General features: G+C 63.0%; 178 protein-coding genes, 2 tRNA genes and 2 pseudogenes. 77 read left to right on the top strand and 105 right to left on the bottom strand.

Annotated features, from left to right (window positions below):
- Window positions 1-279: 279 nt before the first annotated feature.
- The 7 genes from CAG44_RS13550 to gloB form a co-directional block, all read right to left on the bottom strand.
- Window positions 280-1,890, bottom strand: coding sequence for an ABC transporter ATP-binding protein (locus CAG44_RS13550; protein ID WP_038409989.1), 1,611 nt, complete (start codon window positions 1,888-1,890; stop codon window positions 280-282).
- A gap of 1 nt (window position 1,891) precedes the next feature.
- Window positions 1,892-2,911: an ABC transporter permease gene (locus tag CAG44_RS13555; protein WP_063912689.1), complete on the bottom strand. Its 1,020-nt coding sequence runs from the start codon at window positions 2,909-2,911 to the stop codon at window positions 1,892-1,894.
- 1 nt (window position 2,912) lies between these two features.
- A complete protein-coding gene (locus CAG44_RS13560) occupies window positions 2,913-3,986 on the bottom strand; it encodes a microcin C ABC transporter permease YejB (RefSeq protein WP_009686399.1) in 1,074 nt (357 codons plus the stop codon).
- Window position 3,987: 1 nt separating this feature from the next.
- Window positions 3,988-5,823, bottom strand: a complete 1,836-nt coding sequence (locus CAG44_RS13565; RefSeq protein ID WP_085692313.1) for an extracellular solute-binding protein — start codon at window positions 5,821-5,823, stop codon at window positions 3,988-3,990.
- Window positions 5,820-7,649: an extracellular solute-binding protein gene (locus tag CAG44_RS13570; protein ID WP_218191907.1), complete on the bottom strand. Its 1,830-nt coding sequence runs from the start codon at window positions 7,647-7,649 to the stop codon at window positions 5,820-5,822. The genes CAG44_RS13565 and CAG44_RS13570 overlap by 4 nt, the downstream gene beginning before the upstream one ends.
- Before the next feature lie 222 nt (window positions 7,650-7,871).
- Complete coding sequence (locus CAG44_RS13575; protein WP_025339937.1) at window positions 7,872-9,302, bottom strand: lytic transglycosylase domain-containing protein; 1,431 nt, start codon at window positions 9,300-9,302, stop codon at window positions 7,872-7,874.
- Window positions 9,303-9,402: 100 nt separating this feature from the next.
- A complete protein-coding gene (gene gloB / locus CAG44_RS13580) occupies window positions 9,403-10,182 on the bottom strand; it encodes a hydroxyacylglutathione hydrolase (RefSeq protein WP_085692314.1) in 780 nt (259 codons plus the stop codon).
- Window positions 10,183-10,267: 85 nt separating this feature from the next.
- Here gloB and CAG44_RS13585 point away from each other — a divergent pair, with 85 nt between their 5' ends.
- The 4 genes from CAG44_RS13585 to CAG44_RS13600 all read left to right on the top strand — a co-directional run bounded on the left by CAG44_RS13585 (window position 10,268) and on the right by CAG44_RS13600 (window position 14,735).
- Window positions 10,268-11,041, top strand: coding sequence for a class I SAM-dependent methyltransferase (locus tag CAG44_RS13585; RefSeq protein WP_085692315.1), 774 nt, complete (start codon window positions 10,268-10,270; stop codon window positions 11,039-11,041).
- A 13-nt stretch (window positions 11,042-11,054) separates the two neighbouring features.
- Window positions 11,055-11,501, top strand: coding sequence for a ribonuclease HI (gene rnhA, locus CAG44_RS13590; protein ID WP_003261021.1), 447 nt, complete (start codon window positions 11,055-11,057; stop codon window positions 11,499-11,501).
- Window positions 11,502-11,552: 51 nt separating this feature from the next.
- Window positions 11,553-12,311 carry a DNA polymerase III subunit epsilon gene (gene dnaQ / locus CAG44_RS13595; protein ID WP_085590408.1) on the top strand — a complete coding sequence of 253 codons (759 nt, stop codon included), beginning with the start codon at window positions 11,553-11,555 and terminating at the stop codon, window positions 12,309-12,311.
- Between the two features lie 174 nt (window positions 12,312-12,485).
- Window positions 12,486-14,735: an Orn/Lys/Arg decarboxylase N-terminal domain-containing protein gene (locus CAG44_RS13600; protein WP_085692316.1), complete on the top strand. Its 2,250-nt coding sequence runs from the start codon at window positions 12,486-12,488 to the stop codon at window positions 14,733-14,735.
- On the opposite strand, the gene CAG44_RS13605 is transcribed toward CAG44_RS13600, so the two are convergent.
- Window positions 14,719-14,937, bottom strand: a complete 219-nt coding sequence (locus tag CAG44_RS13605; protein ID WP_003261019.1) for a hypothetical protein — start codon at window positions 14,935-14,937, stop codon at window positions 14,719-14,721. The two genes, CAG44_RS13600 and CAG44_RS13605, sit on opposite strands and share 17 nt — an antisense overlap.
- Before the next feature lie 157 nt (window positions 14,938-15,094).
- On the opposite strand from CAG44_RS13605, the gene chrR reads away from it, so the two are divergent.
- Window positions 15,095-15,655, top strand: a complete 561-nt coding sequence (gene chrR, locus CAG44_RS13610; protein WP_085692317.1) for a class I chromate reductase ChrR — start codon at window positions 15,095-15,097, stop codon at window positions 15,653-15,655.
- Window positions 15,656-15,842: 187 nt separating this feature from the next.
- On the opposite strand, the gene CAG44_RS13615 is transcribed toward chrR, so the two are convergent.
- On the bottom strand, window positions 15,843-17,909 hold the full coding sequence (locus CAG44_RS13615) for a TonB-dependent receptor domain-containing protein (protein WP_085590414.1): 2,067 nt from the start codon (window positions 17,907-17,909) through the stop codon (window positions 15,843-15,845).
- A 220-nt stretch (window positions 17,910-18,129) separates the two neighbouring features.
- Between CAG44_RS13615 and CAG44_RS13620 the strand changes: the two genes are divergently transcribed.
- Genes CAG44_RS13620 through CAG44_RS13630 form a run of 3 tightly spaced genes read left to right on the top strand, consistent with a single transcriptional unit; the run spans window position 18,130 to window position 19,092 of the window.
- Window positions 18,130-18,378 (top strand): helix-turn-helix domain-containing protein, encoded by a 249-nt coding sequence (locus tag CAG44_RS13620; protein WP_075045814.1) that lies wholly within the window; start codon window positions 18,130-18,132, stop codon window positions 18,376-18,378.
- 11 nt (window positions 18,379-18,389) lie between these two features.
- A complete protein-coding gene (locus CAG44_RS13625) occupies window positions 18,390-18,737 on the top strand; it encodes a head completion/stabilization protein (protein ID WP_085692318.1) in 348 nt (115 codons plus the stop codon).
- Window positions 18,730-19,092, top strand: coding sequence for a hypothetical protein (locus tag CAG44_RS13630; protein ID WP_085692319.1), 363 nt, complete (start codon window positions 18,730-18,732; stop codon window positions 19,090-19,092). The genes CAG44_RS13625 and CAG44_RS13630 overlap by 8 nt, the downstream gene beginning before the upstream one ends.
- Here CAG44_RS13630 and CAG44_RS13635 read toward each other — a convergent pair.
- Window positions 19,089-19,481: a helix-turn-helix domain-containing protein gene (locus CAG44_RS13635; protein ID WP_085590418.1), complete on the bottom strand. Its 393-nt coding sequence runs from the start codon at window positions 19,479-19,481 to the stop codon at window positions 19,089-19,091. The genes CAG44_RS13630 and CAG44_RS13635 overlap by 4 nt on opposite strands.
- A gap of 200 nt (window positions 19,482-19,681) precedes the next feature.
- On the opposite strand from CAG44_RS13635, the gene CAG44_RS13640 reads away from it, so the two are divergent.
- Complete coding sequence (locus CAG44_RS13640; protein ID WP_023662582.1) at window positions 19,682-19,945, top strand: ogr/Delta-like zinc finger family protein; 264 nt, start codon at window positions 19,682-19,684, stop codon at window positions 19,943-19,945.
- A 78-nt stretch (window positions 19,946-20,023) separates the two neighbouring features.
- Here CAG44_RS13640 and nuoN read toward each other — a convergent pair whose 3' ends face one another.
- From nuoN to CAG44_RS13710, 14 genes are all read right to left on the bottom strand, one after another.
- Window positions 20,024-21,493 (bottom strand): NADH-quinone oxidoreductase subunit NuoN, encoded by a 1,470-nt coding sequence (gene nuoN / locus CAG44_RS13645; RefSeq protein ID WP_025339926.1) that lies wholly within the window; start codon window positions 21,491-21,493, stop codon window positions 20,024-20,026.
- Window positions 21,494-21,500: 7 nt separating this feature from the next.
- Window positions 21,501-23,033 (bottom strand): NADH-quinone oxidoreductase subunit M, encoded by a 1,533-nt coding sequence (gene nuoM / locus CAG44_RS13650; RefSeq protein ID WP_015271056.1) that lies wholly within the window; start codon window positions 23,031-23,033, stop codon window positions 21,501-21,503.
- A 49-nt stretch (window positions 23,034-23,082) separates the two neighbouring features.
- Window positions 23,083-24,936: an NADH-quinone oxidoreductase subunit L gene (gene nuoL, locus CAG44_RS13655; protein WP_025339925.1), complete on the bottom strand. Its 1,854-nt coding sequence runs from the start codon at window positions 24,934-24,936 to the stop codon at window positions 23,083-23,085.
- Window positions 24,933-25,241: an NADH-quinone oxidoreductase subunit NuoK gene (gene nuoK, locus CAG44_RS13660; protein ID WP_003251446.1), complete on the bottom strand. Its 309-nt coding sequence runs from the start codon at window positions 25,239-25,241 to the stop codon at window positions 24,933-24,935. Before nuoK ends, nuoL begins: the two co-directional genes overlap by 4 nt.
- 3 nt (window positions 25,242-25,244) lie before the next feature.
- Window positions 25,245-25,745 (bottom strand): NADH-quinone oxidoreductase subunit J, encoded by a 501-nt coding sequence (gene nuoJ, locus CAG44_RS13665; protein WP_003261007.1) that lies wholly within the window; start codon window positions 25,743-25,745, stop codon window positions 25,245-25,247.
- 10 nt (window positions 25,746-25,755) lie between these two features.
- The gene (nuoI, locus tag CAG44_RS13670; protein WP_003251442.1) at window positions 25,756-26,304 is read right to left on the bottom strand and encodes an NADH-quinone oxidoreductase subunit NuoI; all 549 of its coding nucleotides are present in this window, start codon (window positions 26,302-26,304) and stop codon (window positions 25,756-25,758) included.
- Window positions 26,305-26,315: 11 nt separating this feature from the next.
- Window positions 26,316-27,323, bottom strand: coding sequence for an NADH-quinone oxidoreductase subunit NuoH (gene nuoH / locus CAG44_RS13675; protein WP_003251440.1), 1,008 nt, complete (start codon window positions 27,321-27,323; stop codon window positions 26,316-26,318).
- Entirely contained in the window at window positions 27,320-30,034 is a 2,715-nt protein-coding gene (nuoG, locus tag CAG44_RS13680; protein WP_075045810.1) for an NADH-quinone oxidoreductase subunit NuoG, read from the bottom strand. The genes nuoH and nuoG overlap by 4 nt, the downstream gene beginning before the upstream one ends.
- Window positions 30,035-30,166: 132 nt before the next feature.
- Window positions 30,167-31,531: an NADH-quinone oxidoreductase subunit NuoF gene (gene nuoF, locus CAG44_RS13685; RefSeq protein WP_025339923.1), complete on the bottom strand. Its 1,365-nt coding sequence runs from the start codon at window positions 31,529-31,531 to the stop codon at window positions 30,167-30,169.
- A complete protein-coding gene (gene nuoE, locus CAG44_RS13690) occupies window positions 31,528-32,025 on the bottom strand; it encodes an NADH-quinone oxidoreductase subunit NuoE (RefSeq protein ID WP_003251433.1) in 498 nt (165 codons plus the stop codon). Before nuoE ends, nuoF begins: the two co-directional genes overlap by 4 nt.
- Before the next feature lie 2 nt (window positions 32,026-32,027).
- Window positions 32,028-33,809: an NADH-quinone oxidoreductase subunit C/D gene (gene nuoC / locus CAG44_RS13695; RefSeq protein WP_013973384.1), complete on the bottom strand. Its 1,782-nt coding sequence runs from the start codon at window positions 33,807-33,809 to the stop codon at window positions 32,028-32,030.
- A 78-nt stretch (window positions 33,810-33,887) separates the two neighbouring features.
- Window positions 33,888-34,565, bottom strand: coding sequence for an NADH-quinone oxidoreductase subunit B family protein (locus CAG44_RS13700; protein ID WP_003251429.1), 678 nt, complete (start codon window positions 34,563-34,565; stop codon window positions 33,888-33,890).
- Between the two features lie 9 nt (window positions 34,566-34,574).
- A complete protein-coding gene (locus CAG44_RS13705; RefSeq protein ID WP_003251427.1) occupies window positions 34,575-34,988 on the bottom strand; it encodes an NADH-quinone oxidoreductase subunit A in 414 nt (137 codons plus the stop codon).
- A gap of 383 nt (window positions 34,989-35,371) precedes the next feature.
- Entirely contained in the window at window positions 35,372-36,034 is a 663-nt protein-coding gene (locus tag CAG44_RS13710; protein ID WP_085692320.1) for a lysoplasmalogenase, read from the bottom strand.
- Between the two features lie 494 nt (window positions 36,035-36,528).
- On the opposite strand from CAG44_RS13710, the gene CAG44_RS13715 reads away from it, so the two are divergent.
- Together CAG44_RS13715 and CAG44_RS13720 are read left to right on the top strand one after the other, a co-directional pair.
- Window positions 36,529-36,771: a hypothetical protein gene (locus CAG44_RS13715; RefSeq protein WP_085692321.1), complete on the top strand. Its 243-nt coding sequence runs from the start codon at window positions 36,529-36,531 to the stop codon at window positions 36,769-36,771.
- A 155-nt stretch (window positions 36,772-36,926) separates the two neighbouring features.
- Window positions 36,927-37,190 (top strand): DUF3077 domain-containing protein, encoded by a 264-nt coding sequence (locus tag CAG44_RS13720; RefSeq protein ID WP_023660664.1) that lies wholly within the window; start codon window positions 36,927-36,929, stop codon window positions 37,188-37,190.
- Between the two features lie 246 nt (window positions 37,191-37,436).
- Here CAG44_RS13720 and aceA read toward each other — a convergent pair whose 3' ends face one another.
- Together aceA and CAG44_RS13730 are read right to left on the bottom strand one after the other, a co-directional pair.
- Window positions 37,437-38,762: an isocitrate lyase gene (gene aceA, locus CAG44_RS13725; RefSeq protein ID WP_013973380.1), complete on the bottom strand. Its 1,326-nt coding sequence runs from the start codon at window positions 38,760-38,762 to the stop codon at window positions 37,437-37,439.
- A gap of 489 nt (window positions 38,763-39,251) precedes the next feature.
- Complete coding sequence (locus CAG44_RS13730) at window positions 39,252-40,016, bottom strand: secretin N-terminal domain-containing protein (protein WP_170929302.1); 765 nt, start codon at window positions 40,014-40,016, stop codon at window positions 39,252-39,254.
- Between the two features lie 155 nt (window positions 40,017-40,171).
- On the opposite strand from CAG44_RS13730, the gene CAG44_RS13735 reads away from it, so the two are divergent.
- Window positions 40,172-41,878, top strand: coding sequence for a S8/S53 family peptidase (locus CAG44_RS13735; protein ID WP_085692322.1), 1,707 nt, complete (start codon window positions 40,172-40,174; stop codon window positions 41,876-41,878).
- An 84-nt stretch (window positions 41,879-41,962) separates the two neighbouring features.
- A complete protein-coding gene (locus tag CAG44_RS13740; RefSeq protein WP_025339918.1) occupies window positions 41,963-43,405 on the top strand; it encodes a SulP family inorganic anion transporter in 1,443 nt (480 codons plus the stop codon).
- Window positions 43,406-43,517: 112 nt separating this feature from the next.
- Here CAG44_RS13740 and fusA read toward each other — a convergent pair whose 3' ends face one another.
- Window positions 43,518-45,629: an elongation factor G gene (fusA, locus tag CAG44_RS13745; protein ID WP_085692323.1), complete on the bottom strand. Its 2,112-nt coding sequence runs from the start codon at window positions 45,627-45,629 to the stop codon at window positions 43,518-43,520.
- Window positions 45,630-45,702: 73 nt separating this feature from the next.
- Window positions 45,703-46,128 carry a hypothetical protein gene (locus CAG44_RS13750; RefSeq protein ID WP_085692324.1) on the bottom strand — a complete coding sequence of 142 codons (426 nt, stop codon included), beginning with the start codon at window positions 46,126-46,128 and terminating at the stop codon, window positions 45,703-45,705.
- A gap of 245 nt (window positions 46,129-46,373) precedes the next feature.
- On the opposite strand from CAG44_RS13750, the gene CAG44_RS13760 reads away from it, so the two are divergent.
- Window positions 46,374-46,676 carry a hypothetical protein gene (locus tag CAG44_RS13760; protein WP_013973376.1) on the top strand — a complete coding sequence of 101 codons (303 nt, stop codon included), beginning with the start codon at window positions 46,374-46,376 and terminating at the stop codon, window positions 46,674-46,676.
- 13 nt (window positions 46,677-46,689) lie between these two features.
- On the opposite strand, the gene CAG44_RS13765 is transcribed toward CAG44_RS13760, so the two are convergent.
- Both CAG44_RS13765 and gcvA read right to left on the bottom strand, forming a co-directional pair.
- The gene (locus tag CAG44_RS13765; protein WP_085692325.1) at window positions 46,690-47,943 is read right to left on the bottom strand and encodes an aspartate aminotransferase family protein; all 1,254 of its coding nucleotides are present in this window, start codon (window positions 47,941-47,943) and stop codon (window positions 46,690-46,692) included.
- Window positions 47,944-48,179: 236 nt separating this feature from the next.
- Window positions 48,180-49,076, bottom strand: coding sequence for a transcriptional regulator GcvA (gene gcvA / locus CAG44_RS13770; RefSeq protein WP_015271044.1), 897 nt, complete (start codon window positions 49,074-49,076; stop codon window positions 48,180-48,182).
- Window positions 49,077-49,331: 255 nt separating this feature from the next.
- Here gcvA and CAG44_RS13775 point away from each other — a divergent pair, with 255 nt between their 5' ends.
- The 3 genes from CAG44_RS13775 (at window position 49,332) to CAG44_RS13785 (ending at window position 52,055) form a co-directional block, all read left to right on the top strand.
- Window positions 49,332-50,714 carry an amino acid permease gene (locus tag CAG44_RS13775; protein ID WP_085692326.1) on the top strand — a complete coding sequence of 461 codons (1,383 nt, stop codon included), beginning with the start codon at window positions 49,332-49,334 and terminating at the stop codon, window positions 50,712-50,714.
- Window positions 50,715-50,774: 60 nt separating this feature from the next.
- Window positions 50,775-51,272, top strand: coding sequence for a PaaI family thioesterase (locus CAG44_RS13780; RefSeq protein ID WP_046615602.1), 498 nt, complete (start codon window positions 50,775-50,777; stop codon window positions 51,270-51,272).
- 87 nt (window positions 51,273-51,359) lie between these two features.
- Entirely contained in the window at window positions 51,360-52,055 is a 696-nt protein-coding gene (locus tag CAG44_RS13785) for a glutathione S-transferase N-terminal domain-containing protein (protein WP_085692327.1), read from the top strand.
- 132 nt (window positions 52,056-52,187) lie between these two features.
- Here the strand turns inward: CAG44_RS13785 and CAG44_RS13790 are convergent, their stop codons facing one another.
- Entirely contained in the window at window positions 52,188-53,804 is a 1,617-nt protein-coding gene (locus CAG44_RS13790) for an inorganic phosphate transporter (protein WP_085692328.1), read from the bottom strand.
- Between the two features lie 128 nt (window positions 53,805-53,932).
- Between CAG44_RS13790 and CAG44_RS13795 the strand changes: the two genes are divergently transcribed.
- The 7 genes from CAG44_RS13795 (at window position 53,933) to CAG44_RS13825 (ending at window position 58,950) form a co-directional block, all read left to right on the top strand.
- Complete coding sequence (locus CAG44_RS13795; protein WP_085692329.1) at window positions 53,933-54,319, top strand: DUF488 domain-containing protein; 387 nt, start codon at window positions 53,933-53,935, stop codon at window positions 54,317-54,319.
- A gap of 427 nt (window positions 54,320-54,746) precedes the next feature.
- A complete protein-coding gene (locus tag CAG44_RS13800; protein WP_085692330.1) occupies window positions 54,747-55,178 on the top strand; it encodes a GNAT family N-acetyltransferase in 432 nt (143 codons plus the stop codon).
- Between the two features lie 117 nt (window positions 55,179-55,295).
- On the top strand, window positions 55,296-55,685 hold the full coding sequence (locus CAG44_RS13805) for a helix-turn-helix domain-containing protein (protein ID WP_025339909.1): 390 nt from the start codon (window positions 55,296-55,298) through the stop codon (window positions 55,683-55,685).
- Between the two features lie 63 nt (window positions 55,686-55,748).
- Window positions 55,749-56,387, top strand: coding sequence for a UvrY/SirA/GacA family response regulator transcription factor (gene uvrY / locus CAG44_RS13810; RefSeq protein ID WP_015271036.1), 639 nt, complete (start codon window positions 55,749-55,751; stop codon window positions 56,385-56,387).
- 6 nt (window positions 56,388-56,393) lie between these two features.
- Window positions 56,394-58,217: an excinuclease ABC subunit UvrC gene (gene uvrC / locus CAG44_RS13815; protein ID WP_013973365.1), complete on the top strand. Its 1,824-nt coding sequence runs from the start codon at window positions 56,394-56,396 to the stop codon at window positions 58,215-58,217.
- Window positions 58,218-58,249: 32 nt separating this feature from the next.
- A complete protein-coding gene (pgsA, locus tag CAG44_RS13820) occupies window positions 58,250-58,810 on the top strand; it encodes a CDP-diacylglycerol--glycerol-3-phosphate 3-phosphatidyltransferase (protein WP_025339908.1) in 561 nt (186 codons plus the stop codon).
- Between the two features lie 64 nt (window positions 58,811-58,874).
- A tRNA-Gly gene (locus tag CAG44_RS13825) sits at window positions 58,875-58,950 on the top strand.
- Window positions 58,951-59,389: 439 nt separating this feature from the next.
- Here CAG44_RS13825 and CAG44_RS28940 read toward each other — a convergent pair.
- From CAG44_RS28940 to tssB, 15 genes are all read right to left on the bottom strand, one after another.
- Entirely contained in the window at window positions 59,390-59,821 is a 432-nt protein-coding gene (locus tag CAG44_RS28940) for a hypothetical protein (RefSeq protein WP_178076926.1), read from the bottom strand.
- A 345-nt stretch (window positions 59,822-60,166) separates the two neighbouring features.
- Window positions 60,167-60,772 carry a hypothetical protein gene (locus CAG44_RS27970; protein WP_143493898.1) on the bottom strand — a complete coding sequence of 202 codons (606 nt, stop codon included), beginning with the start codon at window positions 60,770-60,772 and terminating at the stop codon, window positions 60,167-60,169.
- Between the two features lie 6 nt (window positions 60,773-60,778).
- Window positions 60,779-65,407: an RHS repeat-associated core domain-containing protein gene (locus CAG44_RS13835; RefSeq protein ID WP_256575249.1), complete on the bottom strand. Its 4,629-nt coding sequence runs from the start codon at window positions 65,405-65,407 to the stop codon at window positions 60,779-60,781.
- Between the two features lie 52 nt (window positions 65,408-65,459).
- On the bottom strand, window positions 65,460-65,891 hold the full coding sequence (locus CAG44_RS13840) for a DcrB-related protein (RefSeq protein WP_047933403.1): 432 nt from the start codon (window positions 65,889-65,891) through the stop codon (window positions 65,460-65,462).
- Between the two features lie 48 nt (window positions 65,892-65,939).
- Window positions 65,940-67,925 carry a type VI secretion system Vgr family protein gene (locus CAG44_RS13845; protein WP_085692331.1) on the bottom strand — a complete coding sequence of 662 codons (1,986 nt, stop codon included), beginning with the start codon at window positions 67,923-67,925 and terminating at the stop codon, window positions 65,940-65,942.
- Window positions 67,926-67,999: 74 nt separating this feature from the next.
- The gene (locus CAG44_RS13850; RefSeq protein ID WP_085692332.1) at window positions 68,000-68,524 is read right to left on the bottom strand and encodes an Hcp family type VI secretion system effector; all 525 of its coding nucleotides are present in this window, start codon (window positions 68,522-68,524) and stop codon (window positions 68,000-68,002) included.
- 134 nt (window positions 68,525-68,658) lie between these two features.
- Window positions 68,659-69,528, bottom strand: coding sequence for a type IVB secretion system protein IcmH/DotU (icmH, locus tag CAG44_RS13855; RefSeq protein ID WP_085692333.1), 870 nt, complete (start codon window positions 69,526-69,528; stop codon window positions 68,659-68,661).
- 1 nt (window position 69,529) lies between these two features.
- A complete protein-coding gene (tssK, locus tag CAG44_RS13860; RefSeq protein WP_085590447.1) occupies window positions 69,530-70,867 on the bottom strand; it encodes a type VI secretion system baseplate subunit TssK in 1,338 nt (445 codons plus the stop codon).
- Between the two features lie 52 nt (window positions 70,868-70,919).
- Window positions 70,920-71,714, bottom strand: coding sequence for a type VI secretion system lipoprotein TssJ (gene tssJ / locus CAG44_RS13865; protein ID WP_085590449.1), 795 nt, complete (start codon window positions 71,712-71,714; stop codon window positions 70,920-70,922).
- Window positions 71,711-72,268: an FHA domain-containing protein gene (locus tag CAG44_RS13870; RefSeq protein WP_085692334.1), complete on the bottom strand. Its 558-nt coding sequence runs from the start codon at window positions 72,266-72,268 to the stop codon at window positions 71,711-71,713. Before CAG44_RS13870 ends, tssJ begins: the two co-directional genes overlap by 4 nt.
- A complete protein-coding gene (gene tssG / locus CAG44_RS13875) occupies window positions 72,265-73,281 on the bottom strand; it encodes a type VI secretion system baseplate subunit TssG (protein WP_085692335.1) in 1,017 nt (338 codons plus the stop codon). The genes CAG44_RS13870 and tssG overlap by 4 nt, the downstream gene beginning before the upstream one ends.
- Complete coding sequence (gene tssF / locus CAG44_RS13880) at window positions 73,245-75,011, bottom strand: type VI secretion system baseplate subunit TssF (protein ID WP_085692336.1); 1,767 nt, start codon at window positions 75,009-75,011, stop codon at window positions 73,245-73,247. Before tssF ends, tssG begins: the two co-directional genes overlap by 37 nt.
- A gap of 3 nt (window positions 75,012-75,014) precedes the next feature.
- The gene (gene tssE, locus CAG44_RS13885; protein WP_085590457.1) at window positions 75,015-75,425 is read right to left on the bottom strand and encodes a type VI secretion system baseplate subunit TssE; all 411 of its coding nucleotides are present in this window, start codon (window positions 75,423-75,425) and stop codon (window positions 75,015-75,017) included.
- Entirely contained in the window at window positions 75,422-76,912 is a 1,491-nt protein-coding gene (tssC, locus tag CAG44_RS13890) for a type VI secretion system contractile sheath large subunit (RefSeq protein ID WP_085692337.1), read from the bottom strand. The genes tssE and tssC overlap by 4 nt, the downstream gene beginning before the upstream one ends.
- Before the next feature lie 17 nt (window positions 76,913-76,929).
- Entirely contained in the window at window positions 76,930-77,433 is a 504-nt protein-coding gene (gene tssB / locus CAG44_RS13895; protein WP_085590459.1) for a type VI secretion system contractile sheath small subunit, read from the bottom strand.
- A 360-nt stretch (window positions 77,434-77,793) separates the two neighbouring features.
- Between tssB and vasI the strand changes: the two genes are divergently transcribed.
- Genes vasI through tssM form a run of 3 tightly spaced genes read left to right on the top strand, consistent with a single transcriptional unit; the run spans window position 77,794 to window position 83,427 of the window.
- Window positions 77,794-78,366, top strand: a complete 573-nt coding sequence (gene vasI, locus CAG44_RS13900) for a type VI secretion system-associated protein VasI (protein ID WP_256575250.1) — start codon at window positions 77,794-77,796, stop codon at window positions 78,364-78,366.
- On the top strand, window positions 78,354-79,844 hold the full coding sequence (tssA, locus tag CAG44_RS13905; protein WP_085692338.1) for a type VI secretion system protein TssA: 1,491 nt from the start codon (window positions 78,354-78,356) through the stop codon (window positions 79,842-79,844). Before vasI ends, tssA begins: the two co-directional genes overlap by 13 nt.
- On the top strand, window positions 79,819-83,427 hold the full coding sequence (tssM, locus tag CAG44_RS13910; RefSeq protein WP_085692339.1) for a type VI secretion system membrane subunit TssM: 3,609 nt from the start codon (window positions 79,819-79,821) through the stop codon (window positions 83,425-83,427). The genes tssA and tssM overlap by 26 nt, the downstream gene beginning before the upstream one ends.
- 30 nt (window positions 83,428-83,457) lie before the next feature.
- Here tssM and CAG44_RS13915 read toward each other — a convergent pair whose 3' ends face one another.
- The 5 genes and pseudogenes from CAG44_RS13915 to CAG44_RS13930 all read right to left on the bottom strand — a co-directional run bounded on the left by CAG44_RS13915 (window position 83,458) and on the right by CAG44_RS13930 (window position 90,084).
- Window positions 83,458-84,744 carry a methyl-accepting chemotaxis protein gene (locus CAG44_RS13915; protein WP_371858546.1) on the bottom strand — a complete coding sequence of 429 codons (1,287 nt, stop codon included), beginning with the start codon at window positions 84,742-84,744 and terminating at the stop codon, window positions 83,458-83,460.
- Window positions 84,718-85,047 (bottom strand): annotated as a pseudogene (locus CAG44_RS29300) (PAS domain-containing protein); the annotation flags it as partial. The pseudogene CAG44_RS29300 and the gene CAG44_RS13915, both read right to left, overlap by 27 nt.
- Window positions 85,044-87,290, bottom strand: coding sequence for a bifunctional diguanylate cyclase/phosphodiesterase (locus tag CAG44_RS13920; RefSeq protein ID WP_085692341.1), 2,247 nt, complete (start codon window positions 87,288-87,290; stop codon window positions 85,044-85,046). The pseudogene CAG44_RS29300 and the gene CAG44_RS13920, both read right to left, overlap by 4 nt.
- 171 nt (window positions 87,291-87,461) lie before the next feature.
- Entirely contained in the window at window positions 87,462-87,773 is a 312-nt protein-coding gene (locus CAG44_RS13925; RefSeq protein ID WP_085590469.1) for a hypothetical protein, read from the bottom strand.
- Window positions 87,774-87,972: 199 nt separating this feature from the next.
- Entirely contained in the window at window positions 87,973-90,084 is a 2,112-nt protein-coding gene (locus tag CAG44_RS13930; protein WP_085692342.1) for a TonB-dependent receptor domain-containing protein, read from the bottom strand.
- A gap of 655 nt (window positions 90,085-90,739) precedes the next feature.
- Here CAG44_RS13930 and CAG44_RS13935 point away from each other — a divergent pair.
- The 15 genes from CAG44_RS13935 (at window position 90,740) to CAG44_RS14010 (ending at window position 109,757) form a co-directional block, all read left to right on the top strand.
- Entirely contained in the window at window positions 90,740-92,323 is a 1,584-nt protein-coding gene (locus tag CAG44_RS13935; RefSeq protein WP_143493908.1) for an ABC transporter substrate-binding protein, read from the top strand.
- Window positions 92,320-93,252, top strand: coding sequence for an ABC transporter permease (locus CAG44_RS13940; protein WP_025339885.1), 933 nt, complete (start codon window positions 92,320-92,322; stop codon window positions 93,250-93,252). Before CAG44_RS13935 ends, CAG44_RS13940 begins: the two co-directional genes overlap by 4 nt.
- Before the next feature lie 21 nt (window positions 93,253-93,273).
- Entirely contained in the window at window positions 93,274-94,518 is a 1,245-nt protein-coding gene (locus CAG44_RS13945; RefSeq protein WP_085692344.1) for an acyl-CoA dehydrogenase family protein, read from the top strand.
- Between the two features lie 14 nt (window positions 94,519-94,532).
- Window positions 94,533-95,855 (top strand): LLM class flavin-dependent oxidoreductase, encoded by a 1,323-nt coding sequence (locus CAG44_RS13950; RefSeq protein WP_085692345.1) that lies wholly within the window; start codon window positions 94,533-94,535, stop codon window positions 95,853-95,855.
- Between the two features lie 156 nt (window positions 95,856-96,011).
- Entirely contained in the window at window positions 96,012-97,067 is a 1,056-nt protein-coding gene (locus CAG44_RS13955; RefSeq protein ID WP_075045698.1) for an NADP(H)-dependent aldo-keto reductase, read from the top strand.
- Between the two features lie 140 nt (window positions 97,068-97,207).
- The gene (locus CAG44_RS13960; RefSeq protein ID WP_085692346.1) at window positions 97,208-98,056 is read left to right on the top strand and encodes an ABC transporter permease; all 849 of its coding nucleotides are present in this window, start codon (window positions 97,208-97,210) and stop codon (window positions 98,054-98,056) included.
- Entirely contained in the window at window positions 98,053-99,702 is a 1,650-nt protein-coding gene (locus CAG44_RS13965; protein ID WP_085692347.1) for an ABC transporter ATP-binding protein, read from the top strand. The genes CAG44_RS13960 and CAG44_RS13965 overlap by 4 nt, the downstream gene beginning before the upstream one ends.
- Window positions 99,703-100,091: 389 nt before the next feature.
- Entirely contained in the window at window positions 100,092-101,726 is a 1,635-nt protein-coding gene (locus tag CAG44_RS13975) for an ABC transporter substrate-binding protein (protein WP_085692348.1), read from the top strand.
- A complete protein-coding gene (locus tag CAG44_RS13980) occupies window positions 101,723-102,709 on the top strand; it encodes an ABC transporter permease (RefSeq protein WP_085692387.1) in 987 nt (328 codons plus the stop codon). Before CAG44_RS13975 ends, CAG44_RS13980 begins: the two co-directional genes overlap by 4 nt.
- A complete protein-coding gene (locus CAG44_RS13985; protein WP_025339877.1) occupies window positions 102,706-103,569 on the top strand; it encodes an ABC transporter permease in 864 nt (287 codons plus the stop codon). The genes CAG44_RS13980 and CAG44_RS13985 overlap by 4 nt, the downstream gene beginning before the upstream one ends.
- The gene (locus CAG44_RS13990; protein WP_085692349.1) at window positions 103,566-105,278 is read left to right on the top strand and encodes an ABC transporter ATP-binding protein; all 1,713 of its coding nucleotides are present in this window, start codon (window positions 103,566-103,568) and stop codon (window positions 105,276-105,278) included. Before CAG44_RS13985 ends, CAG44_RS13990 begins: the two co-directional genes overlap by 4 nt.
- A 236-nt stretch (window positions 105,279-105,514) precedes the next feature.
- Window positions 105,515-106,726: an acyl-CoA dehydrogenase family protein gene (locus CAG44_RS13995; RefSeq protein ID WP_085590492.1), complete on the top strand. Its 1,212-nt coding sequence runs from the start codon at window positions 105,515-105,517 to the stop codon at window positions 106,724-106,726.
- Window positions 106,723-108,105, top strand: a complete 1,383-nt coding sequence (locus CAG44_RS14000; RefSeq protein ID WP_085590494.1) for an MFS transporter — start codon at window positions 106,723-106,725, stop codon at window positions 108,103-108,105. Before CAG44_RS13995 ends, CAG44_RS14000 begins: the two co-directional genes overlap by 4 nt.
- A 159-nt stretch (window positions 108,106-108,264) precedes the next feature.
- A complete protein-coding gene (locus CAG44_RS14005) occupies window positions 108,265-109,275 on the top strand; it encodes an aldo/keto reductase (RefSeq protein ID WP_085590496.1) in 1,011 nt (336 codons plus the stop codon).
- Window positions 109,276-109,346: 71 nt separating this feature from the next.
- Window positions 109,347-109,757, top strand: coding sequence for an SRPBCC family protein (locus tag CAG44_RS14010; protein WP_075045688.1), 411 nt, complete (start codon window positions 109,347-109,349; stop codon window positions 109,755-109,757).
- A 186-nt stretch (window positions 109,758-109,943) separates the two neighbouring features.
- On the opposite strand, the gene CAG44_RS14015 is transcribed toward CAG44_RS14010, so the two are convergent.
- The 4 genes from CAG44_RS14015 to CAG44_RS14030 all read right to left on the bottom strand — a co-directional run bounded on the left by CAG44_RS14015 (window position 109,944) and on the right by CAG44_RS14030 (window position 113,932).
- Window positions 109,944-110,942, bottom strand: a complete 999-nt coding sequence (locus CAG44_RS14015; protein ID WP_015271019.1) for a transketolase family protein — start codon at window positions 110,940-110,942, stop codon at window positions 109,944-109,946.
- Window positions 110,939-111,787 carry a transketolase gene (locus tag CAG44_RS14020; RefSeq protein ID WP_075045686.1) on the bottom strand — a complete coding sequence of 283 codons (849 nt, stop codon included), beginning with the start codon at window positions 111,785-111,787 and terminating at the stop codon, window positions 110,939-110,941. Before CAG44_RS14020 ends, CAG44_RS14015 begins: the two co-directional genes overlap by 4 nt.
- A 21-nt stretch (window positions 111,788-111,808) precedes the next feature.
- Window positions 111,809-113,107 (bottom strand): MFS transporter, encoded by a 1,299-nt coding sequence (locus CAG44_RS14025; protein ID WP_025339858.1) that lies wholly within the window; start codon window positions 113,105-113,107, stop codon window positions 111,809-111,811.
- 75 nt (window positions 113,108-113,182) lie between these two features.
- Window positions 113,183-113,932 (bottom strand): SDR family NAD(P)-dependent oxidoreductase, encoded by a 750-nt coding sequence (locus tag CAG44_RS14030; RefSeq protein ID WP_013973349.1) that lies wholly within the window; start codon window positions 113,930-113,932, stop codon window positions 113,183-113,185.
- A 197-nt stretch (window positions 113,933-114,129) separates the two neighbouring features.
- On the opposite strand from CAG44_RS14030, the gene CAG44_RS14035 reads away from it, so the two are divergent.
- Both CAG44_RS14035 and CAG44_RS14040 read left to right on the top strand, forming a co-directional pair.
- On the top strand, window positions 114,130-115,050 hold the full coding sequence (locus tag CAG44_RS14035) for a LysR substrate-binding domain-containing protein (protein ID WP_085590498.1): 921 nt from the start codon (window positions 114,130-114,132) through the stop codon (window positions 115,048-115,050).
- A 239-nt stretch (window positions 115,051-115,289) separates the two neighbouring features.
- Window positions 115,290-116,480, top strand: a complete 1,191-nt coding sequence (locus CAG44_RS14040) for a Bcr/CflA family efflux MFS transporter (RefSeq protein ID WP_085692350.1) — start codon at window positions 115,290-115,292, stop codon at window positions 116,478-116,480.
- Between the two features lie 53 nt (window positions 116,481-116,533).
- Here the strand turns inward: CAG44_RS14040 and CAG44_RS14045 are convergent, their stop codons facing one another.
- Together CAG44_RS14045 and CAG44_RS14050 are read right to left on the bottom strand one after the other, a co-directional pair.
- Window positions 116,534-117,049, bottom strand: a complete 516-nt coding sequence (locus CAG44_RS14045) for a DUF4880 domain-containing protein (RefSeq protein ID WP_085692351.1) — start codon at window positions 117,047-117,049, stop codon at window positions 116,534-116,536.
- 437 nt (window positions 117,050-117,486) lie between these two features.
- The gene (locus CAG44_RS14050) at window positions 117,487-117,798 is read right to left on the bottom strand and encodes a DUF6124 family protein (protein WP_025339827.1); all 312 of its coding nucleotides are present in this window, start codon (window positions 117,796-117,798) and stop codon (window positions 117,487-117,489) included.
- A 129-nt stretch (window positions 117,799-117,927) separates the two neighbouring features.
- Here CAG44_RS14050 and CAG44_RS14055 point away from each other — a divergent pair, with 129 nt between their 5' ends.
- Together CAG44_RS14055 and CAG44_RS14060 are read left to right on the top strand one after the other, a co-directional pair.
- Window positions 117,928-118,581, top strand: a complete 654-nt coding sequence (locus CAG44_RS14055; RefSeq protein ID WP_025339826.1) for a LexA family transcriptional regulator — start codon at window positions 117,928-117,930, stop codon at window positions 118,579-118,581.
- 107 nt (window positions 118,582-118,688) lie between these two features.
- Window positions 118,689-119,354 (top strand): LexA family transcriptional regulator, encoded by a 666-nt coding sequence (locus tag CAG44_RS14060; RefSeq protein ID WP_170929308.1) that lies wholly within the window; start codon window positions 118,689-118,691, stop codon window positions 119,352-119,354.
- Window positions 119,355-119,486: 132 nt separating this feature from the next.
- Here the strand turns inward: CAG44_RS14060 and CAG44_RS14065 are convergent, their stop codons facing one another.
- From CAG44_RS14065 to CAG44_RS14080, 4 genes are read right to left on the bottom strand one after another with little or no spacing between them, the layout of a single operon-like run.
- Complete coding sequence (locus CAG44_RS14065; protein ID WP_085692353.1) at window positions 119,487-121,439, bottom strand: acetyl/propionyl/methylcrotonyl-CoA carboxylase subunit alpha; 1,953 nt, start codon at window positions 121,437-121,439, stop codon at window positions 119,487-119,489.
- Complete coding sequence (locus CAG44_RS14070; RefSeq protein WP_085692354.1) at window positions 121,436-122,251, bottom strand: gamma-carboxygeranoyl-CoA hydratase; 816 nt, start codon at window positions 122,249-122,251, stop codon at window positions 121,436-121,438. Before CAG44_RS14070 ends, CAG44_RS14065 begins: the two co-directional genes overlap by 4 nt.
- A 3-nt stretch (window positions 122,252-122,254) precedes the next feature.
- Complete coding sequence (locus tag CAG44_RS14075) at window positions 122,255-123,862, bottom strand: carboxyl transferase domain-containing protein (RefSeq protein WP_013973340.1); 1,608 nt, start codon at window positions 123,860-123,862, stop codon at window positions 122,255-122,257.
- A 19-nt stretch (window positions 123,863-123,881) separates the two neighbouring features.
- On the bottom strand, window positions 123,882-125,045 hold the full coding sequence (locus tag CAG44_RS14080) for an isovaleryl-CoA dehydrogenase (protein ID WP_025339821.1): 1,164 nt from the start codon (window positions 125,043-125,045) through the stop codon (window positions 123,882-123,884).
- A gap of 323 nt (window positions 125,046-125,368) precedes the next feature.
- Between CAG44_RS14080 and CAG44_RS14090 the strand changes: the two genes are divergently transcribed.
- Window positions 125,369-127,051 (top strand): AMP-binding protein, encoded by a 1,683-nt coding sequence (locus CAG44_RS14090; RefSeq protein ID WP_085692355.1) that lies wholly within the window; start codon window positions 125,369-125,371, stop codon window positions 127,049-127,051.
- A 140-nt stretch (window positions 127,052-127,191) separates the two neighbouring features.
- On the opposite strand, the gene CAG44_RS28945 is transcribed toward CAG44_RS14090, so the two are convergent.
- A complete protein-coding gene (locus tag CAG44_RS28945; RefSeq protein ID WP_003251307.1) occupies window positions 127,192-127,353 on the bottom strand; it encodes a hypothetical protein in 162 nt (53 codons plus the stop codon).
- Between the two features lie 140 nt (window positions 127,354-127,493).
- Here CAG44_RS28945 and CAG44_RS14095 point away from each other — a divergent pair, with 140 nt between their 5' ends.
- The 3 genes from CAG44_RS14095 to glgB all read left to right on the top strand — a co-directional run bounded on the left by CAG44_RS14095 (window position 127,494) and on the right by glgB (window position 135,253).
- Complete coding sequence (locus CAG44_RS14095; protein ID WP_085590514.1) at window positions 127,494-129,512, top strand: alpha-1,4-glucan--maltose-1-phosphate maltosyltransferase; 2,019 nt, start codon at window positions 127,494-127,496, stop codon at window positions 129,510-129,512.
- A gap of 212 nt (window positions 129,513-129,724) precedes the next feature.
- Entirely contained in the window at window positions 129,725-133,042 is a 3,318-nt protein-coding gene (gene treS, locus CAG44_RS14100) for a maltose alpha-D-glucosyltransferase (protein ID WP_085590516.1), read from the top strand.
- Entirely contained in the window at window positions 133,043-135,253 is a 2,211-nt protein-coding gene (gene glgB, locus CAG44_RS14105) for a 1,4-alpha-glucan branching protein GlgB (RefSeq protein ID WP_085692356.1), read from the top strand.
- 117 nt (window positions 135,254-135,370) lie between these two features.
- Here the strand turns inward: glgB and CAG44_RS14110 are convergent, their stop codons facing one another.
- The 8 genes from CAG44_RS14110 to glgA all read right to left on the bottom strand — a co-directional run bounded on the left by CAG44_RS14110 (window position 135,371) and on the right by glgA (window position 148,501).
- Window positions 135,371-136,447, bottom strand: a complete 1,077-nt coding sequence (locus CAG44_RS14110) for an autotransporter outer membrane beta-barrel domain-containing protein (protein WP_085692357.1) — start codon at window positions 136,445-136,447, stop codon at window positions 135,371-135,373.
- Between the two features lie 300 nt (window positions 136,448-136,747).
- Window positions 136,748-137,557, bottom strand: a complete 810-nt coding sequence (locus CAG44_RS14115; RefSeq protein WP_085692358.1) for an endonuclease/exonuclease/phosphatase family protein — start codon at window positions 137,555-137,557, stop codon at window positions 136,748-136,750.
- Window positions 137,558-137,740: 183 nt separating this feature from the next.
- Window positions 137,741-139,894, bottom strand: a complete 2,154-nt coding sequence (gene glgX, locus CAG44_RS14120) for a glycogen debranching protein GlgX (protein ID WP_085692359.1) — start codon at window positions 139,892-139,894, stop codon at window positions 137,741-137,743.
- A gap of 154 nt (window positions 139,895-140,048) precedes the next feature.
- The gene (locus CAG44_RS14125; protein WP_085614864.1) at window positions 140,049-140,333 is read right to left on the bottom strand and encodes a DUF2934 domain-containing protein; all 285 of its coding nucleotides are present in this window, start codon (window positions 140,331-140,333) and stop codon (window positions 140,049-140,051) included.
- Between the two features lie 14 nt (window positions 140,334-140,347).
- The gene (locus tag CAG44_RS14130; protein WP_085692360.1) at window positions 140,348-143,122 is read right to left on the bottom strand and encodes a malto-oligosyltrehalose synthase; all 2,775 of its coding nucleotides are present in this window, start codon (window positions 143,120-143,122) and stop codon (window positions 140,348-140,350) included.
- On the bottom strand, window positions 143,119-145,188 hold the full coding sequence (malQ, locus tag CAG44_RS14135; protein WP_085692361.1) for a 4-alpha-glucanotransferase: 2,070 nt from the start codon (window positions 145,186-145,188) through the stop codon (window positions 143,119-143,121). The genes CAG44_RS14130 and malQ overlap by 4 nt, the downstream gene beginning before the upstream one ends.
- Window positions 145,185-146,927 carry a malto-oligosyltrehalose trehalohydrolase gene (gene treZ, locus CAG44_RS14140; RefSeq protein ID WP_085590530.1) on the bottom strand — a complete coding sequence of 581 codons (1,743 nt, stop codon included), beginning with the start codon at window positions 146,925-146,927 and terminating at the stop codon, window positions 145,185-145,187. The genes malQ and treZ overlap by 4 nt, the downstream gene beginning before the upstream one ends.
- Window positions 146,928-146,941: 14 nt before the next feature.
- The gene (gene glgA, locus CAG44_RS14145; protein WP_085590532.1) at window positions 146,942-148,501 is read right to left on the bottom strand and encodes a glycogen synthase GlgA; all 1,560 of its coding nucleotides are present in this window, start codon (window positions 148,499-148,501) and stop codon (window positions 146,942-146,944) included.
- A 900-nt stretch (window positions 148,502-149,401) separates the two neighbouring features.
- Between glgA and CAG44_RS14155 the strand changes: the two genes are divergently transcribed.
- From CAG44_RS14155 to CAG44_RS14180, 7 genes are all read left to right on the top strand, one after another.
- Window positions 149,402-151,747 carry a type VI secretion system Vgr family protein gene (locus tag CAG44_RS14155; protein ID WP_085692363.1) on the top strand — a complete coding sequence of 782 codons (2,346 nt, stop codon included), beginning with the start codon at window positions 149,402-149,404 and terminating at the stop codon, window positions 151,745-151,747.
- Between the two features lie 107 nt (window positions 151,748-151,854).
- Complete coding sequence (locus CAG44_RS14160) at window positions 151,855-153,147, top strand: hypothetical protein (protein WP_085692388.1); 1,293 nt, start codon at window positions 151,855-151,857, stop codon at window positions 153,145-153,147.
- A 9-nt stretch (window positions 153,148-153,156) separates the two neighbouring features.
- Window positions 153,157-154,113 carry a PoNi-like cognate immunity protein gene (locus CAG44_RS14165; RefSeq protein WP_085692364.1) on the top strand — a complete coding sequence of 319 codons (957 nt, stop codon included), beginning with the start codon at window positions 153,157-153,159 and terminating at the stop codon, window positions 154,111-154,113.
- 190 nt (window positions 154,114-154,303) lie between these two features.
- A complete protein-coding gene (locus tag CAG44_RS27995; protein WP_170929305.1) occupies window positions 154,304-154,474 on the top strand; it encodes a hypothetical protein in 171 nt (56 codons plus the stop codon).
- Window positions 154,475-154,483: 9 nt separating this feature from the next.
- The gene (locus CAG44_RS14170) at window positions 154,484-155,440 is read left to right on the top strand and encodes a PoNi-like cognate immunity protein (RefSeq protein ID WP_085692365.1); all 957 of its coding nucleotides are present in this window, start codon (window positions 154,484-154,486) and stop codon (window positions 155,438-155,440) included.
- Between the two features lie 15 nt (window positions 155,441-155,455).
- Window positions 155,456-156,418: a PoNi-like cognate immunity protein gene (locus CAG44_RS14175; RefSeq protein WP_085692366.1), complete on the top strand. Its 963-nt coding sequence runs from the start codon at window positions 155,456-155,458 to the stop codon at window positions 156,416-156,418.
- A gap of 54 nt (window positions 156,419-156,472) precedes the next feature.
- Entirely contained in the window at window positions 156,473-156,730 is a 258-nt protein-coding gene (locus tag CAG44_RS14180) for a PAAR domain-containing protein (protein ID WP_025339803.1), read from the top strand.
- 42 nt (window positions 156,731-156,772) lie between these two features.
- On the opposite strand, the gene CAG44_RS28950 is transcribed toward CAG44_RS14180, so the two are convergent.
- Window positions 156,773-156,940, bottom strand: coding sequence for a DUF6026 family protein (locus CAG44_RS28950; RefSeq protein WP_003258397.1), 168 nt, complete (start codon window positions 156,938-156,940; stop codon window positions 156,773-156,775).
- A 203-nt stretch (window positions 156,941-157,143) separates the two neighbouring features.
- Between CAG44_RS28950 and gnd the strand changes: the two genes are divergently transcribed.
- From gnd to CAG44_RS14205, 4 genes are all read left to right on the top strand, one after another.
- On the top strand, window positions 157,144-158,127 hold the full coding sequence (gene gnd / locus CAG44_RS14185; protein WP_085692367.1) for a phosphogluconate dehydrogenase (NAD(+)-dependent, decarboxylating): 984 nt from the start codon (window positions 157,144-157,146) through the stop codon (window positions 158,125-158,127).
- On the top strand, window positions 158,124-159,629 hold the full coding sequence (zwf, locus tag CAG44_RS14190) for a glucose-6-phosphate dehydrogenase (protein ID WP_085692368.1): 1,506 nt from the start codon (window positions 158,124-158,126) through the stop codon (window positions 159,627-159,629). Before gnd ends, zwf begins: the two co-directional genes overlap by 4 nt.
- A gap of 144 nt (window positions 159,630-159,773) precedes the next feature.
- Window positions 159,774-161,570, top strand: coding sequence for a glycoside hydrolase family 15 protein (locus tag CAG44_RS14200; RefSeq protein WP_085692369.1), 1,797 nt, complete (start codon window positions 159,774-159,776; stop codon window positions 161,568-161,570).
- Between the two features lie 299 nt (window positions 161,571-161,869).
- A complete protein-coding gene (locus CAG44_RS14205) occupies window positions 161,870-162,490 on the top strand; it encodes a TetR/AcrR family transcriptional regulator (protein ID WP_015270992.1) in 621 nt (206 codons plus the stop codon).
- A gap of 147 nt (window positions 162,491-162,637) precedes the next feature.
- Here CAG44_RS14205 and preA read toward each other — a convergent pair whose 3' ends face one another.
- The 3 genes from preA to hydA form a co-directional block, all read right to left on the bottom strand.
- Window positions 162,638-163,912 (bottom strand): NAD-dependent dihydropyrimidine dehydrogenase subunit PreA, encoded by a 1,275-nt coding sequence (gene preA, locus CAG44_RS14215; RefSeq protein WP_025339796.1) that lies wholly within the window; start codon window positions 163,910-163,912, stop codon window positions 162,638-162,640.
- Window positions 163,913-165,280, bottom strand: a complete 1,368-nt coding sequence (locus CAG44_RS14220; RefSeq protein WP_085692370.1) for an NAD(P)-dependent oxidoreductase — start codon at window positions 165,278-165,280, stop codon at window positions 163,913-163,915.
- Between the two features lie 214 nt (window positions 165,281-165,494).
- On the bottom strand, window positions 165,495-166,934 hold the full coding sequence (hydA, locus tag CAG44_RS14225; protein WP_085692371.1) for a dihydropyrimidinase: 1,440 nt from the start codon (window positions 166,932-166,934) through the stop codon (window positions 165,495-165,497).
- Window positions 166,935-167,276: 342 nt separating this feature from the next.
- On the opposite strand from hydA, the gene CAG44_RS14230 reads away from it, so the two are divergent.
- Both CAG44_RS14230 and CAG44_RS14235 read left to right on the top strand, forming a co-directional pair.
- Complete coding sequence (locus CAG44_RS14230; protein WP_025339793.1) at window positions 167,277-168,767, top strand: NCS1 family nucleobase:cation symporter-1; 1,491 nt, start codon at window positions 167,277-167,279, stop codon at window positions 168,765-168,767.
- A 137-nt stretch (window positions 168,768-168,904) separates the two neighbouring features.
- Entirely contained in the window at window positions 168,905-170,188 is a 1,284-nt protein-coding gene (locus CAG44_RS14235) for a Zn-dependent hydrolase (protein WP_085692372.1), read from the top strand.
- A 230-nt stretch (window positions 170,189-170,418) separates the two neighbouring features.
- On the opposite strand, the gene CAG44_RS14240 is transcribed toward CAG44_RS14235, so the two are convergent.
- The 5 genes from CAG44_RS14240 to nhaB all read right to left on the bottom strand — a co-directional run bounded on the left by CAG44_RS14240 (window position 170,419) and on the right by nhaB (window position 175,064).
- Window positions 170,419-170,946, bottom strand: a complete 528-nt coding sequence (locus tag CAG44_RS14240) for an AAA family ATPase (protein WP_085692373.1) — start codon at window positions 170,944-170,946, stop codon at window positions 170,419-170,421.
- 34 nt (window positions 170,947-170,980) lie between these two features.
- Window positions 170,981-171,940 (bottom strand): ribonuclease Z, encoded by a 960-nt coding sequence (locus CAG44_RS14245; RefSeq protein WP_085692374.1) that lies wholly within the window; start codon window positions 171,938-171,940, stop codon window positions 170,981-170,983.
- 177 nt (window positions 171,941-172,117) lie between these two features.
- Window positions 172,118-172,663 (bottom strand): lipocalin family protein, encoded by a 546-nt coding sequence (locus tag CAG44_RS14250; protein ID WP_085692375.1) that lies wholly within the window; start codon window positions 172,661-172,663, stop codon window positions 172,118-172,120.
- Between the two features lie 80 nt (window positions 172,664-172,743).
- Window positions 172,744-173,358 carry a dihydrofolate reductase family protein gene (locus CAG44_RS14255; protein ID WP_085692376.1) on the bottom strand — a complete coding sequence of 205 codons (615 nt, stop codon included), beginning with the start codon at window positions 173,356-173,358 and terminating at the stop codon, window positions 172,744-172,746.
- A gap of 203 nt (window positions 173,359-173,561) precedes the next feature.
- The gene (nhaB, locus tag CAG44_RS14260; protein WP_003258843.1) at window positions 173,562-175,064 is read right to left on the bottom strand and encodes a sodium/proton antiporter NhaB; all 1,503 of its coding nucleotides are present in this window, start codon (window positions 175,062-175,064) and stop codon (window positions 173,562-173,564) included.
- Between the two features lie 150 nt (window positions 175,065-175,214).
- Between nhaB and CAG44_RS14265 the strand changes: the two genes are divergently transcribed.
- Window positions 175,215-176,027 (top strand): crotonase/enoyl-CoA hydratase family protein, encoded by an 813-nt coding sequence (locus CAG44_RS14265; protein ID WP_085692377.1) that lies wholly within the window; start codon window positions 175,215-175,217, stop codon window positions 176,025-176,027.
- A gap of 36 nt (window positions 176,028-176,063) precedes the next feature.
- On the top strand, window positions 176,064-176,894 hold the full coding sequence (gene nudC, locus CAG44_RS14270; RefSeq protein WP_085692378.1) for an NAD(+) diphosphatase: 831 nt from the start codon (window positions 176,064-176,066) through the stop codon (window positions 176,892-176,894).
- Between the two features lie 232 nt (window positions 176,895-177,126).
- On the opposite strand, the gene CAG44_RS29305 is transcribed toward nudC, so the two are convergent.
- The 13 genes from CAG44_RS29305 to CAG44_RS14340 all read right to left on the bottom strand — a co-directional run bounded on the left by CAG44_RS29305 (window position 177,127) and on the right by CAG44_RS14340 (window position 192,476).
- A complete protein-coding gene (locus CAG44_RS29305; RefSeq protein WP_085692379.1) occupies window positions 177,127-177,654 on the bottom strand; it encodes an RHS repeat-associated core domain-containing protein in 528 nt (175 codons plus the stop codon).
- A 141-nt stretch (window positions 177,655-177,795) separates the two neighbouring features.
- Complete coding sequence (locus tag CAG44_RS14280; protein WP_085590561.1) at window positions 177,796-178,575, bottom strand: TSUP family transporter; 780 nt, start codon at window positions 178,573-178,575, stop codon at window positions 177,796-177,798.
- Between the two features lie 119 nt (window positions 178,576-178,694).
- Window positions 178,695-179,636 carry an RHS repeat-associated core domain-containing protein gene (locus CAG44_RS14285; RefSeq protein ID WP_256575253.1) on the bottom strand — a complete coding sequence of 314 codons (942 nt, stop codon included), beginning with the start codon at window positions 179,634-179,636 and terminating at the stop codon, window positions 178,695-178,697.
- Window positions 179,637-179,754: 118 nt separating this feature from the next.
- A complete protein-coding gene (locus tag CAG44_RS14290; protein WP_085590565.1) occupies window positions 179,755-180,585 on the bottom strand; it encodes an alpha/beta fold hydrolase in 831 nt (276 codons plus the stop codon).
- A 239-nt stretch (window positions 180,586-180,824) separates the two neighbouring features.
- The gene (locus CAG44_RS14295) at window positions 180,825-182,114 is read right to left on the bottom strand and encodes an FAD-binding oxidoreductase (RefSeq protein WP_085692381.1); all 1,290 of its coding nucleotides are present in this window, start codon (window positions 182,112-182,114) and stop codon (window positions 180,825-180,827) included.
- Window positions 182,115-182,346: 232 nt separating this feature from the next.
- Window positions 182,347-184,302 (bottom strand): DNA topoisomerase III, encoded by a 1,956-nt coding sequence (locus CAG44_RS14300; protein WP_085692382.1) that lies wholly within the window; start codon window positions 184,300-184,302, stop codon window positions 182,347-182,349.
- Between the two features lie 223 nt (window positions 184,303-184,525).
- The gene (locus CAG44_RS14310) at window positions 184,526-184,954 is read right to left on the bottom strand and encodes a GNAT family N-acetyltransferase (protein ID WP_003258855.1); all 429 of its coding nucleotides are present in this window, start codon (window positions 184,952-184,954) and stop codon (window positions 184,526-184,528) included.
- Window positions 184,947-186,113 carry a cupin domain-containing protein gene (locus CAG44_RS14315; protein WP_013973298.1) on the bottom strand — a complete coding sequence of 389 codons (1,167 nt, stop codon included), beginning with the start codon at window positions 186,111-186,113 and terminating at the stop codon, window positions 184,947-184,949. The genes CAG44_RS14310 and CAG44_RS14315 overlap by 8 nt, the downstream gene beginning before the upstream one ends.
- 81 nt (window positions 186,114-186,194) lie before the next feature.
- The gene (gene purB, locus CAG44_RS14320; protein WP_013973297.1) at window positions 186,195-187,565 is read right to left on the bottom strand and encodes an adenylosuccinate lyase; all 1,371 of its coding nucleotides are present in this window, start codon (window positions 187,563-187,565) and stop codon (window positions 186,195-186,197) included.
- 235 nt (window positions 187,566-187,800) lie between these two features.
- Window positions 187,801-188,427: a high frequency lysogenization protein HflD gene (hflD, locus tag CAG44_RS14325; RefSeq protein WP_015270973.1), complete on the bottom strand. Its 627-nt coding sequence runs from the start codon at window positions 188,425-188,427 to the stop codon at window positions 187,801-187,803.
- On the bottom strand, window positions 188,424-189,548 hold the full coding sequence (mnmA, locus tag CAG44_RS14330) for a tRNA 2-thiouridine(34) synthase MnmA (RefSeq protein ID WP_075045646.1): 1,125 nt from the start codon (window positions 189,546-189,548) through the stop codon (window positions 188,424-188,426). The genes hflD and mnmA overlap by 4 nt, the downstream gene beginning before the upstream one ends.
- A gap of 59 nt (window positions 189,549-189,607) precedes the next feature.
- On the bottom strand, window positions 189,608-190,048 hold the full coding sequence (locus CAG44_RS14335) for an NUDIX hydrolase (RefSeq protein WP_085692383.1): 441 nt from the start codon (window positions 190,046-190,048) through the stop codon (window positions 189,608-189,610).
- Between the two features lie 202 nt (window positions 190,049-190,250).
- Window positions 190,251-192,476, bottom strand: coding sequence for an NADP-dependent isocitrate dehydrogenase (locus tag CAG44_RS14340; RefSeq protein ID WP_085664675.1), 2,226 nt, complete (start codon window positions 192,474-192,476; stop codon window positions 190,251-190,253).
- 427 nt (window positions 192,477-192,903) lie between these two features.
- Here CAG44_RS14340 and icd point away from each other — a divergent pair, with 427 nt between their 5' ends.
- The gene (icd, locus tag CAG44_RS14345) at window positions 192,904-194,160 is read left to right on the top strand and encodes an NADP-dependent isocitrate dehydrogenase (RefSeq protein WP_025339776.1); all 1,257 of its coding nucleotides are present in this window, start codon (window positions 192,904-192,906) and stop codon (window positions 194,158-194,160) included.
- 73 nt (window positions 194,161-194,233) lie between these two features.
- Here icd and cspD read toward each other — a convergent pair whose 3' ends face one another.
- A complete protein-coding gene (gene cspD / locus CAG44_RS14350) occupies window positions 194,234-194,488 on the bottom strand; it encodes a cold shock domain-containing protein CspD (RefSeq protein ID WP_025339775.1) in 255 nt (84 codons plus the stop codon).
- A gap of 230 nt (window positions 194,489-194,718) precedes the next feature.
- Here cspD and clpS point away from each other — a divergent pair, with 230 nt between their 5' ends.
- Together clpS and clpA are read left to right on the top strand one after the other, a co-directional pair.
- Window positions 194,719-195,081: an ATP-dependent Clp protease adapter ClpS gene (gene clpS / locus CAG44_RS14355; protein WP_013973290.1), complete on the top strand. Its 363-nt coding sequence runs from the start codon at window positions 194,719-194,721 to the stop codon at window positions 195,079-195,081.
- A gap of 30 nt (window positions 195,082-195,111) precedes the next feature.
- Window positions 195,112-197,382: an ATP-dependent Clp protease ATP-binding subunit ClpA gene (clpA, locus tag CAG44_RS14360; RefSeq protein WP_025339774.1), complete on the top strand. Its 2,271-nt coding sequence runs from the start codon at window positions 195,112-195,114 to the stop codon at window positions 197,380-197,382.
- Between the two features lie 167 nt (window positions 197,383-197,549).
- Here clpA and infA read toward each other — a convergent pair whose 3' ends face one another.
- From infA to aat, 3 genes are all read right to left on the bottom strand, one after another.
- A complete protein-coding gene (infA, locus tag CAG44_RS14365) occupies window positions 197,550-197,768 on the bottom strand; it encodes a translation initiation factor IF-1 (protein ID WP_002553999.1) in 219 nt (72 codons plus the stop codon).
- A 102-nt stretch (window positions 197,769-197,870) separates the two neighbouring features.
- Window positions 197,871-198,578 (bottom strand): arginyltransferase, encoded by a 708-nt coding sequence (locus tag CAG44_RS14370; protein WP_013973288.1) that lies wholly within the window; start codon window positions 198,576-198,578, stop codon window positions 197,871-197,873.
- A gap of 56 nt (window positions 198,579-198,634) precedes the next feature.
- On the bottom strand, window positions 198,635-199,315 hold the full coding sequence (gene aat / locus CAG44_RS14375; protein ID WP_085692384.1) for a leucyl/phenylalanyl-tRNA--protein transferase: 681 nt from the start codon (window positions 199,313-199,315) through the stop codon (window positions 198,635-198,637).
- A 35-nt stretch (window positions 199,316-199,350) separates the two neighbouring features.
- Between aat and CAG44_RS28015 the strand changes: the two genes are divergently transcribed.
- From CAG44_RS28015 to cysG, 7 genes are all read left to right on the top strand, one after another.
- On the top strand, window positions 199,351-199,623 hold the full coding sequence (locus CAG44_RS28015; RefSeq protein ID WP_143493902.1) for a hypothetical protein: 273 nt from the start codon (window positions 199,351-199,353) through the stop codon (window positions 199,621-199,623).
- A 78-nt stretch (window positions 199,624-199,701) separates the two neighbouring features.
- Window positions 199,702-202,251 carry a DNA translocase FtsK 4TM domain-containing protein gene (locus CAG44_RS14380; RefSeq protein ID WP_371257947.1) on the top strand — a complete coding sequence of 850 codons (2,550 nt, stop codon included), beginning with the start codon at window positions 199,702-199,704 and terminating at the stop codon, window positions 202,249-202,251.
- 62 nt (window positions 202,252-202,313) lie between these two features.
- A complete protein-coding gene (gene lolA, locus CAG44_RS14385) occupies window positions 202,314-202,949 on the top strand; it encodes an outer membrane lipoprotein chaperone LolA (RefSeq protein WP_003258873.1) in 636 nt (211 codons plus the stop codon).
- Window positions 202,950-202,961: 12 nt separating this feature from the next.
- The gene (locus tag CAG44_RS14390) at window positions 202,962-204,287 is read left to right on the top strand and encodes a replication-associated recombination protein A (RefSeq protein ID WP_013973284.1); all 1,326 of its coding nucleotides are present in this window, start codon (window positions 202,962-202,964) and stop codon (window positions 204,285-204,287) included.
- Window positions 204,284-204,658, top strand: coding sequence for a fluoride efflux transporter CrcB (gene crcB, locus CAG44_RS14395; RefSeq protein WP_025339771.1), 375 nt, complete (start codon window positions 204,284-204,286; stop codon window positions 204,656-204,658). The genes CAG44_RS14390 and crcB overlap by 4 nt, the downstream gene beginning before the upstream one ends.
- A gap of 30 nt (window positions 204,659-204,688) precedes the next feature.
- Entirely contained in the window at window positions 204,689-205,969 is a 1,281-nt protein-coding gene (gene serS / locus CAG44_RS14400; protein ID WP_025339770.1) for a serine--tRNA ligase, read from the top strand.
- On the top strand, window positions 205,970-207,361 hold the full coding sequence (cysG, locus tag CAG44_RS14405) for a siroheme synthase CysG (RefSeq protein ID WP_085692385.1): 1,392 nt from the start codon (window positions 205,970-205,972) through the stop codon (window positions 207,359-207,361).
- Between the two features lie 116 nt (window positions 207,362-207,477).
- Here the strand turns inward: cysG and CAG44_RS14410 are convergent, their stop codons facing one another.
- From CAG44_RS14410 to CAG44_RS14450, 8 genes are all read right to left on the bottom strand, one after another.
- On the bottom strand, window positions 207,478-208,437 hold the full coding sequence (locus CAG44_RS14410) for a glutathione S-transferase family protein (RefSeq protein ID WP_085593354.1): 960 nt from the start codon (window positions 208,435-208,437) through the stop codon (window positions 207,478-207,480).
- A 92-nt stretch (window positions 208,438-208,529) separates the two neighbouring features.
- Window positions 208,530-209,534: a glycosyl transferase family protein gene (locus tag CAG44_RS14415; protein WP_085593356.1), complete on the bottom strand. Its 1,005-nt coding sequence runs from the start codon at window positions 209,532-209,534 to the stop codon at window positions 208,530-208,532.
- Window positions 209,531-209,866: a TusE/DsrC/DsvC family sulfur relay protein gene (locus tag CAG44_RS14420; protein WP_025339766.1), complete on the bottom strand. Its 336-nt coding sequence runs from the start codon at window positions 209,864-209,866 to the stop codon at window positions 209,531-209,533. Before CAG44_RS14420 ends, CAG44_RS14415 begins: the two co-directional genes overlap by 4 nt.
- Window positions 209,863-210,159: a sulfurtransferase complex subunit TusB gene (tusB, locus tag CAG44_RS14425; RefSeq protein ID WP_046614859.1), complete on the bottom strand. Its 297-nt coding sequence runs from the start codon at window positions 210,157-210,159 to the stop codon at window positions 209,863-209,865. The genes CAG44_RS14420 and tusB overlap by 4 nt, the downstream gene beginning before the upstream one ends.
- Complete coding sequence (tusC, locus tag CAG44_RS14430) at window positions 210,159-210,518, bottom strand: sulfurtransferase complex subunit TusC (protein ID WP_085593358.1); 360 nt, start codon at window positions 210,516-210,518, stop codon at window positions 210,159-210,161. Before tusC ends, tusB begins: the two co-directional genes overlap by 1 nt.
- A gap of 1 nt (window position 210,519) precedes the next feature.
- Window positions 210,520-210,912 carry a sulfurtransferase complex subunit TusD gene (gene tusD / locus CAG44_RS14435; protein WP_061551162.1) on the bottom strand — a complete coding sequence of 131 codons (393 nt, stop codon included), beginning with the start codon at window positions 210,910-210,912 and terminating at the stop codon, window positions 210,520-210,522.
- A 279-nt stretch (window positions 210,913-211,191) separates the two neighbouring features.
- Entirely contained in the window at window positions 211,192-212,571 is a 1,380-nt protein-coding gene (locus CAG44_RS14440) for a nucleobase:cation symporter-2 family protein (RefSeq protein ID WP_013973275.1), read from the bottom strand.
- Between the two features lie 294 nt (window positions 212,572-212,865).
- Window positions 212,866-213,537, bottom strand: coding sequence for a Bax inhibitor-1/YccA family protein (locus tag CAG44_RS14450; protein WP_003251184.1), 672 nt, complete (start codon window positions 213,535-213,537; stop codon window positions 212,866-212,868).
- A gap of 134 nt (window positions 213,538-213,671) precedes the next feature.
- On the opposite strand from CAG44_RS14450, the gene CAG44_RS14455 reads away from it, so the two are divergent.
- Window positions 213,672-213,759 (top strand) — tRNA-Ser (locus CAG44_RS14455).
- A 65-nt stretch (window positions 213,760-213,824) separates the two neighbouring features.
- Here the strand turns inward: CAG44_RS14455 and CAG44_RS29115 are convergent.
- Window positions 213,825-214,093 (bottom strand): annotated as a pseudogene (locus CAG44_RS29115) (IS30 family transposase); the annotation flags it as partial.
- A gap of 562 nt (window positions 214,094-214,655) precedes the next feature.
- Between CAG44_RS29115 and CAG44_RS14465 the strand changes: the two are divergent.
- On the top strand, window positions 214,656-217,340 hold a 2,685-nt coding region (locus tag CAG44_RS14465), incomplete at its 3' end, for a retention module-containing protein (RefSeq protein WP_143516016.1).

Raw genomic sequence — 217,340 nt, forward strand, 5'->3', positions numbered from 1 at the left:
AGAATGGGTGCCGCCCAAGGGCTACAAGGAAATTGAAGAAGCCAAGCAGGATATGACCAGCTTCTTCATGCGATACAACCGAATCAGGCTCCACAGCCACAACGACTACCTGTCACCAATAGCTATGGAGCAGCAGGCGGCTTGATCACCGTAACCGGTGTCCGGAAAAACTTGACCAGAACAAGCCCGCTCCCACAGGGATAGCGCATGGCTTGAAGCCGGCGCGGTCGGGGTGGGAGCTGGCTTGCCGGCGATGGGCTGCGCAGCAGCCCCTAAAAGCTAACTAGCCGCATCCACTTCCAAGAACGCCGCCTCCAGCAACTGCCGGGTATACGGATGCTGCGGCGCATGGAAGATCGCCTGCGCATCCCCTTGTTCCACCACATGCCCATGCTTGATCACCATCAACTGGTGGCTCAACGCCTTGACCACCGCCAGGTCATGGCTGATGAACAGGTAGGTCAGGTTGTATTTCTGCTGCAGATTGCGCAGCAACTCCACCACTTGCCGCTGCACCGTGCGGTCCAGCGCCGAGGTAGGTTCATCCAGCAGGATCAGCGCCGGCTTCAATACCAACGCCCGGGCAATGGCAATGCGCTGGCGCTGCCCACCGGAAAACTCATGCGGATAGCGATGCCGCGTGCGTGGGTCCAGCCCCACTTCCTCCAGGGCCGCAATAATCGCTGCTTCCTGTTCCTGCGCCGTGCCAATGCGGTGAATGCGCAACCCTTCGCCGACAATGTCCTCCACGCACATGCGCGGGCTCAGGCTGCCGAACGGGTCCTGGAACACCACCTGCATTTCCCGGCGCAACGGGCGCACGGCCTTCTGGTTCAGCCCTTCCAGATCCTGCCCATGAAAGCGAATGCCGCCCTGGCTGGAGATCAGCCGCAAGATCGCCAAACCCAAAGTCGACTTGCCCGACCCGGACTCGCCGACAATCCCCAGCGTCTGCCCTTGCGGCAAGCTGAAGTTGATCCCGTCCACAGCCTTCACATGGTCGACCGTGCGCCGCAGCAGCCCCTTCTTGATCGGGAACCACACCTTGAGGTCATCCACCTCCAGCAATGGCGCGCCCACCGGGTTGTGCGCCGGCAGCCCGCTGGGCTCGGCATTGATCAGCATCTGCGTGTAGTGGTGCTGCGGTGCGCTGAACAGCCTGGCGCATTCGGCCTGCTCGACAATCTGCCCGTGCTGCATCACGCACACACGGTGGGCGATGCGCCGCACCAGGTTCAGGTCATGGCTGATCAGCAGCAGGGCCATGCCCAGACGCGCCTGCAGTTCCTTGAGCAGTTCGAGAATCTTCAACTGCACGGTCACGTCCAGCGCCGTGGTCGGCTCGTCCGCAATCAGCAGTTCCGGCTCGTTGGCCAGGGCCATGGCGATCATCACCCGCTGGCGCTGCCCGCCAGACAATTCGTGGGGCAGGGCCTTCAGGCGCTTGCGTGGCTCGGGAATGCCGACCATCTCCAGCAGTTCCAGGGTGCGCGCCGTGGCCTCCTTGCCGGTCAGGCCCTTGTGCAGCAGGAGGATTTCGTTGATCTGCTTCTCGATGCAGTGCAACGGGTTCAGCGAGGTCATCGGCTCCTGGAAGATCATTGCAATGCGGTTGCCGCGAATGCGCTGCATGGTCTTCTCGTTCTGCTGCAGCAGGTCCTTGCCCTCGTAGCGGATGCTACCGCTGGGGTGGCGCGCCAGGGGGTAGGGCAGCAGGCGCAGGAGCGAGTGCGCGGTAACCGATTTGCCCGAGCCACTCTCGCCCACCAGTGCCAGCGTCTCACCCTTGCGGATGTCGAAGCTGATGCCGTTCACCACACGGTGGGCCTGGTCTCCGGTGACGAATTCCACTGCCAGGTCGCGCACTTCGATCAGGTTCTGTTCACTCATGTCACTTCCTCGGGTCGAAGGCATCGCGGGCGGATTCGCCGATGAACACCAGCAGGCTCAGCATCAGCGCCAGCACGGCGAAGGCGCTGATGCCCAGCCATGGGGCCTGCAGGTTGGACTTGCCCTGGGCCACCAGTTCGCCCAGCGATGGTGCGCCCGGCGGCAGGCCGAAGCCGAGGAAGTCCAGGGCAGTGAGGGTGCCAATGGCGCCGGTGAGAATGAACGGCATGAAGGTCATGGTCGAGATCATGGCGTTCGGCAGGATGTGCCGGTACATGATCGCGCCGTTGCGCATCCCCAATGCGCGGGCTGCGCGCACGTATTCCAGGTTGCGCCCGCGCAGGAACTCGGCGCGCACCACGTCCACCAGGCTCATCCACGAGAACAGCAGCATGATGCCCAGCAACCACCAGAAGTTGGGCTGCACGAAGCTGGCGAGGATGATCAGCAGGTACAGCACCGGCAGGCCCGACCAGACTTCCAGGAAGCGTTGCCCGGCCAGGTCGACCCAGCCGCCATAGAAGCCCTGCAAGGCGCCGGCGATCACACCGACGATGGAACTGAGCAGGGTCAGCGTCAGGGCGAACAGCACCGAAATGCGGAAGCCGTAGATCACCCGCGCCAGCACGTCGCGGCCCTGGTCGTCGGTACCCAGCCAGTTGTCCGCCGACGGTGGGGCCGGGGCGGGTACGCGCAGGTCGTAGTTGATGCTCTGGTAGCTGAACGGGATCGGTGCCCACAGCACGAAGCTGTCTTTCTTCTCCAGCAGTTCGCGGATGTACGGGCTCTTGTAGTTGGCTTCCAGCGGGAATTCGCCGCCAAAGGTGGTTTCCGGGTAGCGCTTGAACGCCGGGAAGTACCATGCGCCGTCGTAGCGCACGGCAATCGGCTTGTCGTTGGCGATCAGCTCGGCGCCCAGGCTCAGGCCGAACAGGATCAGGAACAGCCACAGCGACCACCAGCCACGGCGGTTGGCCTTGAAGCGCTCGAAGCGCCGGCGGTTGAGGGGGGACAAGGCCATGTCAGTGCTCCCGGCTGGCGAAGTCGATGCGTGGATCGACCAGGGTGTAGGTCAGGTCGCCGATCAGTTTCACCACCAGCCCCAGCAGGGTGAAGATGAACAGCGTGCCGAAGACCACCGGGTAGTCACGGTTGATGGCTGCCTCGAAACTCATCAGGCCGAGGCCGTCGAGACTGAAGATCACTTCGATCAGCAAGGAACCGGTGAAGAAGATGCCGATGAACGCCGAAGGGAAACCGGCAATCACCAGCAGCATGGCGTTGCGGAACACATGGCCGTACAGCACCCGTGGCCGGCTCAGGCCTTTGGCCTTGGCGGTGACCACGTATTGCTTGTTGATCTCGTCGAGGAAGCTGTTCTTGGTCAGCAAAGTCATGGTGGCGAAGTTGCCAATGACCAGCGCGGTGATCGGCAGCACCAGGTGCCAGAAGTAGTCCAGCACCTTGCCGGTGGTGCTCAGCTCGTCGAAGTTGTTGGAGGTGAGGCCGCGCAGCGGGAACCAGTCGAAGTAGCTGCCGCCGGCGAACAGCACGATCAGCAGGATGGCGAACAGGAACGCCGGGATGGCGTAGCCGACGATGATCGCCGAACTGGTCCACACGTCGAAATGGCTGCCGTGGCGCACGGCCTTGGCAATGCCCAGCGGGATCGACACCAGGTACATGATCAGCGTGCTCCACAGCCCCAGCGAAATCGACACAGGCATCTTCTCGATGATCAGGTCGATGACCTTGGCATCGCGGAAGAAGCTGTCGCCGAAGTCCAGCCGGGCGTAGTTCTTGATCATGATCCACAGGCGCTCGGGCGGCGACTTGTCGAAGCCGTACATGCGTTCGATCTCGGCGATCAGTGCCGGGTCCAGGCCCTGGGCGCCGCGGTAGTTGGAGCCGGCCACGGACACTTCGGCACCGCCACCGGCAATACGGCTGGTGGCGCCTTCGAACCCTTCGAGCTTGGCGATCATCTGCTCGACCGGGCCACCGGGGGCGGCCTGGACGATGATGAAGTTGATGATCAGGATGCCGAACAGGGTCGGGATGATCAGCAGCAGGCGGCGCAGGATGTAGGCCAGCATGTTATTCGGCCTCGTCCGCAGTGGTTTCGCTGACGGCCGGGGTTACGCCGGGCTTGATCCACCAGGTGTCGATACCGATGTCGTACTTGGGCGAGACGTCCGGGTGGCCGATGTGGTTCCAGTAGGCCACGCGCCAGGTCTTGATGTGCCAGTTGGGGATCACGTAGTAGCCCCACAGCAGTACGCGGTCGAGGGCCCGGCAGTGGTCGATCAGGCTCTGCCGCGAATCGGCGTTGATCAGCTGTTCCACCAGCTGGTCGATGGCGGGGTCGCGCAGGCCGATGAAGTTGCGGCTGCCGGGGTTGTCGGCGGCGGCACTGGACCAGAACTCGCGCTGCTCGTTGCCCGGCGAGTTGGACTGCGGGTAGCCACCGACGATCATGTCGTAGTCGCGCGAGCGCAGGCGGGTGATGTACTGGGACACGTCGACCCGGCGGATGTTCAGGTCGATGCCGAGGTCGGCGAGGTTGCGCTTGAACGGCAGCAGGATGCGTTCGAACTCGGTCTGTGCCAGCAGGAACTCGATGCTCACCGGCTTGCCCTGGGCGTCGACCATCTTGTCGTCGACGATTTTCCAGCCGGCTTCCTGCAGCAGCTTGTAGGCCTCGCGCTGCTGTTCGCGGATCATGCCGCTGCCGTCACTGACCGGGTTGCGGAAGGCTTCGCTGAATACCTGCTCGGGGACCTTGCCGCGCAGCGGTTCGAGGATTTTCAGCTCGCTGGGGCCGGGCAGGCCGCGGGCGGCCATTTCCGAATTGTCGAAGTAGCTGCCGGTACGGGTGTAGGCGCCGTTGAACAGCTGCTTGTTGGTCCACTCGTAGTCCAGCAGCAGGCTCAGCGCCTGGCGCACGCGCACGTCCTGGAACACCGGGCGGCGGATGTTGAAGATGAAGCCCTGCATGCCGGTGGGGTTGCCGTTGGGCAATTCTTCCTTGATCAGGCGGCCATCGCGCACGGCGGGTACGTTGTAGGCGGTGGCCCAGTTCTTCGCGCTGACTTCCAGCGCATAGTCGAACGCACCGGCCTTGAGTGCTTCCAGGGCGACGGTGGTGTCGCGGTAGGAATCGAAGGTCATGACGTCGAAGTTGTAGAAGCCGCGGTTGATCGGCAGGTCCTTGGCCCAGTAGTCCTTGACCCGCTCGTAGCGCACCGAGCGCCCGGCCTTGACCTCGGCGACCTTGTACGGGCCGCTGCCCAGCGGGATTTCCAGGTTGCCGCGGTTGAAGTCGCGGCTTTCGTACCAGTGCTTGGGCAGTACCGGCAGTTGGCCGAGAATCAGCGGCAGCTCGCGGTTGTTCTTGTGCTTGAAGGTGAACAGCACCGTCAGCGGGTCTTCGGCGACCACTTCGGCGACGTCGGCGTAGTACTGGCGGTACAGCGGCGCGCCGTCCTTGATCAGGGCATTGAAGGTGAATACGACGTCGTCGGCGCGCATCGGGTGGCCGTCGTGGAAGCGTGCCTCGGGGCGCAGGTAGAAACGCACCCAGCTGTTGTCCGGGGCCTTTTCGATCTTGCCGGCCACCAGGCCGTACTCGGTGAACGGCTCGTCCTGGCTCTGGCGCATCAGGGTGTCGTAGATGCTGCTGATGTTCTCGGCCGGCACGCCCTTGTTGATGAACGGGTTGAGGCTGTCGAAACCGCCGAAGCTGGACTGGCGGAAGGTGCCACCCTTGGGTGCGTCAGGGTTGACGTAGGCGAAGTGCTTGAAGTCGGCGGGGTACTTGGGTGGCTCGTCGTACAGGGTGAGCGCATGTTGCGGTGCGGCCAGGGCGGGAAGGCTCAGGCAGGCAAGCAACAGGCTGCCGGCCAGCCGGCGCAGTCGGTGCGTTGGCGTCATTGGGCTTTCTCCGAAGTCTTGATCCACCAGCTGTTCAGCCCAAGGGTGTAGGGCGGCGTGGTGACGAAGGCGAACCGGTTGCGGTAGGCCAGGCGATGATTGTCGAGGTACCAGTTGGGGATCATGTAGTACTGCCATGAGAGCACGCGGTCCAGGGCGCGGGCGGCGGCGACCTGGTCATCGCGGGTACGGGCGGCGAGCAGGGTGTCGAGCAGATGATCGACCACCGGGTCCTTGACCCCAGCATAGTTCTTGCTGCCCTTGGTGGTTGCCTGGCTGGAGTGGAAGTACAGCCACTGTTCGAGGCCGGGGCTTAGCGTCTGGTTCAAGGTCATCAGGATCATGTCGAAATCGAACTGGTCCAGGCGTTGTTTGTACTGGGCGCGGTCCACGGTACGCAAGCGCGCATCGATGCCGATGCTGGCCAGGTTTTCGACATACGGTTGCAGGATGCGTTCAAGGTTGGGGTTTACCAGCAGCAGCTCCATGCGCAGCTGCTGGCCCTTGCTGTCGACCAGGCGCTGGCCGTTCAGCTTCCAGCCGGCTTCGGCGAGCAGGCCGAGGGCCTGGCGCAAGGTCTGGCGGCTGATGCCACGGCCATCGGTCTGGCTGACCTTGTAGGGTTCGCTGAACAAGCTGGCCGGCAACTGGTCACGGAACGGCGCCAGCAGCAGCCACTCCTTGCCGGTAGGCAGGCCGGTAGCGGCGAATTCGCTGTTGGGGTAATAGCTGGTCGAGCGGCGGTAGGCGCCGCTGAACAGGGCGCGGTTGGTCCACTCGAAGTCGAGCATCAGCCCCAGCGCCTGGCGTACCCGTGGGTCGCTGAAGGTGGCCCGGCGGCTGTTCATGAACAGGCCCTGGGTTTGCGTGGGGATGCGGTGCGGGATCTGCGCCTTGATCACCTCGCCCCGGCGCACGGCCGGGAAGTTGTAGCCGTTGGCCCAGTTCTTCGCCTGGTGCTCGATATAGATGTCGAACTCGCCGGCCTTGAACGCTTCGAAGGCGACCGTGGCGTCGCGGTAGAACTCGTATTCCACGCGGTTGAAGTTGTATTTGCCACGGTTTACCGCCAGGTCCTTGCCCCAGTAGTTCTTCACCCGTTCGAACACCAGCCGGCGCCCAGGCTGGACCTGGGTGATGCGGTAGGGGCCGCTGCCCAGCGGGGGCTCGAAGGTGGTGGCCTTGAAGTCGCGCTTTTGCCAGTAGTGCTTGGGCAGCACCGGCATTTCGCCCAGGCGCAGGATCAGCAGCGGGTTGCCGGCGCGCTTGAACACGAAGCGGATGCGCAGCGGGCCGAGGATGTCCACCCGCTGCACTTCCTGCAGGTTGGTGCGGTAGATCGGGTGGCCATCCTTGAGCAGCGTGCGATAGGAGAAGGCCACGTCTGCCGAGGTGATCGGCTTGCCGTCATGCCAGTGGGCTTCCGGGCGCAGGTTGAACACCACCCAGCTGCGGTCCTCGCTGTACTCCACCGAGCGGGCGATCAGGCCGTAGCTGGAGGTCGGCTCGTCGCCGGACGGGTCGTACTGGCCGGTGCCGACCATCAGCGGCTCGTTCAGCTCGCTGATGCCGTATTGCTGGAAATTGGGCGTGGTAATCGGGCTCGACCCCTTGAAGGTGTAGGGGTTGAGGGTGTCGAAGGTACCGAAAGCCATGGCCCGCAAGGTGCCGCCCTTGGGCGCTTGCGGGTTGACCCAGTCGAAATGGGTGAATGTGGCTGGGTACTTGAGCGTGCCGAACTGCGCGTATCCGTGGCTTTCGCTCACCATCGCGGCTGCGGGAAAGCTCAAGGCCAGGCTGAGTGACAGCAGGAGGGGACGTATCAAGTCGGCATCCGATCCAGAGGCGTTGGGCTTTGATCGGGGTACAGTAACAGCTTGGTGGGGTTGGAAAAAGAGAGGGGGCAGGGGTTTTCCAGTGGGTATTTCTCAGGCCCATTCGCGGGCACGCCCGCTCCCACAGGTACAACACCGGCCTTGATGGCGGTGAAAAACCTGTGGGAGCGGGCGTGCCCGCGAATGGGCTGCAAAGCAGCCCCTGTAACTATATCAATGCGAGAGGTAGACGGTGAGGGTCTGGCCTGGCTTCAGGGCATGGCCGCTGCGCGGGTTCCAGCGTTTGAGGTGCTTCATTTCCACGTTGAAGCGCTTGGCCACCAGGTACAGCGAATCGCCTTTGCGTACCTTGTACTGCGTGGAGCGTTGCCCGGAGGCGGCTACCCGATTGCCAGCAGCACTCGGCGCGCTGCCTCCGCGCAGGGCCAGAACCTGGCCAGCGCGCACGCTGTTGCCGGAGAGTCGGTTCCAGCGCTTGATGTCCTTGACCGAAACGCGGTTGGCCTTGGCGATGGCGCCCAGGTTGTCGCCGCGCTTGACCCGGTAGCTGCGCGCCGCCACCGGGGCTTTGGCTTCGGCCACGGCGCGGGCGAACACCGCCTTGTTCGGCTGCAGGCTGACCAGCTGCTCGGGCTTGAGGTTGGACAGGCTGTCGCTCAGCAGCTGCGCCTTGGCGGTGGGTACCAGCAGCTGCTGCGGGCCATCCACGGTCATGCGCTTCTTGAATGCCGGGTTGAGCTGGATCAGCTCGTCTTCGTCGATGTTGGCGAAGGCCGCTACCCGTGACAGGTCGAGGCGGTCGTTGATGGCCACCGCCTCGAAGTAGGGTTCGTTGGCGATCGGGTTCAGGTTCACGCCATAGGCTTCCGGCGTGAGTACCACCTGCGACAGGGCCAGCAGCTTGGGCACGTAGTCGCGGGTTTCCTGCGGCAGCGGCAGGTTCCAGTAGTCGGTGGGCAGGCCGAGCCGTTCGTTGCGCTCGATGGCGCGGCTGACCGTGCCTTCGCCGGCGTTGTAGGCAGCCAGGGCCAGCAGCCAGTCGCCGTTGAACATGTCGTGCAGGCGGCTGAGGTAGTCCAGCGCGGCGTTGGTCGAGGCGGTCACGTCGCGACGGCCATCGTAGAAGTTGGTCTGGCGCAGGTTGAAGTGGCGGCCGGTGGACGGAATGAACTGCCACATCCCCGCAGCATGGGCGCGCGAATAGGCCATCGGGTTGTAGGCGCTCTCGATGGCTGGCAGCAGGGCCAGCTCCAGCGGCATGTCGCGTTCTTCGAGGCGCTCGACGATGTAGTGCAGGTAGAGGCTGCCACGCTCGCCGGCGCTTTCGATGTAGCTTGGGTTGCTGGCGAACCACAGGCGCTGCTGCTCGATGCGCGGGTTGACGTCGATGTTGTCCTGCAGGGCAAAGCCCTGGCGCATGCGCTCCCACACATCCTGTGGTGCCTGCTCGGCCGGCTTGACCAGCAGTGGTGAAGGCTTGTGCTTGATCCGCGCCTGGTAGTTGTGCGCGCGAACGCTATCGGATTCGTCGAGCTGACGGGTGCTCTGGCAGCCCACCAAAGTGGCGGCCAGGGCCAGCGCACTGATTTGGGCCAGGCGCGTCAGGGCGACGGAATGAGAGGTTCTGCGGCTACGGGAAGACATCGGCTGACACAGGTTTCCGGGCGAAAAATTTCGGCGATTCTAGAAACCGCTCCGGGCCTGGTCAACCTTTGACCATCGCTTGCGATATATCTTGAGGTTATCAGAAGGTGTCCTTCCAAGACCTCAAGGCAGCAAAAACAGCGACATGCGAGGGGTTTGAATGTCCCTTCCATTCGTCTGCTTTTTGTTTAACTAATGTTTCAGAGGTGCGCAGGAAGGGGTTGGTCAGGCGCTCCAGACCGATCGTTGATGGCAATGTGATGCGATTTTCGGCACGCAAACGGGTAACGTCCTCGAACCGCTGCTGAACGTGCGGGTTCTCGGGTTCCACCGCCTTGGCGAAACGCAGGTTGCTCAGGGTGTATTCGTGGGCGCAGTACACCTCGGTCTGCTCTGGCAGGGCTGCCAGGCGGGCGAGAGCAGGCTGCATCTGTTCGGGGGTACCTTCGAACATGCGCCCGCAACCGGCGGCGAACAGCGTGTCGCCACTGAACAGTACCGGCGTTGCCGGCTGGTCGCTGAACAAGGCGATATGCCCCAGGGTATGGCCGGGCACGGCCAGCACCTGGAAGGTCACGCCAAGCACCGTCACCTGGTCACCTTCGTCCAGCGCCAGGTCACGGCAGGGAATGCGCTCGTGGGCCGGGCCGCAGACCCGCGCGCCGGTCAGTTGCTTGAGCCGTTCCACGCCGCCGACGTGGTCGTTGTGGTGGTGGGTGACCAGGATGTCGCTCAGTACCCAGCCGGGGTTGGCCGACAGCCAGCGTTCCACTGGGCCGGCGTCACCCGGATCGACCACCGCGCAGCGGCGTTTGGCAGTATCCTGTAACAACCAGATGTAGTTGTCGGAGAAAGCGGGGAGAGCATCGATCTGTATCATGGTGCGGATCCGATTCGCCTAGCGTGGCACATGAGGGCATCTTATCCGCGATGGCGCGGTGCGAGAACCTTCGAGGGAGAGCGCAATGACCGACCAAGCCTTTGCCCAGGCCGACCCGGACTGGGTCAAGCTCATCAGCCTGGCCCGTGAGTGGTTCAACGGCCCACTCGGCCAACTGATGCTCAAGGAGGAGGAAAAACTGCTGGAAGAAGAGCTCGGGCGCTTCTTCGGGGGTTACCTTGTGCACTACGGGCCCTGCGCCGAGCCACCGCCCAGCGCGCCCCAGGTGCAGCGCAACGTGCGCCTCGGCGCACCGCTGCCGGGGGTGGAGATTGTCTGCGAAGAGCAGGCCTGGCCGCTGAGCGAGCACGCCGCCGACGTGGTGGTGCTGCAGCATGGCCTGGATTTCTGCCTTTCGCCCCACGGCCTGCTGCGCGAGGCGGCTAGCGCGGTGCGCCCTGGCGGGCACCTGCTGATCGTCGGGATCAACCCCTGGAGCAGCTGGGGCATGCGCCATTTCTTCAGCCACGGCGCCTTGCGCAAGGCCCGTTGCATCTCGCCGTCACGGGTGGGTGACTGGCTCAACCTGCTGGGCTTCGCGCTGGAGAAACGCCGCTTCGGGTGCTATCGTCCGCCGCTTGCCTCACCGGCCTGGCAGCAGCGCCTGGCGGGCTGGGAACGGTTGGCCGGCGGCTGGCAGAGCTCCGGTGGCGGGGTGTACCTGCTGGTAGCGCGCAAGATGGTGGTGGGCCTGCGGCCGTTGCGCCAGGAGCGTCGCGAACCGATGGGCAAGCTGCTGCCGCTGCCACTGGCCAAGGTCAACCGCGCGGCGGCCAACCCGGATACTGAAAAGCACTGAACATGAGTGGTACATGAGCGAAAGCGTCGAGATGTTTACCGATGGTGCCTGCAAGGGCAACCCTGGCCCTGGCGGTTGGGGCGTCCTTATGATCTACAAGGGCGTCGAGAAGGAACTGTGGGGCGGCGAACGCGAAACCACCAACAATCGCATGGAACTGATGGCCGCGATTCAGGGCTTGATGGCGCTGAAGCGCGAATGCGAAGTGGTGCTTACCACCGACTCGCAGTACGTGATGAAGGGCATCAACGAATGGATGACCAACTGGAAGAAGCGCGGCTGGAAAACCGCGGCCAAGGAGCCGGTGAAGAACGCCGACCTGTGGCAGCAGCTGGATGAGCAGGTCAACCGCCACAAGGTGACCTGGAAGTGGGTGCGCGGGCATATCGGCCACCCCGGCAACGAACGCGCCGACCAGCTGGCCAACCGTGGGGTCGATGAGGTGCGCGCCAAGCGTTGAGCTGGGGTACAATTCCGGCCTTTGTAACTGATGCAAGTTGGAGCGCCCCGCGTGGAGCAGCAGCAAGATAAACGGTTCGTCATTCTCGATACCGAAACCACGGGTATGCCGGTCAGCGAAGGCCACCGGATCATCGAGATCGGCTGTGTCGAGGTCATCGGCCGGCGCCTGACCGGGCGGCACTTCCACGTCTACCTGCAGCCGGACCGCGAGAGTGACGAGGGCGCCATCAACGTCCACGGCATCACCGATGCCTTCCTGGTCGGCAAGCCACGCTTTGGCGATGTTGCCGAGGAGTTCTTCGAGTTCATCCAGGGCGCCACGCTGGTCATCCACAACGCGGCGTTCGACGTTGGCTTCATCAACAACGAATTTGCCTTGCTGGGCCAGCAGGACCGCGCGGACATTTCCCAGCACTGCACCATCCTCGACACCCTGCTGCTGGCGCGTTCGCGCCACCCGGGGCAGCGCAACAGCCTGGATGCGCTGTGCAAACGCTACGACATCGACAACTCGGGCCGTGAGTTGCACGGCGCATTGCTCGACTCGGAACTGCTGGCTGACGTCTACCTGGCAATGACCGGTGGCCAGACCAGCCTGTCGCTGGCCGGGCATGGTGCAGAGGCCGGGGATGAAGGGGCGGGTGCTGGTGGCAGCGAGATTCGCCGTATTACCGGGCGGGCGCCCGGGCGGGTGATCATGGCCAGTGCCGAGGAGCTGGAGGCGCATGCCGAGCGCCTGGCGGCCATTGCCAAGTCGGCGGGTGGGCCATCCATGTGGCAGGCTCTGACCGAGACACCTGCTGGCTGATCTTTCGCCTGCTCCGGCCTCTTCGCGGGCTTGCCCGCTCCCACAGGTACTGCACAGGCCTTGAGCCTGTTGGAAATCCTGTGGGAGCGGGCAAGCCCGCGAAGAGGCCGGTCCTGACCACACAGGTTCTACTACCCTGAAATGGACGCCATGTCCTTCGGAGGTAGCCACCTGATGTACAAGGACCTCAAGTTCCCCATCCTCATCGTGCACCGCGCCATCAAGGCCGACAGCGTCGCTGGCGAGCGTGTGCGGGGCATCGCCGAGGAACTGCGCCAGGACGGCTTTGCCATCCTCGCCGCCGCCGACCATGCCGAGGCCTGCCTGGTCGCCGCCACCCACCATGGCCTGGCCTGCATGCTGATTGCCGCCGAGGGCGTTGGCGAGAATACCCACCTGCTGCAGAACATGGCCGAGCTGATCCGCCTGGCCCGCCTGCGCGCCCCCAACCTGCCGATTTTCGCCCTGGGCGAGCAGGTGACCCTGGAAAACGCCCCCGCCGAAGCCATGAGCGAGCTCAACCAGTTGCGCGGCATCCTCTACCTGTTCGAAGACACCGTGCCGTTTCTTGCGCGCCAAGTGGCGCGTGCCGCACATATCTACCTCGACGGCCTGCTGCCGCCGTTCTTCAAGGCCCTGGTGCAGCACACCGCGCAGTCCAATTATTCCTGGCACACCCCGGGCCACGGCGGCGGCGTGGCCTATCGCAAAAGCCCGGTGGGCCAGGCCTTTCACCAGTTCTTCGGGGAAAACACCCTGCGCTCGGACTTGTCCGTTTCCGTGCCGGAGCTGGGCTCGCTGCTCGATCACACCGGCCCCTTGGCCGAAGCCGAAGCCAGGGCCGCGCGCAACTTTGGCGCCGACCACACCTTCTTCGTCATCAATGGCACCTCCACGGCCAACAAGATCGTCTGGCACGCCATGGTCGGCCGCGACGACCTGGTGCTGGTGGACCGCAACTGCCACAAGTCGGTGGTGCACGCGATCATCATGACCGGTGCCATTCCCCTCTATCTGTGCCCCGAGCGCAACGAACTCGGCATCATCGGCCCGATCCCGCTCAGCGAGTTCAGCGCCGAGGCGATCCAGGCGAAGATCCAGGCCAACCCTCTCGCCCGTGATCGCGGGCAGCGCATCAAGCTGGCGGTGGTGACCAACTCCACCTACGACGGCCTGTGCTACCACGCCGGCTTGATCAAGCAGACCCTGGGCGCCAGTGTCGAGGTGCTGCACTTCGACGAGGCCTGGTTCGCCTATGCAGCGTTCCATGAGTTCTTCACCGGGCGCTATGCCATGGGCACGGCCTGCGCGGCAGACAGCCCGCTGGTGTTCAGCACCCATTCCACCCACAAGCTGTTGGCCGCGTTCAGCCAGGCCTCGATGATTCATGTGCAGGACGGGGCCAGGCGCCAGCTGGACCGTGACCGCTTCAACGAAGCGTTCATGATGCACATCTCGACCTCGCCGCAGTACAGCATTCTCGCTTCGCTGGACGTGGCCTCGAGCATGATGGAAGGGCCGGCCGGGCGTTCGCTGCTGCAAGAAATGTTCGACGAGGCGCTGAGCTTTCGCCGTGCCCTGGCCAACCTGCGCGAGCACATCGCCGCCGACGACTGGTGGTTCAGCATCTGGCAGCCGCCGAGCGCCGAAGGCATCCACCGCCTGGCCGCGCAGGACTGGCTGCTGCAGCCGGGGGCGGAGTGGCATGGCTTTGGCGAAGTGGCGGACGACTATGTGCTGCTCGACCCGCTGAAGGTGACCCTGGTGATGCCGGGCCTGAGCGCGGGCGGTGCGCTGGGCGAGCATGGCATCCCGGCGGCGGTGGTCAGCAAGTTTCTCTGGGAGCGGGGGCTGGTGGTGGAGAAAACTGGCCTGTACAGCTTCCTGGTGCTGTTCTCCATGGGCATCACCAAGGGCAAGTGGAGCACCTTGCTCACCGAGTTGCTGGAGTTCAAGCGCCACTATGACGGCAATACCGCCCTGAGCGACTGCCTGCCGAGCGTGGTGGCTGCTGATGCCTCACGCTACCAGGGCATGGGCCTGCGCGACCTGTGCGACCAGTTGCATGGCTGCTACCGCGCCAATGCCACGGCCAAGCAATTGAAGCGGCTGTTCACGCGCTTGCCGGAGGTGGCCGTGAGCCCGGCCCGGGCCTATGACCAGATGGTGCGCGGTGAGGTGGAGGCGGTGCCGATCGAGGCGCTGCTGGGGCGGGTTGCAGCGGTGATGCTGGTGCCGTACCCGCCTGGTATTCCGTTGATCATGCCGGGGGAGCGGTTCACCGAGGCGACCCGCTCGATAGTCGATTACCTGGCATTCGCCCGGGCGTTCAACCAGGGCTTCCCAGGTTTCGTCGCCGACGTGCACGGCCTGCAGAACGAAAGCGGCCGCTACACGGTGGATTGCATCAAGGAATGCGAATGATCTCGACGCCGCTGCGCGCCAGTTCGAAGCGGTTTTCACCCAGGTGGTTCACCTTGTCGCCGATGGCCAGGCGATAGGTGGTGATGGGGGCGCCCAGCGTGCTGCCGTCGGTTTGCAGGGTCGACTCCTGGAACTCGTGCACGGGGTAGATGCGGCCTTCGGCGTCACGGGCGTGGAATTGGCCGACCATTACTGCTGCCATTTGGGTGGAAACCTCTGAATTACGTGGGAAATGTCTGCAGGCATAGACCGTGGAACAGCGTCGGAAGTTTTCGCCCCGCGGAAAAAAAACCAAAGCGCCGAGGAACGGTCATCTATAACTACAACGTCCCTTTACCCAGCAGAGGTTGGAAATTGCCATGAGCCAGGTGTATTCGGTAGCAGTGGTCGTCGGTAGCTTGCGCAAGGACTCCTACAACCGCAAGATCGCCCGCGCACTCTCGGAGCTGGCGCCGTCCAGCCTTGCCCTGAAGATCGTCGAGATTGGCGATTTGCCGTTGTACAACGAGGATGTCGAGGCCGAAGCAGCGCCGGAATCGTGGAAGCGTTTTCGCGACGAGATCCGCCGCAGTGATGCGGTGCTGTTCGTTACCCCGGAGTACAACCGCTCGGTACCTGGCGGCCTGAAGAATGCCATCGATGTGGGCTCGCGGCCTTACGGGCAAAGCGCCTGGAGTGGCAAGCCGGCGGCGGTGGTCAGTGTGTCGCCTGGGGCCATTGGTGGCTTTGGTGCCAACCATGCCGTGCGCCAGTCGCTGGTGTTTCTGGACATGCCGTGCATGCAGATGCCCGAGGCCTACATTGGCGGCGCGGCTAGCCTGTTCGAGGATTCGGGCAAGCTCAATGACAAGACCCGACCGTTCTTGCAGGCGTTTGTCGACAAGTTCGCTTCTTGGGTGAAGTTGAACAGGGCGGTTTGAGGCCTGTTCATTCGGTGTCAGCTTTCAAAGGGGCTGCTGCGCAGCCCATCGCCGGCAAGCCAGCTCCCACACCGACCGCGTTGGCTTTGGAGATTTGCTTCTTCAGGAAATTCACATGGCTTGAGAACGATGCGGTCGATGTGGGAGCTGGCTTGCCGGCGATGGGCCGCACAGCGGCCCCAGCGGATTAGCGGAAGCTGTAGGAAACCCCGGCATACACGCCAAAGCCTTCGCCCGGCGTCGAACGGGCCTCATCCTTTCCAGCATCGTTGTAGCCAGGTGTCACCGTCGCCGCATAACGCTTGTTGGTCAGGTTGCGCAGGTCCAGCCAGGTCTGCCAGTCCTGCTTCGGTGAATCCCAGCCCAGGCGTGCGCCGAGCAGGGCATATTCATCGGCGTGGTAACTGTTGGCGTAGTCCACCTGCACCTTCGACGCCATCTGCGTGTTCACCCCCGCGTAGAAACCGCTCGGCCAGTCATAGCGCAGCTCGGCCTGGTAGTAGTGCATCGGGATGCCCGGCAGGCGGTTGTCGCCGAACTTGTCGTCATCGCGGTAGTGGAAGTCACTGAAGGTGTAGGCCTGGCGCAGGCTCAGCCTGCCAGTACCGGCACGTTCCCACAGAGTACTGTCGAGGCCGGCTTCCACGCCTTGGTGCACGGTGGCGCTGGCGTTGAATTCCTTGGCCGGAGCGCCTTGCACTATCTCCACCGCCAGCAATTCATGGCGAACCTGCGAGTAGTACCACGCCAGGTCCCAATGCCCCAATGCCGATTCGCCGCGTGTGCCCAATTCCAGTGTGGTGGCCGTCTGGTTTTGCATTTCGATCGGTTGGTTGGCTGTGGGCGCACTCCAGATCAGGGCCCAGGGATGGGGTGGTTCGACCGAGCGGCTCAGGTTGCCGTACACCTGCAGGTCCGGGCTGATGTCATAGCGCAGCCCCAGGCGTGGTGCATAGTCCCAGTCATGCTGGCTCACTTTGCCGCCCCCGGCAGGGTGGTAAGTGACATCACTCTCACGGCGGGTATAGATCATCGCCAGGCCAGTGGTCAGCCACAGGTTCGGTACCAGCTCCAGGTCATTGCCCACATGCAGCACGGTGTCCGAGCCCTGGTAGGTGAAGTCGCGGGTGCGCTCACCGAACACGTCGCCATTGCGGGTGAACTGCGAAGCACCGCTGTTGGGCAGGTGCTTGGTGGTGCGCCAGCCGACGGTGGTCTTGCTCTCGTGGCCGAACAGGGTATCGCGGCGGAAGTAGTTCAAGGTGCCGCTCACATCGGTATAGGCCACCTTCAGGCGCATCGGGCCTTCGCGCAGGTCCATCGGGTAGTCGTGGTAGACCAGGCCGGCTTCCAGGCGCGCATCGTCGTCGAGGTAGAAGGTGGTCTTGTTGCCCACCCAGGTACTGCCCGGTTGCGGGCGGCTGTCGTCGCGGGCCAGGTAGGCCGGGTTCGCGGCGCGGGGGTGGTGCTTGATCTGCTCCTTGGTCAGCCGCCCGGCCAACTCGTTCTCGGTTTCCCGATAGCGCAGGTAGAAGCGGGTTTCCAGGTTCGGGTTGAAGCGGTAGCCGACGTTGGCGGCAACCCCCTTGGCGCTGCCGCTGCTGTGCGCCTGGTAGCCGTCATATTCCGAATCGGTCAGGGCCACGTAGTAGTCGAGGTTGCCCAGCACCTGCCCCGAGCTGATGTGCCGATGCTGGTAGCCGCGGCTGCCGACTTCGTAGCGCACCTGCAGCGGCGCGCTGTCGTAGCCGGTGTGGGTGACGTAGTTGATTGCACCGCCAAGGGCGAGGGCCCCCTGGTCGAAGCCGTTGGCGCCGCGCAGCACTTCGGCACGGCTCAGCCACAGCGGTTCGAACAGCTCGTAGGGCGTACCGCCCGGGCCGGTCAGGGGCAGGCCGTCGAACATCGTGTACACCCCGGAGCCGTGGGCCCCCGGTGCGCGGTTGATGCCCGAACCGCGGATCGACAGCTTGATGCCATCGTTGCCCGCCGATTGCGCGAATACCCCGGGCTGGTAGGCAAGTACATCCTGGTTGCTGGCAACCCGGCCTTGCCCTACACGCTGCATGTCCACCAGGTTGCTGGCGCCAGGCACTTCGTGCAGGCGTTCGCTGGCGGCGGTCAGGTCGTTCTGCTCCTCATCGGTGATCAGCACCTGGCCCAACTCGACCGAGGGTGCCGCCAGGGCGGGCTGGTAGGCAGCGAAAGCAGCCAGCAGGCCGAGGCAGGATGGTGGGGGCAAAACGCAACGCATTGTACGACTCCAGGCGAAAGGCGAATGGACAACGGCGTTGAGACGAGCGAAATGCCGCTTGGAGCACGAGGAAAGTCGACAAATATCGCGCAACCTTCGTCAGACGGTTTTGTACGAAAGTTCTTTACAAGCCGTAGCGATGGAGCAGGGCGACCTGCGCTTCGTAAGGTGATTGCAGACCGGCAGCGATGCCTCGCTCAATCACCCGTGGAGTTCAAACATGACTGACAACGCACGACACTCGCAGCAACCCCTGGCGGACGCCCCGGTTCGCCTGACGCCACGTGAACGGCAAGTGCTGTTGTGGTGTGCCTACGGCAAGAGCTCGTGGGAGATTGGCCGGATCCTGGAATGCAAGGAATCGACGGTGAACTTCCATGTGTCGAACATCCTGCGCAAGTTCGATGTGCCCACGCGGGTGGCTGCGGTGATCAAGGCCATTCGCTACGGCATGCTGGCCGAGCAGTGAGGGGGTGACGCATGGGCAACGATCCTCGGTTACCGCGTTTTGCCGACTGCCATGACCCGTTCTGGCCACGGGTGGACCTGGGCAGGCTGCGTGAGCGCCTGAACCTGCAGCGGCCTGTCAGTGAGGCTGCGCTGGAGGTGGCCGCACGCTGCGCCGCCATCGACGCGGCACGCGAGTTCGCGCGCTGGCGCGCGGTGTTGCGAGAACGGGGCTACAAGCGCCTCGAGGATGTGGCCGGGCATGATCACGGGCGTGCATTGCGGGTGTGCTACATCCGCTTTGTCGAAGCCGCGGTCATGCATAGCCTGGGCTCGACCGCCTATCTGGCCACTGCGCACCGAGGTGCTGCCCATGGCTGAAGAATCTGTTTTCGACAGCCTGGCCCCGGCGCTGGTGGAGTTGCTGGGCGTGGATGGCAATGTACTGTTCGCCGCGCTGCTGGGGGCTTTGCTGGTGAGCGCGGCGCGTGACCGGTTGATCACCAACAAGGCCAGGCGCCTGACGCTGGGCAAGAAACTGTTGCTGGTGTTCGTGACCGTGGGGGTGGGCCACCTGTTCGAGCCGCTGGTCTCGTCACTGGTGCCCCTGCTGAGCCGTGGCATGGCGGCGTTCGTGGCAGCCGTGGTGGTGATCCCCATCAGCCTCAAGGTGATGGTCTGGCTGGATACGCTGGACCCGCGCGAACTCATCCAGCGCTGGCGCCGCCGGGGCTAGCCGCTGGCGGCATTGGGCAAGCGACTGGTCAGCGCGCTCAATTGCCGTTCCAGCTGCTGGATGCGTTGCTTGTCCTGGACCAGCAGGAGAACGGCCTGGCGATCGGCAAGCGACAAGGTGCGCAGGCGCGCGAGCATGTCGTGTTCCCAGCCGTCTTCGTCCGGGCCTGCGCGATGTCGTTCGGGTTCACCCAGCAGAAGCCAGTCCAGTGAGCATGCATATTGCCTGGCGATGTCTATGCAGAGTGAATAAGGAATGCTGTCGCGCACCTTCCAGCTGCTCAATGTCTGCGGGCTGATCGAAAGCGCTCTGGACAGCTCGGCGTCAGATTCCGTAGCGGTCAGAAGCTTCAGCCGGGTCAGCACCGAAGCAAGTACGTGGGTACTCATAACAAATATCCATGACTGGTTTAATGATATTCCATGGGCTTAAACTACTCGTTATGAATACAGCCCTGCGTTTTAAGGAGCGTTCCTGCAATGAGAAGCATCAAACTGAAGAATACACCTATATATGCAGCCAATACTGATAAAACCGGACGACTATTCTCACAGAAGGTAAGCCTGAACAATGCTTGCAGGTACTTGCCGTGAGTACATACAAGCTGGTTTGCCCGCATTGCCACAGCCGGATGCGCATACGCACCAGTGAAGGGCGTCATATTTTCCTGCGGATCGCCTATTTGCAATGCACCAACGAGGCCTGTGGCTGGTCGGTGCGTGCCGAGTTCGAGATGACCCATGAGCTCTCGCCCAGCGGCATGCCCAATCCGGAAGTGTACCTGCCTTCGGCCAACGGTGATTTACGCAAGGCAGCGCTGCCGGGGGCCGTCCAGGACAATCCTGGTGAATAAGCCTTCATGCTCACGGATAAAAGCGTGCAGATAAAAAAACACCCCGCATAAGCGGGGTGTCTTGTTTTGCCGGGGCGATCAGCCGATCAGTTGCAGGCCGGCTTGCTGGACCATTTCCAGCAGCGGTTGCGGGTACACACCCAGCACGAAGGCGAGAATGGCGATGGCCAGCAGCATGACGCCGCCGGTGCGCTGTTCCCACTTCAGCGGGGCGTCGTGGCGACGCAGGTTCGGCTCGACCAGGTACAGGGTGACCATGACGCGCAGGTAGTAGTAGACGCCGATGGCGCTACCGATCACCAGGGCACCGACCAGCCACCACAGGTGCGACTCGACGCCAGTGGCAATGATATAGAACTTGCCGATGAAGCCGGCGGTGAGCGGGATACCCGCCAGCGACAGCATCATCACGGTCAGTACCGCAGTCAGGTACGGACGGCGCCAGAACAGGCCGCGGTACTCGTACAGTGCATCGGCGTCACGGCCGCCGTAAGGCGAGGACATCAGGGTGATGACGCCGAAGGCGCCCAGGCTGGTGATCACGTAGGTGACCAGGTACACGCCCATGGCTTCCAGGGCCAGGCCCTTGCTGGCGACCAGGGCGATGACCAGGTAACCGAAGTGGGCGATGGACGAGTAACCGAGCAGGCGCTTGAGGTTGCTCTGGGTCAGTGCCAGCAGGTTGCCGATCAGGATCGAGGCCACGGCAATCACCGCCAGTACGGTGCTCAGCACGCCGCTGCTGGCAGCAGGGGAGAGCATGAACAGGCGCACGACCACGGCGAACACCGCGACCTTGCTGGCGGTGGCCAGGAAGGCGGCGACCGGTGCCGGGGCGCCTTCGTACACGTCCGGGGTCCACAGGTGGAACGGTACCAGCGACAGTTTGAAGGCCAGGCCGACCAGCATCATGCCCAGGCCCAGCTGGGCCACCAGGCTTGGCATGCTGGTGGCGGCCAGGGCCTTGCCGATCTGGTCGAAGCTCAGGCTGCCGGCGTCGGCGTACAGCAAGGCCATGCCGAACAGCAGGAAGGCCGAGCCAGCGGCCGACAGCACCATGTACTTGATGCCGGCTTCCAGCGAGCGCTTGTTGAAGAAGGCATACGCCACCAGGCCGTAGACCGGTACCGACAGCAGCTCCAAGCCGATGAACAGGCCGGCCAGGTGGTTGGCGCTGACCAGCACCAGGCCACCGAGGGCCGACATCAGCAGCAGCAGGTACAGTTCTTCACGGTTGCCCGGGAAGCCCTTGGAGCCTTCGCCGAGGTAGGCGTGGGCGAGGGTGACGCAGGCCAGCGTCGCCACCAGGATGATCGCCATGTACAGGCAGGCGAACTTGTCGATGGTAATCAGCGGGGTGACCGCCAGCGGCGCAACCTTCAGCGCCGGCAGGATCGACAGCAGGGCCAGGTTGAGGCCCACGGTGGACAGCAGGAAGGTCTGCGAGTGGTTGCGCTTCCAGGCGATCGCCAGCATCACCACCACCGTGGTGATGGTGGTGATCAGCATCGGCGCCAATGCGATGAAGTGTTGAGTGGTGAATTCCATAGCGCTCTTACCGGGCCGAAGCGAGTTGAGTGAAAGCGGAACCGAGCCACTGCTGCACACCACTCATGGTGGCGGCAGAGGTGTCGAGGAACGGCTGCGGATACACGCCCAGCAGGATCAGCAGTACCGCCAGACCCAGGACCATGATCAGCTCGCGACCGTCCATGCCGGCCAGCACGGTGTCGGTCTTGGCCGGGCCGAAGTAGGCGCGGTGGATCATGATCAGCGAGTACACCGAACCGAACACCAGGCCAGTGGTGGCGATCACGGTGATCCACGGCACGCTGGCGAAGCTGCCGATCAGGATCAGGAACTCGCCGACGAAGTTGCCGGTACCGGGCAGGCCCAGGGAGGCGGCGGCGAAGAACAGGCTGATGGCCGGCAGGTAGGCGATGCGGTGCCACAGGCCACCCATCTGGCGCATGTCACGGGTATGCAGGCGCTCGTACAGCTGGCCGGCCAGGATGAACAGCGCGGCAGCGGACAGGCCGTGGGCCAGCATCTGGATCACCGCGCCTTGCAGGGCCTGCTGGCTGCCGGAGTAGATACCGATCAGCACGAAGCCCATGTGCGAGACGCTGGAGAAGGCGACCAGGCGCTTGATGTCGGTTTGCGCGAAGGCCAGGAAGGCACCGTAGAAGATACCGATCAGGCCCAGGGTCATGGCGATTGGCGCGAACTCGGCCGAGGCGTTCGGGAACAGCGGCAGGGCGAAGCGCAGCAGGCCGTAGGCCGCAGTCTTCAGCAAGATACCGGCCAGGTCCACGGAGCCTGCGGTCGGTGCCTGGGCGTGAGCGTCAGGCAGCCAGGAGTGGAACGGCACCACCGGCAGCTTCACCGCGAAGGCGATGAAGAAGCCCAGCATCAGCAGGTACTCGGTACCGGCTGGCAGTTCGGCCTTGAGCAGGTCGCTGTAGTTGAAGGTGATCACGCCGGTGTTGGTGTAGTTGACCAGCACCAGGCCGAGGATCGCCACCAGCATGATCAGGCCGCTGGCCTGGGTGAAGATGAAGAACTTGGTCGCCGCGTAGATCCGGGTCTTCTTGCCGTCCGACGAGCTGTGACCCCAGAGCGCGATGAGGAAGTACATCGGCACCAGCATCATTTCCCAGAAGAAGAAGAACAGGAACAGGTCCAGGGCCAGGAACACACCGACCACGCCGCCGAGGATCCACATCAGGTTGAGGTGGAAGAAGCCGACGTGACGCTGGATCTCTTTCCAGGAGCACAGTACCGACAGCACACCGAGCAGGCCGGTGAGCAGGATCATCAGCAGCGACAGGCCGTCGAGGGCCAGGTGGATGCTGATGCCGAAGCGCTGGATCCACTGGACTTTGTATTCCAGGGCCCAGGCAGGCTCGGCGCCCGGAGCGGGGGCCAGGGTGTAGTCGCCGTTACCCCACAGCCACAGGCCGATGCCGAGCAGCAGGGACATGGTCAGCAGCGCGATCCAGCGCGGCAGGGTGGCGCCGAAGCGCTCACCCAGCCAGCACAGGAAGCCGCCGATGAAGGGGATCAGGATCAGCCAAGGCAAAATCATGACGGGTTCGTTTCCTTTTGCAGGGTCGCAAGGTTCGCAAGATTCATGGTCATACCGCGGCCACTACCACAGCGCCGAGTACCAGCACTGCGCCAACGGCGATCGAAGCGGTGTACCAGCGCAGCTGGCCGGTCTCGGTCTTGCTCATGGCGACGTGGCCGCCGCGAGCCAGGCGAGGGATCAGGCCGATGCTGCGGTCAACCGGGTCCTTGCGCAGGATGTGGCTGATCAGCAGGTAAGGTTTGACGAACAGCTTGTCGTAGATCCAGTCGAAGCCCCAGGCGGCGAACCACCAGGCCGACAGGACACGACCGATACCGCTGTTGGCGACGGCGCTGACGAAGCGGCGCTTGCCCAGGAACAGCAGGGCCGACAGCAGGATACCGGCGATGGCGATGGCGCCCGAAGTGAGCTCCAGCGCGTGCTTGGCTTCGCCACCGGCGTGGCCGGCGCTTTCAGGCAGCACACCTGCCAGCGGCGGGGTGATCCAGGCGCCGACGAAGGTCGACAGCACGATCAGCACGCCCAGCGGCAGCCAGTGGCTGATGCCGTGGCCAGCGTGGGCTTCGGTCTTGGCTTCGCCGTGGAAGGCGATGAAGATCAGGCGGAAGGTGTACAGCGAGGTCATGAACGCACCGACCAGGCCGGCGTACAGCAGGCCGGTGTTGCCGCTGGCGAAGGCTTCCCAGAGGATCTCGTCCTTGGAGTAGAAGCCCACGGTCACGATCGGCAGGGCAGCCAGGGCAGCGCCACCGACCACGAAGCTGGCGTAGGCCAGCGGCAGTTTCTTCCACAGGCCGCCCATCTTGAAGATGTCCTGCTCGTGGTGGCAGGCAACGATCACCGCACCGGAGGCAAGGAACAGCAGGGCCTTGAAGAAGGCGTGGGTCATCAGGTGGAAGATCGCCGCGTCCCAGGCGCCAACGCCCAGGGCCAGGAACATGTAGCCGATCTGGCTCATGGTCGAGTAGGCGAGGATACGCTTGATGTCGGTCTGCACCAGCGCGGCGAAGCCGGCCAGTACCAAGGTCACGCCACCGACCACGCCTACCAGGTGCAGGATGTCCGGCGCCAGCAGGAACAGGCCGTTGGTACGGGCGATCAGGTACACGCCCGCGGTCACCATGGTTGCCGCGTGGATCAGTGCGGAGACCGGAGTAGGGCCGGCCATCGCGTCGGCCAGCCAGGTCTGCAGTGGCAGCTGGGCCGATTTACCGACCGCACCACCCAGCAGCATCAGGGTTGCCAGCACCATCCAGGTGTCGCCAGCCTGGAACTTCTGCGGGGCCAGCACCAGCAGCTCCTGCACGTTCAGGGTACCCAGCTGGACGAACAGGATGAACAGGCCGATGGCCATGAACACGTCGCCGATACGGGTGACGATGAATGCCTTGAGTGCCGCGTTACCGTTGTTGCGGTTGCTGTAGTAGAAACCGATCAACAGGTACGAGCACAGGCCCACGCCTTCCCAGCCGAAGTAGATGAACAGCAGGTTGTCGCCCAGCACCAGGAACAGCATGCTGGCGATGAACAGGTTGGTGTACGCGAAGAAGCGCGAGTAGCCGGCTTCGCCACGCATGTACCAGGAGGCGAACAGGTGGATCAGGAAGCCGACACCGGTGACCACGCCGAGCATGGTGACCGACAGGCCGTCCAGGTACAGGGTGAAGTTCGGCGCGAAGCCGTCCACCGACATCCACTGCCACAGCAGCTGGCTGTACGCGCCGCCCTCAGGCGGGGCGACGTTGAATTGCCAGATGACGTAGGCGGCGGTGGCGGCCGAAAGGCCTACCGAGCCGACGCCGATCAGGGCGGACAGGTTCTCCGAGAACCGCCCGCGCGAGAACGACAGCAGCAGGAAGCCGACGAGGGGGAAGACGAAAGTCAGGAAGAGAAGGTTCATCCGCGCATCTCACTGGCAGCATCGATGTCGAGAGTGTGGAAGCGGCGATACAGCTGCAGCAGGATGGCCAGGCCAATACTGGCCTCGGCGGCTGCCAGGCTGATCACCAGAATGAACATCACCTGGCCGTCGGGCTGGACCCAACGGGCACCGGCGACGACGAACGCCAGGGCAGAGGCGTTCATCATGACTTCCAGGCTCATGAGCACGAAGAGGATGTTGCGGCGGACCATCAGGCCAACCAGACCTAAGCAGAACAGGATGCCGGCGACTGCCAGACCATGCTCGAGAGGGATAGCACCCATGATTTACTCCTTCGCCTCGTTGCGGCCCAGGTGGAAGGCGGTGACGGCCGCGGCCAGCAGCAGCATCGAAGCCAGTTCGACCACCAGCAGGTAGGGGCCGAACAGGCTGATGCCGACTTCTTTCGGGCCCACGGTGGTACCGCTGATGCCGGCGCCGCTCGGGGTGACGAACAGCACGTACAGCAGCTCCAGCAGCAGCAGGGCGGCGAGGATCACCGGCCCGGCCCAGATACCGGGCTTGAGCCAGCCCCGTTCCTGGGCGACCGAAGCCGGCCCGAGGTTGAGCATCATCACCACGAACACGAACAGCACCATGATGGCACCGGCGTAGGCGATCACTTCCAGGGCGCCGGCGAACGGCGCACCCAGGGCGAAGAAGATCATGGCCACGGAAATCAGCGAAATGATCAGGTAAAGCAAGGCGTGCACGGGGTTGGTGCCGGTCACCACCCGAAGGGTGGAGACCACGGCGATCCCGGATGCGAAGTAGAAAGCGAATTCCATCTTTCTGTCCTTATGGGAGCAAGCTCTTCACGTTGATCGGCTCGGCTTCGTTCTGTGCAGAGCCCTTCGGCTTGCCAGCGATTGCCATGCCGGCAACACGGTAGAAGTTGTAGTCAGGGTTCTTGCCGGGGCCGGAGATCAGCAGATCTTCTTTCTCGTACACCAGGTCCTGACGCTTGAACTCGGCCATTTCGAAATCCGGAGTCAGCTGGATCGCGGTGGTCGGGCACGCTTCTTCACACAGGCCGCAGAAGATGCAGCGCGAGAAGTTGATGCGGAAGAACTCCGGGTACCAGCGGCCGTCCTCGGTCTCGGCCTTCTGCAGCGAGATGCAGCCGACCGGGCAGGCCACCGCGCAGAGGTTGCACGCTACGCAGCGCTCTTCGCCATCGGGGTCGCGGGTGAGGACGATGCGGCCGCGGTAGCGCGGCGGCAGGTACACGGGCTCTTCGGGGTATTGCAGGGTGTCGCGCTTGCGGAACCCGTGGGAGAACACCATTGCCAGGCTGCGCAGCTGGGTGCCGGTGCCCTTAACGATGTCGCCGATATACTTGAACATGGGTCAAATCCTCACTGGGCCGCGACGGCTGGCGTGTTGTAGAGCACGATCGCAGCGGTCACCAGCAAATTGATCAGGGTCAGCGGCAGGCAGAACTTCCAGCTGAAGTCCATCACCTGGTCATAGCGTGGGCGCGGGATCGAGGCGCGCAGCAGGATGAACAGCATGATGAAGAACGCGGTCTTCAGCGCGAACCACAGGAACGACAGTTGCGGCAGGATGCCGAACGGGCCGTGCCAGCCGCCGAAGAACAGGGTTACCAGCAGCGCCGAGATGAGGATGATGCCGATGTACTCACCGACGAAGAACATGCCCCATTTCATGCCGGCATACTCGATGTGGTAGCCGTCGGCCAGTTCCTGTTCCGCTTCTGGCTGGTCGAACGGGTGACGGTGAGTCACGGCGACGCCAGCGATGAAGAAGGTGCAGAAGCCGAAGAACTGCGGAATGATGAACCACAGGTTCTGGGCCTGGTATTCAACGATGTCGCGCATGTTGAACGAACCCACCTGCACCACCACGCCCATCAGCGCCAGGCCCAGGAACACTTCGTACGACACGGTCTGTGCCGAGGCACGCAAGCTGCCCAGCAGGGCGTACTTGTTGTTCGACGACCAGCCGGCGAACAGCACCGCGTAGACCGACAGGCCGGCCATGGCGAAGAAGAACAGCAGGCCGATGTTCAGGTCGGCGACACCCCAGGTCGGGGTGATCGGGATGACCACGAAGGCGATCAGCAGGGCGCTCATGGCCACTACCGGTGCCAGGGTGAAGATCACGCGGTCGACGAAGGGCGGGTTCCAGTCTTCCTTGAAGAACATCTTCAGCATGTCGGCAGCGATCTGGAACATGCCGAACGGGCCGACGCGGTTCGGACCGTAACGGTCCTGCCACCAGCCCAGCAGGCGGCGCTCGACGAAGCTGAGCAGCGCGCCGCAGACCACCACCGCCAGCAGGACCACGATGGCCCGCAGTACGGTCAGGATCACATCGATCACTTCGGGGGTGAACCAGCTCATTGTGCTGCCTCCTGCAGACCTTCGACGGATGCACCGAAGATGGCAGGCGGAATGCCGGCCAGGCCTTTCGGCAACGCGACCAGGCCAGCGCCCAGCTCTTCATTGATACGCAGCGGCAGGCGCAGGGCCACACCGGCAACGTTCAGGCTCAGCAGGGCACCGTCGTTGACGCCCAGGCGGTCGGCTTCGGACTTGGCCAGGGCCACGTAGGCTGCCGGGATGCGCTCTTGCACCGGGGCGGCGCGCGAGGAGCTTTCTTCGCTGCCGAACAGATGGAAGAACGGTACGGCAGTCCAGGTGCCACGGGCCGGGTTGAAGGCGCCCGGAATGGCGTTGAACCAGTGCAGGCGGTCGCCTTGCGATTCGATCAGGCGAACGCCCGGGTCACCGGCACGCAGGTGGCCACCGACCTCGTCCTGGAACTTGTTCCAGGCTTGCGGCGAGTTCCAGCCCGGCGACCAGGCGAACGGCACCTGCTGGCGCGGTTCGGCCGAACCCGAATAGCCTTCCATGGAGAAGGCGAACGCGGTGTCCTTGTCTTGCGGGGTACGCGGTTCGTGCACGCTGATGTTGGCGCGCATGGCGGTACGGCCGGAGTAGCGCAGCGGCTCACGGGCCAGTTTCATGCCCTTGATGCGGAACGCGGCGCTTGGCGCGGCGTTGACGATGCCGGCCAGTTGCGGGGCGGCTTCGGCGCAGGCGCTGGTGACGTGGTCCAGCTGGGTCCAGTCGACCGGCTTGTTCAGCAGGGTGGCACGCAGGGCGTGCATCCAGCGCCAGCCTTCGTGGATCTGGATGCTGCTGTCCAGGTATTGCGGGTCGAATACCTGGAAGAAGCGCTGGGCACGGCCTTCCTGGCTGACCAGGGTACCGTCGCCTTCGGCGAACGAGGCGGCCGGCAGCACCAGGTGGGCGCGGTCGACAGTCGGGGTTTTCGAGTGGTCGGCAACGATCACTACCTTGGCCGCGGCCAGGGCTGCATCGACCTTGGCGGCCGGTACGCGGGCGTACAGGTCGTTTTCCAGCACGACGATGGCGTCGGCCTTGCCGCTGATGACCGCGTCCAGCGCGGCATCGACCGACTCGCCACCGAGCATGGCCAGGCCGAGGCTGTTGGCTTCAGGCACCACCAGGCTCAGCGAGCCGTTCTTCTCGCGCAGCTTCAGCGCCTTGGCGATGTTGGCGGCGGCTTCGATCAGCGCCGGGTCGGCCAGCGAGGTACCGGCCACGACCAGTGGGCGCTTGGCTGCGACCAGGGCGTCGGCGATGCGCTGGGCCAGGGCTTTCGCTTCGGCGTCCAGGCCTTCTACGGCAGGGGCGCTCGGGTCGATGGCGTGGGCCACGGCGAAACCGATGCGGGCCAGGTCGGCCGGGGCGGCGTGCACGCATTCTTCGGCAACGTCGTCCAGCTTGGTTTCAGCCAGCGAAGCGATGAACAGCGGGTACAGCGCGTGCTGGCCGATGTTCTTCACGGCGGCGTCGAGCCACGGCTGCACCTTCATCGCTTCGGCCATGGCCTCGGCCTTGCCCTTGGTGGCCTGGCGCACGGCCAGGGCGACGCGGGCAGCGGTCTGGGTCAGGTCTTCACCGAGCACGAACACGGCGTCGTGGTCTTCGATGTCACGCAGGGTCGGCACCGGCAGCGGGCTGTTGTTCAGCACGTTCAGGGCCAGGCGTACGCGGGCCAGTTCGCCGGCTTCCATACCCGAGTAGAAGTACTCGGCACCGACCAGCTCACGCAGGCCGTAGTTGCTTTCCAGGCTGGCGCGTGGCGAGCCGATACCGACGATGGTACGGCCGCGCAGCAGGTCGGCGGCCTTGTCCAGGGCGGCGTCCAGGCCCAGCTTGGTGCCGTCGGCCAGGTGTGGCTGGCGTGGGCGATCCTTGCGGTTGACGTAGCCATAGCCGAAGCGGCCACGGTCGCACAGGAAGTACTGGTTGACCGAACCGTTGAAGCGGTTTTCCACCCGACGCAGTTCGCCGTAGCGCTCGCCCGGGCTGATGTTGCAGCCGCTGGAGCAGCCGTGGCAGATGCTCGGGGCAAACTGCATGTCCCACTTGCGGTTGTAGCGCTCGGAGTGGGTCTTGTCGGTGAACACGCCGGTCGGGCAGACCTCGGTCAGGTTGCCGGAGAATTCGCTTTCCAGCACGCCGTCTTCGACGCGGCCGAAGTACACGTTGTCGTGGGCGCCGTAAACGCCCAGGTCGGTACCACCGGCATAGTCCTTGTAGTAGCGCACGCAGCGGTAGCAGGCGATGCAGCGGTTCATCTCATGGGCGATGAACGGGCCGAGGTCCTGGTTCTGGTGGGTACGCTTGGTGAAACGGTAGCGGCGCTCGTTGTGGCCGGTCATTACCGTCATGTCCTGCAGGTGGCAGTGACCGCCTTCCTCGCACACCGGGCAGTCGTGCGGGTGGTTGGTCATCAGCCATTCGACGACGCTGGCGCGGAACGCCTTGGACTCTTCATCGTCGATGGAGATCCAGGTGCCGTCGGAGGCAGGGGTCATGCAGGACATGACGATACGACCGCGGGTGTCGTTCTCGTCGGTGTACTGCTTGACCGCGCACTGCCGGCAGGCGCCAACGCTACCAAGCGCCGGGTGCCAGCAGAAATAAGGGATGTCGAGGCCGAGCGACAGACAGGCCTGTAACAGGTTGTCTGCACCGTTGACTTCGAGCGCTTTGCCGTCTACGTGGATAGTGGCCATTGTTCAAAGTTCTTCGTTGGCCCGCGTGAGCGGGCGTGGCTAATGGAAATCGGTGAGCTTGCGACACGCCACGATTTCTCGGGCCTGCCGGCAAGCTGGCGAGTGGCACGGACCACCCGCCTAATCATCTTGTTATGCGCCGACCACGATCGGCTTCGCCAGGTTCGGACGCAGCGCATCGCCAGCACCAGCTGGAGCGACACCTGCCTCGAATTCCGAGCGGAAGTATTTGATGGCACTGCCCAGCGGCTCGACGGCACCTGGTGCGTGAGCACAGAAGGTACGGCCAGGGCCGAGGAAGTTGACCAGGCCCAGCAGCGTCTCGATGTCTTCGGCGCGGCCCTGGCCTTTTTCCAGTGCGCGCAGCATCTTCACGCTCCACGGCAGGCCGTCACGGCATGGGGTGCACCAGCCGCACGACTCGCGGGCGAAGAACTCTTCCATGTTGCGCAGCAGCGAAACCATGTTGATGCTGTCGTCCACCGCCATGGCCAGACCGGTACCCATACGGGTGCCGACCTTGGCGATGCCGCCGGCGTACATCTGCGCGTCGAGGTGCTCGGGCAGCAGGAAGCCGGTACCGGCGCCGCCTGGCTGCCAGCACTTGAGCTTGAAGCCGTCGCGCATGCCGCCGGCATAGTCTTCGAACAGTTCGCGGGCGGTGACGCCGAACGGCAGTTCCCACAGGCCCGGGTTCTTGACCTTGCCGGAGAAGCCCATCAGCTTGGTGCCGTGGTCTTCGCTGCCTTCGCGGGCCAGCGACTTGTACCAGTCGTTGCCGTTGGCGACGATGGCCGGGACGTTGCACAGGGTTTCGACGTTGTTCACGCAAGTCGGCTTGCCCCACACGCCAACGGCGGCAGGGAAGGGCGGCTTGGAGCGCGGGTTGGCGCGGCGGCCTTCCAGCGAGTTGATCAGTGCGGTTTCTTCACCACAGATGTAGCGGCCGGCACCGGTGTGCACGAACAGCTCGAAATCGAAACCGCTGCCGAGGATGTTCTTGCCCAGCAGGCCGGCGGCCTTGGCTTCCTCGATGGCGCGGTTGAGGTTTTTTGCTGCGGTGGTGTATTCGCCACGCAGGAAGATGTAGCCACGGTAGGCCTTCAGGGCGCGGGCGCTGATCAGCATGCCCTCGACCAGCAGATGGGGCTGTTGCTCCATCAGCATGCGGTCCTTCCAGGTGTTCGGCTCCATTTCGTCCGCGTTGCACAGCAGGTAGCGGATGTTCATGGATTCGTCTTTGGGCATCAGGCCCCACTTCACGCCAGTGGGGAAGCCCGCACCACCGCGGCCCTTGAGGCCGGAGTCCTTGACGCTTTGCACGATGTCGTCGGCCGACATCTGCGCCAGCGCCTTGCGGGCGGCAGCGTAGCCGTTCTTCGATTCGTACTCGGCAAGCCAGACCGGCTCGCCGTCGTCACGCAGGCGCCAGGTCAGCGGGTGGGTTTCGGCCGTGCGCGCGATGCGGTTGGCCGGGCCGAAGGAAGTAATGGTCATACGTAACCCTCCAGCAGTTTGGAAACGCCAGCCGGCTGCACGTCACCGAAGGTGTCGTCGTCGATCATCAGCGCCGGGGCCTTGTCGCAGTTGCCCAGGCAGCATACCGGCAGCAGGGTGAAGCGCCCGTCGGCGGTGGTCTGGCCCAGGCCGATGCCCAGTTCGCTTTGAATCTGGCTGACCACGGATTCATGGCCGCCGATGTAGCAGACCATGCTGTCGCACACGCGGATGATGTGGCGGCCGACCGGCTGACGGAAGATCTGGCTGTAGAAGGTGGCGACACCTTCGACGTCGCTGGCCGGGATGCCCAGTACTTCGCCGATGGCGTGGATGGCGCCGTCCGGCACCCAGCCACGTTCCTTCTGGACGATCTTCAGGGCTTCGATGGACGCCGCGCGCGGGTCCTCGTAGTGATGCATTTCGTGCTCGATGGCCGAGCGCTCGGTTTCGCTCAGGGCGAAACGGTCTGTCTGGATAAGCGTGCTGTTCATGCTTAGCGGTCCACGTCAGCCATAACGAAGTCGATACTGCCCAGGTACGCAATGAGGTCGGCGACCATGCTGCCTTTGATCACCGAAGGGATCTGCTGCAGGTGCGGATAGCTCGGGGTACGGATCCGGGTGCGGTAGCTCATGGTGCCGCCATCGCTCGTCAGGTAGTAACTGTTGATGCCCTTGGTCGCCTCGATCATCTGGAACGACTCGTTGGCCGGCATGACCGGGCCCCACGAGACTTGCAGGAAGTGCGTGATCAGGGTTTCGATGTGCTGCAGGGTGCGCTCTTTCGGCGGCGGCGTGGTCAGCGGGTGATCCGCCTTGTACGGGCCTTCCGGCATGTTGCGCAGGCATTGGTCGATGATGCGGATACTCTGGCGCATCTCCTCGACACGGACCATGCAGCGATCGTAGGCATCGCCGTTGTGGGCCAGCGGTACTTCGAACTCGAAGTTCTCGTAGCCGGAGTAGGGGCGGGCTTTACGCAGGTCGAAGTCGCAACCGGTGGCACGCAGGCCGGCACCGGTGGTACCCCAGGCCAGGGCTTCCTTGGTGTTGTACGCGGCAACGCCGATGGTACGGCCCTTGAGGATGCTGTTCTGCAGGGCGGCCTTTTCGTACTCGTCGAGGCGCTTGGGCAGCCATTCGACGAAGTCCTTGACCAGTTTGTCCCAGCCGCGCGGCAGGTCGTGGGCGACGCCACCGATGCGGTACCAGGCCGGGTGCAGGCGGAAACCGGTGATCGCTTCGATCACGGTGTAGGCGCGCTGGCGGTCGGTGAAAGTGAAGAACACCGGGGTCATGGCGCCGACGTCCTGGATGTAGGTACCCAGGAACAGCAGGTGGCTGGTGATACGGAAGAACTCGGCCAGCATCACGCGGATGGTGTCGACCTTCTGTGGCACCTTGATGCCGGCCAGCTTCTCGACCGCGAGCACGTACGGCAGGTTGTTCATTACCCCGCCGAGGTAGTCGATGCGGTCGGTGTAGGGGATGAAGCTGTGCCAGGACTGGCGCTCGGCCATTTTCTCGGCGCCACGGTGGTGGTAGCCGATGTCCGGTACGCAGTCGACGATCTCTTCACCGTCCAGCTGCAGGACGATACGGAAGGCACCGTGCGCGGAAGGGTGGTTGGGGCCGAGGTTGAGGAACATGTAGTCCTCGTTGGCGCCCTGGCGCTTCATGCCCCAGGCTTCCGGGTTGAAGCGTGCCGATTCCTCTTCAAGCTGCTGCTTGGCCAGGGTCAGGCTGTAGGGATCGAACTCGGTGGCGCGGGCCGGGTAGTCCTTGCGCAGCGGGTGGCCTTCCCAGGTGGGCGGCATCATGATGCGGCTGAGGTGCGGGTGGCCGGCAAAGTCGATGCCGAACATGTCCCAGACTTCGCGCTCGTACCAGTTGGCGTTCGGCCAGATACCGGTCACGGTCGGCAGGTTCAGGTCGCCTTCGCTGAGCGACACCTTGATCATCACATCGCTGTTACGCTCGATCGACAGCAGGTGGTAGAACACGCTGAAGTCGGCAGCTGGCAGGCCGCGGCGCTGGGTGCGCAGGCGCTCGTCGACGCCGTGCAGGTCGTACAGCATGCTGTACGGTTTGGCCACGCCGCGCAGGAAGCTGAGCACTTCCTTGAGCTGCTCGCGCTTGACCCACAGCACGGGCATGCCGGTGCGGGTTTCCTGGGCGACGAATGCTTCGGCGCCAAAACGGTTGTGCAGTTCGACGACCACATCCTGGTCGTCAGCCTTGTAGGGCGGAATGAAAATAGCGTTGTCCGCTGTCATGGTCTCGGTCGCTTTGGGTCAACGTTAAGAATGAAGCCAGGCCGCCGGCTCCAGGGGAGCGGGCGGCAGGTCGCTGGATCAGACTTCGTCGGGGCTGCGCAGGTTGGTTACTGCAATGCGCTGCTCACGACGCAGGTCTTTCTGGGCTGGCATCTCGGCACGGTAAATACCTTGATCACCAACAACCCAGGAAAGCGGGCGTCGTTCTTGGCCGATCGACTCCTGCAGCAGCATCAAGCCTTGCAGGAAAGCCTCAGGGCGTGGCGGGCAGCCAGGCACATAGACGTCCACGGGGAGGAACTTGTCGACCCCCTGAACGACCGAGTAGATGTCGTACATGCCGCCGGAGTTGGCGCACGAACCCATGGAGATGACCCATTTCGGCTCGAGCATCTGCTCGTACAGGCGCTGGATGATCGGCGCCATCTTGACGAAGCAGGTACCGGCGATGACCATGAAGTCGGCCTGACGCGGCGATGCCCGGATGACTTCGGCGCCGAAGCGGGCGATGTCGTGGGGTGCCGTGAAGGCCGTGGTCATTTCCACGTAGCAGCAGGACAGGCCGAAGTTGTACGGCCAGAGGGAGTTCTTGCGACCCCAGTTGACCGCGCCACGCAGCACATCTTCAAGCTTGCCCATGAAGATGTTCTTGTGGACCTGGTCCTCCAGCAGTTGATCGGTGACGGTTTCCCGTTCACCGACCGGGTACTGCTCGTTGGGCGCATCCGGATCGATTCTGGTGAGATTGTATTGCATGCCAAAGCCTCATTGTTTCAGCTTCGCTTGCCGCTTGCGGCGACCTTCGGGAGCCCAATCAAGTGCCCCGACGCGCCATAGGTAGACAAGACCAGCCAACAGAATTGCTATGAAAACGAGTGCTTCGACGAATCCGGTCCAGCCGCTTTCGCGGACGGACACAGACCATGCAAAGAGAAAGAGGGCTTCGATATCGAAGATCACGAACAGCATCGCGACCAGATAGAATTTGGCGGACAGGCGCAGGCGGGCGCTGCCGACGGGCAGCATGCCGGATTCGAAGGGTTCGTTCTTGGCGCGGCCCCAGGCCTTGCTACCGAGCAGGCTGGACAGGCCGAGCATGAAGGCGCACAGGCCGACGACACCCAGGAGGAAGATGGCAAAGCCCCAGTTGTGGGCGATGAGTCCTGCCGAATCGGACATGCTAGAGATCCTTATACAGAGACCCAGCTCTGCAGTCTGAAATAAGTGTAGAGCGGCGACTTGGTGTCGCACATGCAGTGACCAAATGTCGCAGCTGAATCAATCGCGCTGATTTTATGGGTAAACCCCGTGCAAGTAAAATTTCTGTCGCAAATTTATTCGTAGGATTAAGTACAAAAGCCGCTTGTAACTGGCTGAAAGCCTTGAGATTCGGGCATTGCGTGCGGTTTTGTTAATTATGTTTCTTGCGACGGGTAACGAATTGCAAGTTTCGTAATGATAATTGATATCATTTGACCTGATGCCTGATATTTCCCCTGTTCTGCGTCTTGTAAAGTTCATCTGGCGATTCCCCCTACTTGCAAATGCGAAAAACGCCTGTTCTAGCAGCTTCCGACGCCGCTTGCCCCGCTCTGGGTCAATACTTTATCGATTGAGCGATGACTGGCTGATGAAGCGATCGCCCACTGGCCGAGCCAGTAGGTGAGGATGATCATGTACGGCGCGGCGGGGAACGGGCTGACGAAGCGGTCGATACCGATCAGGCTGTCGGAGAGTACGAACAGGCAGGCGCCGAGCGCGGCTAGCCCGCCGCAGGCCAGGGCGCGCCAGAGCATGGCGCTGATGGCCAAGGCATAGAGCACGACCGGGATCAGTAGCGGGCCGAGGCCGTGGCTTGCCAGCACGCCGAGCAAAGTGATGCCGGTGATGGCGCTCAGCAGCAGTGCGGGCAGGGCTGGGCGCAGGGTCTGGCTGCAATAGGCGCGCAGGTAGGCCAGGTGGGCGCAGAGGAAGGCGGCCAGGCCGAACACGAACAGGTCGGCGGGGATGGCCAGCAGGATGTCGCCGAGTACCGAGAATGCCAGACCGAGGGTGATCCAGCGGCAATAAGGTGTGGCTGGAGCACTGCGCAGCCAAGCGATCAGGGCCAGTACCGGGAACGGTTTCGCCAGCAGGGCGAGCAGGGTGTTGTCGCTGGCCAGTGCATATATATAGAGGGCGGCGGCGACCAGGGCGAGAATCATCAGGTGGCTTGGACGAAGCATGGGCGGTCCTTGCGGCTGTGCTGCCTCAAGCATAGACCTGATCGTGGGTTTTGCTTCCTCCTGTACCGGCCCTTTCGCGGGTAAAACCGCTCCCACAGGATCACCACAGTCATCAAGACTTACACAGGCCCTGTGGGAGCGGGTTTACCCGCGAATAGGTCGGTGCGGGTGCTGCCGAAGTGCGGCATAAAACAGATTTGTCCCCTTCCATGTAGGCCATTTCCCAAACATACTCCTGTCGCCTTTTTTCCGTTGCGGCTGCTGTGGCAGCGCTCTAGTCTCGGCGTGCCGTTGCACATCAACGACACGGCTTTGACAGGCCGGAATTGAAAGAAGGTGCACTCGCTTTGCCTCAATGGCGGCTGTGCGTGTGGGCACGCTCGCGTGCGCCGGTCTTTCTTTCTTTCCACCGGTCTGTCAACCCGCGCATAGCTGCCACCCAACCGTTTGACAGCGGGCGGATGGTAGCCAAACAGGAAAGAAAGGAGCGAGTCATGCTAAAAGTTGTCCCCGATCCACCCCACAACCCCCATTCCCTCGAAGACACCCTGATCCAGGCCACCGACTACGCGCTGTGCGCGGCGACCGTGGTGCATCAGGCCTTGCTGCTGCAGCCCAAATCCTCGGCGTCGATCCTGATGATGACCTCGATGCACGAGCTTGAGGCGCTGCGGGCTTTGCTTGAGTCGGCATTGATTCAGGTGCAGATGCCCGGCGAGCCCAGGACTTTGCACTAAGGCTGATTAATGTGTTGCCATGGCCGGCCCTTTCGCGGGCACGCCCGCTCCCACAGGATCACCACAGCCTTCAAGGTTTGCACAGTACCTGTGGGAGCGGGCGAGCCCGCGAAGAGGCCGGCCCTGGCAGTCGAGAGTTTTCAGGGGAATGATCAATGACAACAGAAGATACCCAGTTCACCGTCGGCAAAACCACCTTCTACCAAGGTGAAAACGGTACTCACCCACTGTTCCGCATCGAGCCCGGCATTCCTTGTCGGGATGCCCGCGAGCAGTCCTCGGAGCTGATGGGCTATGTGCGCGAACTGACCATCACCGGCCTGATGGATGAGAAACCGATGATGATCTGGGCCGCCCACTATCTGAGCGCGATGGCCAAGGCGCTGATGGATGATGCGGAGCTGGGCATGAAGCACTGAGGTGCTACCGACAGGCGCGATTTCTCCTGTGGGAGCGGCCTTGCGTCGCGATTGGGGTGCGAAGCGCCCCCGGAATTTGTGCATCATCGCAAGATTGCGGGGGCCGCTTTGCGGCCCTTTCGCGACGCAAGGCCGCTCCCACATGTTCGGCGCTAACCTGTTGTCCTTGAAGGGTGTGGTACGGACCAAAAAGAAAGGCCCGGGGCTTCAGCAAGCCTCGGGCCTTTCTTCAACAGCAACCCACTATCAGTGGAACTGCTCTTCCTCGGTCGAACCGGTCAGTGCCGTCACCGACGATGCGCCACCCTGGATCACGGTGGTCATGTCGTCGAAGTAGCCAGTGCCCACTTCCTGCTGGTGCGCCACGAAGGTGTAGCCTTTGTTGGCGTCAGCGAATTCCTGCTCCTGCAGCTTCACGTAGGCGGTCATGTCGTTGCGGGCGTAGTCATGCGCCAGGTTGAACATGCCGTGCCACATGTTGTGGATGCCGGCCAGGGTGATGAACTGGTGCTTGTAGCCCATGGCCGACAGCTCGCGCTGGAACTTGGCGATGGTCGCGTCGTCCAGGTTCTTCTTCCAGTTGAAGGACGGCGAGCAGTTGTACGACAGGATCTGGTCCGGGTACTCCTTCTTGATCGCTTCGGCGAAGCGGCGGGCTTCGTCCAGGTCCGGCTTGGCGGTTTCGCACCAGATCAGGTCGGCGTACGGCGCGTAGGCCAGGCCGCGGGCGATGGCCTGGTCGAGGCCGGCGCGTACCTTGTAGAAGCCTTCACGGGTGCGCTCGCCAATCACGAATGGCTGGTCGTACGGGTCGCAGTCGCTGGTCAGCAGGTCGGCGGCGTTGGCGTCGGTACGGGCCAGGATAATGGTCGGCACGCCCGATACGTCAGCTGCCAGGCGCGCGGCCACCAGCTTTTGCACGGCTTCCTGGGTCGGTACCAGCACCTTGCCACCCATGTGGCCGCATTTTTTCACCGAGGCCAGCTGGTCTTCGAAGTGCACGCCGGCGGCGCCTGCTTCGATCATGTTCTTCATCAGCTCGTAGGCGTTCAGTACGCCACCGAAACCGGCTTCGGCGTCGGCCACGATCGGTGCGAAGTAGTCGATGTAGCCATCGTCGCCCGGGTTCTTGCCAGCTTTCCACTGGATCTGGTCGGCGCGGCGGAAGGCGTTGTTGATGCGCTTGACCACGGTCGGTACCGAGTCGACCGGGTACAGCGACTGGTCAGGGTACATGGACTCGGCCGAGTTGTTGTCGGCGGCAACCTGCCAGCCGGACAGGTAGATGGCCTGGATGCCGGCCTTGACCTGCTGCACTGCCTGGCCGCCGGTCAGGGCGCCCATGCAGTTGACGAAATCTTTTTCTGGGCGGAAGGACGGGTGGGCACCTTCGGTGACCAGCTTCCACAGTTTTTCTGCACCCAGGCGGGCCAGGGTGTGCTCCGGCTGCAGGGAGCCACGCAGGCGAACGACATCAGCGGCGGTGTAGGTACGGGTCACGCCTTTCCAGCGCGGGTTCTCGGCCCAGTCTTTCTCGAGGGCTGCAATTTGCTGTTCGCGTGTCAGTGCCATGGAAATAAACCTCGTCGCATCGATCTTGGGGTAATTGTGCTGATGCTCGGAGCAGATCAGGAGCTGGCGGCTGTCCTGTTCGCAGGAGTGCGGCGGCGAACGCGAAGGCTCGAAGGGGAAGGGTGTGCAGGCCAGGCGAAAGGGCGCTCCGGCAGGTTGGCTCGTGGTTGCCTTGCTGCGGTGCTACGCGATTGCCAGTACTGCGGTGATGCGCTTCCGTCCCTCGGGACAACTTCTTCGTTGCAGTCGCAATCCCGTCGAACCGCCTTGTGGGCCGTATAGACACGAGACGCCTCCAGGGGTGGGAGGAGTGCGCCTCGAAGGCCCTTGCCAGGGCCCCTGATTAGCGGGAGCGAGGCCATCATGCCCTTGGGAAAAAGACCCTGTCAAATGTTTTGTAGTGGTTTTTTTCACTTACTACATCTTTGGTCTAATGCGACTTGGCAGTCAGTTTCAAGGCCTTTGGTCGAGGCCTTGAATTGCCTGGGATCAGTCGAGAAGGTCGACTTTGACACGCAAAGTCATGTTTTCACCCCGTTGGGTGCTGTAACTGTGACTTGACGCGCTACGGTCGGCTTGGCTCTGCTGGTTGTAGCCGGCCAGGGTGATCCATTCTCCGAGCTTGCCGGTGATTGTCGTGTCGGTGCTTTGCACTTTCACTACATCAGCACGTTCCTGGCTGATACGGTCATTATTGGTGCTTATTTGCAGACGAACCGTATCGCCGCTCAAGCTGGGCGTGACGTAGAAACCCTGGGTCACGTTGCGGTATTCGGTATTGCTCTGGATGCGCCCGTAGCCGTCGGTGCTGGTGCTGGTGATCGGGATGCTCTGGCCGACCTGGATCAGCGCCGGCTGGCCTTCGCTGGCCTGAATCTGCTGCATGCCGCCATCACGGTTGCTGGTGCCGTAGTGAATGACACGTGCGTTGCCACGGTTGTCCTGGAAGTTGCTGTCGTTGTTGTCGACGCTGATCAGCAGGCGCTTGGGTGCGGTGTCCAGCTGTTGCAGCAGGGTGCGCAGGTCGTCGATGCGCTCGGGGCTGGCGTTGACGATCAGCTTGTTCTCGAAGGCGCTGACCGTGCCGTCCTTGCCGATGAATGCCTGGGCGGCGGGCAGCAGTTCGGCGCTGCTGCGGTGTTGTAGCGGCAATACCTCGGTGGCGGCCTGGGCGGTGAGGCTGGCGGCCAGCAGCAAGGCGGCGAATAGGGGGCGTAGCGGCATGTCCATGATCTCCGCAGGTGGAATGGACATGATGGCAAATTTACTGACTTCCTGCCGGGTCTGGATCATGGCGATGATGGGGAAGTGGCTACGAAAGCACCTGGGGCGAGACGGCTGTCCGCCATAGCTGAACCTTTGATCTTTCCCGTCAGTCGCATTCACAGGGAGTGAGTGGGGCTGATGGCATGAAGCGTGGTCTGATCCTGTTGTTATGGCTTTGCAGCCTTGGTGCCGAGGCTGCAGCTGATTCGTTGCGCATCAAACAGCTGCAGCGTTGTGGCGACCTGTTTGGCGATGGCCAGCAGCAATGGTGCCTGCGCGCCGAGGGGCTTGGGGCGCAGCTGCCGACGGTCTGGCTCGGTGGTGTGCGGCTGCCGACAGCCGATTTCGAGCGGCAAGGTGACCGGCTTACGCTGAAATTGGCCAAACAAGCCCTGCGCAGTGCTCCGCTGTGGCTGGAGGACGGCGAGCGCACCAGCAACCCGGTTTGGCTGACCCGCCAGCGCAGCCATGTTATGGCCGCCGGGCCTGATGAAGTGGCGAAGAACATGGATGGCCTCACCACCTATGTGGACCTGGTAAGCCTTTTGATCGAGGAAAAACATGATGGCCTCGGCGAAGCCCGACGGATCGCCGGGAAGTACGGCGCCCAGGTCGTGGGTGCCATACCGCCGCTGAATGTCTACCAGTTGCGCTTGCCGGTGGGCGACCTGGTGCAGCGCGACGCGATGATCCTGCGCATGGGCAGTGAAGTCAGCGTGGATGCAGTGATTGTCGAGGAGACTGCCCCGGAGCGTGGCGAGGAAGGCAGCGGGCGCGACGCCCTGGCCATCGATCAGGCGGATGAATGGGCCGCCAACCGCTTCATGGACGCGCTGTACTACTACCAGCGGCGAATTGCCGCTTCCAGCTTGCCGGTGCAACCGGTGCGGGTCGGGGTGATCGAGCGAGAGGTGGACTTCGACGCGCCAGGCTTCAGCCATTATCGAGGGCGCTGCGAGCAGGCGCAGACGTGCCTGTATGCGCGCGACGGTGACCGCCCAGGCAGCCACGGAAACCATGTGGCCGGTATCCTGGCGAACCCGGATGAAGGCTTTTTGCCAAGGCTGGGCAAGCACAGTCCTGGCTTCGAGGTGATTGTCGAGCGCAACTCGGATGCCGGTATCACCGCCAACATCGCTGCATCGGTGAACCTGGTCGAGGATGGGGTGCGGGTGTTGAACTGGAGCTGGGGCATCCATCGGGTAGGGGCGCGCGATGTCAAAGGTGACGAAGTCGATTCGCTGGTGCGTTCCGGGCTGGCCATGAGTGGCTATGAGGAACTGCTCGAGGAGTTCTTCCTGTGGCTGCGCGCCGAGCACCCTGATGTGGTGGTGGTCAACTCGGCGGGTAATGGTGCGTCCTGGTCGGGTACCGATGAATATCGCCTGCCATCGTCGTTCATCACCGAACAATTGCTGGTGGTGGGCGGGCACCAGCGCAGTGACAAGTCAGTGGCGGTCGAACACCCTGGCCATGTGCGCAAGCGCCATAGCTCCAACATCGACATGCGTGTGGATGTCAGTGCGGCGGCCTGCATTCGCCCGGGTGCGGGCGCTGCGCATTGTGGCACGTCGTACGCAACACCGCTGGTGACTGCAACCGTGGCGACGATGCTGTCGATCAACCCGGCGCTGACCCCCGAACAGGTGCGCATGCTGTTGCGGCGCAGCGCCTTGACCCTGGGCGCCGAGCAGGATTTCGAAGCGATGGACGCCGAGGACCTGACGGCGCCGATCCTGCCGTCTGAGCGTGGCGGCCAACTGAACCACCCCGACCTGGGGCGTTCGGCGCGCCTGGACATGCAGCGCGCTCTGGACCTGGCCGTGCAAAGCCGGGAGCGGGTGCGCTGAACGGTGGCCGCTGCCAGACAAATTCCGTAACATCGCGCCCGCTTGTTTTCGATCCGTCCATCCGGACTGCACCACAGGATGCCCATGAAACCCGCCCGACTTCGCGCCGACGTGCTCGCCGGCCTGACCACCTCGTTCGCCCTGGTGCCCGAGTGCATCGCCTTTGCCCTGGTGGCTCACCTCAACCCGCTGATGGGCCTGTATGGCGCCTTCATCATCTGCACCCTGACGGCGCTGTTCGGTGGTCGGCCGGGGATGATTTCCGGGGCCGCCGGCTCGATGGCGGTGGTAATCGTTGCGCTGGTGGTGCAGCACGGTGCGCAGTACCTGCTGGCCACGGTTTTGCTGGGCGGCGTGGTGATGATCCTGTTCGGCTTGCTGCGCCTGGGCAAGCTGGTGCGGTTGGTGCCGTACCCGGTGATGCTCGGCTTCGTCAACGGCCTGGCGATCGTCATTGCCATGGCCCAGCTGGAGCACTTCAAGGAGGGCGGGCACTGGCTCGGCGGTACGCCGCTGTACCTGATGATCGGCCTGGTGGCGCTGACCATGGCGGTGGTCTACGTGCTGCCGAAGTTGACCCGTGCGGTGCCGCCAGCGCTGGTGGCGATCCTTGGCGTTGGTTTGCTGGTGTACCTGCTCGGCCTGCCCACACGCACCCTGGGCGACATGGCGCGCATCGCCGGTGGCCTGCCGCAGCTGGCCCTGCCGGACGTGCCCTGGAACCTCGAGACCCTGAAGATCATCGCCCCCTATGCGGTGCTGATGGCCATGGTCGGCCTGCTGGAAACCCTGCTTACGCTCAACCTGACCGATGAAATCACCGAGAGCCGTGGCTACCCGGACCGCGAGTGCGTGGCACTGGGCGCGGCCAACATGGTTTCCGGCCTGTGCGGTGGCATGGGTGGTTGCGCGATGATCGGCCAGACGGTGATCAACCTCAGCTCCAATGGCCGTGGCCGGCTGTCGGGTGTGGTGGCCGGGGTGATGGTCCTGCTGTTCGTGCTGTTCCTGTCGCCGCTGATCGAGCGTATTCCGCTGGCGGCGCTGGTCGGGGTGATGTTCGTGGTGGCGCAGCAGACCTTTGCCTGGGCGTCGTTGCGGGTGCTGCACAAGGTGCCGCTGAGCGATGTGCTGGCGATCATTGCCGTGACCGTGGTGACGGTGCTCACCGACCTGGCGGTGGCGGTGCTGTTCGGCATTGTCATCGCGGCGGTGAACTTTGCCTGGCAGCATGCGCGGGAGCTGTATGCCGACAGCCATGAGGATGCAGAGGAGGGCAAGCATTACCAGGTGCATGGCACGCTGTTCTTTGCCTCGACTACGGTGTTCCTGAACCAGTTCGACCCTGCTAACGACCCGGCCAAGGTGACCCTGGATTGCCAGCATCTGAGCTTTGTCGATTATTCCGCGATTGCGGCGTTGAAGACCTTGCGGGAGCGGTATGCGAGGGCGGGCAAGCAGTTGCGGGTGGTGCATCTGTCCGAGCGCTGCAAGAAGCTGCTGAAGCGGGCTGGGGAGCAGCATTGAGAAGGGTTGTTGCCTGTGCTGGCCTCTTCGCGGCTAAAGCCGCTCCTACAGGGGTTATGCATTCCCTGTGGGAGCGGCTTTAGCCGCGAAGAGGCCAGCACAGGCGAACGAATCACTCCCCGCGGTTCTTCTTGACGATGGCATCGGCAATGCTCGCCGGTGCCTCGGCATAACGGGTGAACTCCATCGAGAAGCTGGCCCGGCCCTGGGTCATGGAGCGCATCGAGGTGGCGTAGCCGAACATCTCGCCCAGCGGCACCTCGGCACGGATCACCTTGCCGGCCGGCGTTTCGTCACCGTCCTGGATCATCCCGCGGCGCCGGCTCAGGTCGCCGAGGATGTCACCCTGGTATTCCTCCGGGGTCACCACTTCCACCTTCATCACCGGTTCCAGCAACACCGCCCCACCTTTCTGCGACAGCTGCTTGGTGGCCATAGAGGCGGCGATCTTGTAGGCCATTTCGTTCGAGTCGACATCGTGGTACGAGCCGTCGAACACAGCCGCCTTCAGGTTGATCAGCGGGTAGCCGGCCAGCACGCCGTTCTTCATCTGCTCCTCGATGCCTTTCTGGATAGCCGGGATGTATTCGCGTGGGACCACGCCGCCAACGATCTCGTTGATGAACTCCAGGCCTTCCTTGCCCTCGTCGCCGGGGGCGAAGCGGATCCAGCAGTGGCCGTACTGGCCTCGGCCGCCGGACTGGCGGACGAAGCGGCCCTCGATCTCGCAGGTGTTGCGGATTTTCTCGCGGTAGGCCACCTGCGGCTTGCCGATGTTGGCCTCGACGTTGAACTCGCGGCGCATGCGGTCGACGATGATGTCCAGGTGCAACTCGCCCATGCCCGAGATAATGGTCTGGCCGGTCTCCTCGTCGGTGCGCACGCGGAATGACGGGTCTTCCTGGGCCAGCTTGCCCAAGGCGATGCCCATTTTTTCCTGGTCGGCCTTGGTCTTGGGCTCCACCGCCACGGAAATTACCGGGTCGGGGAAGTCCATGCGTTCGAGGATGATCGGCTTGTCCATGTCGCACAGGGTGTCGCCGGTGGTCACGTCCTTCATGCCGATGAGCGCGGCGATGTCGCCGGCGCACACATCCTTGATTTCGGCGCGCTGGTTGGCATGCATCTGCACCATGCGGCCGATGCGTTCCTTCTTGCCCTTTACCGAGTTGAGTACCGCGTTGCCGGAGCTGAGCACGCCGGAGTAGACCCGGGCGAAGGTCAGGGTGCCGACGAAAGGGTCGGTGGCGATCTTGAATGCCAGGGCCGAGAACGGCTCGCTGTCGTCGGCGTGGCGCTCCAGGTGCTTTTCTTCGTCATCCGGGTCGGTGCCCTTGATGGCCGGGATCTCCGACGGGGCGGGGAGGTAGTCGATGACCGCGTCGAGCATCAGCGGCACGCCCTTGTTCTTGAACGACGAGCCGAGGATGGTCGGGACGATTTCATTGGCGATGGTGCGTTGGCGCAGTGCGGCCTTGATTTCGTCGACGCTCAGTTCCTCGCCATCGAGAAACTTCATGGTGAGCTCGTCATTGGCCTCGGCCGCTGCCTCGATCATGTGCGCGCGCCACTCGTCGGCCAGCGCCTGCAGCTCGGCAGGGATGTCTTCTTCGCGGTAGCTGGTGCCCTGGTCGGCATCATTCCAGTAGATGGCCTTCATCTTCACCAGGTCGATCTGGCCGATGAAGTTCTCTTCGCTGCCGATGGCCAGCTGGATCGGCACCGGGTGGTGGCCCAGGCGCTGGTCGATCTGCTTGACCACGCGCAGGAAGTCGGCGCCCTGGCGGTCCATCTTGTTGATGTAGGCCAGGCGCGGCACATGGTACTTGTTGGCCTGGCGCCATACGGTCTCGGACTGCGGTTCGACCCCGTCCGCGCCGCTGAACACCACTACCGCGCCATCGAGCACGCGCAGCGAGCGCTCCACCTCGATGGTGAAGTCGACGTGGCCCGGGGTGTCGATGATGTTGAAGCGGTACTTGTGGGCGAACTGCTTGGTCGAGCCCTGCCAGAAGGCAGTGGTCGCCGCCGAGGTGATGGTGATGCCGCGCTCCTGCTCCTGGGCCATCCAGTCCATGGTCGCGGCACCATCGTGCACTTCGCCCATCTTGTGGTTGACCCCGGTGTAGAACAGGATCCGCTCGGTGGTCGTGGTCTTGCCGGCGTCCACGTGGGCGACGATACCGATATTGCGGTACAGCTCGATGGGCGTTGTACGGGCCATGGCGGACTACCTGCGGATGAGCGGATTCTCCCACGGTAGCAGAACGGGAGAATCCTGCTTTACCGCCGGGCCGTCAGTCGGCCTGGGCTTGCAGCAGCCACTGGCCATCCACTTCGCGGGCCAGGCCGCTGGCAGGCAACAGGGCAAGCAGGCGCGTGTGCAGAGCGGCTTCGGTGAAGGTCTTGAGGGTGGCCAGGTCCAGTGCGCCGATCAGGTTGAGATCGGCCTTGGTGTACGACAGCCAGGCCTTTTTCAGGGCCTGGGCGACGTCGCTGCCGGAGGTGCTGGCAAAGCGGCGGTGCCATTGGCGGCCGTCGAAGGTGAAGGTGTGGGCGTGGCTGTAGGTGCCTTGGTCGCCACCTTCGATGCAGCGATGGCAACGGCACGGGCCTTCGCCGAAGGCGTTGCGCAGGTAGCTGTTGAAGTCCACCACGGGCTTGAGGGACAGGCGTTTGTCGACCTCGAACAGGTCGGCGATCAGGGGTTCTTCGGCGCTCACTCGGGATCCTCGTGTGGTGTGGCGTGCATCGGCGGGCACCCTAACAGATCGGGCCCTTCAGATCACCTTTTGCAGGCCCGGCCTCTTCGCGGGCTCGCCCGCTCCCACAGGGACCGCACATTGCCCAAGGCGTGCGCAGTACCTGTGGGAGCGGGCGTGCCCGCGAAGAGGCCGGTAGAGACAATAGAGATCACCTGCCGTACTCTACGCGCCCATACGCCTACACACCCACAGAGGTAACCCGCTTGAGCACCAAGTACCCGTACATCGCCACCATCACCGTCAGCGCCGAAGACCGTGGCGGCGACGCCGAGGCCTCGGAAAACCCCAACATGCGCGTTGGCCTGGAAGCGGTGACCGAAACGCTGAAAAAGGTGCATTTCGTCGGTACGCTCGCAGCCCCCGAAAAGAACGCCACGCACATCTGCGTGACCCTGGAGAACGGCCTGACCTACTACGGCCCGATCGTCAACGGCCACGCCGAGCTCGAAGGCGGCTGGATTGCCTTCGAGTCCGACATGCTCACCCCGCAGGAACTGGGTCTTTAAGCCCCCGTTCCTCTCAGGAGCCCAGCTCCGCCAGGCACTGCTCGAGGATATCCAGGCCCTCCTCGAGCACTTCGGCCTCGATGGTCAGCGGTGCCAGCAGGCGGATGATGTGCCGCGCCTTGCCGCTGGGCATCAGCAACAGGCCCTTGGCCCGCGCCGCTTCCATCACCTTGGCCAGTTGCGCCGGTGCCGGGCTGCCGTCGGCATTGACGAACTCGATCCCGCGCATGGCGCCGACGCCGGTCAGGCGGCCGAGGAACGGGCTCAGGCCCGAGGCCTTCCAATGCTCGAAGCGGCGCACGATTGCCTGCTCCTGGCGCTCACCCCAGGTAGCGACGTTCTCGTCGGTCATCTGCGCCAGGCTGGCCAGGGCCGCTGCGCAGGCGATCGGGTTGCCTGAATAGGTGCCACCCAGGCCGCCCTTTGGCAGCGCTGCCATCAACTCCTTGCGCCCGACCACCGCACCCAGCGGCATGCCGCCGGCAATGCTCTTGGCCAACAGCAGCAGGTCGGGCTCGATGCCCAGACGCGGGAAGGCGAAGCGCTGGCCGGTGCGGCCGAAGCCCGACTGGATCTCGTCGATGATGATCAGGATGCCGCGCTCGTCGCAGAAGCGGCGCAGGGCCTGGGCGAAGGCTGGGTCAAGGGCGAGGAAGCCGCCTTCGCCCTGCACCGGCTCGAAGATGAACGCCGCCACGTCCTCCACTGCCAGCTCGACGCTGAACAGGCGGTCCATGGCCTTGAGGGCCTGTTCGCAGGTAACCCCGGTGTCGGCGCTGGGGTAGGGCAGGTGGTACACCGGCCCCGGCAGTTCACCGACCCGCTGCTTGTACGGGGCGACCTTGCCGTTGAGGTTCAGGGTGGCGAGGGTGCGACCGTGGAAGCCGCCGTCGAAGGCGATGATGGCGCGTTTGCCGGTGGCACCACGGGCCACTTTCAGGGCGTTTTCCGCAGCTTCCGCACCGCTGTTGGTGAGCATGCCGGCCAATGGGTAGCTGACCGGTACGAATTGGCTCAGTTGTTCCATCAGCGCCAGGTATGGGCCGTGGGGGGCTGCGTTGAAGGCGTAGTGGGTCAGGCGAGCGGCCTGGGCCTGGATCGCCTCGACCACGGCCGGGTTGCAGTGGCCCAGGTTGAGTACACCGATACCGCCGACGAAGTCGATGTAACGTTTGCCGTCAGTGTCCCAGACTTCGGCATTACGGCCATGGGAAAGTGTGATCGGGTGAACGATGGCAATGGATTGGCTGATACTTTCCTGGTTCATGGGCACGCGGACCTTTGTTCGAATTTCTTATTATCCAAGCGTGTTGGCAGGTTATTCCGCAAACGAATTATTCGATTGCGGTCATTCCCTGGATTCTTGAACTAGCTGGTTTTTGTATCCGCCATTCCGGCCCTATCGCCGGCAAGCCAGCTCCCACAAGTACTCCACAGCCATCAAGACCTGTGCCGTACTTGTGGGAGCTGGCTTGCCGGCGATAGGGCCAGTGCAGGAAGTAATCAATCCCCCTCGGCCACCCGCTCCCGAATCCACTGCACGAAGGCCCTGACCTTGGGCACTTCGGCCGCATGCTCGGCATGGGCGATGAAGTGCCGGCCATTGCTCGCCACCGGGTGATCCCAGGCCACCACCAGCTTGCCCTCGCTCAGCTCTTCGGCCACCAGGTAGCGCGGAATCAGGGCGATACCGCAGCCGGCAATGGCCGCGCGGATGCACAGGTAGAACGTGTCGAAGCGGGGCCCGTGGTAGCTGTTCTGGCTATGCAGCCCCAGCCCCAGGAACCATTCGTGCCAGGCCTCCGGGCGCGACACGCACTGCAGCAGGCGGTGTTCGGTCAGCGCCTGGGCGCTGTCGAACCGGTGGTTGGCCAGCAGCTGCGGGCTGCACACCGGCACCACTTCCTCGCTGAACAGTTCGATGCAGGTTGCCCCGGGCCAGGTGCCCTGGCCGAAGAAAAACGCAATGTCTGCCTTGGCCTGCACCAGGTCGAACGGCTCCAGCTCATTGCGGATATCCAGGTGAATGCGCGGGTAGCGGTCGCCAAAACCCTTCAGCCGGGGTACCAGCCAGCGCGCGCCGAAGGTGGGCTGGGTGGCGATGCGCAGCACTTCGGTCTCGTCGCCGTAGCTGAGGATGTAGCGGCTGGAAATGTCGATCTGGGTGAGGATCTTGTTCACTTCGGTGAGGTACAGCGCGCCGGCCGGGGTCAGGTGCAGGCGCCGGCGAATGCGCTGGAACAGCGAGTGCGACAGCATGTCCTCGAGCTGCGCCACCTGCTTGCTGACGGCGCTCTGGGTCAGGTGCAGTTCCTGGGCCGCGCGGGTGAAGCTGAGGTGGCGGGCGGCCGCTTCGAAGCACTGAAGGGCGGTGGTCGAAGGCATCAGGCGTTTGGACATGACGGGCAAATACCGAGCAAAAAAGGAAGGAGTTCATTCCGTAACGGAATCATGTGTTTCGAAAAGGTCGTTTGTTGACCCCGGCCTATAGATTAATACTGACCTGGATCAACGATTACAACCGGTCGTGCGAAGAGGAGGTCAGTACCCGCTTCCGGCATCTGCAAAACAACAACAACGAACATCAGAAATTTATAAGAATTCTGCTCCAGTCTTCAGCCGCCCCGCTGCGGCCGACCCATTCGAGGGTTCTTCATGGCTTCGCTACACAACAACAAACAGCGCTCCCTGCAGCACGGTCTGACGTCCCGTCAGGTATCCATGATCTCCATCGCCGGCATCATCGGTGCCGGCCTGTTCATCGGTTCCTCCAACGCCATCGCCACCGCCGGCCCGGCCATCCTCATCTCCTACGCCATGACCGGCCTGCTGGTCCTGCTGGTGATGCGCATGCTGGGCGAAATGGCCATCGCCAACCCCAACAGCGGCTCGTTTTCCACCTATGCCTCCGAAGCCATCGGCCCTTGGGCGGGCTTTACCATCGGCTGGTTGTACTGGTGGTTCTGGGTACTGATCATTCCGGTCGAGGCCATTGCCGGCGCCGACATCCTGCATGCCTACTTCCCTGGCGTGCCGTCGTGGCTGTTCGCCTTCCTGATCATGCTGATGCTGTCGGGTACCAACCTGATCAGCGTGAAGAACTTCGGTGCCTTCGAGTACTGGTTCGCGCTGGTCAAGGTGGTGGCGATCATCGCCTTCATCGTGGTCTGCAGCCTGGCGGTGTTTGGCGTCTGGCCGCTGGCCGAGGTGTCCGGGGTCAGCCGGTTGTGGGACAACGGCGGCTTCATGCCCAACGGTTTCGGCACCGTGCTCGGTGGCGTGCTGATCACCATCTTCTCGTTCTTCGGTGCCGAAATCGTCACCATTGCCGCTGACGAAACCGCCAACCCCAAAGACAAGATCCGCCGCGCTACCAACCTGGTGGTGTACCGCATCGCCATCTTCTACCTGGCGTCGATCTTCCTGGTGGTATCGCTGGTGGCATGGAACGACCCGGGCCTGAAAGCAGTGGGCTCGTTCCAGCGCGTGCTGGAAGTGCTGAACGTGCCGGGCGCCAAGCTGCTGGTGGATATCGTGGTGCTGGTGGCCGTGACCAGCTGCATGAACTCGGGCCTGTACACTGCGTCGCGCATGCTCTATTCGCTGGGTGCCCGTGGCCAGGCGCTGAGCGTTACCAAACGTATTTCCGGCTCTGGCGTACCGACCGTGGCGGTCATCTTCTCGACCCTGGCCGGCTTTGCCGGGTGCTTCGTCAACTATGTGTTCCCGGGCAAGGTATTCGGCTTCCTGCTGTCCACCACCGGCGCCATCGCCTTGCTGGTGTACCTGGTGATTGCCGTTTCGCAGCTGCGCATGCGGGCCCGTGCCGAGCGTGAAGGGCGGCCGCTGGAGCTGAAGATGTGGCTGTTCCCATGGCTGACCTGGCTGGTGATCGGCACCATCGTCATGGTGCTGGGCTACATGCTGTTCAGCGATGCCTACCGCTACGAGACGCTGATGACCGCCGGGGTGACCGCGTTTATCCTGCTGGTTTCGCTGACCCAGCGGCGCGCCAGGGTGGTTGCCCAGACGGCCTGATGTTTCTGCTTTAATGTGGGGGCGTTGCGCGCCCCCCATATCAATAAGCACAGGAAGCGTATGAACGACCACCCCCTTTCCCTCCAGGCCCTTGCCGCACCCGACGGCACCTGCTACGGCTGCGGTTGCTCCCACCCCAGCGGCCTGCATCTGCAAAGCCACTGGGACGCCGACGGCATCCACCTGGTGTGCCGGCACGCGCCCGACAGCACCTTCATCGGCTGGCCCGGCCTGGTCTACGGCGGGCTGCTGGCGATGCTGGTCGACTGCCACTCCAACTGGACGGCAATGGCTTACCACTACCGCAACGAAGGTCGCGAAGCGGGCAGCCTGCCGCGCATCGACTGTGTCACTGGCAGCCTTGGCCTGAACTACCTCAAGCCCACGCCCATGGGTGTCGAATTGTTGCTCAAGGCGCGTGTGGAAGGTGAAGTAGGGCGCAAGACCCGGGTGATCTGCGAAGTTTGGGCCGACGATGTGCTGACAGTGACTGCCGACTCGGTGTTCGTTCGTGTCGATACCGAAAAGCTCAAGCTCAAGGCCCACGGCCAGGCCTGAGCCGCCGGTGCTGATGAGTGGTCGGTGATGGTCAGCGGCCGGGGATGTCTCTAGAGTGAGAGGTTCATTCCCCAGGCAAGGTTGATCATGACCGATCTCAGTGCTTTCCCCATTACCCGCAAGTGGCCCGCCAGAGACCCCGAGCGCCTGCAGCTGTATTCGCTGCCGACGCCCAACGGCGTCAAGGTGTCGATCATGCTCGAAGAGATCGGCCTGGCCTATGAGCCGCACAAGGTCAGCTTCGACAACGATGACCAGCTGAGCCCCGAGTTCATCTCGCTCAGCGCCAACAACAAGATCCCCGCCATCCTCGACCCCAATGGCCCTGGCGGCCGGCCGCTGCCGCTGTTCGAGTCGGGGGCGATCCTGCAGTACCTGGCAGAGAAGAGCGGCCAGTTGCTCAGCCAGGACCCGGCCCAGCGTTACCAGACCTTGCAGTGGCTGATGTTCCAGATGGGTGGCATCGGGCCGATGTTCGGCCAGGTCGGGTTCTTCCATTTCTTTGCTGGCAAGGAATACGAGGACAAGCGCCCGCGGGATCGTTATGTCAACGAGTCCAAGCGCCTGCTCGGTGTTCTGGACCGGCATCTGAAAGGCCGGGAATGGATGGTCGACGAGTACAGCATTGCCGATATCGCGATCTTCCCGTGGGTGCGTAACCTGGTTGAGCGTTACAACGCCCGAGATTTGGTCGGCTTCGATCAGTTCAAGGAAGTGCAGCGGGTGCTGGCGGCGTTCCTCGAGCGGCCGGCCGTGCAACGCGGGCTGAAAATTCCAGGTTGATGTTGGCTGTAAGGGCCCTATCGCCGGCAAGCCGGCTCCCACAGGTAATGCACAGGGCTTGAGGCCTGTGGTGTTCCTGTGGGAGCTGGCTTGCCGGCGATAGGGCCAGTGAAGGCGAAACTGACTTCAGGTTCAGAAAATGTGGTGCAGCAGCCAGTACAGGCTGCCGGCCAACAGCATCGCTGCCGGCAAGGTCAGCACCCAGGCCATCAGCAGGTTGACCAGCGTGCGCTTCTGTATGCCCGACCCGTTGGCCACCATGGTCCCGGCCACCCCGGAACTCAGCACGTGGGTGGTCGACACCGGCAACCCGAACATGTCCGCCGCACCAATGGTGCACATTGCCACCACTTCGGCCGAAGCCCCTTGGGCATAGCTGAGGTGGGCCTTGCCGATCTTCTCGCCTACCGTCACCACGATGCGCCGCCAGCCGACCATGGTGCCCAGCCCCAGTGCGATGGCCACGGCCACTTTCACCCACAGCGGGATGTAGCGGGTGGCGTCGTCCAGCTGGGTCTTGAACAGCAGCACCTGGCTACGGGTGCCTGCATCGAACACCACCAGCTGGTTCTTCTCGATCAGGCGGATGGCTTCGCTGGTCAGGTACATGTCGTTGCGCACGTTGGCCATGGCTTCGGCCGGTACCCGCTTGAGCGAGCCATAACCTTTGACCTCTTCGCCGATCATGCCGGCCAGTGCCGCCAGCGCCGGTATCAGTTGCGGGTTGGCTCTGGGCTCGGCAATGAAAGTGGTCAGCACCTGGCGTGGGTCGGCCGGTGCTGCTTGCGGGGCGCCGCGCACCAGTGCCTGGCGGGTTACCTCGGCGACTGCGGAAAACTGCAAGGCCTGTTCATTGGGCATGGTCTTGTTCAATGCGTAAGCCATCGGCAGGGTGCCAACCAGAATCAGCATGATCAGGCCCATGCCTTTCTGGCCGTCGTTGGAGCCGTGGGCAAAGGACACCCCGGTGCAGGTCAGGATCAGTACGCCGCGAATCCACCACGGTGGTGGTGTCTGGCCTTCCGGCGCCTGGTACAGCGCCTTGCGCTTGACCAGCGCGCGCAGGGCCAGCAGCAACAGGGCGGCACAGGCAAAGCCGAGCAGTGGCGAGAACAGCAGGGCATAACCGACCTTGCTGGCCTGGGCCCAGTCCACGCCGCTGGTACCGTCGCGCCCGTGCATCAGCGCATTGGCCACGCCCACGCCGATGATCGAACCGATCAGGGTGTGCGAGGATGAGGCCGGCAGGCCCAGCCACCAGGTGCCGAGGTTCCAGATGATCGCTGCCAGCAGCAGGGCGAAGACCATGGCGAAGCCGGCCGAGGAGCCGACCTGCAGAATCAGCTCCACCGGCAGCAGGGCGATGATGCCGAACGCCACCGCGCCGCTGGAAAGCAGCACACCGAGGAAGTTGCACAGCCCGGACCAGACCACGGCGACGGGGGCAGGCAACGAGTGGGTGTAGATGACGGTGGCCACTGCGTTGGCGGTGTCATGGAAGCCATTGACGAACTCGAAGCCCAGGGCAATCAGCAACGCCAGGCCCAGCAGCAGGAATGGTGTGACCGTGGTGATTACCGTGCCGCTGGCCGTCACATCCTGCTTAAGGCTCCAGGCGGTGTAGGCGATACCGGCCAGCAGCAGGCCGAAGAACAACACCAGGGTGGCTCGCCCGGGCTTGTGGGCAAGTTGCGGGCGGGCATCGCGTTGGGCCAGTTGCGGCAGGCTGGCCAGTGAAGGGGTTGCCATGGTGGCTCCGGTCGGGGTGGGGCAAGGGTGCCGAAGGCCTTGAGCATAGAAACAATTCGTAACCCGGCCGTGACCTCGATCAATGATTTATCTAGGCTCAAGACGGACGGTAGTGGCAGGAGAAAACCATGATTCGCTGCAAGCGTGTCTACGAAGCGGTTGAGCAAGATGACGGTCAGCGTGTGCTGGTCGATCGCCTTTGGCCGCGTAACAAGCGCAAGGAAGACCTGCACGGGCAGTGGTTGCGCGAAGTTGCACCCTCGGATGAGTTGCGCAAGGCGTTTCACCAGGGTGAAGTGGATTTCGCCGGCTTCACCCAGCGTTACCAGCAAGAGCTGGCGGCCCACCCCGAGCACTGGTACCCGCTGCTGGACCTGGCTGGAAAGGGCACGCTGACATTGCTTTATGCGGGCAAGGATACCGAGCACAACAATGCCCGGGTGTTGGCTGAATGGCTGGAGGACGAACTGGATCGCCGTGGGCCCGGCAGTTCGCCCGTGTGCTACGCCCAATGATTGGTATTCGTTGTACTGGCCCTATCGCCGGCAAGCCAGCTCCCACAGGTACTGCGCTGCCTTCAAGGCTATCGCCGTACCTGTGGGAGCTGGCTTGCCGGCGATGAGGCCAAAACAGGCAACACAAGACAGTTGCTCCACAGGTACAGCGCTGCCTTCAAGGCGATCGTTGTAACTGTGGGAGCTGGCTTGCCGGCGATGAGGCCAAAACAGGCAACACAAGACAGTTGCTCCACAGGTACGGCGCTGCCTTCAAGACTATCGCTGTACCTGTGGGAGCTGGCTTGCCGGCGATGAGGCCAAAACAGGCAACACAAGACAGTTGCTCCACAGGTACAGCGCTGCCTTCAAGGCTATCGCCGTACCTGTGGGAGCTGGCTTGCCGGCGATAGGGCCGGGCCTGGCAAACCGAAGAGTCTGAAATGTGATGTCCCTGAAACTGACCCCCGCCAACGACACCCACCGCACTTTCGCCCGCGACCTCACGCGCCGCGCCATGCTGCCGTACTACCGCGAATACGACCTGCTGTGGCTAGAGGAAGCCTTCGACGAAGCCTGGGGCTGGCGCGAGCAGTGGCTGGTGACCGAAGGCGATGCCGTGCTCGGCTTCTGCAGCCTCAGCCAGGACCGCCAGGCGTTGTTCATCCGCGAGTTGCACCTGCTACCCGAGCACCGTCGGCGTGGGGTGGGCAGCTGGGTGCTGGAGCAGTTGGCACTGTGGGCCCGCCAGCGGCACCTGCCGCTGTTGCGGCTGATGGTGTTTCGCAACAACCCGGCGCGTGTGCTCTACCAGCGCCACGGCTTCGTCGAAATGGGTGAGGACGATTGCTTTGTGCGCATGCAGCGCACGATCGACTAATAGCTCAATGATGGCTTGTCGCGACTGGTGAGCATCGGCATAGTGAACTCCGGCGTTCACGGCCGCCTGCAGGTGGGTAGGCCGTACATGAGTGTGATCAGGGATAAGGAGCCCCCCATGAATGGAATCGGTCCGCGGCTGCGGGAAGAGCGTGAGCGTCTGGGGATGACCCAGCGCGTGTTTGGCGATATCGGCGGGGTCGAACCCAATGCCCAGGGCAAATACGAGAGTGGTGAACGCTCGCCGCGGGTCGATTACCTTGCGGCATTGGCAACCCGGGGCGTGGATGCACTCTATGTGCTCAGCGGTATCCGCACCCCGGCACCGCTCGAGGGGTTGAGCGCCGATGAGTCCGGTTTGCTGGGGGCTTTCCGGCAGTTGTCGTGCGACGATCAGGCGGCACTCTGGCACTTGTTGCGGCGTTTGACCAACAACGACAAATCCCGGCAGACAGTGAGGCCGCTTACGGTTGAACGTCAGGTGTTTCTGACAGAAGGAATGCGTTAGGTCCGCCGTGAAAAATTTTGTTAAGGTGGCGGGATCCAATCGCCCTGCTGACGAGGTGTGTGCTTGATTAGGGTCTTAGTGGTCGACGATCACGATCTGGTACGAACCGGTATTACACGCATGCTGGCCGACATCGATGGCCTGCAGGTGGTGGGTGAGGGCGATTCGGGCGAGTCGGCGCTCAGGCTGGCCCGTGAACTGAAGCCGGATGTGGTGCTGATGGATGTGAAAATGCCCGGCATCGGCGGCCTGGAGGCCACCCGCAAGCTGCTGCGCAGCCACCCGGACATCAAGGTGGTTGCCGTGACCGTGTGCGAGGAAGACCCGTTCCCCACGCGCCTGCTGCAGGCCGGCGCTGCTGGCTACCTGACCAAGGGTGCCGGCCTTGACGAAATGGTCCAGGCCATCCGCCTGGCCTTCGCCGGCCAGCGCTACATCAGCCCCCAGATTGCCCAGCAGATGGCGCTGAAGCCATTCCAGCCACAGGGCTCGCCGTTCGATGCCTTGTCGGAGCGGGAAATCCAGATTGCCCTGATGATCGTCGGCTGCCAGAAAGTGCAGATCATCTCCGACAAGTTGTGCCTCTCGCCCAAGACCGTCAATACTTACCGTTATCGGATCTTTGAAAAACTCTCGGTCACCAGCGACGTCGAACTGACCTTGCTGGCCGTTCGCCACGGTATGGTCGACGCAAGCCTGTAAAACCTCATGTCCCAAGTTTTCGATGCCAGCGCATTCCTGGCTACCTGCAGTGGTCGCCCGGGCGTCTACCGGATGTTCGACGGCGAAGCCCGGCTGCTTTACGTGGGCAAGGCCAAGAACCTCAAGAAGCGCCTGGCCAGCTATTTCCGCAAGACCGGCCTGGCGCCCAAGACCGCCGCGCTGGTGGCCCGCATCGCCCAGGTCGAAACCACCATCACCGCCAACGAAACCGAGGCGCTGCTGCTGGAGCAGAACCTGATCAAGGAGTGGCGGCCGCCGTACAACATCCTGCTGCGCGATGACAAATCCTACCCCTACGTGTTCCTTTCCGACGGCGAGTTTCCGCGGCTGGGCATTCACCGTGGGGCGAAGAAGGCCAAGGGCCGCTACTTTGGCCCGTACCCCAGCGCCGGCGCCATTCGCGAAAGCCTCAGCCTGCTGCAAAAGGCATTTTCGGTGCGCCAGTGCGAAGACAGCTACTACGCCAACCGCACCCGGCCATGCCTGCAGTACCAGATCAAACGCTGCAAAGGGCCCTGCACAGGCCTGGTGACCGCCGAGGAATATGCCGAGGACGTGCGCCACTCGGTGATGTTCCTCGAAGGGCGTAGCCAGCAACTGGGCAACGAGCTCAATGCCGAGATGGAGAAGGCCGCCATGGCCCTCAATTTCGAGAAGGCCGCCGAGTTGCGCGACCAGATCGCCTTGCTGCGCCGCGTCCAGGACCAGCAGTACATCGAAGGCGGCAGCGGCGACGTCGACGTTATCGCCGCCTTCGTCAACCCCGGCGGCGCCTGCGTGCACCTGATCAGCGTGCGCGGCGGGCGGGTGCTGGGTAGCAAGAACTTCTTCCCGCAGGTAGGCATCGAGGAGGAGGTGGCCGAAGTGATGGCCGCGTTCCTTTCCCAGTACTACCTGGGCAATGCCGAGCGTGAATTGCCGGGTGAACTGATCGTCAACGTGGTGCACGAAGACTTCGCCGCCATCAGCGAAGCCCTGCAGACCCTGCGCGGCCGTGAGCTGACCATCAGCCACCGGGTACGCGGTACCCGCGCCCGCTGGCAGCAGCTGGCGGTGACCAACGCCGAGCAGGCGCTCAATGCCCGCCTGGCCAACCGCCAGCACATGGCCGCACGTTTCGAGGCCCTGGCCGAGGTGCTGGGCCTGGACGAGGTGCCGCAGCGCCTGGAGTGCTACGACATCAGCCATTCCAGCGGCGAAGCCACCGTGGCCAGCTGCGTGGTGTTCGGCCCCGAAGGCCCGCTCAAGTCCGACTACCGCCGCTTCAACATCGAAGGCGTCACCGCTGGTGACGACTACGCCGCCATGCACCAGGCCCTGACCCGCCGCTACGGGCGCATCAAGGATGGCGAGGGCAAGCTGCCCGATGTGCTGCTGGTGGACGGCGGCAAAGGCCAGCTGAACATGGCCCGTGACGTGATGCAGGAGCTGGGCTTCAGCGACCTGACCCTGCTTGGCGTGGCCAAGGGCGTGACGCGCAAGGCCGGTTTTGAAACCCTGTACCTGAACGACGTGCACCATGAGTTCACCCTCAAGGGCGACTCACCGGCCTTGCACCTGATTCAGCAGATCCGCGACGAGGCCCACCGTTTCGCCATCACCGGCCACCGCGCCCGCCGCGGCAAGGCCCGCCGGGTGTCCAGCCTGGAGGATGTGGCCGGGGTCGGGCCCAAGCGCCGGCGCGACCTGCTGAAACATTTCGGCGGCCTGCAGGAGCTCAACCGCGCCAGTGTCGATGAAATCGCCAAAGCACCCGGCATCAGTAAAAAGCTTGCCGAGTCGATTTATGCCAGCCTGCATAGCGAGTAGAATGCGGGCTCAACTTGCGGCCAGTCGTACCGATGAATATTCCAAACCTGCTCACCGTTCTACGCGTCCTGCTCATCCCGATCTTCATCCTGCTGTTCTATGTGCCCTATCACTGGAGCTACATGGCCGCCAGCAGCGTGTTCGCCGTTGCCGCCGCCACCGACTGGCTGGACGGCTACCTGGCGCGCCGCCTGCAGCAGAGCACGCCGTTCGGTGCCTTCCTCGACCCTGTGGCCGACAAGCTGATGGTGGCGGTGGCCCTGGTGCTGCTGGTGCAGACCCACGCCAACTTCTGGCTGACCCTGCCGGCCGCGGTGATCATCGGCCGCGAGATCGTGGTTTCGGCGCTGCGCGAGTGGATGGCCGAGCTGGGCGCGCGGGCGCATGTGGCGGTGTCCAACCTCGGCAAGTGGAAAACCGCGGCGCAGATGCTCGCGCTGGTGATCCTGCTGGGCAACCCGCCAGCGGTGACCTTCTGGGTAATCCTCGGTTACGCGCTGCTGCTGGTGGCGGCGGGGCTGACCCTGTGGTCGATGGTGCACTACCTGCTGGCCGCCTGGCCGCACCTGCGCGAAGGCTCTGAGCAGAAATAAAAGTTTTTTTGAATCAAGGGGTTGACGCTGTTTTAGAAATCGCTAGAATGGCACCCATCACGACGCGGGAATAGCTCAGTTGGTAGAGCACGACCTTGCCAAGGTCGGGGTCGCGAGTTCGAGTCTCGTTTCCCGCTCCAAATATAGATTTACAGGGTTTCATGGAAGTCTGTAAATCATTGAAAAAAGACGCTTCGGCGTCTTTTTTCGTTTCAGTCAGATCCATCAGGATCCGCGGGCATTCGGGCCTTTCCAGGCTTTGTACGAAATCCCAAGAAACCCAATCACCGCCCCTCGAACGCTGAAACTTTGTAGAGTCCCCCCGCATCGACGGAAAGGCATTCTGTGATGGCTAAGCGTTGTGAATATTCGGACGAGGTGTGAGGTGTGGTCTCCGATCTTCTTCATCAAGCCCAGCAGCTACCGGCTGAAGGTGGGGGCGCCTGCAGCATCCACGAACTAGGGCAAAGCCCTGGTTTGGAGGCGATCGATGCCTGAAAATCGACTTTGCTGCGTCAAGAAGTTGCTTATTGCAGCTCGGGGAAAATTGTTAGAATTTTCCCGGTACAGCAACTTTGGTCATGAGGGCTTGGTTTCAGTGAATATTCTTTCAATTTCCCTTGCGTATTGTCTGGGGTAGGGTATTCGGATCTTTATTATGTATTCTGGTAGTTCGATTTTTCTCTTCGATATTATGTAGTATTCAATAGTGTGGCCGATTGGGAAATTTACCTTGGGGGCGTGATTGATTATATTGTCTCTGCCTCCATTTGGCTCTCTGTAGGTGGCTTGTTTTTTTATGATGTAAGCAATTAAATGTTTTTGGTGGTTTGATATGGCGTGCAGCAAATCTTCGCAAGAAAGCGAGGCATGTTGCATCCATTTTTCCATTAGATTTATAATGGGTTTGTGAACTTTTGAGCTTCTATCTATTTTCTCAGGGATGTGCTTGTCTAAGTCGTCAAGGAAGGTAGTGTAGGTGTCGGACTGCATAAGTTCGGAAAGTTTCATTTAAAATCCTTTGTAATTATTAGATCTCGCAATACCTCAATTAACTCACTCCCTGGGTGTCTGCAGGGATCTTTGGCTGCATGCTTCCAAGCTGTTACTTTTTCAAGGTTGTATGGGGTGTGAATGTGTTTGCCGTCGCGTTGAGGTCAGTGGCGGTGGTATAGCTCGATCGAGACGTTTCTATTTCTTTCCTCTTGGGTTTTGAAATGAAACTCTCTGACTCGAATTCTTGGGGCAAGGCCTAGGCGCACTCTGAACATATTTACTGGTGAGTACATGCCCTAGGCGCTGCTTTGAGGTGACAACTGTTGTCGTCATGAGATGCTTTTCCTGAACTCGTTAGGGTTATTTGATATCGGGTTGCTTTTTACTTGCTACGAAATATGCAAAGGCGTTATTCGTGAGGTACTTTCCATTTTGTCCGCTGTAATAACTAGCAGCGTCTGGCCATGCAAGGAAATTATTTTCTGGTTTTTCGGAAATGTTGCCGCTTTTGCGGTCAATTGAAAAAAGTTGCATCGCTCCCTTCCTAGCTATCTTAAATACTGTTTTTACAAACAAATCGGTTGCCGGGTCTTTCTTGGGGTCGTATGAAGCAGATAGTCTTCCATTTCGAAGGCAGGTGGGATCGTAGTCTGCTATGTTGGGTCTGATGTACTGGATGAGACCAGGGCCGATCGTCGCCCCGAAGTAGGAGTTTCTATCCTCGTTGGGGAATATATAATTTTTGCTGTATATGTGCTCTGGTAGTATTAGTTTGTTCCATATGGAGTGCTGTGGGCTGTCATTGTGGCATTCATTTAACGTGGGCATCATTTTGGGTGATCGCTCCTCCCATTTTCCTGTCTCGATAAATGTTATCTCGGGAAGTTGAGATAGCAGTTCTTTGGAGAAGCTAAGTTCATCGGCTTTCGTCATAAATACTAGGAGTGTTGGTGTTTTGTTGGCCATTATTGATTACCTTATTATGATTTGCCCGACTGGCATGTTGGTGGTGTCTAAAGATCCTGGGCTGGTAATTTTCCCTTTGACGATGGTGATTACGATAGCGCTAGGGTCTTGTTTCGTGATTCGGATGGCATTATCCCATTCGCGTTGTGACATTCCGTTGATTTTCCCTTTGTCCACTGTTTGAATGTATACGGTTCGGCCCTTGGCATCAGTGAATGTCATGTCTGTATATGAACCTCCCTTCCGACCTAATCCTCCAGGTAGAGGCTTTAAGTATGTCTCTCTAAGTTCAATGCCAGTCCCTGTCTGTCGTCCCCCTTGAGTATGCGACATAGGTGAGAGTTTATTGTCACGTAAGAACTGATCTCTAATTTGATCCATGTGACGTTTCGTTAGTGTATTCCCCCGGCGGCAAAGCCCCAGAGGGTCGATCCATGCGGCGGTGTTGGGGCCGTACTGGTAGAGGTTTATTCCACCTGCCAACCCTGCAGGATCCGGTGTGGTGAACCTTCCCACATCTGGATCATAAAATCTGAACGTGTTGTAGTGTAGCCCCGTCTCTCGGTCAAGGTACTGACCTTGGTATCGCAAATTCTGCTCGCGCTCTTGCTGTGGACTGCGCCATTCATCTCGTGTGGCTCCCCAACCGTGATAATCGATGCGCCACAATGTATGACCATCTTCATCCGTTAACTGTTCGGGCAACCCGGCCAAGTTGGAGTGGAAATGCCGTATTTCTTCTTCATTCAGATTCTCGTCTATACGTGCTAGTGGCTCATAGCTGTTAGGGCTCGCATAGATATAAAGGGTGGGCAGTGAGCTCTGTACTTCTTGTAGCAAGCGTAATCCCTGCCAGTGAAACAGCGTCCGGCATAATGGCTCAGCTTCGCCTGGCTTGTAGATCGCCTTGCTGACCCGTCGCCCCAGCGGGTCGTAGGAGAATACAATGCGTTCAACCTCACCATATCTCTCCTGCTCCAGGCACACCAGCCTATGTTCGGCGTCATACTCGAAGCGCTGCAACCGATGGCTACCGATTCGCTTCTCACTTAAGCGGCCAAAGCGGTCGTAGCGGTAGCGCTTGTCCTGATAGGCGAGGACACGGTTGTGCTCCAATAGTCCGTTGAGCTTTGGCCCGTCGAACATGTTTCCTGCCTTGTCGTACTTGAAATCCTCGACCTGTGTCGCCTGCCAGTTGAGACGTGCCTGTTGGACGGTTTGAAGTTGTTGGTTGGGATCGTAGCCATACCGATTGCTGCCTGTGTAGCTCCTACCCGTATGGGGTTGGTTGTGAAAGCGACCGATGACCTGTTCGAGGTGGGCATCTTCATCACTGGCAGCGCAGGACATGCCTTTGCGCTGGGTCTGAGTCAGCACTTCGGCGACAAGGTTGTCGCTGGCGTCATAACGATAGGTTTTGTCCAGTAATGGCAAAACTTCAGCGGGGGCATCGCGGTAGTGGATTGCCTTGCCACTCAAGCGCCCGCTTTTGTCATAACGGGTGCGCGTAATCAGGTTGCCTTGGGTGCGCATGACTTCGTCATGCTCGGCATCACGCTCAAAGTCACTAATGACCCGGCCGTCCAGATTGATCTGGTGCAGGTGCCCACTGCCGTAGTAGAGGTAATTGATATTGCGTTGATCGGGGAGGGTGAGCGTCTGCAGATTGCCCAACTCGTCGTAGAGATACTGCAACAGCCCGGCGCTGCTAGTTTCGCTCAACAGTTGCCCTGCGGGGTCGTAGGTGTATTCAAGCTGCTGTTCTTCACCCTGATTATTTGTGAAAGTGATGGACAACAGGTTGTCGGCGGTGTTGTAGCTGTAGTCGGTAATGCCATCCTCGGTGCGCTTGCTCAGCAGGCGGCCGACGGCATCACGTTCGAAGTCGTGGCGAATCGGCGTTGTTCGAGTTGCTGGGGCGTTCTCGGACAAAGGCGCTTGTTCATGGAGAGAGGGCACGTGGGTGAGGCTGGTGACCCCATCCAGCACGTCGTATTCATAAATGCGACCACTGCCATCCAGGTCTTCCTGCGCGATTAGGCGGTCCAGCTTGTCCCAACCAAAGCGATACGACTCATTATTCTCGTTGGTGAGCTGTAGCAGTCGGCCGTAGGCGTCATAGCGAAATCTTACGCTGTGACCCATGGCGTCCAGCCGTTCGACCATACGCCCGCTGCGGTCGTAGCGAAATTGCAGCTTCTTTTGCGCAGGATCGATGTAGCGCGTCAGCTGGCCGGCGGTATCAACTTCGTAGCGGTCGATACGACCATCGGGTCGTTCGCTTTCTATGAGATAGCCGCGAGCGTCATAGCGGAAGTGGGTCTGCTCTCCGCGGGCATTGATGCTTTCGCTCAGGCGGCCATGCAAGTCGTAGTGGTACAGCGTCTGGTTGTTGCTGCAGTCGCGATAGCTGAGCAACTGGCCACGGGTGTTCCAACCCAGGTGCTTGGTCTTTTCGAGGGCATCGGTGACGCGGGTAACACGACCTTCCGGGTTGTATTGATACTGTGTGCTCCGGCCCAGTGGGTCCTGCTCCCACAGCAAATTGCCATGAGCATCGTAGCCGCAGCGCCGGGTACGTCCTGCTCCGTCTGTGACCTGAACGGGCAAAGCCCAGTGGCGCAGATAGCTTATGCGTTCGCTTCGCCCAAGCGGGTCACGTGTCTCGATCAGACGCCCGATATCGTCATAGCTGTATTGCCACTCGCCGCCCTGTGGATCAGTTCGTTTGACCAACTGGCCGGCGACGATCTCTGCTTGCCAGCAGTTCCCAAGTGCATCGACGTGCTTGTAAACGTCGTACAGCGGGCCCCAGAAATAGCGGTCTATACGTCCCAGTCCGTCTGTTACGAGGGTTTCGCCTTCTTCGAGGTTGTACTCGAACTTGTACTCCTCCCCATCGCTACCCCAGTGGCGAACCACCCGCCATTCGTGGTCAGGTTGCGGTTCAAGTAACGGTGGCAGGCGATAGGGTGTGCCATTTGCTTTTACAGGCAAAGGGCGTTTTTCAGGGATGGTGTAGCGCTCCCACTCGTACTCGCGGACGGCGCCGCTGGCCAGTTGGTGACGCTTCAGATAGCCCTCTTCGGTATAACCGAAGTTACGCACCACCTGGCCCGTTGCATCCAGAACTTCTTGCAACTGGCCACTGTCGGTATAGCTGTAGCTGACCAGCAGCTCGTTCCGCTCGATAACGGGCTCACCGTTATTTGACAGGAAGAGCCGCGACACCTTGCATACGCGCCTTGTATGCGCAGCATCATAGTGAAGCTGGACAACCGTCTGGCCGTACTTGTCATAGAGTGCTTGAAGGCGACCTTGTTTGTCGTAAAGCACATCTACGTAATTGAGATTGCGGTCGCTCAGCCTGATGAGTCTTGAACGACTGGGCTCGTGCGGGTCGACATCAAAAACCTTGTAGCGCCCCTCATGAATGTCCTCGACAACTGTTTGGCCATCCTCCAACTGGAAGAACGCCAAGCCGTCCACAACACTGACAAAGGCATCGCCGGCGCGCAGGCGCCCGAGTTCCAGGCGATTGCCTTCTTCATCGACGTAAATCCACAACTCGCCGCCTTCAGGATGCGGGACGCGGACCAGTTCAACTTCATAGGGAACACTCCAGCCCTTTCCGAACAGGCCGCCGGTGCGTAAGTCTCTACTGTCGTAACTACGAGCCCATTGGATTCCCAGCAAGCCAGGTAAGTTGAAATCAACATCCTCCGGACCGTCCTGGAACTTGCTACCCGTGGCGACCGCAACGGGGTTGCCCAATTTACAACCTTTGATGCGCCCAAAACGTCGTGAAATGAGTATCCCCGCAATGATCCCGGTAAACATCGCAACCTTGCTCTTGCCATTGCGAATATCCCGAACCGTCGCCGTCCCGCCGCCAATGCGTACATTTGGCGATACCTTCTCATTCACATCGATCGTGGCGTCGCAGGTGGTCTTGTCACCCGATCGCGCTGCAGGCTGGCCGTTGATGAAGACCTTGTCCGACCCTTGCGCAATATGGTTTTCGGGCAAAGGCGGGTGGCGGCTGCATGAAATCTTGTCTTGCTCTTTGGATTCCGCGCCGGGGTCCTTTGGCGTGGTGACGGGCGGATTGAAGATGTCGCGTATCGCCATGCCCAGCCCCACCACCGGGAGCAGGTAGGGCACCGCCGCCATGGCCATGGAACCCACGTTCTCCAGAATCGAAGGCTCTGCTTGCTCTGCGTCGGCCGCTCCCCCTCCTGGCGGCCCTGTGATACCGGCTGCGCGAGCGGCGGGCTTGCTGTTGACGAACACGTTGTGTGACCCGCTTTCGATCTTTCCATAGGGGTCGGGTGCATCCACGCTGTTGCCAAGGCTGTCGCAAAAGCGGGAGATGGCATCGCCGACAGTCTGGTCTTCACCGACCGAAAGGGTGCTCATCGCACCGACCGCCACCCCCGCAACGGCGGCGATGGCGATGCCAGCTGCGCCCCCCGTCGCGACAGTACCGACAACGGCCAGGCTGATAGCGGCAGCCACGGCGGCGGTGGCTGCGGCATAAATGACGGCCTCTGCAACTGCACTGACCATTTCGGCGATCAGGGACGGATGCAGTATTTCATCGCCCATGCGGGCGGCGTGAACGATCTGCGCCATGGCTTGCAAACTCCAGAAGTTCTGAATGAGGTTGACCTGGGTGGTGAAGGGGTCAGGTGAATCGGAGCTCTTGTTTGATTGCGCGCCAGTGCTCGATGTCGTCGCTGCTCAAAGGGCTTGGCTTGCTGTAGTTGATCACCAGCAGCCGGTGCTGGCCTGGAATCATGCAGGCGGCCTGGAGCTGGAAATTGGGCTTGTCCCCCACCTTGAATTCAATGGCCATTTCGCGGGCTTCGACGGAGTGTTCACCGCCCCCCAAACGCGCGATCTTCGTGGGTGTGATGGTCATTGCCCCGGACTTTTTTCGCAGCATCCGCAGTTGGTCATCGATGGCTTGGTCCAGGGTCTTGTCATTGGCGACGGGGCTGCGCGCCATTACCAACGTGGTGTCTCGGGCACGAAAGCGCAGCATGTTGAGCGTGAGGTCTTCAGGTGCTTCCTCGCCTAGATTGAGGATCAGGTCGTGAGTCAGGTATTCCGTCATTGCGGGAGTCCTTTCAGGAGGTCTTTACGTACGGGCAAGTGCAAGCAGCTACTTGAAATGCCCATCCACATCGGCTTTCAGTGCACTGCTATCGCGTCCATCCGCTGCGGCACCTGCCGCTCCGCCCTCAGGGTTGAGGTCGAGCTTCGCTGCGGGCGTGTTGATCTGTCCGGTCTGTTGGCCGGTGAGGTTGAAGGTCTCGCAGGTGATATTGAGCGTGCCGTTGGCCTGCATCTCGATCAGTGTCTTGCCGCACTTGAGGCGCAGGGTGTTGCCTGCTTCGATCTCGTAGTCGCCGGCGATGAGGTCGTTTTTGCCGCCGCCGACTTTCAGGGTGTCGTTGGCTTTCACCACGCGCAGGCGATTGCGGCCGATGGCAACGGACTCGTCCTGGCCAATGCTCTGGGTCCTATCAACACCGACGGTGAGAGACTGGTTGTTGTTGACCTGAGTGTTCTGGTCCTTCTGGGCATGGATGAACACCTCTTCCTTGCCCAGTTCGTCCTCAAAGCGCAGCTCATTGAAACCATCCCCCTTGTGGGTCTGGCTCTTGATGGTCATGCGGGTCTTGTGGTCGGGCAGGTCGTAGGGCGGGAGCTGATCACCACAGTAGGTACGCCCGGTAATCATCGGCTGGTCGGGGTCACCGTTGACGTACTGGATGATCACGTCCTGGCCAATGCGCGGGATCGCCATCGCGCCCCAGCTGCCACCGGCCCAGCCTTGCGACACACGCACCCAGCAGGAGCTGAACTCGTTGTTCTGGCTTTCACGGTCCCAGGGAAAGCTGACCTTCACCCGGCCCCACTCATCGCAATAGATCTCTTCTCCCTTCGGGCCGACCACGGTAGCCATGTGCGGGCCATCAACGCATGGTTTTGATAGTGGGGCAGGGCGCCATTCGGTCCGGCCGGGGACCAGCGCGGCGGTCTGCTCGTAGTGCGTGCTTAAATCTGCGCCGGCGGCTTCTTCCTGCAGGCTGGTGAATTGTTTGCCTTTGTGGGTAACCGTGCTCACCCGCCAATGCGCGTTGAGGTCGTCACGTGGGTGACCTGTCAGGGTGAAGCTCAGGCCCGGTTGCAGGCGAACATCGTCACCCTCAACCTCGGCAATACGCACATCGTGGCGCAGCGCAGTGATGCGGTTTTCAGTGAACGGCTTGCCGACCGCATCGCGTTTGTAACGGCCTGGGTAATCGAAGAATTCGTACTCGTTGGACTGATGCTCCAGGAAGGGCCCGGCAGCTCTGTGTTCCTGGCGGTAGGCCGGGTTGGTAAAGGTGTAGTCGCGCTGAACCTGGCGAGCGGTGCGCACCTGTTCGCTGTAGCGCAAGCGGCGAAGGCACGGCATGGCTTGATCGCCACCGCCGGTGGCTTGGTACAGCACGCTGTCAGGGTCTACAGGCTCGTCGGCATCAAAGAAGCCCTCGTCGTCATCCTCGGCCTTGATGGTCCCATGGCTGATCAGCCCGAATGATTGCAGCCGATCGGTAATGATCAGCTTGTGCAGCTTTTCACTGTGCGCAAAGCGGTAGACGAAGCCTTCTTCGGCAGCCAGGCGGGCGATGAACGCCAGGTCCGTCTCACCGGCCTGAACGCAGAACTCGCGGACCTGATGGTCCATGCTGGCGCGCAGTTCGTACTGGTTGATGCCCTGGCGCTGGAGCATCAGCTCGAGAATTTGCGGGACGGTCTTTTGCTGGAAGATGCGCCAGTTCGAGCGCAGGTCGGCCCGGGCCAGCTGGGGCTCGACCAGCGCGTGATAGTAGGTGCGGTAGAAGCCGCTTTCAGCCTGGCTGAATCGGCTGACCAGGCCATGCACGTAACGCACCGGGCGTTCGCCGTCCCAGATGGTAAAAAGTACGGGCTTGTCGAGCAGGTGGCCGAAGTCGATATCGTTTTCGAAGCTGATGAGTTTCAGCTCCAACTCGAAGGGCATGCTGATCCCCTCTCGGAGTTCGAACGACACCACTTCGAATTCAGCTTTTCCAACCAGCGGCTGGAAGCTGTAACGCAAGTCAGATTGGGCAGGCATAAGCAGTCCTTGTCGCCGGCTGACATTTAAGAAAGTCCGGGCAGGCAGGCCTGCCCGGTTGCCGTGCCGCTATATCAAACCGCAGTCTCTTTGGGTTTGCGCCAGTCGTCCCCGCCTGCCGTGCTTGCGGTGATGTGCTCCCACTCAATGCCACGGTAAGCCATCGAGACTTTGAAGAATTGAGTGAAATCCTTGTTGTCCTCGTCTTGGACGTGCGGCATTTCAAGATCGATATCGACGATTACCGCGTCGGTAAGCTTCGTCGTGAAGAATCGCTCTTGAGTGCCCTCGACCGAGGTCCGGTACCAGCTGAGCTCGACGTTTGGCAGCATTTCTCCACTGGAGAGCGCGCCGTATAGCAGCGGTACCGCTTTGTTCAACGCGCACGTGAAGATCAGCGGTCCATGCACGCGTTGTCCTGCCGGCTGACCGCTCTGCGGATCCGTGGGCACGGTGATTCGATGATTGACTTGCTGCACCAGAATTTGGTCTTCGTGGCCTTCCTGGTAAATGTTGCCGACGGAGTCAGCGGTGAAGGCACCCTTAGTGATGTTGCCTTGGGTCTTCCCTTCGATCGTGATGTAAGCGGGTGTTGGCATGGCAGTTTCTCCTGCGTCCATGTGGATATAAACACGCGCACCCAGGGTGGCGTGGCCATCGGGAACGATGGGCTTGTCAACGAAGCAAACGCTTCGCTAATTCGTTGAAATCCGTGGCGACACGCGCCGATCTCTTACTGCTGCAAGATGCCGTTCAGCGACTCCAGCACCTCGGTTGTAATGAGGTGCAGCCGGTAGCTGTAGATGCCGTAGGCCACCGCCATGGCGAGGGCGGAAATGACCAACGGACTCCACCACGGCCATTGCCGGTTCATGCGGAAGTTGCTTGGGGCGACGTTGGTGTACGGATCGCAGACGGTCTCCGGCGTAGGGCCGCGCAGCTCGCGAATGATCCCGTGCAGTTGATGTATCAGTGCGTTGAGGGATTCTTCGCCCTTCGGCGCGATGGCGTACTTGCCCTTCAAACCAAGGCACAGCGCGAAGTACATGAACTCCAGCGCGTCCTGATAACGTTTGGGCTCCTGCATGAGGCGCGACAGTACGGTGAAGACTTTCTCTCCACCCCAGGTTTCGTCGTGGAAGATGCTGAGCAGGGGTTCCTGGCTCCAGCAGCTGGTTTTACCCCAAGGCCTGTCCATCACAGCTTCATCGATGAAAAGGCAAAGACCGTATGAGTACGCCAGCAACTGAGCGGGCTCGTAGCCGTGCTGGCGCATCTCTTCCCGCACGTTTTCGATCTGGTTGCGCACCTGCTGGTGCACCTCCTTGATGTTGGGCAAGGCATCCAGTGTGCGCAGGCGTATCACCAGGCCGAACAGTGGCGCGGCTGCATCCAGCATCAGGTTGTCGTAGCCGCCACGTAGCTGGAAGTCTGGGTCTGCCGGGTAGCCTTCATACACCGGCTCTGCCTTTGGCGTTCGCTCAGCGTCATCAGCCGATGTCGGTGCGGGTGAGTCGTTGGACAACGACGCCTCGAGCATCGCGTGCAGTTGCTCGCTTTCGACCTGTTCGGCATCAGTTGAGGGGCTGTTTTCTTGTTTCATTTCATTCACTCCTGATCGCCCAGAACTGCAGTTCCAGCCCCGGGAACTCCCCCGCGACGTGGATACCGAAGCCACTGGATGCCTCCATGCCCGCCCAGGCCGGGGTGCGACGGTCCAGCTCGAAGTAGGTGAAGCCTGCATGGAAGGGCAGATCCCGAGGAGCCACGGGCAGCGGCACCAGCGGAATACCTGGCAGCTGCAGCGGCACTACCTCGTTCAACGACTCCAGGGAGACGACCTTTGCCTTCTGCACGAACATCCGACGCAATGTCTGAGGCGGCATGTGGGCTCGCACTGCCAGAATGAAGTCGGCCTCGTCGATCAGGCGCCGATCCTCCAGCGTGGTTGTCAGCAAGCCGTACTCCAGCGTCTCCAGCGGCAGCGAAACGGCGCGGGGTTGCAGCACCGTGCTCAGTGCCCGGCGTAGCGTGTCCTCCAGCGGCTTGAAGGAGGTGCGCAGCGCGGTATGGTGATAGGCGGGGTATTCCTGTGGCAGCCGGCTCTCGTCGGTAAACGTCACGAACTCGCCACAGGCCTGGCTCATGCACAGGTACAACTGTTCGGGGTGGGTCTGCCCCTGTCTGGCCAGATGCTGGAAGCATGGCCACCAGCGGTTCATGGCCTGCAGCAGATTGAAGTCGCGAATGTCGGCGATGCCGGACTGCCCTGAGGCGCCAATACGGGCGGCGAGGTTGCGCGCACGTTCGCGCAGGGAGTTGGTGATTTCTTCCAGATACCGTTGCAGCGCGGGTACGGCGCGCACTGAGACGCTGGTGGGATAGAAGCCTTCATCCAGTTGCAGGCTGCCATCGGGGCGCCGTTCCAGAATGCGCGTCACGGCCAGGCGGGTGTAGGCGCTGCTGTCGTCGGCCTTGCGTTTGAGCTGCAGGTTGGGCACCGCCAGGTCAACCTGCACCAGGTCACCGTCGGCGCTGTGCGTGTCCTTGATTTCCAGGGCCTGGGCGCTGTAACGGAAGTTGGCGGGGTTATCGGGCCAGCTTACTTCACGGCCACCTTCGGTGCGCAGCGGCAGGCACAGGTAGATCTCGCTGTCCTTCGCGCCGTCGTCTTCGATTTCCAGCGGTGGCGGTGGTGGCAGGTCTGCAGGGATATCGAACACCGTGCCGTCCGGCATGATGCCCCGTGCACGGGTGATGGCGACCTTGCCCAGGCTCAGATACTCGTCGTTCAACTGCAGCTCGCTGAAGCCATAGAAAGCTGCATTCAGGCTGCCAAGACGTTGATGCAGGGCCGCTTCGGCGGCACGGGCGGCCTGCTGGAAATGCTGTGGTTTGACGAACAGGCCTTCCGGCCACAAGACAGGGTTACGTGAACTCATGAGCGCTCCATGTCAGCGTGAGTAAGCGAGAAGGGCAGGGTTACAGGCGCCATCAGTCTTCCTCCTTGAGCAGGAGCTGCGTGTCGTTGAGCAACACCGACAGGATGATCTGGTGCCCGCGGGGCGGAATGCGCAGCACCTGGCTCCAGGTGGCGTTTTCCTGGTTCCGGTAGTCGGCGATCACCGCGACGAAGCGCGTTTCGGGCTCGATGGGCGCAAAGGGGATGAACTTGAACTGGCCAGGGCGCAGCAGGTAATCGTCATCGCGTATGTAGGTGCTGCGCAGTGCCTCGGCAGGGTCCTTGTCCAGCAGTTCGTAAACGCTGTTGCGCAAGAGAGAGTCGTCGCGCAGTTGCAGGATCTTCACGGCCATGGGCGTAGCGACGGGCTCGGCGGCCACGGTGGTGGTGCGCGGCAAGGTCAGCACCACGGTAGGGTCGTCGTAGCTGCCCGGGGTACTTTCTTCCATGGGGGAGCGCGCCGGATCCTCGCCATCGTCAACTGGCGAATCGACGGGTGACATGGCCGGGAATTGTTCCTGCAGGTACTCGAACAGGGCCCCGACTTTTTCGGTCAGCACGTAGGGGTCGCCTGCACTCAGGCTGACCGCGTAAGGGCTGGGCTCCACAACCGGCCCGGGCTCGGGCGCCACCTCAAGGCTGTTCGGGTTGCCATTGAGCGTTGGGCTGGCGTTGATGCTGAACGCGACCTGGGTGGGGTGTTCCCCGGGCGGTCCGACGGGCAATGACGGGTCCATCACCACCTGGCCAATCTTGCTCAGGGACGTGCAACCCGAGAGCCCGATCAGCGCCGTCAGCAGGCCGGCCACGCATGTTGGACGCATCATGGGCGTTCTCCTGCAATCAGCCGTTCCAGTGGGCTCTGCTGCGCTGGCGCTGCCTCGGTGTCCAGTGCCGCCAAGGGGTCGTTGCCCATGCCCGGTTCGAATGCCGAGCAGATGTCCGCGACAGCCTGGGGGGCGGTTGCAGCGGCATGACAAGCCTCGGGTGGAACATCCAGCAACCAGTGATCAAGGGTTCTCTGTTCAGGGCTGAACAGGTCCTCCAGTGAGCGTGCATCGGCCTGCGCAAGCTGGGCCTGCAGCCGATAGGCGCCAATGCGCAACTGGTCACCCTCGAGCAGGCGCCTGGCGGTAAGCGACCCCAGGCTGTGGAGGCTGTCGTTCAGGTAGGTACGCTGACAGCGATCGATGACGCAGAAGCTGCCCTCGATCCAGCGGATCTCGCAATGGATCGGTGCAACGCTCTGCTCACGGTCGTTGATCTGCCAGGTGGCCTTCGCGCTGCCGATGGTGCCGCCTGTGCAATCGAACTGATGTCGGGCAGTGACGTTGTGTTGCAACTGATCCAGGTTGGTGATGCTCAAGGTCAAAGTGCTCATGAGCGCCCCCGGAACCGCACCACAGGGCTGCTCTGGCCGTGACGGTCATCGACGAAGCTGGTCCAGCCCAGGTAGGCACCCAGGCTACGGTGCAGGCAGAAGGGCGGCAGTGCGTTCTGCTTCAGGCGCAGCTCCAGGTCGTAGGCCAGGCCATCACGCAGCAGGAAGTCGATCAATGCCCGTAACCGGCCGAAGTTGATGCCGCTGGGCAGCAGGTCACGCAATTGCGCTGGGTCGAGTTCGCTGATCACGATGGTGAACTTGCTGCTGCGCGTTCGCGTGCGGCTGCCCACCATGAAAGTGCTGCCCAGTTCGCCGTTGCTGCGGCCAAGGCTGACCAGTTGCCTGGCGGCAGTGGGGACCGAGCGGGTTTCGAACTCGCGGATCTGTACCTGCTTCAAGTCGAAGCAGTGGGCGATGATGCCGGCGACCGTGCCCGGCGCACGGCTGCGGCTGGCAATGACGCCGGCGAAACTGAGCAGCCGGCTCCACGGCAGTGCCGTGTCCCCGCGCAACTGTCTGTCATTCAACCCGAGCAGGGCAAAGATGTACTGGGAGAACCCATCGGTAGCTCCCGGCTGAAAGCGGATGTAGTAGCGATATTTACGCCAGATGCGATGCAGCAGGCTGAGCAGGTAGTGGTTGAAGAAATCGAAGAACGCCGGCCGCACACCGATGCCCTGTGCATGCTCGTATGCCACCTGCTCCAGGTAATAGGTGGGCAACGGCGAGTCGGTGCCATGCAAACCCATGAAGGTGGTGCACACGCGATAGCGGTCAGCTTCCCCGGGCATGCGTTCGACCTTGTATACGTCGGAAACCGGGAAACTCAGCCGCGGGTCACTGGAAAGCCGCACCCTCAACCGGGTGGCCTGATCTGGCCAGCGTGGTTCCAGGTCATCCCCGTGCAAGCCGTGCAGGCGTTCCAGCAACTGGAAGAAGTTGTACTGGTGCGCCTCGGCGAACAGCTTGTCGGCTAGATCAGCGGTTGTTTGCCGGTCTGGATTGGCCATGTGTAGTGCTCGTTGTTGGTGGTGTTGATCACTTCCAGTTGGTGGAAGGAATTGATGCTGGCGTACAGGGCGAAGAAGTGCGCGAGCACGCAACCGAACAGGTACAGGTCGCCTTCGCAGAGGAATGCGCTTTGATCCAGCTTCAGCCGCGTGCGCAAGCCACGAATGGGCTGGCCCTTGATCAGCCAGTCCAGCGGCTCTGTTTGCACATCACGGATGCCATCGAGGCGTTTGCGGGTGATGCGTGTCTGCTGGATGTCGTGCAAGGCCGCGAAGTCGTAAGCGCGGATGACCGCTTTCAGCGGCTCGGCCGAGAGCAGCGACAGGTAGTTGAGCGACATGTTGGAGATCAGGGCCCACTGCAACTGGCCATCCAGCACCGGCCGGTAGGGGCGGGTGGGGGCGCGGATGTTGGTATAGGTGGCCAGGGGCGGCGTGATCTCGGTGAGCACGTTGATGTCATCGATACCCAACGCCAGCGGCAGGTCGCGGTTGGTGCAGGTCAGGTCGATGGACGCTGTTTCCAGTTCGCCGATGTAGGCGTTGGCATCGGCGCGCACGAAAGCGATGCGGTGGGTGACGCCATCACCGCGCAGGGAGTCCTCGAGTGTGTAGCGGTAGTACAGCGCCGTGCGCCCTTGCACATGCTCGATCTCATGGGCGAACGACTCGAAGGGGCGGAAGGTTCTCAGGTGCTCACCGGTACTTCCGTCAGTCGTGGTGCGGGTGCTGATGACCCGATCGACACTGAAGATTTCATAGGCGTGCCGCTCCTTGCCTCTGGGCACAAGCTCGACCTGGGCGGGCCGGTTGGACAGGTCGATGGGCTCGGCGCTGTGGCTGAGCAGGTTCACTGCCGGGGTGCAGAACAGGCTGAAGTCTGCTTTGCCGACACGCAGCGAATCCGGTAACTGTCGGGTGAAGTGAAACTCGAGGCCGACCCGCTGAGTCGCTTGATCAGGCCAGATTTTCTCCAGGCCGGTGACGCTGACGAAGTGGAAACGCTCGGGAAATACGAAGTACTCCTGCAGGATCCGGTAACCGTCAAAGACGTTCTGTGGGTAAGGCAGCAGCGCTTCGTCCGGGCTGAAGCCTGGGAACACGATGCTGCTGGCCGGCAGCCGGCGTACCCCACCATTGACTGTCACGCAGACATGCTTGAGGTATTGAGCGATCCACAGGTACAGCGTGCGGGCAGTTTGGGTGTCACCGCTCAGGTGAAAGTCGAGGCTGGCGCAGCCCAGGGTGTTCAGCGGCCGCTCGACCAAGGTTTGCAGGCCGATGCGAACCACCGAACTGTCGAGTGTCTGGGTTGCGTTCACCGCCTCGATCTCGAACGGGTGAATATCCACCGCCGTGCAGGTGCGGAATTCGCAGGGCACCCCATCCACGGGGCTGGAGAACAACCGCGAGCCTTTGGCGATGGGTTGCGACTGGCTGAGCGCTTGCTTGCGCGGCGTGAACTGGATGATCGTGGCGCTCGGCAGGGGCCGCAGGTAGTTGGGCCACAGCAACTGCAGCATGGGGTGCGTCAGCTCGGGCAGGTCGTCCTCCAGCTTGAGCCGCAGTTTGGCCGTGAGGAATGCAAAGGCTTCCATCAGGCGTTCGACATCCGGGTCGCTGCCACCCTTGCCGAGCAGGCGGGCAAGTTGTGGGTTGTCCTGGGCGAAGTCGTTCCCCAGTTCATGGAGGTAACGCAACTCTTCGCTGAATCGGTCCTTGAGTGACATAGGTCACCTCACTCGGGTGTGGCGGTTATGGCCATTGACCAGCAGCTCCAGTTGCAGCTGCTCCGTGTGGTTGTTGACCTGCACGTGGCAGTCCAGCCTGAAATGCAGTTCCAGCGGGGCATGGCAATCGGGGACGGCCTTGAGCGCGCGCACGTGCACACGCGGCTCAAAGCGCTGAATGGTGCGGCGGATGTCCGCGCTCACCTGTTTCAGCAGGTCGCCGCTGCTTGCGTCGTGCCCGTTGAAGTCACTCAGGCCCAGCTCAGGGCTGCTTTGCGAGCAACCCTGGCGAGCATTGAGCAGCGTTTCCAGGTGGCGCTTGATGGCGGCGAACTTATGGGTAGCGTTCTCTTGCCTGGAGGGCACCCGGCTTGCGAGTTGATCCGTCACCAAACGGTCGAAGAATCCACTCATTGGGTATCAAGCCGACCGACCAGGGAGATCTCGAAATTCGCCCCCATGTACTTGAAGTGCGGGCGCACGGCGAGCGAGACCTGATACCAGCCCGGGTCGCCGGCAACGTCCGACACCTCGACCCTTGCAGCACGCAATGGGCGACGGCTGCGCACATCGGCTGACGGGTTCTCCTGGTCGGCGACGTACTGCCTGATCCATTTGTTCAGTTCGGACTCAAGGTCCTTGCGCTCTTTCCAGCTACCGATCTGCTCGCGCTGCAGCACTTTGATGTAGTGGGCCAACCGGTTGACGATGAACAGGTAGGGCAGCTGGGTGCCGAGCTTGTAGTTGGTTTGCGCTTGCAGGCCTTCCGGGGTCTTGGGGAAGTTCTTCGGCTTCTGTACCGAGTTGGCCGAGAAGAACGCGGCGTTGTCGCTGTCCTTGCGCATGGTCAGGGCGATGAAGCCCTCTTCGGCCAGCTCGAACTCCTTGCGGTCGGAGATCAGGACTTCGGTCGGAATCTTGGCCTGCAGCTGACCCAGTGACTCGTACAGGTGCACCGGCAGGTCCTCGACGGCACCACCCGACTGCGGGCCGATGATGTTTGGGCACCAGCGGTAGCGGGCAAAGCTGTCATTGATGCAGCTGGCCAGCAGGAAGGCGGAGTTGCCCCACAGATAGTTGTCGTGCCGCCCGGCGATGTCCTCGTCGTAGGTGAAGCTCTGAACCGGGTTTTCTTGCGGGTGATAGGCAGAGCGGAGCATGAATCGCGGCCCGGTCAGCCCGGTATGACGGGCATCCTCGCTTTCGCGGAATGCACGCCATTTGGCATGCCTTGGGCCGGCGAAAATGTCCTTGATCTCCTTCAGATTGGGCAGCTCTTCAAAGCTGCTCAGGTTGAAGAACTCAGGAGAGGGCGCCGCGAGAAAAGGTGCGTGTGCCATGGCACCGACCGAGGCCATGTAACTCAGCAGCTTTATATCGGGAGAAGAGGGGCCGAAGCTGTAGTTGCCAACCATCGCTGCAACGGGTTCACCACCAAATTGGCCATAACCTGCGGTGTAAACATGCTTGTAGATGCCGCTGCAAGTGATATCGGCGGCATTATCGAAGTCATCGAGCAGGTCATCTTTGCTGACATGCAAGACTTCAAGCTTGATGTTCTCGCGGAAGTCGGTTCGGTCGACCAAAAGTTTGAGGCTGCGCCACGCGGATTCAAGTTGCTGGAACTCGGGCTGATGCAGGATGGCATCCATCTGCCTGCTGAGCACCCGATCCAGTTCAGCGATCATCTGGTCGACGCGATGTTTGTTGATGAGTTGATCAGGGTCATGGCTTTTAAGGATTTCGGCGATAAAAGCAGATACACCCTGGCGAGCGACTTGATAGCCCTCTTGAGTAGGCACCAACTTGGTTTCTGCCATGATCTGGTCGAGCAGGGTGGCGTTGCTCAGTGTTTCGGTTGTTGTTTCAACCGCGACGGTCGTGCTGTTTTGCTTTGGCATGGGGACGCTCCGTTGTCTCAGTCTTCTTTTGGCGCCTCGAGCACCAGGTCAAGTTCTTCTGCCAGTTGTTTGCGTGCCTGTTCGTTGTTCAGCAGGTGCTGCAGTTGCTTGCGGAACGTGGGCACGTTGCCCAGTGGGCCTTTCAGTGCGACCAATGCCTCGCGAAGCTCCAGCAGCTTGTTCAGCTCCGGTACCTGGCGGGCGATGCTGTCTGGCCCGAAATCGTTGATGGACTTGAACTGCAGGTTGACCGCCAGCTCTGCGTCGGGGGCAGTGCTGAGCATGGATGGCACGGACATGGCGAGGCTGACATCGGCGTCGTTCAACACATTGTTGAAACTGTGTTTGTCGATTCGCATGATCGAACGGTCTTCCAGCGCGCGGGCATCATCCAGGCCGAAATCGCCTAGTACCAACATCTTGTGCGGCAGCTCTACCTCGGCTTGTTCGCCGTCGGTGGCCGGTACGTACTTGATGTTTATGCGTTCTTTGGGTGCAACGGAGCCTGAGCGTTTACTCATGAGTTTCAGCCTTCGTGAAGTTTGAATATATGTAGGAAGCGTCCTACAAAGTTATGTTTAAATTTAAACGTAATTGGCTTCTCGCTATGTGCGTGTAAAAAAACCATGCACCGAAAAAATATTGTGCGTCGAGCGTGAAAGTGTAAGGAAATATTTGGTTGTGAATATTGTTTTGTCTGTACTAGCCTTTGTTTCGTTTCGATGCTCCACTATCCAGTAATTGTATTTGATGACTACTGTTGAAGCGTGACTGGCCAGTCGGGTAGCGCTGTTGCCGTATTTGATGAGTGAGTGAAACCAATGATTGTCCGCTATGCATATGGCGTTGGGCTTTCGATGTTGCTCTCCCAGGCGCCAAGTTTGGCAAGCCAGGCCAGCGACTGCCCGCAGATCGTTTCCAACGTCGAGCGTCTGGCTTGTTTCGACCAGGCCGCTGGCACCCCGGCGCATGTGACGAAACTGCAATGGTCCGCGCCAGAGCAGGATTCGCCCACGCTGCGTCGTGTGATGACCCATGAAGCGGGGCGGTCGCCGGAGGAGCTGACGTTTCGCCTCGAAAAAGGGGATGACGGGCTGATGATCTCGGCGCCCGCAATCGCTTCGGTCGCACCGTACCCCTACCTGGTGATCAGTTGTGTGCAGAACATTTCCAGGTTGCAACTGGTTACCGCACAACCCATCGATGCCGGCCGGGTGATGGTGCGATTGCAGGGGGAGCGTGGCTCCACTCTCGCTACCCCCTGGCAGGTGACGGAGAACGGCCAGGTGCTTGACGCTGGCAGGGGCTTGCCGGGCATCGAGCAGATCAAGCCACTGATCGGGGCCCATCGCATTCAGGTCGAGAGCGACCACCCAGCCGTTGATGGGCTGGTTTTCGACGCTCAGGGGCTGGACCCACTCATCGATGAGGCGCGCAAGGCATGTCGCTGGTAGCAGAGGTCACCGCACAGGAAATTGCCCGGTTGCTTGCCCCCATCGACGCGCAGAACCCTGCCGGCCTGTTCGACGTGGAGAACGAAACCTACCAGGCCATCGACCAGGAAATGGTCAAGCTGGGTGGGTTGCAGGAGCCTTCCATCGACTGGGCGTACATCGAAGAAGCGTCCCGCCAGTACCTGGGCCAGGAGTGCAAGCATCTGCGCATCGTCGCCCACCTGGGTGTCGCTTGGCTGCGCAGCCAATGCTGGGAGCGCTGGGGTTTTACCCTCGCACTGCTGGCCGGCATGGTCGAAGCCTATTGGGAAAGCGCATACCCGAAACCGGGCCCCAAAGGGTTCCTCGGCAAGCGCAAGCTGGTTGGCCTGATGCTCAACCGTTTGCTCGTGGCGTTGCCGCGCCTGGACCGCTTCACGTTCAGCCCCGCGCACGCCGCGGCGGCTCAGGGCGCGCTGCAACGCCTGCAACAGCAGCGGGAAGCAGCGCAGCTCGATGAAGCGGCCCTTGGCGAACTGGAGCGCCTGCTACGCAAGCACACGGAACTTTCAAACGGCCTTGCCGAGCCCACCACGGACAAGCCCCCTGCCAAGGGCATCAAGGCTGCGCCCCTGGCCGAGGTCATCGCCACGCCAATGCCCCGTGTGTCGTTGGGCAACGAGCGGGAATCACGAAGGGCCATGCTGACCATGGCCGAGCTGATCAACCAACAGGACCCTTACGATCCTGCTGGCTACCAATTGCGTCGGTTCGGCTTGTGGGCGCACATCCAGACGCAGCCTCAAACCAGGCAGGGCAACCGCACGGAACTGATGGCGGTGCCGCAGGACATTGCCGGGGACTATGAAGATGCCATTGCCGCTACTGCAATCGACGCGGCCCTGCTGCAGCGGATCGAAAAGAGCGTGACGGCTTGCCCCTACTGGTTTCGCGGCAGCTTTCTGGCAGCGAGCGCTGCCACGCGGCTGGCGATGGGCGAGGTGGCTGAGGCCATTCGCGCTGCGACCGCGCGCTTCGTGCAGCGCATGCCCGCGCTGCAGCAGTTGTGCTTCAGCGACGGCAAGGTATTTGTCGATGACCAATGTCTTGCGTGGCTCAGGGGCGCACAAGGGCAATCCGATTCGGACGGGGCCTCTCAGGAATTCGCCACGTTGCGAGAGGAGCTGGCCTGCCAACTGGAAACCAGCGGCGTGGAAGCGGTGTTGCTCAGGCTGCAGGGCATGCAGGCGGACTTCCGCAGCCTGCGTGAGCGTTGCCATACCACGGTGATCGCCGCTGACCTGCTGGCTGCTCGGGGCGTGTCCTGGTTGGCCCAGGACTTGTGCGCAGGCGTTGCCCGAACGATGCAGGAAACCACCGCCAGCGCCTGGGAGCCTGAGGTGTTTCAACGCCTTCAGCAGTACGCGTGCACGGTCCATCACGGGCTGATTGGAACAAGGAACGGGAGTCAGGATGAATCAAATGTGGAAGCATCTTAAACGTTGGGGCTTGCCCCTGCTGGCCCGCATCGGCCTGGCCATGCCGCTGCTGCTCGGGCTGGGTGCTGCATTGATGCTGGTTGCAATCTGGTGGCTCGGCCCGCAATGGGTCTGGCGCGAGCAGCAGCCGCTGGCTAGCGTGGCGCATCGTGGCTTGGCCAGCCTGGCGCTTGTATTGGTTCCGCTACTCTGCTGGCTTGTGGTGCTGCGCAGGCGTTTTCGCCGTTTGCAGGCCGAACGCAAGCAGGCGGTGGACGCTGAACTGGACAACGTGTTGCCTTTCGTCCAGGCACAGGAAAAAGCCTTGGACCAAGGGCTGGCACGCTATCTGGACAATGCGGGTGGCAGGCGTGCCTTGTACCGGCTGCCGTGGTATCTGGTGGTGGGCGACCAACAGGCCGGCAAGACCAGCTTTATCGACCGTACCGAACAGAGTTTTTCCCTGACCCGCATCGACAAGGCACAAGCGCGAGGCAGGCAAGCGCAAGTGCTGGCTTATCCGATAGGCTGGTGGGTCAGCAACGATGCGGTGATCATCGACCCGCCGGGCGCTTTCGTCCGTCAGGAATCGTTGGCAGGCTCATCAGCCGAGGAGTCGGACACGTCGAAAGCACCACCCGCCACGTCGGCCAGGTTGTGGGAACACATGCTGGGCTGGCTGGTGCGTAACCGAAGCCAGAGAGCACTAAACGGCTTGCTGTTGGTCGTTGACCTGCCTGCGCTATTGCATGGCACGCCTGAGCAACGTGTCGCCTTGGCGCATGTGCTACGCACGCGGCTGTATGAAGTGAGCAGTCAGTCGGGCTCGCGCTTGCCGCTGTATGTGGTACTGGCCAAATTCGATCTGCTGGACGGTTTCGACCAGCTTTACGCTGGGCTTCCCGCCGCCATGCGGGAAAACATGCTGGGCTTCACCTTCAAGCTGGATGCGGTCGGCACGTTCGATGCCTGGCTGGATGAATATGGCGATCATTACGATCGGTTGATCAGGCAATTGTTTGAACAGGTAGTGGACCGGCTCGATGTATTGGGCGGTGCGCCATTGCGAATTCGCTTGTTCTCGTTGCATGCCCAGTTGATCGGGCTGCGTCCGATACTGTTGGCCTTCCTGAAAGAAACCCTCGCAAGTGACCGCTTCACCACGCCTGCCTTGGTACGTGGCGTGTACTGGTCTTCGGTCTTGCAGCAGGGCGACATGCTCAACGCGTTCGTGCGTGAGGCGGCACAGCCGTACAAGACCGAGTTTCCGCTGCGTGAAGGCAAGGCGCAGGGGCAGGCGCTGGTCTACTTCATTCAGCACGCCTTCCGGCGCGTCATCTACCAGGAGGCCGGCCTTGCCGGGGACAACATCAAGGTAGCGCGCAGCAAACGTCGGTTGCTCTGGGTGGGTTCTGCAGTAGGCGTGCTGGCCTTCAGTGTCGCCATCGCCAGCTGGCAACGCTACTTTGACATCAATGGCGCCAAGGCCGCCAATGTGCTCGCCAAGAGCAGAGAGTACAGTCATCACGAAGTGGACCAGCGTCTGGACCCCACCGGGCGCAACCTGCTGGAACCGCTGGACCAGATACGCGATGCCGTGTCGGTGTTTGGCAACTATCGTGCCGCGTGGCCGGGTGTTTCCGACCTTGGCTTGTATCAGGGGCGCGCCATTGGCCCACGCGTCGACGAGGCCTACCTGAGCTTGCTGTCCAGGCGCTTCCTGCCAGCCTTGGCCAGCGGTGTGATCGATGCCATGGACGCCGCGCCGCCGGGCAGCGAACAGCAGATGGCTGCTCTTCGGGTTTATCGAATGCTGGAGGACCGCCAGAGCCGCCGCCCGGAATGGGTCGAGGACTGGATGGCCCGCCAGTGGCAACTGAAGTTCCCCGGGCAGGGGCAATTGCAACGCGACCTCATGCGGCACCTGAAGTATGCCTTGGCCTATGCCGATACCGAACTTCCGCAGTACAGCCAGCGTATGGCACAGGTGCAGCAGGTGCTGCGCAAGGTACCACTGCCAGAGCGGGTCTACGCGAGCCTGAAACAGCAGGCTGGCGAGCAGTTGAATGCCGGTCTGGACCTGCGTCATCAGGTGGGGCCAGCGTTCGATGTGGTGTATCAGTCCTCACCCGGCTTCAGGCAGGGGGAGGGTGTCCTGATAGCGCCAATGCTCACCGCCAAGGGCTTCAAAGAGTACTTCGAGCCACGTAGCCAGCGGTTTGCAGAGATGGCGATGATCGACCAGTGGGCACTGGGCGAGCGCGACCAGCTCGATTACTCGAATGCCGACCGGGAGGCGTTGGGCGAGCGGCTACGTAACCTGTACAGCGCCGACTTCATTGACAGTTGGCGCCGTGCCTTGAACGCCTTCTCGGTGGCCGACTTCCGCGACCTGGATCATGGTGTCGCGATCCTGCAGCAGTTGACCGGGCCAGCAGCGCCCCTGCATCGGTTGTTGGACACAGTGAGGGACAACACTTCGCTTTCATCAGCCGTTGTCGCTGAGGCAGCCGGGGAGGTCGAAGCGTTGCAGCCGACAAGTGGCAGGCCTGATCAACAACAGGCCTGGGCCATTCAGCGGGCCTTTGCCGGGCTGAGTGCCATGCTGCAGGCAACCGGTGAGAAACCCAGCTACTACGACGAGACTCTTGCTGCCATCGCAGCCGTGCACGACTACGCCAAGGCGGTGCAGGACAGCCCCGACCGAGGCAAGGCCGCGCTGCAGGCCGTGCATCAGCGATTCTCGATGACAGGGCAAGACCCCATCGGCACCCTGCAGCGGGTGGCCACCGGCTTACCGGAACCGATCAACCACCAGGTCAGAAAAATGGCCGATCAAACAGCACAAGTGCTGAATGTCGAAGCCCTGCGCGAGTTGGAACGACGCTGGGACGCCGAGGTGTACAGCTTCTTCCAGCAGCGCCTGGCAGGGCGCTACCCCTTCGTCGTGAAAGCTCCCGACGCTTCGCTGGACGACTTTGAAGCCTTCTTCGGGCCGAAGGGTCGGCTGCAGCAGTTCCATGATCAATACCTGAAGGTCTTCCTGAGGGATAACCTCGAAGCCCTGCAGGCCGGCCAGCAGGGGCAGTCGCTGATCCGCAGTGATGTGCTCGAACAGCTGGAGCGGGCAGATCGTATCCGTGAGACCTTCTTCGATCAGCGCGGCAACCTCAGTGTGCAGTTCAGCATCGAGCCGTTGGGCCTGAGTGCCAACCAGCGTACAAGCTTGCTGGACCTGGACGGTCAATTGATTCCCTACACCCATGGCCCGAGCCAGATCACCGGTATCGTCTGGCCCAATACCTTGGGGCAGCAGGTGCGCAGTAACCTGACCTTGCTCCGGCAGAACGGGAACAGCAGCAGCCTTGAGTACCGTGGCCCCTGGTCGATGTTCCGCTTGCTCAGCCGTGGCTCGCTCAATGGGCGCACGGCGACCAGCGTGGACCTGAGCTTCAGGACCGGCGATGGCGTGATGCGCTACAGGCTTAACGCGCAGAAAGCCTTCAACCCTATAACGCAGGAGCCTTTCAAAGGTTTCCAGTTACCACGAGGGTTGTTGCAGAAGTCGCCCAAGTTGGGGCCGACCACGCAGGCCGGCTTGTGAGGGTTGGCTTGGGAGTATGGTGCGAACCCGTCACCCATTGCGCTGGCGCCGCCAAAGTTGCGTCGACAGCAGTTGAAGGCGTTCGGCCAGCTTGGCGACGTGGGCGGCAGTGGTGCGACTCTGGTTGCTGGCAAGCACGCTTTTCTGGGTGGTTTGGCTGATACCGGCCAGGTTGCACTGGATGCTGTCACCCACCGCGCTCTGCTCCTCTACAGCGGCAGCGATCTGCACACTCATGCCGCTTATCTCATCGACGCGCTGGGTGATCCCGTCCAGCGCCCGGGCGGCCAGCAGTGCCTGCTCGACGCTGACGCCGGCCTTGCTGTGGCTGCGCTGCATCGCAAGTACGGCATCCCCGGTGGAGCGTCGCAAGGTATCGATGGTGCCCTGGATGTGCGCGGTAGATTGCTGGGTCCGCGAAGCCAGCCCGCGCACCTCGTCGGCGACCACTGCAAAACCGCGGCCGGCCTCGCCGGCGCGGGCAGCCTCGATGGCGGCATTGAGGGCAAGCAGGTTGGTCTGTTCGGCGATGCTTTGAATCACCTCGAGTACGCGGTCAATTTCATTGCCATGCTGTTCCAGTTGATGAATCACCATGCTGGTCTGTTGCACCTCGTTGGCGAGGCTATCAATGTGCTGGCGGGTCTGCTCGACCAGTTGCTGGCCGCGGTCGGATTCCTGATTGGCCAGGTTCGCGGCGCTGGCGGTGAGCTGAGCGTTGCGCGCCACTTCCTGCACACTGCTGGCCATCTGGGTTATTGCGCTGGCTACCTGGGCAGTTTCCCCCTGCTGGCGGAGGGTCGCGCAATTGTTGTTGTCCACTGCAGACACGAGCTCTTCGGCTTCCTTGCTCAACTGGCGGGACGAATCGGCAATGCGTCCGACTATTGCCCGGGTCTCGGCTTCGAGCATTTGCAAAGTGAAATCGATCTGGCCAAATTGGTCGCGGCGGCCACTGTAGAGTATCTGGCTCAGAGGGTTGTCGGCGATATTCCTGGCTTTTCGGGCAAGGGCGTCGAGGGGGCGCAGGCTGAAGCGCAACAGAGCGCCGAGCAGCAAGCTCGATAGCAGCATGGAGAGGGCGGCATGGCTCCAGGACAACGCGCCCAGCAAGCCCAAGGCCGTAAAGCACAGCAGGTTCACGCCAGTGCTGACAAGTGCCAGGCGCATGCCGACGGACAGCCGTGACATACGCAGGCAGTTGGTCTTTCTACCACTACGCAACTGTGCATAGAGATGTTCAGCAGCAGCCACCAGCGCTTTGGCCGGTAGCGTGCGAACCGATTGGTATTCCACTGTTTCGCCATTGCGCTGCATCGGCGTGACGTAGGCGCTGACCCAGTAGTGGTCACCATTCTTGCAGCGATTCTTTACCAGCCCCATCCACGAGCGCCCATCCTTGAGTGTCTGCCACATATGCGCAAAAGCTTCTGGGGGCATGTCCGGGTGGCGCACGATGTTGTGATTGACGCCGAGCAATTCGGCTTCACTGAAACCGCTGATGTTGATGAAGTCGGGATTGACGTAGGTGATGGCGCCCTTGGGGTTGGTTGTTGAAAGAATGTTCGCGTTTGCGCTGAACTCGACGGCACGACCACTGACCGGAAGATTGGTTTTCATTGTTTTTCTCCTGAACTGATGGGTACCCGCCGGGTAACTGCGCTCCCCTCGAAACGGTCTTCTGTGCTGAGCAGATGTTGTATCTGGGCGGCAGGTTGTGGCCGACTGAACCAGTAGCCTTGGGCGTAATGGCAGCCTTCACCAACCACGAATTCGAGTTGTGCCGAACTCTCGATGCCTTCGGCCACTACTTCCAGGCCGAGGCTACGGCCGAGAACGATGATCGCCTGGCTGATCGCGCTCTGTTTGTTCTCGTAAGGAACGCCGGTGATGAAGCTCTTGTCGAGCTTGAGGATGTGCAGCGGAAAGCGCGTGAGGTAGCCAAGCGAGGAGTAACCCGTGCCGAAGTCGTCCAGCGCCAGCAGAACACCAAGGCTGGTCAACTCATGCAGGCAGGCCAATGTGTCCATGTCGTCATGCATCAGTTGGCTTTCGGTGATTTCCAGGATCAGGCTGGCGGGAGGCAGGCCGCTTTCTTGCAGGATATCGATCAGCCGGAGGGTGAAGTCGGCTTGTTGCAATTGGGTGCTGGAAATGTTCACCGAACAGCGCAGGCGCTCATGCCCGGCCAGTTGCCAGGCTCGGGTTTGCTGGCAAGCCTGGCGCAGTACCCATTCGCCGACGCGGATGATCTCTCCCGACTCCTCCAGTGCAGGGATGAACTCCAGTGGCGAGATCAAGCGTTCGCCATGGCGCCACCGCAGCAGCGCTTCGACCCCGGTCACCCGCGGTGTCCCTTGGTCCAGGCGATAGATCGGTTGGTAGTACAGTTCGAATTCATTCTGTTGCAGTGCCTGGCCTAGCGCGGACTCCAGTTCCAGATGCTGCTGTGCCGTGTCTTGCAATGTTTCGTCGTAGTGGGCGAAGCGCGCCTTGCCGGCAGACTTGGCTCGGTAGAGGGCAAGGTCGGCAGCCTGCAGCACATCCAGGGCTTTGCCATTGTCGTGCAATGGAGCGATACCGATGCTGGCGCTGACCACCAGGGTACGACCGTCCATGTGCAGCGGTTGATGCAGGTTGTCGAGGATGCGCTGGGATATCTGCTCGGCGTCGCGGTCGCAGGTGAGGTCGTGGAGCAGGACGATGAATTCGTCACCGCCGAAGCGGAACAGTTGGTCAGTGGGGCGCAGGGACTCTTTCAAGCGCACAGCCACTTCCACCAGCACGCGGTCACCGACGTTGTGGCCGAGGCTATCGTTGATCAGCTTGAAGCGGTCCAGATCGATGAACAGCAGCGCCTCGTAGTCACCGCCCTTGCGCTGCTTCCTGAAGGTCTTCTGCATCTGCTCGTCAAGCCGGATGCGGTTCGCCAGGCCGGTCAACGGGTCGTGCTGGGCGGTATGTTGGAGGCGCTGCTCGGCATCCTTGCGTGCACTGATATCGGACTGGGAACCAGCCATGCGTAGCTCGCCAGGGGTGGTCATTTCGGCGACCCCCCGCACGAGGACCCAGATGTAGTCACCGTTGTGCTTGCGGATACGGTACTCATGGTGAACGGACGATGTCTGCCCTTGTAGATGGGCATCGATGGCATGGCGAAAATCTGGCAGGTCATCCGGGTGCACGCGACCGAACCAACTGGAACTGCTCTCGCCGATGCTATCCCGGCTGAGGCCGAGCATGCTGGCCCAGCGCTCCGAGACGTAAAGCCGATCCTGGTCGACGTGCCAGTCCCACAGCCCGTCGTTGGCACCGCGTAGCGCGCGGGCAAAGCGAGCCTCGCTATCTTCCAGCGCCTTGTGCTGGGCCGCACTGTAGGTATCGATGGCCAGCGTCATGTCGAAGAACACCGCCTTCAACAGGCTCGAATAGAGCGTGGCATCCGGGCTGTTGCCAAACACGCTTTCCAGCATGTCGTCGAGGTACAGCCGATAGCTGCCGAGGTACCACTTCAACTCCAGGCCGATCTGCTGGTGGATCACGCCGATACGCAGGCGGCCGTTGACGTAGGTTTCATCGTAGGGGCCGCCCCACAGGCACTGGTAGTACTCGGCCTGGCTCTGCTTCAAACGGGCGGTGACCTCCGGCGTGCGAAGCAATGCAGACGGCGTGGAGAATTCCGCCAGGTGACGGTACAAATGGTCGACGAAAGCCTGCTGAGACGGGGCCATGTACTGAGCTGCCGCGCCTAGTCGCCTGGCGTCTTCGGCGCTCCAGTCGAGAAAGCGAAAACGTTCGGCAATCTCTGCGTGATCGAGACGGATACGCTTGAGTAATTCCTCGAGGTCTTTTGTCACCTTCATTCGCATCCCCTGGTGTTGGTGAAGATTCCTTTCCGCTGAACCAAAAAAAAGCGCCGTGGCAACAAGTTCTGTTCAAGAACTTGTTGCCACGGCGCTTCGTCTTTCAGGCCTATTATCCTGCTCGGCAAAGCCGGTTCCCGCAGGGCGGAACCTGGTGATGGCACATTCACATCATTGAGGATCTTCCGACAATTTATCCAGCAATGCAACCAAGCGTCGCCGCAGCAGCCCCAGTTCGCGGGATTTGAAGGCGTGTCGGGTTTGTTCGAGAACCTCGGTGGCATCCAGCAAAGCGGCCTGTACCTGCCCAGCCGAGCCCAACTTTGCTTCACCGAGCCAGCGGCAAAGCGGCACGGCGCTGCAATTGCCAGGCGTACTCAGCACTTCGCAATCGGGTGCTATGGGCGCCAACAGCTGGCGCAATTGATCGGCCAGTTCAAGATTGTTGCAGATAATTCTGGTTGCCTGGTTGGACTCGCTCATCAAACTGCATTCCCATATGTTTGGTGTGCTGTTTACAACACCGCCTATGGCGTTTGATTGATTCAGGTCAATGCTGAAACCTTCCACTTGCCCTGTGAAGCACTTCGGTGCGAACAGCGCTCCTGGAAACCGAGCGCCGTGGGGCGGCGCTCGGTTTCGAATGCGTAATGGACGCGCCATCAAACACGTTGCTGCGTGGTCAGTACCTGAACTCGACCCCCACGTACGCGCCAATCCCATCCCCCGGCCAGAACGACGCAGTATCCTGCCCGCGCGCGTTGTACACCGGCGTCACCGCCGTCACGTACGCCTTGTTTGCCAGGTTCTTCAGGTCCAGCGACACCTTCCAGTTGCCCTTCGGTGCCTCATACCCCAGGTTCGCCCCCCAGATGGTGTACGACGGCGCATACAGGGTATTGGCATAGTCCACTGCCGTGCGCGAGGCCGACTGCACGTTGATTCCGGTGTACCAGCCGCTGTGGTCCTGATACTGCAGCTCGCCCTGGTAGATGTGCTTGGGCACGCCCGGCAACTGGTTGTCGCCGAAGGTGTCGTCATGCCGGTAGTAGAAGTCGTTGTAGGTGTACACCTGGCGCCAGCGTACCAGGTCGCCCTGCGGGTTTTCCCAGAGACGGGTGTTGAGGCCGGCCTCGACCCCCTGGTGGATGGTCGGTGAGGCGTTGAAGGCACCGGTGACCGCTGCCGACGATGATGTGGCGGGGATGATCTGCACATTCAGCAGCTCGTCGTGGATCCACGAGCGGTACAGTGCCAGGCTGCCATCGAAGATGCCGTGCGAGCCCTTGATACCGACCTCGAAGGTGTTGGCCTTCTGCTCCACCAGCGGGCGGATGTAACGCAGGGTCGGCCCGGAGCCCGAATATTCCCAGGAAGCAGGCGGGTCGATGCTGCGGCTGAAGTTGGTGAATACCTGCAGGTTCGGGCTGAACTCGTAGCGCAGGCCGATGCGCGGGGCGACGCTCCAGTTGTCGTAGTCCACGTGCTGCGGGAAGTTGGTGGTGTTGGGGTTCACCGCGTGGTCGATGTTGATCTTGCGCCGCACGTTGATGAACGACACGCCGCTGGTGAGCCAGAGGTTGTCGACCAGGTTGATATCGTTGCCCAGGGCGATCACCCGGTCGAACGAATCCTTGTAGTTGACCTGCTTGAGCGACAGCTTGTCGTCGTTGGCCGAGTTCACCCCGCCACGCAGGTGCTGGGTGGAGGTGAAGGCGATGCTGCTGCGGCTTTCGTGGCCGAACAGGTAGTCGACCCGGTCGTAGCCCAGCAGCAGGCCGAGGTCGTGCCAGTCCCAGTAACTGGGATTGCTCGGGCTGCGCGGGCTGTTGGTGTGGCGATAGTCGTGATACGACAGGCCGAAGGTCAGCCGTGCATCGTCGTCAAAGGTATAAGTGGTCTTGCTGCCCACCCAGATGCTGCCCGGGCGGCGTGCACCGGCACCGCTGGTCTCGGCGGTGGCGCTGGCGCGGCGCGGGTGGTGCAGCGCGGCGTCGAGGGTGGTGGCGCTGGGGTCGTTGTGGGTTTCGTCGCGGTAGCGCAGCAGCAGGCGGGTTTCCAGCTTGGGGCTGAAGCGGTAGCCGGCATTGGCGACGATGCCCGAGCTCTTCGACAGGCTGTAGTCGCGGAAACCCTCGTTGCGGTAGTTGTCGGCCTGCAGGTAGTAGTCCAGGTCGCCCTCGACGCCACCGTAGCTGATGCTCTGCTTCTGGTAGTGGTAGCTGCCGGCTTCGGCGCGCACGCGCAGGCCGGGGGCGCTGTAGCCGCTGTGGTTGACGAAGTTGACCGCGCCGCCGAGGGTCAGCGCGCCATATTGAAAGGCGTTGGCGCCGCGCAGGATTTCGGTGTAGTTCACGCCGCTGGCGTTGAGGAATTCGTAGGGTGTGCCGCCTGGGCCGGTCAGCGGCAGGCCGTCGAACAGGAACTTGATGCCCTCACGGAAATAGCCGGGCGAGGTATTGGCACCGGAGCCGCGGATCGAGATCTTCGCCGCGTCGTTGCCGCCGGTGGACTGCACGAATACCCCGGGCTGGTAGCCGAGGGTGTCCTGCAGTGTGGCAGTGCGGCCTTTGGCGACCTCTTCGCTGTCGACCACGCTGGTGCCGCCGGGCACTTCGGCCAGGGCGCTGGCGGCCTGTTGTACTTCGGATTGCTTGGCGGCCTGCACGGTCACCGTGCCCAGGGTTTGCTCAGCGGCCAGTACCGTGACCGGGGCCAGCAGGGCCGTGGCCGCGGTGGCCAGGGCGGCGTGGCGGATGGCCAGGCGCAGTGGTTGGGGTTGAATCGCACGCATCGTTCAATTCCTTGCAAGTCATCGTAGGTCCTCGGCGTTCTATGGGAATAGTCAGGCCTGTCGAAATGTGTAAGAGCAGTTTCTGTGCCAGCTGGCGAAAGGCCGGAAGTTTGGGGGTGTGGCCAAAGTTTTAGTGTGAAGTGCTGAATAAAACAGCAAATTTTGTTGCGCCCCTGTTGTTTGCGGGACAGTGCAGGTTATATCCAAATATCCGAATGCTATGGCGCAACCTGTGGGAGCGGCTTTAGCCGCGAACACCGGCGCAGCCGGTGCCATGCACCGCGTCGGATTCTTCGCGGCTAAAGCCGCTCCCACAGGGGATGCGGATTGCTTGCAATTTCATTTATCTACGTGACAGCGCAGCCCAAAGGGTTGGATGTTGTCAGCGCAACAGGGATGAAACAGTTTGTATGGTTAATGCGTCAGGCGGTTTGAACTAACCTCAATGAATGCGCAGTGTTAGCGCTGGCACGACAACTGCAACAGCCCTTTATGTAGCCGTCTATATAAAGGGCCCGCTGTGCAGCCGAATTCCCGATTATTCAATATATGCCTGGTGGTCAGTGCGCTGTTGGTTGCCGTCTGCTCACCCGCCACGTCCGCGCAGAGCCAGGCGCTGCTCAAGGGCGAAGCGCTCAGCGAAGTGAACGGCGTGATGCGCTACCCGGCCAGCGACTTCGTCGAGCAGCAGCCCGGCAAGCGCGGTGGCACCCTGCGCGTGTCAGCGGCGAGCGACGCTGGCAGCTTCGATATCCACGCGCTGTCCAACGGCAACATGCAGTGGATGGGCCGCATCCTGTTCGACTGCCTGGTGTACCAGGCCGAGGACGGTACCCTCACGCCGTGGTTGGCGAAAAGCTGGGACATCAGCGCCGACGGCCTGACCTACACCTTCCACCTGCGTGACGACGTCACTTTCAGCGATGGCGAGCGCTTCAACGCCGAGGCGGTGCGGGTCAACCTCGAACACATGCGTGACCCCGTGACCAAGTCGCCACTGGCCGCCGCCTATATCGCGCCGTACCTGCAGGGGCGGGTGGTGGACGAGTACACATTCGAGGCGACCCTGCGTGCGCCCTATGCGCCGTTTCTCGATGTGCTGTCGCAGGCCTGGCTGGGGATGATCTCGCCACGGCAGATCCTCGAGGCGCCGAAGACCATCGCCAGCCAGCCCATCGGCACCGGGCCTTTCGTGCTGACCGGCTGGGTGCGCGACCAGCGTGCCAGCTTTGTCCGCCGCCCGGGGTACGACTGGGCACCGCCGGCAATCAACCACCAGGGCGAGGCCTACCTGGACGGCATCGAGCTGAGCTACGTGCCCGAAGCGATGATCCGCTACACCTCCCTGGAGGCTGCCGACAACGACATGGCCCTGGACGCACCGGCGCAGAATGCCGCGGCGATCCGCGCCAACCCGAAGCTGACCCTGCGCAACCGCATTCGCAAGGGCAACCCGTCGCGCAGCATCACCTTCAATGTCGACCGTGCGCCGTTCGATGACGTGCGGGTGCGCCAGGCCGTGGCCAAGGCCATCGACCGTGATGGCCTGGCGTTGATCTCCGGCTTCGGCGAGTACCTGGCCAAGGGGGACTTCCTCGCCGTGAATACCCCCGGCTATGACCCGGTGGCCCGCGATGCCCTGGCCTTCGACCCGGTCGAAGCAGGGCGCTTGCTCGACGCCGCCGGCTGGACCGGGCGTGACGGCGAAGGCTATCGCAGCCGTGATGGCCGGCGCCTCGGGGCGACCTTGCTGACCTATGACAACCCGGCGTTCCCGGCCAATGTCCCGGTGGCTGCCCAGGCAGACCTGCGCAAGGTCGGCTTCGACCTGCGCATCGAGCTGCTGCCGCTCAGCAAGGTCATGGAGCTGCGTTACCTCGGCAACTTCGACGCCATCGGCGGTGGCTACTGGCACACCAACACGGCCGATGGTCTGTACATCCTCTACCACAGCCAATCCATCCCCAGCGCACGAATGATCGGCCAGAACGTCGGCCACTTCCGTGATGCCACCCTCGACCAGTTGCTCGGTGCCGCCCGGCGCAGCACCGACCCGACGCAACGCCGCGAGTTGTATCGCCAGGCCCAGCAACGCCTGGGCGAGACCGTGCCGGCCGTGCCCTCGGTGGAAAGCCAGATGCTGCTGGCCTACCGCAACGCGGTCGGCGGTGTGCTGTTCGATGGTTCGCACAACGTTCCCCTGTTCACCAGCGTGTGGCTGGCAAAGGAGCAACCATGAAACTGCTGATCATCTTACTGCGCCGCCTGCGTGACGGTGTGATCGTGCTATGGGCGGCCGCCAGCCTGACCTTTCTGGGCATGCAACACAGTGGTGGCGACACTGCCCTGGCGATCCTCGGCGGCCCGGATGCCATGCCGAGCGAAGCGCTGCTGGCCCAGGTGCGCGCCGAGTACGGCCTCGATCAACCGCTGTGGGTGCAATACGGCCACTACCTGGCGCGCCTGGCCAAGGGCGACCTGGGCGAGTCGTACCGGTTGCGCATACCGGTCGGCCAGGCGATTGGCGAGCAGGCCGCCGCGACCCTGGCGCTGGCCAGCAGCGCGGCTGTGCTGGCGGTGCTGCTGGCGGTGGCCTCGGCGCTGCTCACCGCCAACCGCGGGCGGCGTTTGCGCGCGGTGGTGTCGGGCATCGAGCTGTTGCTGTCCTCGGCCCCCAACTTCGTGATCGGCACGGTGCTGCTGCTGGCCTTCGCGTTCCACTTCCATTGGCTACCGCCGTCCGGGTCCAGCGGTTGGCGCTCGCTGGTGCTCCCGAGCCTGGCCCTGGCGCTGCCGATCGCGGCGGTGCTTGCCCAGGTGTTGCGCCAGTCGCTGGAGCAGGTGCTGGAACAACCCTTCATCACCCAGGCCCGTGCACGTGGCATGGGTGATATCGCTGTGCGTCTGCGCCACGCCCTGCGCCATGCCCTGGTGCCGCTGGTGACCCTGGCCGGCTACGTGTTCGCCAGCCTGCTCGGCGGCGCCGTGGTGCTGGAACTGCTGTTCGGCCGCCAAGGCATTGGCCGTTTGATGCTCGACGCTACCGCCAGCAAGGACGTGCCACTGGTGCTCGGCGTAACCCTGCTGGCGGCAGCGATCTACGTGCTGGTCAACCTGCTGGTGGACCTGGCGACCCAGGCCATCGACCCGCGCACTGCACGCGTCTGAATTCACGAGAAAGGAACCATCATGAGCCAAACCACGATTACCGATGCCGAACTGGATGCGCGTTTCGCGCCGATCTATGCGCGTATTGCCGAAGGCGCGGTGGCCCGCGAGCAGCAGCGCACCCTGGCCCATGAGCCGGTGGCCTGGTTGCGCGAGGCCCGCTTCGGCGCCCTGCGCGTGCCACGCAGTCACGGCGGCTCAGGCGCAACCTTGCCGCAGTTGCTGCGCCAGCTGGTGCGCCTGGGGCAGGCCGACTCCAACCTGCCGCAGATATTCCGCGCCCACTTCGGCTTCGTCGAAGGGCGGCTGTCGTCCGGCGACGCCGCCTCCCAGGACTACTGGTTCGCCCGCGTGGTCGCCGGTGAACTGTGGGGCGCGGCCATGGCCGAGCGCACCGACAGTACCGGCAATAGCGTGCAGTTGAGCGAAGACGAAGGCGGTTACCGCCTGGACGGCGAAAAGTACTACTGCACCGGCACGTTGTACGCCGATTGGGTGGCGGCAGTGGCCAACCATGGCGACGACTTTGTCAGCCTCGTGGTGCCGACCCGTGCGCCGGGCGTGGAGCGGGTCGACGACTGGGACGGCTTCGGCCAGCGGCTGACTGGCAGTGGCACCACCCGTTTCACCCGGGTCAGCGTGCAGCCGCAGCATTTGCTGCGCCGTTTCGCCAAGGGCGAGTTGCGTGCAGAGTCGTACCTCACCGCGTTCTACCAGGCAGTGCATCTGGCCACCCTGGCGGGTATCGGCCAGGCGGTACTGGCCGATGCCGTAGCGTTCGTCCAGGGCCGCACCCGCGCCTTCGGTGTGCCGGGGCAGTCGCAGCCGGCCGCAGACCCGCGGGTGCAGGCGGTGATCGGTCGCCTGTCGAGCCTGGCCTTCGCCGCCGATGCGCAAGTCACCGCCGTGGGCCAGAGCCTGCAGGCGGTGTACGAAGCCGGCCAGCAAGGGGAGGTAGCCGAGCAGCTTTACACCGACGCCGAGATCCATGCCTTTCAGGCGCAGCAGATCGTCCTGCCGCAAGTGCTGGAAGCGAGCACCTTACTGTTCGAAGTCGGCGGCGCATCGGCCACCAGCAATGCCCGGCGCCTCGACCGCCACTGGCGCAATGCCCGCACCCTGGCTTCGCACAACCCGGCGATCTACCGCGAGCAGGCGTTGGGCAACTACTACCTCAATGGCATCAGCCCGGCCCAGGCCTGGCGTGCCCTTCATGCCAGCACCAGCGAAGGGCAGGGCAGCGGCGACGAAGCCAGCGCAGTCTGATCAGGAGAACCGGCATGACCACGAAACAGATGAGCCTGGGCATGAATATCCTCGGCTTCGGCTCGCATTCCGGCGCCTGGCGCCAGGGTGAGGCGGCAATCGACGCCTATATCGATGTCAATTATTACCGCGATATCGCGCGTATTTCCGAGCGCGGTTGCCTGGATGCGATCTTCCTTGCCGATGGCCCGGCGTTGCCGCCGGATGTGTCCGCCCAGCCCGGCGGGCGCCTGGAGCCGACCGTGCTGCTAACCGCAGTGGCGGCCGCCACCGAGCGCATCGGCGTGATCGCGACCTGCTCCAGCACTTACAACGAACCTTTCAACCTGGCCCGGCGAATTGCCTCGCTGGACCACATCAGCGGCGGCCGCGCAGCCTGGAATGTGGTGACCAATGCCGGTGACGCGGCAGCACACAACTTCGGCCTGGCTGGCGCACCGTTGCATGTGGACCGCTACAGGCGGGCCGAGGAGTTCGTCGACGTGACCCTGAAGCTTTGGGACAGCTGGGAGGATGACGCGATCATCGGTGACCGCAGCGCCGGCCGTTTTGCCGACCCGGGCAAGGTCCACACCCTGGATTTCAAGGGTAAGCACTTTCAGGTCAAGGGGCCGCTGAACCTGCCGCGCTCGCCGCAGGGCAGGCCGGTACTGGTGCAGGCTGGCTCTTCCGAAGGTGGCAAGGCACTGGGTTCGCGCTATGCCGATGCGATCTTCACCACCCAGACCACCCTGGCCGACGGGCAGGCGTTCTATCGGGAGATGAAGGCACGGGCCAAAGCCTGGGGCCGTGACCCGCAGCACCTGAAGATCATGCCCGGCCTGTCGACCGTGATCGGCAGCACCGAGGCCGAGGCCCATGCACGTTTCGACGAGCTCAATGCCTGGCATGGCGAGCACGGCCTGTTGCAGCAGGTGGCGGGGCGTATCGGTATCGATGCCAGCGAGCTGGATCCGGATGCGCCATTGCCTTGGGCGCGAATTGGCGCGGTGGCAGATTTCGAGCGGGGGTCGCATGGTTTTCTGGAGGCCCAGTTGAACCTGGCGCGCAGCGAGAACCTGACCATTCGCCAGCTGTCGCGGCGGATTCTGGTCGGGCACCGGTTGGCCGTCGGTACCCCGGAACAGGTTGCCGATACCCTGGCCGAGTGGTTCCTGGCGGGGGCGGGGGATGGTTTCAACATCATGCCCGACATGTTCCCGTCGGGTGCTCGGGTGTTCGTCGAAGAGGTGGTGCCGCTGCTGCAGAAGCGTGGGTTGTTCCGCACCGAATACACCGGCACCACCCTGCGTGAGCACCTGGGGTTGCCCAAGGCACACAACCAGTTCGCTGCTTAGGGGGCGCTTTGCGCCCCAATCGCCGGCAAGCCAGCTCCCACAGGTGCCGGGCAAACCTGAAACCTGTGGTGATCCTGTGGGAGCTGGCTTGCCGGCGATGGGCTGCAAGGCAGCCCCAGGATTTGAAACCCGACACACATTCAAAAGGATGCACCCATGCGCTACCGCCCACTCGGCCACACCAACCTGCAAGTCAGCCTGCTCAGCCTCGGCACCATGACCTGGGGGCACCAGAACAGCGAACAGGATGCTCACCAGCAACTGGACGCTGCCCTTGCTGCAGGCATCAACTTCATCGACACCGCCGAGATGTACCCCACGCCCACCCGCGCTGAAACCTGGACCACCACCGAGCGCTACATCGGCACCTGGCTGGCGGCCCGCGGCAACCGCGACAAGGTCCTGTTGGCCAGCAAGATCGCCGGCCCGGCCCGTGACCCAGGCGGCCAGGTGCACATTCGCGATGGCCTGTCGCACCACGACCGCAAGAACATCGTCGCGGCCCTTGAGGGCAGCCTGCGCCGCCTGCACACCGACTACCTGGACCTCTACCAACTGCACTGGCCCGACCGCACCAGCAACTTCTTCGGCATCCGTGAATACCCCTACGTCGACGACCATCCGCAGACGGCAGCTATCGAAGAAACCCTTGCAGTGCTGGACGAACAGGTAAAGGCCGGCAAGGTGCGCCATATCGGTGTCTCCAACGAAACACCTTGGGGTGTGGCGCAGTTTCTGCGGCACAGCGAGGACAAGGGCCTGGCGCGCATTGCCAGCATCCAAAACCCGTACAGCCTGCTCAATCGCTTGTACGAGAACGGCCTGTCGGAGTTCAGCCATCGCGAAGGGATCAGCCTGTTGGCCTATTCGCCGCTGGCGTTCGGGGCGTTGACCGGCAAGTACCTGAACGGGGCAAGGCCGGAGGGTTCGCGATTGTCGTCGGTGTATCGCACGTTCAATCGCTACGGCAGCGAGGAGGCAAACGACGCGATTGCCAGCTACGTGCGGATTGCGCGCGAGCATGGGCTGACACCGGCGCAACTGGCTCTGGCTTTCGTCATACGCCAGCCGTTCGTGGCCAGTGCCATTACCGGGCAGACCACTTTGCTGCAGCTGCAGGAAAACCTGAGTGCACTGGATGTGCAACTGAGCGATGAAGTACTGGCCGAGATCCAGGCCGTGCACCGCCGTATTCCCAACCCGGCGCCGTAGCCCACATGGCAAGGGCTTCGCCCTTGTTCGCGGCTGAAGCCGCTCCCACAGGGACCGCACGGATTCAGCCTTTGCGGTGATCCTGTGGGAGCGGGTTTACCCGCGAAGAGGCCAGTACAGGCGACACAAGAAGGACAGACATGAACGCGATCGTAACCATACCAAACACAGTGACCAGCAGCTGGCAGGTTCGCCCTGGCCTGGCGCTGGCCTGGATCACATTGGGCCTGATACTGCTGGCAGTAACCTTCCCCAACTGGCTCTCGCCAACCGACCCGTTGGCCGCCGACGCCCGCCTGGCTTACCACCCGCCAAGCCCCGCCTTCTGGCTGGGCAGCGACGAGAACGGCCGCGACGTCCTCAGCCGCCTGATCCATGGCGCCCGCCCATCGCTCTTCATCGGCCTGGCCGCCACCCTGGTCGGGCTTGGCCTGGGCACGCTGCTCGGCTTGCTCGCCGGCCTGGCTCCAGCCTGGCTGGACAACCTGCTGATGCGCGCTGTCGATGTGCTGCTGGCCTTCCCGGACCTGCTACTGGCGCTGGTCATCATCACCCTGTTCGGCCAAGGCACCAGCAACCTGATCCTTGCCGTCGGCATCGCCTCGGTGCCGCGCTATGCGCGCCTGGTACGCGCCCAGACCCTGACCATCCGGCGTGCCGGCTTCGTCGAAGCAGCCGTCACGCTGGGCCGCAGGCCCTTGGCTGTGGTGTTCTGGCATGTGCTACCCAACGCAGTCCAACCCGTGCTGATCCTGGCCTGCATCGGCCTGGGTGGCGCCATCACCGCCGCCGCTGCGCTGAGCTTCCTCGGCTTCGGCGCACCACCTCCCGCGCCGGAGTGGGGCGCGATGATGGCAGTGGCGCGCAACTTCATGGCCAACACGCCCTGGCTGATGGCCTGGCCTGCGCTGGCGATCACCCTGACCGTCATTTCCATCACCGTAATCGGCCGAGACTGGCTGCGCCGTAGCGAGGGCAGACGCGCATGAACATCTTCGAGAAGAACCAGGCACCGCTGGTGGACATCCGCGGCCTGCACGTGAGCTTCAATGGTGTGCCAGTGGTGCACGGCGTCGACCTGCAGTTGCGCGCAGGGCAGTGCCTGGCACTGGTGGGCGAATCGGGCTCGGGCAAGAGCGTCACGGCGCGTACCCTGGTCGGCCTGACCGGGGCCGGTGCCCATGTGCAGGCGCAGCGCCTGGCCTTTGCCGGGCAGGACCTGCGCCAGTTCGATGAGCGCGCGTGGCAGCGCTTGCGTGGCGAGCACATCGGCTTTGTCATGCAGGATGCGTTGGGTTCGCTCGACCCACTGCGACGCGTGGGTGCAGAGATCGAAGAGCCATTGCTGTTGCACACCGACCTGGCCGCGGAGCAGCGCCGTCTGCGGGTACTTGAGCTGTTGCGCCAGGTCGGGGTGCCCGAACCCGAAGTCCGTGCCCGGCAATACCCGTGGCAGCTCTCCGGAGGCCTCAGGCAGCGCGCCCTGATCGCCTCGGCCATTGCCTGTCAGCCACGCCTGTTGATCGCTGACGAGCCCACCACCGCGCTGGACGCCACGGTGCAGGCGCAGATTCTCGACCTGCTGGAACACCTGCGCGAGCGCGACAACAGCCTGTTGATGGTCAGCCATGACCTGGCCGTGGTCGCGCGCCTGGCCGACTGGGTGGCGGTGATGCGCCATGGGGTGGTGGTGGAGCAGGGCAGTGTCGAACAGATCCTGCAGGACCCGCAGGACCCCTACACCCAGCGCCTGCTGAGTGCGGCTCGGGCGGTACATTTCAAACGTCCGGCGGCGCCGGCCCTGGCGCTGGTGGAGAATGGCGTGGACGAACAACCCGTGGTGCTGGAGGCGCGTGGCCTGAGCAAGGCCTTTGTCGGGCCGGACGGCCGGCTGCGTCAGGTGCTGGACGATGTGTCGCTGCAGTTGCGCGCCGGGCAAACCCTTGGCGTGGTGGGCGAGTCCGGTTCCGGCAAGAGCACGCTGGGACGCATCCTGCTGGGGCTGGAGCGGCCGGAGCAAGGCAGCCTGCAACTGGCCGGGCAGGATTGGCTTGCGTTGTCTGCCGCGCAGCAGCGCCAGGCACGGCAGGGGATCCAGGTGGTGTTCCAGGACCCGCAGGCCTCGTTCGACCCACGCTACACTGTGCTGCGGGTATTGGCCGAGGCGCTGGCGCATGCGGGTGTACCGCGTGCGTTGCAGCGCACCGAGGCGGCGGCGTTGCTGGAGCGGGTGCAGTTGCCGGTGGGGTTGCTCGACCGCCGCCCGCTGGAGTTGTCGGGCGGGCAGCGGCAGCGCATCGCGATTGCCCGGGCGCTGGCCATGAAGCCAAGGGTGCTGGTGCTGGACGAACCGGTATCGGCGCTGGATGTGTCGGTGCAGGCTCGAATCCTGGCATTGCTGGCCGAACTCAAGGCGGAGCTGAACCTGGCTTGCCTGTTCATCTCCCACGACCTTGGGGTGGTGGAGCAGGTCAGTGACCACGTGTTGGTGATGCAAGGGGGAAGGGTGGTGGAACAAGGGGCGGCAGCCCAGGTGCTCGGCCAGCCGCGTCAGGCCTATACCCGCGCCTTGCTCGACGCCGTACCTCATCTTCCGGCGGCGCAGCCAAGCTGGTTTGCGCGGATTGCCGTGTAAACCTGTGCCAGCCTTGATGCAGGCGCAGAGAACTGAGCTCGCAAGCCATTCGCGCACCTGTGGGAGCGGGCGAGCCCGCGAAACAGTCGACGCATTGGATGGCACCGGCTTTGCCGGTGTTCGCGGGCTCGCCCGCTCCCACAAAAACTGCGCAAACTTTTGGATTTTTGAACAAGACAGTTGCTCTCGCAAAGTCCCAGCCAATGAATGAGTGCATGCAGTTCCGTGAGGGCTTAAGGGCGTATCACTGTCGCTCCACCAACACACAGCAGACACTTTGCCCCCGCGCCAGCATCTAACGCCCGTCAAACCCCAATAAAATCAATACATTGAACCCGGCACAACTCCTGCAACAGGCCTATCGAAGCCCAGTCACCGCAGGAGCGCCCTTGAACACACCCATCCTCCCCCTGATTCCGCTCTGCACCGTACTGGCCTTGCTCGGCTGCAAGCCGAACGAGCAGCACACGGCGCAAAGTACCCAGCCGCAGCAGGGCGGCACCTTGGTCTATGCCACCGACCGCGAGCCCACCTGCCTGGACCCGCATGTGGCCGGCGACATGCCGCAGGTTTTCATTGCCCAGCAGTACCTCGATTCGCTGGTGTCGATGGACAGCAACGGCCAGATCGGCCCCTGGCTGGCGACAAGCTGGGAGGTTTCGCCAGATGGCCTGCGCTACACCTTCCACCTGCGCCGCGACGTGCAATTTACCGACGGCACACCGTTCAATGCCGAAGCGGTCAAGGCCAACCTCGACCACATGGCCAACCCCAAGACCCAATCCAGTACCGCCGGTGGCTACATCCGCCAGTACCGCGGCACCAAGGTGCTCGACACCTACACGGCCGAAGTCACTCTGGCGACGCCCTATGCGGCTTTCCTCGAAGTGTTGGCCCAGGGCTTTCTCGGCATCCAGTCGCCCACCGCATTGCAACGCAGCCGTGACCAGAACTGCGAAAGCCCGGTCGGCAGCGGGCCGTTCAAGGTGGTGCGCTGGGACCGGCAGAACCAGGTGGAACTGGTGCGCAACCCGGCCTACAACTGGGCGCCGCCTACCGCACGCCACCAAGGCCCGGCGTACCTGGAACGCATCGTCTGGAAGTTCATCCAGGAACCGTCGGTGCGCTTCGCCTCGCTGCAGGCCGGTGAGGTCGATGTGATCGAAGCATTGCCACCAGAGTCGCACGAAGCAGCACGGCGCAACCCGGACCTGGAACTGATCATCGCCCAGCGCCCGGGCAACCCCACCAATGGCACCTTCAACCTGCGCCGCGCACCGTTCGACGACATCCGTGTACGCGAGGCCTTCGTTCGCAGCGCCGATGTCGAGGGTGCACTGAAGAGTGTGTACTTCGGCGAGTTCCCCCGCGCCGGTGGCCCGCTGAGCTTGGCCACGCCGTTCTACAGCGGTGACTTCGAGCGCAGCCAGGACTACGACCCGGCCCGCGCCGCCAGGCTGCTCGACGAGGCTGGCTGGACCGGCCGCGACAGCGAAGGCTACCGCACCAGGAACGGCCAGCGGCTGCGCGCCGTCGTGCTGATCGGTGCGCGCACGCCGCCGTCGGAACTGACCCTGTGGGAGCAGGTACAGGCCACTACCCGGCAGGCCGGCCTGGAACTGGTGCTGGACCAGATGAGCGATGCCCAGGTCACCGCCCGCCAGGCCGCCTGGGACTATGACATCCGCACCGGCTACTGGAACACCAACACCCCTGACGTGCTGCGCATCATCTTCACCACCGCGTTCGTGCAGCCAGCCGGGGTTGGCGGCTATCACCAGAACTCCTCCGGCTACGCCGACCCGGGCTACGACGCACTGCTCGACAGTGCCCTGGCCACCCAGGATGCGGACCTGCGCCGCCAGCGCTACTTCCAGGCACAGCAACAGGCCGCCGCGCAGTACCTGCAACTCACCACGTACCCACAAAGCACGCGCCTGGGTATCTACAAGACCGCCCATGGCGTGCGACTGGAACCTTCGCTGGCGGTGACCTACCTCTATGACGCATGGGTGAACAAATGACTACGACGACACTCGCGGTGACCGACCCGCGTCGCGAACGCCTTGCCGCCCTGGGCCGGCGCGCCGCCATCCGCCTGGCCGGTGGCGTGCTGGTGCTGTGGGCGGTGGCGACCCTGACCTTCTTCGCACTGCGGCTGATGCCGGGTGACCCGGTGCTGGCGATTCTCGGTAGCCCCAGTGGCAACCCGACGCCGGAAGCGATTGAAGCCGCGCGCGTGGAGTACGGCCTCGACAAGCCGTTGGCCGTGCAGTACGTGCTCTACCTCGGGCGCCTGCTGCAAGGTGACTTGGGGGTGTCCTACTCGCAGCACCTGCCGGTTACCCGTGTGCTGGCCGAGCAGGGCGGGGCGACCTTGGAACTGACCATCGCCGCCCTGCTGCTGGCCTGGCTGCTGGTGCTGCTGCTGACAGTGGTCACCGCCGGGCGCGGCAGGCTGGTCGGCGGCATCGCCTCGCTGGCGGAAACCCTCAGCGCGGCGCTGCCGCACTTCTGGCTCGGCGTGGTGCTGCTGGCGGTATTCGCCTTCGGCCTGCGCTGGTTCCCGCCGGCCGGTAGCGACAGCTTTGCCAGCCTGATACTTCCGGCGTTTTCCCTGGCGATTCCGTTGGCCGGTTTCATTGCCCAGGTCACCCGGGAGTCGCTGGAACTGACCCTCGATCAACCCTTCGTGCTCACCGCCCGCACACGTGGCCTCAGTGACCTTGCCGTGCGCTTTCGGCACGCCTTGCGCCATGCCTTGCTGCCAGGTGTGTCGCTGTCGGGCTGGGCCATCGGCGCGCTGATCAGTGGGGCGGTGGTGTGCGAGGTGATCTTTTCCCGCAAGGGGGTGGGCCGCCAGCTGTACCAGGCGGTGCAGGCCCAGGACCTGCCGCTGGTGATCGGCATCAGCCTGGTAGTGGCGGCCGGCTATGTACTGGCGAACATTCTGGTCGACCTGCTGTACCAGTGGATCGACCCTCGGCAGCAGGAGGCTGCAGCATGACAGACCTGACCCATGGCCAAGTGCTCGCGCCATTGCGCCGGCAGCGCCAAGTGAAACTGCCGCCGTTGGGCGCAAGCCTGGCGATCCTGTTTCTGTTCGCATTGCTTCTGGCCGCGTTGGCGCCGGGGCTGTTCACCCGCATCGATCCACTGGCCATCGTGCCGCGAGAGGCTTTCCAGCCACCCAGCTGGGCGCACTGGCTGGGCACCGACCAGTCGGGCCGCGACATCTTCGCGCGGATCATCCACGGCGCCCGCCAGAGCCTGCTGATCGGCCTGGCGGCTACGGCCATTTCCATGGCCATCGCCATCGCCCTCGGCCTGCTCGGTGGCCTTGGCGGCGCACGCGTGGACCGTGCGGTGGGCTGGTTGCTGGAAGTGCTGTTCGCCTTCCCCAGCCTGGTGCTGGCGCTGCTGTTCGTGGCGGTGTTCGGCAGCGGTGTCGGCCCGTTGATCGTCGCCACCGGGCTGGGCGGTGCGCCGGGGTACGCGCGCATGGTCCGTGGCCAGGTGCTGGCGGTACGCAACGCTGGCTACATCGAAGCGGCGCGGGCGTTGGGGCACCCGACTTCGCGCATCGTGCTGCGCCAATTGCTGCCCAACGCCATGCGGCCATTGGTGGTGACGCTGACCATGGGCGTTGGCCAGGCCATCGTCTGGGCCTCGGCGCTGAGCTTCCTCGGCCTGGGCGCGCGGCCGCCGGCGCCGGAGTGGGGGACCATGTTGTCCATGGGGCGTGACTTCATCGCCAATGCCTGGTGGCTCACCTTCTTCCCTGGCCTGTTCATCGTCCTCACCACCCTGGCGACCACCGTGACGGGCCGCTACATCCAACAACGCCTGGAGGGGCGCCTGCCATGAGCGACAAGACCTTGATCGTCGAAGGGCTGAACGTGGCCTTTGATGGCGCCAGCGTGGTCCGTGATCTGTCCTTCACCTTGCCGCCTGGCCGTTGCCTGGCCTTGGTCGGTGCGTCTGGCTCGGGCAAGAGCGTCAGTGCCCGCTGCCTGGTCGGGCTGGCCGGAGGGCGAGCGCAGGTGAGTGCCCGTCGCTTGAGTTTCGGCGGCCACGACCTGCTCGACCTCAGCGAGCGCCAGTGGCGCGCCGTGCGTGGCAAGGATATCGGCTTCGTGCTGCAGGATGCGCTGGTGTCGCTGGACCCACTGCGGCCGGTGGGCAAGGAAATTCTCGAAGTGCTGCAGACCCACGGATACGGTGACCGCCATACCCGTACTGCGCGCGTGCATGAGCTGCTCGAGCGGGTAGGCGTGCCGGATGTCGAACTGCGTGCTCGCCAGCGGCCCGGGCAGTTGTCCGGTGGCCTGCGCCAGCGTGCACTGATTGCCAGTGCCCTGGCCATGGACCCCGCGCTGGTGATCGCCGACGAGCCGACCACCGCGCTGGACGCCACCGTGCAGGCGCAGATTCTCGAAGTGTTCCAGCAGATCAAGGCCCGTGGCGCCTCGCTGCTGATCATCAGCCACGACCTGGCAGTGGTCGCCCAACTGGCCGATGAGGTGGTGGTGCTGCGCCATGGCGAAGTGGTGGAGCAGGGGCCGATGCAGCAGGTGCTGCGCCAGCCGCGTCACGCCTACACCCAGGCCTTGCTGGCGGCAGTACCGGCCGAGCACCCGCGCGGCAGCCGGCTGTCACCCGAGCGGGTTGGCGTGCGCAGTGAGCCGCGGGCACGCTCGCACAGCGACGTTTTGCTCGAAGGCCGTGGCCTGGGCAAGCGCTACCTCGGCCCGGACGGGCTGGTGCGGCAGGTGGTGCAGGGCGTCGACTTCACCCTGCGTGCCGGGCGCACCCTGGGCATTGTCGGCGAGTCCGGCTCGGGCAAGACCACCGTGGCACGCATTGCCCTCGGTCTGCTGCAGCCCGATGAGGGCGAAGTGCTTTATCGCGGGCGACCCTGGAACCGCCCGGCCAACGCCGTGAGCGAGGCAGTGCGCAGGCCGTTGCGGCGCGACATCAGCGTGATCTACCAGGACCCGCTGGGCTCGTTCGACCCGCGCTGGAGCGTGGCGCAGATTCTTGATGACGCCTTGCAGGTAGCCGGTATCGAGGCACCAGCCAGGCCCGCACGTATCGCTGTGCTGCTCAACCAGGTGCGCTTGCCGGCAGATCTCGGCCAGCGCAGGCCGTTGCAACTGTCGGGCGGCCAGCGCCAGCGGGTGGCAATTGCCCGGGCGATCGCCAGCGAACCCAAGGTGATCATCTGCGACGAGCCGGTGTCGGCCCTGGACGTGTCGGTGCAGGCCCAGGTGCTCGACCTGCTGGCCGACCTGCAGGACGAACTGGGCCTGGCCTACCTGTTCATCTCCCACGACCTGGGGGTGATCCGCCATGTCAGCGACGACGTGCTGGTGATGCGCCACGGTCAGGTGGTGGAGCAGGCACCGGTCGAGCAGTTGTTCGATAACCCGGCCCACGAATACACCCAGCGCTTGCTCGGCGCGGTGCCGCGCCTGCCCGGCAGCGGCGCCGAACTGGTGGTGCCGCCGCTGGACCTGGAACACGAAGCCTTCGACCTGTTCGACGAAACCCGCCTGTGGAAGATCGCCATTTGAACTGAGACGCCAAGCCCTGCACCGACCCCTGTGGGAGCCGCGCTTGCCGGCGATGGGCCGCGAAGCGGCCCCACGATTTCAAGGCTGTTGCATGAATCGCCGGGGCCGCTTCGCGGCCTATCGCCGGCAAGCGCGGCTCCCACAGGGGATAGCGCCAGCTTCAGGAAATTGGCAAGAGCGCTGCTCCCACAGGGCTCGGGTCGCCTAAACGAAAGATGTACTTAAAGGACTGAACCATGACCACATTTCAACGTTTCCCGACCCAGGCTCCGGCCACCAGCGTCGCGGAGCTGAAAACCCGCATCGCGGCCCTGCTGCCCGCCATCGGCGCAGGCGCCGCGCAGCGCGAACGCGAACGCCTGTTGCCCCATGAGGCCATTGCCCAGCTTGCGGCAGCCGGGCTGTACACCGCGCGTATCCCCGGTCAGTACGGCGGCCCCGGCGGCACGGTCAGCGATGTGATCGAACTGCTGCTGCAAATCGCCTCGGTCGACTCCAACGTGGCCCAGGCCCTGCGCCCGGGTTTTGCCTTTGTCGAAGGCCTGCTGGCTTCACAGGCCGAAGGCGCCGAGCAGGAGCGCGAGCGTTGGTTTGCGCGCTATCTGCAGGGTGCGGTAATCGGCAATGCCGGCTGGGAACTGGGCGGTGCCAACGGCGCCATCGCCGCGCGCCTGGTGCGCGAGGGCGAGCATTTTCGCGCCAATGGCAGCAAGTTCTACAGCACGGGTGCGCTGTTCGCCGATTACGTCAGCGCTGTTGCCCTGGACGAGGACGAGCAGCCGGTTTCGTTCATCCTGCCGCGCGACCGCGAGGGCCTGGAGCTGGTCGATGACTTTGACGCCATGGGCCAGCGCCTGACCGCCAGCGGCACCACCCACTTGCGCAATGTGCGCGTCGAGGCCAGCGATATCCGCACGCGTACCGTGGAGGAGGGCAAGCGCACCATCGTCACGCCGTTCCTGCAGCTGTTCCTTGCCACCGTGTTGGCCGGTATCGCCCGCAATGCGCTGGACGACGCCACCCGCTTCGCCCGCGAGCATGCCCGCCCGATCAAGCACAGCACGGCCAGCCGCTCGGTGGACGACCCCTATGTGGAGCTGTCGGTAGGCGATATCGCCGCCCGCGCATATGGCGCGCAAGCCATGGTCCTCAAGGCTGCTGCAACCATCGACAAGGCCTGGGCCACGCAACTGGATGAAGCCGCCGTGGAGCAAGCTGCGATCGAGGTGGCGCAGACCCAGTACCTGGTCGCCGAGCTGGCGCTCAAGGCTGCGCAAACGCTGTTCGACGTTGGCGGTGCCTCCACCACCGGCCGCCAGCACAACCTCGACCGCCACTGGCGCAACGCTCGCACCGTGGCCAATCATAACCCGCGCCAATGGAAGGCGGCGGTGGTTGGTGCCTGGCAGCTCAAGGGCACTCGCCCACCAGTTTCGGGGCTGTTTTGACTGCGCAGCCGGCCTTGCTGGCCGGCCATGTGCAAAGCCCCAAAGTCCCGGTGATCATCGGTGCCGCCTTGTTCATGGAGCTGCTCGACAGCACAGCGGTGATGACCGCCCTGCCGCAGATGGCCGCCGATTTCGGCGAGCCGGGGCTGCGCATGAATCTGGTGGTGTCGCTGTACATGCTTGCCCTGGCCCTGTGCGTGCCGGTCAGCGGTTGGGCCGCCGAGCGCTTTCGCCCGCGCCAGGTCATGTTGTCGGCGATGGGCTTGTTTACCTGCGCTTCGCTGGCCTGCGCCCTGGCCGATACGCTCTGGCAACTGTGCCTGGGGCGCATGCTGCAGGGGGCGGCCGGGGCATTGATGACACCGGTGGGGCAGGTGATCATCCTGCGTTGGTCGAGCCGCGAGCAGCTGCTGCAGGCCATGTCGTGGCTGGCCCTGCCGGCGCTGGTGGGGCCGCTGGTGGGGCCGTTGCTCGGCGGCTTGCTGGTGACGGTGCTGTCGTGGCACTGGATCTTCCTGATCAACCTGCCAATCTGCCTGCTCGGTTGCTGGCTGATCCTGCGCCATGTGCCGGACTATCCGGCACGGCCGGTGCCACCGTTGGACGTGCGTGGCTTGCTGCTCAGCGGCGGGGCCCTGGCCATGCTGGTGTTCGGCCTTGAAGCGCTGGGGCTGGGGCAGTTGCCGCAGGCCTGGGCCATGGTGCTGGTGGCCGGTGGAGCAGCCTGTGCGTTGGGGTATCTGCTGCACGCGCGGCGACACCCCAGTCCGCTGGTGGACCTGTCGCTGCTGCGCCTGCGCAGCTTTGGCGTGGCCCAGGCGGGTGGCGGGCTGTTCCGCCTGGGTTCGGCAGCCCAGCCGTTCCTGATCGTGCTGTTGCTGCAGAACTGCCTGGGCTTGAGCCCGTTGGCGGCGGGGGGGCTGGTGGTCAGTGGTGGCGTCGGCGCACTGCTGATGAAGCTGCTGGCAGTGCCATTGGTACGGCGCTACGGCTATCGACGGGTGCTCAGTTGCAATGCCGTGCTCAGTGGTGTGGGGATTGCCCTGTGCGCCAGTTTCGATCGTGATACCGCTGTGTGGCTGATGGCTGCGGTGCTGTTCGCCGCAGGCCTGGTGCGTTCACTGCAGTTCTCGACGTTGGGGGCTGCCAGTTATCAGGACGTGCCCGGTGAGCGTTCGGCGGCGGCCAGTTCGTTGTCGGCGATGTCCGTGCAGTTGACCATGGCCATGTCGGTGAGCCTGGCAGGGGGGCTGTTGGGGATGCTGGCCGAGATGGATGGGCGTAGCGAAACCTCGGTGGCAGATATCGCCACGGTGATGTTGCTGTGCGCTGTCATGTGTGGAATTTCCGGTTTGGTGTTCCGGCGTTTGGCGGACTAGTCATTGGGCGGGGCATGCATCAGTCCATTCCGGGGGTTGTTGGGTGTTGCATAAAAGGTCTCAAGTCGTTCGAAATATGACTTGGACGGTCTTGGTGGGTGGGGCATAGGATTGCAGCCACTGGAGTTCACAACCGACTCCCCCATCAGGAAAACGCACATGAACCTCAAATCCCTTATCGCCAATCCACTGGGCCACGGTGCCGCACCGCTGGGCAACATGTTCCGCAATGTTCCCGAGGCCGAAGTCCAGGCCACCATCGACGCCGCCTGGGCCAACGGCGTGCGCTACTACGATACCGCCCCGTTCTACGGCGCCGGCCTGTCCGAATCTCGCCTGGGCAACGCCCTGGTCGGCCGCCCGCGTGACGAGTACGTGCTCAGCACCAAGGTCGGCCGCATCATCCTCGACGAACTGGAAGACCCGGCAGCCCGTGAACTGGGCGAAAAAAGCGGCCTGTTCGAACACGGCAACCGCAACCGCATCGTCAACGACTACAGCGCCGATGCCACCCTGCGTTCCATCGAGGATAGCCTGCGTCGTCTGAAGACCGATCGCCTGGACATCGTCTGGATCCACGACATCGCCCAGGACTTCTACGGTGACGAATGGCTCAGCCAGTTCGAAACCGCCCGTACCGGTGCCTTCCGCGTACTGACCCGTCTGCGTGAAGAGGGCGTGATCAAGGCCTGGGGCCTGGGTGTGAACCGCGTCGAGCCGATCGAGCTGACCCTCGACCTGGAAGAAGCCCGTCCGGATGGCTTCCTGCTCGCCGGCCGCTACTCGCTGCTGGACCATGACCGCGCACTGCAACGCGTCATGCCGCAAGCGGTGGAGCAGGGTGTAGGCATCGTCGTGGGTGGCCCGTACAGCTCGGGTGTCACCGCCGGCGGCGAGCACTTCGAATACCAGAAGGCCAACGCGACCGTGCTGGCCAAGCTCGAGCGCATCCGCGCCGTGGCCCGTGCCCATCGTGTGGATGTGAAGGCGGCTGCCCTGCAGTTCGCCCTGGCCCACCCGGCCGTGGTCTCGGTGATCCCGGGCTCCACCCGTCCGGCACACGCCAACGAAGACCTCGCCGCCCTGAGCAAGGTGATCCCGATGGCCTTCTGGAACGACCTGCGCCAGCAAGGGCTGATCAACGCCCAGGCCCCGGTACCTGCTGTTTAAACCGATCTTTAAGGGCCGCTGCGCGGCCCTGCCTACCCGAATCAATGGGGCCACGCCCCGGGAGAATCATCATGGCAACTGCACAAGCTTCCATCACCCTGGCAACTGATGCCAACCGCGTTTGGCAACTGATTGGCGGTTTCGACGCGCTGCCCGACTGGCTGCCGTTCATTCCCGAAAGCGCCCTGAGCGAAGGCGGCCGCGTCCGCACCCTGAAGAGCGTGGCTGGCGACACCATCATCGAGCGCCTGCTGGACTTCAACGAAGCCGGCCGCAGCTACAGCTACACCATCCTCACGGGGCCGGCGCCGGTGCGTGACTACCAGTCGACCCTGCGCGTGGTGGCTGAAGGTAGCGGGTCTCGTGTGGAATGGTCCGGTTCGTTCGTGCCGGTGGGTGTCAGCGATGCTGAGGCAACTGCGTTGTTCGCTGGCATCTATGAAGATGGCCTGGCGGCGCTGAAGAAAGGGCTGGAAGGCTAATACCTGTCAGCTAAGTAATTGGGGGCCGCTTTGCGGCCCATCGCCGGCAAGCCAGCTCCCACAGAGATCGCGCAACTCCTGAGTTCTGCGCAGTACCTGTGGGAGCTGGCTTGCCGGCGACGGGCTGCGTAGCAGCCCCGTTAACGCTATCTTCGTTGCTTCAGAAAATGCTACCCATAACTGCGGTTAAAGCCACGCCTTGATTTGCCTGGACACAGCGTCAGTGGAGATCCCGTAACGGTCATGCAAGGTCGGAAGTGCACCCGCATCGAGAAATGCATCCGGTAGCGCGATCTGGCGGAAGGTTGGAGTGACCCCATTGCGCAACAGCACGCCCGCAACTGCCTCTCCCAGGCCCCCTATGATCGAGTGGTTTTCCGCAGTGACCACCAGGCGACCAGGCTTGCGTGCCTCGGCGAGGATGGTCTGCTCATCGAGCGGTTTGATGGTGGGTACATGCAGCACCGATACATCCACACCGTCCTTTTGCAACTGCTCGGCAGCCTCCAGCGCACGCATGGTCATGAGGCCGCTGGCAATCAACAACACATCCCGGCCACCGCGCAGCACCTGTGCCTTGCCCAGCTGGAACTGGTAATCGTAGCGATCGAGCACCAAGGGTACGTTGCCGCGCAGCAGCCTCATGTAGACCGGCCCTTGATGGGCAGCGATCGCTGGCACAGCCTGTTCGATCTCAAGCGCATCGCAGGGGTCGACGATCATCAGGTTGGGCATCGCCCGGAAGATGGCCAGGTCATCCGTGGCCTGGTGGCTAGGACCATAACCGGTGGTCAGGCCAGGCAGCCCGCAGACGATCTTGACGTTGAGGTTCTCTTCTGCGATTGCCATGCAGATGAAGTCATAGGCCCGACGGGAAGCGAATACCGCATAGGTGGTGGCAAAGGGTGTCATGCCTTCCCGTGCCATGCCAGCAGCGGCGCTCATCAGCAATTGTTCGGCCATGCCCATTTGATAGAAGCGCTCGGGGTGGGCTTTGGCGAAGATGTGCAGGTCGGTGTACTTGGACAGGTCGGCACTTAGCCCAACTATATCCTGACGTTGCTCGGCAAGGCTTGCCAAGGCATGGCCAAACGGGGCAGGGCGGGTCGGCTGGCCGTCGGCGGCAATCGAAGCGATCATGGCCGAGGTGGTCAGGCGTTTCTTGGGTGAGTTCACAGTGCTCATGCTTGGCTCCCGGCGTCCAGCGCCTTGAGGGCGAGGTCCCATTCGTTTTCATCGACGCGAATGAAGTGCGTCTTGTCGCGGTTTTCCAGGAAAGGCACGCCTTTGCCCATGCGGGTATCGCAGATGATCACGCGCGGTTGCGCCCCGGTGTGGGCGCGGGCCTGGTCGAAGGCGCCGACCAGCGCATCCAGGTCATTGCCGTCCACGCGTTGAACGAACCAGCCAAAGGCTTGCCAACGGTCGACGATTGGCTCGAAGGCCAGTACCTCGCTGGAATGGCCATCCGCCTGCTGGTTGTTCACATCGATGATGGCGATCAGGTTGTCCAGGCGCCAATGGCTGGCCGACATGGCGGCCTCCCAGGTCGAGCCCTCGTTGAGCTCGCCATCGGACAGCAGGTTGTAGACCCAGCTGTCCGAACCCTTGCGTTTGAGCCCGAGGCAAGCGCCGACGGCGATGCCCAAGCCGTGGCCGAGCGAGCCACCGGTGATCTCCATGCCTGGGGTATAGGCAGCCATACCAGACATGGGCAAGCGGCTATCGTCGCTACCGTAGGTTTCAAGCTCATCCTCTGGGATTACGCTGGCCTCGATCAGTGCGGCATAGAGGGCAATCGCGTAGTGCCCGATGGACAGGTAGAAACGGTCGCGCTGCTCCCATTCGGGGTTGCCGGGGTCGAGGCGCAGCGCATGGAAATACGCGACCGCCAGCAGGTCGGCGGCGCCCAGCGCCTGGCCGACGTAGCCCTGGCCCTGGACTTGCCCCATGCGCAATGCATGGCGGCGGATATTGCGAGCGCGCACAGCCAGCGGCAGCGCCTCGGTGTAGGTAGGCACAGCAGTCATTGAAGTGACTCCTTTATCGAATCAACGATTGACCAGATGAGCCGGTACTCGTGACACCAGGAAGGCGCCAAACATGAGTACGGCCGTGATGAGATACATGCCGATGGCATTGCTGCCCAAGGTGGTAGTGACCCAGCCGATCAGGTACGGCGAGCAGAAGCCGGCAAGGTTGGCGAAACTGTTCACCGCAGCGATGCCTGCCGCCGCCGATACACCTCCCAGCAGCGTGGTGGGCAGCATCCAGAACAGTGAAGAGGCGGATAGCACTCCAGCCGCTGCGAGGCACAGGCTGAGGATCGAAAGCGTCAGGCTGCTGCCCAGTGCTGCGGCGAGGCTCAGGCCCAGTGCGCCGATCAGCATGGGGATCGCCAGATGCCAGCGGCGTTCACGGTGACGGTCGCCGCTGCGCCCGGCCCACAGCATCGCGACGATGGCACACAGGTACGGCAGGCTGGTCAGCAGGCCGATGTGCAAAGGTTCGCTGACGCCGGCATTACGTACCAGTGTGGGTAGCCAGAACGTGATTGCGTACTGGCCCATCACTACGCAGAAGTAGATGCCCGCCAGCAACCAGAGCCGACGGTCGCGGATGAAGTCGGCCACCGAGCCGTGGTTTACCTTGTGTTGCTCGTCTTCAGCCAGTTCCTTGCGCACCAAGGCTTTTTCTTCGTCGCTCAACCAGTGAGCCTGATCGACGCCATCCTTCAGGTAGCTCAGCACCAGAACGCCCACCAGTACCGTTGGGATGGCTTCGAGCAGGAACATCCACTGCCAGCCCGCCCAGCCGTGAACGCCGGCAAAGCGCTCCATGATCCAACCCGACAAGGGGCCACCGACCATGCCCGAGAGCGGAATCGCGATGAACCACAGCGCGGTCATCTTTGCCCGGCGGTAAGACGGGAACCAATAGGTCAGGTACAGCAGAAGCCCTGGTGCCAGGCCTGCTTCGGCGATCCCCAGCAAAAACCGCAGGGTATAGAATTGCCAGGCTGTCTCCACCAGGGCGAACATCGCCGAGATGATGCCCCAGGTGATCATGATGCGAGCGATCCAGCGTCGAGCGCCCACTTTGTGCAGAATGATGTTGCTGGGCACCTCGCAGAGAAAATAGCCAATGAAGAACATGCCGGCGCCCAGTCCGTAGACCGCTTCGGAAAGGGCCAGGTCGTCCATCATCTGCAGCTTCGCAAAGCCGACATTGACCCTGTCCAGATAGGCGCACAGGTAGCAGAGCATGAGAAAAGGCATCAGTCGCCAGGCCGTTTTACGGTAGGCACTGCTGCGCGCGGCGGATACCGCATCGAGCGCTAATGTGGTCATTCGTTCTGATCTCTTGTTGTTATCGAACGCGTGGCCTGCGCCGGGCTCGGGTGCAGGTCACGATGCACCGGGTGCTCAGTGGATCAGCATCCCGCCGTTGACATCCAGGGTAATGCCCGTCAGGTAGCTGGACAGGTCACTGGCCAGGAACAAAGCCGCATTGGCGACATCGCGCGCCTCACCCAGGCGGCCCAGCGGGATGCCTTCGATGATGGCGTGGCGGCGCTCATCCTGCATGAGACCACCGGTGATGTCAGTGTGAATCAGGCCTGGTGTGATCGAGTTGACGCGAATATTGTCCGGTCCCAGTTCACGGGCCATCGCCTTGCCCAATCCAAGCACGCCAGCCTTCGCCGCGCTGTAGTGAGGGCCACCGAAGATGCCGCCACCACGCTGGGCAGACACAGAAGACATGCAGATGATGCTGCCAGCGCGTTGCGCCCGCATGGTTGGGATCACCGCCTGGGACATCAGCAAGGTGCCACGAAGGTTCACGTTGAGAATCCGGTCATAGTCAGCCCCTGTGATTTCCAGGGTTTTCACCGGTTGAGTGATGCCGGCGTTGTTTACCAGCACGTCGATCCGGCCGAATTGCGCGAGCACTTGAGCGATGGCATCACGCACTTGTGCTTCATCGGCAACGTTGGCAGCCACGCCGAGGTGGCCTTCGCCGAGTGAAGCGGCAGCCTCGGTTGCGGCAGAGGCGTCCAGGTCCAGGATCGCGACTTTGGCGCCCTGAGCGGCAAACGCCTGGGCTGTTGCGCGGCCGATACCGCGGGCAGAGGCCGCGCCAGTGATCACGGCAAATTTTCCTGTTAACAGCATCGAAGGTGCTCCAGATGGTTGTTGTTGTGAGCGGCGGTTCCGGCAGAACCGATAGGCACAGCTTCGTCCGGGACAGCACCCCGAGCAACGCTGCCTCCTTCACCCGGTGCTGAAAAAAATTCAGCCCTCGACTTGTGCCTTGGGCTTACAGGAAGGTAAAAGCCTTGGCATCGCTTCGAATCTTTCAGGAAATGGTCATGAGCCTGGACATCCTCAGAAAATCGCCTCAGATCCCTTCCCTGAAAGCAATTCAGGCCTTTGAGCAAGTCGCTCGCTTCGCCAACGTTGCACGGGCCGCAGAGCAGTTGAACCTCACGCCCTCTGCGGTGAGCCACCAGATCGCTAATCTGGAAGCCTTGATCGGTCGTCCATTGTTCATTCGCGAAGCGCGCGGTGTTGCATTGACCCCGGCCGGAGAGCAGTACCTGCGCGAGGTGTCAGGCATATTGCAAAGCTTGGCTACGGCCACCGAGCGCGCCGGCAACTCGGTGGGCTTCGATTGCTTGCGGCTTCATTCCGCGCCCAGCTTCGGCCTGCTTTGGTTGCTGCCGCGCCTGGACCATTTTCGTAACAGTCATCCGCAGATCCAGATCAACCTGTCGTGCTCCTACGAGTCGCTGCACTTCGGCCGCCATCAGATCGATCTGGATATCCGTCATGGCTACCCCAACTGGCCCAGCCTGGAAGTGCGCACCATCCGGCATGAACGTGCAACTGTGCTGGCCTCGCCACAGCTTCTGGAGCGTACGCCTATCAAGCAGCCGGGTGATCTGCTGGGGCAGAACCTGATCCTGTCGGAAGCCGCATTGGTGCAATGGCCCCAATGGTTCGCCCAGCAAGGCGTGGCGTTGCCACAAACCCCCTACGCCCTGAGCTTCGATCGCTCCTACATGAGCCTGGAGGCCGCCAGCCATGGGTATGGGTTGGCCTTGGAGAGTTCCCTGCTGGCGCAGGACTATATCGCCCGGGGCGAGTTGGTACCGGTATTTGCGGAAGACTTGGCGACGCCCGTCAGTGCCCACCACCTGGTATTTCCGCGAGGCCATGCTGAAACCCCCAGGGTTCGACAATTCCTTGAATGGGTGCAGGGCCAGCTCGGTCATGACTTCAACTACTGAGAGCAGTTTGCACAACAGATGAACTGCGGTAGGGGCCGGCTATCAAGTCAGCAGAAGGCTGGATAGCACCAGAACTCAACGGTGATAAGTGGCAAGGGAAAAGCCCTACAACTCTATCGGAAGTTTCGCTGCCCGGTTCGGGTTGTACATCTTCAGGGGCTCGCTACCATCAGGGCTCGGCGCTTCCATGGAGATTCCAGTGACTACTTCCGGCAATACAAGAAGGCGGGGTTGGTAGCGTGAATCAGCCCTTGGGTTCGTTCACTAGCTTTCTGCGCTCGGCCTTGCTGATTCTATTGTGTCTATTGGGCGTATTCCCTCTGGATGTGATCCTGCCGTCATTCCCGGCGCTCGCAGGCGAGTTTCACGTCGAGCCAAAGCAGATAGCCTACTCGGTGAGCTTCTTTGCGTTTGGTGTCGCCCTGGCGCAAATCGTGATCGGGCCATTGTCGGATGGCATGGGGCGCAAGCGGTTGTTGCTCGCTGGGTTGGGAGTGTCCATTGCAGGGGCAGTGGGTTGTGTACTTTCAACCCGCTATGAGACGTTCATGGCGTTCCGTTTGTTGCAGGCCCTGGGTTGCGGGAGTTTCGTGCTGGGCCAGGCGCTCGTGCAGGATCTGTACAGTGGAAAACAGCGCAATGCCATGCGTATCCTGCTGACCAGCGCAAGTGGGCTGTTCATCTCGTTGTCACCGGTCGCAGGCGCTTTTCTCCAACAATCCTTTGGCTGGAAGGGCAGCTTTACGGTATTCGCTTTCATCGCCGTGATCGTTTCATGCCTGTCATATGCATTGCTGCAGGACACGCCTGCATCGCGAGGCCGTACTTCGGGCATGCGCAGCTATTGGGTCATGCTGCGTGATACGACCTATCTTGCGCACTCCCTGCTGGCCAGCCTCGCGTTTGCCTGCCATTTTTCCTTCATCGTTGTCGCGCCATTGGCGTTGATGGACAGCCTGGGGCTGACGCCATATCAATTCTCGGTGGTATTTATCGCCTATGGGCTTGCGTATATCGCTGGCGGAGCAGCTGCGACCTACTTGAACAATCGTGTAAGCCCGCAGGTTCAGATCAAGACAGGATTCCTGCTCATAGCTGCCGGGGGCATCACACTGTTGATCTGGGAGCAGGTGGCAGGGTTGACGGTGGCGGGTCTTCTGCTGCCGATGATCATCTGCACGACCGGGACAACGTTGGTGCGTCCTGCTGCAACGACCCAAGCCTTGGCGCGTTACCCGCAGCAAGCCGGTGCGGCAGCGTCGCTGAATACGACATTGATGTTCGCAGGTGGTGGTTTGGCTGGCAGTCTGGTTGCTGGCGTCGAAAGCGAGCTGCCGATGAGCCTGGGGCTTCTGTTCCTGGGTGTCAGTTTGTGCGGATGGCTACTGCTTGCATGCCTGACGGAAACGCTGACCAGCACTCGAACTTGATAACAAACGAGCCATCCGCGGTGAAAACGATAACGGTGTAGCGCAGGTGTTGATCAGGCCCAGAAACCAAACAGCACCAACGCCGCCACGCCAAGCCCGACCGCAACCGAACAGCCGCCCAACGACAGTGCCGCCCGACCTTGCCGGTACCAACCCTCCTGGCCCAGCTGCCGTGCCGGTGCCAACAAGCTGCGCCAGTGCAGTTCCGTGTCATGAAACGCCTGCAAGTTCGCCATGTCCGCATCCAGCCAACGGCGAAAATCGATCCGCTCGCACGCCGTCACCTGTGGGCTCTGCAAGCGCACATACCATTGCCCGGCAACACTCGCCAGCACATCCCGGCGCGAGCGACCGGCCTGCAGTGCCTGGTCCATGTGCCGCTCGATGCTCGCCAATGGCAGGTCGAGGCGGGCGGCGATGCTGGCGAAGTCCAGTTGGTCGAGGCGGTTGAGCAGGAATACTTGTTGCACACGCCGTGGCAGGCGTTTCAGGGCGTGCAGCAGGGCGTCGTCGGCATGATGTTCGGCAGCAGGGGTTGGGTGCTCAAGGGGCAGCAGCAGACGGGTCATGGACAGCTCCTTGCTCTATGGAGGGGGAGGGATGGGGGCATCTTCCGTGATGCGTGATCAGCGTAGGTGAAACGAGATTGATTCTCAAGTGCTGATTCCGCAAAGTTTTGTAATGAGCGTTCACGCCCTGAAACACCTTTGCTATCATGCGCGCCATCACGATCTTCATTAGCCTGAAGAGCCAAAAAAAAGACCCAGCAAAAAGCTGGGTCAAAAACCGTGATTAGCCTGATGAGGAGATAATCTGAGAGCGACCTAAGCTCCAGGTTATCCAGCAGATCTCGCGATCAGCTGAGTGCAATAATAATCGTTATCATTTGCAAGTCAAATGAATTTTCGCTAATCCGGTAAAAAAGTTTTACCGGTGCGCTTCCTTGTCCCGGCAATCGGGGCCTTCGCCGTTACCCGGCCATCACGTTCTCTCCCTTCTTTCCTGCTTACAAACCCGATTCCACGGTGCGTTTGTGCTCGAGCAGTGCGCGCGCCATGTCCATCATGTGCATCAGGGCAAAGGTCAGTTCGCGCTGGCTGCCGTGCTGGTGGGTGGCGGTTTCCTGCGCGGTGGCGGCGGCGCAGCGCAGCAGGGCGATGGCGTGTTCCTGGGCCTGGTCGCCGGTTACCCCCTCGTGCAGGGTCCAGATCCTGTTGTCCAGGGTGGGGCGCGGCGGGTTGGGGTTGAGGTAGTAGTCGAGGGCGCGGCGGGCGGCTTCGCTGTCGAGATCTGTTTCGTCGTTTTTCGGTGGTTTCATCGCGATACCTTCTGATTTCCTTCAAACACACAGGAATCAGAGGATAGGTCAGTCTGTATTATCTATCTCAAAATAAATAATTCAGATTGTGTATTGCTGCGATTAATACAGTCCGTATTGTTGCCGCTCATGGAAAACTGGAACGCATTTCTCAAGCGCTACAAGCGCGAACACAATCTCAGCCAGCTCAAGCTGGCCGAGCGCCTGGGCATGACTCAGGGGGGCGTGGGGCATTGGCTGCGTGGCACGCGGCGGCCGACGCTGGAAACCATCAACGAAAAGCTCGAAAAACTTGGGTTGGTGTTTCTGGAAGCCCAAGTCATGGTGGTGGAGCGCGATATCGTGCGCGAATCGCCTGGTCACTATGCGGCCGAGCAGCCGGTTTCGGCAGAAGCATTGCTTTACGCGAGCTTTCGCTTCCCGGTGCTGAGTTGGGCTGACTTGCAGGGGGCCTTGCCAGAAACAAGCAAGGCCCACGAACAGACTGACTACATGCCCGCTGGCAATGCGTTCTGGTTGGTGGTGGAAAACGACTCGATGAATGCCGCCAGTGGCAGGAGCATACCTGAGGGTATGCGTGTGCTGGTGGATACTGGCCTGCCGGCAGAGCCAGGCCGGTTGGTGATTGCGCGGCAGCCCGGGCGGCCGGCAGTGTTGCGGCAGTTGGTCGAGGAGGGCGGAGACAGGATGCTCAAACCGCTGAATACCCGCTATCCGACAGTCCTGTGTGAAGACGGCTGCGAATTTCTTGGTGTGGTCGTGCGGGGGCACGGGGTCTTCTAGCTTGCCGGGGGCTGCTGGGCAGCCCTGTCGCGACACAAGGCTGCTCCTACAGCGGCCGCAGCGGGTTCGATCGAGATGCGCGCCTTTGCAGGAGGCTGATGGCAGCGATGAATATGGATAGATGGATTGCCCTGGTCCGTGACCGGATGGAGGAGCTAGGGCTCACTCAAGAACAGCTTGCCGAGCGCGTTGGTGTGTCTCAAGGCAGCGTGGGGCATTGGGTGAACAAGCGGCGGCAGCCGAAGATCGAGTCGATGAACCGCACCCTCATCGAAATTGGCATGCCGCACTATATCGTCAGCTTGCAGCTGCGCATTCAGGGGCAGGTTGACGGGAAGCGGAGCGTTTACGAGGTCGATGACACCGATGACGACCTGGACCTCATGCAATACATCGTGTGCTTCCGCTACCCGGTGCTGGGCTGGGATGAGCTAGGTATCGCAGAGGGAGTGGAGCCAGGTGTGTTCGAGCAGACGGACTACCTGGCCCAGGGCAAGGCGTTCTGGCTGACTGTCGAGAATGATGCGATGAGTGCCGCCAGTGGCCGCAGTGTGCCGCAGGGCATGCGGATGTTGGTGGACCCTGGGATAGATGCCGAGCCAGGACGTCTGGTTATCGCTCGTCAGCCGGGCAAACCGGCGATTTTCCGTGAGTTGGCGGAGGAAGGTGGGCAACGGTACCTGAAGGCACTCAACAGCAACTACCCGGCGCTGTTGTGTGAGGAAGGCTGCGAGTTTCTGGGTGTGGTCGTGCGAGTGCATGGCTCCTTCTAGATTGCCGGGGCTGCTGCGCAGCCCATCGCCGGCAAGCCAGCTCCCACAGGTACGGCGCCCGGCGGGAAATTCCATGCGGTCGGGGTGGGAGCTGGCTTGCCGGCGATGGGGCGCAAGGCGCCCCCGCTGGCACTACTCCGCCAACTCGACCAGCACCGTCCCTTCGCTGACCATATCCCCTTCCTGGCAGAACAACGCCTTCACAGTGCCGCCATGCGGCGCGCGAATGCTGTGCTCCATCTTCATGGCCTCCAGCACTACCAGCGCCGTACCTGCTTCCACCACCTGCCCAGGCTCCACCAGCACCCGCACGATGCTGCCGTTCATGGGCGCGCCCAGGCCGCCCTGGTGGCTGTGGCTGGCCTCGGCCTCGGCGATCGGGTCGAAGGCTTCGATGGCATGCATCTCGCCATCCCACTGCAAGTAGAGCGTGCCACCGCGGCGGATCGCCAGATGCTGGCGACGCACGCCAGCCTGGTCATGCACCAACTGCTCGCCCACCAGTTGCCAGGTAGACGCTGCGCTGCGCTCCAGGGCAACTGCCTGGTCCTGCCCGCCACTCGCCAGGTGCAGGCTGCTGCGCGCCGGCAGGCCCAGGCGCAGGCCGTTGCGCTCGGCCCACGGCGAACTGCGGTCGTCGTCCCGCTGATGTGCGGCCTGGCCCTGCAACCAGGCCTCGGCCGCGGCTTCCCAGAAGCCTGTCGGCAGCGCTTGAGGCGCGGGCAGCAGAACCTCCTGGTGACGCGGAATGAAGCCAGTATCCAACTCCGCTGCAGCAAACGCCGGGTGGGCGAGAATGCGCCGCAGGAAGGCGATGTTGGTCTTCAACCCGCCAATGGCAAACTCGTCGAGCATGGCCAGCAAGCGCAGGCGCGCCTGCTCGCGGTCTTCGCCCCAGGCGATCAGCTTGCCCAGCATCGGGTCGTAGAACGGCGACACCACATCACCTTCGCTGACCCCGCTGTCCACCCGTCGCCCTTCGCCGGCTGCCGACTCGCGGTACAGCGCCAGCTTGCCGGTCGCGGGCAGGAATTCGTTGGCCGGGTCCTCGGCATACAGGCGCACTTCGATGGCATGGCCGATCAGCGGCACCTGTTCCTGGGTGATCGGCAGGGCCTCGCCGCAGGCCACGCGAATCTGCCAGGCCACCAGGTCGAGCCCGGTAATGGCTTCGGTAACCGGGTGCTCCACCTGCAGGCGGGTGTTCATCTCCATGAAGAAGAATTCGCCGCGGGCATCGAGCAGGAACTCCACGGTGCCGGCGCCCACGTAGCCGATGGCTTGGGCCGCGCGTACCGCTGCCTCGCCCATGGCCCGGCGCAATTCGGCTGACAGGCCTGGCGCAGGGGCTTCTTCCACCACCTTCTGGTGGCGGCGCTGGATCGAACAGTCACGCTCGTTGAGGTACAGGCAGTTGCCGTGCTGGTCGGCGAATACCTGGATTTCCACATGGCGCGGCTTGAGCACGTACTTTTCCACCAGCATGCGCGCATCGCCGAACGACGACTGCGCCTCACGCTGGGCCGAGGCCAGGGCGTCGGCCAGCTGGCTTTCTTCCTCGACCACTTTCATGCCCTTGCCACCGCCGCCAGCGCTGGCCTTGAGCAGCACCGGGTAGCCGATGCGTTCGGCGGCGGCACGGAAGGTGTCCAGGTCCTGAGCTTCGCCGTGGTAGCCCGGCACCAGTGGCACGCCAGCGGCTTCCATCAGTGCCTTGGCCGCCGACTTGCTGCCCATTGCGTCGATGGCGCTGGCCGGTGGGCCGAGGAAGATCAACCCGGCCTCTTCGATGGCACGGGCAAAGCCTGCGTTCTCGGACAGGAAGCCATAGCCCGGGTGGATGGCCTGGGCGCCGCTGGCCTTGGCTGCGGCCAGCAGCTTGTCGACCAGCAGGTAGCTTTCGGCAGCCTTGGTGCCGCCGAGGTCGACGCGGATATCGGCTTCGCGGCTGTGCCGGGCATCACGGTCGGTGGCGCTGTGCACGGCCACGGTGGTCAGGCCCATGGCCTTGGCGGTGCGCATCACCCGGCAGGCGATTTCGCCGCGGTTGGCGACCAGCAGGGTGGTCAAAGCGGGGCGGCTCATGGGCGCGGCTCCTTCTTGTCGTCGGTTTGCCAGGCGGGGCGGCGTTTTTCCAGGAAGGCGCGCAGGCCCTCCTGGCCTTCGGCGCTGACGCGGATGCGGGCGATGGTGTTTTCGCAGTAGCGGCGCAGGGCCGGGCTGAGTTCACCGTCGTCCACTTCACGCAGCAGGTCCTTGGTGGCGCGCAGCGCTTGCGGGCTGTTTTGCAGCAGGTTGTTCACCCAGGTTTCGACCTGGGCGTCCAGTTCGCTGGCCGGGTAGACCTCGGCCAGCAGGCCCAGCTCGCGGGCCCGCACGCCGCTGAAACGCTCGGCGGTGAGGGCATAGCGGCGCGCGGCACGCTCGCCGATGGCCTTGACCACGAACGGGCTGATCACTGCCGGGGCCAGGCCTATGCGTACTTCCGACAGGCACAGCTGGGCGTCTTCGGCGCCGATGGCCATGTCGCAGCAGCTGATCAGGCCCAGCGCGCCGCCAAAGGCCGCGCCTTGCACCACGGCCAGGGTCGGCGCCTTTAGGCGGTGCAGGGCGTACATCAGCTCGCCCAGCTCGCGGGCATCATCCAGGTTGGTGTTGAAGTCCAGCTGCGCCGACTGCTGCATCCAGGCCAGGTCGGCGCCGGCGCTGAAGTGCCGGCCGCGGCCGCGCAGCAGCACGAAGCGCAGGCTGGCGTCCTCGGCCAACTGGTCGAGGGCGACGATCAGCTCGCGGATCATCAAGGCGTTGAAGGCGTTGTTCTTGTCCTCGCGGCTCAGCCACAGGGTGGCGAAGCCGCGCGGGTCGCGGATCACTTCGAGGGTGCTGAAATCGCTCATGGGTCACATCCGGAAAATGCCGAAGCGGCTCTGTTCGATCGGTGCGTTCAGCGCGGCGGACAACGCCAGGCCGAGCACGTCGCGGGTCTGTGCCGGGTCGATGACACCGTCGTCCCACAGGCGGGCGCTGGAGTAGTAGGGGTGGCCCTGGTGCTCGTACTGGTCAAGGATCGGCTGTTTGAGCCGGGCTTCGTCTTCGGCGCTGAACGGGTGGCCACTGCGCTCGCTCTGTTCGCGCTTGACCTGGGCCAGCACGCCGGCGGCCTGTTCGGCCCCCATCACGCCAATCCGCGCGTTTGGCCACATCCACAGGAAGCGCGGGTCGTAGGCACGGCCGCACATGCCGTAGTTGCCGGCGCCAAAGCTGCCGCCAATGATCACCGTGAACTTCGGCACCTGGGCGCAGGCCACGGCAGTGACCAGCTTGGCGCCGTGCTTGGCGATGCCGCCTTCTTCGTACTTCTTGCCGACCATGAAGCCGGTGATGTTCTGCAGGAACAGCAGCGGGATGCCGCGCTGGCAGGCCAGTTCGATGAAGTGCGCGCCTTTTTGCGCGGCCTCGGCGAACAGGATGCCGTTGTTGGCGAGGATCGCCACCGGGTAGCCGTGCAGGTGGGCGAAGCCGCACACCAGGGTGGTACCGAACAGCGCCTTGAACTCGTCGAACACCGAGCCGTCGACCAGGCGCGCGATCACCTCGCGCACGTCGAACGGTTGCTTGGCATCGGCCGGCACCACGCCATACAGCTCATCGGCAGCATACAGGGGGGCTACCGGGGCCAGGCGCTGCAGCTTGCCCAGCTTGTGCCAGTTGAGGTTGGCCACGCTGCGTCGGGCCAGGGCCAGGGCGTGTTCGTCGTTGTCGGCATAGTGGTCGGCCACGCCGCTGGTGCGGCAGTGCACATCGGCGCCGCCGAGGTCTTCGGCGCTCACCACTTCACCGGTGGCGGCCTTTACCAGTGGGGGGCCGGCGAGGAAGATGGTCGCTTGCTGGCGCACCATGATCGCTTCGTCGGCCATCGCGGGCACATAGGCACCGCCGGCGGTGCACGAGCCCATCACCACGGCAATCTGCGGAATGCCCAGTGCGCTCATGTTGGCCTGGTTGAAGAAGATCCGCCCGAAGTGTTCGCGGTCGGGGAACACTTCGTCCTGGCGTGGCAGGTTGGCGCCGCCGGAGTCCACCAGGTAGATGCACGGCAGGCGGTTCTGCAGGGCGATGGTCTGCGCACGCAGGTGCTTCTTCACCGTCAGCGGGTAGTAGGAGCCGCCTTTGACCGTGGCGTCGTTGGCCACGATCATGCATTCCACGCCTTCGACGCGGCCGATGCCGGCGATCACGCCCGCAGCGGGCACATCTTCGCCATATACCTCATGGGCAGCCAGTTGGCCGATTTCGAGGAACGGCGAGCCCGGGTCCAGCAGGCGGTCGATACGCTCGCGCGGCAGCAGCTTGCCACGCGAAGTGTGCCGCTCCTGAGCCTTGGGCCCACCGCCCTGGGCCACTTGGGCGAGCAGGCCGCGCAGGGCCTGGACCTGTTCGAGCATGGCCGCGCTGTTGCCGGCGAACTCCGCCGAACGCGGGTTGATCTGGGTGTGCAAGGTAGCCATGTGCGCCCGTCCCTTGTGCTCAGCGGGTTTCGTTGAACAGTTCGCGGCCGATCAGCATCCGGCGGATTTCGCTGGTGCCGGCACCGATCTCATACAGCTTGGCGTCGCGCAGCAGGCGGCCTGCCGGGAATTCGTTGATATAGCCATTGCCACCCAGAATCTGGATCGCCTCCAGGGCCATTTGCGTGGCGCGCTCGGCGGTGTACAGGATCACCCCGGCGGCGTCCTTGCGGGTGGTCTCGCCACGGTCGCAGGCCTGGGCCACTGCATACAGGTAGGCGCGGCTGGCGTTGAGCTGGGTGTACATGTCGGCGATCTTGCCCTGGATCAGCTGGAACTCGCCGATGCTCTGGCCGAACTGCTTGCGGTCGTGAATGTAGGGCACCACCAGGTCCATGCAGCTTTGCATGATGCCGGTCGGGCCGCCGGACAGCACCACGCGCTCGTAGTCCAGGCCGCTCATCAGCACGCGCACGCCACCGTTGAGCTGGCCGAGGATGTTTTCTTCCGGCACTTCGACGCCGTCGAAGAACAGCTCGCAGGTGTTGGAGCCACGCATGCCCAGCTTGTCGAACTTGTTGCTGCGGCTGAAGCCTTTCCAGTCACGCTCGACGATGAACGCGGTGATGCCGTGCGCGCCCTTGTCCAGGTCGGTCTTGGCGTAGATCACGTAGGTGTTGGCGTCCGGGCCGTTGGTGATCCAGGTCTTGCTGCCGTTGAGCACGTAGTGGTCGCCACGCTTTTCCGCGCGCAGCTTCATCGATACCACGTCGGAACCGGCGTTGGGCTCGCTCATGGCCAGGGCGCCGATGTGCTCGCCGCTGATCAGCTTGGGCAGGTACTTGAGCTTCTGCTCGTGGCTGCCGTTGCGGTTGATCTGGTTGACGCAGAGATTGGAGTGGGCACCGTAGGACAGGGCCACCGAGGCCGAGCCACGGCTGATTTCTTCCATCGACACCACGTGGGCCAGGTAGCCCAGGCCGGCGCCGCCGTATTCTTCCGGCACGGTGATGCCCAGCAGGCCCATGTCGCCGAACTTGCGCCACATGTCGGCCGGGAACAGGTTGTCGTGGTCGATTTGCGCGGCGCGCGGGGCCAGTTCGGCGGCGACGAAGGTGCGCACCTGGTCGCGGAGCATGTCGATGGTTTCGCCCAGGGCGAAGTTCAGGGTGGGGTAATGCATGCTGGGGCACCTTGTTGTTCTTGAAATATGGGAAACACCCTGGCTCAAGGATCTGGCGCCGGACCCTGTGGGAGCGGGCGTGCCCGCGAATGCGTCAGCAGGACCACCGTCATTGCCTGAGTGATCGCATTCGCGGGCACGCCCGCTCCCACAGGGTTCGGCGTCATGCCTGAGGGGCGGTGTCGTTCATCACCTTTACGTTAACGTAAACCTGCGTGCGCTCACTGTCAATCGACTCATCACCTTTACGTAAACGTAAATCTGCGCCAGAGTATTCCCGCTTGCTTCAGTCGTGCCCAGAACAACCACAAGAAGGGACACCCATGAGTCAACCAAGCTATACCCGCGGTCGCCAGGACCAAGCCTTGCTGACCCAGACCATCGGCCAGGCCTTCGACGCCACCGTGGCCCGTTGTGCCGACGGCGAGGCCCTGGTGTCGCGCCATCAGGGCCTGCGCTACAGCTGGCGGCAGTTGGCCGAGCAGGTCGAGGTGCATGCTCGTGCCCTGATGGCCCTGGGCGTGAACACCGGCGATCGGGTCGGCATCTGGTCGCCCAACTGCGCCCAGTGGTGCATCCTGCAGTTGGCCAGCGCCAAGGTCGGTGCGATTCTGGTCAACATCAACCCGGCCTACCGGGTGGGCGAGCTGGAATACGTGCTGCGCCAGTCCGGTTGCCGCTGGCTGGTGTGTGCCGATGCATTCAAGACGTCCGACTACCACGCCATGGTCCAGGAGCTGGCGCCGGAGCTGGCCAGCGCCACCCCGGGTGAAATGGCCAGTGAACGCCTGCCCGACCTGCGCGGTGTGGTCAGCCTGGCCGCCAACCCGCCGGCAGGCTTCCTGCCTTGGCAAGCGCTGGCCGAGCGGGCAGGGCAAACCTCCGTCGAGGCTTACGCAAAGCGCCAGCAAAGCCTGCAGTTCGACCAGCCGGTGAACATCCAGTACACCTCCGGCACCACCGGCGCACCGAAGGGCGCCACGCTCAGCCACTACAATATCCTCAACAACGGCTTCATGGTCGGCGAAAGCCTGGGCCTGACCGCACGCGACCGCATGGTGATCCCGGTGCCGCTGTACCACTGCTTCGGCATGGTCATGGCCAATCTCGGCTGCATCACCCACGGCAGCACCATGATCTACCCCAACGACGCCTTCGACGCCGAGCTCACCCTGCGCGCCGTAGCCGAAGAGCGCGCGAGCATTCTCTATGGCGTGCCGACCATGTTCATCGCCATGCTCGACCATCCCGCGCGCGCGCAAATGGACCTGTCGACCCTGCGCAGCGGCATCATGGCCGGCGCCACTTGCCCGATCGAGGTGATGCGCCGGGTCATCGACCAGATGCACATGGCCGAAGTGCAGATTGCCTACGGCATGACCGAAACCAGCCCGGTGTCGCTGCAGACCGGCCCGGACGACGACCTGGAGCTGCGCGTGACCACCGTCGGCCGCACCCAGCCGCAGCTGGAGAACAAGCTGGTGGACGCAGACGGCTGCATCGTCCCGCGCGGCGAGATCGGCGAGCTGTGCACCCGCGGCTACAGTGTGATGCTCGGCTACTGGGACAACCCCCAGGCCACGGCAGATGCCATCGACCCGGCCGGCTGGATGCATTCGGGCGACCTGGCGGTGATGGACGAGCACGGCTATGTGCGCATTGTCGGGCGCAACAAGGACATGATCATTCGCGGCGGCGAGAACATCTACCCGCGTGAACTGGAAGAGTTCTTCTACACCCACCCGGCGGTGGCTGATGCGCAGGTGATCGGCATCCCGTGCAGCCGTTATGGCGAGGAGATCGTCGCCTGGATCAAGCTGCACCCGGGACACAGTGCCACGGTCGAGGAACTGCAGGGCTGGTGCAAGGCGCGCATTGCCCACTTCAAGGTGCCGCGGCATATCCGCTTTGTCGACGAATACCCGATGACGGTCACCGGCAAGGTGCAGAAGTTCCGCATGCGGGAGATCAGTGTGGCGGAGATATCGGCGGTTACTGCTGGTTGATGCATTGGCTGTTCCGGCCCTTTCGCGGGCACGCCCGCTCCCACAGGTACTTCACTGCCGTCGGGCTCTGTGAAATACCTGTGGGAGCGGGCGTGCCCGCGAAGAGGCCGGCCCTGCCAGCACAAGATCCTGGTCTACCCTTAAGCCTTCACCGGTGGTTCCTGGCTCGGCGGGTCGCCCACCGTCGGCGGCACGGTCGGCTTGATCGGCAGCTCGTCCGGGTCTTCCTCCGGCACGGGCGGCGGCAGGCTCGGGTCGTCGATGTTGGGATCGGGAGTCTCCGGTGGAATGGGAATGTTCATGGCCTGACCTCGCTTGGGTAATTGAAGAGGTGCTGCAGGCTTCGACCCCTGGCAGCTGCCGTTCGCTCAATTTTTTTGAACCCCACGCCTGTGCCCGGCTCTGAACCCTTACCGCCACCAGCCTGAGGGAGCAAGGTCCGATGTCACGAAACGAGCCCTTCGAAAGCGTGCCCATGGCCAACGATCACCCGGACCAGGCCATCAGCCTGTCCCAGGCGCTGCTGGCGCCGCGCATCGTGATCGAAGACACCCAACCCGTGCTCGAAGCCGGCACCTTCGCCGCCAAGGCCATCAGCGGCCAACCGGTGGCAGTCAGCAGCAAGGTCTACAGCGACGGCCACGACCGCCTGGCGGTGATGCTCAACTGGCGCCAGGCCCACAGCCGGCGCTGGCATTGCATACCCATGCACTCGCCGGGCAACGACCTGTGGCTGGCCGAGTTCACCCCCACCGAACTGGGCCCGCACCTGTTCAGCATCGAGGCCTGGATCGACCCGTTCGCTACCTATTGCCACGACCTGGAGAAGAAGTACCACGCCGGTGTCGAGGTTCGGCTGGAGCTGGAGGAAGGCCGATTGATGCTGGGCAAGGGCATCGAGCTGTGCAACGGTGCGCTGCGCGAGGAGCTCCAGGCCTTGCAGCAGCGCCTGCCCACGCTGAATGCCGACGACCAGGTAGCGCTTTTTCTCGACCCCGCCACCGCCCGCCTGATGAGCGATGCCGAACACCGCAGCTACCTGGCCCGCAGCCGTGAATTCCCCGTCGATGTCGACCGCCCGGCCGCGCAGTTCGCCAGCTGGTACGAGCTGTTCCCGCGCTCGATCACCGACAGCCCCGAGCGCCACGGCACGTTCAACGATGTGCACGAGCGCCTGCCGATGATCCGCGACATGGGCTTCGACGTACTGTACTTCCCGCCCATCCACCCCATCGGCATGCAGCACCGCAAGGGCCGCAACAACGCCCTCACCGCTGAGCCCGGCGACCCGGGCAGCCCGTATGCCATCGGCAGCGCGGAAGGCGGCCACGAGGCAATTCACCCGCAGTTGGGCAGCCGCGACGACTTCCGCCGCCTGGTGGCCGCGGCGGCCGAGCATGGCCTGGAAATCGCCCTCGACTTCGCCATCCAGTGCTCCCAGGACCACCCCTGGCTCAAGCAGCACCCCGGCTGGTTCAGCTGGCGACCGGACGGCACCATCCGCTATGCCGAGAACCCACCGAAGAAGTACCAGGACATCGTCAACGTCGATTTTTATGCACCCGAGGCCGTGCCGTCGCTGTGGCTGGCCCTGCGCGACGTGGTGGTCGGCTGGGTCGAGGAGGGGGTGAAAACCTTCCGCGTCGACAACCCGCACACCAAGCCACTGCCGTTCTGGCAATGGCTGATCGCCAATGTGCGCAGCCGGCACCCCGAGGTCATCTTCCTCGCCGAAGCCTTCACCAAGCCGGCGATGATGGCCCGCCTGGGCAAGGTCGGGTACGCGCAGAGCTATACCTACTTCACCTGGCGCAACCACAAACAGGAACTGCGCGAGTACTTCGAACAGCTCAACCAGCCGCCATGGAGCCAGTGCTACCGGCCCAACTTCTTCGTCAACACGCCCGACATCAACCCGTACTTCCTGCACACCTCCGGCCGTGCCGGCTTCCTCATCCGCGCGGCGCTGGCCACCATGGGTTCCGGGCTGTGGGGCATGTACTCGGGCTTCGAACTGTGCGAAGGCACACCGCTGCCGGGCAAGGAGGAGTACCTGGATTCGGAGAAGTACGAAATTCGCCCACGCGATTTCAGCCAACCCGGCAACATCATTGCCGAGATCGCCCAGCTCAACCGTATCCGCCGGCAGAACCGCGCCTTGCAAACCCACCTGGGCGTGGCGTTCTTCAACTGCTGGAACGACAACATCCTGTACTTCGCCAAGCGCACGCCCGAGCGCGACAACTACATCCTGGTGGCAATCAGCCTCGACCCGCACAACGCCCAGGAGGCGCATTTCGAGCTGCCGCTGTGGGAGCTGGGGCTGGATGACAACGCCGAAACCCGGGGTGAAGACCTGATGAACGGCCATCGCTGGACCTGGCAAGGCAAGACCCAGTTCATGCGCATCGAGCCTTGGCACCAGCCATTCGGTATCTGGCGTATCGAAAGAGCCCGATAGGGCATTGAATCATGGGGCCGCTTTGCGGCCCATCGCCGGCAAGCCAGCTCCCACAGGGGCTGGCGTCTGTTGTGAGTTTTGCATACCAATTACAGGCCTGGTGCTGCCTGTGATACCTGTATGAAACCTGTGGGAGCTGGCTTGCCGGCGATGGGCTGCACAGCAGCCCAAAACCAGGCGACACGGTTCCCCAGCAATGAAAGGAGTCGCACATGGCCAAGCGTTCCCGCCCGGCAGCCTTCATCGACGACCCGCTGTGGTACAAGGACGCCGTCATCTACCAGCTGCACATCAAGTCGTTCTTCGATTCGAACAACGACGGCATCGGCGATTTCGCCGGCCTGATCAGCAAGCTCGACTACATTGCCGAGCTGGGCGTCAACACCCTGTGGCTGCTGCCGTTCTATCCCTCGCCACGCCGCGACGACGGCTACGACATCGCCGAATACAAGGCCGTGCACCCCGACTACGGCAACCTGGCCGATGCCCGCCGCTTCATCGCCGAGGCGCACAAACGCGGCCTGCGGGTAATCACCGAGCTGGTCATCAACCACACCAGCGACCAGCACCCCTGGTTCCAGCGCGCCCGCCATGCCAAGCGCGGCAGCAAGGCACGGGACTTCTACGTGTGGTCGGATGACGACCAGAAGTACGACGGCACGCGCATCATCTTCCTCGACACCGAGAAGTCCAACTGGACCTGGGACCCGGTCGCCGGCCAGTACTTCTGGCACCGCTTCTACTCGCACCAGCCCGACCTCAACTTCGACAACCCGCAAGTGCTCAAGGCAGTGATCGGGGTGATGCGCTTCTGGCTGGACCTGGGTGTCGATGGCCTGCGCCTGGACGCCATCCCCTACCTGATCGAGCGCGACGGCACCAACAACGAGAACCTTGCCGAAACCCACGACGTGCTCAAGGCGATCCGCGCCGAAATCGACGCCAACTACCCCGACCGCATGCTGCTGGCCGAGGCCAACCAATGGCCCGAGGACACCCGCCCTTACTTCGGCGAAGGCGAGGGCGACGAATGCCACATGGCCTTCCACTTCCCGTTGATGCCGCGCATGTACATGGCCCTGGCCATGGAAGACCGCTTCCCGATCACCGACATCCTGCGCCAGACCCCGGAAATCCCCGCCAACTGCCAATGGGCGATCTTCCTGCGCAACCACGATGAGCTGACCCTGGAAATGGTCACCGACCGCGAGCGCGACTACCTGTGGAACTACTACGCCGAAGACCGCCGCGCCCGCATCAACCTGGGCATCCGCCGCCGCCTGGCGCCGTTGCTGCAGCGTGACCGGCGGCGCATCGAACTGCTCACCAGCCTGCTGCTGTCGATGCCCGGCACGCCCACCCTGTACTACGGCGACGAACTGGGCATGGGCGACAACATCTACCTGGGCGACCGCGACGGTGTGCGCACGCCCATGCAATGGTCGCCGGACCGCAACGGCGGTTTCTCCCGCGCCGACCCACAGCGCCTGGTGCTGCCGCCGATCATGGACCCGCTGTACGGCTACCAGACCGTCAACGTCGAAGCCCAGGCCAACGACCCGCACTCGCTGCTGAACTGGACCCGGCGCATGCTGGCGGTGCGCAAGCAGCAGAAGGCCTTCGGCCGCGGCAGCCTGCGCACCCTCACGCCGAACAACCGGCGCATCCTCGCCTACTTGCGCGAGTACACCGACGCCGATGGCAACACCGAAGTCATCCTGTGCGTGGCCAACGTTTCCCGCGCCGCCCAGGCGGCTGAACTGGAATTGTCACAATACGCCGACAAAGTACCGGTGGAGATGCTCGGCGGCAGCGCTTTCCCGCCAATCGGGCAACTGCCGTTCCTGCTGACCTTGCCACCCTACGCCTTCTACTGGTTCCTGCTGGCCAGCCACGATCGCATGCCCAGCTGGCACATCCAGGCCACCGAGGGGTTACCCGAATTGACCACACTGGTATTGCGCAAACGCCTGGAAGAACTGCTGGAGGCCCCCTCCAGCGATACCCTGCAAAGCGCCATCCTGCCGCAGTACCTGCCCAAGCGGCGCTGGTTCGCCGGCAAGGAAGGGCCGATCGACCAGGTGCGCCTGTGCTACGGCGTGCGTTTCGGCACCGCCACCACACCGGTGCTGCTTAGTGAAATCGAAGTGCTCAGCGACGGTGTGGCCAACCGCTACCAACTGCCGTTCGGCCTGCTGCCCGAAGAGCAGATCAACAGCGCGCTGCCACAACAGCTGGCCCTGTCACGGGTGCGCCGTGCCCATCAGGTTGGGCTGATTACCGATGCCTTCGTCCTCGAGCCATTCATCCGCGCGGTGCTGCGTGCCTGTGAGGGCGGCATGCATCTGCCTTGTGGCAACGGCGAGGGCGAGCTGCGCTTCGAAAGCACGCAGCAGTTGGCGGGCCTGGCGTTGAACGACGAAAGCAGCGTGCGCTACCTCAGCGCCGAGCAGTCCAACAGCTCGGTGGTGATCGGCGACCAGGTGGTGCTCAAGCTGATTCGCCGGGTCAACCCGGGTGTGCACCCCGAGCTGGAAATGAGTGCCTACCTGACCGCCGCAGGCTTTGCCAATATTTCGCCGTTGCTGGCCTGGGTTAGCCGGGTGGATGAGCAGGGCGCGCCACACCTGCTGATGATCGCCCAGGGCTACCTGAGCAACCAGGGTGACGCCTGGGCCTGGACCCAGAACACCCTGGAACGGGCCATCCGCGACCAGATGGAGCCTTCCAGCCTCGACGCCGATGCGCACACCGATGCACTGGCCGAACTCACCGGCTTTGCTGCCTTGCTCGGCCAGCGCCTGGGCGAGATGCACCTGCTGCTGGCCGCACCGACCAATGACGAGGCCTTTCAGCCGCGCCCAAGCGATGCCGACGACAGCGAACGCTGGAGTGCGCAGATCAGCGCCGAACTCACCCATGCCCTCGACCTGCTGGCCCAGCACCGCGACAGCCTCGACAGCGAAAGCCAGGCGCTGGTCGACGACTTGCAGCAACAGCGCGACGGCCTGGCCCAGCACATCGCCAACCTGACCCGCCAGGCCCAGGGCGGCCTGCTGATGCGCGTGCACGGCGACCTGCACCTGGGCCAGGTGCTGGTGGTGCAGGGCGACGCCTACCTCATCGATTTCGAAGGTGAACCGGCCCGGCCGCTGCAAGAGCGTCGGGCAAAACACAGCCCGTACAAGGATGTCAGCGGCGTGCTGCGATCCTTCGACTATGCTGCTGCCATGATCTTGCGCAGCGCGTCTGCGGTCGACCTTTCCGACCCGGCGCGCCTAGCCCGGCAACGGGTTGCCAGGCAGTACCTGCACCAATCGCGGCATGCCTTTGTCGAAGCCTATGGCCTGGCCACCGCGGCCATGCCTCACGCCTGGCAACAGGCCGAGGGCGAGCGCGCCGCACTGGAGCTGTTCTGCCTGGAAAAAGCTGCCTACGAAATCACATACGAAGCCGAGAACCGTCCGAGCTGGCTGGCCGTGCCTTTGCATGGCCTGCATGGACTGATCAGTACCTGGGGAGAGTCATAGATGAATGCAACCACGCGTGAAAACGGCGGCCTTCGGCAACGGGACCTCGACGCCCTGGCCCGCGCCGAGCACGCCGATCCATTTGCGGTACTCGGCCCCCATGGCGATGGCGCGGGCGGGCAGGTGGTCCGCGCCTTCCTGCCCACTGCCCTGAATGTGCGCATCCTGGCCCGGCATGACGGGCGCATCCTCGCCGAAATGGAGCAGGGCAGCCTACCGGGGCTGTTCACCGCGCACCTCGATGAGGCACACCCGTACCTGCTGCAGATCGGCTGGGCCGGTGGCGAGCAGATTACCGAAGACCCCTACAGCTTCGGCCCACAACTGGGCGACATGGACTTGTACCTGTTCGCCGAAGGCAACCACCGCGACCTGTCCGGGCGCTTCGGCGCCCAGCCTATCCAGGTCGATGGGGTCGACGGCGTGTGTTTCTCGGTGTGGGCGCCGAACGCGCGGCGGGTGTCGGTGGTGGGTGACTTCAACAACTGGGATGGCCGCCGCCACCCCATGCGCCTGCGCCACAGCGCCGGGGTGTGGGAGCTGTTCGTGCCGCGCCTGGGCGTGGGCGAAACCTACAAGTTCGAGGTGCTGGGCAAGGACGGCATACTGCCTCTGAAGGCCGACCCGTTGGCGCGTGCCACCGAACTGCCGCCGAGCACCGCCTCCAAGGTAGCGGGGGCGCTCAGCCACGACTGGCAGGACCACGACTGGATGGTGCAACGCGCGCAGCACCATGCCTACAGCGCGCCGCTGTCGATCTACGAGCTGCACCCGGGGTCGTGGCGCTGCGAGCTGGACGAGGCGGGCGAGGTGGGGCGCTATTACAACTGGCGCGAGCTGGCCGAGCGCCTGGTACCGTACGTTCAGGAGCTGGGCTTCACCCATATCGAACTGCTGCCGATCATGGAGCACCCGTTCGGCGGCTCCTGGGGCTACCAGCCACTGTCGCTGTTCGCGCCCACCTCGCGCTACGGCAGCGCCGAGGACTTCGCCGCCTTCGTTGACGCCTGCCACCAGGGCGGCATTGGCGTGCTGCTCGACTGGGTGCCGGCGCATTTTCCCACCGACGAACACGGCCTGGCGCGTTTCGACGGCACCGCCCTATACGAATACGACAACCCCCTGGAGGGCTACCACCAGGACTGGAACACGCTGATCTACAACCTTGGCCGCAACGAAGTGCGCGGCTTCATGATGGCCTCGGCGCTGCACTGGCTGAAGCACTTCCACATCGATGGCCTGCGTGTCGATGCAGTGGCCTCGATGCTGTACCGCGACTATTCGCGCAAGGCCGGCGAATGGGTGCCCAACCGCCACGGCGGGCGCGAGAACCTGGAAGCCATCGACTTCATCCGCCACCTCAACGGCGTGGCGGCCCACGAGGCCCCGGGCGCGCTGATCATCGCCGAGGAGTCCACCGCCTGGCCCGGCGTCAGCCAGCCGACCCAGCAGGGCGGCCTGGGCTTTGCCTACAAGTGGAACATGGGCTGGATGCACGACACCTTGCATTACATCCAGAACGACCCGGTGCACCGCACTTACCATCACAACGAGATGAGCTTCGGGCTGATCTATGCCTATTCCGAGCACTTCATACTGCCCATCTCCCACGACGAAGTGGTGCACGGCAAGCATTCGCTGATCGACAAGATGCCCGGCGACCGCTGGCAGAAGTTCGCCAACCTGCGTGCCTACCTCACCTTCATGTGGGCGCATCCGGGCAAGAAGCTGTTGTTCATGGGCTGCGAGTTCGGCCAGTGGCGCGAGTGGGACCACGATGGCGAGCTGGACTGGTACCTGCTGCAGTACCCTGAGCACCAGGGCGTACAGCGCCTGGTCGGCGACCTAAACCGCCTGTACCGCGAGGTGCCGGCGTTGCATGAGCAGGATTGCCAGCCACAGGGCTTCCAGTGGCTGATTGGTGACGATGCGCAGAACAGCGTGTATGCCTGGCTGCGCTGGAGCAGCAGTGGCGAGCCGGTGCTGGTGGTGGCCAACTTCACCCCGGTGCCGCGCGAGGGGTATCGCATTGGCGTGCCGTTTGGCGAGCGCTGGCAGGAGCTGTTGAACAGTGACGCAGAGCTGTATGCGGGGTCCAATGTCGGCAACCTGGGGGTGGTGGAGAGTGACCAGATAGCCAGCCATGGGCAGCCGCAGTCACTGGCCCTGAACCTGCCGCCGCTGGGTGTGCTGGTGTTGAAACCGGTCTGATCTTCTGCCTGTACTGGCCTCTTCGCGGGCATGCCCGCTCCCACAGGTACGGCGCCAGCCTCTGGCCCTGTGCTATCCCTGTGGGAGCGGGCGTGCCCGCGAAAGGGCCGAACCTGCCTACCACCGCATCCGCACCCCTAGGCTTCCAATCAACCCATTCAGATCATTGTCGTCCACGTCACTGCTGTAATCGGCACTGACAAACAGCGCTACCGAGGGCGTCACCCGAGCCACCAGCCCCAACCCCAGTTCCACCGTGGTCGAGTAGCGCGAGCTGGAGATCTTGTCGACCTGGTCCAGTTTCACCTCATCGGCATTGCTGAAGTCATACCACACGTTGGTCCGCACATAGGGTTCGATCGGCATGCCGCGTACTTCATAACGCCCGGACAGCCTGGCGCCGACCCGGCCGCTCCAGCTCGGCTGGCTGTCGAAGGCCTGCAAAGTCTCTTCCTGCGCCCGGCTGCCAGGGAAGAACTGCTGGTTGATCAACTGCGCCTGCGGCTCGATCACCCAGCCGCCACCCAGGCCGATGGGGATGCCGCCTTCCAGCGAGAAGGTCATCGCGTGGCCGCTGTCATCCAGTCGCTGGCCGTTCTCGCCACGGCCATTGACGTCGATGCGCGAACCCATGGCCACGGCATCCAGGTGCCAGCCCTGTTCATGGGTCATGCTCCAGTAAACCCCCAGGCTTTCACCGCTGAGGTTCACGGCGTTGCGTTGCTTGTCGCCCAACAGCCGGCGCATGCCGTTGAAGCTGGTCTGCAGGTTGTTTTGCCCCACGAAGATCCCCGCGCGGTGCACATTGCCCGCTGCAGTTTCACGCACGAACAGGTCCGGGCCGATCGTCAGTTGCTGGCTGGGTGCCTCCAGCTGGTCCGGGGGCTGCGCGCCACCGCGCGTGGTGGTGGGGAAGAACTGCGCCCACTGGCTGGCGACCAGGTCCGGTGCAGCCTGCCCATGGCGCTCGCTCATCTTTTGCGAGAACGCATTCAAGGTACCGATACTCAAGCCACTGGCGCTGACCGGGTCGAGCGACAGCTGTGGTACTGCCGGTTGCTGCAGGAAACCGGGCGAGGCCGGGTCGTCCTGCAGTTCATACGCGATAGTTTCCACCGGGGTTGCCAGAAGCAGCGACGTGGAAACCGCGTAGAAAATGCTGTCGAAGCGCAAGAGGTTCGAGGTGCTTTTCATGGCGGATCTCCTTTGTTTTTGTGTTACAGCCCTAGGACCTGGCCTGTTGTCACGAGCTGTACGGCAAAAACAGTGGGCGACCCAAACCAGCACGCTAGGCTTTCGCCAGCGCGCACGAAGGCGCGAGCTAGAGGCCCGGCGCGAGATCTTTACTGCTTGATATGTTCAGCTAAGGAGAGGCCGCCGCTTGCGTCAAGAAAGTGTGAAGGAAGTGTTCAGGATCCGTGGTTTTGTTCAACGTGTTGAATCTTTTGATAAATCTGCGAGGTATAGCGGGGTTCGCTATTTGTCGTGGCGTGGCTATGAAGAATGATTGCTAAGCCTGACTTCGACCGACAACGGCAGGTGGTCCGACAGGTGCGACCAAGGTTTGTGCCCCAGAATCCGCGGCCCATGGCTTTCGGCGTTGCGCAGGTAGACGCGGTCCAGACGCAACAGCGGCAGCCGCGCAGGATAGGTGCGGGCCAGATGCCCATGGTGGCGCTCGAAGGCCTCGTGCAGGTCACGCTGCAGGCCCAGGGTACGGTTGCCGTGGGATTTCCAGTCGTTGAAATCGCCGGCGATGATCACCGGGGCATCGGCGGGCAAGGACTCGAGCAGCTTGCGCAGCAATTGCAGTTGTTTCTGGCGATGGCTTTCCAGTAACGACAGGTGCACGCAGATGGCATGCACCTGGTGCTGGCCGGGCACGTCGAGGATGCAGTGCAGCAGGCCACGTCGTTCGGGGCCGGTGATCGACACGTCGAGGTTGCGATGTTCGATGATCGGGTATTTGGACAGCAGCGCGTTGCCGTGGTGGCCGTCGGGGTAGACCGCGTTGCGGCCGTAGGCGAAGTCGCTCCACATGCTGTCGGCGAGGAACTCGTACTGAGAAGTCTGCGGCCAGCCGGGGTAGCGCGCGGCGTGGCGGTCGTGGCTGCCGAGCACTTCCTGAAGGAAGACGATGTCGGCCTGGGTGCTGCGCACCGCCTCGCGCAGTTCCGGCAGGATGAAGCGCCGGTTGAAGGCGGTGAAGCCCTTGTGGGTATTCACCGTCAGCACCTGCAGCCGCTTCACGGCCGGGGCCTGGTTGACACTGGCGAAACCTTTACTGCCGGCTTCGGGGTTCACGGTTACTCCTCAATGGCGGGTGCATGGGTGTTGTATGTCCCGGCCCTATCGCCGGCAAGCCGGCTCCCACACTTAACGCACAGGCCCGTCGGCCAGCGGATTACCTGTGGGAGCTGGCTTGCCGGCGATGAGGCCAGTACAGGCAACCGATACACAATGGGACCGACGATGGTCCCCCGGGGTTCACTCCTCATCACGCTGCAACACCATCAGCAGCAACGATCGCCCCTTCACCTCAAAGGTGCTGTCGAACTGCAGATGCTGCCCCTTGCGCAGCTCTGGCCGGTCGGTATCGACCAGGCAGCTCCAGTAATCCCCTTCGGGCACGGTCGGCAACTCGAACGGTACGATGTCGTGGTGGGCATTGACGATCAGCAATACGGTGGCCTCGGCGCCTGGCCTGGCAATGCCGCTGACCTGGGCACGGCCATCGATCAGCATGCCCAGGCAACGCCCGTGCGGGTCTTCCCATTGCTCCACGCTCATCTCGTTGCCATCCGGTGCCAGCCAGGTCACGTCCTTGACGCCGATCGCCTCATTGTAGTCGCCAACCAGGAAGCGCGAGCGGCGCAGTACCGGGTAGGCCAGGCGCAGGCGGGTCAGGCGCTTGACGAAAGCCAGCAGCTCTTTGCCCTCCTGGTCCAGGTCCCAGTTCACCCAGCCGATCTCGCTGTCCTGGCAATAGGCATTGTTGTTGCCGTGCTGGGTGCGGCTGAACTCGTCCCCAGCGACGATCATCGGCGTGCCCTGGGCCAGCAGCAGGGTTGCGAAATAGTTGCGCATCTGGCGCATGCGCAGGGCATTCACGGCCGGGTCGTCGGTTGGCCCCTCGACACCGCAGTTCCACGACAGGTTGTTATCGGTGCCGTCCTGGTTGTTCTCGTCGTTGTCTTCGTTGTGCTTGTGGTTGTACGACACCAGGTCGCGCAAGGTGAAACCGTCGTGGGCGGTGACGAAGTTGACCGAGGCATAGGGGCGCCGGCCACGGTTGTTGAACATGTCTCCCGAGGCGGTCATGCGCGAGGCAAAGTCGGCCAGTTGGCCTTCGTCGCCTTTCCAGAAGGCGCGCACGGTGTCGCGGAAGCGGTCGTTCCACTCTGCCCAGCCCGGGGCGAAGTTGCCCACCTGGTAGCCGCCCGGGCCGCAGTCCCAGGGCTCGGCAATCAGCTTCACCTGGCTCAGCATCGGGTCCTGGCGGCAGGCGACGAGGAAACCGTGGCGTTCGCTGTAGCCGTCGTGGTAGCGGCCAAGGATGGTCGCCAGGTCGAAGCGGAAGCCGTCCACGTGCATTTCGCCGGCCCAGTAGCGCAGCGAGTCGGTGACCAGCTGCAGCACGCAGGGGTGGCTCAGGTCCAGGGTGTTGCCGGTGCCGGAATCGTTGATGTAGTAACGCTTGTCGTCCGGCATCAGGCGGTAGTAGGAGGCGTTGTCGATACCGCGCATCGACAGCGTCGGGCCGCGCTCGTTGCCTTCGGCGGTGTGGTTGTAGACCACGTCGAGGATCACCTCCAGCCCGGCGTCGTGCAGGTGCGCGACCATTTCCTTGAATTCGGCGATCTTGCCGCTGGCCAGGTAGCGCGGGTGGGGGGCGAAGAAGGCGATGCTGTTGTAGCCCCAGTAGTTGTTCAGGCCCTTGTCCAGCAGGTGCTGGTCATTGACGAAGGCGTGAATCGGCAGCAGCTCGATGCTGGAAACGCCCAGCTCCTTGATGTGCTTGAGCAACTCGTCATTGGCCAGGCCGGCGAAGGTGCCGCGCAGTTCTTCCGGTACCGCCGGGTGGCGCATGCTGATGCCACGGGTGTGGGCCTCGTAGATGATCGTGCGCTCCCAGGGGATCAGCACGCGCTGGTCGCGGCCCCAGGTGAAGGCAGGGTCGATCACCTTGCACTTGGGCACGAACGGCGCGCTGTCGCGCTCGTCGAACGACAGGTCGCCATCGGGGTGGCCGATGGTGTAGCCGAACAGTGCTTCGGACCATTGCAGGCTGCCGACCAGTTGTTTGGCATACGGGTCGATCAGCAGTTTGTTGGGGTTGAAGCGGTGGCCGTTCACCGGCTCGTACGGGCCGTGCACGCGGTAGCCGTAGACCAGCCCTGGATGCGCGTCGGGCAAATAGCCGTGGTAGATCTCGTCGGTGTACTCGGGTAGCTCGATGCGTTCGATTTCGTGCTCGCCGGTGGAGTCGAACAGGCACAGCTCGACCTTGGTGGCGTTGGCCGAGAACAGGGCAAAGTTGACCCCAAGGCCATCCCAGGTGGCGCCGAGGGGGAAGGGCAGGCCCTCGCGGATACGCGACGGGGCGACCGAGCGGGTTTTCTTCGGGGTGCGGGGGCTCATGGCGGTCCTCTAGTGGCCGTGGTGAAGGGGAGGGTTGTGTAGTCCTGTCCTGGCTCTATCGCCGGCAAGCCAGCTCCCACAAGGTCTCCACAGGTCTCAAAACCGGCGCTGTACTTGTGGGAGCTGGCTTGCCGGCGATAGGGCCAGGACAGGCTTAACCGGCAGAAGGCTTTTTCACCGCCCGGGTCTTTTTCGCCACAGCCGGTTTAACCCCCGGCAGGGCGGCCACTTTGGGCTCGGCAGGCGCCTTCGGTTCAGCCGCTACCTTGGGCTTGGCCGGCGCCCGCTTGCGCGGCGCCGCCTTGGGTGCCAGCGCCTCGGCCTCGGCCAGCTTGCGCGCCATGTCCCAATGGCGGTCCTCCTGGCCGGCGGGCTTACCCTCGGACTCCCAGATCTGGTAGGCAAATTCGCGGATACGTTTTTCATCAACACTCATCATGACGCTCCCGATGCTCAAGATTGTTGTATCAGCAGGTTGACCGGAAACTCCGCCAGCACGGCGCTCAACATCAGCTCCTTGGAAGAGCTGACCGCAGCACTGGGGAAAAGTCCCGTCGAGTTGGCAGGCGACAAGGCAAACGGCAGGCTTACCCGGGTGTCGTCCCAGTTCTGTGCCGGGATCAGGGGTATCGATGCACCTGCCAGCAGGGTACTGGCCAGGCGTGGCGCGATGATGACGGCCCGTTCGCCTTCGCCAAGGCGTGCGAACGCCACCACCTTGTCGGCATGCCGGCCGTGCACGGTCAGCGGCAGGTAGGCGCCACGGCGGAACAGCTCTGCGTGGGCCTGGCGGCAGTCCAGCACCCGGGCGATCAGCGCCTGCTTGAGGCGGCCGTCGCGCCAGTGTTCCAGCAGCTCGGCTACCGGCGTTGCATCGTCCAGGGTACGACGCCGGCAGGCGTAGTCCACGGCGCGGCGGTTATCCGGGTCGACCAGGCTGAAATCCCAGTATTCGTTGCCCTGGTACAGGTCCGGTACGCCCGGCGTGGTCATGCGCAGCAGGGCCTGGACCAGGCCGTTGAGGGCACCGGGGCATGCCAGCAGGTGGGCGGCATCGGCCAGCGATTTGCGCAGCTGCTGGTTCTCGCCGTCCAGCAGCAGGCCGTCGATGTAGCCGGCACAGGCGTTTTCATATGCTTCGTTCGGCGCGCTCCAGCTGCTGCGCAGCTTGGCCTCGCGCAGGGCCTTCTGCTGCCACTGGCGGATGCGTTCGGCGTACTGGCCAAGGGCGTTGTCATCGTGCAGGTCGAGGTCCAGCGGCCAGCTGCCCAGCAAGGTCTGCAACAGCATCAGCTCGTCGCCGGGGCTGGGCGCCGGGCCGTCATCCAGTTGCGTGCGCAACGGCGTGGCCAGTTCGCGCCAGTGTTCCATGCGGCTGGCCAGCCACGGGCCGCGCTCGCTGAGCACGGCCAGGCGCGCACGGGTATCTTCGCCGCGCTTGTGGTCATGGGTGGCGCTGGCCAGCAGGTTGTCGGGGAAGTCGCGCAGGCGCCGCTGGGCCTCGTTGTGGAAGTGCTTGAGCGGGGCGCTGAAACGCTCGGCGTCGAAGCCCACATCGTTGCGCGACAGCAGCCGCGCGCTGCGGTAGAACGCGGTGTCTTCCACGGCCTTGGCGGCACTGGGCGCGGTCAGTTGCTGGAAGCGCACGCAGGCGTGGCGCAGCTGCTTGCGTGCCCGGCCTGCTGGCAGGCGGCGCCAGGCTTGCCCGCCCAGCCATTGTTGCAGGTGCTCGAGCAGCGGCCAGTCGGCTTCGCCCAGGTCCTGCCGGGCATTGGCCAGGGCCTGCTGGAAAAACCCTTCGTCTTCTGCCGGGCGCCCGCAGGCATTGAAGTAGGTGCGGTACACCGGGTAATGCGCCACCAGCGCCTGCAAGGCACGGCGGATCGCGCCCAGGGTCAGGTCGCGGGTCATCAGGTCGTTGCGCGCCACCTGCAACAGCGCCTGGGCCACCGACTCGCAGTCGCCGGCCAGGCTGGCATTGAGCACAAGGTGGCGGGCCTGACGCACTTCTTCGGGGAAGTCGGGGCGTTCGCTCACATTGGCCCACAGCTCGGTCAGCGCTGCTTCGCCCGCCGGGTCGTGCTGCAGCAGCGAAACCTGGTTCATGAATTCATAGCCGGTAGTGCCGTCGGTAAGCCAGTCGCGGTGCAGGTGCTCGTTGGCGCCGAGGATCTTCTCCACGTAGATCGGGAAATGCTCCAGGGCGGCGTTCAACGGCCGCCGTGCCAGCAGGCCATCGACCCGCCGGCGCAGCTTGCGGCAGTAGCCGCGCGGGTCTGCCAGGCCGTCGATATGGTCGATGCGCAGGCCGTCCACCAGGCCGCGCTCGATCAGTTCGAACAGCTTGGCGTGGGTGGCCTCGAACACCACCGCGCGTTCCACCCGCAGGCCGCCCAGCTCGTTGATGTCGAAGAAGCGCCGCCAGTTGATGTCGTCGGCGGCGGTACGCCAGCTGGCCAGGCGGTAGGTCTGGCGCTCCAGCAGCAGGTGCAGGCGCTTGAAGCCATTCTCGCTACGGCTGTCGAAAGCCACCAGGGCCGATTCGAGGTCGGCGCCTTCGCCTGCCAGGCGCGCCAGTTCGGCTTGCAGGGGCAGGGCGTCGGCCAGCGGCGTGGCCGATGCGTTCAACGCGGTGAAGCGTTCGGCCAGGGCCTTGAGCGCCGGCTCCGGGCTGAGGGCAAGAATCCAGCCATAGTCGACCGGGCAGATCGGGAAGCGGTGTTGGTAATGGGCGACCTGCAGCAGCCCATGGTGCTTGTCGAACTCAAGCGGTATCTCACCATTTTTCAGCGCCACGCCATAGTCGCTGGCGAGGAACGGCAGCAGCAGCTGACCGGCCAGCAGCGGGTCGCTGGAGTGCCACTGGATGTCGAAGAATTCTGCATAGGGGCTGCGCCGACCCCAGGCCAGCAGGCTCTGCCACCAGGGGTTGTCGGCACCGCCCACGGCCATGTGGTTGGACACCGTGTCGAGGATCAGCCCCATGCCGTGCTGGCGCAGGGCGGCAACCAGCCGTTGCAGCGCCGCTTCGCCACCCAGCTCGGGGTTGACGCAGGTCGGGTCGACCACGTCGTAGCCGTGGCGCGAGCCGGCGCGGGCCTTGAGGATGGGCGAGGCATACAGGTGGCTGATACCCAACTGGGCGAAGTACGGCACCAGCGGCACGGCGTGATCGAGGGTGAAATCACTGTGAAACTGCAGGCGCAGGGTCGCGGTCAGCGCTTTCATCGGTCACGCTCCCAGGCTTGTTCGCGGGCCTGGGCCAGCAGTTCCAGGCGCCGTGCGGCGTCTTCGTCGTCGAGCAGTTCACGTACCGGCCGGGTGAAGCGTCGGCGCCAGTTGGGGTGGCCGGCGGTGGTGCCCGGCAGATTGGGTTGCTCGTCGCAACCCAGCAGGTCTTCCAGCGGCACCAGCACCAGCGGTGCGCGGGTGTGGCCAACGTAGCGGATGGCGGCGTCGATCAGCGCGTCGTTGTCCGGCAGCGTGCCGTAATTGGCCTCCAGGGTGCGGCGCAGGCCGTCGTGCTCCTTCTGCCGCTCGTGGCGCCAGTGCAGTTCGGTGGCAGCATCGATCAGTTGCAGGCGGTGGCTCCAGTCGATGTCGCGGTTTTCCAGCCAGCCGGCCAGCGGCGCCAGGTCGTGGGTGCCGGTGGTGGCCAGGGCGTTGTCCGGCCAGTCGAGAATCGGCTTGAAATGGCCGGGCTGGGTCTGCTCGAAGGGCAGCACACGCATGCCCAGCACGGCCTTTGCCGCCAGTTGCTCGCGCAGGCCGTCCGGCACGGTGCCCAGGTCTTCGCCGAGGATGATTGCCTGGTGGCGCACCGACTCCAGCGCCAGCAGGCGCAGCAGGTCGTCCAGCGGGTAGTTGAGGTAGGCGCCTTCGCTGGGCTTGGCTCCCTGCGGGATCAGCCACAGCCGGCGCAGGCCCATGACATGGTCGATGCGCAGGCCGCCGGCGTGGGCGAGGTTGGCCCGCAGCATTTCGATGAAAGTGCGGTAGCCGTTGCGCTTGAGGCCTTCGGGCGAGAAGGCGCAGATGCCCCAGTCCTGGCCAGCACGGTTGAGGATGTCGGGCGGTGCGCCTACCTTCAGGCCTGCCAGCAGCTCGTCCTGGCGGCTCCAGGCCTGGCTGCCGGCACCGTCGGCGCCCACCGCCAGGTCAGCGATCAGCCCGACCGCCATGCCGTTGCCGCGCGCTGCTTCCTGGGCGCGTTGCAGGCCTCGTTCGGTCAGCCATTGGCAAAAGGCATGGAACTCGACCTTGGCCGGGTAGGCGTTGGCGAACGCCTCCACTTCCGGGTGGTACGGGTCGTGCCAGGCCTTGGGCCAGTGGCGCCAGTCGGCGCCCAGGCCATGCTCCACGGCCTGGGCCTGCAGCACCTCGAAGCGGCAATGGTGCTCCAGGGCCTGGCCACCGGCTTCGCGGAAGCTGTCGAAATCCTTGCGCAGCGGGTGGTCGCCCTGGCTGAAGCCCTGGTACAGGGCTTCGAGCAGGCGCAGGCGGGCGCTGGCGGCACGCGGCCAGTCAACCAGCGGGCCTTGCTCCAGGTCTTCCAGCTGTTGCTCCAGGCCACAGGCTTCGATGGCCACGCGCACCTCCCGCTCGCCCAGCAGCGCGGCAGGGCTGGCGTAAAGGGTGTTGAGCAACAGGCGGCTGGAGGGCGAGTAGGGGCTGTAGTGCGTCTGGTCGATGGCCGACAAGGCGTGGATCGGGCTGATGGCCAAGGCATCGGCACCGCGCTCGGCGGCCGCGCGGGCCAGTTGTTCCAGGGCCAGGCAGTCGCCGTAGCCGCCATCGCCGGGGCGGCGCAAGCTGTACAGCTGCACCGCCAGGCCCCAGCAGCGCGGTGGCGGCTGCTGCACGCGGTCTTCAAGGCTGTGGCAGCGTGGCGGGGCCACAGCCACGGTGAAGCGGCGGCTGTCGATTTCCACCTGGTGGTAGCCGATGGGCAGCGCTCCGGGCAGGCGGGCCTGGTCGTCAAGGCTGAGGGTGAGGGCGCTGTGGTCCTCCAAGGTGCAGTGCGCGACGCTGGCGGCGCTGAAGTAGCGCGCCAGTGCCAGTGGCTGGCCGAGGTCGGCGGTCAGCAGCGGCGGCAGGTGCTCACTGTCTTCGGCAGCGTCCACGGCGCGCAGGCTGGCGGCAATGGCGGCGTCATCGCTGGCCGGGTGGCCAAGGCCTTCAAGGATGTTGCGCAGTACCTCGTCGCTGACACGCTGGGGCCGGGCATTGGCGTCGATCCAGTCGCGGCTCAGCCCGACGCGGGTCGCCAGGCGGTGCAGGGCGGTTTCGCTCATGGGCGCTCCAGGGCAGGGGGAAGCAGGCTGACCACGCAGCTGTAGGCGGCCAGGTGGGTATCGGGGTGCCGGGTGTCGCTGCTGTCGAACAGGCGGTTGGCCGGCGCGGGCAACTCGACCCCCTGTGGGGTGGCGGCCAGGTTCAGGTCGATGCGCAGGGTGGTGCCATTGCCCAGGCACCAGCGTGCGGTCAGGGCCTTGTCGCCGTGTACTTCGGCGCCCAGCGCGCGGCTGCCGGGCAGGTGCGGGATCACATGGCGGCGGCGCAGTTCGAGCAGGTGCTGGTACAGGCCGTGCCAGCCGGCGATCACTTCCTTGCCTTGCGGGCGGGAGGCCTCGAAGGTCTGTTCGGCGTTGGGGTCGGGGATGCTTTGGCGTTGCTCGGGGTCGGCGAAGGCGGCGAAATGGGCGAACTCGCCGCGCCGGCCTTCGCGCACGGCGTCGGCCAGTTGGTCATGGAAGTCGGTGAAGAACAGGAACGGCCGGCAGCTGCCATCGTCATCGCCCATGAACAGCAGAGGGATCATCGGTGCCAGCAGCAACAGCCCGGTGGCCGCCCGCAGCGCCTGCGGTGGGCACAGGCGGGTCAGGCGCTCGCCCAGGGCACGGTTGCCGACCTGGTCATGGTTCTGCAGAAACAGCACGAAGGCGCTGGGTGGCAAGTGCGCGCTGGGCTCGCCGCGGGGCGTGCCATGGCGGTTGGCCTGGCCCTGGAACACGAAACCTTCGGCAAGGCAGCGGGCCAGCTGGTCGATGGGGCGCTGCTGGTAGTCGGCGTAGTAGCCTTCAGTTTCGCCGGTGAGCAGCACATGCAGGGCATTGTGGCCGTCGTCGTTCCACTGGGCGTCGAAGCCTTGCTCCAGCAGGAAGGCCTGGTTGTGCTCGTTCTCCAGTACCAGCCATACGTGGCGGCCGGGTTCCACCGCCGCACGTACCCTTTGCGCCAGCTCGACCAGGAAGTCGGGCTGGTCGATGGCGTGCACGGCATCCAGGCGCAGGCCGTCACAGCGGTAGTCGCACAACCACATCAGGGCGTTCTGGATGAAGTACTCGCGCACCTGCGGGCGACGGAAGTCGATGGCTGCGCCCCAGGGGGTCTGCCGGTCTTCGCGGAAGAACGGGCTGGCGTACTGGTGCAGGTAATTGCCGTCGGGGCCGAAGTGGTTGTACACCACATCGACCAGCACCATCAGCCCGTGGCCATGTGCCTGGTCGACCAGCGCACACAGCTGCTCGGGGCTGCCATAGGTGTTTTGCGGCGCATAGGGCAGCACGCCGTCGTAACCCCAGTTGCGCTCGCCAGGGAACTGCCCCAGCGGCATCAGCTCGACGGCGCTGATGCCCAGCTCGGCCAGGCGCGGCAGTTGCCGGGCGACCCCGGCGTAGCCGTCGAGCAGGCCGACATGCAGCTCCTGGATGACCGCTTCGTGCCAGGGCCGGCCTTGCCAGGGGTGTTGCCAGGCATAGCTGGCCACATCCACTACCTGGCTCGGCCCCTGCACGCCATCGGGCTGGTAGCGCGAGGCCGGGTCGGCCACCTGCAGTGCACCATCGATACGGTAGTGGTAACGGTCACCGGCCTGGCACGGGGCCACGCCGGTGAACCAGCCATCATCGTCGGGCAACAGCTCGATGGCCGGCTGTTGCTCCAGTTCCACGCTCACGCTGCGCGCATCCGGGGCCCAGAGGGCGAAGCGCGCCGACGTGGCGTCCAGCAGGTGTGCGCCATGTCTGTGCATCTTCGATTCCCCGTTCAATAGTGGCTGTGCTGTGCCTGCTTGACCAACTCTTCGTACAGGCGTGCGTAGGGTTCCACGGCCTGGCACCAGTTGAACGGTTGGGTCATCGACAGGCAGCGCATGGCGTTCAGCAGGTCCTTCTTGCCATATACATAGAAGGCGCGGCTGAGTGCCTGGCGATAGCTCTCGACGGTGGACTCGTTGAACAGGAAGCCGGTGACGCCGCACTCGATGGTGTCGGCCAGGCCGCCAGTGTTGCGCGCCACCGGCAGCGAGCCGAAACGCTGCGCGTACATCTGGCTGAGGCCGCATGGCTCGTAGCGTGACGGCATCAGCAGGAAGTCGCTGCCGGCGAACATGCGCCGGGCATCGGTCTCGTTGAAGCCAATGCGTACGCCGATACGGCCCGGGTGGCGTAGCGCCAGTTCGCGCATGGCCTGCTCTTCTTCCGGCTCGCCACGGCCGATGATCGCGATCTGCCCGCCTTGCTCGACGATGTAGTCGGCCACACCCAGGGTCAGGTCCAGGCCTTTCTGGTAGACCAGGCGCGAAACCACGGCGAACAGCGGGCCTTCGGAGGGCTGCAGTTTGAACAGCTCGCGCACTTCCTGGGCATTGCGCGCCTTGCCTTCCCAGTCGTTGATGCTGAAGTTGTGCTGCAGGTGCTTGTCGGTGGCCGAGTCCCAGCTTTCGTCAATGCCGTTGGGAATGCCCCCGAGCAGGCCTTGCTGGGCCTTGCTGGCGAGGAAGCCGTCCAGGCCGCAGCCGAATTCCGGGGTGGTGATTTCCCGGGCATAGGTGGCGCTGACCGTGGTGATGTGGCTGGCGTAGGCCAGGCCGGCCTTGAGGAACGACAGCTTGCCGTAGAACTCCATGCCTTCCTGCTGCATGGCATGTTCGGGGATTGCCAGCTCCGGGCTGCAGCCGCGGCTGTACACGCCCTGGTAGGCCAGGTTGTGGATGGTGAACAGGGTTGGCGTACTCAGCCCGCGCCAGTGCATGTAGGCCGGAGCCAGGCCGGCGGGCCAGTCGTGGGCGTGCACCACTTCGGGCTTCCAGTGGATCCTGCCTTCGCCGGCGGCGATTTCGGCGGCGGCCAGGCCCAGGCGGGCGAAGCGGATGTGGTTGTCGGGCCAGTCGCGGCCGTTGTTGGCGCCATAGGGGGTGCCGTCGCGCTGGTACAGTTCGGGGCAGATCAGCACATAGATGACCAGGCCGTCGGCCATGTCCATGCGCCCGATCTTGCACGGTGGCAGGGCGGCGTGGCCACCCAGTTCACCGACGATGTGGATGGGGTTGTCGCTTTCCATCACCTGGCGGTAGCCGGGGATCAGCACCCGCACATCGTGCAGGTGCGCCAGGGCACGGGGCAGGGCTGCAGACACGTCACCTAGGCCACCGGTTTTCACCAGGTCGGCGATTTCCGAGGTCACGAACAAAATCTTGCGCTTGTTGCGGTTGTGCTGGCGCTGGGCGCCGGGTGCCTTGCCTGTCGTGGCGAAGTCCGGGGTGAGCGGTTCGCGGTTGTCCGGGTTGAATGAATCTACGTGAGGCTCGACAGCGGCACTGATCATACTTCTCTCCGTCCCTATGCTTGGCCGGGTGCTGGCACCCGTGGCGATGTTTCGTGTTGGTTCTCTCTGATTCTGGATTCTGCGTAGTGCGTTCCATGCCCCAGGGTCGTGCGCGCAGGCACGGCGCGATCGGCATTCCGGCCGAAGGCGATTGCGCTGGTTGGGGTGTGTGGGCCGATGCTGGGAAGTCCCTTTGCGTTTGGCCTACTTAGTTCCTGACCTGCCCGCGTTCCGGAAAGTTCGACTTTTTTTCGTCACTCTTCCGTTGAGCAAATGGCGGGCCGAAACCCGAGTGTAGGAGAGAAAGAGATAAAAAGGTGACCCGCTGGTCACTATTGTCATGCCGCGGAATAGACGCAAACGTTGGCGTTTGTGACCGGATGTGACGATAGGGCTGGCGCGGTGGATGAGGGGCAGACGGCATGCCCCAATTCCTGCCAGTCATGCACCTTTTTGGTGCGCTTGAGGGGTGCCAAGGTCATCGCCCTCCAACAGAATGGTGCATTTCGGAATCCAAGTGATTTCAGGATGAATGAAAGGGGCTGTTTCGCGAACTTTTCAGTAACTGTCTTTATTGTTTTCCTGGCTTGAATTTTTGGTGTTTCAGTGAGCGGACTCGCGCGCGCAAAAGTTTGTAAGTTGATGCTTTAGGAAATTTCCTACGAAATCGTCAATACATGAAACCCATCGTTCCTGTCATGCCGGGGCGGTACGGTTTAAGTTGCTCTTCAGTCACTGCCTCATCCTCACTGTCGTCATTGGTCAAGTCCGCCAATGCCACGGATCTAGCCGGCTTGAACGTTGGCGACGGGCAATTTTCATTCGACGTACTCATCTTGAAGAAAGCCAGGATGTGGTTGTTTTTTTCGCCGGTAAACATGATGGCGGGTAGAGCAACTCATGAAACAGTCGGACTTTCGTTTCGGATTTCAGGCGCTCGCCGGGCGCACGGAGTTCGAAGTGGTTTCATTCAAGCTGGAAGAGGCTATCAGCCAGCCATTTGTGCTGAGCCTTGAACTTGTCAGCTACGACAGTGATGTCGACTTCGGCCAGGTGCTCGACAAGCCTGCGCTATTCACCCTTTATTGCGCAGACCAGCCACTGCGTCATGTGCATGGCTTGGTCAGTGCCTTCAGCCAAGGTGAAACCGGCTTCTGTCGCACGCGCTACCACGCTGTGGTCGAGCCGCAACTGGCCCGCGCCCGCTTGCGTTCGAACTGGCGCATCTTCCAGCAGAAAACCGTGCCGCAGATTCTTGAACTGATGTTCAAGCGTCAGGGCATTGCCCGGTTTGAGCTCAATAGCAGCGCCGAGCACCAGGTGCGTGAGTTTTGTGTCCAGGCGGGGGAAACCGACCTCGACTTCATCCATCGCCTTGCCGCTGAAGAGGGCTTCGTCTACCGCTTTGCTCACTGCGCCAGGTACCACACGCTGATCGTTACCGATCGCCTGCTATCGCTTGGGCTGCTCAGCCGGGGCACGCTCAAGCCCGTAGATGATGAGGCGCTTTGGCTGGATGAAGATGATCTCGGCCCCGACAAGGTGCTGTACCACGCCAGTAGCGGTGGCGACCAGGCCCGTGCCTGCCTGCGGCGTTTGCGCTACTGCGAGCAGGTGCGTACTGCGCAGCAGGTGCAGCGCGACTACACCTTCACCAACCCGGCCTATCGCCAGGAGCACAAGGCTCAGGCCAGCGGAATCACGCACCAGTCGCTGGACTACGAGTTTTTTGATTACCCGGGCCGCTACAAGCGCGATGCGGTCGGCAAGCCCTTCACCGAAACGCGGCTGACGGCGCTGCGCCATGACGCCCGCCTGGCCGAAGTGCAGGGCGATGACGCCCGCCTGGCCGAAGTGCAGGGCGATGACGTGCGCCTGCAGCCAGGCCTGAGCTTCACCCTCGTCGGCCACCCGCGCGAAGACCTCAATGTGCACTGGCGCGTGATCAGCCTGTGCCACGAAGGTACGCAGTTCACCAGCCTGCAGGAAGAAGCCGCCGGCGCCGAACAAGGTACCCGCTATGTGAACGATGCGCTGCTGGTGCAAGGCATGGCCGAATGGCGCCCGGCACCCTTGGCCAAGCCGCGCATCGATGGCCCGCACATGGCCACCGTGGTCGGCCCGCCGGGCGAAGAGATTTTTTGCGACCAGTGGGGGCTGGTCAAGGTCAGCTTCCCCTGGGACCGTGAAAGCAGCAACAACGAATTCAGTTCCTGCTGGGTGCGGGTGTCGCAAGGCTGGGCCGGTGGCAGCTGGGGTTCGATGGCCATTCCGCGTGTTGGCCAGGATGTGATTGTCCAGTACGTCAATGGCGACCCTGACCAGCCGATGATCACCGGGCGCACCTACTGCGGTGACCAGCTGCCGCCTTACGACCTGCCCGAACACAAGACCCGCATGACCATCAAGAGCCAGACTCATAAAGGCGATGGCTTCAACGAGTTGCGCTTCGAGGACGAACTGGGGCGGCAGGAAGTATTCATTCATGCCGAGCGCGACCAGAACAACGTCGTGAAACACAACGAAACCACGCTCATCGGCAATGATCGAAGCGAGCGCGTCGAGCATGACGAAGTGGTGCACATAGGTGGCAACCGCAGTGTCAAGGTCGGCGCCAGCAAGAGCGAAACGGTCGCCCTTGGCAAAGTCGAAAGCATAGGCCTGGGCAAGTCGTTGGCCGTTGGCGGGGCGTTGAGCGTGATGGTTGGCCTCGAGGCCAGCGAGCAGGTCACGCAGGACAAGCGTGTGCAGGTCGGCGGGCAACTGCGGGTCGATGCCAATGACGATGTGTCGATCACCAGCCATCACGGCCATGTGCACATCGATAGCCGAACGTCGCTGACCCTGAGTTGCGGCGGGGCCTTCATCAAGCTGGGTGATGGCCGCATCGAAATCGGTTGCCCCGAGCCTCTGCTGTTGCATGCCATCGCCCAGGTAAAGGCGCCTGCACGTTACGGTGAGCCGCCTGCACCGTCGCAGGAGGAAATCGAGTTTCGCCTGGTGCATGCCGACGGTACGCCGATTGCGGGCACGGCCTACGTGGCGACGTTGTCCGATGGCACCCAGCGCCAGGGTATGGTCGACCAGAACGGCTATGCCCGCCTGGCTGGCGTTACCCCCGGTTGCAGCGCCCAGGTGCGCTACGAGGTTGGCCAAGGCTCGCTGCAGCTGACGACCGCAATCGAGCCGGATGCTGCCTTGCAGGCATTGCTTGCCGGCTGCACCTCGGCAGGTGGCCAGTCATGAACTCCGCTGCTGACTGGCTGGATGAAGCGGTGGAAAGGGTGGCAGGCGGCTTTGGCTGGCTGCGTGACCTGGTGCTGGGCGAGTTTGCCGAGGAACGGCCACTGAGCGTGGTCATTGCCGACATGCTGCTGTCGTTGGTGCCTGGGGTGGTGATCGTGCTCAGCGCCCGTGACCTGGCCGCAGTGTGCCTGCGCTTGGGCAAGCGCTACACGGCGGATGACAGCCAGGCAACGGCGCAGCCGCCACAGTGGCAGGAGTGGGTGCTGCTGGTTGCCTGCCTGATTACCTTGATCGCGCCGATCATCGGTGCCGTGGTGGGGGCGGTGGGTACCCCCGTGGGCTCGGTGGCAGGTGCATTGGTCGGCCAGGAAGCGGCAGCGTTTCTGCGAGGTTTGTGCCTGCTGCTTATCCGTGAAAGCCAGATCATCTTGCGGACCGTGGTTGCGTTTCTTGGCAAGTTCACCCGCGGCAGCGTGGAGTTCTGGCTGCGCCAGGTCAGGTTCACGAGCTATGAAAAGGATTTGCTGGCCTATCTGAACCAGTTCTTGACCAAGGTCATCGCGGCAACGGCAAAGCTTCGCAGCTACCTGGGCAACTGGCCCTTCAACCAGGCGGCCGCGCACCTGTTGGTGCGGCTGCAGGCCATGGAAGCCCAGTTCTACGCGGTGCAGGTGCATGCAGTGCGGGAAATCCCACGGGCGCTGATGCAACTCGACGCCAGGCTGGCCAAGGTGCTGGAACAGGCCAGCGATCTGCCCGCGCAGGTTGCGCAGGCCGGGGTGCATGCGCCTCAGCCGGTGCCCATGGCGATGAGTGGTGGGCGGGTGACTTCTGGCATTGGCATGCGTCCGCGTTACCTCGAGCGCCCCGAAGGTGCGCTCGGCCCGCCAGTGCCCACCTCTGCAGCAGCTGCCACGCATGGCGCCAATGTGCACGTGTTCGATCATTCCACGGCGACCCGGGCGCAGAAGGGCATTTATGGGGAGGTGGTCAGTGATCAGTACATGCTCGGCAAAGGCCATGAGAACCTGCTGTCGGCCGTTCGTGGGCCTCGCAGTCTGCAAATGAAACCCACCGGGCGCGGGCTGGATGGCGTCTATCGTAATGCCCATCCACCGCCGCCGTTCATCATTACCGAGACCAAGTATCGAACGGGGGGCGCGTTTTCGCCGGGTAGTTTGCCGGTTACAAAGGGGAGTAAGGGGTTTCCGAGTGCCAGGCAGATGAGTGATGCGTGGATTCGTCCAAGGCTTTCCGAAAGTTTGGGGAAAGAACAGGCAATGAGTATTCGCTCGGCTGGATATGAGCGTTGGTTGATAACCGTAGATGAGAAGGGTGCTGTAACCCAGATAGTCAGGGTTGATGGGCATGCGAGATCTATAGGTGATGTAATTCAGTAGGGTCTGAAAATGAAGAAATTTGATGAGATCAAACGTGAGCCTTTGCTGCAAGAGACAGCCTATCTGGACTCTGTTGATTTTTGGAGGAAATACTATGTGGAGCTAAAGGCTGAAGAGTTTCTAGCGTTGGAACGCCCAGATTACGTAAATGTTGAAGGGTTGAGTTGGGATTGGTGCTTTGAATCTCTGGAGTTGCTGGTAGCACTTTATTCGGGGGGAGAGCCCGTTGAGGCGCTTGAGTTTTATGTGGATCACATGTTTTCCCAGTTTCAACGTCACAAGCAAGCTTATCCGGCTTTCAGCTTGAAACTGTGGGAGCCGGATGCCTATCAGTACACACTCTGGCTTCTATCGTTTGCAGTGCTGTTCAACAAGCCCGGGCGCATCAGGCAAATCGCAGGTTTTTTGAGTGAAGCCCCAGATGACGGTGAGGACATCCTGTTGCGGCAACTGTTTTCCCGTGTGGGGGTGACGATCCCTGGGAGTACGTTGATTCATGAGCGCCCCTACCATGAATTGCTCAATGCCGTAACTACTGAGAAGGATGAGCAGCAACAGGCAGTGCGTAGTTACCTGAAGCAGTGGTATCGCGGCATGCGCAACTGTTATTGGCATGACCGGCACAAGGCACGAAGCGATGCGGGTTTCTTTGGCTATTGGGCCTTTGAGGCAGGATTGGTCACTGTGTTGTGGGGCGTCGACGATACGCCCTATAGAGATCTTCCTTTCTACCCGAAGGATTTGGTAGACGATGCTCGCAAGCGTCAAGTTATCAAAAGCTTCCCTGAACAACTGCAAAGCGCGCCGTATTCGGATGCGCTTGCCAGGTCGGGCGAAATTTGCCCGCGCACGGGGGTGTGGGTATGCGATGAATGGGCGGTGGGGCCTCAGACATTCATGCAAGGTGTAGAGATGCCGAGCGAAAATGGGCGCTCTCTGGTTTGGCGCTTGGTGAAAGGCTTATAGCGTGTGGGGGGCAATGGGGCCAATTCGACAGCATCAAGCGCGACCCGTGGATGGACGAGCAGCGTTACCTGGCCTCGATCTGTGAAAAAGAGCGGGAGTTCGCCAACCCTGAACGGGGGCGCGTTTTCGCCGGGTAGTTTGCCGGTTACAAAGGGGAGTAAGGGGTTTCCGAGCGCCAGGCAGATGAGTGATGCGTGGATTGAGCCGAGACTTGACTTGGAGCTTGGGGAAAAAACAGGCGGAAAAAGTTGCATTCGCCGGATATGAACGTTGGTTAATGATCGTAGATGAAAGTGGTGCGGTAACGAAAATAGTCAAGCTCGACGAAAATGCTAAATTTATCGGTGAAGTGATCCAATAGGGGTGTGTAATGACTGGATTTGATCGGGTCAAGCGTGAGCCTTTTTTGCAAGAGGCAGCCTATCTCGATAGTGTTTCTTTTTGGAAGGAGAATTATGTAGAGCGCCAAGCTGAATCTTTTCTCAAGATTGAGCGTCCCGAGTATGTAAATGTCAAGATGTTGAGCTGGAGGTGGTGCTTTCAGTCTATGGAGTTACTCATTGCTCTTTATTCGGGGGGCGAGCCCGTTGAATCGCTTGAGTTTTACGCGGATCACATGTTTTCCCAGTTTCAACGTCACAAGCAAGCTTATCCGGCTTTCAGCTTGAAGCTGTGGGAGCCTGATGCATATCAATACACACTCTGGCTTCTATCGTTTGCAGTGCTGTTCAACAAGCCCGGGCGCATCAGGCAAATCGCAGGTTTTTTGAGTGAAGCCCCAGATGACGGTGAGGACATCCTGTTGCGGCAACTGTTTTCCCGTGTGGGGGTGACGATCCCCGGGAGTACGTTGATTCATGAACGCCCCTACCATGAATTGCTCAATGCCGTAACTACTGAGAAGGATGAGCAGCAACAGGCAGTGCGTAGTTACCTGAAGCAGTGGTATCGCGGCATGCGCAACTGTTATTGGCATGACCGGCACAAGGCACGAAGCGATGCGGGTTTCTTTGGCTATTGGGCCTTTGAGGCAGGATTGGTCACTGTGTTGTGGGGCGTCGACGATACGCCTTATAGAGATCTTCCTTTCTACCCGAAGGATTTGGTAGACGATGCTCGCAAGCGTCAAGTTATCAAAAGCTTCCCTGAACAACTGCAAAGCGCGCCGTATTCGGATGCGCTTGCCAGGTCGGGCGAAATTTGCCCGCGCACCGGCGTGTGGGTATGTGATGAATGGGCGGTGGGACCCCAGACATTCATGCAAGGCGTAGAGATGCCGAGCGAAAATGGGCGCTCTCTGGTTTGGCGCTTGGTGAAAGGCTTATAGCGTGCAGGAGGGCCAATGGGCCAGTTCGACAGCATCAAGCGCGACCCGTGGATGGTCGAGCAGCATTACCTGGCTTCGACGCGTGAAAAAGAGCAGGAATTCGCCGACCCTGACGCCCAGGCATTGCTGATCGGGACAGCCGAGCACAGGCATCACTACCGTGGCCTTAGCCGCGACTGGGCACACATGGCACTGGAGCTGGCAGTGCAGCGGTATTCCGGTGGCGAGCCGATGGAGCTGGTGGAGGCCTATGCAGACTATGCGTTTGCCCAGTTCGCCCGGCATTTTTCGGCGTACCCGGCAACCAGCGAGCAGTTGCGCCCCTGGGTGTCGGATGAATACCGGCTTGCCTTGTGGCTGCTGTCGCTGGCGGTGCTGTGCGGTTACCCCGAGCGTGTCGACCAGGTACTGGGCTGGCTGAACCAGGACGACGAGCGCAGCCCCGACCTGCTGCTGCATCGCCTGTTCCAGCGGCTGGGCAAGGCCTACCCAGGCACCTCATTGCTTCACCCCGAACCTTACGGCGCCTTGTTGGAGAGCCTCGACCTGAAAGGCCCCGCGCAGCATGACGCGCTCATGCACTATCTCGGGCAGTGGTACGCCAATGCGCACGGTTGCTACTGGCACGAGCGCCACACCCGGGCACGGAGTGACCACTTGGGTTATTGGGCCTTCGAGGCGGCACTGGTGGCGTTTTTATGGTCTGTGCAGGGTGATGCCCTGGAAAGCGCTCCCCACTTTTACCCGCAGGCGCTCGTCGAAAGGGCGCATTACCGACGCCTGGGCAAGCAGTTCCGCGACCCGGAAACCGCCAGGCGCGAGGATGCCCCAGGCTGGCCTTCCGGCACGCCTTGCCCATGGCCCGGGTACTACGTCTGCGTCGAGCGCATGGTGGGCGAGCAGGTGTTCATGCACCAGGTACCATTCCCTGAGATCGATGGCCAGGTCGTGCACTGGCGGCTGTCGAGAACCTTCTGATTGGCGCTGCCGGCATGCGTGCCTGGCGCCTCACATGATTCGGGAGTGGCAACAATGCCTGCCATCGTTCTGCTGGGTCACCCTCACCACTGCCCATTGTGCGGCCCGACCAACATCAGCAGCGGCTCCAGTCTGTTCTTCGTCAACGGCAGGGCAGCCGCCAGGGTTGGCGACAGGCTCGGGTGTGGGGCGGTGATTACCAGCGGCTCGGCACTGATGATGGATGATGGGCAGCCGCTTGCCAGGGTCGGCGATGCCACCAGTCATGGCGGTACTTTGGAAAATGGCGATAATAGCTGGCTGCTCGATTAAGCGATGTGGGAGCAGTTCGGCTCCCACAGGGAAGGGGCAAACTCAGAGGGTAACGGCTTTGCCGTCTGTGCGCGCCTGCGCCAGCAGCAGGTTCAGTTGAGCGACCTGCTGGCGCAGCTGGTCACGTTCGTCCTTCAGTTTACGCAGCTCATCACGGCGCACGGAGACATAGAGGGTCTGGGTTGGGGTTGCAGGCATCAAGGTACCCATGAGCACACCTCGCGGTTTTGGCTAGTGACAAGTCAAAGCGTAGACGCTTCACGCGGGCGCATTTTGAATTCTTTCGCAGGTCTTGGGAACTTTTTTGTTTATCGTGGTCTCGCCGTTCGTCGCTGAACCCTCGAGCGGTTCGCTGGACTAAGCTGAAAAGCTAATTTGTGTTGTCATTTATTTCGAAAGGGGAGCATCGGCTCATGCAACTGGGAATCATCGGGCTGGGCCGCATGGGCGGCAATATCGCAAGGCGCCTGATGCGCGCCGGCCACCGCACCGTGGTACACGATCGCAACCGTGAGGCCATCACCGGCTTGGAGGGCGAGGGCGCCCAGGGTGCGCACGACCTCGGTGCGCTGGTACAGAAGCTGAAAGCACCGCGCGCGGTGTGGGTCATGCTGCCCGCTGGCGAGCCCACCGAGCAGACCATCGCCCAACTGGCCGAACTGCTGGAGCCGGGCGATGCGATCATCGACGGCGGCAATACCTTCTACAAGGACGACGTGCGCCGCGCCGCCGAGCTGGCCAAGCGCGGGCTGCATTACCTGGATGTCGGCACCTCGGGCGGTGTGTGGGGCCTGGACCGTGGCTACTGCATGATGATCGGTGGCGAAAAGGACGCGTTCGAGCGCCTGGAGCCTCTGTTCAAGGCGCTGGCCCCGGGCGTGGGTGACATCCCGCGTACCCATGGCCGCAGCGGCGAGCACCAGCGTGCCGAACACGGCTACATCCACGCCGGCCCACCCGGTGCCGGGCACTACGTGAAAATGGTGCACAACGGCATCGAATACGGCCTGATGCAGGCCTATGCCGAAGGTTTCGACCTGCTGCGCAGCAAGGGCGGCAACGAACTGCCGGAAGACCAGCGTTTCGACCTGAACGTGGCCGAAATCGCCGAAGTGTGGCGGCGTGGCAGCGTGGTCACCTCGTGGCTGCTCGACCTTACCGCCGATGCGCTGGTGGCCGACCCGCAGCTGTCGCAGTTCAGTGGCTCGGTGTCCGACAGTGGTGAAGGCCGCTGGACCATCGACGCCGCCGTCGAGCAGGCGGTGCCGGTACCGGTGCTGTCCAGCGCGCTGTTCGCCCGCTTCCGCTCGCGCCAGCAGCAAGGCACCTATGGTGACAAGATTCTCTCGGCCATGCGCCTGGGCTTCGGTGGCCACGTCGAGAAAAAAGCCGAATGACCAAACAGAGCATTCCGGCTGCTCCGCCATGCACTCTGTTCCTGTTCGGTGCCAATGGCGACCTGGTCAAGCGCCTGCTGATGCCGGCGCTTTACAACCTCAGCCGTGACGGTCTGCTGGACCGCAACCTGCGCATCGTCGGTGTCGACCACAACCCGGCCACTGCCGAGGAATTTGCCGGGCGCCTGCATGCGTTCATGGTCGAGCGTGACAAAGGTGGCGAGGGCACGGCCAAGTGCCTGGATGAGAAGCTGTGGGCACGCCTGGCCAAGCGCCTGGATTACCAGACCGGCGATTTCCTCGACCCGGCCACCTACCAGGCCCTCGCCAAGCGCATCGACACAACCCGCCACGGCAACGCCATCTTCTACCTGGCGACCTCGCCGCGCTTCTTCCCCGAAGTGGCGCAGCGCCTGGGGCAGGCCGGGCTGCTCGACGAATCGGCCGGCGGCTTTCGCCGGGTCGTGGTGGAAAAGCCCTTTGGCACCGACCTGGCCAGCGCCGAGGCGCTCAACGCCTGCTTGCTGAAGGTGATGGGCGAGCGGCAGATCTACCGCATCGACCATTACCTGGGCAAAGAGACGGTGCAGAACATTCTGGTCAGCCGGTTCTCCAACGGCTTGTTCGAATCGTTCTGGAACAACCACTACATCGACCATGTGCAGATCACCGCCGCGGAAACCGTCGGCGTCGAGACCCGTGGTGCGTTCTACGACAGCACCGGGGCGTTGCGCGACATGGTGCCCAACCACCTGTTCCAGTTGCTGGCGATGGTGGCCATGGAACCCCCGGCCGCGTTCGCCGCCGATGCCGTGCGCAGCGAAAAGGCCAAGGTGGTCGGCGCCATCCGCCCATGGTCGGTGAAGATGGCCCTGAAAAACTCCGTGCGTGGCCAGTACAGTGCCGGCAAGCAGGGGCGCAAGCAGTTGCCCGGCTACCGCCACGAGGCCAACGTCGCGGCGGATAGCCAGACCGAGACCTATGTGGCGCTAAAGGTGATGATCGACAACTGGCGCTGGGCTGGCGTGCCGTTCTACCTGCGCACTGGCAAGCGCATGAGCGTGCGTGATACCGAAATCGCCATCTGCTTCAAGCCGGCGCCTTATGCGCAGTTCCGCGAGTCGGAGCTGGAGCGGCCCAAGCCCAATTACCTGAAGATCCAGATCCAGCCCAATGAAGGCATGTGGTTCGACCTGCAGGCCAAGCGCCCCGGGCCGGAGCTGGTGATGGAGAACGTCGAGCTGGGCTTTGCCTACAAGGACTTCTTCAAGATGACCCCGGCGACCGGCTACGAGACGCTGATCTACGACTGCCTGACCGGTGACCAGACCCTGTTCCAGCGGGCTGACAACATCGAGAACGGCTGGCGCGCGGTGCAGCCGTTCCTCGATGCCTGGGCCCAGGGTGGCGAGGTGCATGAGTACCCGGCCGGTGAGGACGGGCCCGATGCCGGCAATGAATTGCTGGCGCGGGACAAGCGCGAGTGGCATCGGTTGGGGTGAGTTTTTTGTAAAGCCTGTGCCGGCCCTTTCGCGGGCACGCCCGCTCCCACAGGTATTGCACCGCCTTCACGGGCTGTGGTGCACCTGTGGGAGCGGGCATGCCCGCGAAGAGGCCGTCACAGGCAACCACACAAAGGAGCCTCGATGCCTGCCCACATCGAAGACTATGCCCTGCTGGGCAACTGCCGCAGCGCCGCCCTGGTCAGCCGCGATGGCTCGCTCGACTGGCTGTGCCTGCCACGCTTCGACGCCCCCGCGGTATTCGCCGCACTGTTGGGCAACGAGGAAAACGGCCGCTGGCGCCTGGCCCCCTGCGACCCGGTCGAACACAGCAGCCGCCAATACCTGGACGACACCCTGGTGCTGGAAACCACCTGGGTCACCGCCACCGGCCGCGCCCGCGTGCTCGACTTCATGCCGCTGGGCGAGGCCAACGCGCTGGTGCGCATCGTCGAGGGCCTCGCTGGCGAAACCAACTTCGAAATGGACCTGGTCATGCGCTTCGACTACGGCCGCAGCGTGCCCTGGGTAGAACGGCTCGACCCGCTGACCCTCAGCGCCGTCGCCGGTCCCGACCGGCTGATCCTGTGCAGCACCGTCCCCCCGCATGCCCGTGACCAGCACACCGTCGCCCGCTTTCGCGTTGGCGCGGGCGAACGCCAGGTGTTCAGCCTGCGCCACCAGCCCTCGCACCTGCCGGTGCAGCCCGGCTGTGATAGCGATGAAGCGCTGGCGCAGACCATCGACCAATGGCAGGCCTTCGCCGCCCGCTGCCCACAGGTGGGCCCATACTCCGCCTTGGTGCGCCGCTCGCTGCTGACCCTCAAGGCCATGACCTACGCGCCCACCGGCGGCATCGTTGCCGCCGTCACCACCTCACTGCCCGAGCGCATCGGCCACGAGCGCAACTGGGACTACCGCTTCTGTTGGCTGCGCGACGCGACCATGACCCTGCTGGCCTTCATGAACCTCGGCTACTTCGACGAAGCCCAGGCCTGGCGCGAGTGGCTGTTGCGCTCGGTGGCCGGCAACCCCGAGCAGATGCAGATCATGTATGGCCTGGCCGGTGAGCGCGACCTGCAGGAATACACCTTGCCGTGGCTGGCCGGTTACGAGCACTCGCAACCGGTACGGGTGGGCAATGCAGCGTCAGCGCAGATGCAGCTGGACATCTACGGCGAACTCGCCGATGCCATGACCCAGGCAATCAAGGGCGGCTTGCCCCGCCACCCGCGCAGCGCCGCCATCGCCCGCTCGATCCTGCCTTACGTCGAGCGCATCTGGCGCCAGCCGGACGAGGGCATCTGGGAAGTGCGCGGCGGCCGGCAGCAGTTCGTGCACTCCAAGGTCATGGCCTGGGTGGCCTTCGACCGTGCCGCGGGGCTGGCCGACACCACTGAGGAAGGTCGCGAGCGCGGGCGGCATTACCGCCAGGTGGCTGACGAGATTCGTCGTGAAGTGTGCGCGCAGGGCCTGGACCCCAGCGGCCGCTTTTTCGTCCAGGCCTATGGCTCGACCGAGATGGATGCCAGTTTGTTGCACATCGCCCTGACCGGCTTCCTGCCGGCGGATGACCCACGCTTCTTGCGCACGCTCGAACAGGTCGAGCAGCGCCTGCTGAAAAACGGCCTGCTGCTGCGCTATGACAGTGACCGCTGCAGCGATGGCCTGACACCCGGGGAGGGCACCTTCCTGGTGTGTTCGTTCTGGCTGGCCGACGTGTATGTATTGCTGGGCCGCCAGGCACAAGCGCAGGCACTGTACGAACGCCTGACCGGCCTTTGCAACGACCTTGGCCTGCTGGCCGAACAGTACGACCCGGCGGGCCAGCGCATGCTCGGCAACTTCCCCCAGGCGTTCAGCCATATCGGCATCATCAACACCGCACTGAACCTGCACCGCGCACAGTGCCCGGTGCGTGATCGGGCGAGTTGTAGCTAAGTCAGGTGGCGGTCTCCCCCTGTAGGAGCGGCCTTGTGTCTCGATCGGGCTGCAAAGCAGCCCCGGCAGTTCATGCAGCGAGGCTGAAATCCCGGGGGCGCTACGCACCCCTTTCGCGACACAAGGCCGCTCCTACAGGGATTGCGCTGGCTTGGAGTAAGCGGAGTAGACTAGGGCAAACCCCTTCGGCACGGAGCACACATGGGCATTCGCGGTACTGATCGGCAGATCGACAACATCGAATTCAATTTCATCTACCCAGACGGTTATGAGCTGGCGGTGTGGACGGCCCAAGCCTGATGGCCAACCACAAGATCGAAATCCGCCGGCGCAATATCGAGAAGATCCTGCAGGCGGCGGAAAAGGTGTTCGCCGAGAAGGGCTACGGCGCCACCTCGATGGGTGATATCGCCGAGCAGGCCGAGTTGCCGCGTTCCAACCTGCATTATTACTTCAGCACCAAGGACGACCTGTTCCGCGCGGTGCTGCAGGACCTGCTGGATGTGTGGAAGCAGGACGCGCTGTGCTTCGAGAACTTCGACGACCCGCGCGTGGTGCTGACCAGTTACATCCGGGCGAAGATGGGCCACTCGCGCTCGCGGCCGCTGGGCTCGAAGATCTGGGCCGAAGAGATGCTGCATGGGGCGCCGGTGCTGGGGGTGAACCTGGATGAAAGCCTGGTGCCCTGGGCCAAGTTGAAGGAAGCCAAGATCCGCCGCTGGGTGGAGGAGGGGCGCATCCTGCCGGTGGAGCCGTCGGCGCTTTTGTACATGATCTGGGCCTCGACCCAACACTATGCCGACTTTGGTTACCAGGTGACGTTGCTCAATGGCGGGGAGGCGTTGTCGGACATGGCCTTTGAAAATGCCGTGCAGACGGTGACCAGCGTGATCTTGCGGGGGATCGGGCTGGAGCCTTGAGGTCGGTGTACGCTGAGCGATTGGGGCCGCTTTGCGGCCCTTCGCGGGCACGCCCGCTCCCACAGGTGTTTCGCTGTCCTCCCAAGCAGCGCGATCCCTGTGGGAGCGGGCGTGCCCGCGAAGGGCTGCAAGGCAGCCCCAATTGCCTCAACTGGCCTCGCGGTAGGGATTACGCGGGTCCTGCGTCCAGTTCAGGTACGGCTTGCCGGTATCCTGAGCCACCATCTCGATGCAGTTCTCCACCGGGCAGGTGATCTGGCACAGGTTGCAGCCCACGCATTCCTCCTCGATCACGCTGTAGGCATGCGTGCCATCTGCCTTCAGCGTACTGGCAATCGCCTGGTGCGAAGTATCCTCGCAGGCAATGTGGCAGCGCCCGCAGCCAATGCATGCTTGCTGGTCGATGTGCGCCACCGACTTGTAGTTCATGTCCAGGTACTTCCAGTCGGTGGTATGCCCCACCGCCTGGCCGCGGAACGCCTCGATGTTGCGGTGCCCGTGCTGGTCCATCCAGCGCGCCAGGCCGTCCTTCATGTCCTCGACGATGCGGAAGCCGTGCAGCATCGCTGCCGTGCACACTTGCACGGCGCCACTGCCCAGGGCCATGAACTCGGCTGCGTCACGCCAGCTGCCGATGCCGCCAATGCCGCAGATCGGCAAGCCGCGCGTTTGCGGGTCGCGGGCGATTTCCGCCACCATGTTCAGGGCAATCGGCTTTACCGCCGAACCGCAGTAGCCGCCATGGGTGCTCTGGTCGCCGACGATGGGGTGGGCGACCATGCGGTCGAGGTCGACGCTGGTGATCGAGTTGATGGTATTGATCAGCGACACTGCATCGGCCCCACCACGGTGCGCGGCGCGGGCTGACTGGCGGATGTCGGTGATGTTCGGCGTGAGTTTGACGATCACCGGCAGCGAGCAGTACGTCTTGCACCAGCGGGTGACCATTTCAACGTACTCCGGCACCTGGCCGACCGCAGCACCCATGCCGCGCTCCGGCATGCCGTGCGGGCAGCCGAAGTTCAGTTCGATGCCATCGGCCCCGGTGGCTTCCACCAGCGGCAGGATGAACTTCCACGAGTCTTCCACGCACGGCACCATCAGCGACACGATCAGCGCGCGGTCGGGCCAGTCCTTCTTCACCTGGGTAATTTCGCGCAGGTTGATGTCCAGCGAGCGGTCGGTGATCAGCTCGATGTTGTTGATGCCCTGCACCTGGCGGTTGGGGCCGTAATGCGCCGAGTAGCGCGACGACACATTGACTGCCGCCGGGTCTTCGCCCAGGGTTTTCCACACTACGCCACCCCAGCCGGCCTCGAAGGCGCGGACCACGTTGTAGGCCTTGTCGGTTGGCGGTGCGGAGGCCAGCCAGAAGGGGTTGGGTGCCTTGATGCCGGCAAATTCGATGGACAGGTCGGCCATTTACGCAGCCTCCACGTTGAGCATGAGTTGGGCATGGATGGCTTCGGCGGCCAGCTTGCCGTGTTGCACCGCCTGGACGGTAAGGTCCTGGCCCAGGGCGGTGCAGTCGCCGCCGGCGTATACGCCCGGCAGGCTGGTTTGCATCCTTTCGTCGACGCGGATGCGCTCGCCGTCGCGAGCCAGTTGCGCGGCTACCGGGTCGCCGAGGCTGGCGTCGTCGAAGCGTTGGCCGATGGCCTTGAAGATGGCGTCGGCGGCCAGCTCGAAGGTTTCGCCGGTGTCGCGCAGGCGGCCGTCTGCCAGCTCGGTGCGGGCAAAGCGCATGCCGCGCACCTTGCCGCTGTCGTCCAGCAGCACGGCATCGGGGCGGGCCCAGGTGTGCAGGCGTACCTGGTTGGCCTTGGCGATGTCCTGCTCGTGGCCGGTGGCACCCATGTCGACATGGCCACGGCGGTACACCAAGTTGACGTCACGGGCACCCAGGCGGCTCATCTGCACGGCCATGTCGATGGCGGTGTTGCCGGCGCCGATTACCAGGCAGCGGTCGGCCAGGGGCAGCTGGCTCAGGTCGTCGGCCTGGCGTAGTTCGCGGATGTATGCGGTGGCGGCGAGCAGGCCGGGGGCCTCTTCATCCGGCAGGCCGAGCTGGCGCACGGCATTCAGGCCGAGGCCGAGGAACACTGCGTCGTACTGATCGCGCAGTTCGCCCAGGCCGAGGTTGCTGCCCAGGCGCTGGCCATGGCGGATCTCGATGCCGCCGATGCCGAGCAGGAATTCCACTTCACGCTGGGCGTAGTCGTCCACCAGCTTGTAGCGGGCGATGCCGTACTCGTTGAGGCCACCGGCCTTGTCACTGGCCTCGAACACCACCACATCATGCCCGTGCATGGCCAGGCGGTGGGCGCACGACAGCCCGGCGGGGCCGGCACCCACTACGGCGATGCGCTTGCCAGTGGCCGGCGAGCGCTGGAACGGGTGCTCGGTGAACTGGGCGTTGTCCAGGGCATAGCGCTGCAGCTGGCCGATCAGCACCGGTGCGCATTCCTGCGCGTTGTTGCGTACGCAGGCTTGCTGGCAAAGGATTTCGGTGGGGCAGACGCGGGCGCAACTGCCGCCGAGGATGTTGGCCGAGAGGATGCGCTCGGCGGCGCCTTGCAGGTTTTCGTCGCTGATGCGATGGATGAACGACGGGATGTCGATGTCGCTGGGGCAAGCGTTGACGCAGGGGGCGTCATAGCAATACAGGCAGCGTGCGCTTTCGACGGCGGCCTGGCGGGCGGTGAGGGGTGGGGCCAGGTCGCTGAAGCGCTCGGCCAGCTGGTCGGCGCCGGCCCGTGGGCGCGGCAAGTGGTTCAGGGCGTCGATCACGGTTGTAGCCTCTCTTTTTATATGGGGCTTGGAATGGGGGCGCGGTGCGCCCCAATCGCCGGCAAGCCAGCTCCCACAGGTACAGTGTTGTCCTTGAGAGCATTGCCATCCCTGTAAGAGCTGGTTCCATCAGGAGAGCCATGCCCTTGAGAGCAGCACTATTCCTGTGGGAGCTGGCTTGCCGGCGATGGGCTGCGCAGCAGCCCCAATGGCCTTAACGCTGCACGGGCGTCGGCCGCTGCACTTCGGCCCTGCGCCCCAGCACCTCGTACACCGACGGATACGCCGGCCGTTCCACATACCGGCCCGTGCCTTTTTCCGCACGCAGGTCGCCATCGGCCCAGAGCACCTTGCCCTGGCTGATGGTATGGCTGGGGATGCCGCGCACGGTACGGCCTTCGAAGATGTTGAAGTCCACCTGCTGGTGGTGGGTCCTGGCCGAGATGGTGCGCGTGCCTTGCGGGTCCCACAGCACCAGGTCGGCGTCGGCACCAACACGAATGGCACCTTTGCGCGGGAACAGGTTGAAGATTTTCGCGGTGTTGGTGGAGGTCAGCGCGACGAACTCATGCATCGACAGGCGCCCGCTGTTCACCCCGGCATCCCACAGCACCGCCATGCGGTCCTCGATGCCGGCAGTGCCGTTGGGGATACGGCTGAAGTCGTCGCGGCCCATGGCTTTCTGCTCGGCGCAGAAGCAGCAATGGTCGGTGGCGGTAGTGTGCAGGTTGCCCGACTGCAGCCCGCGCCACAGCGCCTCCTGGTGTTCGCGCGGGCGGAACGGTGGGCTCATCACGTAGCCTGCGGCGGTGGCCCAGTCCGGGTCACGGTAGACGCTGTCATCCAGCAGCAGATGGCCTGGCAGCACTTCGCCGTACACCGGCTGGCCCTTGCCCCTGGCATAGGCGATTTCGTCCAGCGCTTCGCGGCTGGAAACATGCACCAGGTACAGTGGCGTGCCCAGGGTCTCGGCAATGCGGATGGCGCGGCTGGCCGCCTCGCCCTCGACCTGGGAGGGGCGTGACAGCGGGTGGGCTTCCGGCCCGGTCAGGCCCTGGGCCAGCAGTTTTTTCTGCAGGTGGTACACCAGTTCGCCGTTCTCGGCATGCACGGTGGGCACCGCACCCAGTTGCAGGCAGCGCTCGAAGCTGGCCACCAGGGTGTCGTCGGCGGCCATGATCGCATTCTTGTAGGCCATGAAGTGCTTGAAGCTGTTTACCCCATGTTTGGCCACCAGTTCGCCCATCTCTTCGGCTACCTGCTCGCTCCACCAGGTGATGGCGACATGGAAACCGTAGTCGCTGGCGCTTTTCTGCGCCCAGCCGCGCCAGGTGTGGAAGGCCTCCAGCAACGACTGCTGCGGGTTTGGGATGACGAAGTCGATGATCGAGGTGGTGCCACCGGCCAGGCCCGCAGCGGTGCCGCTGAAGAAGTCCTCGCTGGCCACGGTGCCCATGAACGGCAGCTGCATGTGGGTATGCGGGTCGATGCCGCCGGGCATCAGGTACTGGCCGCTGCCGTCGAGGATTTCGCAGTCGGTGGGCGGTTCGAGGTTTTGCCCGATGGCGCGGATCAGGCCATCGGCACACAGGACATCGGCGGGGTAACTCTCTTCGTGGGTGACCACGGTGGCGCCACGGATCAACAGGGACATGCCGTTTTCCTCGCAGGCTGACCGGTCTGGGCCGGTTCTTGGAATTGTCTGGGTGCAGGGCGTACAGGGCGGTTAATCCTGTCAGACCTGACAAGATTGGAGGCTAGATGCAGATACGGCATTCAGCAAGAAAATTTTCCCATTAATTTTGTGGTTTTTAACTCATTGAAATTAAGGAAATTATTTGTTTTTCGGTGCTGACTACGGGGCTTTTTGAAACTTTGACTGACTTGACAAGATGAAAATCTGGTCGAGATTTTCAAGCACATAAAGCGTGTGTACTCCGGCCATCGCATCAACCCGATGGGCAAACAACTACAAGAACATCTGGAGAAGGCCCCCATGCAGCAGAGCAGATCGGAAGTGGTCGAGCAGGATGGCCTGTTCGAGCTGTCCGAGGGCAGCGATGTCCTCGACAGCCCGCGCTACAACCACGACATCGCCCCGACCAAGGTGCACCAGCGCACCTGGAACAAATGGCATATCACCGCCCTGTGGGTGGGCATGTCCATCTGCGTGCCCACCTACACCCTCGGCGGCGTGCTCACCGCCTACTTCGGCCTCAGCGTGGGCGAGGCCCTGCTGGCGATTTTGCTGGCCAACCTGATCGTGCTGATCCCGCTCACCCTCAACGCCTTCCCTGGCACCAAGTACGGCATTCCGTTCCCGGTGCTGCTGCGTTCGTCGTTCGGCATCCTTGGCTCCAACGTGCCATGCCTGATCCGGGCAGTGGTCGCCTGTGGCTGGTTCGGCATCCAGACCATGTTCGGCGGCCTGGCCATCCACCTGTTCCTCGGCTCGGTGTTCGACGGCTGGAAGGCCCTGGGCGGCACCGGCGAGGTGATCGGCTTCATGATCTTCTGGTGCCTGAACCTGTGGGTGGTGCTGCGCGGCGCCGAGTCGATCAAGTGGCTCGAAACGCTGTCGGCACCGCTGCTGGTGGCGGTCGGCGTCGGCCTGCTGTTCTGGGCCTTGCCGCACATGTCGATGACCGAACTGCTGGCCCAGCCGCCCAAGCGCCCGGAAGGGGCGAACATGCTCGGCTACTTCTGCGCCGGGCTTACCGCCATGGTCGGTTTCTGGGCCACGTTATCGCTGAACATCCCCGACTTCAGCCGCTACGCCCGCAGCCAGAAGGACCAGATTCTCGGGCAGATCTTCGGCTTGCCGCTGACCATGTTCCTGTTCGCCGCGCTGGGCGTGGTACTCACCGCTGCTTCGGCGTCGTTGGTTGGCGAGACCGTGTCCGACCCGGTCAGCCTGATCGGCAAGATCCACAGCCCGTTCTGGGTGGCCCTGGCCATGGCGCTGATCGTGATCGCCACGCTGTCGACCAACACCGCGGCGAACATCGTGTCGCCGACCAACGACTTCCAGAACATCGCCCCACGCCTGATCGGGCGCAGCCGTGCGGTGTGGCTTACCGGCTTCATCGGCCTGGCGCTGATGGGCCATGAGCTGCTGAAGAAGCTGGGCTGGATCGTCTCCGACCTGAGCCTGGAGAGCGTGTACTCCAACTGGCTGCTGGGCTATTCCAGCCTGCTGGGGCCGATCGCCGGGATCATGGTGGTGGACTACTTCCTGATCCGCCGGCAGAAGCTGGACCTGGCCGGGCTGTACCGCGACGACGTGTACCCGGCGTGGAACTGGGCCGGTTTTGCCGCCTTTGCGTTGCCGGTCGCGCTGACCGTGATGGCCATTGGCAACAGCAGTTTCAGCTGGTTCTACGACTACGGCTGGTTCACCGGTTCGCTGCTGGGCGGGGCGCTGTATTACCTCTTCGCCGGCGTGGTCGCGCGCAGCCCGGCGCGGGTGGCCAAGCCCTTGCCGTGAGACCGCGCCGGCTCCTTCGCGGGCTCGCTCGCTCCCACAGGTACTGCACGGTTTTCCAGACCTGTGGTGATCCTGTGGGAGCGGGCATGCCCGCGAAGAGGCCGGCACAGACAACAAAAAGCCTGAAGGAGAAACCCGTGACCCCAGTCAAAGAGATCCTGAAGACCACCGCCCACCACATCGACAGCACCCGCCTGTGGCAGTCCCTGATGGACCTGGCCCGCCTCGGTGCCACAGCCAAAGGCGGCGTGTGCCGCCTGGCCCTGACCGACCTCGACCGCCAGGCCCGCGACCTGTTCGTGCAGTGGTGCGAGGCCGCCGGTTGCACGGTCAGCATCGACGCCGTCGGCAACATCTTCGCCCGTCGCCCGGGGCGTAACCCCAAGCTGCCCCCGGTGATGACCGGCAGCCATATCGACACCCAGCCCACCGGGGGCAAGTTCGACGGCTGCTTCGGGGTGATGGCTGGGCTGGAGGTGCTCCGCACCCTCAACGACCTGGGCATCGAAACCGAAGCACCGCTGGAAGTGGTGGTGTGGACCAACGAAGAAGGTTCGCGCTTTGCGCCGTGCATGATGGGTTCCGGGGTGTTCGCCGGCAAGTTCACCCTGGAGGAAACCCTGGCCAAGCGCGACGCCCAGGGTGTCAGCGTTGGCGAGGCGTTGAACGCCATCGGCTACGCCGGCCCGCGCGCCGTATCAGGCCACCCGGTGGGGGCCTATTTCGAAGCGCACATCGAGCAGGGCCCGATCCTCGAAGATCAGCGCAAGACCATCGGTGTGGTGCTGGGCGCGCTGGGCCAGAAGTGGTTCGACCTGACCCTGCGCGGTGTCGAGGCCCATGCCGGCCCTACGCCCATGCACCTGCGCAAGGACGCCCTGGTCGGCGCGGCGGCGGTGGTGGAGGCAGTCAACCGCACTGCCCTCGGCCACCAGCCCCATGCCTGTGGGACGGTGGGTTGCCTGCAGGCCTACCCGGGCTCGCGCAACGTGATCCCGGGCGAAGTGCGCATGACCCTGGATTTCCGTCATCTGGAGGGTGAGCAGCTGAATGCGATGATTGCCGATGTGCGCGCGGTGATCGAGGCGACCTGTGCCAGGCATGGGCTGAGCCACGAACTGGTACCCACAGCCGATTTCCCGGCGTTGTACTTCGACCAAGGGTGTGTCGATGCCGTGCGCGAATCGGCGCAGGCGCTGGGCCTGCCGCATATGGATATCGTCAGCGGCGCGGGGCACGACGCGATCTTCCTGGCCGAACTGGGGCCGGCGGGGATGATTTTCGTGCCGTGCGAGAACGGTATCAGCCATAACGAGATCGAGAACGCCACGCCCGAGGACCTGGCCGCGGGCTGCGCGGTGTTGCTGCGCGCGATGCTGGCGGCGTCGGAGGCGATTGCCAGTGGGCGGTTGGCGGCCTGAGCGGAGATAGAAGGCGCCTGCGCCGGCCCTATCGCCGGCAAGCCAGCTCCCACAGGTACTGCATATGCCCCAAAGGCCAGCTCCCACAGGTACTGCATATGCCCCAAAGGCCAGTTCCCACAGGGACTGCATATTCCCCACAGGTACTGCGTATGCCTCTGGGTCAGTTCCCACAGGATGCACTGGCCCTGAGGCATGTGCAGTACCTGTGGGAGCTGGCTTGCCGGCGATTAGGCCGGAACAGGCAATGAGAGGCTCGCCAGATACGCCGCAATCTGCCGCCCACCCCGCAAATGCACCACCGGTACCTGCGGCCCTGTGGCCTGGCGGCTCGCCTCGATCCCCGGCCGATACCCACGGTCGAACGTCCATACGAACTTCAAAAAGGTCAGAAACGCCCGGTCCAGCCGCTCGGTACATCCCGCCGGCAGGTCCGGTCGGGGCTTGTTCAGCACGCTGCGCAGGATCACCCGCTTGAGGCAGGTCAGTCTCGGCGTATCCAGCCAGATGACCAGGTCGGCCCGCGGCAGACGCAGGTCGAACGTGCGGCGGGCATAATTGCCTTCGCATACCCAAGCCTCCCCAGCCACCGCATCGCGCACGCGGGTACGGAAGGTCTGGGCATCCGGCTCGACCCAGCCGGTCTCCCAGAACAACGTATCGAGGTGCACCACCGGCACTCCCAAGCGTGCGCCTATCTGCCGGGCCAGGGTCGATTTGCCACTGCCGGCGTTGCCCAGAATCACGATGCGTTGCATGGCCAAGTCCTTTTGGAAAACCGGCCATGCTAAATCATCCGGCCGGTTCGAGACAGCCATCGCGCCCGATGTGATAGCGCTGCAGGTCCTGCGCCAGGGTCAGCTGCCCGCTGTAGTGGGCGAGGGCTTCGTCGCGCACGTTGTCGATGCTCGGGCTGCGCCGTGGGTCGTTCTGGTAGCGGGCGCTGAAGTGCGTCAGCACCAGGTTGCGCACGCCTGCAGCTTCGGCAAAGCGCGCCACTGCAGCCGCGGTGCTGTGGCCGAAGGTTACCCCCGTGCGCTCTACCACCGCCTGGGTGAACGTGGCTTCGTGCACCAGCACGTCCGCGCCCTTGGCGACGTCGGCCAACAATTCGGGGTTGTCGTTGTCGCCGCACACGATCACCCGCCGTGGCGGACGCGAAGGGCGCAAGTAGTCATTGCCGTGCAGCAACTGCCCGCCATGCTGCACCGTCAAGCCCTTGGCCATCTCGCCCCACAGCGGGCCGCGGGGGATGCCGTCGGCTTCCAGGCGCGGTATGTCCAGGCGCGGTTCGGGGTTGAGCTCGGTGAACACGAAGCCGACGCTCGGCACCCGGTGCGAAAGCTGCACGCTGGTCACTTGCAGGGCGTCACTGCGCCACTCGACCAGCTCTTCCACGGCCAGCAGGCGCAGTTCGAACGGCAGGAAGGTATCGCTGGCAACCAGCCCCTGGCGCACCCAGTCGTGCAGGGCGGCGGGCAGGACAAGGTCCAGTGGCTGGGTGCGCCCGCTCATGCCGGCGCTGGCCAGCAGGCCCGGCAGGCCGAAGCAATGGTCGCCGTGCACGTGGGTGATGAAGATGGCGCGCAAGTCGCGGATCGACAGCGGCGTATGCAGCAGCCGGTGCTGGGTGCCTTCGCCGCAGTCGATCAGGTACCAGTGGCTGCCACTGGCTTCGATCACTGCGGTGGCGCTGACATTGCGTGCCTTGGTCGGCACGCCGGCGGAGGTGCCCAGGAACAGCAAATCCATGGTCTGGCTCCTTGTTTCAGTCCAGCAGTGACGTCAGCACCAGCGGGCGGATGGGTGTCGGACGGATAAGGGGTGCAGGTAGCGGCGTGGTACTCAACGGGCTCGTTCCTTCGAGGTGGTAAGGGCGCACACCTTAGCCGGATTGCCGCATGTCGTCGATGGCCTGCCAGGTCTTGCCTACTCGGCCTGTCGCCAGATCAGCTTGCTGGTGTCATAGCCTTGCTCCCGGGCGATCGTCAGCAGTTGTTCGCGCAGCTGGTCGGTGACCGCGGGCGTGCGCGAAAGCAGCCACAGGTATTCGCGGTTCGGGTGGCCGACCAAGGCTACGCGGTAGTCCTGGTCGTGGTACAGCACCCAGTACTCGCCCTTGGTCAGGCCGGGCGCGAGGCGGCTGAACCAGTTGTCGAAGCGCACCCAGAGCTTGTCGGTGCTGCCCGGTTGCTGGGCTTCGGCGATGCCCTTGGCCTGGTTCCACTGGCCGCCCTTTTCCTGGCAGCGGTTGGTCACGTCGAGGCGGCCGTCCTCTCGCAGGCCATAGTGCGCTTCGGACTGCACGCAGTTGCGCTGGAAGAACATCGGCAACCGCGCGAGTTCGTACCAGGTGCCCTGGTAACGTTGCAGGTCGACCTGCTGGGTGCGCGGCGGCGCCGGGTGATCGTTGCCGGCGCAGCCGAGCAAGGCCAGGGTCATGCAGGAAAACAGCAACGTGGTGCGTAGCGCCATGGTGAACCTCCTTGATACGGACGGGGCTTACCTGTGTTTCGATGCGAGCGAGAGGCAAAAGTTGTACGCAATCGTGCCTTTCAGAACGAACCGGTCTGCACTTCGCCGGCACGCACGTAACGGGCGATGACCACGCCCTTGGGCGAAACCTGCGAGTGCTGCAGGGTGAAGGCCGCCGCTGCCGCATCGTCGCCGAACAGGCGCTTGCCGTGGCCGAGCAGCAACGGGTGGATCAGCAGTTGCAGTTCATCGACCAGGCCCGCCGCCAGCAGTTGCTGCACCAGATCGCTGCTGCCCTGGGTCAGCAGGTTGGCGCCGTCCTGTTGTTTCAGGTCGCGGACCGTTGCTGTGATGTCTGCGCCCAGGGCGTGGCTGTTGTGCCAGTCGAGGGTTGCCGGGGTGTGGGTGGCCACGTGCTTGGGCACGCTGTTGAACAGGTTGGCGATGGAGAAGTCTTCCGAGCTGTCTTTTACCTTTGGCCAGTAGCCGGCGAAGATGTCGTAGGTGCGCCGGCCCAGCAGCAACTCGAAGGGCTGGCTGAACAGGGCCTGCATGGCCTGGCCGAAGACTTCCTCGGCGTAGGGCACGATCCAGCCGCCGTAGGTGAAGCCGCCGCTGGTGTCTTCCTGCGGGCCGCCGGGGGCTTGCATGACACCGTCGAGGCTGATGAAGGCGGCTACGATGAGTTTGCGCATGGGGGCTCTCCTGTTGGCAGCCGGGGGTGGCTGGGGGCATGGGATAGTCGAATGGCAGGCAGCAGAATCGACAGGGCCTTGTGCTGTGTCTGCACTGGCCCTATCGCCGGCAAGCCAGCTCCCACAGGTACACCACAGTCCTTGAGTGCAGCGTAAAACCTGTGGGAGCTGGCTTGCCGGCGATAGGGCCGGTACAAGCTACATCACAGCCAGTAGGTCACCGCCCACCACCCCAGACCACCCATCACTACGGTATAGGGCAAGGCCATCCACACCATTCGCCCATACGACAGCCGTATCAGCGGCGCAATCGCCGAAGTCAGCAGGAACAGGAAGGCCGCCTGCCCATTCGGCGTCGCCACGCTCGGCAGGTTGGTGCCGGTGTTGATAGCCACCGCCAGCGTCTCGAAATGCTCGCGGCTCATGCTGCCATTGAGGAACGCCTGCTTCACCTCGGTGATGTAGATGGTGGCAACGAACACGTTGTCGCTGATCGCCGACAGCAGGCCGTTGGCCAGGTAAAGCATGCCCGGTTGCTGCTCGGCCGGCAGCGCCAGCACCCAGGCAATCAACGGGCTGAACAGTTGCTGCTGGTGAATCACCGCCACCACGGCGAAGAACACCACCAGCAAAGCGGTGAACGGCATGGCGTCCTGGAAGGCACGGCCCAGGCGGTGTTCGTCGGTAATGCCGGTGAATGCCGTGATCAGCACGATCACCATCAGGCCGATCAGGCCGACCTCGGCAACGTGCAGCCCCAGGCAGACGATCAGGATCAGTGCGGCGAACCCTTGCACCCACAGCGCGATGCGCTGGGCAGTGGTGCGTGCAGCATCGTCCTCGGCGGCGTAGGCGGCCAGTACCTGACGCACCGGCTCGGGCATCAACGTGCCGTAGCCGAACAGGCGCAACTTCTCCAGCAGCACGCAGGTCAGCAAGCCGGCGCCCAGCACCGGCAGTGACACCGGTGCCACCTTCAGGAAGAAATCGGCGAAGTGCCAGCCCATCTCATGGCCGATCAGCAGGTTCTGCGGCTCGCCCACCAGCGTGCACACGCCGCCCAGGGCGGTACCCACCGCGCCATGCATCAGCAGGCTGCGCAGGAAGGCGCGGAACTGGTCGAGGTCTTCACGGTGCAACTGTGCGACCTGCTGGTCGCTGTCCAGCGCACTGTCTTCGCGCGGGTTGGCCCCGGAGGCGACGCGGTGGTACACCGCATAGAAACCGACCGCGGCGCTGATGATCACGGCGGTCACGGTCAGCGCATCGAGAAACGCCGAGAGGAATGCCGACAGCACGCAGAACAGCAACGCCAGGATCGCCTTCGAACGCACCCCCAGCAGGATGCGCGAAAATAGGAACAGCAGCAGTTCCTTCATGAAGTGGATGCCCGCGACCATGAACATCAGCAGCAGGATCACCGGGAAGTTGTGCTGCAGCTCTTCGTACAGGGCTTGCGGGGTGGTCATCTGCAACAGCAGGGCTTCGACCAGCAGCAGGCCGCCAGGCATCAGCGGGTAGCACTTCAGGGCCATGCCCAGGGTGAAGATGAATTCGAGCACCAGTGCCCAGCCGGCAGCGACCGGGCCGACGGTCACCAGCAGCAGCGGGTTGAGCACCAGGAACAGGCAGATGACTGCCTTGTACCAAAGCGGCGACTGGCCCAGAAAGCTGTGGGCGAGGGCGCCGGTCAGGGAGCGCGACATGAATTTGTATCCTTATGATTCGGCGATGGCGCACGGTGCCGGATCAGCGCGTCTTAGGCAAGGCGTAAAGTCCCGTTTTTGGCACAAGTGCGGTCATCGGGGTGGGTTACCATCCGTGCCATGAACCCTTCACCCGCAGGAGTGCCGCCCGTGACCGAGTACAGCGCATTCAAGGTCGAACTGACCAACAGCATCGCCCACGTTCAGATCAACCGCCCGGACAAGCGCAATGCGATGAACGCGGCCTTCTGGGAGGAGATCATCGACATCTTCCGGTGGGTCGACGACACCGACGCGGTGCGGGCGGTGGTGATCAGCGGAGCCGGCAAGCATTTTTCCGCTGGTATCGACCTGATGATGCTGGCTTCGCTGGCCGGGCAGATGGGCAAGGACGTCGGCCGTAACGCACGCTTCCTGCGCAGCACCATCCTGCGCCTGCAGGCGTCGTTCAATGCCGTGGACAAATGCCGCAAGCCGGTGCTGGCCGCGGTGCAGGGTTACTGCATTGGCGGCGCCATCGATCTGATCTCGGCCTGCGACATGCGCTACTGCAGCAGCGACGCGCAGTTCTCGATCAAGGAAATCGACATGGGCATGGCCGCCGATGTCGGCACACTGCAACGTTTGCCTCGTATCATCGGTGACGGCATGATGCGTGAGCTGGCTTTCACCGGGCGCAATGTCGAGGCCGAAGAGGCGCTGCGCATCGGCCTGGTCAACCGGGTCTATGATGATCAGGCCGCGCTGATGGACGGGGTCTTTGCCATCGCCGGCGAGATTGCCGCAAAATCGCCGATCGCCGTGACCGGCACCAAGGAAATGCTCAGCTACATGCGTGACCATCGCATCGACGATGGCCTGGAGTACATCGCCACCTGGAACGCCGCGATGCTGCAGTCCGAAGACCTGCGCGTGGCGGTGGCAGCGCACATGAGCAAACAGAAACCGACGTTCGCCGACTGATCAGGCCGGGGGACGCGCAGTAAGGGAACCCCCGACATGTCAGCACGCTGGACTACCGCAGTACTCGACCCGCAGATCACCGGGGGGCTGGCCGTGGCCCGCAGCCCGGAAGGGTTCCTGGTGGACGACAACGGCGCGCTGTTCCCTCGCGACTGGCTCAGGCGCCAGGACCTCGACGTGCTGTGCGAGCACGGCATCGGCCACTTCGACGGCCAGCCGGTGTTCCTGCTGGAGCTGCGCAGCGCCACCGACGTGCCTGGCTGCGCCTGGCGCGGCCTGCGCGCGTTCATGCTCGAGGGTGACTTCGACACCTACAAAGTACTGGGCTATGCCGCGCAGATCGGCACCTGGGCCCGCGAGCACCGTTTCTGTGGCAGTTGCGGCCAGGCAATGACGCAGATCCGCTGGGAGCGGGCAATGTACTGCCAGCCTTGCGACCTGCGCAGCTACCCGCGCATTTCGCCAAGCATGATCGTGCTGGTGACCCGTGGCGACGAAATCCTGCTGGCGCGTTCGCCACGCTTCGTCACCGGGGTGTACAGCACCTTGGCAGGCTTTGCCGAGCCGGGCGAGTCGGCCGAGGACTGCCTGGTGCGCGAAGTGCGTGAAGAGGTGGCGGTGGAAGTAAGGAACATCCAGTACGTCGGCAGCCAGTGCTGGCCGTTCCCGCATTCGATGATGCTGGGCTTCCATGCCGAGTATGCCGGCGGCGATATCGTCATGCAGCCGGACGAGATCGAGGATGCCAAGTGGTTCAGCGTCCACGACCTGCCGCCGCTGCCGGCCGGGCGGTCGATTGCCCGGTACTTGATCGATCTGTACGTTGCGCGCCGCCTAGGCCTGCCAGAACCAGTGCTGCCACGCTAGTAATTTGGGTCACTGGTCTTGCGGTATACAGGTGGTGCGACATGTTGTGTTAATTGCAAGCGAATCTGATAGTTTGCAATCGTAGCATCTATGTCGTTGGGAACCACGGAGTGATTATCGATCACCGGATAGGGCGGTGGAGGCGGCGGAGGTGCCAGCATGCTATTCATGACTGTTAATGCATGTAAAGGAAGCTCACGTTTGAGCTTTTCCAGTCTTGTACGAGTTTTAGCTATTTTGGCACTGACGCTATCCAGCCTGCTCTGTATGTGCTGTATCGGAGCGTTAGACACACCATTTTTTGCCAGCTGAAGCTGTGTGGCGTAATATATTTTTTTTCTACCCTTTTTGGTAATTTGATTGCCATTTCAGCATCCCAGCCGTCTGCGGCTGGATGGTGATACCATCCGCTATATTGCTGGGTAAGCTTATGGGTGTCAGTTTTTTTGATCATCGATAACGCATATTTAGGCTCGGAGCGAGACCAGAACCAATGTCCGGAAGGATCAATGTTGTTTATGGGGTCTCCGCCACAATAAGCATATGCGTTGATCCCGCCGTGGTGGAAAGGGCTCAGGTTGTCTGTTGAGTTGAATCGCATGAGTTTCGGGTTATAAGCGCGATAGCCATTACCCAAGTAATAGCAGTCCGTCAAACGGCCTCGCTGTTGGCCATTGAAACCGAGTATGGCTAGCCGTGATTCTTGTTGAGCGACAAAGCCATAACAGGTGTAGGCTTGTCGGCTATACGACTTGGGCATATTTTTCTTACCTGGTTGAGAGGACTTTTAATACCCTCAACCAGGTAAGCTCAATCTTGCAACTGGCAGAAATGTGAGTAGCGAAGTGTTCGTTGGACGGCAGGCCTGTGATCTGAAGCCTACAGAGCCCTCCTGAGAGCCTTATGCCAAGCTGAACCAGTGCTGCCACGCCAGCCGCACGGTCAGCGCCAGCACCACGGTGATGAACACCGGGCGGATGAACTTGCTGCCGCCACTGATCGCCGTGCGTGCGCCGAAGAACGCGCCGACCATCACCGACAGGCCCATGCACAGGCCGACGATGTAGTCCACCTGCCCGGAAATGATGAATACCGTCAGCGCTGCGATGTTGCTGACGAAGTTCATGCTGCGCGCCACGCCGCTGGCACGGACCAGATCGATGGGGTAGAGCAGCAGGGTGCTGACCGTCCAGAACGCCCCGGTACCCGGGCCGGCCACGCCGTCATAGAAGCCCAGGGTGAAGCCTTGCGGCACTTGCCACTTTTTCCTGATCGGTGCATCGGCATCCAGCGGCGCCTTGGGCGTGCCGCCGAACAGCAGATAGACGCCACAGGCGAAGACGACCACAGGCAGCATCTTGTTCAGCCATTCGGCCGGCATGTAGTGGGCAATCACTGCACCGAGCAAAGCACCGACCAAGGTGGCGAACAATGCCGGGCGCCATTGCGCCGGGTGGAACAGCTTGCGCCTGTAGTAGGTGAAGCCGGCGGTGGCCGAGCCGAAGGTAGAGCTGAGCTTGTTGGTGCCCAGTACCAGGTGTGGCGGCATGCCGGCGGTGAGTAGCGCCGGGGTGGTGAGCAGGCCGCCACCGCCGGCGATGGCATCGATGAAGCCGGCGACGAAGGCGACCAGGGCCAGGATCAGCAGAGTGAGAGGTTCTACGGTGAGTTCGAAGGGCATGGGGTTTGGGCGGATTCAGGAAAGGAGCCGGAGCGGGATTGCCGCTCCGAGAGCTCGGGATGGTAATGCTCACGCGCCAAGGTTGCCAGTGCCAGTTTTCAGGCCCGGTGACTGACGTTTTAGCGCAAGCTGCTGACGTGGTGTGCTTTTCTCATGTCTGAATTCAGTGAAGATAATGAGGGGAGAGGAGATATTGTTACTGGCTCGACAGGGATATAGACTTTTTCGATCATTGCCACTGTTTTGTTGAGTGCCTTCTGATATTTTTCAAATGCAAGGTACCATTGGTCTTCTTCACTCAGTATGATGGCCAGATCAGGATTGGGGCTCCATGTTTCTAACCTTTCTGCCAATTGGTGCAGTTTTGCAGCCTGCTTCAAATGCTTTTCCCGAGTATATATGCTATCAAACCAATTCTTGAATTCGGCCAGCGGTGGGGTGCTCTCGGTGACTTCTTTAGCTGCGTTGTAATGTTTGTTCTTGGCGGTAAATGATGAGCTCGGAGCGTCGCTTACTCTATTGACCAGCCTCCTTAAACCCCGGAACATGTGGCCTGACGGGTCAACGTTGTTCGTTGGATCACCCTCACAATAGGCATATGCGTTTCGCCCTCCGTTACCAAAAGGGCTCAAGGTGTCAGGTGAAAGAAATCGCATCAAAATGGCGCTGTAAGCACGGTATCCATTGCCAAGGAGGTAGTGGTATGTGAAACGATCACAACGTTGCCCGGTGTAACCCAGAACATTATAAATATGGCTGTACCCATAAGCGCTGTAGCTCAGGCTCTGAATGCAGTCTCGATGTGAACTTTCAACGATCGATGCCTGTGAGTTCACTGCGGTGAGCAGTGTTTCGTCAGATCGCTGCGCGAGTGGAGTATCCAGGGCTGAAAATAGCGTCACGGTTTTGTTATCACCATTGATCTGTGACAGGTGGTCTCTGTTGTAGAATAAGTACTGCTTTTTGTTTTCTGGCATGGTCGGGCTTCTGGCGTGGTAGGTAATGAGGTCACCTTTGGCCAAAATAGCCAGACGCGCTACTGTTAAATTTGCCAGTTGCAAGCATGATCCATGGATGAGTTGCCAGGCCAGCCCTATCGAAGGCAAGCCGGCTCCTGCTAAAGATGGCGAATCTCATAGGAGTGGGCTTGCCCGCGAATCGGCCGATCCTGCAATCACATCAGCTACGGATAAACGCCAGCAAATCCGCATTGATCACATCGGCATGGGTGGTCGGCATGCCATGCGGGTAGCCCTTGTAAGTCTTCAGCGTGCCATTGGGCAGCAGCTTCGCCGACAGCACCCCGGAGTTCTCATACGGCACGATCTGATCATCATCGCCGTGCATCACCAGCACCGGTTGCTGGATGCCCTTCAGGTCTTCGGTGAAGTCGGTCTGGGAAAACGCCACGATGCCATCGTAATGAGCCTTGGCACTGCCAATCATGCCCTGGCGCCACCAGTTGCCGATGATGCCTTCGCTGGCTTCGACGCCAGGGCGGTTGTAGCCGTAGAACGGCCCGGCCGGCACATCCCGGTAGAACTGCGCACGGTTGCTGGCAACCTGGGCCTGGAAGCCGTCGAACACCGATTTGGGCAGGCCACCAGGATTAGCGGGCGTCTGCACCATCAGTGGCGGTACGGCGGCGATCAGCACGGCCTTGGCCACCTTGTCTTCAGGGTGCCGTGCCATGTAGCGCACCACTTCACCGCCACCGGTCGAGTGGCCGACATGCACGGCGCCCTGGATGCCCAGGTGAGCGACGACCGCTGCCACATCGTCGGCGTAGTGGTCCATGTCGTGGCCGTCCCATACCTGGCTGGAGCGGCCATGGCCGCGGCGGTCGTGGGCGACCACGCGGTAACCATGGGCGAGGAAGAACAACAGCTGGGCATCCCAATCGTCGGCGCTGAGCGGCCAGCCGTGGTGGAAGTGGATGACCGGTGCGTCACGCGGGCCCCAGTCCTTGTAGAAGATCTGTACGCCGTCCTTCGTGGTTACATAGCTCATGGTCGGGTCTCCTGTGTGCAGGAAGCGAAGGGAGCTATTGAGAATAGGTGGTTTTTTCCTGGTGCTGGAATTTGTGGGGCACTCCCGGCCCTGCTCGGTCCCCTGTAGGAGCGGCCTTGTGTCGCGAAAGGGCTGCAAGGCAGCCCCAGGGTTTCAGCACAGATGCACACATTGCCGGGGCCGCTTTGCGGCCCTTTCGCGACACAAGGCCGCTCCCACAAGGAAGGGGCGTCAACCGATCAGACGCGGTCGCGCATCCGGTACCAGGCCTTGGCTGCAGCTTCCAGCGGTGCCGCCAGCAGATCGCCGCCGGGGAAGCGGCCGTTGTCGAGGCCTTGGTACAGCGTCAGCAGGTCGTCGTCGCCAAGAATGGCATCGCTGACCGCCCGCGCCGCCGCCAGTGTTGGTAGCACGCCATGGCCCGAGAACCCCTGCAGCCAGTAGCGCTGGCCCTCGCGACCGACATCCGGGGTGCGCTGGATGCTGCAGTCGATATGGCCGCCCCAGGCATAGTCGATGGCCACCCCGGCCAGCTGCGGGAACACCCGCTCCAGGTAAGGGCGGGTAGCGCTGGTGACATCTTTGGGAATACCGCCCAGGTAGGTGCAGCCGCCGCCGAACAGCAGGCGATGGTCCGGGGTGAGGCGGAAATAGTCGGGCACGAACTGGTTGTCGATCACGCAACTGTTGCGCGGCAGTAGCGATTGGGCGAAGTCGGCATTCAGCGGTGCGGTGGCTACCTGATAGGAGCCAACCGGCAACAGGCGGCGCGACAGGTTGCGGTCGAGGCGATCGATGTAGGCGTTGCAGGCCAGCACCAGCACCTGGCAGCGTACTTCGCCGCGGTCGGTACGGGCCACATAGCCGTCGCCGGCTTTCTGGTAGTCGAGCACCTGGCTCTGTTCGTAGATCCGCCCGCCAGCCGCCTCGATGGTGCTGGCCAGGCCCTGAGCCAGCTTCAGCGGGTTGAGGTGGGCGCCTTTGGCGTCGTATAGCGCGGCCTGGTAGCGCGGGCTGTCGATCCATTGCGGCAGCTCGTCGCGGCCGATCAGGCGCAGGGCGTCGTAGCCCCATTTTTGTTCGGCCTCATGCAGGGCTTCTTCCAGCATCTTCACCCGGCGCGGCAGCACGGCGGTCCACAGGCTGCCCAGCCGGTAGTCGATGTCGAAGCCATGGCGCTCGGGCAGTTCGCGCATTTCATCGGCGGCCCAGCACATGCTGGCCCACAGGCGTCGGGTGCGTTCGACGCCCAGGGCCTTTTCCAGCGGTGGCATGTCGCACGACCAGCCGAGCAGTGCCTGGCCGCCATTGCGGCCGGACGCGGCCCAGGCCACGCGGCTGGCTTCCAGCAGCGTTACGCGCTTGCCGGCCTGGGTCAGGCGCAAGGCGGTGTGCAGGCCGCTGAAGCCGGCGCCAATGATCAGGACTTCGGTGTCGTGGCTGCCTTGCAGGGTAGGGTGCAGGGGAATGCTGGCGGGGTAGGTCTGGGCGTAGTAGCTGGCGACGTGCTGGGCGGATTGTTTGAACATGCAGGGGTCTCATGAAATTTGTTTTGATTATTTTCATGAAAATTTAGCATTAAAAATTCATGGCGCCAGTATGTTGGTCAGGTTTTGTGGTTTTTCTGAATTCTCTGTATTCCTGGCCTGCCCTATCGCCGGCAAGCCAGCTCCCACAAGTCCTGCGCAGGTTTTGAAAGCTGTGTAGTACCTGTGGGAGCTGGCTTGCCGGCGATAGGGCCGTAATGACAGTGCAAAAGCCTCAGGTTGAAGCTTTTCTCTTGGGCTGCCGCGGCTTGCTGGCAGCCTTGCTTCCAGCCGCTTTACTCTTCCCACTCCCTCTACGCTTCTTCTTCCACGGCGGCGCAGCCCCCGCTGCCGGCCCGCTGATGGTCATGCGCATGCCGCTGCACCGTTCGACCAGCTTGCCCATCCATGCCGATTGCCGGGCGACGAACTCCTCCAGTGTCATCTCGCCACTCTGCACCATGTCCAGCGCCTGCTCCCAGATAGCTGTGGTACCTGGGTCGGCGATGGCGCGTGGCACGGCGTCGATCAGGCTGAAGGCCGCAGGGGTGGCGGACAGCGCCTTGCCGTTCTTCACCAGATAGCCGCGGTCAAGCAGGCCCTGGATGATGCTGGCGCGGGTGGCTTCGGTGCCGATACCGGTGGTTTCCTTCAGCTTCTGCTTCAACCGCGGGTCGTCCACCAGCTTGGCCACGTTCTTCATTGCCTTGATCAGGTCGCCTTCGGTAAACGGCTTGGGCGGCTGGGTCCACAGGTCTTTCAGTTGCAGGCCCTGCACTGTGCAGTCCTGGCCTTCGCGTAGCGCCGGCAGCACCTGGGCCGGTGGTGCATCGCGGCCCTTGGCCGGGGTCAGCGCCTCGGGCAGCGCACGGCGCCAGCCTGGTTCGACGATCTGCTTGCCTACGGCACGCAGGGCATGGCCGGCGCAGTCGAAGTCGGCCTGGGTACGGTCGTACTCGTGGTTGGGCAGGAACTGCGCCAGGTAGCGGGCGCGGATCAGGGTGTACACCGCCTTGTGCTTGGCCGGCAGGCGCGACGGGTCGCTGGCGGCGGCAGTGGGGATGATGCCGTGGTGGGCGCTGACCTTGGCGTCGTTCCACGCCCGTGAACGGCGTTGCGGCTCCAGGTAGGGCTGCAGCGGCGCCAGGCTGGCATCGGAACGTTGCAGGGCGGCGAGGATGGCTGGCGCTTCGGCGTGCTGGCTTTGCGGCAGGTAGCCGCAGTCGCTGCGCGGGTAGGTGATCAGCTTGTGGGTTTCGTACAGGGCCTGGGCGATGTCGAGGGTTTCCTGGGCGCCGAGGCCGAACTTTTTCGAGCACAGCTCCTGCAGGGTGCCAAGGTCGAAGGGCAGGGGTGCCGCTTCACGCACGCGCTCGGTGGTCACCTTCACGGCCCGGGCAGTACCCGCAGTGCCGATGTCGGCGGCAGCCTGCTGCGCCAGGGCCTGGTTCAGGCAGCGGCCCTGGTCGTCGCAGGCGTCCTCGGGGGCGCGCCACTGGGCGTTGAAGCCAAAGCCTGCGTGTTCGAGCTGCACGTCGATGGCCCAGAACGGTACCGGCACGAAGTCGGCGATGCTGCGGTCGCGGTCGACCACCAGGCGCAAGGTGGGCGTTTGCACCCGGCCCACCGGCAGCACGCCCTGATAGCCCGACTGGCGGCCCAGCAGGGTGAAGAGCCGGCTCATGTTCATGCCGATCAGCCAGTCTGCGCGCGAACGGCCCAGCGCCGAGTGGTACAGGTTGAAGGTTTCGTGGCCCGGCAGCAGCCGCGCCAGGGCCTTGCGAATGGACGCGTCGTCCAGTGCCGACAGCCACAGGCGCTGCACCGGGCCGCGGTAGCGGCAATGCTCGACCAGTTCGCGGGCGATCATTTCGCCTTCGCGGTCGGCGTCGGTGGCGATCACCAGTTCGCGCGCTTCGCCGAGCAGGCGCTTGACTGCCTTGAACTGGCTGGCGGTCTTGGGCTTGACCAGCATCTTCCACTTTTCCGGGATGATCGGCAGGTCGGCCAGGTTCCAGCGCTTGTAGCGTTCGTCGTAGCTGTCGGGCGGGGCGGTTTCCAGCAGGTGGCCGATGCACCAGGTCACGCAGACGTCGGTACCTTGCCAGCAGCCATCGCCCTTGCGGTTGGCGCCGAGCACTTTGGCGATGTCTTTTGCCTGGGAGGGTTTTTCGCAGAGGAACAGGCGCATGGCCGGGGACGCTTCATCGGGGGTGATGGGCGATAGGATGCGCAAGCGAAGGCGCGGAGGCAAGTTTTATCTGGATGGATGTACAGGTTTTTGTCAGGGAAGATGTATTTTGCTGTGCCGGCCTCTTCGCGGGCTTGCCCGCTCCCACAGGTACTGCACAGCATTCAATATCTGTGGGGTCCTTGTGGGAGCGGGCAAGCCCGCGAAGAGGCCGGTACAGGGATCAGGCGCGCGAGTCGCGCACCATGTCCACGTGCGGGATGCCGGCTTCGAGGAACTCTTCGCTGACTACGCGAAAGCCCAGCCGCTCGTAGAACGGCGTGGCGTGCACCTGGGCGCTGAGCATCTGCTGCTTCAGGTCGCGGTTCTGTGCTTCGACAATCACCGCGTTCATCAGCGCGTCACCCACCTTCAGCCCGCGCCAGTCCTTCAGCACCGAGACCCGGCCAATGGTGCCGTCAGGCAGCAGGCGCGCGGTGCCGATCGGGTAGTCGCCTTCCAGGGCCAGGAAGTGCGCGGCGGTCGGGTCGTCCGAGTCCCACTCCAGCTCCGGCGGCACGTGCTGTTCGGCAATGAACACCGCTTCGCGGATGCGGCGGATGTCGGCGTTGTCCTTGTGCCAGTCGGCGAGGCGCACACGAATCTTATTCATTGGCGAATCCCAGGCTTCCTTGTTTGACCAGCTGCTGTACCAGCATAAGGCCATCTTCATCCTGCAGCCATTCGCCCAGGTTGTCGATGTGCAGGGCGTCGGCTGCGCAAACCAGCTTCAGCAGCTCGCGCAGTTTGCCCGGCAGCGGGCAGCTGCGGCCGCTGGCGAACAGCAGCAGGTCTTCTTCGAACTCCGACCAGGCCAGGCGCGCGCTCGGATTGCGGATCAGGATGGCGCCTTGTTCCAGGGCATCGATCAGCTCTTCCTCAGACAGCTCTTCACCGACGATCTGCTCGGGGTAGCGTGGCTCGGTCATGAACTGACCGAACCAGGTCAGCAGCAGGTCCTTGTCGCCCATGTGCTTGTCGAGCAGCGCCTTGAGGCGGTCGAGGGCGTCGTGCTGGATCTGGTGCGGGTCGCTGACCGGCTGGGCATCGGCGTCGCTGTAGCGTTCTTCGTCGGGCAGGAACTGGCCGAGGAAATCGGTGAAGTGGGTCAGCACTTCGGCGGCGCTTGGCGCGCGGAAGCCTACCGAGTAGGTCAGGCAGTCGTCCACGGCCACGCCGTAGTGGGCCAGGCGTGGTGGCAGGTAGAGCATGTCGCCCGGCTCCAGGGTCCACTCATCGCTCTGCTCGAAGTCGGCGAGGATGCGCAGGTCGGCGTGCTCCAGCAGCGAGCTGTCGCTGCTGCACATCTGGCCGATTTTCCAGTTGCGCTGGCCGTGGCCCTGCAGCAGGAACACGTCGTAGTTGTCGAAATGCGGGCCGACGCTGCCACCGGGGGCGGCGAAGCTGATCATCACGTCATCGATGCGCCAGCTGGGCAGGAAGCGGAAGTTTTCCAGCAGTTCGGCTACTTCCGGGACGAACTGGTCCACGGCCTGCACCAGCAGGGTCCAGTCCTTTTCCGGCAGCTCGGCAAAGGTATCTTCGGTGAACGGGCCGCGACGCAGCTCCCACGGGTGCGCGCCGTGCTCGAGCACGATACGCGACTCTACTTCCTCTTCCAGGGCCAGGCCGGCCAGCTCGTCGGGGTCGATCGGGCTGATGAAGTCCGGGAAGGCCTGGCGCACCAGCAGCGGCTTCTTCTGCCAGTAGTCGCGCATGAATTCGCGGGCCGAGATGCCGCCCAGCAGCTGCAGTGGAGTATCAGGATTCATGTTCAACCTATTGAAAAAATGTAATTTTCGTTCGGGAATAAAAACGCCCGGCCAGGCCGGGCGTTGAACGCGACGGTCAGCTTAGATGCGTTTGGCCTGTGCTGCCGCGTTGCCGATGTAGGTAGCAGGGGTCAGCTGCTTGAGCTCGGCCTTGGCTTCGGCTGGCATGTCCAGGCCGTCGATGAAGGTCAGCAGCGCTTCTGGGGTGATGCCCTTGCCACGGGTCAGCTCTTTGAGCTTCTCGTAGGGGTTTTCGATGTTGAAGCGGCGCATCACGGTCTGGATCGGCTCGGCCAGCACTTCCCAGCAGGCGTCCAGGTCGGCGGCGATGCGGGCTTCGTTGACTTCCAGCTTGCCGATGCCTTTCAGGCTGGCTTCGTAGGCGATGACGCTGTGGGCAAAGCCCACGCCCAGGTTGCGCAGCACGGTGGAGTCGGTCAGGTCACGCTGCCAGCGCGAGATCGGCAGCTTGCTGGCCAGGTGCTGGAACAGCGCGTTGGCGATACCCAGGTTGCCTTCGGAGTTTTCGAAGTCGATCGGGTTGACCTTGTGCGGCATGGTCGACGAGCCGATTTCACCGGCAACGGTCTTCTGCTTGAAGTAGCCCAGCGAAATGTAGCCCCACACATCGCGATCGAAGTCGATCAGGATGGTGTTGAAGCGAGCGATGGCGTCGAACAGCTCGGCGATGTAGTCGTGCGGCTCGATCTGGGTGGTGTACGGGTTGAACTGCAGGCCCAGCTCGTCTTCGATGAAGGCGCGGGCGTTCTGCTCCCAGTCGATCTGCGAGTAGGCCGACAGGTGGGCGTTGTAGTTGCCCACGGCACCGTTGATCTTGCCCAGCAGCGGTACGGCGGCAACCTGGGCGATCTGGCGCTCCAGGCGGTACACGACGTTGGCCAGTTCCTTGCCCAGGGTGGTCGGCGAAGCCGGCTGGCCGTGGGTGCGCGACAGCATCGGCACGTCGGCGTGGGCGTGGGCCAGGGCGCGGATGGCGTCGGCGATCTGGCGCATCAGCGGCAGCAGCACTTCGTCACGGCCGGCGCGCAGCATCAGGGCGTGGGACAGGTTGTTGATGTCCTCGCTGGTGCAGGCGAAGTGGATGAACTCGCTGACCTTGGCCAGCTCAGGCAGCTTGGCGGCCTGCTCCTTGAGGAGGTATTCGATCGCCTTGACGTCGTGGTTGGTGGTGCGCTCGATTTCCTTGACGCGTTCGGCGTGCTCGAGCTTGAAGTCGGTGGCCAGGCTGTCCAGCAGGGCGTTGGCTTCGGCGGAGAACGCCGGCACTTCGCCGATCTGCGGGTGGGCGGCCAGGCGCTGCAGCCAGCGCACTTCGACCAGGGCGCGGAAACGGATCAGGCCGAATTCGCTGAAAATGGGGCGCAAGGCCTGGGTTTTGCCGGCATAACGGCCGTCTACAGGGGAAACCGCAGTGAGCGAAGAAAGCTGCATGGGGTGTTCTCGGACAGTCAGGCTTTTGGAAGGGCGCATATCATACATGAAAAATGCGCTCAGGTCGGGTGGCTGACCAAAGGTCGGGCCATAAATCAGCTGTGCATTGTGCATTGCCTGTTCTGGCCCTATCACCGGCAAGCCAGCTCCCACAGGTACGGCACCGGCCTTGAGCACAGTGCATATCCTGTGGGAGCTGGCTTGCCGGCGATGAGGCCGGAACTGTCAGCCCCTGTCAGGAGGGGCTGCGCATCATGTCGTACAGTTCGTTCAACAGCTTGCGCCGGCTGAATACCAGCTGCCAGCGGTGCCCGCCCAGCTGGCGCCACAGGCGTGCGGCGCGGATGCCGGCCAGCAGCAGGGCGCGGATTTTCGAGGCGTTGCTGGCCTGCTGCAGGAAGCGCATGTCGCCATGTACCTGGATGCGCTGGCGCAAGGTGCTCAGGGTGTCCTGGTACAAGGCTCCACTGGAAGCGATGACGTTTTCATGAACCAGGCCGAAATGCTCGGCCTGGGACTGGATTTGCGGCAGGCGGTTGCCGATGGTGTCGAGCAGGTCGCCACGCTTGTTCAGCTGGCGCTCCAGGCCCAGCATCGACAGGGCGTAGCGCAGCGGCTCGCGCTGCAGGCTGCTGGGGTCGCGCTCCAGCGCGCCGACCAGCGCGCGATAGCCGTCGCGCAGGTTCAGGTCGTCACCGCCGAACACCTCCAGGGTGTCCTTGGGGTCACGGACCAGCAGGCTGCCGAGCATGCAGCCGATGTTGGCCTCGCTGGCCTGGCCGGTGCGGGCGATGCGGTCGACCAGTACGGCGGCCTGGAACACACCGCCCAACGCAATCAGCTGCTCCTGCAGGTTGCTCATGCGCGCGGGCTCCACGGCTCGGCGGCTTCGATCACGCCGCCGCCCAGGCACACTTCGCCGTCGTAGAACACCACCGACTGGCCCGGGGTAACGGCGCGTTGCGGTTCGTCGAACACTGCGCGGTAACCGCTTTCGGTGAGTTCCAGGGTGCACTGCTGGTCGCTCTGGCGGTAGCGCACCTTGGCGGTGAGCTGGCGCGGGCTGCCGAGGTCGACCGGGTTGACCCAGAAAATTTCCGAAGCGAGCAGGGCGCGGGAGAACAACCACGGGTGTTCATTGCCCTGGCCGACCACCAGCACGTTGCGGGTCAGGTCCTTGTGCAGCACGTACCACGGCTCGTCACCGGCGTCCTTCAGGCCGCCAATGCCCAGGCCCTGGCGCTGGCCGATGGTGTGGTACATCAGCCCGTGGTGGCGGCCGATCACTTCACCGTCGGTGGTCTCGATGTTGCCCGGCTGGGCCGGCAGGTATTGCTTGAGGAAGTCGCTGAAGCGGCGCTCGCCGATGAAGCAGATGCCGGTGGAGTCCTTCTTCTTGGCGGTGGCCAGGCCGTGCTTTTCGGCAATGGCGCGTACTTCGGGCTTTTCCAGCTCGCCAACCGGGAACAGGGTGCGGGCGATTTCCTTGCCGCCGACGGCGTGCAGGAAGTAGCTCTGGTCCTTGTTCGGGTCCAGGCCCTTGAGCAGTTCGGTGAGCTCGCCGGTGTCGCGGCGGCGCACGTAGTGGCCGGTGGCGATCAGGTCGGCACCCAGCGACAGGGCGTAGTCAAGGAACGCCTTGAACTTGATTTCGCGGTTGCAGAGGATGTCCGGGTTGGGCGTGCGGCCGGCCTTGTACTCTTCGAGGAAGTGCTCGAACACGTTGTCCCAGTATTCGGCGGCGAAGTTGGCGGTGTGCAGCTTGATGCCGATGCGGTCGCACACGGCCTGGGCGTCGGCCAGGTCTTCACGGGCGGTGCAGTATTCGGTGCCGTCGTCTTCTTCCCAGTTCTTCATGAACAGCCCTTCCACCTGGTAGCCCTGCTCCATGAGCAGAAGGGCGGAGACGGAAGAGTCCACGCCGCCGGACATGCCGACGATAACGCGGGTCTTGGCGGGGTCTTTGAGTGCTGGGCTGGTCATGGTTACCGGTGTGTATCAAGGGGGAAAAACGCCGATTCTATCAAACCTGCGGCGGCGCGTCAGTCGCGCAGCAGGTCGAGGCTGTGCAAGGGGCCTTTCAGGTAGTCGTCGAGGCAGCGTGGCACCAGCTCGCTGCGCCAGCGGGCGGGGGCGGCCAGCAGTTCGTCGCGGGTCAGCCACACGGCGCGGACGATGTCGCTGTCCAGCGCCAGGTCGGCGTGATGGCGCACGGGGCGGGCGGCGAAGCAGATGCGCTGGTAGGTCACGCCGTTGCTTGGGGCGGTGTACAGGTAGATGCCGACCACGCCGGTGAGCTCGACTTCCCAGGCGGTTTCTTCGAGGGTTTCGCGCAGGGCGGCCTGGGGCAGGGTCTCGTTGGGTTCGAGGTGGCCGGCGGGCTGGTTGAAGACATGCTGGTTGGCTTTGAATTCTTCGACGAAGAGGAACTTGCCTTCGTGTTCGACGATGGTGGCGACGGTGATGTGGGGTTGCCAGGTCATTTGTATGTCCCTTCAGATTGGTGGGGCCGCTTTGCGGCCCATCGCCGGCAAGCCAGCTCCCACAGGTGCAGTGCAAGCTTGAGGCATTCACAATACCTGTGGGAGCTGGCTTGCCGGCGATGGGTTGCAGAGCAACCCCATTTCCCAGAAAGCACAAACCCCGGTGCGTGGCCGGGGTTTGTGCTGTTACTTCAAGCGAACCTTACAGGGCGGCAATGGCGCTGTTCAGGGTCTGGCTTGGGCGCATCACCTTGGCGGTCAGCTCGGCATCCGGGGCGTAGTAGCCACCGATGTCGGCCGGCTTGCCCTGGACGGCGTTGAGCTCGGCGACGATGGTCTCCTCGTTCTCGGTCAGGGTCTTGGCCAGTGGTGCGAAGCGTGCCTGCAGGGCAGCGTCGTCGTTCTGCGCAGCCAGGGCCTGGGCCCAGTACAGGGTCAGGTAGAAGTGGCTGCCGCGGTTGTCGATACCACCGACTTTGCGCGAAGGCGACTTGTTGGTGTCGAGGAACTTGCCGGTGGCCTGGTCCAGGGTGTTGGCCAGCACTTTGGCGCGCGGGTTGTCGTAGGTGTTGCCCAGGTGCTCCAGGGAAGCGGCCAAGGCCAGGAATTCACCCAGCGAGTCCCAACGCAGGAAGTTCTCTTCCACCAGCTGCTGCACGTGCTTCGGTGCCGAACCGCCGGCGCCGGTTTCGAACAGGCCGCCACCGCTCATCAGCGGCACGATCGACAGCATCTTGGCGCTGGTGCCCAGCTCCATGATCGGGAACAGGTCGGTCAGGTAGTCACGCAGCACGTTGCCGGTCACCGAGATGGTGTCCTTGCCTTCGCGGATGCGGGCCAGGGAGAACTTGATGGCGTCTACCGGTGCCAGGATGCGGATGTCCAGGCCGGAGGTGTCGTGATCCTTCAGGTACTTCTGCACCTTCTCGATCATCACGCCGTCGTGGGCGCGGGCCGGGTCCAGCCAGAACACTGCAGGGGTGTTGCTCAGGCGGGCACGGTTGACGGCCAGCTTGACCCAGTCCTGGATCGGCGCGTCCTTGACCTGGCACATGCGGAAGATGTCGCCGGCTTCGACGTTCTGCTCGAGAACGACCTGGCCTTTGCTGTCGACCACGCGCACGACGCCGTCGGCCTTGATCTGGAAGGTCTTGTCGTGGGAGCCGTATTCTTCGGCCTTCTGTGCCATCAGGCCGACGTTCGGTACGCTGCCCATGGTGGTCGGGTCGAAGGCGCCGTTGGCCTTGCAGTCTTCGATGGTGGCCTGGTAGATGCCGGCGTAGCAGCGGTCCGGGATGATCGCCTTGGCATCCTGCAGTTCGCCGGCGGCGTTCCACATCTTGCCCGAGTCACGGATCATGGCCGGCATCGAGGCGTCGACGATGACGTCGCTCGGCACGTGCAGGTTGGTGATGCCTTTGTCGGAGTTGACCATGGCCAGGGCCGGACGCTGGGCGTACAGGGCCTGGATGTCGGCTTCGATCTCGGCCTGCTTCTCGGCTGGCAGGTCCTTGATGCGGGCGTACAGGTCGCCGATGCCGTTGTTGGCGTTGAAGCCTACTTCAGCCAGGGCGGCGGCGTGCTTGGCCAGCACGTCGTTGTAGAACTCTTCGACGATGACGCCGAACATGATCGGGTCGGAGACCTTCATCATGGTGGCTTTCAGGTGTACCGACAGCAGCACGCCAGAAGCCTTGGCATCGGCGATCTGCTCGGCGATGAAGGCTTTCAGGGCCTTGCGGCTCATGGTGGCACAGTCGATGACTTCGGCAGCTTTTACCGCAGTCTTTTCTTTCAGTACGGTGGTGTTGCCGTCTTTGCCGACCAGCTCGATGCGCAGGCTGTCGTCAGCTTCGATCAGTGCGGCTTTCTCGCTGCCGTAGAAGTCGCCCTGGGTCATGTGGGCAACGTGCGACTTGGAGTCGGCAGCCCAGGCGCCCATCTTGTGCGGGTGCTTGCGGGCGTAGTTCTTGACCGACAGCGGCGCGCGGCGGTCGGAGTTGCCTTCGCGCAGGACCGGGTTCACGGCGGAACCTTTGATGCGGTCGTAGCGGGCGCGGGATTCTTTCTCTTCCGCGGTGGCCGGCTCGTCGGCGTAGTCAGGGATGTTGAAGCCTTTGCCCTGCAGTTCCTTGATCGCGGCTTTCAGCTGCGGTACCGAGGCACTGATGTTCGGCAGCTTGATGATGTTGGCTTCAGGGGTGGTAGCCAGCTGGCCCAGTTCCGCCAGGTGATCGCCTACTTGCTTCTCTGCGCCCAGTTGCTCCGGGAAGGCGGCGAGGATACGGCCAGCCAGGGAGATGTCGCGGGTTTCGACGGCGATGTCAGCCGAAGCGGTGAAGGCTTCGATGATCGGCAGCAGCGAGTAAGTGGCGAGGGCGGGGGCTTCGTCGGTGAAGGTATAGATGATCTTGGAACGGGTGGGCATGCGGGTTAACTCTCTGTGTGCTGAGCGTGCTCGAGTCTCGTGGTGCGCAGGGTAGGCGCATCGCCCTGGCAACGCCATGAGCGGAAAGTCGAGAGGCTGCGAGCGGTGATGGTGGATGCATCAGTCGAGCGTCAAGTGCTGGGCTGCGGTAACAGTCCAGGCTTCGTGGCCAGGCTTTGTGTCCATTCATGGCCAAGGGCGGTCCGCATTTTTCCAAGGGATCGCCCCGATGACCCTTCGGTCGCGGCGGAGTATACCAAACCATTCGGGCTAATCAGCAAGGCCAAGTGATATCGGCCCATTTATAAGACCAAAGACTAAGCGGCAATGTGGCGGGTTGTCGCATGCCTTGCAGGTCGGCAGATGTGGTTTAGGCTCAGTGGATCGCATGATGTCCAATCACACCCGACAGCGGAGTAGTGCAAGCATGGGATACCAGAAAATCAAGGTTCCGACCGACGGCGCGAAGATCACCGTCAATGCAGACCATTCGCTCAACGTTCCTGACAACCCGATCATTCCTTATATCGAGGGCGACGGGATTGGCGTCGATGTCTCGCCGGTAATGATAAAAGTGGTCGACGCCGCCGTGCAGAAGGCCTACGGCGGCAAACGAAAGATCGCCTGGATGGAGGTATACGCCGGCGAAAAAGCCACCCAGGTGTACGACCAGGACACCTGGCTGCCCCAGGAAACCCTCGATGCCGTGCGTGATTACGTGGTGTCGATCAAGGGGCCGCTGACCACCCCGGTGGGCGGCGGTATCCGTTCGCTCAACGTGGCCTTGCGCCAGCAACTGGACCTGTACGTGTGCCTGCGCCCGGTGCTGTGGTTCCAGGGCGTGCCCAGTCCGGTGAAAAAACCCGGCGATGTGGACATGGTGATCTTCCGCGAGAACTCCGAGGACATCTATGCCGGCATCGAGTGGAAGGCCGGTTCGCCCGAGGCGAACAAGGTGATCAAGTTCCTCAAGGAGGAAATGGGCGTTACCAAGATCCGCTTCGACCAGGACTGTGGCATTGGCGTCAAGCCGGTGTCGAAGGAAGGCACCAAGCGCCTGGTGCGCAAGGCGCTGCAGTACGTGGTGGACAACGACCGCGAGTCGCTGACCCTGGTGCACAAGGGCAACATCATGAAGTTCACCGAGGGTGCCTTCAAGGACTGGGGCTATGAAGTGGCGCGCGACGAGTTCGGGGCCGAGCTGCTCGATGGTGGCCCATGGATGAAGTTCAAGAACCCCAAGAGCGGCCGCGAGGTCATCGTCAAGGACGCCATCGCCGACGCCATGCTGCAGCAGATCCTGCTGCGCCCGGCCGAGTACGACGTGATCGCCACCCTCAACCTCAACGGTGACTACCTGTCCGATGCCCTGGCGGCGGAAGTGGGCGGTATTGGCATTGCGCCGGGTGCCAACCTGTCCGACACCGTGGCCATGTTCGAGGCCACCCACGGCACCGCGCCCAAGTATGCCGGGCAGGACAAGGTCAACCCGGGTTCGGTGATCCTGTCGGCGGAGATGATGCTGCGGCACATGGGCTGGACCGAGGCGGCGGACCTGATCATCAAGGGTACCAATGGCGCGATTGCTGCCAAGACCGTGACCTATGACTTCGAACGCCTGATGGACGGCGCCAGGCTGGTGAGCAGTTCAGGCTTTGGCGATGAAATGATCAAGCATATGTAAGGCAACGGAAAACCGGCCGCTTCCAGTCAGGAGGCGGCCGGTTTTTTCGTGTACCGGCAGGCGGCGCGGCAGTTCAGGCGTCGGCAGTGCTGCTGGTGTGCGGAGCCCTGGCGGCCGCGGCGGCAGTGGCGCTGCTGATATTCACCGCGTGCAGGCCTTTGGGGCCCTGGACGATGTCGAAGCTCACGGCCTGGCCGGCCTTGAGCGTCTTGTACCCGTCCATCTGGATGGCTGAATAATGAGCGAACAAGTCGTCAGTCTTGCCCTCTTCATTGATGAATCCGTAGCCCTTGGCATTGTTGAACCACTTGACTTTACCGCTTGCCATCCCTATGTCCCTCTGCAAAGGACTCCATCACTGGAGTATCATCCACTTCATCCGCATACGAACCATGCGAAAAATCTGGTTGACTGCGCGGATCTTTATCGACCACGGTGGGTTCTTATTGGTTGTAACACCGTTTTGCCGATAGTCAAGGTCGCCCGGCGCCTGCGCTGGCCGTGCCCTTCGCAGTCAACCCACAACCTTAACCTGTCGCTCATGATGAAATTCTTTCCATGCATGCACCTAGTGAGATTCGACTAACATTCAATCAGGATCGCCCGCAATCGAATGAGGACGACGGCTCGGGTCTTGCAGTTCAGGAAGCCAAGCCGATCCTGCAGGCGCCACCGATGTACAAGGTGGTTTTGTTCAACGATGACTACACGCCGATGGATTTCGTCGTCGAAGTGCTCGAGACGTTCTTCAATCTGAACCGCGAGCTGGCGACCAAGATCATGCTGACCGTCCATACCGAAGGGCGGGCAGTGTGCGGATTGTTTACCCGTGACATCGCCGAAACAAAGGCTATGCAGGTCAACCAATACGCCAGGGAAAGCCAGCATCCGCTACTCTGTGAAATCGAGAAGGACGGTTAATCGCCGACCACTTGGGTATGAGGTGAAGCTATGTTAAACCGCGAGCTCGAAGTCACCCTCAATCTTGCCTTCAAGGAGGCTCGTTCGAAGCGTCATGAGTTCATGACCGTCGAACATTTGCTGCTGGCACTCCTTGACAATGAGGCTGCCGCGACCGTTCTGCGCGCCTGTGGCGCCAATCTCGACAAACTCAAGCACGACCTGCAAGAGTTCATCGATTCCACTACACCCCTGATCCCGGTCAACGACGAAGATCGCGAAACCCAGCCGACCCTGGGCTTCCAGCGTGTACTGCAGCGTGCCGTGTTCCACGTGCAAAGCTCTGGCAAGCGTGAAGTCACCGGCGCCAACGTGCTGGTGGCGATCTTCAGCGAACAGGAAAGCCAGGCCGTGTTCCTGCTCAAGCAGCAGAGCGTGGCCCGCATCGACGTGGTCAACTACATCGCCCATGGCATCTCCAAGGTGCCGGGCCATGGTCCGCATTCCGAAAACGACCAGGAAATGCAGGACGAAGAGGGCGGCGATACCGCCTCTTCGAGCAACCCGCTGGATGCCTATGCCAGCAACCTGAACGAACTGGCCCGTGCCGGCCGTATCGACCCGCTGGTAGGCCGCGAGCAGGAAGTGGAGCGCGTGGCGCAAATCCTTGCCCGTCGGCGCAAGAACAACCCGCTGCTGGTGGGTGAGGCAGGTGTGGGCAAGACCGCCATCGCCGAAGGCCTGGCCAAGCGTATCGTCGATGGCCAGGTGCCCGATTTGCTGGCGCAGAGCGTGGTGTATTCCCTCGACCTCGGCGCACTGCTGGCGGGTACCAAATACCGTGGCGATTTCGAGAAGCGCTTCAAGGCGCTGCTCGGCGAGCTGCGCAAGCGCCCGCAGGCGATCCTGTTCATCGACGAAATCCACACCATCATTGGTGCCGGTGCGGCGTCGGGCGGGGTGATGGATGCGTCCAACCTGCTCAAGCCATTGCTGTCGTCCGGTGAGATCCGTTGCATCGGTTCGACTACGTTCCAGGAATTCCGCGGCATCTTCGAGAAGGACCGTGCCCTGGCGCGGCGCTTCCAGAAGGTCGATGTCAGTGAGCCGTCGGTCGAAGACACCGTGGGCATCCTGCGTGGCCTGAAAGGCCGCTTCGAAAGCCACCACAACATCGAGTACAGCGACGAAGCCTTGCGCGCCGCCGCTGAACTGGCCTCGCGCTACATCAATGACCGGCACATGCCCGACAAGGCCATCGACGTGATTGACGAAGCCGGTGCCTACCAGCGCCTGCAGCCGGAGGCCAACCGCGTCAAGCGCATCGATGTGCCGCAGGTCGAAGACATCGTCGCCAAGATCGCGCGGATTCCGCCGAAGCACGTCACCAGTTCCGACAAGGAACTGCTGCGCAACCTCGAGCGTGACCTGAAGTTGACCGTATTTGGTCAGGACCAGGCGATCGATTCGCTGGCCACCGCCATCAAGCTGTCCCGCGCCGGCCTCAAGTCGCCGGACAAGCCTGTCGGTTCGTTCCTGTTCGCCGGCCCGACCGGCGTCGGCAAGACCGAAGCAGCACGGCAGCTGGCCAAGGCGCTGGGCGTGGAGCTGGTGCGCTTCGACATGTCCGAGTACATGGAGCGCCACACCGTGTCGCGCCTGATCGGTGCGCCTCCTGGCTATGTTGGCTTCGACCAGGGTGGTTTGCTGACCGAGGCGATCACCAAGCAACCGCACTGCGTATTGCTGCTCGACGAAATCGAGAAGGCTCACCCGGAAGTCTTCAACCTGCTGCTGCAGGTGATGGACCACGGCACCCTGACCGACAACAACGGGCGCAAGGCCGACTTCCGCAACGTGATCCTGATCATGACCACCAACGCTGGCGCAGAAACCGCCGCGCGGGCCTCGATCGGCTTTACTCATCAGGACCATGCGTCCGATGCCATGGAAGTCATCCGCAAGAGCTTCACGCCGGAGTTCCGCAACCGCCTGGACACCATCATCCAGTTTGGTCGCCTGAGCCACGAGACGATCAAGAGCATCGTCGACAAGTTCCTTATCGAACTGCAGGCGCAGCTGGAAGACAAGCGAGTGCTGCTGGAAGTCAGCGATGATGCACGCGGCTGGCTGGCGGCTTCGGGCTACGACGTGCAGATGGGTGCGCGGCCGATGGCGCGGCTGATCCAGGACAAGATCAAGCGGCCGCTGGCCGAGGAGATCCTGTTTGGCGAACTGGCCGAGCATGGTGGCGTGGTGCACGTCGACCTGCGCGATGGCGAACTGGTGTTCGACTTCGAGACCACGGCTGAGGTTGCGTGACAGATGGGGCCGCTATGCGGCCCTTCGCGGGCACGCCCGCTCCCACAGGGGGATAGCTATTACCTGTGGGAGCGGGCGTGCCCGCGAAGGGCTGCAAAGCAGCCCCCCTACAATCTTGATGGCACAAAAAAGCCCGGCACATGGCCGGGCTTTTTCATGGCTTGAGCTTAGCGCGCACGGTAAGTGATGCGGCCCTTGCTCAGGTCGTAGGGCGTCAGTTCGACGCGGACCTTGTCGCCAGTGAGAATACGGATGTAGTTCTTGCGCATCTTTCCGGAGATGTGCGCGGTTACGACGTGCCCGTTTTCCAACTCCACGCGGAACATGGTGTTGGGCAGGGTGTCGACGACAGTACCTTCCATTTCGAAGCTGTCTTCTTTCGACATGCAGTAGAGCCCTCGGATCCAGTGTTGGCCCGACGCATAACCGCACCGGGCAAAAAAGTGGCGTGGATTATGCCCGAAAACTGTGTGTCAAGCCAATGCCTTTCAGTTGAGGGTGACCCAGCGCTGATTTATCAACAGTTCGATAGGCCGATACTGCGTCTTGTAGTTCATTTTCTTGCAGTTCTTGATCCAGTAACCCAGGTAAACCGCCTCCAGGTCCTGGCGCAGGGCTTCGGTGATCTGCCAGAGGATGGCGAAGCGGCCCAGGCTGCGGCGTTCTTCGTCCGGCTCGTAGAAGGTGTACACCGCCGACAGGCCGTTGGGCAGCAGGTCGCACACCGCTACCGCCATCAAGCGGCCTTCCAGGCGGAACTCGTAGAACCAGCAGAACGGCAGGTCGCGCACCAGGAAGGTGGAGAACTGGTCGCGGCTGGGTGGGTACATGTCACCGTCGGCGTGGCGCGTTTCGATATAGCGCCGGTACAGCTCGAAGTACTCTTCCTTGAATGCCGGGCGCGCGGCGGTCACGGTCAGGTCGGCATTGCGCTTGAGGATGCGCCGTTGCTGGCGATTGGGGATGAAACGCGCCGCCGGGATGCGTGCCGGCACGCAGGCATTGCAGTTCTGGCAATGCGGGCGGTACAGGTGGTCGCCACTACGGCGGAAGCCCATTTCCGACAAATCGGCGTACACGTGCACGTCCATCGGCTGGCTGGGGTCGAGGAACAGCGTGGTTGCCTGTTCGTCGGGCAGGTAGCTGCAGGAGTGGGGCTGAGTGGCATAGAACTTCAACCGCGCCAACTCTGTCATGATCAACCCCCTCGGTGAGACTTTGCTTTAAGTGTAAGCCAGCTATGGGAACTCGCCTAGGGACGCCATGTAGCGCTGTTGGGCTGGTCGAGGTGGCGTGCCAGGTAGCCGGCGAACTCGGCGCGGCTGATGGCGTGGGCGCCCAGGCTGTGCAGGTGGTTGGTCGGCATCTGGCAGTCGATGAGGACGAAGCCGGCCTGGCGCAGGTGGTTGACCAGGGTCACGAAGCCGACCTTGGAGGCGTTGTCGGCGCGGCTGAACATCGATTCGCCGAAGAACAGCTGGCCCATGGCCAGGCCGTACAGGCCGCCGACCAGCTCGCCATCCTGGCGCACCTCCACCGAATGGGCGATGCCGCGCCGGTGCAGCTCGCAGTAGGCGGCGCGCATGGTGTCGGTGATCCAGGTACCGTCGGCGTAGTCGCGTGGCGCGGCGCAGGCGGCGATCACCGCCGGAAAGTCGGTGTCGAAGCTGACCTGGTAACGACCCTGGCGCATCAGCTTGGCCAGCGAGCGCGACACGTGCAGCTGGTGCGGGAGCAGCACCGTGCGCGGGTCGGGTGACCACCAGAGGATCGGCTGGCCGTCCTGGTACCACGGGAAGCAGCCATGGCGATAGGCCTGCACCAGGCGCTCGGGGCTCAGGTCGCCGCCGGCAGCGAGCAGGCCGTTGGGGTCGTGCAGGGCCTTTTCCAGGGGCGGGAAGGTCAGCGAGTCGCGGGTCAGCCAGGTGAGCATGGTCTATCGTGCGGTGGGGGAGGGGAGAGGGCAGCATGGCGCGGGTGAAAAGCAGGGTCAATCTCTTTGGCTTCTTCGCGGGCGCGCCCGCTCCCACAGGCCATGTGCAGGCTCTGAAGCCTGCGGGGTTACCTGTGGGAGCGGGCAAGCCCGCGAAGAGGCCGGTACAGGCGATGAAAATAGGCAATTTCCTACACATTCATGAGACAGCAGGCACCATCCGCTACATTTGCTGTCACACCTGTGCAAAAACACAGCATAAGCCTTTGTCACAAAAGAAAATGCATGCTCAAATTGCAGCTATATGAAAGTCGCCCCCGGCCATACTCCCATCTGGCGTGCCGCCATGGCGGCTGGCGGGCAGTAATGTTAAAAGTAGTGGTTCATTGGCCGCACCGTCGGCCGATCACTATTGGACGCGCAGCACGCGCAGGAATAGACGCGTTTTGAAGAAATCCACCGCAACTCCAGCTCCCTTGCCCGTCCCCCTGTGGCGGCAGCAGCTGCATTATCGCCTCAAGGAAGGTGCGTTGATCGCTGTCGGCGCCCTGTGCCTGTACCTGTGGATGGCGCTGCTGACCTACGATACGTCGGACCCGGGCTTCAGCCACACCAGCAACGTCGACCAGGTGCAGAACGCCGCCGGGCGTGCCGGTGCGTACTTCGCCGACATCCTGTTCATGGTGCTGGGGTACTTCGCCTACATCTTCCCGCTGCTGCTGGCGATAAAGACCTGGCAGATCTTCCGCGAACGCCACCAGCCCTGGGACTGGAGCGGCTGGCTGTTCTCCTGGCGGCTGATCGGCCTGGTGTTCCTGGTGCTGTCTGGTGCGGCGCTGGCGCATATCCATTTCCACCCGCCGGCGAGCATGCCGTTCTCCGCCGGTGGCGCACTGGGCGAGAGCCTGGGCGACCTGGCGCGCAACCTGCTGAACGTGCAGGGCAGCACGCTGATGTTCATTGCCCTGTTCCTGTTCGGCCTGACCGTGTTCACCGACCTGTCGTGGTTCAAGGTGATGGACCTGACCGGCAAGATCACCCTCGACCTGTTCGAGCTGGTGCAGGGCGCCGCCAACCGTTGGTGGGAAGCACGCAACGAACGCAAGCGCCTGGAGGCGCAGCTGCGCGAGGATGAACCGGTGGTCAAGGCCGCGCCAATGGCCGCCGACAAGCGCGAACCGGCCAAGCCGGCGCTGCGCGAGCGCATCTTCAAGCGTGAAGAAGCACCTGCCCAGCCGGTCGAACCACGTGAGCCAACCCTGTCGCGCGAGCCTGTGGTGCCACGCGAGTCGCCGGCACCACGTGAGCCGGTAATCTCCCGCGAACAACCTGCCGCGGCCCCGATGATCGTGCCGCCGACACCCGCCAGGGCGCCGGAGCCGAGCAAGCGGGTGATGAAGGAGAAGCAGGCGCCGCTGTTCGTCGACAGCGCGGTGGAAGGCACCTTGCCGTCGATCTCCATCCTCGACCCGGCCGAACAGAAGAAGATCGAGTACTCGCCGGAATCCCTGGCCGGTGTCGGCCAGCTGCTGGAAATCAAACTCAAGGAATTCGGCGTGGAAGTGGCGGTGGACTCGATCCACCCTGGCCCGGTGATTACCCGTTACGAAATCCAGCCGGCCGCCGGCGTGAAGGTCAGCCGTATCGCCAACCTGGCCAAGGACCTGGCGCGTTCGCTGGCAGTGACCAGTGTGCGTGTGGTCGAGGTCATCCCCGGCAAGACCACCGTGGGTATCGAGATCCCCAACGAGAACCGGCAGATGGTGCGTTTCTCCGAAGTGCTGGCCACGCCGCAGTACGACGAGCAGAAATCGCCGGTCACCCTGGCCCTGGGTCATGACATCGGCGGCAAGCCGGTGATCACCGACCTGGCCAAGATGCCACACCTGCTGGTGGCCGGTACCACCGGTTCCGGTAAGTCGGTGGGTGTGAACGCGATGATCCTGTCGATCCTGTTCAAGTCCAGCCCGGAAGACGCGCGGCTGATCATGATCGACCCGAAAATGCTCGAACTGTCGATCTACGAGGGCATCCCGCACCTGCTGTGCCCGGTGGTCACCGACATGAAGGACGCCGCCAACGCCCTGCGCTGGAGCGTGGCCGAGATGGAGCGGCGCTACAAGCTGATGGCGGCCATGGGCGTGCGTAACCTGGCCGGCTTCAACCGCAAGATCAAGGACGCCCAGGAAGCCGGCGAAATCATCCATGACCCGCTGTACCGCCGCGAGAGCATGGACGACGAGCCGCCTGCACTGAAAACCCTGCCGACCATCGTGGTGGTGGTCGACGAATTCGCCGACATGATGATGATCGTCGGCAAGAAGGTCGAAGAGCTGATCGCCCGTATCGCCCAGAAGGCACGTGCGGCCGGTATCCACCTGATCCTCGCTACCCAGCGCCCGTCGGTGGACGTGATTACCGGCCTGATCAAGGCCAACATCCCGACCCGCATGGCGTTCCAGGTGTCGAGCAAGATCGACTCGCGGACCATCATCGACCAAGGTGGTGCCGAACAGCTGCTGGGCCACGGTGACATGCTGTACATGCCGCCGGGCACCAGCCTGCCGATTCGTGTGCACGGCGCGTTCGTCTCCGACGACGAGGTGCACCGCGTGGTGGAAGCGTGGAAGCTGCGCGGCGCCCCGGACTACAACGACGACATCCTCAACGGCGTCGAGGAGGCCGGCAGCGGCTTCGAAGGCGGCGGCGGTGGTGGCGATGGCGAAGATTCGGAAAGCGACGCCCTGTATGATGAGGCCGTGCAGTTCGTGCTGGAAAGCCGCCGCGCGTCCATCTCGGCCGTGCAGCGCAAACTGAAGATCGGCTACAACCGCGCCGCCCGCATGATCGAAGCCATGGAAATGGCCGGCGTGGTCACCCCCATGAACAGCAACGGCTCGCGGGAAGTGATAGCCCCGGGCGGCCCGCGCGACTGACGAACACCTTGCCGGGCGCCAACGGTGGCGCCCGGCCTTTTCAATGCTCGATGAGGACTCCCATGCGCGCGATTCGCATGCTGTTGGTTTCTGCCCTGGCCGCGGCTTCTGTGTCGGCCACCGTATCGGCTTTTGCCGGTGAGCAAGACGTACAACGCCTGACCCAATTGCTGGAAAAGTCGCAGACCATCGAGGCCAACTTTTCCCAGCTGACCCTGGACGCCGGTGGCACCAGCCTGCAGGAAACCTCCGGCAAGATGACCGTCAAGCGCCCGGGCCTGTTCTACTGGCACACCGATGCGCCGCAGGAGCAGGTGGTGGTATCCGACGGCAAGAACGTCACCCTGTGGGACCCGGACCTGGAGCAGGCGACCATCAAGAAGCTCGACCAGCGCCTGAACCAGACCCCAGCGCTGCTGCTGTCCGGTGACGTGTCGAAGATCAGCCAGAGCTTCGACATCAGCTCGAAGGAGCAGGGCGAAGTGATGGACTTCACCCTCAAGCCGAAGACCAAGGACACCCTGTTCGACTCGCTGCGCGTGTCGTTCCGCAAGGGCCTGATCAACGACATGCAGCTGATCGACAGCGTCGGCCAGCGCACCAACATCCTGTTCAATGGCGTGAAAGCCAACCAGGCGGTGCCGGACAGCAAGTTCAAGTTCGACATCCCCAAAGGCGCGGACGTCATCAAGGAGTAACCAGAGCTCGCCATGGACCTGTTTCGAAGCGAACCCGTCGCCCAGCCCCTGGCCGCTCGCCTGCGCCCGTCCAACCTGGACGAGTACGTCGGCCAGGAGCACCTGCTGGCGCGCGGCAAACCGCTGCGCGAGGCGCTGGAGCAGGGTGCGCTGCACTCGATGATCTTCTGGGGGCCGCCAGGGGTGGGCAAGACCACTCTTGCGCGGCTGCTGGCGCAGTTCTGCGACGCGCACTTCGAAACGGTTTCGGCGGTACTGGCCGGGGTGAAGGAGATTCGCCAGGCGGTCGAAGTGGCCAAGCAGCAGGCTGGCCAGTACGGCCGCCGTACCATCCTGTTCGTCGACGAAGTGCACCGCTTCAACAAGTCGCAGCAGGATGCCTTCCTGCCCTATGTGGAAGACGGCACCCTGCTGTTCATTGGCGCCACCACCGAAAACCCGTCGTTCGAGCTGAACAACGCATTGCTGTCGCGGGCGCGGGTGTATGTGCTGAAGAGCCTGGACGAGGCGGCACTGCGCAAGCTGGTCAACCGCGCGCTGACTGAAGAACGCGGCCTGGGCAAGCGCAACCTGCGGGTTGGTGACGACGCCTTCAAGATGCTGATGGCCGCCGCCGATGGCGATGGCCGGCGCATGCTCAACTTCCTGGAAAACGCCTCGGACCTGGCTGAAGACGGCAGCGAGATCGACGTCGAGATGCTGCAGAGCCTGCTCGGCGACAGCCGCCGCCGCTTCGACAAGGGTGGCGAGGCGTTCTACGACCAGATTTCCGCACTGCACAAGTCGGTGCGCGGCTCCAACCCCGATGGCGCCCTGTACTGGTTCGCGCGCATGCTCGATGGCGGCTGCGACCCGCTGTACATCGCCCGCCGCGTGGTGCGCATGGCCAGCGAGGACATCGGCAACGCCGACCCGCGCGCGCTCAGCCTGTGCCTGGCGGCCTGGGATGTGCAAGAGCGCCTGGGCAGCCCTGAGGGCGAACTGGCGGTGGCCCAGGCCATCACCTACCTTGCCTGTGCGCCGAAGAGCAACGCGGTGTACATGGGCTTCAAGACCGCCCTGCGCGAGGCTGCCGAGCATGGTTCGCTGGAAGTGCCGCTGCACCTGCGCAACGCCCCGACCAAGCTGATGAAGCAACTGGGCTATGGCGACGAGTACCGCTATGCCCACGATGAACCCGACGCCTATGCCGCCGGCGAAGACTACTTCCCCGAGGAGCTCGAGCCGCGGCAGTACTACCAGCCGGTGCCCCGTGGCCTGGAACTGAAGATTGGCGAGAAGCTGCGCCACCTGGCCGACCTTGACCGCAACAGCCCCCGCCAGCGGAGAAAACCGTGATTGCACTGATTGCCGCCGTCAGCGCTGGCGGTATTGCCGGTACCTTGTTGCGCTTTGCTACCACCAACTGGGTGGCTGCCCACTGGCCACGGCACTTCTATCTCGGTACGCTGGCGGTCAACCTGGTTGGCTGCCTGCTGATCGGCCTGCTCTATGGCCTGTTCCTGCACAAGCCGATCGTGCCGGTCGAGCTGCGCGCCGGGCTGATCGTCGGCTTCCTCGGTGGCCTGACGACTTTTTCCTCCTTTTCGCTGGATACCGTACGCCTGCTGGAAAGCGGGCAAGTGCCGCTGGCTCTGGGCTATACCGGTATCAGCGTGGTGGGCGGGCTGCTCGCGACCTGGGCCGGCCTGTCCCTGACCCGATTCTGAACCAACACCTACACATAACGAGAGAACGATATGCTCGATTCCAAACTGTTACGCGGCCAACTTCAGGAAGTGGCGGATCGCCTGGCCTCCCGTGGCTTCAGCCTGGATGTCGCGCGCATCGAATCACTGGAAGAGCGCCGCAAGGCTGTGCAGACCCGCACCGAGCAGCTGCAGGCCGAGCGTAACGCCCGTTCCAAGTCCATCGGCCAGGCCAAGGCCAAGGGCGAAGACATTGCACCGCTGATGGCCGACGTCGAGCGCATGGCCAACGAACTGGCTGCCGGCAAGACCGAGCTGGACGGCATCCAGGCTGAACTGGATGGCATCCTGCTGACCATCCCCAACCTGCCGGACGCCAGCGTACCGGTCGGTGCCAGCGAAGACGACAACGTCGAAGTGCGCCGTTGGGGCACGCCGAAGGCTTTCGACTTCGAAATCAAGGACCACGTCGCCCTTGGCGAAGTCAGCGGTGGCCTGGACTTCGAAGCCGCCGCCAAGCTGTCTGGCGCACGCTTTGCCGTGCTGCGCGGCCCGATCGCCCGCCTGCACCGCGCCCTGGCGCAGTTCATGATCAACCTGCACACCGGCGAGCACGGCTACGAGGAGCACTACACCCCGTACCTGGTCCAGGCCCCGGCCCTGCAGGGCACCGGCCAGCTGCCGAAGTTCGAGGAAGACCTGTTCAAGATCAGCCGCGAAGGCGAGGCCGACTTCTACCTGATCCCGACCGCCGAAGTGTCGCTGACCAACCTGGTGGCCGGTGAAATCCTCGACGCCAAGCAGCTGCCACTGAAACTGGTTGCCCACACCCCGTGCTTCCGCAGCGAAGCCGGTGCTTCCGGCCGTGACACCCGCGGCATGATCCGCCAGCACCAGTTCGACAAGGTCGAGATGGTGCAGGTGGTCGAGCCGTCCAAGTCGATGGAAGCCCTGGAAGGCCTGACTGCCAACGCCGAGCGCGTGCTGCAGCTGCTGGAGCTGCCGTACCGCGTGCTGGCCCTGTGCACCGGCGACATGGGCTTTGGTGCGGTGAAGACCTACGACCTGGAAGTGTGGGTACCAAGCCAGGACAAGTACCGTGAAATCAGCTCGTGCTCCAACTGCGGTGACTTCCAGGCGCGCCGCATGCAGGCCCGCTGGCGCAACCCGGAAACCGGCAAGCCAGAGCTGGTGCACACCCTCAACGGCTCCGGCCTGGCCGTAGGCCGTACCCTGGTTGCCGTGCTGGAAAACTACCAGCAGGCCGACGGTTCGATCCGTGTGCCGGAAGTGCTGAAGCCTTACATGGGCGGTGTTGAGGTTATCCGCTAAATGGATTACCTGCCGCTGTTCCACAAGCTGCAGGGCGGCCGCGTGCTGGTCGTTGGCGGCGGTGAGATCGCCTCGCGCAAGGCGCGTCTGCTGGCCGATGCCGGCGCCGCGCTGCGCGTGGTGGCACCGGATGTCGACGGCCAGCTGGCCGCGCTGGCCCGGGAAGGTGGCGGCGAGGTGCTGGTGCGCGGCTATCAGGCAGCCGACCTGGTCGGTTGCCGGCTGGTGATCGCGGCCACCGACGACCCCGGGCTCAATGCCCAGGTGTCGGCGGATGCGCAGGCCCTCAGCCTGCCGGTCAACGTGGTGGATGCGCCGGCCCTGTGCACGGTGATCTTCCCGGCGATCGTCGACCGTTCGCCGTTGGTGGTCGCGGTGTCCAGTGGCGGTGATGCCCCGGTGCTGGCGCGTTTGATTCGCGCCAAGCTGGAGGCCTGGATCCCGTCCGCCTATGGCGAGCTGGCCGGCCTGGCTGCGCGCTTCCGCGACAAGGTCAAGGCCTTGTACCCGGACGTCAACCAGCGCCGTGGCTTCTGGGAAACCGTGTTCCAGGGGCCGATTGCCGAGCGCCAGCTGGCCGGGCAGGGCGCCGAGGCCGAGCGCCTGTTGCAGGCGATGGTCGATGGTGCGCCGGTGCAGCAGGGCGGTGAGGTGTACCTGGTGGGGGCTGGCCCGGGCGATCCGGACTTGCTGACCTTCCGTGCCTTGCGCCTGATGCAGCAGGCCGACGTGGTGCTGTACGACCGCCTGGTGGCACCGGCGATCATCGAGATGTGCCGCCGCGATGCCGAGCGTATCTACGTGGGCAAGCGTCGCGCCGACCATGCCGTGCCTCAGGACCAGATCAACCGCCTGCTGGTCGACCTGGCCCGGCAGGGCAAGCGTGTGCTGCGCCTGAAGGGCGGCGACCCGTTCATCTTCGGCCGGGGCGGCGAAGAGATCGAAGAACTGGCCGAGCATGGTATCCCGTTCCAGGTGGTGCCGGGCATTACCGCGGCCAGTGGGTGTTCCGCCTATGGTGGAATTCCGCTGACTCACCGCGACTATGCCCAGTCGGTACGTTTCGTGACCGGGCACCTGAAGGATGGCACCAGCAACCTGCCTTGGCATGACCTGGTGGCACCGGCGCAGACCCTGGTGTTCTACATGGGCTTGGTGGGCTTGCCGACCATCTGCGCCGAGCTGATTCGCCATGGCCGCGCGGCCAGTACCCCGGCGGCGCTGGTGCAGCAGGGGACTACGCGTAATCAGCGGGTGTTCACCGGCACCTTGGCGGACTTGCCGGAGCTGGTGGCCCAGCATGAAGTGCATGCGCCGACCCTGGTGATTGTCGGGGAAGTGGTGCAGTTGCGTGACAAGCTGGCCTGGTTCGAAGGTTCGCAGAACAGTTGAAATCGTTGGGGCCGCTTTGCGGCCCATCGCGACACAAGGCCGCTCCTACAGGAGATAGCGATCCCCTGTAGGAGCGGCCTTGTGTCGCGATGGGCTGCAGAGCAGCCCCTGCAATCTCAAGCCTGCCAAATCCCCTTGCCTGCCAACCGCTCCCGATCATGCGGCAGGTTGAAGTCTTGCAGCGGCCCCTTGGGCACGATCCCGTTCGGGTTGATGGTCTTGTGGCTCATGTAGTAGTGCTTCTGGATATGCTCCATGTCCACTGTGCCCGCCACCCCCGGCCACTGGTACAGCTCACGCAGCCAGTTCGACAGGTTGTGATAATCGCTCAGACGGCTCAGGTTGCACTTGAAGTGCCCGTGGTACACCGCATCGAAGCGCACCAGGGTGGTGAACAGGCGCACATCGGCCTCGGTCAGGTATTCCCCGGCCAGGTAGCGGTTGCGGCTGAGCAAGTCTTCCAGGTAGTCCAGTTCGTTGAACAATTCGTCAAACGCGGCCTCATAGGCTTCCTGCGTAGTGGCAAAGCCTGCGCGATACACGCCGTTGTTTACCGCCGGGTAGATGCGCTCGTTCAGCGCCTCGATGGTCGGGCGCAGCGGCTCTGGGTACAGGTCCAGTGTATTGCCGGTCAGTTCGTTGAACGCGCTGTTGAAGATGCGGATGATCTCCGACGACTCGTTGTTGACGATGCGTTTCTCTTTCTTGTCCCACAGCACCGGTACAGTCACGCGGCCAGTGTAGTGCGGGTCATCCTGTGTGTAGCGCTGGTGCAGATACTGCAGCGCATCGAGGTGGTCACCGCTGGAGCCTTGCTGCTGGTCGAAAGTCCAGCCATGGTCCTGCATCAGCCAGCTGACCACCGACACATCGATCAACGGCTCCAGGCCCTTGAGGGCACGGAAGATCAGGGTGCGGTGTGCCCATGGGCAGGCCAGCGAGACGTACAGGTGGTAACGGCCAGCTTCGGGAGCGGGCAGCTGATTGCGGCGTTGGGCGTTTTCGCGTTTGAACGTGCCGTCCTTGCCGTTTTCATACCACTGGTCATGCCAGCGGCCATCGATCAAAAGGCCCATGGTGAGCTCCTCGGAGCAAAGTTGTTTGTCGTTGGAGCCCAGTCTAGGGGAAAACGTTCGAATAACTAGCGCAAAGACTGCACTCTTACTATCTAGTTATTCGATTGGTTACGTGCGCCCCAGTAACCGCGTGCCATGGCGAAAGCCTGCTCGCGGTCCTGGCCCAGGCCGCGCAAGGCCAGGGCGATGGTCGCGACCACGGCCAATTCACCGTAGCTGTCCTCGGCCTCGCCGCGCCAGACCGCCAGCAATTGCTCGGGCTGCAGGCTTGGCGGCTTCACGTGGCGGCGTTCGCTCAGCGCTGGCCACTCCTCGTCCCAGGCTTCGCCGGCGGTGGTGCCGTACAGATGGCTGATGACATCGGGGTTGACCTCGATCTCGCCGCCATCACCCTTGATTACCACGGCATGGTCGCCCAGCAGGCGGCTGGCCTCGCGGTGCACCGCCTGGTAACCGGGGTGGAAGATGCTCTGCAGGCCACAACGCGCAGCCAGCGGGTTGAGCACCCGGGCCAGCGAATGGATGGGCGAACGCAGGCCCAGGGTGTTGCGCAGGTCGATCATGCGCTGCAACTGCGGCGCCCAGTCCTGCAGCGGGAAGAAGGCCAGGCGCTGCTGGTCCAGGGCCCGGCTGACCGCAGCCCAGTCACGGCACAGTGGAATTTCCAGCAAGGACAGCAGTTGCTCGGTGTACATGCGCCCGGCGGTATGCGCACCGCCACCGTGCATCAGGATGCGCACACCATTGCTGGCCAGGCATTTGGCAGCCAGCAGGTACCAGGGCAGGTGGCGCTTCTTGCCAGCGTAGGTGGGCCAGTCCAGGTCAACGGCGATGCGCGGCGCCTGCAAGTGGGCGCGCAGGGCCTCGGTGAAGCCGGCCAGTTCTTCGGCGCTTTCTTCCTTGTGCCGCAGCAGCATGAGAAAGGCACCGAGCTGGGCATCTTCGACCTTGCCTTCCAGCAGCAGGGTCATGGCCGTGCGGGCCTCTTCACGGGTCAGGCCACGCGCGCCGCGCTTGCCTTTGCCAAGAATGCGCACGAACTCGGCGAACGGGTGTTCGGCGGGGGTTTCCAGGGTAAGCGGGCGAGGTTCTGTCATATGCAGTTGGTCGGCTTGGGCAGGCCCGCCAGCTTGGCGGCCAGTTTGGCGGGAGTGCCGTTGAACAGGCGGTTGAGGTGCGGGCTGTTGCCCTTGTCCGGGCCCAGTTTGAGGGCCGTGTACTTGATCAGCGGGCGCGTGGCCGGGGACAGCTGGTATTCCTGATAGAACTGGCGCAGCAGTTCGAGGATTTCCCAGTGGTCCGCCGTCAACGGGATGCCCTCGCGCGCGGCCAAAGCCTCGGCGGCGGCATGCGACCAGTCTTGCAGGTCGACCAGGAAGCCGTCCTTGTCCAGGGCGATCGCCTGATCGCCAACGTTGAGGGTATTCATAGCCAGCTGTTGACCTTGTCGTAATGCAGCGACAGTTCGACGAACCCGGCGTAGTCCACGGCCTTGGCCAGCTCGTTGCCGACCGCGCGGGCCTGCACGTCTTCTTCCAGGGCGAACAGGCGCTGGGCCAGGCCGGCGGCTTGCAGCTGGCGGTGCGGTTCGCTGCCGCTGCGCAGAGCATATACAGCATCGCCGCACAGCAGCAGGGCGTCGTCGGTGCCGAGCAGGCGCAGGCAGCTGGCCAGGCGCTCGTCGCCAAACGGGGAGTGGGCAATTACATGCAGGGTCGTCATCAGAGCGTTACCACCTGGTCGAAACGGGCGATCAGCGCGGCCAGGGCCGCGTCGTCCAGCACTTGCACCGGCAGTGTCAGAGTGTCGGCTGCCAGGCCGCGGCGAGTGAGGCTGTGGCTGCAGGCGAACAGTTCCTCGACGCCGAACATTGGCAGTGCCTGCAAGTTGGCGGCCAGGTTCTTCTGTTGCACGGCGGTGGGCTGCTGGTCCGCAGCGAGCTGGAACACGCCGTCATCGAGGAACAGCATGCCCAGCGGCAGATCGAACGCGCCGCCAGCCAGGGCGATGTCCAGTGCTTCACGGGCCGATGGGCCGTTCCAGGGCGCCTGGCGGCTGATGATCAACAAGGATTTGGCCATTTCAGTCGCCTCCGAAGCAGACAAGGCGATCGGCAACTTGCGCCGCCTCATGCAGCTGGCCAAGCCCCGACAGCTCCCAAGGCTTGGGCAGGTTCACGGCCGGGCGCTGGTAGCGGTTGGCCTCGGCCTCGTCGAGCACGCCACGGCGCAGGGCGGCGGCGATGCACACCACTGCGTCCAGCTGGTGGGCTGCAATGAACTCGCGCCATTGGCTGGCAACATCCAGCTCGTCCTGGGGGGCGACCACGTTGGCCGAGGCACTGTGTACCCCGTCCTGGTAGAAGAACAGCCGGGCAATCTCATGCCCGCCGGCCAGTACCGCCTCGGCGTAGCGCAGGGCGCGCCGCGAGGAGGGCGCATGGGCCGGGGAGAACACCGCGATAGCGAATTTCATGGATAACTCATGCAAAAGGAATGGTGCCATGATAAAGCAAAAAAGCCCGCGCCCGCTTGTGCATGGCGGGGCGGGCTTTTTGTCTTGCACCAATCTGAAGGCCGGCGCTATCCCGGTAGGGGCAACTGCCTTGTGTTGTCTGTACTGGCCTCATCGCTGGCAAGCCAGGCTCCTACAGGGACTGCGCATGGCTTCAGATCAGTGCGGTCGAGGTGGGAGCTGGCTTGCCTGCGATGGGCTGCGCAGCAGCCCCATGGCCCTGACAGTCGAACACCAGGCTCAAGCCTGTTCCTTGCTCTCCGGCAAGAACCAGTTCAACACCAGGGCACAGATACCCCCGGTGGCCACGCCCGACTCCAGCACATTGCGAATCGCCGCCGGCATGTGCGCCAGGAACTCCGGCACCTGCGCCACACCCAGGCCCAGGGCCAGGGATACAGCGATGATCAGCAGGGCGCGACGGTCCAGGCGAGTGCTGGCCAGGATATTGATCCCCGAAGCCGCAACCGCCCCGAACATGACCATGGCCGCACCACCCAGCACCGGTTCCGGCACCGCCTGGATCACCCCGGCAACGCTCGGGAACAGCCCCAGCAGCACCAGCATCACGGCAATCCACATACCGATATGGCGGCTGGCGATCCCGGTCAGCTGAATCACGCCATTGTTCTGGGCAAAGATCGAGCTCGGGAAGGTGTTGAACAAACCGGCCAGCAGCGAGTTGGCCCCGTTGACCAGCACACCGCCCTTGATCCGCTGCATCCACACCGGCCCTTCGACCGGCTGGCGCGACACCTTGCTGGTGGCGGTGACGTCACCGATGGCTTCCAGCGAAGTTACCAGGTAGATCACCAGCATCGGGATGAACAGTGCCCAGGAGAAACCCAGGCCGAAGTGCAGCGGCGTCGGCACCTGGAACAGCGCGGCTTCGTGCATGCCGGTAAAATCCAGGCGGCCCAGGTAACCGGCCAGCGCATAGCCGACCGCCAGGGCGATAACGATGGCGCAGCTGCGCATCCACACCACCGGGATGCGGTTGAGGATGACGATGATCGCCAGCACCACGCCCGACAGCAGCAGGTTCTCGCCATTGGCGAAGGTGCCATTGGCCATGGCGCCGAAGCCACCACCCATGCTGATCAGGCCGACCTTGATCAGGGTCAGGCCGATCATCAGCACCACGATGCCGGTGACCAGCGGGGTAATCAGGCGTTTGACGAAGGGCAGGATGCGCGACACGCCCATCTCGACGAACGAGCCGGCGATTACCACGCCAAAGATGGCCGCCATCACGCCTTCCACCGGCGTACCTTGCTTGACCATCAGCGCCCCGCCGGCAATCAGCGGGCCGACGAAGTTGAAGCTGGTGCCCTGGACGATCAGCAGCCCGGCACCGAACGGTCCGAAGCGTTTGCACTGGACGAAGGTGGCGATACCCGAGATGACCAGCGACATGGAGACGATCAGGTTGGTATCACGTGCGGAAACCCCCAGCGCCTGGCAAATCAGCAGGCCAGGGGTGACGATCGGCACGATGATCGCCAGCAGGTGCTGCAGTGCTGCCAGCAGGCCGATCAACAGCCGTGGCTTGTCCTCAAGACCAAGCACCAGTTCATTGGCAGGCGCCGCCGCGCCTGGGCTGTGTTCGTGTGAGCTCATTGCGAAAAGCTGCCCCGGAAGAAAAAAGGAGCGCATTCTACGGGGTGATGGCGAATTGGGGTAGAGAAAAGCACGATGGCGGCATGATCGACGACCATTTGCCTGATTATCTGACTTTATGGTCAATTATTGGTGCTGTTTGTTCAAGCCTGAAACCTGCGCGGACCCTGTGGGAGCGGGTTCACCCGCGAAGAAACCAACGCGGTGCCTGGCACCGGCTGCGCCGGTGTTCGCGGGTGAACCCGCTCCCATAAAAAAAGCCCGCCGAAGCGGGCTTTCTCTTGCAGCAATCAATCAGTCATCACGACCCATGATGCCAAACAGCTGCAGCAGGCTGACAAACAGGTTGTAGATGGACACATACAGGCTGATGGTCGCCATGATGTAGTTACGCTCGCCACCGTGAATGATCGCGCTGGTCTGGAACAGGATGCAGACCGACGAGAACAGCACGAAGCCAGCGCTGATCGCCAGTTGCAGGCCGCTGATCTGGAAGAAGAAGCTGGCCACGACAGCACCCAGCAGGACAAAGAAGCCCGCAGTGATGAAGCCGCTGAGGAAGCTCATGTCCTTGCGGGTAATCAGCACATAAGCCGACAGGCCGCCGAACACCAGGGCAGTCATGGCAAATGCCGAGCTGACCACCTCGGCGCCACCGGCCATGCCCAGGTAGCGGTTGAGGATAGGGCCGAGGATAAAGCCCATGAAGCCGGTGAGGGCGAAGGTGGACACCAGGCCCCAGGCCGAATCACGCAGTTTGTTGGTAAGGAAGAACAGCCCGTAGAAGCCGATCAGTACCACGAACACGTTCGGGTAGCCGACGCGCATCTGCTGGGCCACGAAGGCCATGACACCGCTGAAGGCGAGGGTGAGCGCCAGCAGGCTGTACGTGTTGCGCAGGACCTTGCTGATCTCCTGCTGCTCGACCTGCTGGCCGTGGTGTACGGCGTAATCCTGTTCGCGCATGGCGACACTCCTTGGTAAACCTGTGGTTTTCAGACGTTCAGATGCTAGGAGTCTATCAGAGCTCCCGCAACCCGCGACACAGAGAGTTTGACAGCTTGTTTCATTACGGTATTATGGCGGCCGCAAAACGAGCTGGAAGCGTGGCCGAGTGGTTTAAGGCAACGGTCTTGAAAACCGTCGATGGGCAACTATCCTAGAGTTCGAATCTCTACGCTTCCGCCATCATTCCTCATTAAAGCCCTGATTATTCAGGGCTTTTTTGTTTTTTGGGCCTTGCCCCTTCACCCGGGAGCAAGCCCTTGGCCTCCCTCGCGAGACAAATGGACGAGCACTGTGAATCGGGTTGAGCGCTCGATCAGCGTTCCAGTTGCAGAACGGTTCAGGCCTATGAACTTGCCGCTTGTTCACGTTTGAGGGCCTCTCGTGCCTGAATGTAGAGAGCCTGACAAATTGCTCCCTCACAGAGCCGCATAGACTTATCGTCCGGAAAATCGATCTGTAGACGGTTGATAATCTATTCGGGTGACCAGTCGTTGACCCATTTACGATAACTACGCGCGCCAGTTCCCGCTGGATTGTTAGGGGTTTCGTAAACGACGGCGAGCCATTCTACGCGCGACAATATTTTGTGCTCGGAGCAAGCCAATATCTTGTCGGGCCGCGAATGTTAAATATCTTCTCTGGATGCAGCGCTCTCGCAAGATGCTGGGGAACAAGCACCCGATGTAAAAAGTTGCAGGTCTGTCGGCTCCTGAACAGGCATGAAGCTGTTTCAAAACCTGACACTTTGGGCAGGCTTCGGGCCGCCCCGGACGGAGCGAGGACAAACGGAATAGAGGAAACGAGTGACGCTCGCATTTATCTTTCTCTATAGCCGCTGATACCAATGCTCCAGATTGCGAGTAGGGTGGCTGTAGCTTGCAGGTAGAAGCAAAAAATATCTTCTTTAATATCGAAATGTCATTAGGCCATTATTTGTTTTGTTGTTTATTATTGGGTAACTGATATCAATAGCGGTGTTATATAAAGGTTGAATCACTAAGCCTGATAGTTGGCGTCAAAAAATAAACACTAATAAAAATAAACCATCCTTGTAGCCAGCCGACAACACTCGAAGCATGGCCGAACATGGAAGCCAATCGCACACGTTACCCGGGAGAGCCGCCTTGAGCATCGCCATAGTCAAAAGTATTGTTGGCCAGGTAATCGCTATTTCCCCAGAGGGCACCCAGCGTGTGCTTGTGGAAGGGGATCGAGTGTTCGCGGGTGAACAGATCCAGACCGGCCCTGGTGGCGCGGTGAGCCTGGAACTGGCCGATGGGCGCATCCTCGACCTGGGGCGCGACACACAGTGGAGTGCCGATGCCCCAGATAGCGTGGCCGACCTGAGCGCAGCCACTGCGCAGGCCGCACCATCCGTTGACGAGCTGCAACAAGCCATCGCCGCCGGTGCTGACCCGACAACCGCACTCGAAGCGACCGCGGCAGGCCCAACCGGGGCAGGTGCGAACCCTGGTGGCATCGGAGGCGGCCATTCGTTTGTGATGCTTGAAGCAGTGGGCGGGTCGGTCGCCCCCACCATTGGTTTCCCCACCGGGCCACTTGGCGTTGCTGTTGAGCAAGCGCGAGAGTTCGTGGGCAATGCAACACCGGCACAGCAGGCAGCGGTGCTAGTACCTGAATTACCACCCGAGCCTCAGCCGCTTGCGGCCACGCTGACCCTGAGCAGCACCAATGTGCAGGAAGGGGGGCTGACCAGCATCACCGGTACCCTGAGCCAGCCGGCGGGCAGGGATTTCACGGTGACCCTGAGCAATGGCCAGACTTTGTCGTTCAAAGCCGGTGAAACGGTCGCAACGACCGGTGAGTTCGCTGCCCAGAGCGATGATGTGTTCCAGGACGGTGAAATCCAGAACATCACCGTCACCAATGCGGGCGATCATGGCTTTGGCAGCCTCAATACCGGTGCAACTTCTACCCTCACTGTGACCGACACCGTCGATACCGTGAGGGCCGAGCTGAGCATCTCGCCGAACCCGGCCGTGGAAGGCCAGGCGGTGACTTACACCATTACCCTGACCGGGCCGGCCGGTGCCGATTTGACTCAACACGGCGGTCTGTCCATCGCCCTGAGCAACGGTGAGGTGATCAACATCCCTGCTGGCCAGGTCAGTGCGTCGCAAACCGCTAACCTGGCGAACGACGTCTATGTGGGCAGCAGTGCTCCGAGCATCGCTATCTCTGGGATCACCGAGCAAGGCACCGGCAAACAGGTCTTTGAGAACCTGGTCAAAGGTGATCCGGTGACCCTGCAGATCACCGACGAACCGGGTACTCCAGGCAACCCTGGCACTCCAGGCACGCCGAATGGTGGCGATGAAGTGACGCTGACCCTCTCCGGCAATGCCGTGCAGGAAGGCAATACCACGACCATCACCGGCACCCTGAGCCACCCGGCAGGCCAAGCGTTCACCGTCACCCTGAGCAACGGCCAGACCCTGAGCTTCGCCAAGGACGCCACCACCGCGACCACCGCACCGTTCGTGGCGCAGAGCGATGATGTGTACCGTGACGGCGAAACCCTGACTGTCAGCGTGAGCGATGCCGGTAGCCACAACTTCGAAAATCTGAACACCGGTGCCACCACGACCCTCACGGTCACCGATACCATCAACACCGTGAAGGCCGAGCTGAGCATTTCGCCGAACCCGGCCGTGGAAGGCCAGGCAGTGACTTACACCATCACCCTGACCGGTCCTGCCGGTGCCGACCTGAGTCAGCACGGAGGTCTGTCCATCGCGCTGAGCAACGGCGAGGTGATCAACATCCCTGCGGGCCAGGTCAGCGCGTCGCAAACCGCTAACCTGGCGAACGACGTCTATGTCGGCAGCAGTGCTCCAAGCATCGCCATCAACGGAATCACCGAGCAAGGCACTGGCAAACAGGTCTTTGAAAACCTGGTCAAAGGCGACCCGGTCACCCTGCAGATCACCGACGAGCCGGGTACCCCAGGCAACCCTGGTACCCCGGGCACGCCGAATGGCGGCGATGAAGTGACGCTGACCCTCACCGGCAATGCCGTGCAGGAAGGCAACACCACGACCATCACCGGCACCCTGAGCCACCCGGCAGGCCAAGCCTTCACCGTCACCCTGAGCAACGGCCAGACCCTGAGCTTTGCCGAGGGTGCGCTTACTGCGACCACCAATCCGTTCGTGGCCCAGAGCGATGATGTGTTCAAGGACGGTGAAACCCAGACCGTCAGCGTGGCCGATGCCGGTAGCCACAACTTTGAAAACCTGAACACCAGCGCCACCACGACGATCACCGTGAACGATACCGTCGACACCGTGAAGGCCGAGCTGAGCATTTCGCCGAACCCGGCAGTGGAAGGCCAGGCGGTGACCTACACCATCACCCTGACCGGCCCGGCCGGTGCCGATCTGAGTCAGCACGGTGGCCTGTCCATCACACTGAGCAACGGCGAGGTAATCAACATCCCTGCGGGCCAGGTCAGTGGCTCGCAGTCAGGCGTCCTGGCGGACAACGTCTATGTCGGCAGCAGTGCTCCAAGCATCGCCATCAACGGAATCACCGAGCAAGGCACCGGCAAACAGGTCTTTGAAAACCTGGTCAAAGGCGACCCAGTGACCCTGCAGATCACCGACGAACCGGGCACGCCAGGCAACCCTGGCACCCCGGGTACGCCGAATGGCGGCGATGCAGTAACGCTGACCCTCACCGGTAATACCGTGCAGGAAGGCCACACCACAACCATCACCGGCACCCTGAGCCACCCGGCA

The sequence above is a fragment of the Pseudomonas sp. B13(2017) genome (assembly GCF_002113245.1).
GTDB classification, from domain to species: domain Bacteria; phylum Pseudomonadota; class Gammaproteobacteria; order Pseudomonadales; family Pseudomonadaceae; genus Aquipseudomonas; species Aquipseudomonas putida_Z.

Excerpts from the sequence above, each read along its gene's own strand:
- CAG44_RS13920 (WP_085692341.1), bottom strand. The coding sequence starts at position 87,290 with ATGAAGGTGACAAAAGACCTCGAGGAATTACTCAAGCGTATCCGTCTC.
- CAG44_RS14155 (WP_085692363.1), top strand. The coding sequence starts at position 149,402 with ATGAAACAGTCGGACTTTCGTTTCGGATTTCAGGCGCTCGCCGGGCGC.
- CAG44_RS13845 (WP_085692331.1), bottom strand. The coding sequence starts at position 67,925 with ATGCCTGCCCAATCTGACTTGCGTTACAGCTTCCAGCCGCTGGTTGGA.
- CAG44_RS27995 (WP_170929305.1), top strand. The coding sequence starts at position 154,304 with ATGCGTGGATTGAGCCGAGACTTGACTTGGAGCTTGGGGAAAAAACAG.
- gloB (WP_085692314.1), bottom strand. The coding sequence starts at position 10,182 with ATGATACAGATCGATGCTCTCCCCGCTTTCTCCGACAACTACATCTGG.
- CAG44_RS14290 (WP_085590565.1), bottom strand. The coding sequence starts at position 180,585 with ATGAGCTATGTAACCACGAAGGACGGCGTACAGATCTTCTACAAGGAC.
- CAG44_RS13915 (WP_371858546.1), bottom strand. The coding sequence starts at position 84,744 with ATGCAGCGCAATGGCGAAACAGTGGAATACCAATCGGTTCGCACGCTA.
- CAG44_RS13705 (WP_003251427.1), bottom strand. The coding sequence starts at position 34,988 with ATGTCCGATTCGGCAGGACTCATCGCCCACAACTGGGGCTTTGCCATC.
- CAG44_RS14300 (WP_085692382.1), bottom strand. The coding sequence starts at position 184,302 with ATGCGCCTGTTCCTCTGCGAAAAACCCTCCCAGGCAAAAGACATCGCC.
- hydA (WP_085692371.1), bottom strand. The coding sequence starts at position 166,934 with ATGTCCCTGTTGATCCGTGGCGCCACCGTGGTCACCCACGAAGAGAGT.
- nuoM (WP_015271056.1), bottom strand. The coding sequence starts at position 23,033 with ATGATTTTGCCTTGGCTGATCCTGATCCCCTTCATCGGCGGCTTCCTG.
- CAG44_RS13950 (WP_085692345.1), top strand. The coding sequence starts at position 94,533 with ATGACCACGAAACAGATGAGCCTGGGCATGAATATCCTCGGCTTCGGC.
- CAG44_RS13990 (WP_085692349.1), top strand. The coding sequence starts at position 103,566 with ATGAGCGACAAGACCTTGATCGTCGAAGGGCTGAACGTGGCCTTTGAT.
- CAG44_RS14255 (WP_085692376.1), bottom strand. The coding sequence starts at position 173,358 with ATGCGCAAACTCATCGTAGCCGCCTTCATCAGCCTCGACGGTGTCATG.
- CAG44_RS27970 (WP_143493898.1), bottom strand. The coding sequence starts at position 60,772 with ATGGCCAACAAAACACCAACACTCCTAGTATTTATGACGAAAGCCGAT.
- CAG44_RS14370 (WP_013973288.1), bottom strand. The coding sequence starts at position 198,578 with ATGACAGAGTTGGCGCGGTTGAAGTTCTATGCCACTCAGCCCCACTCC.
- CAG44_RS14170 (WP_085692365.1), top strand. The coding sequence starts at position 154,484 with ATGACTGGATTTGATCGGGTCAAGCGTGAGCCTTTTTTGCAAGAGGCA.
- CAG44_RS13955 (WP_075045698.1), top strand. The coding sequence starts at position 96,012 with ATGCGCTACCGCCCACTCGGCCACACCAACCTGCAAGTCAGCCTGCTC.
- nudC (WP_085692378.1), top strand. The coding sequence starts at position 176,064 with ATGTCAGCACGCTGGACTACCGCAGTACTCGACCCGCAGATCACCGGG.
- CAG44_RS13780 (WP_046615602.1), top strand. The coding sequence starts at position 50,775 with ATGAACGACCACCCCCTTTCCCTCCAGGCCCTTGCCGCACCCGACGGC.
- nhaB (WP_003258843.1), bottom strand. The coding sequence starts at position 175,064 with ATGTCGCGCTCCCTGACCGGCGCCCTCGCCCACAGCTTTCTGGGCCAG.
- CAG44_RS14035 (WP_085590498.1), top strand. The coding sequence starts at position 114,130 with ATGAGCCTGGACATCCTCAGAAAATCGCCTCAGATCCCTTCCCTGAAA.
- icd (WP_025339776.1), top strand. The coding sequence starts at position 192,904 with ATGGGATACCAGAAAATCAAGGTTCCGACCGACGGCGCGAAGATCACC.
- clpS (WP_013973290.1), top strand. The coding sequence starts at position 194,719 with ATGCATGCACCTAGTGAGATTCGACTAACATTCAATCAGGATCGCCCG.
- CAG44_RS14440 (WP_013973275.1), bottom strand. The coding sequence starts at position 212,571 with ATGAGCTCACACGAACACAGCCCAGGCGCGGCGGCGCCTGCCAATGAA.
- zwf (WP_085692368.1), top strand. The coding sequence starts at position 158,124 with ATGACCAAACAGAGCATTCCGGCTGCTCCGCCATGCACTCTGTTCCTG.
- CAG44_RS14415 (WP_085593356.1), bottom strand. The coding sequence starts at position 209,534 with ATGACAGAACCTCGCCCGCTTACCCTGGAAACCCCCGCCGAACACCCG.
- CAG44_RS14410 (WP_085593354.1), bottom strand. The coding sequence starts at position 208,437 with ATGGGCCTTTTGATCGATGGCCGCTGGCATGACCAGTGGTATGAAAAC.
- tssB (WP_085590459.1), bottom strand. The coding sequence starts at position 77,433 with ATGAGTAAACGCTCAGGCTCCGTTGCACCCAAAGAACGCATAAACATC.
- CAG44_RS14165 (WP_085692364.1), top strand. The coding sequence starts at position 153,157 with ATGAAGAAATTTGATGAGATCAAACGTGAGCCTTTGCTGCAAGAGACA.
- rnhA (WP_003261021.1), top strand. The coding sequence starts at position 11,055 with ATGAGCGAAAGCGTCGAGATGTTTACCGATGGTGCCTGCAAGGGCAAC.
- CAG44_RS13850 (WP_085692332.1), bottom strand. The coding sequence starts at position 68,524 with ATGCCAACACCCGCTTACATCACGATCGAAGGGAAGACCCAAGGCAAC.
- CAG44_RS13625 (WP_085692318.1), top strand. The coding sequence starts at position 18,390 with ATGGGCAACGATCCTCGGTTACCGCGTTTTGCCGACTGCCATGACCCG.
- hflD (WP_015270973.1), bottom strand. The coding sequence starts at position 188,427 with ATGAGCAACCTGCAGGAGCAGCTGATTGCGTTGGGCGGTGTGTTCCAG.
- CAG44_RS13965 (WP_085692347.1), top strand. The coding sequence starts at position 98,053 with ATGAACATCTTCGAGAAGAACCAGGCACCGCTGGTGGACATCCGCGGC.
- CAG44_RS14090 (WP_085692355.1), top strand. The coding sequence starts at position 125,369 with ATGAGTCAACCAAGCTATACCCGCGGTCGCCAGGACCAAGCCTTGCTG.
- CAG44_RS14075 (WP_013973340.1), bottom strand. The coding sequence starts at position 123,862 with ATGGCTACCTTGCACACCCAGATCAACCCGCGTTCGGCGGAGTTCGCC.
- CAG44_RS14020 (WP_075045686.1), bottom strand. The coding sequence starts at position 111,787 with ATGACTGCTGTGCCTACCTACACCGAGGCGCTGCCGCTGGCTGTGCGC.
- glgA (WP_085590532.1), bottom strand. The coding sequence starts at position 148,501 with ATGATCAGTGCCGCTGTCGAGCCTCACGTAGATTCATTCAACCCGGAC.
- CAG44_RS13700 (WP_003251429.1), bottom strand. The coding sequence starts at position 34,565 with ATGCAATACAATCTCACCAGAATCGATCCGGATGCGCCCAACGAGCAG.
- CAG44_RS14295 (WP_085692381.1), bottom strand. The coding sequence starts at position 182,114 with ATGTTCAAACAATCCGCCCAGCACGTCGCCAGCTACTACGCCCAGACC.
- CAG44_RS14125 (WP_085614864.1), bottom strand. The coding sequence starts at position 140,333 with ATGATGAGTGTTGATGAAAAACGTATCCGCGAATTTGCCTACCAGATC.
- serS (WP_025339770.1), top strand. The coding sequence starts at position 204,689 with ATGCTCGATTCCAAACTGTTACGCGGCCAACTTCAGGAAGTGGCGGAT.
- icmH (WP_085692333.1), bottom strand. The coding sequence starts at position 69,528 with ATGAAACAAGAAAACAGCCCCTCAACTGATGCCGAACAGGTCGAAAGC.
- CAG44_RS14080 (WP_025339821.1), bottom strand. The coding sequence starts at position 125,045 with ATGCATTACCCCACCCTGAACTTCGCCCTGGGCGAAACCATCGACATG.
- nuoJ (WP_003261007.1), bottom strand. The coding sequence starts at position 25,745 with ATGGAATTCGCTTTCTACTTCGCATCCGGGATCGCCGTGGTCTCCACC.
- uvrC (WP_013973365.1), top strand. The coding sequence starts at position 56,394 with ATGTCCCAAGTTTTCGATGCCAGCGCATTCCTGGCTACCTGCAGTGGT.
- CAG44_RS13605 (WP_003261019.1), bottom strand. The coding sequence starts at position 14,937 with ATGGCAGCAGTAATGGTCGGCCAATTCCACGCCCGTGACGCCGAAGGC.
- CAG44_RS14095 (WP_085590514.1), top strand. The coding sequence starts at position 127,494 with ATGTCACGAAACGAGCCCTTCGAAAGCGTGCCCATGGCCAACGATCAC.
- CAG44_RS13785 (WP_085692327.1), top strand. The coding sequence starts at position 51,360 with ATGACCGATCTCAGTGCTTTCCCCATTACCCGCAAGTGGCCCGCCAGA.
- CAG44_RS14230 (WP_025339793.1), top strand. The coding sequence starts at position 167,277 with ATGCAGCAGAGCAGATCGGAAGTGGTCGAGCAGGATGGCCTGTTCGAG.
- CAG44_RS13835 (WP_256575249.1), bottom strand. The coding sequence starts at position 65,407 with ATGGCGCAGATCGTTCACGCCGCCCGCATGGGCGATGAAATACTGCAT.
- CAG44_RS14130 (WP_085692360.1), bottom strand. The coding sequence starts at position 143,122 with ATGAAAGCGCTGACCGCGACCCTGCGCCTGCAGTTTCACAGTGATTTC.
- aat (WP_085692384.1), bottom strand. The coding sequence starts at position 199,315 with ATGCTCACCTGGCTGACCCGCGACTCGCTGACCTTCCCGCCCCTGGAA.
- mnmA (WP_075045646.1), bottom strand. The coding sequence starts at position 189,548 with ATGACCAGCCCAGCACTCAAAGACCCCGCCAAGACCCGCGTTATCGTC.
- CAG44_RS14045 (WP_085692351.1), bottom strand. The coding sequence starts at position 117,049 with ATGACCCGTCTGCTGCTGCCCCTTGAGCACCCAACCCCTGCTGCCGAA.
- CAG44_RS14010 (WP_075045688.1), top strand. The coding sequence starts at position 109,347 with ATGGCAACTGCACAAGCTTCCATCACCCTGGCAACTGATGCCAACCGC.
- clpA (WP_025339774.1), top strand. The coding sequence starts at position 195,112 with ATGTTAAACCGCGAGCTCGAAGTCACCCTCAATCTTGCCTTCAAGGAG.
- CAG44_RS13930 (WP_085692342.1), bottom strand. The coding sequence starts at position 90,084 with ATGCGTGCGATTCAACCCCAACCACTGCGCCTGGCCATCCGCCACGCC.
- preA (WP_025339796.1), bottom strand. The coding sequence starts at position 163,912 with ATGGCCGACCTGTCCATCGAATTTGCCGGCATCAAGGCACCCAACCCC.
- CAG44_RS14315 (WP_013973298.1), bottom strand. The coding sequence starts at position 186,113 with ATGAATCCTGATACTCCACTGCAGCTGCTGGGCGGCATCTCGGCCCGC.
- tssM (WP_085692339.1), top strand. The coding sequence starts at position 79,819 with ATGAATCAAATGTGGAAGCATCTTAAACGTTGGGGCTTGCCCCTGCTG.
- CAG44_RS14420 (WP_025339766.1), bottom strand. The coding sequence starts at position 209,866 with ATGAATACCCTCAACGTTGGCGATCAGGCGATCGCCCTGGACAAGGAC.
- CAG44_RS13805 (WP_025339909.1), top strand. The coding sequence starts at position 55,296 with ATGAATGGAATCGGTCCGCGGCTGCGGGAAGAGCGTGAGCGTCTGGGG.
- tssF (WP_085692336.1), bottom strand. The coding sequence starts at position 75,011 with ATGTCACTCAAGGACCGATTCAGCGAAGAGTTGCGTTACCTCCATGAA.
- nuoF (WP_025339923.1), bottom strand. The coding sequence starts at position 31,531 with ATGACCATTACTTCCTTCGGCCCGGCCAACCGCATCGCGCGCACGGCC.
- CAG44_RS14070 (WP_085692354.1), bottom strand. The coding sequence starts at position 122,251 with ATGAGCGATTTCAGCACCCTCGAAGTGATCCGCGACCCGCGCGGCTTC.
- CAG44_RS14005 (WP_085590496.1), top strand. The coding sequence starts at position 108,265 with ATGAACCTCAAATCCCTTATCGCCAATCCACTGGGCCACGGTGCCGCA.
- CAG44_RS14240 (WP_085692373.1), bottom strand. The coding sequence starts at position 170,946 with ATGCAACGCATCGTGATTCTGGGCAACGCCGGCAGTGGCAAATCGACC.
- CAG44_RS14055 (WP_025339826.1), top strand. The coding sequence starts at position 117,928 with ATGGAAAACTGGAACGCATTTCTCAAGCGCTACAAGCGCGAACACAAT.
- tusD (WP_061551162.1), bottom strand. The coding sequence starts at position 210,912 with ATGAAATTCGCTATCGCGGTGTTCTCCCCGGCCCATGCGCCCTCCTCG.
- CAG44_RS14030 (WP_013973349.1), bottom strand. The coding sequence starts at position 113,932 with ATGCTGTTAACAGGAAAATTTGCCGTGATCACTGGCGCGGCCTCTGCC.
- CAG44_RS14340 (WP_085664675.1), bottom strand. The coding sequence starts at position 192,476 with ATGCCCACCCGTTCCAAGATCATCTATACCTTCACCGACGAAGCCCCC.
- CAG44_RS13995 (WP_085590492.1), top strand. The coding sequence starts at position 105,515 with ATGACCACATTTCAACGTTTCCCGACCCAGGCTCCGGCCACCAGCGTC.
- nuoL (WP_025339925.1), bottom strand. The coding sequence starts at position 24,936 with ATGAACCTTCTCTTCCTGACTTTCGTCTTCCCCCTCGTCGGCTTCCTG.
- tssG (WP_085692335.1), bottom strand. The coding sequence starts at position 73,281 with ATGGCCAATCCAGACCGGCAAACAACCGCTGATCTAGCCGACAAGCTG.
- treZ (WP_085590530.1), bottom strand. The coding sequence starts at position 146,927 with ATGCACAGACATGGCGCACACCTGCTGGACGCCACGTCGGCGCGCTTC.
- gcvA (WP_015271044.1), bottom strand. The coding sequence starts at position 49,076 with ATGTCCAAACGCCTGATGCCTTCGACCACCGCCCTTCAGTGCTTCGAA.
- CAG44_RS28945 (WP_003251307.1), bottom strand. The coding sequence starts at position 127,353 with ATGAACATTCCCATTCCACCGGAGACTCCCGATCCCAACATCGACGAC.
- CAG44_RS14050 (WP_025339827.1), bottom strand. The coding sequence starts at position 117,798 with ATGAAACCACCGAAAAACGACGAAACAGATCTCGACAGCGAAGCCGCC.
- CAG44_RS13735 (WP_085692322.1), top strand. The coding sequence starts at position 40,172 with ATGAAGCGTGGTCTGATCCTGTTGTTATGGCTTTGCAGCCTTGGTGCC.
- tssK (WP_085590447.1), bottom strand. The coding sequence starts at position 70,867 with ATGAGTTCACGTAACCCTGTCTTGTGGCCGGAAGGCCTGTTCGTCAAA.
- tssJ (WP_085590449.1), bottom strand. The coding sequence starts at position 71,714 with ATGATGCGTCCAACATGCGTGGCCGGCCTGCTGACGGCGCTGATCGGG.
- fusA (WP_085692323.1), bottom strand. The coding sequence starts at position 45,629 with ATGGCCCGTACAACGCCCATCGAGCTGTACCGCAATATCGGTATCGTC.
- CAG44_RS13730 (WP_170929302.1), bottom strand. The coding sequence starts at position 40,016 with ATGTCCATTCCACCTGCGGAGATCATGGACATGCCGCTACGCCCCCTA.
- CAG44_RS13925 (WP_085590469.1), bottom strand. The coding sequence starts at position 87,773 with ATGAGCGAGTCCAACCAGGCAACCAGAATTATCTGCAACAATCTTGAA.
- CAG44_RS14110 (WP_085692357.1), bottom strand. The coding sequence starts at position 136,447 with ATGAAAAGCACCTCGAACCTCTTGCGCTTCGACAGCATTTTCTACGCG.
- treS (WP_085590516.1), top strand. The coding sequence starts at position 129,725 with ATGGCCAAGCGTTCCCGCCCGGCAGCCTTCATCGACGACCCGCTGTGG.
- CAG44_RS13555 (WP_063912689.1), bottom strand. The coding sequence starts at position 2,911 with ATGGCCTTGTCCCCCCTCAACCGCCGGCGCTTCGAGCGCTTCAAGGCC.
- CAG44_RS14015 (WP_015271019.1), bottom strand. The coding sequence starts at position 110,942 with ATGAGCACTGTGAACTCACCCAAGAAACGCCTGACCACCTCGGCCATG.
- nuoC (WP_013973384.1), bottom strand. The coding sequence starts at position 33,809 with ATGACAGCGGACAACGCTATTTTCATTCCGCCCTACAAGGCTGACGAC.
- tusC (WP_085593358.1), bottom strand. The coding sequence starts at position 210,518 with ATGGCCAAATCCTTGTTGATCATCAGCCGCCAGGCGCCCTGGAACGGC.
- CAG44_RS13765 (WP_085692325.1), bottom strand. The coding sequence starts at position 47,943 with ATGAACCAGGAAAGTATCAGCCAATCCATTGCCATCGTTCACCCGATC.
- CAG44_RS13560 (WP_009686399.1), bottom strand. The coding sequence starts at position 3,986 with ATGCTGGCCTACATCCTGCGCCGCCTGCTGCTGATCATCCCGACCCTG.
- CAG44_RS14175 (WP_085692366.1), top strand. The coding sequence starts at position 155,456 with ATGGGCCAGTTCGACAGCATCAAGCGCGACCCGTGGATGGTCGAGCAG.
- CAG44_RS13565 (WP_085692313.1), bottom strand. The coding sequence starts at position 5,823 with ATGACGCCAACGCACCGACTGCGCCGGCTGGCCGGCAGCCTGTTGCTT.
- CAG44_RS13620 (WP_075045814.1), top strand. The coding sequence starts at position 18,130 with ATGACTGACAACGCACGACACTCGCAGCAACCCCTGGCGGACGCCCCG.
- nuoG (WP_075045810.1), bottom strand. The coding sequence starts at position 30,034 with ATGGCCACTATCCACGTAGACGGCAAAGCGCTCGAAGTCAACGGTGCA.
- lolA (WP_003258873.1), top strand. The coding sequence starts at position 202,314 with ATGCGCGCGATTCGCATGCTGTTGGTTTCTGCCCTGGCCGCGGCTTCT.
- CAG44_RS13710 (WP_085692320.1), bottom strand. The coding sequence starts at position 36,034 with ATGCTTCGTCCAAGCCACCTGATGATTCTCGCCCTGGTCGCCGCCGCC.
- CAG44_RS13715 (WP_085692321.1), top strand. The coding sequence starts at position 36,529 with ATGCTAAAAGTTGTCCCCGATCCACCCCACAACCCCCATTCCCTCGAA.
- aceA (WP_013973380.1), bottom strand. The coding sequence starts at position 38,762 with ATGGCACTGACACGCGAACAGCAAATTGCAGCCCTCGAGAAAGACTGG.
- CAG44_RS13960 (WP_085692346.1), top strand. The coding sequence starts at position 97,208 with ATGAACGCGATCGTAACCATACCAAACACAGTGACCAGCAGCTGGCAG.
- CAG44_RS13740 (WP_025339918.1), top strand. The coding sequence starts at position 41,963 with ATGAAACCCGCCCGACTTCGCGCCGACGTGCTCGCCGGCCTGACCACC.
- CAG44_RS13795 (WP_085692329.1), top strand. The coding sequence starts at position 53,933 with ATGATTCGCTGCAAGCGTGTCTACGAAGCGGTTGAGCAAGATGACGGT.
- CAG44_RS13775 (WP_085692326.1), top strand. The coding sequence starts at position 49,332 with ATGGCTTCGCTACACAACAACAAACAGCGCTCCCTGCAGCACGGTCTG.
- glgB (WP_085692356.1), top strand. The coding sequence starts at position 133,043 with ATGAATGCAACCACGCGTGAAAACGGCGGCCTTCGGCAACGGGACCTC.
- CAG44_RS13935 (WP_143493908.1), top strand. The coding sequence starts at position 90,740 with ATGCGCTACCCGGCCAGCGACTTCGTCGAGCAGCAGCCCGGCAAGCGC.
- CAG44_RS14060 (WP_170929308.1), top strand. The coding sequence starts at position 118,689 with ATGAATATGGATAGATGGATTGCCCTGGTCCGTGACCGGATGGAGGAG.
- CAG44_RS13635 (WP_085590418.1), bottom strand. The coding sequence starts at position 19,481 with ATGAGTACCCACGTACTTGCTTCGGTGCTGACCCGGCTGAAGCTTCTG.
- CAG44_RS29305 (WP_085692379.1), bottom strand. The coding sequence starts at position 177,654 with ATGCCCAAGTCGTATAGCCGACAAGCCTACACCTGTTATGGCTTTGTC.
- nuoN (WP_025339926.1), bottom strand. The coding sequence starts at position 21,493 with ATGGAATTCACCACTCAACACTTCATCGCATTGGCGCCGATGCTGATC.
- CAG44_RS28950 (WP_003258397.1), bottom strand. The coding sequence starts at position 156,940 with ATGGGTACCTTGATGCCTGCAACCCCAACCCAGACCCTCTATGTCTCC.
- cspD (WP_025339775.1), bottom strand. The coding sequence starts at position 194,488 with ATGGCAAGCGGTAAAGTCAAGTGGTTCAACAATGCCAAGGGCTACGGA.
- CAG44_RS13940 (WP_025339885.1), top strand. The coding sequence starts at position 92,320 with ATGAAACTGCTGATCATCTTACTGCGCCGCCTGCGTGACGGTGTGATC.
- CAG44_RS13615 (WP_085590414.1), bottom strand. The coding sequence starts at position 17,909 with ATGCGTTGCGTTTTGCCCCCACCATCCTGCCTCGGCCTGCTGGCTGCT.
- CAG44_RS13550 (WP_038409989.1), bottom strand. The coding sequence starts at position 1,890 with ATGAGTGAACAGAACCTGATCGAAGTGCGCGACCTGGCAGTGGAATTC.
- nuoI (WP_003251442.1), bottom strand. The coding sequence starts at position 26,304 with ATGTTCAAGTATATCGGCGACATCGTTAAGGGCACCGGCACCCAGCTG.
- CAG44_RS13945 (WP_085692344.1), top strand. The coding sequence starts at position 93,274 with ATGAGCCAAACCACGATTACCGATGCCGAACTGGATGCGCGTTTCGCG.
- gnd (WP_085692367.1), top strand. The coding sequence starts at position 157,144 with ATGCAACTGGGAATCATCGGGCTGGGCCGCATGGGCGGCAATATCGCA.
- CAG44_RS13800 (WP_085692330.1), top strand. The coding sequence starts at position 54,747 with ATGTCCCTGAAACTGACCCCCGCCAACGACACCCACCGCACTTTCGCC.
- CAG44_RS13600 (WP_085692316.1), top strand. The coding sequence starts at position 12,486 with ATGTACAAGGACCTCAAGTTCCCCATCCTCATCGTGCACCGCGCCATC.
- CAG44_RS28015 (WP_143493902.1), top strand. The coding sequence starts at position 199,351 with ATGGCGCGGGTGAAAAGCAGGGTCAATCTCTTTGGCTTCTTCGCGGGC.
- CAG44_RS28940 (WP_178076926.1), bottom strand. The coding sequence starts at position 59,821 with ATGAAACTTTCCGAACTTATGCAGTCCGACACCTACACTACCTTCCTT.
- CAG44_RS13575 (WP_025339937.1), bottom strand. The coding sequence starts at position 9,302 with ATGTCTTCCCGTAGCCGCAGAACCTCTCATTCCGTCGCCCTGACGCGC.
- CAG44_RS14180 (WP_025339803.1), top strand. The coding sequence starts at position 156,473 with ATGCCTGCCATCGTTCTGCTGGGTCACCCTCACCACTGCCCATTGTGC.
- malQ (WP_085692361.1), bottom strand. The coding sequence starts at position 145,188 with ATGAGCGAAACCGCCCTGCACCGCCTGGCGACCCGCGTCGGGCTGAGC.
- cysG (WP_085692385.1), top strand. The coding sequence starts at position 205,970 with ATGGATTACCTGCCGCTGTTCCACAAGCTGCAGGGCGGCCGCGTGCTG.
- CAG44_RS14450 (WP_003251184.1), bottom strand. The coding sequence starts at position 213,537 with ATGCGCGAACAGGATTACGCCGTACACCACGGCCAGCAGGTCGAGCAG.
- tssC (WP_085692337.1), bottom strand. The coding sequence starts at position 76,912 with ATGCCAAAGCAAAACAGCACGACCGTCGCGGTTGAAACAACAACCGAA.
- pgsA (WP_025339908.1), top strand. The coding sequence starts at position 58,250 with ATGAATATTCCAAACCTGCTCACCGTTCTACGCGTCCTGCTCATCCCG.
- CAG44_RS14025 (WP_025339858.1), bottom strand. The coding sequence starts at position 113,107 with ATGACCACATTAGCGCTCGATGCGGTATCCGCCGCGCGCAGCAGTGCC.
- CAG44_RS14250 (WP_085692375.1), bottom strand. The coding sequence starts at position 172,663 with ATGGCGCTACGCACCACGTTGCTGTTTTCCTGCATGACCCTGGCCTTG.
- CAG44_RS13790 (WP_085692328.1), bottom strand. The coding sequence starts at position 53,804 with ATGGCAACCCCTTCACTGGCCAGCCTGCCGCAACTGGCCCAACGCGAT.
- CAG44_RS14280 (WP_085590561.1), bottom strand. The coding sequence starts at position 178,575 with ATGCCCTTCGAACTCACCGTAGAACCTCTCACTCTGCTGATCCTGGCC.
- nuoH (WP_003251440.1), bottom strand. The coding sequence starts at position 27,323 with ATGAGCTGGTTCACCCCCGAAGTGATCGATGTGATCCTGACCGTACTG.
- nuoK (WP_003251446.1), bottom strand. The coding sequence starts at position 25,241 with ATGGGTGCTATCCCTCTCGAGCATGGTCTGGCAGTCGCCGGCATCCTG.
- nuoE (WP_003251433.1), bottom strand. The coding sequence starts at position 32,025 with ATGAACAGCACGCTTATCCAGACAGACCGTTTCGCCCTGAGCGAAACC.
- CAG44_RS14310 (WP_003258855.1), bottom strand. The coding sequence starts at position 184,954 with ATGAATAAGATTCGTGTGCGCCTCGCCGACTGGCACAAGGACAACGCC.
- CAG44_RS14245 (WP_085692374.1), bottom strand. The coding sequence starts at position 171,940 with ATGGATTTGCTGTTCCTGGGCACCTCCGCCGGCGTGCCGACCAAGGCA.
- chrR (WP_085692317.1), top strand. The coding sequence starts at position 15,095 with ATGAGCCAGGTGTATTCGGTAGCAGTGGTCGTCGGTAGCTTGCGCAAG.
- CAG44_RS13980 (WP_085692387.1), top strand. The coding sequence starts at position 101,723 with ATGACTACGACGACACTCGCGGTGACCGACCCGCGTCGCGAACGCCTT.
- CAG44_RS14335 (WP_085692383.1), bottom strand. The coding sequence starts at position 190,048 with ATGACCTGGCAACCCCACATCACCGTCGCCACCATCGTCGAACACGAA.
- purB (WP_013973297.1), bottom strand. The coding sequence starts at position 187,565 with ATGCAGCTTTCTTCGCTCACTGCGGTTTCCCCTGTAGACGGCCGTTAT.
- CAG44_RS14390 (WP_013973284.1), top strand. The coding sequence starts at position 202,962 with ATGGACCTGTTTCGAAGCGAACCCGTCGCCCAGCCCCTGGCCGCTCGC.
- CAG44_RS14065 (WP_085692353.1), bottom strand. The coding sequence starts at position 121,439 with ATGAGCCGCCCCGCTTTGACCACCCTGCTGGTCGCCAACCGCGGCGAA.
- CAG44_RS14200 (WP_085692369.1), top strand. The coding sequence starts at position 159,774 with ATGCCTGCCCACATCGAAGACTATGCCCTGCTGGGCAACTGCCGCAGC.
- CAG44_RS13720 (WP_023660664.1), top strand. The coding sequence starts at position 36,927 with ATGACAACAGAAGATACCCAGTTCACCGTCGGCAAAACCACCTTCTAC.
- tusB (WP_046614859.1), bottom strand. The coding sequence starts at position 210,159 with ATGACGACCCTGCATGTAATTGCCCACTCCCCGTTTGGCGACGAGCGC.
- CAG44_RS14205 (WP_015270992.1), top strand. The coding sequence starts at position 161,870 with ATGGCCAACCACAAGATCGAAATCCGCCGGCGCAATATCGAGAAGATC.
- CAG44_RS13985 (WP_025339877.1), top strand. The coding sequence starts at position 102,706 with ATGACAGACCTGACCCATGGCCAAGTGCTCGCGCCATTGCGCCGGCAG.
- CAG44_RS13840 (WP_047933403.1), bottom strand. The coding sequence starts at position 65,891 with ATGACGGAATACCTGACTCACGACCTGATCCTCAATCTAGGCGAGGAA.
- CAG44_RS13585 (WP_085692315.1), top strand. The coding sequence starts at position 10,268 with ATGACCGACCAAGCCTTTGCCCAGGCCGACCCGGACTGGGTCAAGCTC.
- CAG44_RS13630 (WP_085692319.1), top strand. The coding sequence starts at position 18,730 with ATGGCTGAAGAATCTGTTTTCGACAGCCTGGCCCCGGCGCTGGTGGAG.
- infA (WP_002553999.1), bottom strand. The coding sequence starts at position 197,768 with ATGTCGAAAGAAGACAGCTTCGAAATGGAAGGTACTGTCGTCGACACC.
- tssA (WP_085692338.1), top strand. The coding sequence starts at position 78,354 with ATGTCGCTGGTAGCAGAGGTCACCGCACAGGAAATTGCCCGGTTGCTT.
- CAG44_RS13870 (WP_085692334.1), bottom strand. The coding sequence starts at position 72,268 with ATGAGCACTTTGACCTTGAGCATCACCAACCTGGATCAGTTGCAACAC.
- tssE (WP_085590457.1), bottom strand. The coding sequence starts at position 75,425 with ATGAGTGGATTCTTCGACCGTTTGGTGACGGATCAACTCGCAAGCCGG.
- glgX (WP_085692359.1), bottom strand. The coding sequence starts at position 139,894 with ATGAGCCCCCGCACCCCGAAGAAAACCCGCTCGGTCGCCCCGTCGCGT.